At 59.6% G+C, this 230,686-nt stretch carries 204 protein-coding genes, 2 tRNA genes, 2 pseudogenes, 3 CRISPR repeat arrays and 2 riboswitches (2 of these 213 only partly in view); of the genes and pseudogenes, 104 read left to right on the top strand and 104 right to left on the bottom strand.

From position 1 onward, the window contains the following. Both FHU41_RS09880 and FHU41_RS09875 read left to right on the top strand, forming a co-directional pair. Positions 1–861, top strand: the end of a protein-coding gene (locus FHU41_RS09880; protein ID WP_425503296.1) for a dipeptide ABC transporter ATP-binding protein. The gene continues 1,305 nt to the left of window position 1, outside the view; the window shows 861 of its 2,166 coding nt (coding positions 1,306–2,166); its start codon lies off the left edge, out of view; it ends in the stop codon at positions 859–861. Positions 862–957: 96 nt separating this feature from the next. After that, a complete protein-coding gene (locus tag FHU41_RS09875) occupies positions 958–2,655 on the top strand; it encodes an ABC transporter family substrate-binding protein (protein ID WP_179389507.1) in 1,698 nt (565 codons plus the stop codon). Positions 2,656–2,756: 101 nt separating this feature from the next. Here FHU41_RS09875 and FHU41_RS09870 read toward each other — a convergent pair whose 3' ends face one another. Beyond that, complete coding sequence (locus tag FHU41_RS09870) at positions 2,757–3,323, bottom strand: NADPH-dependent FMN reductase (RefSeq protein WP_179389506.1); 567 nt, start codon at positions 3,321–3,323, stop codon at positions 2,757–2,759. Between the two features lie 132 nt (positions 3,324–3,455). On the opposite strand from FHU41_RS09870, the gene FHU41_RS09865 reads away from it, so the two are divergent. After that, complete coding sequence (locus FHU41_RS09865; RefSeq protein WP_179389505.1) at positions 3,456–4,091, top strand: TetR family transcriptional regulator; 636 nt, start codon at positions 3,456–3,458, stop codon at positions 4,089–4,091. On the opposite strand, the gene FHU41_RS09860 is transcribed toward FHU41_RS09865, so the two are convergent. Both FHU41_RS09860 and ald read right to left on the bottom strand, forming a co-directional pair. Next, on the bottom strand, positions 4,088–4,900 hold the full coding sequence (locus FHU41_RS09860; RefSeq protein WP_179389504.1) for an isocitrate lyase/phosphoenolpyruvate mutase family protein: 813 nt from the start codon (positions 4,898–4,900) through the stop codon (positions 4,088–4,090). The genes FHU41_RS09865 and FHU41_RS09860 overlap by 4 nt on opposite strands. 168 nt (positions 4,901–5,068) lie before the next feature. Next, positions 5,069–6,181: an alanine dehydrogenase gene (gene ald / locus FHU41_RS09855; protein WP_179389503.1), complete on the bottom strand. Its 1,113-nt coding sequence runs from the start codon at positions 6,179–6,181 to the stop codon at positions 5,069–5,071. A gap of 198 nt (positions 6,182–6,379) precedes the next feature. Here ald and FHU41_RS09850 point away from each other — a divergent pair, with 198 nt between their 5' ends. Next, positions 6,380–7,591: a PucR family transcriptional regulator gene (locus FHU41_RS09850; protein ID WP_179389502.1), complete on the top strand. Its 1,212-nt coding sequence runs from the start codon at positions 6,380–6,382 to the stop codon at positions 7,589–7,591. Between the two features lie 66 nt (positions 7,592–7,657). Beyond that, positions 7,658–8,695 (top strand): Gfo/Idh/MocA family protein, encoded by a 1,038-nt coding sequence (locus tag FHU41_RS09845; RefSeq protein WP_179389501.1) that lies wholly within the window; start codon positions 7,658–7,660, stop codon positions 8,693–8,695. Here the strand turns inward: FHU41_RS09845 and FHU41_RS09840 are convergent. Together FHU41_RS09840 and FHU41_RS09835 are read right to left on the bottom strand one after the other, a co-directional pair. Next, on the bottom strand, positions 8,692–10,395 hold the full coding sequence (locus FHU41_RS09840) for an MDR family MFS transporter (protein WP_179389500.1): 1,704 nt from the start codon (positions 10,393–10,395) through the stop codon (positions 8,692–8,694). The genes FHU41_RS09845 and FHU41_RS09840 overlap by 4 nt on opposite strands. 162 nt (positions 10,396–10,557) lie before the next feature. Continuing rightward, positions 10,558–11,256 carry a hypothetical protein gene (locus FHU41_RS09835; protein ID WP_179389499.1) on the bottom strand — a complete coding sequence of 233 codons (699 nt, stop codon included), beginning with the start codon at positions 11,254–11,256 and terminating at the stop codon, positions 10,558–10,560. Positions 11,257–11,452: 196 nt separating this feature from the next. Here FHU41_RS09835 and FHU41_RS09830 point away from each other — a divergent pair, with 196 nt between their 5' ends. Then, positions 11,453–12,724, top strand: coding sequence for an MFS transporter (locus FHU41_RS09830; RefSeq protein ID WP_179389498.1), 1,272 nt, complete (start codon positions 11,453–11,455; stop codon positions 12,722–12,724). Between the two features lie 206 nt (positions 12,725–12,930). On the opposite strand, the gene FHU41_RS09825 is transcribed toward FHU41_RS09830, so the two are convergent. After that, positions 12,931–14,391 carry a S10 family peptidase gene (locus tag FHU41_RS09825; protein ID WP_179389497.1) on the bottom strand — a complete coding sequence of 487 codons (1,461 nt, stop codon included), beginning with the start codon at positions 14,389–14,391 and terminating at the stop codon, positions 12,931–12,933. A 71-nt stretch (positions 14,392–14,462) separates the two neighbouring features. Between FHU41_RS09825 and FHU41_RS09820 the strand changes: the two genes are divergently transcribed. Next, positions 14,463–15,011 carry an acyl-CoA thioesterase gene (locus tag FHU41_RS09820; protein WP_179389496.1) on the top strand — a complete coding sequence of 183 codons (549 nt, stop codon included), beginning with the start codon at positions 14,463–14,465 and terminating at the stop codon, positions 15,009–15,011. Next, positions 15,011–16,159 carry a MalY/PatB family protein gene (locus tag FHU41_RS09815; RefSeq protein ID WP_179389495.1) on the top strand — a complete coding sequence of 383 codons (1,149 nt, stop codon included), beginning with the start codon at positions 15,011–15,013 and terminating at the stop codon, positions 16,157–16,159. The genes FHU41_RS09820 and FHU41_RS09815 overlap by 1 nt, the downstream gene beginning before the upstream one ends. A 16-nt stretch (positions 16,160–16,175) precedes the next feature. On the opposite strand, the gene FHU41_RS09810 is transcribed toward FHU41_RS09815, so the two are convergent. After that, entirely contained in the window at positions 16,176–16,667 is a 492-nt protein-coding gene (locus FHU41_RS09810) for an FBP domain-containing protein (RefSeq protein ID WP_179389494.1), read from the bottom strand. A gap of 286 nt (positions 16,668–16,953) precedes the next feature. Here FHU41_RS09810 and FHU41_RS09805 point away from each other — a divergent pair, with 286 nt between their 5' ends. Continuing rightward, complete coding sequence (locus FHU41_RS09805; RefSeq protein ID WP_179389493.1) at positions 16,954–18,075, top strand: alcohol dehydrogenase catalytic domain-containing protein; 1,122 nt, start codon at positions 16,954–16,956, stop codon at positions 18,073–18,075. Between the two features lie 125 nt (positions 18,076–18,200). Then, entirely contained in the window at positions 18,201–18,656 is a 456-nt protein-coding gene (locus FHU41_RS09800; RefSeq protein ID WP_179389492.1) for an acyl-CoA thioesterase, read from the top strand. Between the two features lie 30 nt (positions 18,657–18,686). Here the strand turns inward: FHU41_RS09800 and FHU41_RS09795 are convergent, their stop codons facing one another. From FHU41_RS09795 to FHU41_RS09785, 3 genes are all read right to left on the bottom strand, one after another. After that, complete coding sequence (locus tag FHU41_RS09795) at positions 18,687–19,532, bottom strand: SDR family oxidoreductase (RefSeq protein WP_179389491.1); 846 nt, start codon at positions 19,530–19,532, stop codon at positions 18,687–18,689. Positions 19,533–19,616: 84 nt separating this feature from the next. Next, positions 19,617–20,126 carry a TetR/AcrR family transcriptional regulator gene (locus FHU41_RS09790; RefSeq protein WP_179389490.1) on the bottom strand — a complete coding sequence of 170 codons (510 nt, stop codon included), beginning with the start codon at positions 20,124–20,126 and terminating at the stop codon, positions 19,617–19,619. Continuing rightward, positions 20,123–22,168, bottom strand: coding sequence for an MFS transporter (locus FHU41_RS09785; protein ID WP_179389489.1), 2,046 nt, complete (start codon positions 22,166–22,168; stop codon positions 20,123–20,125). Before FHU41_RS09785 ends, FHU41_RS09790 begins: the two co-directional genes overlap by 4 nt. 138 nt (positions 22,169–22,306) lie before the next feature. On the opposite strand from FHU41_RS09785, the gene FHU41_RS09780 reads away from it, so the two are divergent. From FHU41_RS09780 to FHU41_RS09750, 7 genes are all read left to right on the top strand, one after another. Then, entirely contained in the window at positions 22,307–22,807 is a 501-nt protein-coding gene (locus FHU41_RS09780) for a MarR family winged helix-turn-helix transcriptional regulator (protein ID WP_179389488.1), read from the top strand. Positions 22,808–22,951: 144 nt separating this feature from the next. Next, entirely contained in the window at positions 22,952–23,977 is a 1,026-nt protein-coding gene (locus FHU41_RS09775; RefSeq protein ID WP_179390397.1) for an iron-siderophore ABC transporter substrate-binding protein, read from the top strand. Between the two features lie 34 nt (positions 23,978–24,011). Continuing rightward, positions 24,012–25,085: a FecCD family ABC transporter permease gene (locus tag FHU41_RS09770; RefSeq protein WP_179389487.1), complete on the top strand. Its 1,074-nt coding sequence runs from the start codon at positions 24,012–24,014 to the stop codon at positions 25,083–25,085. Continuing rightward, positions 25,082–26,137 (top strand): FecCD family ABC transporter permease, encoded by a 1,056-nt coding sequence (locus tag FHU41_RS09765; RefSeq protein ID WP_179389486.1) that lies wholly within the window; start codon positions 25,082–25,084, stop codon positions 26,135–26,137. Before FHU41_RS09770 ends, FHU41_RS09765 begins: the two co-directional genes overlap by 4 nt. Before the next feature lie 47 nt (positions 26,138–26,184). Next, the gene (locus tag FHU41_RS09760; protein ID WP_179390396.1) at positions 26,185–27,045 is read left to right on the top strand and encodes an ABC transporter ATP-binding protein; all 861 of its coding nucleotides are present in this window, start codon (positions 26,185–26,187) and stop codon (positions 27,043–27,045) included. Then, positions 27,042–28,016 carry a siderophore-interacting protein gene (locus FHU41_RS09755; RefSeq protein ID WP_179389485.1) on the top strand — a complete coding sequence of 325 codons (975 nt, stop codon included), beginning with the start codon at positions 27,042–27,044 and terminating at the stop codon, positions 28,014–28,016. Before FHU41_RS09760 ends, FHU41_RS09755 begins: the two co-directional genes overlap by 4 nt. Positions 28,017–28,216: 200 nt before the next feature. Further along, positions 28,217–29,158 carry a sigma-70 family RNA polymerase sigma factor gene (locus tag FHU41_RS09750; RefSeq protein WP_179389484.1) on the top strand — a complete coding sequence of 314 codons (942 nt, stop codon included), beginning with the start codon at positions 28,217–28,219 and terminating at the stop codon, positions 29,156–29,158. 7 nt (positions 29,159–29,165) lie between these two features. On the opposite strand, the gene FHU41_RS09745 is transcribed toward FHU41_RS09750, so the two are convergent. From FHU41_RS09745 to FHU41_RS09735, 3 genes are read right to left on the bottom strand one after another with little or no spacing between them, the layout of a single operon-like run. Beyond that, complete coding sequence (locus tag FHU41_RS09745; RefSeq protein WP_179389483.1) at positions 29,166–30,212, bottom strand: zinc-dependent alcohol dehydrogenase family protein; 1,047 nt, start codon at positions 30,210–30,212, stop codon at positions 29,166–29,168. A 55-nt stretch (positions 30,213–30,267) separates the two neighbouring features. After that, positions 30,268–30,663: a universal stress protein gene (locus FHU41_RS09740; RefSeq protein WP_179389482.1), complete on the bottom strand. Its 396-nt coding sequence runs from the start codon at positions 30,661–30,663 to the stop codon at positions 30,268–30,270. 26 nt (positions 30,664–30,689) lie between these two features. Continuing rightward, positions 30,690–32,135, bottom strand: a complete 1,446-nt coding sequence (locus FHU41_RS09735; RefSeq protein WP_179389481.1) for an SLC13 family permease — start codon at positions 32,133–32,135, stop codon at positions 30,690–30,692. Between the two features lie 434 nt (positions 32,136–32,569). Between FHU41_RS09735 and rpmB the strand changes: the two genes are divergently transcribed. The 13 genes from rpmB to cas2e all read left to right on the top strand — a co-directional run bounded on the left by rpmB (position 32,570) and on the right by cas2e (position 49,218). Continuing rightward, the gene (rpmB, locus tag FHU41_RS09730; protein WP_009358852.1) at positions 32,570–32,806 is read left to right on the top strand and encodes a 50S ribosomal protein L28; all 237 of its coding nucleotides are present in this window, start codon (positions 32,570–32,572) and stop codon (positions 32,804–32,806) included. After that, entirely contained in the window at positions 32,806–32,973 is a 168-nt protein-coding gene (gene rpmG, locus FHU41_RS09725; RefSeq protein WP_003798558.1) for a 50S ribosomal protein L33, read from the top strand. The genes rpmB and rpmG overlap by 1 nt, the downstream gene beginning before the upstream one ends. A gap of 3 nt (positions 32,974–32,976) precedes the next feature. Further along, on the top strand, positions 32,977–33,282 hold the full coding sequence (gene rpsN / locus FHU41_RS09720) for a 30S ribosomal protein S14 (RefSeq protein ID WP_179389480.1): 306 nt from the start codon (positions 32,977–32,979) through the stop codon (positions 33,280–33,282). A 158-nt stretch (positions 33,283–33,440) separates the two neighbouring features. Continuing rightward, a CRISPR array of direct repeats spans positions 33,441–35,852; the repeat unit is 29 nt; unit sequence GTGTTCCCCGCGTGTGCGGGGGTGAGCCC. 91 nt (positions 35,853–35,943) lie between these two features. Continuing rightward, a CRISPR array of direct repeats spans positions 35,944–38,724; the repeat unit is 29 nt; unit sequence GTGTTCCCCGCGTGTGCGGGGGTGAGCCC. Positions 38,725–39,200: 476 nt separating this feature from the next. After that, complete coding sequence (locus tag FHU41_RS09715) at positions 39,201–39,461, top strand: type II toxin-antitoxin system Phd/YefM family antitoxin (protein ID WP_179389479.1); 261 nt, start codon at positions 39,201–39,203, stop codon at positions 39,459–39,461. Then, a complete protein-coding gene (locus tag FHU41_RS09710) occupies positions 39,386–39,715 on the top strand; it encodes a type II toxin-antitoxin system RelE family toxin (RefSeq protein WP_343046302.1) in 330 nt (109 codons plus the stop codon). The genes FHU41_RS09715 and FHU41_RS09710 overlap by 76 nt, the downstream gene beginning before the upstream one ends. Positions 39,716–40,175: 460 nt before the next feature. Then, on the top strand, positions 40,176–43,076 hold the full coding sequence (gene cas3 / locus FHU41_RS09705; protein ID WP_179389477.1) for a CRISPR-associated helicase Cas3': 2,901 nt from the start codon (positions 40,176–40,178) through the stop codon (positions 43,074–43,076). After that, on the top strand, positions 43,069–44,706 hold the full coding sequence (gene casA / locus FHU41_RS09700; RefSeq protein WP_179389476.1) for a type I-E CRISPR-associated protein Cse1/CasA: 1,638 nt from the start codon (positions 43,069–43,071) through the stop codon (positions 44,704–44,706). Before cas3 ends, casA begins: the two co-directional genes overlap by 8 nt. Further along, the gene (gene casB, locus FHU41_RS09695; RefSeq protein WP_179389475.1) at positions 44,699–45,328 is read left to right on the top strand and encodes a type I-E CRISPR-associated protein Cse2/CasB; all 630 of its coding nucleotides are present in this window, start codon (positions 44,699–44,701) and stop codon (positions 45,326–45,328) included. The genes casA and casB overlap by 8 nt, the downstream gene beginning before the upstream one ends. A gap of 29 nt (positions 45,329–45,357) precedes the next feature. After that, on the top strand, positions 45,358–46,494 hold the full coding sequence (gene cas7e / locus FHU41_RS09690; protein WP_343046301.1) for a type I-E CRISPR-associated protein Cas7/Cse4/CasC: 1,137 nt from the start codon (positions 45,358–45,360) through the stop codon (positions 46,492–46,494). Further along, positions 46,491–47,207: a type I-E CRISPR-associated protein Cas5/CasD gene (cas5e, locus tag FHU41_RS09685; RefSeq protein ID WP_179389473.1), complete on the top strand. Its 717-nt coding sequence runs from the start codon at positions 46,491–46,493 to the stop codon at positions 47,205–47,207. Before cas7e ends, cas5e begins: the two co-directional genes overlap by 4 nt. Positions 47,208–47,219: 12 nt before the next feature. Beyond that, positions 47,220–47,897 (top strand): type I-E CRISPR-associated protein Cas6/Cse3/CasE, encoded by a 678-nt coding sequence (gene cas6e, locus FHU41_RS09680; RefSeq protein ID WP_179389472.1) that lies wholly within the window; start codon positions 47,220–47,222, stop codon positions 47,895–47,897. A 1-nt stretch (position 47,898) separates the two neighbouring features. Beyond that, entirely contained in the window at positions 47,899–48,852 is a 954-nt protein-coding gene (cas1e, locus tag FHU41_RS09675) for a type I-E CRISPR-associated endonuclease Cas1e (protein ID WP_179389471.1), read from the top strand. 3 nt (positions 48,853–48,855) lie between these two features. After that, positions 48,856–49,218 carry a type I-E CRISPR-associated endoribonuclease Cas2e gene (cas2e, locus tag FHU41_RS09670; RefSeq protein WP_179389470.1) on the top strand — a complete coding sequence of 121 codons (363 nt, stop codon included), beginning with the start codon at positions 48,856–48,858 and terminating at the stop codon, positions 49,216–49,218. 65 nt (positions 49,219–49,283) lie between these two features. Then, a CRISPR array of direct repeats spans positions 49,284–52,062; the repeat unit is 29 nt; unit sequence GTTTTCCCCGCAGGCGCGGGGGTGAGCCC. Between the two features lie 118 nt (positions 52,063–52,180). Here the strand turns inward: cas2e and FHU41_RS09665 are convergent. Continuing rightward, entirely contained in the window at positions 52,181–53,149 is a 969-nt protein-coding gene (locus tag FHU41_RS09665) for an aldo/keto reductase (protein WP_179389469.1), read from the bottom strand. Positions 53,150–53,361: 212 nt separating this feature from the next. Here FHU41_RS09665 and FHU41_RS09660 point away from each other — a divergent pair, with 212 nt between their 5' ends. The 4 genes from FHU41_RS09660 (at position 53,362) to FHU41_RS09645 (ending at position 58,047) form a co-directional block, all read left to right on the top strand. After that, a complete protein-coding gene (locus FHU41_RS09660; RefSeq protein ID WP_179389468.1) occupies positions 53,362–53,517 on the top strand; it encodes a hypothetical protein in 156 nt (51 codons plus the stop codon). Then, positions 53,510–53,812, top strand: coding sequence for an HU family DNA-binding protein (locus tag FHU41_RS09655; RefSeq protein ID WP_179389467.1), 303 nt, complete (start codon positions 53,510–53,512; stop codon positions 53,810–53,812). The genes FHU41_RS09660 and FHU41_RS09655 overlap by 8 nt, the downstream gene beginning before the upstream one ends. 159 nt (positions 53,813–53,971) lie before the next feature. Next, positions 53,972–56,131, top strand: coding sequence for a bifunctional copper resistance protein CopD/cytochrome c oxidase assembly protein (locus FHU41_RS09650; RefSeq protein ID WP_179389466.1), 2,160 nt, complete (start codon positions 53,972–53,974; stop codon positions 56,129–56,131). Continuing rightward, complete coding sequence (locus FHU41_RS09645; protein ID WP_179389465.1) at positions 56,131–58,047, top strand: NHL domain-containing thioredoxin family protein; 1,917 nt, start codon at positions 56,131–56,133, stop codon at positions 58,045–58,047. Before FHU41_RS09650 ends, FHU41_RS09645 begins: the two co-directional genes overlap by 1 nt. 20 nt (positions 58,048–58,067) lie before the next feature. On the opposite strand, the gene FHU41_RS09640 is transcribed toward FHU41_RS09645, so the two are convergent. The 6 genes from FHU41_RS09640 to FHU41_RS09615 all read right to left on the bottom strand — a co-directional run bounded on the left by FHU41_RS09640 (position 58,068) and on the right by FHU41_RS09615 (position 63,083). Next, a complete protein-coding gene (locus tag FHU41_RS09640) occupies positions 58,068–58,790 on the bottom strand; it encodes a GNAT family N-acetyltransferase (RefSeq protein ID WP_218847197.1) in 723 nt (240 codons plus the stop codon). A gap of 12 nt (positions 58,791–58,802) precedes the next feature. After that, positions 58,803–59,141, bottom strand: coding sequence for a nuclear transport factor 2 family protein (locus FHU41_RS09635; protein WP_179389464.1), 339 nt, complete (start codon positions 59,139–59,141; stop codon positions 58,803–58,805). 105 nt (positions 59,142–59,246) lie between these two features. Next, positions 59,247–59,771, bottom strand: coding sequence for a ferritin (locus FHU41_RS09630; RefSeq protein WP_179389463.1), 525 nt, complete (start codon positions 59,769–59,771; stop codon positions 59,247–59,249). Between the two features lie 52 nt (positions 59,772–59,823). Beyond that, positions 59,824–60,834, bottom strand: coding sequence for a hypothetical protein (locus FHU41_RS09625; RefSeq protein ID WP_246279590.1), 1,011 nt, complete (start codon positions 60,832–60,834; stop codon positions 59,824–59,826). 9 nt (positions 60,835–60,843) lie between these two features. After that, complete coding sequence (locus tag FHU41_RS09620; protein WP_179389462.1) at positions 60,844–62,451, bottom strand: helicase HerA-like domain-containing protein; 1,608 nt, start codon at positions 62,449–62,451, stop codon at positions 60,844–60,846. Between the two features lie 74 nt (positions 62,452–62,525). Continuing rightward, complete coding sequence (locus FHU41_RS09615; RefSeq protein WP_218847196.1) at positions 62,526–63,083, bottom strand: SbtR family transcriptional regulator; 558 nt, start codon at positions 63,081–63,083, stop codon at positions 62,526–62,528. Positions 63,084–63,215: 132 nt separating this feature from the next. On the opposite strand from FHU41_RS09615, the gene FHU41_RS09610 reads away from it, so the two are divergent. Next, positions 63,216–63,680: a nuclear transport factor 2 family protein gene (locus FHU41_RS09610; protein ID WP_179389461.1), complete on the top strand. Its 465-nt coding sequence runs from the start codon at positions 63,216–63,218 to the stop codon at positions 63,678–63,680. 59 nt (positions 63,681–63,739) lie between these two features. Here the strand turns inward: FHU41_RS09610 and FHU41_RS09605 are convergent, their stop codons facing one another. Then, entirely contained in the window at positions 63,740–64,666 is a 927-nt protein-coding gene (locus FHU41_RS09605; protein ID WP_179389460.1) for an AEC family transporter, read from the bottom strand. A gap of 71 nt (positions 64,667–64,737) precedes the next feature. Between FHU41_RS09605 and FHU41_RS09600 the strand changes: the two genes are divergently transcribed. Beyond that, positions 64,738–65,637 carry an NAD-dependent epimerase/dehydratase family protein gene (locus FHU41_RS09600; protein ID WP_246279589.1) on the top strand — a complete coding sequence of 300 codons (900 nt, stop codon included), beginning with the start codon at positions 64,738–64,740 and terminating at the stop codon, positions 65,635–65,637. A 12-nt stretch (positions 65,638–65,649) separates the two neighbouring features. Here FHU41_RS09600 and panD read toward each other — a convergent pair whose 3' ends face one another. The 3 genes from panD to FHU41_RS09585 are packed head-to-tail and all read right to left on the bottom strand — an operon-like array spanning position 65,650 to position 67,613. After that, positions 65,650–66,066 (bottom strand): aspartate 1-decarboxylase, encoded by a 417-nt coding sequence (gene panD / locus FHU41_RS09595; protein WP_179389459.1) that lies wholly within the window; start codon positions 66,064–66,066, stop codon positions 65,650–65,652. Between the two features lie 28 nt (positions 66,067–66,094). Further along, on the bottom strand, positions 66,095–66,742 hold the full coding sequence (locus FHU41_RS09590) for an AAA family ATPase (RefSeq protein WP_179389458.1): 648 nt from the start codon (positions 66,740–66,742) through the stop codon (positions 66,095–66,097). After that, positions 66,726–67,613, bottom strand: a complete 888-nt coding sequence (locus FHU41_RS09585) for a LysR family transcriptional regulator (protein WP_179389457.1) — start codon at positions 67,611–67,613, stop codon at positions 66,726–66,728. The genes FHU41_RS09590 and FHU41_RS09585 overlap by 17 nt, the downstream gene beginning before the upstream one ends. A 189-nt stretch (positions 67,614–67,802) precedes the next feature. Between FHU41_RS09585 and FHU41_RS09580 the strand changes: the two genes are divergently transcribed. Further along, positions 67,803–69,164 carry an MFS transporter gene (locus tag FHU41_RS09580; RefSeq protein ID WP_179390391.1) on the top strand — a complete coding sequence of 454 codons (1,362 nt, stop codon included), beginning with the start codon at positions 67,803–67,805 and terminating at the stop codon, positions 69,162–69,164. 56 nt (positions 69,165–69,220) lie between these two features. Here FHU41_RS09580 and FHU41_RS09575 read toward each other — a convergent pair. Beyond that, a tRNA-Gly gene (locus FHU41_RS09575) sits at positions 69,221–69,294 on the bottom strand. Positions 69,295–69,532: 238 nt separating this feature from the next. On the opposite strand from FHU41_RS09575, the gene FHU41_RS09570 reads away from it, so the two are divergent. Both FHU41_RS09570 and FHU41_RS09565 read left to right on the top strand, forming a co-directional pair. Next, positions 69,533–70,234 (top strand): alpha/beta fold hydrolase, encoded by a 702-nt coding sequence (locus FHU41_RS09570; RefSeq protein ID WP_179389456.1) that lies wholly within the window; start codon positions 69,533–69,535, stop codon positions 70,232–70,234. Then, on the top strand, positions 70,231–71,022 hold the full coding sequence (locus FHU41_RS09565; protein WP_179389455.1) for an esterase/lipase family protein: 792 nt from the start codon (positions 70,231–70,233) through the stop codon (positions 71,020–71,022). Before FHU41_RS09570 ends, FHU41_RS09565 begins: the two co-directional genes overlap by 4 nt. On the opposite strand, the gene FHU41_RS09560 is transcribed toward FHU41_RS09565, so the two are convergent. Then, positions 70,977–72,389 carry a sugar porter family MFS transporter gene (locus tag FHU41_RS09560; protein ID WP_218847194.1) on the bottom strand — a complete coding sequence of 471 codons (1,413 nt, stop codon included), beginning with the start codon at positions 72,387–72,389 and terminating at the stop codon, positions 70,977–70,979. The genes FHU41_RS09565 and FHU41_RS09560 overlap by 46 nt on opposite strands. A 311-nt stretch (positions 72,390–72,700) precedes the next feature. Between FHU41_RS09560 and FHU41_RS09555 the strand changes: the two genes are divergently transcribed. The 4 genes from FHU41_RS09555 (at position 72,701) to dcd (ending at position 76,470) form a co-directional block, all read left to right on the top strand. Then, complete coding sequence (locus FHU41_RS09555) at positions 72,701–73,147, top strand: hypothetical protein (protein WP_179389454.1); 447 nt, start codon at positions 72,701–72,703, stop codon at positions 73,145–73,147. Positions 73,148–73,267: 120 nt separating this feature from the next. Continuing rightward, on the top strand, positions 73,268–74,953 hold the full coding sequence (locus tag FHU41_RS09550; protein WP_179389453.1) for a cholesterol oxidase substrate-binding domain-containing protein: 1,686 nt from the start codon (positions 73,268–73,270) through the stop codon (positions 74,951–74,953). 52 nt (positions 74,954–75,005) lie between these two features. Beyond that, positions 75,006–75,866: a tryptophan 2,3-dioxygenase gene (kynA, locus tag FHU41_RS09545; protein ID WP_179389452.1), complete on the top strand. Its 861-nt coding sequence runs from the start codon at positions 75,006–75,008 to the stop codon at positions 75,864–75,866. A 28-nt stretch (positions 75,867–75,894) separates the two neighbouring features. Next, entirely contained in the window at positions 75,895–76,470 is a 576-nt protein-coding gene (gene dcd, locus FHU41_RS09540; RefSeq protein WP_179389451.1) for a dCTP deaminase, read from the top strand. A gap of 131 nt (positions 76,471–76,601) precedes the next feature. On the opposite strand, the gene FHU41_RS09535 is transcribed toward dcd, so the two are convergent. Next, positions 76,602–77,534, bottom strand: a complete 933-nt coding sequence (locus FHU41_RS09535) for a hypothetical protein (protein WP_179389450.1) — start codon at positions 77,532–77,534, stop codon at positions 76,602–76,604. A gap of 272 nt (positions 77,535–77,806) precedes the next feature. Further along, the gene (locus FHU41_RS09530; protein ID WP_179389449.1) at positions 77,807–79,108 is read right to left on the bottom strand and encodes an MFS transporter; all 1,302 of its coding nucleotides are present in this window, start codon (positions 79,106–79,108) and stop codon (positions 77,807–77,809) included. A 98-nt stretch (positions 79,109–79,206) separates the two neighbouring features. Between FHU41_RS09530 and FHU41_RS09525 the strand changes: the two genes are divergently transcribed. The 11 genes from FHU41_RS09525 (at position 79,207) to FHU41_RS09475 (ending at position 90,482) form a co-directional block, all read left to right on the top strand. Beyond that, complete coding sequence (locus tag FHU41_RS09525) at positions 79,207–82,122, top strand: Na+/H+ antiporter subunit A (protein ID WP_179390389.1); 2,916 nt, start codon at positions 79,207–79,209, stop codon at positions 82,120–82,122. Beyond that, the gene (locus FHU41_RS09520; RefSeq protein WP_179389448.1) at positions 82,119–82,589 is read left to right on the top strand and encodes a Na(+)/H(+) antiporter subunit C; all 471 of its coding nucleotides are present in this window, start codon (positions 82,119–82,121) and stop codon (positions 82,587–82,589) included. The genes FHU41_RS09525 and FHU41_RS09520 overlap by 4 nt, the downstream gene beginning before the upstream one ends. Then, positions 82,586–84,211 (top strand): Na+/H+ antiporter subunit D, encoded by a 1,626-nt coding sequence (locus FHU41_RS09515; RefSeq protein ID WP_179389447.1) that lies wholly within the window; start codon positions 82,586–82,588, stop codon positions 84,209–84,211. The genes FHU41_RS09520 and FHU41_RS09515 overlap by 4 nt, the downstream gene beginning before the upstream one ends. After that, positions 84,208–84,756: a Na+/H+ antiporter subunit E gene (locus tag FHU41_RS09510; protein WP_179389446.1), complete on the top strand. Its 549-nt coding sequence runs from the start codon at positions 84,208–84,210 to the stop codon at positions 84,754–84,756. The genes FHU41_RS09515 and FHU41_RS09510 overlap by 4 nt, the downstream gene beginning before the upstream one ends. A gap of 17 nt (positions 84,757–84,773) precedes the next feature. Beyond that, the gene (locus FHU41_RS09505) at positions 84,774–85,040 is read left to right on the top strand and encodes a monovalent cation/H+ antiporter complex subunit F (protein ID WP_425503324.1); all 267 of its coding nucleotides are present in this window, start codon (positions 84,774–84,776) and stop codon (positions 85,038–85,040) included. Next, entirely contained in the window at positions 85,037–85,414 is a 378-nt protein-coding gene (mnhG, locus tag FHU41_RS09500; RefSeq protein WP_246279588.1) for a monovalent cation/H(+) antiporter subunit G, read from the top strand. The genes FHU41_RS09505 and mnhG overlap by 4 nt, the downstream gene beginning before the upstream one ends. 14 nt (positions 85,415–85,428) lie before the next feature. Beyond that, positions 85,429–85,689: a DUF4235 domain-containing protein gene (locus FHU41_RS09495; protein WP_179389444.1), complete on the top strand. Its 261-nt coding sequence runs from the start codon at positions 85,429–85,431 to the stop codon at positions 85,687–85,689. A gap of 115 nt (positions 85,690–85,804) precedes the next feature. After that, a riboswitch (TPP riboswitch) is annotated at positions 85,805–85,916 on the top strand. A 37-nt stretch (positions 85,917–85,953) separates the two neighbouring features. Further along, entirely contained in the window at positions 85,954–86,568 is a 615-nt protein-coding gene (locus FHU41_RS09490; RefSeq protein ID WP_179389443.1) for an ECF transporter S component, read from the top strand. A gap of 2 nt (positions 86,569–86,570) precedes the next feature. Next, entirely contained in the window at positions 86,571–88,058 is a 1,488-nt protein-coding gene (locus FHU41_RS09485; protein WP_179389442.1) for an ATP-binding cassette domain-containing protein, read from the top strand. After that, positions 88,055–88,834, top strand: coding sequence for an energy-coupling factor transporter transmembrane component T family protein (locus tag FHU41_RS09480; RefSeq protein ID WP_179389441.1), 780 nt, complete (start codon positions 88,055–88,057; stop codon positions 88,832–88,834). The genes FHU41_RS09485 and FHU41_RS09480 overlap by 4 nt, the downstream gene beginning before the upstream one ends. 172 nt (positions 88,835–89,006) lie before the next feature. Continuing rightward, a complete protein-coding gene (locus FHU41_RS09475; RefSeq protein WP_218847265.1) occupies positions 89,007–90,482 on the top strand; it encodes a UDP-N-acetylglucosamine 1-carboxyvinyltransferase in 1,476 nt (491 codons plus the stop codon). Positions 90,483–90,492: 10 nt separating this feature from the next. On the opposite strand, the gene FHU41_RS09470 is transcribed toward FHU41_RS09475, so the two are convergent. From FHU41_RS09470 to FHU41_RS09430, 9 genes are all read right to left on the bottom strand, one after another. Further along, entirely contained in the window at positions 90,493–91,686 is a 1,194-nt protein-coding gene (locus FHU41_RS09470; RefSeq protein WP_179389440.1) for an O-succinylhomoserine sulfhydrylase, read from the bottom strand. After that, positions 91,683–92,084, bottom strand: a complete 402-nt coding sequence (locus tag FHU41_RS09465; protein WP_179389439.1) for a rhodanese-like domain-containing protein — start codon at positions 92,082–92,084, stop codon at positions 91,683–91,685. Before FHU41_RS09465 ends, FHU41_RS09470 begins: the two co-directional genes overlap by 4 nt. Beyond that, a complete protein-coding gene (locus FHU41_RS09460) occupies positions 92,081–92,281 on the bottom strand; it encodes a DUF1737 domain-containing protein (RefSeq protein WP_179389438.1) in 201 nt (66 codons plus the stop codon). Before FHU41_RS09460 ends, FHU41_RS09465 begins: the two co-directional genes overlap by 4 nt. Positions 92,282–92,318: 37 nt before the next feature. Next, a riboswitch (SAM riboswitch) is annotated at positions 92,319–92,449 on the bottom strand. Between the two features lie 90 nt (positions 92,450–92,539). Next, entirely contained in the window at positions 92,540–94,498 is a 1,959-nt protein-coding gene (locus FHU41_RS09455; RefSeq protein ID WP_425503323.1) for an ABC transporter ATP-binding protein, read from the bottom strand. A gap of 16 nt (positions 94,499–94,514) precedes the next feature. Continuing rightward, positions 94,515–95,387 (bottom strand): aminodeoxychorismate lyase, encoded by an 873-nt coding sequence (locus FHU41_RS09450; RefSeq protein ID WP_179389436.1) that lies wholly within the window; start codon positions 95,385–95,387, stop codon positions 94,515–94,517. After that, positions 95,384–96,118 (bottom strand): TetR/AcrR family transcriptional regulator, encoded by a 735-nt coding sequence (locus FHU41_RS09445; RefSeq protein WP_179389435.1) that lies wholly within the window; start codon positions 96,116–96,118, stop codon positions 95,384–95,386. Before FHU41_RS09445 ends, FHU41_RS09450 begins: the two co-directional genes overlap by 4 nt. A 36-nt stretch (positions 96,119–96,154) precedes the next feature. Next, positions 96,155–96,523 (bottom strand): DoxX family protein, encoded by a 369-nt coding sequence (locus FHU41_RS09440; protein ID WP_179389434.1) that lies wholly within the window; start codon positions 96,521–96,523, stop codon positions 96,155–96,157. A gap of 236 nt (positions 96,524–96,759) precedes the next feature. Further along, positions 96,760–98,808 carry an aminodeoxychorismate synthase component I gene (pabB, locus tag FHU41_RS09435; protein ID WP_179389433.1) on the bottom strand — a complete coding sequence of 683 codons (2,049 nt, stop codon included), beginning with the start codon at positions 98,806–98,808 and terminating at the stop codon, positions 96,760–96,762. Continuing rightward, a complete protein-coding gene (locus tag FHU41_RS09430) occupies positions 98,801–99,286 on the bottom strand; it encodes a low molecular weight protein-tyrosine-phosphatase (protein WP_179389432.1) in 486 nt (161 codons plus the stop codon). The genes pabB and FHU41_RS09430 overlap by 8 nt, the downstream gene beginning before the upstream one ends. A 24-nt stretch (positions 99,287–99,310) precedes the next feature. Here FHU41_RS09430 and FHU41_RS09425 point away from each other — a divergent pair, with 24 nt between their 5' ends. Both FHU41_RS09425 and FHU41_RS09420 read left to right on the top strand, forming a co-directional pair. Further along, entirely contained in the window at positions 99,311–99,841 is a 531-nt protein-coding gene (locus FHU41_RS09425; RefSeq protein ID WP_179389431.1) for a hypothetical protein, read from the top strand. Between the two features lies 1 nt (position 99,842). After that, positions 99,843–100,442, top strand: coding sequence for an NADPH-dependent FMN reductase (locus tag FHU41_RS09420; protein WP_179389430.1), 600 nt, complete (start codon positions 99,843–99,845; stop codon positions 100,440–100,442). Here the strand turns inward: FHU41_RS09420 and FHU41_RS09415 are convergent. From FHU41_RS09415 to FHU41_RS09380, 8 genes are all read right to left on the bottom strand, one after another. Continuing rightward, entirely contained in the window at positions 100,439–101,068 is a 630-nt protein-coding gene (locus FHU41_RS09415; RefSeq protein WP_179389429.1) for a tyrosine-protein phosphatase, read from the bottom strand. The genes FHU41_RS09420 and FHU41_RS09415 overlap by 4 nt on opposite strands. Positions 101,069–101,113: 45 nt before the next feature. Next, positions 101,114–102,307: a glycoside hydrolase family 1 protein gene (locus tag FHU41_RS09410; protein WP_179389428.1), complete on the bottom strand. Its 1,194-nt coding sequence runs from the start codon at positions 102,305–102,307 to the stop codon at positions 101,114–101,116. Between the two features lie 34 nt (positions 102,308–102,341). Next, on the bottom strand, positions 102,342–103,250 hold the full coding sequence (locus FHU41_RS09405) for an alpha/beta fold hydrolase (RefSeq protein WP_179389427.1): 909 nt from the start codon (positions 103,248–103,250) through the stop codon (positions 102,342–102,344). Next, positions 103,247–104,947 carry a dipeptide ABC transporter ATP-binding protein gene (locus FHU41_RS09400; RefSeq protein ID WP_179389189.1) on the bottom strand — a complete coding sequence of 567 codons (1,701 nt, stop codon included), beginning with the start codon at positions 104,945–104,947 and terminating at the stop codon, positions 103,247–103,249. Before FHU41_RS09400 ends, FHU41_RS09405 begins: the two co-directional genes overlap by 4 nt. Then, a complete protein-coding gene (locus FHU41_RS09395) occupies positions 104,944–105,921 on the bottom strand; it encodes an ABC transporter permease (protein WP_179389426.1) in 978 nt (325 codons plus the stop codon). The genes FHU41_RS09400 and FHU41_RS09395 overlap by 4 nt, the downstream gene beginning before the upstream one ends. A gap of 10 nt (positions 105,922–105,931) precedes the next feature. After that, positions 105,932–106,912, bottom strand: coding sequence for an ABC transporter permease subunit (locus tag FHU41_RS09390; protein WP_179389425.1), 981 nt, complete (start codon positions 106,910–106,912; stop codon positions 105,932–105,934). 2 nt (positions 106,913–106,914) lie between these two features. After that, complete coding sequence (locus tag FHU41_RS09385; RefSeq protein ID WP_246279587.1) at positions 106,915–108,654, bottom strand: ABC transporter substrate-binding protein; 1,740 nt, start codon at positions 108,652–108,654, stop codon at positions 106,915–106,917. A gap of 169 nt (positions 108,655–108,823) precedes the next feature. Continuing rightward, on the bottom strand, positions 108,824–109,915 hold the full coding sequence (locus FHU41_RS09380; protein WP_179389424.1) for a LacI family DNA-binding transcriptional regulator: 1,092 nt from the start codon (positions 109,913–109,915) through the stop codon (positions 108,824–108,826). A gap of 87 nt (positions 109,916–110,002) precedes the next feature. On the opposite strand from FHU41_RS09380, the gene FHU41_RS09375 reads away from it, so the two are divergent. Continuing rightward, a complete protein-coding gene (locus FHU41_RS09375; protein ID WP_179389423.1) occupies positions 110,003–110,869 on the top strand; it encodes a phosphotransferase in 867 nt (288 codons plus the stop codon). 4 nt (positions 110,870–110,873) lie between these two features. On the opposite strand, the gene FHU41_RS09370 is transcribed toward FHU41_RS09375, so the two are convergent. Further along, positions 110,874–111,938 carry a D-2-hydroxyacid dehydrogenase gene (locus FHU41_RS09370; protein ID WP_179389422.1) on the bottom strand — a complete coding sequence of 355 codons (1,065 nt, stop codon included), beginning with the start codon at positions 111,936–111,938 and terminating at the stop codon, positions 110,874–110,876. 24 nt (positions 111,939–111,962) lie between these two features. Next, a complete protein-coding gene (locus FHU41_RS09365) occupies positions 111,963–112,583 on the bottom strand; it encodes a LysE family transporter (RefSeq protein ID WP_179389421.1) in 621 nt (206 codons plus the stop codon). Between the two features lie 130 nt (positions 112,584–112,713). Between FHU41_RS09365 and FHU41_RS09360 the strand changes: the two genes are divergently transcribed. After that, on the top strand, positions 112,714–113,190 hold the full coding sequence (locus FHU41_RS09360; protein ID WP_179389420.1) for a VOC family protein: 477 nt from the start codon (positions 112,714–112,716) through the stop codon (positions 113,188–113,190). Positions 113,191–113,266: 76 nt separating this feature from the next. Here the strand turns inward: FHU41_RS09360 and FHU41_RS09355 are convergent, their stop codons facing one another. Further along, positions 113,267–113,512, bottom strand: coding sequence for a hypothetical protein (locus FHU41_RS09355; protein ID WP_179390385.1), 246 nt, complete (start codon positions 113,510–113,512; stop codon positions 113,267–113,269). 319 nt (positions 113,513–113,831) lie between these two features. Next, positions 113,832–114,428 carry a hypothetical protein gene (locus FHU41_RS09350; RefSeq protein WP_218847190.1) on the bottom strand — a complete coding sequence of 199 codons (597 nt, stop codon included), beginning with the start codon at positions 114,426–114,428 and terminating at the stop codon, positions 113,832–113,834. A gap of 331 nt (positions 114,429–114,759) precedes the next feature. On the opposite strand from FHU41_RS09350, the gene dnaK reads away from it, so the two are divergent. From dnaK to FHU41_RS09330, 4 genes are all read left to right on the top strand, one after another. Beyond that, entirely contained in the window at positions 114,760–116,628 is a 1,869-nt protein-coding gene (gene dnaK / locus FHU41_RS09345) for a molecular chaperone DnaK (RefSeq protein WP_179389418.1), read from the top strand. 6 nt (positions 116,629–116,634) lie between these two features. Continuing rightward, positions 116,635–117,234 (top strand): nucleotide exchange factor GrpE, encoded by a 600-nt coding sequence (locus FHU41_RS09340; RefSeq protein WP_179389417.1) that lies wholly within the window; start codon positions 116,635–116,637, stop codon positions 117,232–117,234. Between the two features lie 146 nt (positions 117,235–117,380). Further along, positions 117,381–118,346 carry a DnaJ C-terminal domain-containing protein gene (locus FHU41_RS09335; RefSeq protein WP_179389416.1) on the top strand — a complete coding sequence of 322 codons (966 nt, stop codon included), beginning with the start codon at positions 117,381–117,383 and terminating at the stop codon, positions 118,344–118,346. Between the two features lie 2 nt (positions 118,347–118,348). Further along, on the top strand, positions 118,349–118,765 hold the full coding sequence (locus FHU41_RS09330; RefSeq protein ID WP_179389415.1) for a heat shock protein transcriptional repressor HspR: 417 nt from the start codon (positions 118,349–118,351) through the stop codon (positions 118,763–118,765). A gap of 137 nt (positions 118,766–118,902) precedes the next feature. Here the strand turns inward: FHU41_RS09330 and FHU41_RS09325 are convergent, their stop codons facing one another. After that, positions 118,903–119,886 (bottom strand): endonuclease/exonuclease/phosphatase family protein, encoded by a 984-nt coding sequence (locus FHU41_RS09325; RefSeq protein ID WP_179389414.1) that lies wholly within the window; start codon positions 119,884–119,886, stop codon positions 118,903–118,905. A gap of 275 nt (positions 119,887–120,161) precedes the next feature. Here FHU41_RS09325 and FHU41_RS09320 point away from each other — a divergent pair, with 275 nt between their 5' ends. Both FHU41_RS09320 and FHU41_RS09315 read left to right on the top strand, forming a co-directional pair. Continuing rightward, the gene (locus FHU41_RS09320) at positions 120,162–121,772 is read left to right on the top strand and encodes a WXG100 family type VII secretion target (RefSeq protein ID WP_179389413.1); all 1,611 of its coding nucleotides are present in this window, start codon (positions 120,162–120,164) and stop codon (positions 121,770–121,772) included. Positions 121,773–121,816: 44 nt separating this feature from the next. Beyond that, positions 121,817–122,269 (top strand): hypothetical protein, encoded by a 453-nt coding sequence (locus FHU41_RS09315; protein ID WP_179389412.1) that lies wholly within the window; start codon positions 121,817–121,819, stop codon positions 122,267–122,269. On the opposite strand, the gene FHU41_RS09310 is transcribed toward FHU41_RS09315, so the two are convergent. From FHU41_RS09310 to FHU41_RS09300, 3 genes are read right to left on the bottom strand one after another with little or no spacing between them, the layout of a single operon-like run. Then, a complete protein-coding gene (locus tag FHU41_RS09310) occupies positions 122,266–122,751 on the bottom strand; it encodes an SRPBCC family protein (RefSeq protein ID WP_179389411.1) in 486 nt (161 codons plus the stop codon). The two genes, FHU41_RS09315 and FHU41_RS09310, sit on opposite strands and share 4 nt — an antisense overlap. A gap of 3 nt (positions 122,752–122,754) precedes the next feature. Next, positions 122,755–123,462 carry a tRNA (guanosine(46)-N7)-methyltransferase TrmB gene (trmB, locus tag FHU41_RS09305; RefSeq protein WP_179389410.1) on the bottom strand — a complete coding sequence of 236 codons (708 nt, stop codon included), beginning with the start codon at positions 123,460–123,462 and terminating at the stop codon, positions 122,755–122,757. Between the two features lie 11 nt (positions 123,463–123,473). After that, positions 123,474–124,688 (bottom strand): MFS transporter, encoded by a 1,215-nt coding sequence (locus FHU41_RS09300; protein ID WP_343046299.1) that lies wholly within the window; start codon positions 124,686–124,688, stop codon positions 123,474–123,476. Between the two features lie 252 nt (positions 124,689–124,940). Between FHU41_RS09300 and FHU41_RS09295 the strand changes: the two genes are divergently transcribed. Next, positions 124,941–126,560 (top strand): DEAD/DEAH box helicase, encoded by a 1,620-nt coding sequence (locus FHU41_RS09295; protein WP_246279644.1) that lies wholly within the window; start codon positions 124,941–124,943, stop codon positions 126,558–126,560. 64 nt (positions 126,561–126,624) lie between these two features. On the opposite strand, the gene FHU41_RS09290 is transcribed toward FHU41_RS09295, so the two are convergent. The 10 genes from FHU41_RS09290 to FHU41_RS09245 form a co-directional block, all read right to left on the bottom strand. Beyond that, positions 126,625–127,167, bottom strand: coding sequence for a HutD/Ves family protein (locus FHU41_RS09290; protein ID WP_179389408.1), 543 nt, complete (start codon positions 127,165–127,167; stop codon positions 126,625–126,627). Then, a complete protein-coding gene (locus tag FHU41_RS09285; protein WP_179389407.1) occupies positions 127,167–127,397 on the bottom strand; it encodes a hypothetical protein in 231 nt (76 codons plus the stop codon). Before FHU41_RS09285 ends, FHU41_RS09290 begins: the two co-directional genes overlap by 1 nt. 234 nt (positions 127,398–127,631) lie before the next feature. Then, positions 127,632–129,080: an amino acid permease gene (locus FHU41_RS09280; RefSeq protein WP_179389406.1), complete on the bottom strand. Its 1,449-nt coding sequence runs from the start codon at positions 129,078–129,080 to the stop codon at positions 127,632–127,634. Between the two features lie 66 nt (positions 129,081–129,146). Next, the gene (locus FHU41_RS09275; protein WP_179389405.1) at positions 129,147–130,148 is read right to left on the bottom strand and encodes an aldo/keto reductase; all 1,002 of its coding nucleotides are present in this window, start codon (positions 130,146–130,148) and stop codon (positions 129,147–129,149) included. After that, positions 130,145–130,591 (bottom strand): MerR family transcriptional regulator, encoded by a 447-nt coding sequence (locus tag FHU41_RS09270; RefSeq protein WP_179389404.1) that lies wholly within the window; start codon positions 130,589–130,591, stop codon positions 130,145–130,147. Before FHU41_RS09270 ends, FHU41_RS09275 begins: the two co-directional genes overlap by 4 nt. A gap of 193 nt (positions 130,592–130,784) precedes the next feature. After that, a complete protein-coding gene (locus FHU41_RS09265) occupies positions 130,785–131,186 on the bottom strand; it encodes a YccF domain-containing protein (protein ID WP_179389403.1) in 402 nt (133 codons plus the stop codon). Positions 131,187–131,324: 138 nt separating this feature from the next. After that, complete coding sequence (locus FHU41_RS09260) at positions 131,325–131,816, bottom strand: GNAT family N-acetyltransferase (RefSeq protein ID WP_179389402.1); 492 nt, start codon at positions 131,814–131,816, stop codon at positions 131,325–131,327. After that, positions 131,813–132,541 (bottom strand): purine-nucleoside phosphorylase, encoded by a 729-nt coding sequence (deoD, locus tag FHU41_RS09255; protein ID WP_179389401.1) that lies wholly within the window; start codon positions 132,539–132,541, stop codon positions 131,813–131,815. The genes FHU41_RS09260 and deoD overlap by 4 nt, the downstream gene beginning before the upstream one ends. Before the next feature lie 4 nt (positions 132,542–132,545). Continuing rightward, the gene (locus FHU41_RS09250; RefSeq protein ID WP_179389400.1) at positions 132,546–133,418 is read right to left on the bottom strand and encodes a DUF4031 domain-containing protein; all 873 of its coding nucleotides are present in this window, start codon (positions 133,416–133,418) and stop codon (positions 132,546–132,548) included. 35 nt (positions 133,419–133,453) lie between these two features. Beyond that, positions 133,454–133,936 (bottom strand): hypothetical protein, encoded by a 483-nt coding sequence (locus tag FHU41_RS09245; protein WP_179390383.1) that lies wholly within the window; start codon positions 133,934–133,936, stop codon positions 133,454–133,456. Positions 133,937–134,162: 226 nt separating this feature from the next. Here FHU41_RS09245 and FHU41_RS09240 point away from each other — a divergent pair, with 226 nt between their 5' ends. The 3 genes from FHU41_RS09240 to clpB all read left to right on the top strand — a co-directional run bounded on the left by FHU41_RS09240 (position 134,163) and on the right by clpB (position 138,508). Beyond that, complete coding sequence (locus FHU41_RS09240) at positions 134,163–135,479, top strand: glycosyltransferase 87 family protein (protein WP_179389399.1); 1,317 nt, start codon at positions 134,163–134,165, stop codon at positions 135,477–135,479. After that, a complete protein-coding gene (locus FHU41_RS09235) occupies positions 135,466–135,744 on the top strand; it encodes a hypothetical protein (protein WP_179389398.1) in 279 nt (92 codons plus the stop codon). The genes FHU41_RS09240 and FHU41_RS09235 overlap by 14 nt, the downstream gene beginning before the upstream one ends. Positions 135,745–135,880: 136 nt before the next feature. Continuing rightward, positions 135,881–138,508: an ATP-dependent chaperone ClpB gene (gene clpB / locus FHU41_RS09230; protein WP_179389397.1), complete on the top strand. Its 2,628-nt coding sequence runs from the start codon at positions 135,881–135,883 to the stop codon at positions 138,506–138,508. A 91-nt stretch (positions 138,509–138,599) separates the two neighbouring features. Here clpB and FHU41_RS09225 read toward each other — a convergent pair whose 3' ends face one another. Next, a complete protein-coding gene (locus FHU41_RS09225) occupies positions 138,600–140,285 on the bottom strand; it encodes a septum formation family protein (RefSeq protein WP_179389396.1) in 1,686 nt (561 codons plus the stop codon). Between the two features lie 276 nt (positions 140,286–140,561). Between FHU41_RS09225 and FHU41_RS09220 the strand changes: the two genes are divergently transcribed. Both FHU41_RS09220 and FHU41_RS09215 read left to right on the top strand, forming a co-directional pair. Further along, the gene (locus FHU41_RS09220) at positions 140,562–140,780 is read left to right on the top strand and encodes a DUF3073 domain-containing protein (protein ID WP_179389395.1); all 219 of its coding nucleotides are present in this window, start codon (positions 140,562–140,564) and stop codon (positions 140,778–140,780) included. Positions 140,781–141,005: 225 nt separating this feature from the next. After that, positions 141,006–141,776, top strand: a complete 771-nt coding sequence (locus FHU41_RS09215) for a VOC family protein (RefSeq protein ID WP_179389394.1) — start codon at positions 141,006–141,008, stop codon at positions 141,774–141,776. Here FHU41_RS09215 and purM read toward each other — a convergent pair. From purM to FHU41_RS09185, 6 genes are all read right to left on the bottom strand, one after another. Then, entirely contained in the window at positions 141,773–142,891 is a 1,119-nt protein-coding gene (purM, locus tag FHU41_RS09210; RefSeq protein ID WP_179389393.1) for a phosphoribosylformylglycinamidine cyclo-ligase, read from the bottom strand. The genes FHU41_RS09215 and purM overlap by 4 nt on opposite strands. Then, complete coding sequence (gene purF / locus FHU41_RS09205; protein ID WP_179389392.1) at positions 142,888–144,474, bottom strand: amidophosphoribosyltransferase; 1,587 nt, start codon at positions 144,472–144,474, stop codon at positions 142,888–142,890. Before purF ends, purM begins: the two co-directional genes overlap by 4 nt. Before the next feature lie 35 nt (positions 144,475–144,509). Next, positions 144,510–144,836, bottom strand: coding sequence for a hypothetical protein (locus FHU41_RS09200; RefSeq protein ID WP_179389391.1), 327 nt, complete (start codon positions 144,834–144,836; stop codon positions 144,510–144,512). A gap of 93 nt (positions 144,837–144,929) precedes the next feature. Beyond that, positions 144,930–145,832, bottom strand: coding sequence for an aminoglycoside phosphotransferase family protein (locus FHU41_RS09195; RefSeq protein ID WP_179389390.1), 903 nt, complete (start codon positions 145,830–145,832; stop codon positions 144,930–144,932). A 7-nt stretch (positions 145,833–145,839) separates the two neighbouring features. Further along, entirely contained in the window at positions 145,840–146,205 is a 366-nt protein-coding gene (locus FHU41_RS09190) for a sterol carrier family protein (protein WP_179389389.1), read from the bottom strand. A gap of 4 nt (positions 146,206–146,209) precedes the next feature. Beyond that, entirely contained in the window at positions 146,210–147,214 is a 1,005-nt protein-coding gene (locus FHU41_RS09185) for an asparaginase (protein ID WP_179389388.1), read from the bottom strand. Between the two features lie 152 nt (positions 147,215–147,366). On the opposite strand from FHU41_RS09185, the gene purD reads away from it, so the two are divergent. The 9 genes from purD to FHU41_RS09140 all read left to right on the top strand — a co-directional run bounded on the left by purD (position 147,367) and on the right by FHU41_RS09140 (position 157,528). Next, a complete protein-coding gene (gene purD / locus FHU41_RS09180) occupies positions 147,367–148,674 on the top strand; it encodes a phosphoribosylamine--glycine ligase (protein WP_179389387.1) in 1,308 nt (435 codons plus the stop codon). Beyond that, positions 148,674–149,549, top strand: coding sequence for a phosphoribosylaminoimidazolesuccinocarboxamide synthase (locus FHU41_RS09175; RefSeq protein ID WP_179389386.1), 876 nt, complete (start codon positions 148,674–148,676; stop codon positions 149,547–149,549). Before purD ends, FHU41_RS09175 begins: the two co-directional genes overlap by 1 nt. 17 nt (positions 149,550–149,566) lie before the next feature. Next, on the top strand, positions 149,567–150,148 hold the full coding sequence (locus FHU41_RS09170; protein ID WP_179389385.1) for a hypothetical protein: 582 nt from the start codon (positions 149,567–149,569) through the stop codon (positions 150,146–150,148). A 37-nt stretch (positions 150,149–150,185) separates the two neighbouring features. After that, complete coding sequence (locus tag FHU41_RS09165; protein WP_343046298.1) at positions 150,186–151,508, top strand: LssY C-terminal domain-containing protein; 1,323 nt, start codon at positions 150,186–150,188, stop codon at positions 151,506–151,508. Positions 151,509–151,569: 61 nt separating this feature from the next. Next, positions 151,570–153,018, top strand: a complete 1,449-nt coding sequence (locus FHU41_RS09160) for a sugar porter family MFS transporter (protein ID WP_179389384.1) — start codon at positions 151,570–151,572, stop codon at positions 153,016–153,018. A 112-nt stretch (positions 153,019–153,130) separates the two neighbouring features. Beyond that, positions 153,131–154,630: a CoA-acylating methylmalonate-semialdehyde dehydrogenase gene (locus tag FHU41_RS09155; protein WP_179389383.1), complete on the top strand. Its 1,500-nt coding sequence runs from the start codon at positions 153,131–153,133 to the stop codon at positions 154,628–154,630. Continuing rightward, positions 154,631–155,704, top strand: a complete 1,074-nt coding sequence (locus FHU41_RS09150) for a 3-hydroxyisobutyryl-CoA hydrolase (RefSeq protein WP_179389382.1) — start codon at positions 154,631–154,633, stop codon at positions 155,702–155,704. Between the two features lie 21 nt (positions 155,705–155,725). Then, entirely contained in the window at positions 155,726–156,619 is an 894-nt protein-coding gene (gene mmsB, locus FHU41_RS09145; protein ID WP_179389381.1) for a 3-hydroxyisobutyrate dehydrogenase, read from the top strand. A gap of 138 nt (positions 156,620–156,757) precedes the next feature. Next, entirely contained in the window at positions 156,758–157,528 is a 771-nt protein-coding gene (locus FHU41_RS09140) for an enoyl-CoA hydratase (RefSeq protein ID WP_179389380.1), read from the top strand. A gap of 169 nt (positions 157,529–157,697) precedes the next feature. On the opposite strand, the gene FHU41_RS09135 is transcribed toward FHU41_RS09140, so the two are convergent. Both FHU41_RS09135 and FHU41_RS09130 read right to left on the bottom strand, forming a co-directional pair. Next, on the bottom strand, positions 157,698–158,207 hold the full coding sequence (locus tag FHU41_RS09135; RefSeq protein WP_179389379.1) for a MarR family winged helix-turn-helix transcriptional regulator: 510 nt from the start codon (positions 158,205–158,207) through the stop codon (positions 157,698–157,700). Continuing rightward, on the bottom strand, positions 158,204–159,943 hold the full coding sequence (locus FHU41_RS09130) for an AMP-binding protein (RefSeq protein WP_179390381.1): 1,740 nt from the start codon (positions 159,941–159,943) through the stop codon (positions 158,204–158,206). Before FHU41_RS09130 ends, FHU41_RS09135 begins: the two co-directional genes overlap by 4 nt. A 115-nt stretch (positions 159,944–160,058) precedes the next feature. Between FHU41_RS09130 and FHU41_RS09125 the strand changes: the two genes are divergently transcribed. Then, complete coding sequence (locus FHU41_RS09125) at positions 160,059–161,243, top strand: acyl-CoA dehydrogenase family protein (protein ID WP_179390380.1); 1,185 nt, start codon at positions 160,059–160,061, stop codon at positions 161,241–161,243. A gap of 78 nt (positions 161,244–161,321) precedes the next feature. On the opposite strand, the gene FHU41_RS09120 is transcribed toward FHU41_RS09125, so the two are convergent. From FHU41_RS09120 to FHU41_RS09110, 3 genes are all read right to left on the bottom strand, one after another. Then, positions 161,322–161,398: transfer RNA gene (locus FHU41_RS09120), tRNA-Pro, on the bottom strand. A 186-nt stretch (positions 161,399–161,584) separates the two neighbouring features. After that, positions 161,585–163,402 (bottom strand): ABC transporter ATP-binding protein, encoded by a 1,818-nt coding sequence (locus tag FHU41_RS09115; protein WP_179389378.1) that lies wholly within the window; start codon positions 163,400–163,402, stop codon positions 161,585–161,587. Then, the gene (locus FHU41_RS09110; protein ID WP_179389377.1) at positions 163,399–165,225 is read right to left on the bottom strand and encodes an ABC transporter ATP-binding protein; all 1,827 of its coding nucleotides are present in this window, start codon (positions 165,223–165,225) and stop codon (positions 163,399–163,401) included. Before FHU41_RS09110 ends, FHU41_RS09115 begins: the two co-directional genes overlap by 4 nt. Before the next feature lie 211 nt (positions 165,226–165,436). Here FHU41_RS09110 and FHU41_RS09105 point away from each other — a divergent pair, with 211 nt between their 5' ends. Beyond that, positions 165,437–166,471 carry an LLM class flavin-dependent oxidoreductase gene (locus FHU41_RS09105; RefSeq protein ID WP_179389376.1) on the top strand — a complete coding sequence of 345 codons (1,035 nt, stop codon included), beginning with the start codon at positions 165,437–165,439 and terminating at the stop codon, positions 166,469–166,471. Here the strand turns inward: FHU41_RS09105 and FHU41_RS09100 are convergent. The 3 genes from FHU41_RS09100 to FHU41_RS09090 are packed head-to-tail and all read right to left on the bottom strand — an operon-like array spanning position 166,468 to position 170,429. Continuing rightward, on the bottom strand, positions 166,468–166,998 hold the full coding sequence (locus FHU41_RS09100) for a hypothetical protein (RefSeq protein WP_179389375.1): 531 nt from the start codon (positions 166,996–166,998) through the stop codon (positions 166,468–166,470). The two genes, FHU41_RS09105 and FHU41_RS09100, sit on opposite strands and share 4 nt — an antisense overlap. Position 166,999: 1 nt before the next feature. Continuing rightward, complete coding sequence (locus tag FHU41_RS09095; protein WP_179389374.1) at positions 167,000–169,348, bottom strand: glycoside hydrolase domain-containing protein; 2,349 nt, start codon at positions 169,346–169,348, stop codon at positions 167,000–167,002. Positions 169,349–169,361: 13 nt separating this feature from the next. Continuing rightward, positions 169,362–170,429, bottom strand: coding sequence for a hypothetical protein (locus FHU41_RS09090; protein ID WP_179389373.1), 1,068 nt, complete (start codon positions 170,427–170,429; stop codon positions 169,362–169,364). 282 nt (positions 170,430–170,711) lie between these two features. Here FHU41_RS09090 and FHU41_RS15510 point away from each other — a divergent pair, with 282 nt between their 5' ends. Next, complete coding sequence (locus FHU41_RS15510; RefSeq protein WP_179389372.1) at positions 170,712–171,143, top strand: DUF2690 domain-containing protein; 432 nt, start codon at positions 170,712–170,714, stop codon at positions 171,141–171,143. Between the two features lie 1,414 nt (positions 171,144–172,557). On the opposite strand, the pseudogene FHU41_RS15135 reads toward FHU41_RS15510, so the two are convergent. Then, a pseudogene (locus FHU41_RS15135) lies at positions 172,558–172,668 on the bottom strand (metallophosphoesterase); the annotation flags it as partial. 187 nt (positions 172,669–172,855) lie between these two features. On the opposite strand from FHU41_RS15135, the gene FHU41_RS09080 reads away from it, so the two are divergent. The 3 genes from FHU41_RS09080 (at position 172,856) to FHU41_RS15505 (ending at position 180,936) form a co-directional block, all read left to right on the top strand. Continuing rightward, positions 172,856–179,620, top strand: coding sequence for an RHS repeat-associated core domain-containing protein (locus tag FHU41_RS09080; RefSeq protein ID WP_179389371.1), 6,765 nt, complete (start codon positions 172,856–172,858; stop codon positions 179,618–179,620). Continuing rightward, positions 179,617–180,147 carry a hypothetical protein gene (locus FHU41_RS09075; protein ID WP_179389370.1) on the top strand — a complete coding sequence of 177 codons (531 nt, stop codon included), beginning with the start codon at positions 179,617–179,619 and terminating at the stop codon, positions 180,145–180,147. The genes FHU41_RS09080 and FHU41_RS09075 overlap by 4 nt, the downstream gene beginning before the upstream one ends. 309 nt (positions 180,148–180,456) lie before the next feature. Next, positions 180,457–180,936 carry a DUF2690 domain-containing protein gene (locus FHU41_RS15505; RefSeq protein WP_179389369.1) on the top strand — a complete coding sequence of 160 codons (480 nt, stop codon included), beginning with the start codon at positions 180,457–180,459 and terminating at the stop codon, positions 180,934–180,936. Between the two features lie 1,606 nt (positions 180,937–182,542). Here the strand turns inward: FHU41_RS15505 and FHU41_RS09065 are convergent. Together FHU41_RS09065 and FHU41_RS09060 are read right to left on the bottom strand one after the other, a co-directional pair. Then, positions 182,543–183,523 carry a metallophosphoesterase gene (locus FHU41_RS09065; RefSeq protein WP_179389368.1) on the bottom strand — a complete coding sequence of 327 codons (981 nt, stop codon included), beginning with the start codon at positions 183,521–183,523 and terminating at the stop codon, positions 182,543–182,545. After that, the gene (locus FHU41_RS09060) at positions 183,520–185,844 is read right to left on the bottom strand and encodes a transglycosylase domain-containing protein (RefSeq protein WP_179389367.1); all 2,325 of its coding nucleotides are present in this window, start codon (positions 185,842–185,844) and stop codon (positions 183,520–183,522) included. Before FHU41_RS09060 ends, FHU41_RS09065 begins: the two co-directional genes overlap by 4 nt. Positions 185,845–185,880: 36 nt before the next feature. Here FHU41_RS09060 and sp36 point away from each other — a divergent pair, with 36 nt between their 5' ends. From sp36 to FHU41_RS09045, 3 genes are read left to right on the top strand one after another with little or no spacing between them, the layout of a single operon-like run. Beyond that, the gene (gene sp36, locus FHU41_RS09055) at positions 185,881–186,036 is read left to right on the top strand and encodes a Sp36 family protein (protein WP_179389366.1); all 156 of its coding nucleotides are present in this window, start codon (positions 185,881–185,883) and stop codon (positions 186,034–186,036) included. A gap of 2 nt (positions 186,037–186,038) precedes the next feature. Further along, positions 186,039–186,548, top strand: coding sequence for an Atu1372/SO_1960 family protein (locus tag FHU41_RS09050; RefSeq protein WP_179389365.1), 510 nt, complete (start codon positions 186,039–186,041; stop codon positions 186,546–186,548). A gap of 7 nt (positions 186,549–186,555) precedes the next feature. Continuing rightward, a complete protein-coding gene (locus FHU41_RS09045; RefSeq protein WP_179389364.1) occupies positions 186,556–187,452 on the top strand; it encodes an NUDIX hydrolase in 897 nt (298 codons plus the stop codon). Positions 187,453–187,506: 54 nt separating this feature from the next. Here FHU41_RS09045 and FHU41_RS09040 read toward each other — a convergent pair whose 3' ends face one another. Next, on the bottom strand, positions 187,507–188,184 hold the full coding sequence (locus FHU41_RS09040; protein ID WP_179389363.1) for a Crp/Fnr family transcriptional regulator: 678 nt from the start codon (positions 188,182–188,184) through the stop codon (positions 187,507–187,509). Between the two features lie 248 nt (positions 188,185–188,432). Here FHU41_RS09040 and FHU41_RS09035 point away from each other — a divergent pair, with 248 nt between their 5' ends. After that, positions 188,433–189,614 (top strand): MarP family serine protease, encoded by a 1,182-nt coding sequence (locus FHU41_RS09035; RefSeq protein ID WP_179389362.1) that lies wholly within the window; start codon positions 188,433–188,435, stop codon positions 189,612–189,614. Positions 189,615–189,689: 75 nt separating this feature from the next. Here FHU41_RS09035 and aroQ read toward each other — a convergent pair whose 3' ends face one another. The 6 genes from aroQ to FHU41_RS09005 are packed head-to-tail and all read right to left on the bottom strand — an operon-like array spanning position 189,690 to position 196,184. After that, positions 189,690–190,136 carry a type II 3-dehydroquinate dehydratase gene (aroQ, locus tag FHU41_RS09030; protein ID WP_179389361.1) on the bottom strand — a complete coding sequence of 149 codons (447 nt, stop codon included), beginning with the start codon at positions 190,134–190,136 and terminating at the stop codon, positions 189,690–189,692. A 14-nt stretch (positions 190,137–190,150) separates the two neighbouring features. Then, positions 190,151–190,930, bottom strand: a complete 780-nt coding sequence (locus FHU41_RS09025) for a DeoR/GlpR family DNA-binding transcription regulator (protein ID WP_179390379.1) — start codon at positions 190,928–190,930, stop codon at positions 190,151–190,153. Beyond that, the gene (locus FHU41_RS09020) at positions 190,920–192,977 is read right to left on the bottom strand and encodes a beta-galactosidase (protein ID WP_246279586.1); all 2,058 of its coding nucleotides are present in this window, start codon (positions 192,975–192,977) and stop codon (positions 190,920–190,922) included. Before FHU41_RS09020 ends, FHU41_RS09025 begins: the two co-directional genes overlap by 11 nt. A gap of 44 nt (positions 192,978–193,021) precedes the next feature. Next, positions 193,022–193,933, bottom strand: a complete 912-nt coding sequence (locus FHU41_RS09015; RefSeq protein WP_179389360.1) for a carbohydrate ABC transporter permease — start codon at positions 193,931–193,933, stop codon at positions 193,022–193,024. Next, entirely contained in the window at positions 193,930–194,865 is a 936-nt protein-coding gene (locus FHU41_RS09010; protein ID WP_179389359.1) for a carbohydrate ABC transporter permease, read from the bottom strand. Before FHU41_RS09010 ends, FHU41_RS09015 begins: the two co-directional genes overlap by 4 nt. A gap of 14 nt (positions 194,866–194,879) precedes the next feature. Beyond that, a complete protein-coding gene (locus tag FHU41_RS09005; protein ID WP_246279585.1) occupies positions 194,880–196,184 on the bottom strand; it encodes an ABC transporter substrate-binding protein in 1,305 nt (434 codons plus the stop codon). 158 nt (positions 196,185–196,342) lie between these two features. On the opposite strand from FHU41_RS09005, the gene FHU41_RS09000 reads away from it, so the two are divergent. Then, positions 196,343–197,545 (top strand): Gfo/Idh/MocA family protein, encoded by a 1,203-nt coding sequence (locus FHU41_RS09000; RefSeq protein ID WP_179389357.1) that lies wholly within the window; start codon positions 196,343–196,345, stop codon positions 197,543–197,545. 190 nt (positions 197,546–197,735) lie between these two features. On the opposite strand, the gene acs is transcribed toward FHU41_RS09000, so the two are convergent. Next, the gene (gene acs / locus FHU41_RS08995; RefSeq protein WP_179389356.1) at positions 197,736–199,694 is read right to left on the bottom strand and encodes an acetate--CoA ligase; all 1,959 of its coding nucleotides are present in this window, start codon (positions 199,692–199,694) and stop codon (positions 197,736–197,738) included. Between the two features lie 247 nt (positions 199,695–199,941). Here acs and FHU41_RS08990 point away from each other — a divergent pair, with 247 nt between their 5' ends. From FHU41_RS08990 to FHU41_RS08980, 3 genes are read left to right on the top strand one after another with little or no spacing between them, the layout of a single operon-like run. Then, positions 199,942–201,156, top strand: a complete 1,215-nt coding sequence (locus tag FHU41_RS08990) for a hypothetical protein (RefSeq protein WP_179389355.1) — start codon at positions 199,942–199,944, stop codon at positions 201,154–201,156. Next, positions 201,149–201,964 (top strand): endonuclease III, encoded by an 816-nt coding sequence (gene nth, locus FHU41_RS08985; protein ID WP_179389354.1) that lies wholly within the window; start codon positions 201,149–201,151, stop codon positions 201,962–201,964. Before FHU41_RS08990 ends, nth begins: the two co-directional genes overlap by 8 nt. Continuing rightward, positions 201,961–202,626 (top strand): NUDIX hydrolase, encoded by a 666-nt coding sequence (locus FHU41_RS08980; RefSeq protein ID WP_179389353.1) that lies wholly within the window; start codon positions 201,961–201,963, stop codon positions 202,624–202,626. The genes nth and FHU41_RS08980 overlap by 4 nt, the downstream gene beginning before the upstream one ends. Before the next feature lie 4 nt (positions 202,627–202,630). Here the strand turns inward: FHU41_RS08980 and FHU41_RS08975 are convergent, their stop codons facing one another. After that, complete coding sequence (locus FHU41_RS08975) at positions 202,631–204,310, bottom strand: bifunctional 3'-5' exonuclease/DNA polymerase (protein ID WP_179389352.1); 1,680 nt, start codon at positions 204,308–204,310, stop codon at positions 202,631–202,633. A gap of 267 nt (positions 204,311–204,577) precedes the next feature. On the opposite strand from FHU41_RS08975, the gene FHU41_RS08970 reads away from it, so the two are divergent. Then, positions 204,578–205,156, top strand: coding sequence for a CpaE-like family protein (locus FHU41_RS08970; protein WP_179389351.1), 579 nt, complete (start codon positions 204,578–204,580; stop codon positions 205,154–205,156). Between the two features lie 608 nt (positions 205,157–205,764). Here the strand turns inward: FHU41_RS08970 and FHU41_RS08965 are convergent. The 6 genes from FHU41_RS08965 to FHU41_RS08940 all read right to left on the bottom strand — a co-directional run bounded on the left by FHU41_RS08965 (position 205,765) and on the right by FHU41_RS08940 (position 209,375). Further along, positions 205,765–206,061: a WXG100 family type VII secretion target gene (locus tag FHU41_RS08965; RefSeq protein WP_179389350.1), complete on the bottom strand. Its 297-nt coding sequence runs from the start codon at positions 206,059–206,061 to the stop codon at positions 205,765–205,767. 90 nt (positions 206,062–206,151) lie between these two features. Beyond that, entirely contained in the window at positions 206,152–206,598 is a 447-nt protein-coding gene (locus tag FHU41_RS08960) for a hypothetical protein (protein WP_179389349.1), read from the bottom strand. A gap of 10 nt (positions 206,599–206,608) precedes the next feature. Then, on the bottom strand, positions 206,609–208,237 hold the full coding sequence (locus FHU41_RS08955; RefSeq protein ID WP_179389348.1) for a DNA/RNA non-specific endonuclease: 1,629 nt from the start codon (positions 208,235–208,237) through the stop codon (positions 206,609–206,611). A 56-nt stretch (positions 208,238–208,293) separates the two neighbouring features. After that, positions 208,294–208,584 (bottom strand): WXG100 family type VII secretion target, encoded by a 291-nt coding sequence (locus FHU41_RS08950; protein ID WP_179389347.1) that lies wholly within the window; start codon positions 208,582–208,584, stop codon positions 208,294–208,296. Continuing rightward, on the bottom strand, positions 208,584–208,973 hold the full coding sequence (locus tag FHU41_RS08945; protein WP_343046297.1) for a WXG100 family type VII secretion target: 390 nt from the start codon (positions 208,971–208,973) through the stop codon (positions 208,584–208,586). The genes FHU41_RS08950 and FHU41_RS08945 overlap by 1 nt, the downstream gene beginning before the upstream one ends. A 144-nt stretch (positions 208,974–209,117) precedes the next feature. Continuing rightward, positions 209,118–209,375, bottom strand: coding sequence for a helix-turn-helix domain-containing protein (locus tag FHU41_RS08940; protein WP_179389345.1), 258 nt, complete (start codon positions 209,373–209,375; stop codon positions 209,118–209,120). A gap of 135 nt (positions 209,376–209,510) precedes the next feature. Between FHU41_RS08940 and FHU41_RS15495 the strand changes: the two genes are divergently transcribed. Both FHU41_RS15495 and FHU41_RS15300 read left to right on the top strand, forming a co-directional pair. Then, positions 209,511–209,756: a helix-turn-helix domain-containing protein gene (locus tag FHU41_RS15495; RefSeq protein WP_179389344.1), complete on the top strand. Its 246-nt coding sequence runs from the start codon at positions 209,511–209,513 to the stop codon at positions 209,754–209,756. Between the two features lie 52 nt (positions 209,757–209,808). Next, entirely contained in the window at positions 209,809–210,516 is a 708-nt protein-coding gene (locus tag FHU41_RS15300) for a VC0807 family protein (RefSeq protein ID WP_281360621.1), read from the top strand. A gap of 188 nt (positions 210,517–210,704) precedes the next feature. On the opposite strand, the gene FHU41_RS08925 is transcribed toward FHU41_RS15300, so the two are convergent. Then, the gene (locus FHU41_RS08925) at positions 210,705–213,038 is read right to left on the bottom strand and encodes a DEAD/DEAH box helicase (RefSeq protein ID WP_179389342.1); all 2,334 of its coding nucleotides are present in this window, start codon (positions 213,036–213,038) and stop codon (positions 210,705–210,707) included. 126 nt (positions 213,039–213,164) lie between these two features. On the opposite strand from FHU41_RS08925, the gene trhO reads away from it, so the two are divergent. Next, the gene (trhO, locus tag FHU41_RS08920) at positions 213,165–214,046 is read left to right on the top strand and encodes an oxygen-dependent tRNA uridine(34) hydroxylase TrhO (RefSeq protein ID WP_179389341.1); all 882 of its coding nucleotides are present in this window, start codon (positions 213,165–213,167) and stop codon (positions 214,044–214,046) included. A gap of 133 nt (positions 214,047–214,179) precedes the next feature. Beyond that, positions 214,180–214,596, top strand: a complete 417-nt coding sequence (locus FHU41_RS08915; protein ID WP_179389340.1) for a GNAT family N-acetyltransferase — start codon at positions 214,180–214,182, stop codon at positions 214,594–214,596. 4 nt (positions 214,597–214,600) lie between these two features. On the opposite strand, the gene srmL is transcribed toward FHU41_RS08915, so the two are convergent. Then, complete coding sequence (gene srmL / locus FHU41_RS08910) at positions 214,601–215,722, bottom strand: PheS-related mystery ligase SrmL (protein WP_179389339.1); 1,122 nt, start codon at positions 215,720–215,722, stop codon at positions 214,601–214,603. Between the two features lie 226 nt (positions 215,723–215,948). Here srmL and FHU41_RS08905 point away from each other — a divergent pair, with 226 nt between their 5' ends. Next, positions 215,949–217,571, top strand: coding sequence for a DUF7059 domain-containing protein (locus tag FHU41_RS08905; RefSeq protein ID WP_179389338.1), 1,623 nt, complete (start codon positions 215,949–215,951; stop codon positions 217,569–217,571). Here FHU41_RS08905 and FHU41_RS15130 read toward each other — a convergent pair. After that, positions 217,536–218,720, bottom strand: a pseudogene (locus FHU41_RS15130) (MFS transporter); the annotation flags it as partial. The gene FHU41_RS08905 and the pseudogene FHU41_RS15130 overlap by 36 nt on opposite strands. 69 nt (positions 218,721–218,789) lie before the next feature. Here FHU41_RS15130 and FHU41_RS08900 point away from each other — a divergent pair. The 5 genes from FHU41_RS08900 (at position 218,790) to FHU41_RS08880 (ending at position 224,981) form a co-directional block, all read left to right on the top strand. Further along, positions 218,790–219,386 carry an ArsR/SmtB family transcription factor gene (locus FHU41_RS08900; RefSeq protein WP_179389337.1) on the top strand — a complete coding sequence of 199 codons (597 nt, stop codon included), beginning with the start codon at positions 218,790–218,792 and terminating at the stop codon, positions 219,384–219,386. A 100-nt stretch (positions 219,387–219,486) separates the two neighbouring features. Further along, positions 219,487–220,821 carry a sensor domain-containing protein gene (locus tag FHU41_RS08895; protein ID WP_179389336.1) on the top strand — a complete coding sequence of 445 codons (1,335 nt, stop codon included), beginning with the start codon at positions 219,487–219,489 and terminating at the stop codon, positions 220,819–220,821. Between the two features lie 40 nt (positions 220,822–220,861). Further along, positions 220,862–221,521: a response regulator transcription factor gene (locus FHU41_RS08890; protein ID WP_425503289.1), complete on the top strand. Its 660-nt coding sequence runs from the start codon at positions 220,862–220,864 to the stop codon at positions 221,519–221,521. Positions 221,522–221,642: 121 nt separating this feature from the next. Beyond that, positions 221,643–224,405 (top strand): type I DNA topoisomerase, encoded by a 2,763-nt coding sequence (gene topA, locus FHU41_RS08885; protein WP_179389335.1) that lies wholly within the window; start codon positions 221,643–221,645, stop codon positions 224,403–224,405. A 132-nt stretch (positions 224,406–224,537) separates the two neighbouring features. Then, positions 224,538–224,981 carry a GNAT family N-acetyltransferase gene (locus tag FHU41_RS08880; RefSeq protein WP_179389334.1) on the top strand — a complete coding sequence of 148 codons (444 nt, stop codon included), beginning with the start codon at positions 224,538–224,540 and terminating at the stop codon, positions 224,979–224,981. 497 nt (positions 224,982–225,478) lie between these two features. On the opposite strand, the gene FHU41_RS08875 is transcribed toward FHU41_RS08880, so the two are convergent. The 5 genes from FHU41_RS08875 to FHU41_RS08855 all read right to left on the bottom strand — a co-directional run. Next, positions 225,479–226,093 carry a hypothetical protein gene (locus tag FHU41_RS08875; protein WP_179389333.1) on the bottom strand — a complete coding sequence of 205 codons (615 nt, stop codon included), beginning with the start codon at positions 226,091–226,093 and terminating at the stop codon, positions 225,479–225,481. 50 nt (positions 226,094–226,143) lie between these two features. Beyond that, the gene (locus FHU41_RS08870; protein WP_179389332.1) at positions 226,144–226,608 is read right to left on the bottom strand and encodes a hypothetical protein; all 465 of its coding nucleotides are present in this window, start codon (positions 226,606–226,608) and stop codon (positions 226,144–226,146) included. Positions 226,609–226,724: 116 nt separating this feature from the next. Beyond that, positions 226,725–228,857, bottom strand: coding sequence for an alpha/beta hydrolase (locus FHU41_RS08865; protein ID WP_179389331.1), 2,133 nt, complete (start codon positions 228,855–228,857; stop codon positions 226,725–226,727). Positions 228,858–229,167: 310 nt separating this feature from the next. Further along, positions 229,168–229,464, bottom strand: coding sequence for a WXG100 family type VII secretion target (locus FHU41_RS08860; RefSeq protein WP_179389330.1), 297 nt, complete (start codon positions 229,462–229,464; stop codon positions 229,168–229,170). Positions 229,465–229,675: 211 nt separating this feature from the next. Beyond that, positions 229,676–230,686, bottom strand: the 3' portion of a protein-coding gene (locus FHU41_RS08855) for a C1 family peptidase (protein WP_179389329.1). It continues 345 nt past the right edge of the window; the window shows 1,011 of its 1,356 coding nt (coding positions 346–1,356); its start codon lies off the right edge, out of view; its stop codon occupies positions 229,676–229,678.

Genomic DNA, 230,686 nt, shown 5'->3' with positions numbered 1-230,686 from the left:
ATCATGGAGTTTCAGCAGAGCCAGAGCGGTGAAATTCGAATCGGCGATGCGTTGAACAAAACGGCGAAAGCCTCCGACGTCCGACGGACGGTTCGTAAAGATCTGCAGATGGTCTTCCAGGACCCCACCGGGGCCTTAGACCCCAGATTCACGGTCTTTGAGGCGCTGGCGGAGCCTCTGGAAAACCAGCAGGTTCCCAAGGCCGAGATGAGAAGGCGCATTCTGGAACTGATGAAGTTGGTGGGGCTGCAGCCCGATCACGTCAATCGCTTCCCAAACCAGTTCTCCGGCGGTCAGCGGCAGCGCATCGGCATTGCCCGTGCACTGGCGACGAATCCCAAACTCGTTGTCCTCGATGAGCCGGTCTCCGCCCTTGACGTTTCGGTGCAGGCGGGCGTGATCAACCTGCTGGAGCAGCTCAAAGCCGAACTCGGACTGAGTTATCTTCTGGTCTCCCATGACCTCTCGGTGGTGCGCCATATCGCCAATCGGGTGGCCGTGATGTACCTGGGCAAGATCGTTGAGATTGGCGATGTCGATGAGGTATTCGATAACCCACAGCATCCGTACACCAAGGCTCTACTCTCCGCGATTCCGATCCCGGATCCGAAGATTGAGCGTCAGCGCGAACGCATCGTACTCAAAGGCGATCTGCCCACTCCGCTTGATGCGCCCGCGGGCTGCGTCTTCACCAGCCGGTGTCCGATCTTTGCGGCATTGCCGGAGGAAAAGCAGCGGATGTGCCAGGAGAAGATGCCTCCCTTGATTCATGCGGCCGGTGACGGTCCGCATTCCGATGACCATGAACATGCTTGCTTGTTCCCGGACGGCAAGCTAGATGAGGCGATGCTTGTGCGCTGATTCTCCCAGAACAATCTACTCAGATTGGCCTGCGCGACGACGGGCAGGCTCCTTCACCAAGAAATGAACGAGCACTTAATGTTGGAAAGGAAAACAATGAACAAGAACCTAAAACTTGGGGGAGTGGTGGTGGTCGCATCCGCGCTGCTGCTCACCGCGTGTAGTGGCGGAGGGAACTCCGGCGGCGGCCCCAGCTCCGCTGGCGCAGAAACGGCCGGCGCAGACGTTAACAAGCTGATCAGCATTAACGCTCAGCCGGTAGACAATCTGAAGCAGGGTGGGACTTTCACCTTGCCGGTCGGTAACCTCGGCCCGGATTTCAGCCCTTTCAACCAAAACGGCAATAACACGGATAACATCCTTATGCTGGGGCCGGTCAATGTCGCCGCGACCACCGGTTGCTGGCTTCTTGAGGCTAACGGCACCCCGAAGCTGAACAAGGATTTCTGCGAGAGTTTCGACAGCAAGATTGATGGCACTAAGCAGACCATCACCATTAAGATCAATGACAAGGCTGTCTGGAACAACGGAACCCCAATTGCCGCCGATACCTTCATCAATAGCTGGAAGCAGCTCAGCGGCACCATTAAAGAGAACAACATTGTCACTCCGGGGGCCTGGGAGAACATCGCGAATGTTGTTCAGGGCGCTACGCCCAAAGACGTCGTCGTGACGATGAAGCAGCCTACTTACCCGCTGAGCGACCTCTTCGCCGGCCTGGTGAATCCGGCCATTAATACCACGAAGATCTTCAACGACGGCTTCGTAGACAATCTGCACCCGGAGTGGATGGCTGGTCCGTTCAAGGTGGATAAGTACGATCCCGCGGCCAAGACCGTCTCCATGGTCCCCAATGACAAGTGGTGGGGCGAGAAGCCGGTTTTGAGCTCCATTGTGTTCCGTCAGATGGAGTCTGCGGCAACGATTGCGGCCTTCAAAAACAAGGAAATTGATATTGCCGGCGGCCGTACCATCAACGCCTTCAACCAGTTGAAGGGCACCCCGGATTCCGAGGTTCGCACCGGTCAGCGCCTCTTCGGTGGTGGTTTGAACATCAACGCCGCAATGGCTCCGATGAACGATGTTACGGTGCGTCAGGCTATTTTGACCGCCGTCAATCGCCAGGAAATCGCTAAGGTTCGCTACAACGGCCTGAACTGGACCGAGACGCCCCCCGGATCGCAGATGCTGATGCCGTTCTCCCCGTACTACCAGGACAACTACCCGGTAAAGACCACAGGCGCTGACGCGGCTAAGAAGGTCTTCACCGATGCTGGCTACACCGTCGGTTCCGATGGCAAGGTTGTTAAGGACGGCAAGAAGGTCTCCTTCAAGATCACCAACTTCGGCGATGACCCGACCGCTCTGGCCACCGTGCAGACCCTGCAGAAGCAGTTGCAGGATGCCGGCATGGACGTCACCATCGATCAGAAGGGTGATAACGACTTCGGTAAGGTCGTTGGCGAGCGTACCTTCCAGATGACCATGAGTGGTTACTCCATGGGTGCTGACGCCACCAGCGCGGTCAAGCAGTACTACGACTCCAAGAATGGTGAGTTTGGAGTGGGCGATGCCGCGATCGATGCCCGTATCGCCAAGGTGAGCAGCATTGCTGATGACGCCGAGCGCAACAAGGCCGCGATGGATATCGAGAAGGACTTCATGGCGAAGTACTTCGTGCCAGGCATTGCCTTCAACGGCCCGGACATCTTCTACGTCCGTACCGGCCTGGCTAACTACGGTGCCTCGCTGTTCCAGACCATCGACTGGTCGACGGTCGGCTTCCAGAAGTAAATGAGTGGGCTGATTTAGCCGCTTTGCAAAAGGGCTGTGGCCCCGGAGAAATCCGGGGCCACAGCCCTTTTCGCGTTCCTTCGAACGTATTGTCGATCGAGCTAGGCGGCGACCTTATCGTTCACGGCGCCCAGCAAAGTCTGCAGAATTTCGGAGAGCTGGCCGGAAACCTCGGCATCGTCCTTCGGGTGTACCTCGGCGAAGCGTACGAGCGAACCAGGCACTGAGAGCTTGGCCTCCTCAACCACATTAGCTCCAGCAATCTTAAGGGACTTACGGGCGTCGTCATGCGCCCATACGCCGCCGTACTGGCCGTAAGCAGTACCGACGACGGCGGTGGGTTTGCCCTTGATGGCCCCGTCACCGAAGGGGCGGGACAGCCAGTCGATGGCATTCTTGAGCACGGCCGGAATAGTCCCGTTGTATTCGGGGGTGAAGAATAGAACGGCATCGGCGTTCTCTGCGGCTTCGCGCAAGCGCTGGGCCTCGACGGGGGCAGCGTCGGGAAGGTCTACATCCTCGTTGTAGAACGGAATATCCGCGAGCCCTTCGTGGATCACGATGGTGGTGCCGGTCGGGGCAAGCTGGGCGGCGGCTTCAGCAAGCTGCTTATTGGTGGAGCCATTGCGTAGACTACCGACTAGAGCGAGTACGGTGTTCTCAGTCATCATTAATACCTGGACTTTCTCGGTTTTGTAGGTTCATTGACCGTCCGTTGGGCGAACAGTTCGTTGATAAAACGGACCATAGTCCGTTTTATATTCCCGAGTGGAGGTTTGTTGCGAAATCTTTCTTTGCCAGTGAGCTCGAACCCGCCGCGGATCTCCAGCGGCAGGGGCGATGCCACCCGCAATCGGGAGAAACTGCTCAACATAGCCGCTCAGATGATCCAGGAGCGGGGGGTCGGATGCCTCACCATGGATGGTTTGGCCGAACGAGCCAAGGTCGGCAAAGGTACGATCTTCCGCCATTTTGGCAGCCGATCAGGGTTGCTTGAGTCGCTTTTGGACCACACTGAAGAAGACTTCCAGCGGCAGCTGATTTTTGGTCCGCCACCGCTAGGACCGGGCGCATCGGCCAAGCAGCGACTGCTGGCTTTTGGGAAAGCAGTGATCGACCGTTTCGAGGTGAACGGTGAGCTGGTACAGGCCGCAAGGGAGTCGAGCGATCGTCGCTTCAGCGCCCCGGCTGCGCAATTGCACCGAATGCATGTGATGATTCTGCTCCGAGCCGCCGAAGCAGAAGCTGCCACCGCCCAGAGCCCAGCTGCCCCCAGCACCCAGCCCGCCGACGTCGAACTGCTGGCTTATGTTCTTTTGGCGGCGCTTGAGCCGGGGCTACTGAGTTACCATCGGCGAGTGGCCGGGATCAGCCCCGAGCGCCAGGGCGCGCTATGGGGATACTTACTGGAACGGTTACTACCCGAAGCTCCCTAGTCCGCTGAGTGCCCGGCGAACAGCTGATTTACTTCGCCATATTCCATCGCGGGAGCCTCGGTCAGCTCCGCTTGGGATCCGTTCAAAAAGGCTTCGGTGAGCCGTGCGGCGGTTGCCAATGCCGCCTGGGCAATGGCCGAGCCTGCGCTGAGTCTCCGTACACCCAACTGGTAGAGCGCATCCGTAGACGGCAGCCCGGGTACCAACATCAGATTGAGTGGATTGGGCTGGGCTGCGGTCGCAATCGCGGTGATCGCCGTGGGTTCGGCCAAGGCTGGCACAAATAGACCGCTGCTACCCGCAGATTGGTAGAGCTCGGCTCGGCGGATCACCTCTTGTACGGCGGCTTCACCTTCCGCCAAGCCGCGCAAATAAACATCGGTGCGGGCATTGATGAAGAGCTCCGTATCGGAATCCGCTAGCCGCTGCCGGATGGCTCGGATCTTCGCGGCAAGCAGTTCTGGCTCCTGACCGCCGTCTTCCAGATTGATGCCCACCGCACCCAATGAGGTCACTTGAGCAACGAGCTCGGCGACTTCCTCCGGATCATCCGAGTAGCCACCTTCCAGGTCCACGCTCAGCGGCACCTGGATGACCCGGAATATCTCTCCGACCGTAGCGAGCAGTTGTTCGACGGCCAGGGCGTCGCCGTCTGGATACCCTCTGGACCAAGCCACGCCGGCGCTCGTGGTGGCAATGGCTTGGGCACCGAGACTCTCGGCCAATCGGGCGCTCCCGGCGTCCCAGGCATTGGGCAATAGCAAAGCAGATTCGCCCTGGTGTAGGTCGTGGAAACGTGTTTGGGTCACGGGGGCTCCGATCAAGGGCTGCGTAAAGGTGGGCAGGGTGGGCAAGAGAAAGGCAGCGGTTATCGGAATCCGATGCCGCTGCCTTCATTCTTGCCTATCGCTCCGACAATCTCGTCGATCAGCCGGAAACCAGCGGGAATTCGTCCGAAATCCGCTGGCCCAAGAGCTTTAGAGCAGGCTCCGCCAGTCCTCGGTCAGCTCCAGGCCGTGTGCGACCGCGACGGAGTGATTGGTCACCTTGCCGGCGGCGATGTTGAGCCCAGCGGCAAGCGCCGTATTGCTCTCCAGAGCAGCTTTCGCGCCAAGGTTGGCCAGTGCTACGGCGTAGCGCAGGGTGACATTGGTCAGCGCATAGGTTGAGGTGTTGGGCACGGCGCCGGGCATATTTGCCACGCAGTAGAACAGTGAGTTGTGCACCGTGAACGTGGGGTTCTCGTGCGTGGTCGGGTGGCTGTCTTCGAAGCAGCCGCCCTGATCGACCGCGATATCAACCAGGACCGAGCCGGGTTTCATTCGTGAAACCAGGGCGTTGGTCACCAACTTGGGAGCCTTGGCTCCGGGGATCAGCACCGAGCCGATGACCAGATCGGCATCAAGCAAGGACTTCTCGATTTCCAGGGTGTTGGAGGCAATGGTTTTCAAACGACCCTGATAGATCGCGTCAAGTTCGCGCAGTCGGTTGATGTTGATGTCCAGGATGCTCACATCGGCGCCCAGGCCGAGTGCCATGGCGGCGGCATTCGTTCCAGCAACACCCGCTCCGAGGACCACAACCTTGGCTGGCCGCACTCCGGGTACACCGCCTAGCAGAACGCCTTTACCTCCGGCCGGAGCCATCAGAGATTGTGCCCCGACCTGAACGGATAAACGGCCAGCGACCTCGGACATCGGTGCCAGCAGGGGCAGCGCGCGTCCCTCCTGTACCGTCTCATAGGCGATTGCCGTGACACCGGACTTGACCAGTTCGGCGGTCAGTTCGGGCTCTGCGGCCAGGTGCAGGTAGGTGAAAAGCACCAGGCCCTGACGGAAGCGGTGGTATTCAGCCGCGATGGGTTCTTTAACCTTCATCACCATATCGGCCCGGGCCCAAACGTCGTCCGCGGAGTCGATCAGCTCGGCGCCAGCGGTGGTGTATTCCTCATCGGTGATCGAGGAGCCAAGTCCGGCGCCCTTTTCGATCAGCACGGTGTGGCCGTGGCTGGTGAATTCGTGCACACCAGAGGCAGTGATGGCAACGCGAAATTCGTTGTTCTTGATTTCCTTGGGGACGCCGATAATCATGGCTAAACTCCGTTTTTTGCTGGCTGGAATACTGCATCCAGAATAGATCTGCTGTGAGCCAGCAGACAGTATGAGGATTTGTGGCCTTTCCGGTGATCCCTGGATTCTCAGGGATTTTATTGATCTTTGCTCTACATTTGTCGAAGAACATAGCGTCAAGTGTCGCCTGATGTTGTGATGGCTGGATATCCTTGAAATATGCAGTCGGTAGACGTCGAGGGTCTGGTTGAAGATGTGGCCCTTAGGCTGGGACGCGGTTTATCTCTTGAAGACGTGGATGGGCTACTCCTCGCCTACAGTTCCAATCAGCCGCATGCGGACAAGGTCCGGGTCGATTTTCTGCTCAGCAAGCGAGTACCCACCGATGTCATCGCCTGGCAGTTATCGCACGGGGTGGCGGTTGCGATTCGTCCCGTGGTGATCCCGGCCAATGCCCAGCTCGGCATGCTCGGCAGGGTGTGCGTGCCGCTGTTAGTCCGCGGTTATCGGGTCGGGTACCTCTGGGTGCAGCAAGAGGAAGATGATGAGTCGGCGACGGCGATCCTCGCCCAGTTGCCCTCGGTCCGTGATCAGCTCGATGTGCTGGCCGCTCTACTGCTGGACTCCAATACAGCGGAAACCGAGCACCGCCGCCGTCGTGAGCAAGAATTTCTGGCCGCCTGCCGTGGTGAAGCTGCTGCGCTCAGTGCGGTAGCCGGTTGGAAGGAGGTGGCTAACCGCGGCCCCTGGCAACTGGTCACCGCGCTGGAGGTTTCTGAGGAGCCGGCTGGCCCGGCGGATGATCCGATCGCCGCCACCCTGACGCATCGTTCTGCGGCACTGCAGGCCACCATCGGAATGGACGCCGCGCTTTTCAGCGCGGGCACCAGTACGCACGCCGTGATGCTGTTCCGAGATTCGATAGGCCGAGCCAACCATGCGGCCGTTTTGGTGCAGTATCAATTGGAACTCGGTAAGCGCTTGGGCAGGCCAGCGGGACGAGTGTTACTGGGCATCAGTGAGCCCTTTGCCGCCATTACCGGGCTTCCCGAGGCGAGCGGGCAATCGCGGGTGGCAGCGCAGGCGGCTGCGGTGGACCCGATGTTGGGCGAATTAGTGGATGCGCGGACGGTAGGCATCTTCCAATTGCTAGACGGGGCAAACGGTGGGCGATTGAACTCGGTGTATTATCGTCGTTTGCTGGAGCAGGACCGTAACCGGGAGCTTTTACCGGTGCTGGAGTTGCTCTATGACAGCGGAAGTTCGGTGCAATCGGTGGCGGACCAGCTACACCTGCACCGAAGCTCCGTTTATAACCGGCTGGCCAGGATTAGGTCGCTGCTGGGGGCCGATCCGCTACACGGCTTGGTGCGTTTGGAACTGCACAGTGCGCTGAAGGCCGAGCGGTGGGGCCGGAGACCGCGGCTCTAGACGGGCGGTAAGACGGGTGAGCGGAAGATTTCAGCGAGATCATCGAAAAACGAATAGTCTCTGGCTATGACTGAAATAGGCTCAGACAAGCCAATCCGTACCGCAGTGATCGGCTTAGGGCTGGCTGGAAGCGTTTTTCACGCCCCGGCGATCGCGGCAGACCCGGCTTATCAGCTCAGCGCCATCGTGACCGCGGACCCGGGTAGGAGAGCGAAGGCGCTCGCGGCATATCCCGGAACTGCTGTGCTGGATTCCTTCCAACAATTGCCTTTCGGCGAGCTGGACCTCGTGGTACTTGGTACCCCACCGCTCAGCCATGCCCCGCTCGCTCGTGAGGCTATCGACCGAGGCCTCTCCGTCGTCGTCGATAAGCCTTTTGCCCCGAGTAGTGCGGAGGGCCTGGAGCTGATCGAGTACGCCCGGCGGGCCGGGAAGCTACTCACGGTCTATCAAAACCGGCGCTGGGACGGTGAGTTCCTGACCCTGCAACGCCTGCTGGAGCAGAATACCCTCGGCGAGGTCTACCGCTTCGAATCGAGAATGGAGCGCTGGGCACCAACCATTAGCAAGGACTGGAAGACCCAGGCGCAACCCGGCGTAGGCATCCTCTTTGACCTTGGAACCCATCTGATTGATCAAGCTTTGCTGCTTTTTGGTCCGGTGGACCAGGTGTATGGCGAATTGGATGCCCGACGGCGGCAGGAACCTAGCGATGATGATGTTTTCCTGGCGCTGCGGCACAGCAGCGGAGTCCGTTCTCATCTATCGATGAACGTCTCGGTGGCTCAGTTCGCGCCGCGGCTACGGGTGCTGGGTAGCGAAGCCGGTTACCTCAAGGAGCTCGGGGACTTACAAGAGGCGCAGATTCTGGCCGGCGTACTGCCGGGACAGCCGGGCTATGGCGTGGACCCGGAGGCGAACTGGGGACGGCTGGGACGCGAGGGGAATAACCGTTTGGTTCCCACCGAACGGGGTGACTTTCCGAGTTTCTATCGGCTGCTTGCCGAGTCTCTTAACGACGGAACGCCGCCACCTGTCGATCCAGTCGACGCGGTGGCGGCGTTGCGCATTATTGAAGAAGTCAGAGCGCAGAACGGGCTTTAGAGCGCTGCTGCGGCCTCTTCCTTAGCTGCTGCGGCTTCCCGCGGATCGGTCAGCTTCTTCTTAGGCAGGAAGAAGGTGATCAGGAAAGCTACCGCAACGAGTCCGGCTGCGGTGAGCATCACGATGTCAATCGACTGCGCAAAGCCATCCCGGATGGGCTGGGTCAGCGCCTTATTGGCATCGTGCAGCCACGAGGTGTCGTTCAGATCGCTGCTGCCACCGCTCTGAGCGTTCTTGAGGAAGTCCAGGAAGCCTTTGTTGTTCGGGTCAGACAAAACTGCCGGATCCTTGAACATCGAGGCGTAGCTGGAGTTCTTCATGGCATCGCCCAACAGGGTGGCGATCTTGTCCTGCGCGGTAGCGAAGAGCATCGAGATGAAGACCGCGGTGCCCACGGTTCCGCCCATCGAGCGGAAGAAGGTGGCCGAGGACGTTGCCACGCCCATGTCCTTCGGAGGTACCGCGGTCTGCATGGCCAGCACCAAAGGCTGCATACAGAAGCCCAGCCCCAGGCCGAAGGCCACGGCAATCCCGCCGGGAACCACCAAAGAAGTATCCACGCCGAGCAACAGACCCATGGTCAGTGCCGATCCGCCGAGGATAAACGTTCCAACGATCGGGAAGATCCGGTAGGTGCCGGTTCTAGAGATGACCTGCCCGCTCGTGATGGAACCGATCAGGATGCCCACCGTGAAGGTGATCATCAGCAAACCCGCCTGGGTGGGGGTCAATCCCGCGACCAGCTGCAGGTACATCGGAAGCATCGCGATGGCACCGAACATGCCAATGCCGATGATGAAGTTGAGCAGAGCCGAAATGCCGAAGGCCGGGATCTTGAAGAATCGGAGCGGAATCAGAGCGGAATCGCCAGCCATCCGTTCGGACAGAATGAAGGCAATGATGCCTAGCGCGCCGAGCCCGTAGCAGAGCAGTGCGCCCCCGGAGCTCCAACCCCAGTCGCGGCCCTGTTCGGCCACGATGAGCAGCGGTACGAGTGCCAAGGTGATGCTAGCGGCACCCCAGTAATCGACCTTCTGACGAACTCCGCCCTTCTTGGGCAGGTGGAGGAACATCCAGACCACGACCAAAGCGGCGAGCGCGATCGGTACGTTAACCAGGAAGACCCAGCGCCAGCCGGTGATCCAGAGGATCTGGGAAGATCCGGCGAAGAAGCCGCCGACTACCGGGCCCAGGACAGAGGAAATACCGAAGACGGACATGAAGTAGCCCTGGTACTTACCGCGATCCTTGAGCGGAACGATATCGCCAATGATGGCCAGGCCGAGCGACATCAAGCCGCCGGCGCCTAGACCCTGGATGCCGCGAGCTACCGCAAGCTCACCCATGGACTGAACGAAGCCAGAGTAGATGGAACCCGCCAGGAAGATCGTGATTGCAATGATGTACAGCGGGCGGCGTCCGAAGATATCGGAAAGCTTGCCGTACAGCGGGGTGCTCACGGTGGAGGTGATGAGATAGGCGGTGGTGGCCCAGGCCTGCAGAGAGAGGCCGTTCAGGTCGTTTGAAATCGTGTAGATCGAGCTGGACACAATGGTCTGGTCCAGGGCAGCCAGGAACATACCTAGCAGCAGACCGATCAAAACGGTCATAATCTGCCGGTGGGTATAAGGCTGGCCCGCTTCGGGTATTCGTTTATTCTTGGCCAGTTTGCTGGCCTCGTTTGTCGTCGCGTGTGACATGATTGCTCCGATGTCTGAGCAGGGAAGTATCTCAGATTCCCAAAAATTAGTTGCTTTCGTGAAACAAGTATATCCCCAGAGTGCGAATTAAGCACCAGAATTTGAGTGATCCTCGCCTCTTAACCCTGCCTAATAAATAGTGCTCGATGAGCAGCGCAGAGATTATTTTGCGGGGAGTTGCCAGATCCAGCCCGGCCCGTCGGTGTTCTTCTGCGAAAGGATCAAAGCTCCCGAGGTCACCGGTGAATCCAGCACTAATAGGCCCTTGATCTTCTGCGAGGGCGCAATCTTGGCGGGCAGCCCCAAACCATTGTCCAAACAGGCATGAGCGGACCTGGTGTCTAGCGATGCCGTGACCTTCTTGCCATCGGGTCCCTGGAGATCGAAGTCCTTGGCGCTGACACCGAAGTAAGGATCCTTCGAATTGGAGAGGGCTGCCGTCGTCTCAATCCAGAGCTCCACCGCGATGAAATGACCATTAGCGGGTTTCACTTCGCCCGGAACCTCACAGTGATAGTCCACCTTGATCGAAGCGACCACAAAGTTGACCAGCCGCACCGTTGAGTCGTCCTTGGATACCACGCCGGCTAACTCGCCGAGCTTCTTCTGCAATAAACCATCTGCATTCGGGCTGACCGTCCCGGAGGATGCAGGGAGCTTGAAATCTGTCTGCGGAGTGGCCGGTGAATTATCCGTACCCTGCCGATCCCGGGTGCTCGACGAGGGACTGGAGTCATAGGAGGGGGCTGTGGGGGTGTCGCCGGAAATCCCCGATCCGCCAGTGCAAGCGCTCAGCATGAGGGCGACAAGCAATAGCGACGCCATCCAGAGGCTTCGCGCGGTGGTGGCGACTCGGCGCACTTTGGCTTCCTTTCACTGCCTAGATTCCCAAGGGTAGGCTGAACCAACGTTACCGGTAAACTCCATTTCAGAGGGAAACCTCGAAGGAAGCCCTGATGGCGAAGACGCGTACAGCAATGAAGCAGCAATGAAGCAGCAATGAAGCAGCTAGAAGTAACAACAGCACCTTAGCTCGCATAGTTATAGGAAGAGGCTGATGACCCAGTATCCCGCCAGCGCGGATGATCTCACCGTCCCGCCCAGCGCTCTTGCCGAACCGACGGTGCCGCCACGCCGGGGCTGGACTGCCGCCGTCGTGCTGGTCAACCTGGGTATTAATGCGGCCTTCTTCGGACCCATCCAGGTGCTCCTGGGCACTCAGGCTGCCGCCTTCGACGAGGCGGGGAAGGAGGCCATTCTAGCCTTGGTCACGGGCTGCGGTGCCGCGGTCTCTCTTGTGGCCAATCCACTTTTCGGTGCTTTCTCCGACCGCACCACCTCTCGGCTAGGCAGGCGGATTCCCTGGGTTTTCATTGGTGCGGTGCTTGGCAGCATTGCCTTGCTGGGCCTGACGGTGGCGCCGAGCGTGGCAATAATGACCCTACTCTGGTGTCTGGTTCAGCTGGGCTGCAATGGTGCGCTTGCCGCGATTACCGCCGCCATTCCTGATCGGGTGCCGGTTCCGCAGCGCGGTGTGGTGGGCGGAGTGGTGTCGATGGGCACCGTGCTGGGCATCCTGGTGGGTGCCGGGATCGGCGCTGTTGCCGGGAAAAACTTCGCTCTCGGCTACCTGATTTGCGCGGTGGCGCTGCTGCTTGGCATTGGAAGCTACATCCTTCGCCGCGAGGATACCCAGTTGACCAAGGCTGAGCAGGTGCCCTTTTCCTGGGGCGGATTTTTCGGCGGATTTTGGATTAGCCCACGTAAGTATCCAGATTTTGGCTGGGCCTGGCTGACCAGATTCCTGGTGCAACTGGGTAACCACATCTGCACCCTCTATCTCTTGTTCTTCCTGAGCGACGAGGTGCACTACGAGAATCCGGCCTTCGGAGTGCTGGTGCTGACCGGGATCTATGCCGTGCTGACCATTGTCACCGCCGCCATTGGTGGGATCTGGACGGATAAGGTGGGGCGGCGGAAGCCTTTTGTGATTGCCTCTTCGGTGATTATTGCAATCGCTTCGCTGGTGCTGGCCTTCGCGCCCAGCTGGACCGGGGCGATTACCGGTGCCGCGATTCTCGGCATCGGTTATGGCGCCTATCTTGCCGTGGACCTGGCCCTGCTCACCCAGGTGTTGCCAGCCGCAGTAAGCAGAGGCAAGGACCTGGGCGTGATCAACGTTGCCAACTCACTGCCCCAAGTCCTGGCCCCGCTGATCGCCTTCCCCTTTGTTGCCTACCTGGGCGGCTATCTCACGCTATATGTCGTGGCGGGAGTCATTGGCTTACTCGGTGCGGTTTTCGTGGTGAAGATCAAGAGCGTGCGCTGAGCGATTCCGGCTGGGTTTTCTAAGCGATACTCCCTGAGCGGACCGACCCCTCCTTTTAACCCAGTTATCCCACTGGTTGTTAATAGTGTGGCGAATGTGGTTGTTTCGAGCGAACTTCCGTCACCTCGGTAACACTCACTGGGACAGGTGGGTGAGAACACGGGTGGGGATCGGCAGGGAAGGGGAAGATGGGAACGAAGGCAGGGCTAGGGCTTAACAAAGTCGGCGAGGGCTGCTAGCTGATCCTGCCGACACTGAGGATTGAGGTACATCATGTGCCCGGCCTCGTGATAGTGATGACTGAAGCGCTCGTGAGCTTCCGGAGCGATATTCAGATGGGCCCAGACGTATTCAGCCGCAAAGTGTGGAGTGGCTCCATCGTGATAGCCGTAATCCACATGCACCCGCAGCGCCGGGTTGTAATTCAGCAGCCGCTCTAGATCCCCAACCACCTCGATCGGCCTGCCCTCGAAGGTTTGATAGCTCCAGGGTTGCACCCTGCCGGTGAGAATTTCGTAGGGCAGGTCGTTCTGGTAGCCGAGCTCGGAGCGAATATAGTGATTGACCGCAGCCGCATAGGGGCCATTGATCGCATTGAGCGAGGGGTCATCCCAGTTGATCGAGGCCTGGCCGCGCAAGTTCTTCTGGGTGAATCGACCGTCGATCCGGCCCACCGTAAGCCCTTGATTGCGCAATAGTTCGGCGGAGAACTCCGAATAATCCCAGCGCAGGTTGCTTCGCCTAACGAACCCCTCACTCAAGGTGGTGATCGCCGCGAGCCTGGACACCACGCCGTCGTACTCCGCCTCGCTCAACCGGGAGCCTTGGCTGAGCGCATAACCGAAGTCCTTAGCAGCAAACTCCTCCGCCTCGGCAACCACCTCGGCCAGCTCCCGGCCGGGGTGACGGCCGTGGAAGTGCGCAATCGCGGCATAGGTGGGCACATGCAGGGCATAAGGGGTGTCCGAGCCCGGAGCGAAGTCCAGGGTGGACATATTCAGCACGGTGGAGATCAACCCCAGGCCGTTTACCGCCATTCCATAGGCATCGAAGAGCCTGGCCGCGACGGCGACCGCGCGCAGGGTGCCATAGGACTCACCCACCAGATATTTGGCGGAGAGCCAGCGGTTATTGCGCGTGGTCCAGAGCCTGATCACCTCGGCCACTAGATCGCGGTCCTCAACGAAGGCGTGGAACTCATCGTCCTTACCGCCCTTGACCACGCGGGAGTACCCGGTGCTAACCGGGTCGATCATCACCAGATCGGCGTGCTTGAGGATGGTCCGCTCGTTATCCAGCAGCCCGTAAGGCGGCGGAGTGAGGCTATCCACATCACCCGAGTCAACGATGCGGGGCCCGAGCAAGCCCATGTGCAGCCAGACCGAACTTGAACCAGGGCCGCCGTTGAAGGCAAAGACAACCGGCCGATTCTGCTCCGAATCAACCACATAGGAGGTCACGAAGATCTCGGCCTTGGCCTTGAAACCCTCGCTCTTACCGTCCTTGCTCTGCTCCTTGCGCAAGACCAGCCGCCCGGCCGTGGAACGGTAGCGCAAATCGCCCAGCTGGTGCTCCCGGGTGACAAAGTCGTCGGTCACCTCGGTCTCCGCCTCTTTTTCGGCGGCTTCTTCGGAGTTCTTGTCCTGGGCAGAATGATCTTTGGCCATCCTCCGAGCCTATGTGTTTCCGGCGCGCTCCGAAATGGGCACATCTCCCTACTGATCAGTAGCATGGCCCTATGCACCTGTTTCTGCGCACCCTACTGCACCTGTTCTTTGCGTCCCGCCGGGCACCACTGAGCCTGTGGGGTCACTCCTCGGTGCGGATGCGAGCGTGGCCCACCGATATCGACATCGCCGGGCACATTAACAACGGCATGTACTTCTCGCTGATGGACCTAGGCCGTTTTGACCTGATGATTCGTGCCGGAATGTGGAAGAAGATCCGGGCCAAAGGATGGACGCCGGTGATGAGCGCGGAGACCATTTCCTTCCGTAAGTCACTCGAACTGTGGCAGCGCTACACGATGGAATCCCGAGTGCTCGGCTTCGATGAGCGGGCGATGTACTTTGAGCAGTGCATGGTGGTGGACGGCGAGATCTACGCTCGTGCGTTCATGGCGATGCGGTTGGTCGGCGGCGGAAAGCCGGTGAGTAACGAGGAACTTTTCGCAGTGATCGGGCAGCCTCCTGCGGATCTGGTGCTGCCCGAGTGGATTCACGGCTGGCGCAATGACGTTGCGCTGCCCAGCACTCGGAAAGCGGCCCCCTTCGGCTGGATTCGCTGATGGATTTCTCCAGCCCCACGCCGCAGACGCTGCGCGCCAGGCAGGGCATCAAGTGGAATTTTCACTCGGCCGAGGTGCTGCCAATGTGGGTGGCGGAAATGGACTTCCCTACCGCCGAGGTGATTACCGATGCGCTGCACCGGGCGGTGGATCGGGAAATGTTCGGTTACCCGCCTGGACGGCAACCGGGATTGGCGACGGCGCTCGCTGACTTCTGCGCGCTACGTTACGGTTGGGCCTTTGACCCGGAGGGCGTTCGAACGTTGCCCGAGGTGCTGCGCGGGGTGGAATTGGCTATCGATGCCTTCAGCACACCCGGCAGCCCGGTGATCCTGCCCGTCCCCGCCTATATGCCGTTCTTCGAACTCATTGAGCAGTTGGGGCGGGAACGGATCGAAGTTCCGATGCTTCGCGGGGAGACCGGCTGGTCACTGGACCTAGAGGCTTTGGATGCGGCCTTCGCCTCGGGTGCCGGTACCTTGATTCTGACCAATCCGCACAATCCGGTGGGTAAGGCCTTTCAGCGGGAAGAGCTCGCTGCGATTGCTCGGATTGTGGATCGGCACGGCGGGCGCGTGGTGGCCGATGAAATCCATGCCCCGCTGGTCTACAACGACCGGCACCTTCCCTATGCCTCGGTGAATGAGATGGCGGCCGCCCACGCAGTCACCCTGATGTCCACCTCGAAGGCCTGGAATCTACCCGGTCTGTGCTGCGCCCAAGCAATCCTCGGCAGCGAGGGCGACCGTGCCGTCTGGGACGGCTTGCCGGAGGTGCGGATGCACGGGGTATCCCCGCTGGGCGTGGCAGCCTCGGAGGCTGCTTACCGTCAGGGAGTGCCTTGGTTGGACGCCCTGCTGGAGCAACTTGAGCAGAACCGAGACCAGCTCTTTACTGCCCTGGGGAGCATCCCGGGGCTCATTGCGATTCCGCCGGAGGCGACCTATTTGGCCTGGCTGGACTTCCGCGGACTGGAGCTAGGCAATCCGGGTGAGAGCCCGGCGTCGTACCTTTTGCGAGAGGCGAAACTCGCCCTGGTGGACGGAGTTGCCTGCGGTGAGGCAGGCAGAGGTTTCGCTCGTTTCAACTTCGGTACGACGCCGGAACTCCTGGGCCGGGCGACCCAGGCACTGCTCGGGGTGCTTTAGCCGTTCAGCCCTTCAATCAGCCCTTCACACGGGCGAAGAAGAGCTCAATGCGCTGCTTTAGGCCGCCGATCTGACGGCTGCGGATCGCTTCAGCGTCCAGGTGCGGAGCCTTGCTCGGTGGCACGAACCGGACGTTCCCGGAACACCGGAAATTCGCGCAGATCAAGGTGCCCACGGTGTTGCCATTGCGCCCGGCTGGACCGGACCGCTTAGCCACATAGAGATACACCTCGGTTTCGCAGCGCACGTCCCGGCAGAGATCGCAAAGCACCTTGCGTTGCTTGCCGCTACCGCCATCGGGCGCACGCAGTAATAGCCCGAGCGGTCCGTTTTCGGTGGGGTAGATCAGATAGCTTCGCTGCGGCATTTTGGCATCGCGCCAGCCCAGGTAATCGAGGTTTTCCCAGTCCACGGCGTCGAAATCGGTGGGGAAGGTGACGGCTTTGACCTCGCTGCGGGAGGCATTGACGAAGCTCTGCCGAATCTGGTCAGGCGTTAGTTCTTGCATGTCGAATCCTTAGTTGGAATTTTCACGCGGTACCGGCGGATGCATAAGCCGCGCCCACGCAGGGCACAACGAAAGACCGGTCCGCTCGAGAATGCTCGAGGCGTCGACAGTGGGGAGCGTTACCGGAAGGCTCTCAGCCGCGTGCCGACGCGGAGCGTAGCGCGAAGCAGGCCGTGAGTGGCCGCACCCCGTTCTCTATGGCAGCGATTCGCATGCACATACTCCGTTCCAAAATGGTTGACTTAGACAATATTACATCCGGTTCTTGCCTCAAGGAGGAACGAATATGCGAGCTGCATTGCTACGGGAAGCCGGGGCGCGGGCGCCCTATGCTGTCAGCGGTCCATTGCTTCTAGAGGACCTTCCGGTGCCGGAACCACGAGCCGGGGAGTTGTTGCTGCGCATTGAACGGGCCAGCCTGTGCCACTCCGATCTCTCGGTGGTGAACGGCTCCAGGCCGCGGCCGCTACCAATGGCCTTGGGGCATGAGGCCGCAGGAGTGGTTGAGGCGCTTGGACCCGGGGTGACGGATTTGAGCGTGGGGCAGCGGGTGGTCACCGTCTTCGTACCGATTTGCGGCTCCTGCCGATCCTGCTTAGCCGGACGTCCGGCGCTGTGTCATCGCGGGGCGGAGTCCAACGGCAGTGGGGATTTGCTGCACGGCCCTGCCTTGCTGCGCACCGCTGCGGGCGAACGGGTCAATCACCACCTGGGCGTCTCAGCCTTTGCCGAGTACGCGGTGGTGGCGAGGGAGTCCGTGGTTCCGGTGGATGACGATGTTCCCGCTGAGGTGGCGGCTCTTTTCGGCTGCGCTGCATTGACCGGGATGGGCGCGGTCTTCAACACCGGGGACCTGCAGCCTGGCCAATCGGTGATCGTCTTCGGGATGGGTGCGGTGGGCTTGGCTGCCGTGATGGCGGCGGCCCTGGTGCCGGACACCACGGTGATCGCGATTGATCCGCTGGAATCCAAACAGGAGTTGGCGCTGCGCTGCGGAGCGAACTATGCCGGGGAACCCGCCTCGGCGGCGGCTCTGGTGGCGGAGCACTGTGGAGATGGAGTGGACCTGGCCGTGGAGGCGGTGGGTAGCGCCAGGGTGATGGAGAGTTGCCTGGGTTTGCTCACCCGGGGCGGTGCCCTGGTTTCGGTCGGCTTGCCGCACCCCGATCAGCAACTGACCGTGAAAGCCCTACAATTCGCAGGTGCCGGTAAGCGCCTGCTCGGTTCCTATCTGGGGGACTCGGTTCCGGAGCGTGATGTGCCGCGCTACCTGGCGCTGTGGCGGGAGGGGCGCTTGCCGATCGAATTGCTGCACACCGACACCAAGCCGCTGAGCGAGATCAACGAAAGCCTGGACGCGCTCGCCGCAGGCACCGTGGTGCGCCGACTCTTTGTGCCCGGCGAGTAGGAACTTAGCGTGGAAAAGGGAAGAATCCGCAATCTTGCGCTGGGAATGCCTACTCGGGGTCACATGTGTTCGGTTCAAGGTGGCCTGCTGCGTGGCGTCTCGTTCGAGAGTCGTAGGCTGGAGGCATGAGCCTGAGTCTTCAGATTCCCATGCGTTGGGGCGATATGGACGCCTACGGACATATCAATAACGTTGAGATCGTTCGGATTCTGGAGGAGGCCCGCGTTCACGCCTTTGGCCCGCCCGCCGGGACTGGGCTGCCGGGGGTGGAGGTTGAGCTACCGATCTTCGCCGACCTGCCGGAGGGCATCCAGGCACTTGTGGTGGAGCATCGGATCAAGTACCTGGCTTCGCTGCACTACCGCAATGTGCCCGCGAAAGTGGACGTCTGGATCAGTGCCGTCAAGGGCGCTAGCTTCACCGTGGCTTATGCGATTTTTGATCCGGTAGCCGGTACCAAATGCGTGATTGCCGAAACCACACTGGCCTACTACGACGAACCGGCAGGCCAACTGATTCGGCTGTTACCGGAGAAGAAGCAAATGCTCTCCGCGCTGCTGGGTGAGCCGAACTTCCGCTGAGCCGAATGCTGAGCAGCAAGCGGTCCGAAACTAACTCGCGGTGCGGAGCAAGTCCCGGAGCGAGGTCGGAGCCTGGCCGGTGATTTCCCGCACCGTGTTGGTCACTTCCGCCAGTTCCCCGGTGGCAATAGCAGTGTAAGTGCTCACCCAAGCGTCGAGTTCCCAGCGTTCCGCGTTGAAAACGGCCCGCGAGGCGTAAGCCTCCTCCACGGTCTCGTTCTGGAAGCTGGTTTCCCGTCCGGTGGCTTCGCCAATAATCGTGGAGATTTCAGCGAAGCTCAGAGCCTCCGGGCCGGTGAGATCGTAGACGGTATTCAGATGCTCGGCGGGCTGTAGCAAGATCTTTGCGGCCACCCGTGCGACGTCGGCCCGTGCCACTCCGGCGACCTTACCTTCCCCCGCCGGTCCCCGAATAACCCCCTGCTGATCGGCGAAGACCGAGAGAACATCCAGGTAGAAGTTATCCCGCAGGAAGGTGTACTCCAGGCCCTTGCCCAGAATATGTTGTTCGGTAGCCCAGTGATCCCGAGCCAAAGTGAAAGTTGCTTCCGGGGAGGCGCCAAGGAACGAGGTGTAGACAATCCGCTGCACACCCGCCTCTGCGGCCGCGTTGATGAAGGTGAAGTGCTGCTCCAGCCGATCCGGTGCCTCGGCTGCGGAGACCATGAAGAGCGTTTCGACGCCGGTCAGCGCCTTATGCGCTGCTTCGGCATCCGTGTAGCCACTAAAGCGGTGAACACTCGCCCCAGGGAGCTGATTGACGCCTTGAGGATTGCGGAGCAGCAGCCGCTGGCTGGCACCGGCTTCGCTGAGTAGGGTGGCGACCAAGCCACCGATATGGCCGGTAGCGCCGGTGACGGCGAGCTCGGTGGACATGAATGATGCCTTTCCGCGGGATCCGGCTGCTGATATCACCAGCCTATGCTCAGCCTATGTTGAAACCTCGGGGTAGGACGAGACTTAGTTATCGATGACTTGCTGTAGCAGTGTTCCGTAGCGTTGCACGAGTTCTTCCGCAGGGACCTCGGCGAACAGCCCGAGAGTCCGCATCCCGCTACCAAAGCCGACCAGCAGGGTCATTACCAGCTCAGCTTTCCCCGCCTCCTTGCCCAGCCGATCCCGCAGCGAATTGAGGTACTTATCGTGAATTTCCTCGCGAGCCTTTTCTTTATCCGGGGCGTCGTGGACCCGGATGGCTGCCATCGCCCAGGGTTCTGTTTGACCGGCTTCCCGGCGCTCCACCAGGCGACGGGCCAGGTTGAAGCCCAGCGGCTCGGTGTCGGAAAGCTCCTCGGCAGGGACCACGGGAGTCGCTGCCGCGTACAGTTCCGCCTTGCTGCCCATCGTTTTCATCACCATAGCGGGGGAGTACCCGGAGCGGTGCGCGATCTCCTTGATGGTCACCGCCGTGTAACCCTGCTCGCCGAAGAGTTCGCGCGCTGCGCTCACGATGACTTCGCGTGCGCTCACCGGACCAAGGCCTCGGAAAGCGGTAGATCATCGAAATTCACCACGGAGGACTGTGCGGTCAATAGGATATGCCGGGCAGCCGCTTTTGAGGCGCCCGGAGCCAGCACGCTGAGAATGTACCGACCGGTCTGCGGCAGCGGCATCTCATAACTACCCTGTTCGTCGGTACGAGCCGAGCCGACGAACTCACCACTGGGTTTGGTGAGGGTGATCAGCGCCCCGGGTATCTCGAGGCTATCGGAGCGCACGGTGCCGCTGAGTGCTAGTCGTTCCCGGAGCTGGATGGTGCGTCCTTGATCGGCGACGGAGAAGTCCGCCACCTCGGAGGACGGCGCCCAGCCCTCAGCGCTGGAAACCACCAGATAGCTCCCGGTGCGGGGCAGCACCAGGGTATATTTTCCTTCGTTGTCTGCACGCGACCAGTCAGCCGGTTCGCCTTCCAGATCGAGCACCGTCACCACGGCATTGCGTACGGCCTTGCCAGCGGGCCCAACGATCACACCGCGAACCACGATTTCGTTATCCGCCAATTGCAACTCCGGTTGGGAGGCAACCTTGGGTAGTGCCGCCGTCGTCGCCTTGACCGTCTGGGCACCGGCCGGTGTGACCACCTTGATGGCTCCCGTTGCCGTACTGACGGCCTTGGCCGCCGGGATGAAGACGGCAACCGCGATGGCAGCCAGCGCCGCGATGGAGGCTAGCCAGAATACGGTGGTGAAGGCGTTCAAGGTGGGTAGCGTCAGGCCACCGTGTTGAGCCACGATGCCGGTCAGGATCGCGGCGATGGCCGCGCTCGCGGTCGAGGTTCCAACCGCTCTCAGCAGCGAATTGAGCCCATTGGCCGAGGCGGTTTCGGTGATCGGTACGGCACGCATGATCAGGGTAGGCATCGCGGCATAGGCGATTGCGGTGCCCACGCTGACCGCGGTGGCGCCGAGAATAACCATCCAAACTTCCCCGGTGAGGAATACCCGAGCCACATAGGACAGCGCGAGCACTCCGGCGCCGACGATCAGGGTGGTTTTGGCGCCGAAGCGTTTGGTCAATCCCGCGGAGATGGGGGCGAAGGCCACCATGGCTAAGCCGGAGGGCACCATGCACAGGCCGGCTACCGTGACGGCTAGACCAAAACCGAAGCCACTGATCTCGGGCAGCTGGAGTTGCTGAGTGGTGGCGAGCATATTGGCGTACATCGAAAAGCCAACCAGTAAAGAGGCGAGGTTAGTCAGCAGCACCGGACGCCGAGCCGAGGTGCGCAGATCCACCATCGGCTGGCTGACTCGCAGTTCGTAAGGCACCCAAATGCCCAGGAACACCGCGGTGGTGATGAAGAGCAGAATCACCGGTTCGCTGGTCCAACCCCAGTGACCGCCCTTGGAAATAGCCAGCAGCAGCGCGGTGAGCGCGACGGAAAGCAGCACGGCTCCGAGGTAGTCAAAGCGGCCATGGGTGCGCAGTTCAGATTCCGGCACGATCGCCAGCACGCCGATAATCAGCAAGATGCCGACCACCGTGCTGAGCCAGAAAATTGCCTCCCAGCCGAGGCTTTCGTAGATCAAACCGGAGAGCGGAAGACCCAGGGCGCTTCCGATGCCGAGGGTTGCGCTCATCAGTGCAACGGCGGAAGCCACCCTTTCTTTGGGCAGTTCGTCGCGCAGGATAGAGATGCCCACCGGGATCAGCGAAGCGGCGAGACCTTGGAAAGCCCGTCCAACCACTAGCCATCCAAAGGATTCCCCGACCGCGCAGATCACCGAGCCGATCACCATGGTCACCATGGCAACGATCATCATCCGTCGTTTGCCATACATATCGGCCATTTTGGAAACAATGGGGGTGGCCACCGCGGAGGTCAGCAAAGTGGCGGTGACTAGCCAGGAGACGTCATCCGGGGTGGTGTTCAGGATCTTCGGGAAGTCCGGTAGCAGCGGAACCATCAGGGTTTGTTGCAGCGAAACCACGGTTCCGGCCAGGCAGAGAATGGTGACGATGAGCCAGGTGGGACGCCGGGTTGGACGGCTTTTCACTGAGTGCGCGGGCACAGATATTCCTCAAACTATGGGATTGGTGAACGAGCGTTCACCAACTAGTGAATCATCATTCACTTGCTTTTGGCAACTAATCTGTTCTGTTGTCTTAGTCACCTCAATGGCGGGGCGGTTACGGCGTAGGCTGGTGGGATGAGCGAACCGCGATGGCTATCCGATCAGGAGCGCCGGGCGTGGCTGGCCTTGATTTTTACTTTCGCCACCCTGCCGCATGAATTCGATGTGCCCCTTCAGCGCGCCGCTCAGTTGACCATGTTCGACTACAACGTGCTGGCCATGCTGAGCGAACAGCGCGAGCGCACTTTGCCGATGAGTGAACTGGCCTCCCGTACTAATGCCTCACTTTCCAGGTTGTCCCATGTGGTGCAGAAGCTTGAGCGCCGGGGTTTGGTGAGGCGTGACGCGCACTTCGAGGACGGTAGGGTGACGACGGCGAGGATCACCGATGAGGGGGTGGCGCTGGTGGTTCGGCTCGCTCCCGAACACGTGGAGAACGTTCGATCCCTGGTTTTTGATCAGCTTGAGCCCGAGGAGGTGCAGCAGCTGGATCGCATCACCCGCAAGCTGTTGCGCCGATTGAATCCGGATCAGTGGATTTTCCAGCAGGATGCCGTGGACTTCAAGGAAAAGTAACTTTTCACACAACGGGGTGAAAATCTGGCAAATAGGTCACATTTTTGTTTCCTAATCCGAAGCTGTTGCGATAGCCTTACTTAGGTTTGCATTACCTAATAAAGGATCCTCGTGAAACTCTCTCGCCCCCTCCGGCTCGGTGGCATGATCGCCGTCGCCGCCGTCGCCCTTCTGCTCAGCTCCTGTTCTACCGGCTCGGTCGCCTCGGGAGATCAAAGCACCAGCGCGAGCGCCGCGAGTGATCAATTCCCGGTCACGCTCAAAAGCGTCTTCGGCGAGACCACGATCAAAACCCAGCCGCAGCGAGTTGCTACCGTCTCTTGGGTCAATGACGACGTTGCCCTGGCACTGGGCGTGGTTCCGGTGGGGATGCCAAAGGTTGAGTGGGGTGGCGACGATAAGGGCCTGACCCCGTGGAAGAGTGACGCACTCAGCAAGCTTGGCGCTTCGCTCGGCACCGCGAAGGCTCCCGCGCTCTACTCCGAGGCGGATGGGATCAACTTCACCGAGGTTGCCAAGACCACCCCGGATGTCATTTTGGCCGCCTACTCCGGGTTGAGTAAAGAAGACTACGACAAGCTTTCCAAGATTGCCCCCGTGGTCGCTTACCAGGGTGAGCCCTATGGCACCTCCTGGCAGGATTCCACCACGCTGATTGGTCAAGCCCTCGGCAAGAGCAGCCAGGCGAAGGAGCTAATAGCCTCCACCGATCAGAGCATTAAGGACGAAGCCGCGAAATACCCGCAGCTCGCCGGGAAGACCTTCATCTCCGGCAATCTTGAGCCGGGTAAAGCAGATGGTGTGAATATCTACACCCCGCTGGATAACCGACCCAAATTCCTCAGCAGCCTGGGTATGAAGCTCGCGCCGGTAGTGGAGACGGCGAGCAAGGGTTCCACCGCCTTCTACCTGCCCTGGTCGCTGGAAAAGGCGAATGAGCTGAGCTCCGATATTTTCGTCAGTTGGGTGCCCGATGCCGGTTCTAAGGACGCGATCATTAAGGATCCGCTGCTTGGACAGGTGCCCGCAATCAAGAAGGGTGCCCTGGTGGCGGACCCGGATAAGACGCTCAATCTCTCCATTTCCGCAGCCTCTCCCCTGAGCCTGGTCTGGGGCCTGGACAGGTTCGTTCCGCAGCTAGCTGCCGCGGTTGACGCCAGCAGCAACTAAGACCTGAACCGAGAGTAACGAGCAGATCCCAGCCATGACAGAGACGATTGCCGGCCGTGCAGCCCCCGCCGAGCCAGCCGAAGTCGCTAACTCCGCTCCGGCATGGCGGCCGTTAGCGCGCAGAGCCGTCGTACTGCTGGTGCTCGCTGCTGTGTTGCTGCTGGTGGTGCTCGCCTCGGTGGCGATTGGTGCCAGGCTGCTCCCCTTATCCACCGTCTGGGAGGCGCTGAGCCATCTGACCCAGAGCGACGGTGGCGACTGGGACGTGGTGCACTCTCGGATCCCGCGTACCGTAGCAGCCTTGCTAGCCGGTGCTTGCCTTGGCCTGGCAGGCACCGGAATGCAGGGCGTGGCCCGTAATCCGCTGGCCGATCCTGGCTTGCTAGGAGTGAATGCCGGTGCCGCCCTGGCGGTTATTGTCGCGGTGGTCTTCTTTGGTGCCAGTACGGTGAGTGGCTACATTTGGTTCGCTTTTCTGGGCGCCGCACTGGCCGCCGTCGTGGTTTACGCGGTGGCCAGCCTGGGCAGGGAAGGCGCGACGCCGGTCAAGCTGGCTCTCGCGGGGGCCGCGCTGACCGCCGGGCTGACGTCACTACTGAACGCCCTGTTGATCACCAACCAGGACGCCCTGACTTCCTTCCGGAACTGGCAGGTTGGTTCGCTTGCGGGCCGAGACTGGGACCAGGTGCTCTCGGTGCTGCCCTTTATGGTGCTTGGCATGGTGATCCTGTTGGGCACCGGTCGGGTACTCAACGGTCTAGCGCTCGGCGACGATTTGGCACGTGGCCTGGGCCAGAACCCGGCGCTCGGGCGGGCGCTGGCCGGCTTCGGCGTGGTTTTGCTCTGCGGCTCGGCAACGGCGCTGGTCGGCCCGATTGGGTTCATCGGCTTGATCGTGCCGCATCTGTTGCGCGCGCTGATCGGTACCGACTACAGGTGGTTGCTGCCCTACTCGGTGCTGACCGCGCCGATTGTGCTCCTGGCGGCCGACGTTGTGGGCCGGGTGGTGCTGCTACCGGGCGAAGTTCCGGCCGGGATCATCTCGGTGCTGATCGGTGCCCCGGTGTTCATCTACCTGGTCCGCAACCGTCGAGCGGTGACGCTATGAGCAGCGATGTGATGGGTGGCGTGGCCATCCGTGCCGTTGAGCTGCTCCGGTCCCAGCGCAGGAAGGGCAAACGCAGAGCCGGGCTGATCTGCGCTGCCCTGGGGATCTTGACGATCGGCTTGCTTGCCGTCGATATCCTGCTCGGCAGTTTCACCGTGACGATTCCGGACTTTTTCGCCATGCTCTTCGGCAAGACCATCCCGGGCGCAAGCTTCATCGTGATGGAGAATAAGTTCCCACGCGCGCTACTCGCGCTGCTGGTTGGTGCTGCCTTCGGAGTCTCGGGCAGCATTTTTCAGACCTTACTACGCAACCCGCTAGCCAGTCCGGACATTATTGGTATCTCCTCCGGTGCCAGCGCGAGTGCCGTGGCCGCCATCGTGTTCTTTGCCGCCGGTGGTGTGACTGTGTCCCTAATCGCGATTGTTGGTGCGGTTCTGATTGCACTGCTGGTGGTGCTGCTGGCAGGGAAGAATTCCGGTGGTCGGCTGATCTTGATCGGCCTGGGGGTGGCCGCCATGATGAACGCCTTTGTCACCTTTGTGATGCAAAGGGCCGAGGTCAACCGGGCTCAGGACGCCATGGTCTGGTTGATGGGTTCCCTCAACTCAGCCAATTGGGAGCGGGTGGGGGCCCTGGCGCTGGGCTTTGCCGTGCTGTTGCCCTTCGTGCTGCTACTCGCCTCCCGCCTGAGTGCCCTGCAATTGGGCGAGGACGCTGCTTCCGGTCTGGGCATTCGCGTTGGACGCACCCGGATCTGGCTGATCGTAGTGGGCGTGACCCTGGCCGCCCTCGCCACGGCGGCGGCTGGGCCGGTAGCCTTTGTGGCGTTCCTCTCCGGGCCAATCGCCCGCAGACTACTTGGTGGCAGGGTCTCGCTGCTGGCCTCAGCTTTGGTCGGAGCCTCGATTGTGCTGGCCGCGGACTATATTGCTGCTTATCTCATTCCCGGCGGGATTGCCCTGCCGGTCGGCGTGGTCACCGGCGCAATGGGCGCGCCATTTTTACTCTGGCTGCTAATCAGCAGCAATCGTCAAGGAAACGGTGCTTAGTGATGATCAAAAGGGCGACTGATGCGAGTCGGAAGAGCGTTGAGGCGATGCCGAGCCTGGGTGCGGAAAACGTGTCCCTGGGCTACGCCGAACGGACCGTGGTTCAAGACCTCACGGTATCGCTGCCGGCTGGCCAGGTAACCATGATCGTGGGGGCAAATGCCTGCGGGAAGTCCACCCTGCTGCGCGGCCTTTCCCGCTTACTCAAGCCCAGTAGGGGATCGGTGTTGCTGGATGGTCAGGACATTCATCAGTTGCCCGCGAAGCGATTAGCTCAACAATTGGGGCTGCTGCCGCAGTCACCCACCGCCCCGGATGGCATCACCGTTGCCGAACTAGTGGGCCGTGGCAGATATCCGCATCAGGGTTGGTTCCGAAAATGGAGCCAGCAAGACGACGAAGCGGTGGCGGATGCGCTCCGGCTCACCGAAACGCTCGAGCTGGCCGAGCGAGAACTGGACGAGCTTTCCGGCGGTCAGCGGCAGCGAGTGTGGATCGCGATGGCCCTAGCACAGCAGACTCCCTTGCTGCTGCTCGATGAACCCACCACCTACCTCGATATGGCGCACCAAGTGGAAGTGTTGGACCTGGTCACCGAACTGAACCGCAGCCGAGGCACCACGGTGGCCATTGTGCTGCACGAACTCAACCTGGCTGCCCGTTACGGGGACCACCTGATAGCCATGAAAGAGGGCCGCATCGTGGCTCAGGGCACCCCCGCCGAGATCCTAGATGCCCAACTGGTGCGGGAGGTCTTTGGCCTCGAATCGGTCATTCTGCCGGACCCCGTGACGGGAGCGCCAATGGTGATTCCACAGGGCCGCCAGCACTCCAAAACTCTGGGTTCAACGCCGGATAGCCCAGCCATTCTCGATAAAGCGCAACGCCTGGAAGGAGCAGATGCATGAGTGCCGAAACAACTCTCGTCGGTCCGGAGGTCAAAGCTCTTCTTGCTTTCGAGGTGGAGGTAACCAAGGTGCAATCCTTGAGCCCGCACTTCAAAAGGGTCACTTTCACCGCCGATCAATTGCGACATTTCGGGGCCGATGAGCAAGGCCGAACCCTTGACCTACGAATCAAAGTGATGATCCCTTCGGCCGGGCATCCCCTGCCGGATTTCGCCGCTCTGATGGAGCTGCCGGATTCGAGCTGGTATCAGAGCTGGCTTCGAATGGACCCGGAAAGTCGTGGCTTCATGCGGACTTATACGGTGCGCAGCGCACGAACCGAGCAAGGCGAGATCGATGTGGACTTTGTACTGCACCCGGCCGCCGAGGACGGCGTAGCCGGTCCGGCGGGGAGCTGGGCCGAGCGGGTCGAGGTGGGGGAGCGGGTGGTATTGATTGGGCCGAATTCGCAGGCTGGTCCCTGCCTAGGGATTGAGTTCAAACCGGGACTCTCGCGCCGCTTACTTTTGGTGGGCGATGAAACCGCGGTCCCAGCTATCGCTGCCATTCTGGAGAGCCTGGAGCCGGATATGCAGGGCGAGGTGATTTTGGAGGTGCCGGAAGCGGCAGATTTTCAGGATTTAGCCGCTCCTTCCGGAGTGAAGATCCAATGGGTGGCGCGGGCTAGTGCCGATTCCTGCCGTGGTCGGATACACGGTGAGCTGCTTGACGCTGCGGTGCGGGCCGCCGTCGCGCCTGGTTCTGCCGTGCCGCCGGTTGAACTGGAGGAGGTGAATGTCGATGAGGAGATCCTGTGGGAGACCCCCGACGATTTTGGCTTTGAGCCAAGTGGGCAGCTTTACGCCTGGATTGCCGGGGAAGCTGCGGTGATTCGCGAACTGCGGCGCTACCTGGTGCGTGAGGTGGGAATGGACCGTCGCCAGGTGGCATTTATGGGCTATTGGCGGCAGGGAAAAGCCGAAGGCGCCTGAGTTTTGCATTGACTCAAGCACGCTTATTCTCATTGCGTTCGCAGGACAACAACTGTTGTCTAGCCAAGCGCCTCGCCAAGCCTCATACTAGGTAGCAACGCAGTATTGGGGACTGTTGAGGGGCGCTTCGGAAGGGGAAATTCGAGGCTATTGGGTTGCGGCGCCCGTCCTTTACAGCGAGTAAGTAGGGGGGAGGGCGAATGCCATCCGTTGCAGATGTCGTGGTACCGGGGGAGAAATATTTAGCGGGCGACGCACAGCTCGCCGGTTATGTCCGCGAAGGGGACAAGATCGCCTTCGAAGTGCTTTACCGGAGACATCGTGGGATCGCCCTGGCTATTGCCCGTAGGAGCCTTGATCTGGATGCCGATGCCGAAGACGTTGTCGCCGAGGCCTTCACCTATTTGTTCTCCAAATTGGAAGCCGGGAAGGGACCAGATAGCTCCTTCAGGAGTTATCTGCTGACCGCGGTCCGCAGGATTGCGCATGAGTGCAACCGAGCCTCCGCAAAGGTCCAAGCAACCGACGAGGAGCGTTTTCCCGAGGGGGAGTTCAGCGACCCCGATCTGATTCTGGAAGCCTTTGAATCCGCAGCCGTCGCCAAGGCCTTTATGGCGCTTCCGCCCCGCTGGCGAGCCGTACTTTGGTACCTCGATGTGGAGGGTAAGCGGACCAGTGAGGCTGCCAAGCTGCTTGGAATTTCCGATGGTGCCGTCTCCGCCATGGCGGGTAGGGCCCGGGATAGCCTGCGTAGCAATTACTTCCAACAGCACGTCAGTAAAAACGTTCCTCAGCATTGCAGCAGATACGCAGGACGGCTGGGGCGCTATGTTAATAAGACCTTGACTCGATCCGCCCAGCAGAGCGTCGAGAGACACCTGATGTCCTGTGCGAAATGTACCGTGTTACTGCTTGACTTGCGCGATGTCACCGGACGGTTTAGCTCGGTGGCGTTACTACCGGCAGGCATCAGCCTGGGCTTCTTCCTGTGTTCCATGCTATTCCGAGCCTTCGGCCGGATCGTTCGCTCGGTGATGCGCAGCGCCCGACTGGTGACTCAGCTCGGTGGGGGAGCTAAGACGGCGGCCGCAGCGGCAGCCTCCACGCTGCTGCTCAGCTGCCTCTTGGTAACGGTTCGCTAGGCGCGGATCAGGGCCGTAAGAGCACCTTGATCGCGCGGCGCTCATCCATCGCCCGATAAGCCTCCGCGGCCTCCGTAATGGGCAATTCGAGATCGAAGACCCGGCCGGGGCGCAAACTGCCGTCCAGTACCTCGGGTAGCAATTCCGGGATGTAGCTATGTGCCGGAGCAATACCGCCCGCGACGTGAATATTAGTCTCGAAAAGGTAGCGCAAGGGGAGTTCGGGACCGCCGGCGGGTACCCCAACATAACCCAGATGCCCGCCGGGCCGCAGTACATGTAGGGCTTGGTCCATGGATTCCTTGGTGCCCACGCATTCCAGCGCGCAGTCAGCCAGGCCCCCTAGGAGCTCCTTAATTTTGGCGATGCCTTCCTCGCCGCGTTCCGCCACGACGTCGGTGGCTCCAAACTCGACGGCCAGCTTCTGCCGGTCTTCGTGCCGGGACATAATCACGATCCGTTCCGCACCCAAGCGCGCGGCGGCCAGCACTCCGGAAAGTCCGACGGCGCCGTCGCCCACCACTACGACCGTTTTGCCGGGTCCGACCTCGGCGGAGATCGCGGCATGATGGCCGGTACACATCACGTCGGCCAAGGTGAGCAGGTCCGGGATGCGATCTTCGGAAGGCAGCTCCGGCGTCGCGATCAAGGTGCCATCCGCATACGGCATCCTGATGAACTGTCCTTGGGCGCCGTCCACCGGCAAACCGAAGCCATCGGTACCGCCAAAGCCGGTGCCATGTTCACAAGCTTGGGTCCAGCCATTGCGGCAATTTACGCAGCTACCGTCACTGATCGAGAAGGGTGAGATCACGAAGTCACCGGCTTTGACCGTGCGGACCTCGGCCCCAACTTCCTCAACAATCCCCACCATTTCGTGGCCGATTGGATGCGGTTCCTTGGTGGGCCGTGCGCCACGATAAGGCCAGAGATCAGATCCGCAGACGCAGGCCGCGACCACTCGGACCACGGCATCGGAGGGATGCAGGATCTTGGGCTGCGGCCGCTCCTCAACCCGAATGTCTCCCGGGGCGTAAATCATCGTGGCCAGCATGGCGCTCCTCCTGCTCAGTTCTCTGTCGCGGATCCGAAAGGGTCCGCTGGACATGCTACCCCTGGTTGCGTCCGCGCACGGTCAGCACCGGGCAATCGGCCTCCAGGATGATCTGCTGGGCCATTGAGCCAAGGAAGAGTTTCATCACGGGGGAGCGCTTGCGGGTAGCCAGCACAATCAGCTCGGCCGAATGCTCGGCGGCGAGTTCCAGCACCTGCTCGGCGCTATTGTCCTGCGCAGGGACTAGTTCGAACTCCAAGCCAGCGGCCTCAAGCTCCTTTGCGATCTGCTCAAAAGCCTCCGGGGATGAGTACACCGGGGTGGCGCTCGCGTCGCCTTGGGCGCTCACTGCGAGCACCCGCGCTCCCCGCCACAGGGCTTGCTGGGCCGCTTCCCGGATGGCTCCGGAGCCGTCGTCGCCCCTCAAATGGGCCAAGATGATGGTGGGCATCGGGTTGTCCTTTCGGGTTATTCGGCTCAGCGGCCGAAGGGAATGGTGCCGACAAGCACGCCGACGGCGAGCATCACCAGGGAGATCACGAGCGCCCGCCAGAGCACCTTCTTGTGATGATCGCCCAGGTCCACATTGGCGAGCGAAACCAACAGCAGAATGGCCGGCACTAGGGGGCTCTGCAGGTGCACAGGCTGGCCGGTAATCGAGGCACGGGCCATTTCCACCGGCTGGATGCCGTAGTTCTCTGCGGTCTTGCTCAGTACCGGGAGGATGCCGAAGTAGAAGGCATCGTTACTCATGAAGAAGGTTGCCGGAATACTGATCAAACCGCAGAGTACCGCAGTGAAGGGGCCCATTGACGGCGGGATGATGTTCACCAGCCATTGCGACATGGCGTCCACCATGCCGGTGCCACTCAGCACGCCGGTCAGCACACCGGCTGCCATCACCATGGCGACGACGGCGACTACCGAAGGTGCGTGTGCGATCAGTTGTTTAGCCTGGTCATGCACCTTCGGGAAGTTGACCAGCAGGGCGATGGCGCTGCCGAGCATGAAGACGTACGGCAAAGGAATCAGGTTGAGAACCAGCATCACCATGATGACGATGGTGAGCCCCAGGTTGAACCAGACCAACTTGGGTCGCAAGGTGCTCCGCTCCGGGTCCAGTACGGTATCCGCCATCGCGGAATCGGCCGGATCAGCCTTCAGCTTGACCAGTTGGCCGGCGCTGCCGAGGGCCTTGCCCAAGCCGCCACCCAGCGGTCCGCCGTTCCCGAAGGTCTTGCCGGAGGATGCGATCGTGTGTCCTGCGCCGGGGGCCCAGGCGATCGGATCGAGGGCGCGAAGTCGCCTGCGCTCACCCAGACCGAGCATCCAGGCGAAGCCGAAGGCAACCAAGATGCCGACCGCAAGTGAGGGCAGCATGGGGACGAAAATATCGGTGGCCGAGACGTTCAGAGCGGTTGCGGCTCGAATCGTGGGACCGCCCCAGGGGACGATATTGAGGGTGCCGTTCGCCAGACCGGCCACGCAGGTGAGCACAACTGGTGAGATGCCTAGCCTGAGATATACCGGGAGCATAGCGGCGGTGGTGACAATGAAGGTAGTGGAGCCGTCGCCGTCGAGAGATACCGCGGCGGCCAGGATCGCGGTGCCCAGCACTACCTTCGCGGGATCATTGCCGAGCACCTTGAGAATGAGACGGACCAGCGGGTCGAAGAGGCCGACGTCGATCATCACACCGAAGTAGATGATCGCGAACATCAGCAGAGCGGCGGTGGAAGCGAGGCTGCCCACCGATTTCATCACCATATCGCCGAGGTTGTGGTCAGGGCTCCAGAGGGTGCCGCCGGCAATCAAGCCGAAAATGGTGGGGACCAGGATTAACGCCAGGACCGGCGTCATTCGTTTGGTCATGATCAGCACCATGAAGACCGCGATCATCAAAAAGCCGAGAACTACCAGCACGTTTTCTCCCCTTGCGTCCGACGCCGTCGTCTGAAGTCTTTTGGTGACCTAGCGGCCAACCTTCCAAGACACTAATACATGGCGTAGATCACATTGCGCTTGAGAACATAAAACTAAGATCTGCTCGTTCTTCGGGTTTTGCGCATTATGCTCAAGAGGTTTGCAGGGGGTGGCTGTTTCGGGCTTCGCGGGGTGGCTGGGGTTAATTCGCTTTAATCGTCGCGCTGCCGGTAAACTTATCAGGCGCTAAGTGGCGTGGAATTCGGGCAATTGCTCCGGTAGTCGAAAACTCGGCAGCCGGTAGTTAGGGGCTCACGTTGCACGGACCCTCAGCTGGCCGAATCTGGAAGTGCTTTCGCACCTGTTGATCATCATTTTCCGAGATGGCTGGACGCTGCTTTGCGGACAAATATACACATCAATGGAGGCAAATCATGGCAGCACATTGCCAGGTGACTGGAGCTGAGCCGGGCTTCGGGCATAGCATTTCGCACTCGCACCGCCGCAATAAGCGTCGGTTCGACCCGAATATTCAGAAGAAGCGTTACTGGGTTCCGTCCTTGCGTCGCAACGTGACGCTGCAGGTATCCGCACGCGGTATCAAGACCATCGACGTTCGCGGCATTGACGCGGTTGTCGCCGAGATTCTCGCTCGTGGGGTGAAGCTCTAATGGCTAAAGACAAGGACGTACGTCCGATCATCAAGCTCAAGAGCACCGCGGGCACCGGGTACACCTACGTGACCCGCAAGAATCGTCGTAACGACCCAGACCGTTTGGTTCTGAAGAAGTACGATCCCAAGATCCGCCAGCACGTCGAATTCCGAGAGGAGCGCTAAGAGATGGCTAAGAAGTCCAAGATTGCTCGTAACGAGCAGCGCAAGGTCATTGTCGAGCGTTACGCTGAGAAGCGCCTCGAGCTGAAGAAGGCCCTGGTCAACCCGGAGTCCACCGACGAGCAGCGCGAAGCTGCCCGCCTGGGCTTGCAGAAGCTGCCCCGCAACGCCTCCCCGATCCGTCTGCGTAACCGCGACGCGATCGACGGCCGTCCCCGCGGCACGCTCCAGAAGTTCGGCATCTCGCGCGTTCGTTTCCGCGATATGGCGCACCGTGGCGAATTGCCCGGTATCAAGAAGTCGAGCTGGTAAAAACCTGCTCTAAGTAAGGGTGGTGGTCTTCGGGCTGCCGCCCTTACTTTGTTTAAGGGATTTCTGGTTTCTGGTTCGTCTTAGAGGCTTGGTTTTGCCTGCTGCTCAAAGTGATTGAATTCCTCTATGGTTGGAGGTAAAGCCGCAGGTCAAGAAGTGTGTTCCCCGCGTGTGCGGGGGTGAGCCCCGCCCCTATCGGTAACGGATCCGTGTCTCTTAGTGTTCCCCGCGTGTGCGGGGGTGAGCCCTACTTATCGTCTTAGCCCTCGTCACTTCACTCGTGTTCCCCGCGTGTGCGGGGGTGAGCCCTTATCGACCTGGGATACCTCGTAGTAGACGACGTGTTCCCCGCGTGTGCGGGGGTGAGCCCCGCAGCCGAGCTGGTGGTCAACGTCCTACGCAGTGTTCCCCGCGTGTGCGGGGGTGAGCCCGTGCGATCATCATCAACCGGCTACTCGACAAAGTGTTCCCCGCGTGTGCGGGGGTGAGCCCGGGTGAATGCGGCTGGCCTAGAGCTGTCTAAGGTGTTCCCCGCGTGTGCGGGGGTGAGCCCTGACCCGCTCTGATTATGGAGAGTACCTACCCGTGTTCCCCGCGTGTGCGGGGGTGAGCCCATAATGGAGTGTTTGCGCAAGGGCATGAGTTGAGTGTTCCCCGCGTGTGCGGGGGTGAGCCCCACGACCCGAACTCGCATCCTTGATTGTGCACCGTGTTCCCCGCGTGTGCGGGGGTGAGCCCCAATCCTCTATCTCGCCCATGACTCAGGTCATGTGTTCCCCGCGTGTGCGGGGGTGAGCCCTTTTTGGCGCAGTCTGGACCAAGTTCAGAACCGTGTTCCCCGCGTGTGCGGGGGTGAGCCCGCCAGCGGCTGGCAAGACCGGGGCTGAGGTTGGTGTTCCCCGCGTGTGCGGGGGTGAGCCCGTGTCGAGTCAGCCCATTCCACGTCGATAGTCGTGTTCCCCGCGTGTGCGGGGGTGAGCCCTGGGTGGGGTTCACATCAGCAAATGGGGTGGCGTGTTCCCCGCGTGTGCGGGGGTGAGCCCTCAGCTAGTCGTGTCCTGCTGGTCGAGGTGGTGTGTTCCCCGCGTGTGCGGGGGTGAGCCCCGAATTTCACCACAAGCGGATCGCTAATACGGGTGTTCCCCGCGTGTGCGGGGGTGAGCCCGAACGGCGACCGGGGCATCTGGAAGGCCATTCGTGTTCCCCGCGTGTGCGGGGGTGAGCCCCGCCGGGCAAGGGCTGTAGACATGGGGGTGCCGTGTTCCCCGCGTGTGCGGGGGTGAGCCCTACGAGCTCGCCGTCGCCATTGCGCTCGACACGTGTTCCCCGCGTGTGCGGGGGTGAGCCCATTGCGGCACCTGCTAGAAAGGTTTGGGGCGGGTGTTCCCCGCGTGTGCGGGGGTGAGCCTGGTTGGCGGATCGCTGCTGATGAGGTTGCCGAGTGTTCCCCGCGTGTGCGGGGGTGAGCCCTTGAAGTGTTGCTACCGCTACTTTGTTGTGCCGTGTTCCCCGCGTGTGCGGGGGTGAGCCCGCCTTGCCCTGCGGCTGGCTAAGCGTCAGGCAGTGTTCCCCGCGTGTGCGGGGGTGAGCCCAACATCCCAGACGGCATTCGGGTCGGGATCGAGTGTTCCCCGCGTGTGCGGGGGTGAGCCCAGGGCTGCTTATCGGATGGGCGAAGGGTGCAGGTGTTCCCCGCGTGTGCGGGGGTGAGCCCGGGGGCTTCGCCGTCGAAATTCGATAGGCAGCGTGTTCCCCGCGTGTGCGGGGGTGAGCCTTTACTCGGACCCGTTGTCCTCCCGATCAATGGGTGTTCCCCGCGTATGCGGGGGTGAACCCCCGCGCCTTCTCGTGATCGTCCATGGATTCAAGTGTTCCCCGCGTATGCGGGGGTGAACCCTCGCCGCTACGTGGCTTCGTGAACGTGATTTTGTGTTCCCCGCGTATGCGGGGGTGAACCCGATCCGCCATGAAGTGGAATTCAACAACGGGACGTGTTCCCCGCGTATGCGGGGGTGAACCCGATGTGATTGGAGGGCTGCGACCAGGCTGCCTGTGTTCCCCGCGTATGCGGGGGTGAACCCCATTCCAGCCGGGCCAAACCCGCCGAGCGCGTGTGTTCCCCGCGTATGCGGGGGTGAACCCTGCTACGGCTGCCTCTTCCCAGAGTTCAATGTCGTGTTCCCCGCGTATGCGGGGGTGAACCCCTCGGGGCAGTGGGAGGCTCGGCCAATACGTCGTGTTCCCCGCGTATGCGGGGGTGAACCCACCCATTGCCCACCCGTTGCGAACCACGGCAAGTGTTCCCCGCGTATGCGGGGGTGAACCAATTGTGGAAGTGGCGGCGTCTCCAGTGATGTTGTGTTCCCCGCGTATGCGGGGGTGAACCCACGAATCATTGCAACCGTCACGGTCGCCGGGGGTGTTCCCCGCGTATGCGGGGGTGAACCCGCACGCACAGCCGCCTTCTTCTCCTTCGCCCAGTGTTCCCCGCGTATGCGGGGGTGAACCCGCACCGTGCTGACTTATAGTGGCTGGTCTTACGTGTTCCCCGCGTATGCGGGGGTGAACCCCGTGTGCCTGTCCAGATCGATGACCAGGAATTGTGTTCCCCGCGTATGCGGGGTGAACCCTTGAGTGAGCGAAACACCGTAGTCGAGAGCTTATGTTCCCCGCGTGTGCGGGGGTGAGCCCTGTAAGGCTCCGCTCCCTGAGCCATCCGGCAGGTGTTCCCCGCGTGTGCGGGGGTGAGCCCGGTGGTCACTACAGGCATGAGCGCATTGATGAGTGTTCCCCGCGTGTGCGGGGGTGAGCCCGAAACGATCTATCGGTGATAAACCTAGTGAAAGTGTTCCCCGCGTGTGCGGGGGTGAGCCCGAGCTCCAATTCCGGCGCACCCTCGCCCTCTTAAGTGTTCCCCGCGTGTGCGGGGGTGAGCCCCGTTGCCGCCCTGCTCACCCTCACCGCACTAAGTGTTCCCCGCGTGTGCGGGGGTGAGCCCAAGCAGAACACGTTGCCGAGTCCCTGACTAAGGTGTTCCCCGCGTGTGCGGGGGTGAGCCCGCATACGCTACTGGGTCTGCTTATCGTAAGGCGTGTTCCCCGCGTGTGCGGGGGTGAGCCCGAATATGGGTACGCACGTCAATGCAACCGGCAGTGTTCCCCGCGTGTGCGGGGGTGAGCCCAGGTGAACATCGAGCAACCACGCGTTGAGCTTGTGTTCCCCGCGTGTGCGGGGGTGAGCCCTAAATGCACGCGGGAGCAAGGCGGCTGGCGAAGTGTTCCCCGCGTGTGCGGGGGTGAGCCCTTACTGAACGATTGATTGAAAAGTCTTGAATCGTGTTCCCCGCGTGTGCGGGGGTGAGCCCCACAGATCCCGAGCCTCGGCGAGTTCCCTACGGTGTTCCCCGCGTGTGCGGGGGTGAGCCCATTTTCGGTGGCATTTGGAACACGATTGTTTCGTGTTCCCCGCGTGTGCGGGGGTGAGCCCCGAAGGACGCGGCGGCTTCCTTAGCGGTCGAGGTGTTCCCCGCGTGTGCGGGGGTGAGCCCGACGGGTGTGGGTGGGAGCCCGGATCCCAGGAGTGTTCCCCGCGTGTGCGGGGGTGAGCCCGTGTCATTATTCGCGGGGTTCAGATCGGCTCTGTGTTCCCCGCGTGTGCGGGGGTGAGCCCGGAACCCCCTGCATCCCCTTCGAGGAAGTTAAGTGTTCCCCGCGTGTGCGGGGGTGAGCCCTGTATCGATTGAGTAGCTCCATCGTGCGCTGGCGTGTTCCCCGCGTGTGCGGGGGTGAGCCCCGGAGCCAAGCCCGCCTTCAATGTTGGTGAACGTGTTCCCCGCGTGTGCGGGGGTGAGCCCACAGGATGGGCGTTGCCCGGACGAAAACCAAGGTGTTCCCCGCGTGTGCGGGGGTGAGCCCCAGAAGACAAGGCGAGTAGCGAGGCAGTACAGGTGTTCCCCGCGTGTGCGGGGGTGAGCCCGCGGGGCAATTGTCTGCGTCAGATCCATTACGGTGTTCCCCGCGTGTGCGGGGGTGAGCCCCTTGGACTTAGTGCGAGGGAGCAGCAAGAGGCGTGTTCCCCGCGTGTGCGGGGGTGAGCCCGGCACATCAAAGGTGGCCGGTACTGCCGTGCCGTGTTCCCCGCGTGTGCGGGGGTGAGCCCGGCGAGTTAGTGCCATGCAGGGCGGCAGCATCGTGTTCCCCGCGTGTGCGGGGGTGAGCCCCGCTCCCAGCAGCCCTCGCAGACCGCCCACTAGTGTTCCCCGCGTGTGCGGGGGTGAGCCCGCTAGAGCGTACCGGGAGGCGACACAGAAGCTTGTGTTCCCCGCGTGTGCGGGGGTGAGCCCGGGCCTCAAACAACTCAAATGAAAGAACCATAGTGTTCCCCGCGTGTGCGGGGGTGAGCCCGAGCTAAAGCTACCATTCATGCCCTGCTTGACGTGTTCCCCGCGTGTGCGGGGGTGAGCCCGCTGCCGAGGACTCTGCAATCATCTGATCTGCGTGTTCCCCGCGTGTGCGGGGGTGAGCCCGGTCGCCCGGTGAATCAAGACGAGGTTCTGTTGTGTTCCCCGCGTGTGCGGGGGTGAGCCCATCCGGCAGATGGCTGCTAAGAAGCTTCAAGAGTGTTCCCCGGGTGTGCGGGGGTGAGCCCGGATCAGCCTTCGTACCCAGCCCAGTGGTGTTGTGTTCCCCGCGTGTGCGGGGGTGAGCCCCGCATGCGTGCCACATCATCGTGGACAGGTGTGTGTTCCCCCCGTGTGCGGGGGTGAGCCCGAGACAGCCCGGAACGTCGCGGCGGGTATACAGTGTTCCCCGCGTGTGCGGGGGTGAGCCCGACCGATGATCAAACCCTGGCCATGAAACTCCGTGTTCCCCGCGTGTGCGGGGGTGAGCCCAACACCGCCCCTTACACGGAGCTTTACATCGAAGTGTTCCCCGCGTGTGCGGGGGTGAACCCCGGTTACGCTATGCCGCGGGTCTGGCTGGATGGTGTTCCCCGCGCATGCGGGGGTGAACCCCAGACGAAGGGCATTGCTCGCCGGGGTCGCGTGTGTTCCCCGCGTATGCGGGGGTGAACCCAGCCTGCGGGGACGATGGGCGGATGGTGTTCTGTGTTCCCCGCGTGTGCGGGGGTGAGCCCGGCTCTAAGTGGTGGGTAGTCAAGCCCGAGAGGTGTTCCCCGCGTGTGCGGGGGTGAGCCCAGATCCGGCACATCGAGATCAGCTGTATCGACGTGTTCCCCGCGTGTGCGGGGGTGAGCCCGCCGTCCTGACCCGCCTCTCCGCGCTGGAAGCGTGCTCCCCGCGTGTGCGGGGGTGAGCCCTCGACGAGGGAATCAGCTTCGAAACCTACGAGGTGTTCCCCGCGTGTGCGGGGGGTGAGCCCAGCCCTTCCATCAAAAGGAAGGCCGCGAAGCCGTGTTCCCCGCACGTGCGGGGGTGAGCCCAAGCTCACCAGGGCAAGCCGCGTCGGCACCGGCGTTCCCCGAGGGCTAGCCAAGGATAAATTTGAGCGACTCGACATCCCGTTTGAGGCGATTAAGCCAACTTCTCCGGGGTCCTCGATTCCTTTTCCTGCCAGTTCGTATTTCGCTATGCAGGTATATCGTCTACTGAACCGCTCGCGGGCGGTATAGAGCTCAGGTGGCGTCACCCACCGCAGGTTCTTGGCGAGCAGCACGGATGGAGTGAGGCGGTCGCTTCGTACTCGGGACCAGATCCTGAGGCTGACGAGGTCAAGCCAGGTGAACATCGGGGCGTTGTCGTCTCGTTGAGATCCACTTTGCTGGACCGGGCACTCGCCTAGGCAGGCTATGCGGGAGCTGACTTCACCGCAAGACAGCCATTTCTGGCTCTTTCCTTCTGCCAAATCCTAACTATAGTGATTATCTCCGTAACATACATTTTGAGCTAAAATATGTATATGAGTGAAATTACCATCACCCGAGCAAGCAATCACTTAGGAACAGTCGTTGACGAAGCCCGTAAAGAACCGGTGTATTTGACCAGACGTGGCAAGCAGGTTGCCGCCGTGGTGGACGCTGATCAGCTGAATCAGCTGATCGAGGACGCCGAGGACTTGGCGGACATCCGGGCCGTAGACGCGGCATGGAGAGAAGTGGAAGAAACCGGAGCTCAACCTATCCCCTGGGAGACGGTGAAGCGCGACCTGGGTCTGGCATGACCTATCAGATTGAGATCTTGCCGTCAGCTTGCCGTCAGCTTCGTAAGCTTTCACCGGAAGCCCGGCGGCGAGTACAAGCAGCGATCGAGTTGTTGGCAGAGACACCGCGACCACCGGGTGCTAAGAAGCTTGTTGGCCGAGTTGAGTGGCGTGTTAGAACTGGCGACTATCGCGTGCTCTACCGCGTTGAAGATGGTCGGCTAACTATTGTCGTTGTGGCCGCTGGTTACCGGCGTCACATTTATGAAAAGTAGCTACCCCGTGCAGTAGATGCAGCAGTCGAAACCGTTGGCAATTTTTCGGCTAAGTGGGAGGAGCCGGATATGCGCACTGAATCCCGATCTGATGCAGAAGAGAGGCCCATCATTGAGGAACTAGTGAACCTCGGCAAGATACCGGAGGCGCCAATGGTTCTGAGGATGGAAGTGTTCCCGCACGAGTAAGTCTTGAAACAATCTACTTTGGCTTCGGCAGCACAGCGCCCGACTCGTCAACGGAGCGGCTCAGCACGTCCTCTCGGTACTCCTTCGACTCTCTGCCGGAGTCAGGCTAGTGCCTTTCGTTGATACTGCTGAGTGCTCTCGAATCAGCGGACCAAGCACTGACGGCATCTCCAACAAGGACAAAAGTTCAACTGTATTGACCATAAAAACTCTTGTGGTACGCTGCCTCAACCAAGATTTATCCACCGACCTGAAGATAGGGTGGAGATGAATGAGCAGTGACGACGGCGTGACTCCTCTAAGCCGTCAAGCCCGCTCTGTTTGGGCTAAGAGTGTGATGGATCCCGAGACACATCAGAAATTAGTCGGCTGGCTTCCGCTTTATCAACACCTTGATGACTCCGCTGCTGTCGCCACAAAATTATGGGAAACCTGGGTTCCTGAAAATCTCAAAGTATCCATCTCCGCCCCATTCGGTGGGGACCAGGACAGAGCTCGGAGAGTTTATGCCTGGCTAGCAGGTACTCACGACATTGGCAAAGTCTCGCCAGCTTTCGCTGTCCAAGTCCCCATGCTCGCCGATTCGATGATTAACGCGGGTCTTTCTATGGACCGGACTCTCAGAGAAACGACCGAGCGCCGTCGGGCTAGGCATGAACTCGTGAGCTACCTGGCGATGAGAGATTGGCTCAGTGAAACACAGGGCTTTCAAGAGCTAGCTGCAAATCAGTACGCCTCGATTATTGGCTCACATCACGGCAGACCCTTGCGAAATCATGACATAGAGGAGATTCGATTCATGGGTCGGCTCGTTGGTCGTGGTCTCTGGTCTGAGGTCAGACGAGAATATTTGGATCGAGCCAAAGGCCTGCTCCTACACGAAGAAGACCTGCCCGTGTTGAAGGAGACCGGGCTTCCGCAACCAATTCAAGTTCTGCTCAGCGGCCTGGTCATCGTGGCGGATTGGATTGCAAGCAATGAACAGTATTTCCCTTATTCGCCGCCTGGACAAATTCCCGTGGAAGGCGCTTCGGAGCGTCTCAGCAAGGCATGGAACGAGCTCAACCTCCCTGGCCCCTGGCTGTTGAACAGTCCTCCTTCGGACATTAACGAACACTTTGCGAAGAGATTTTCGTTACCGGCAGGGGCAAGGCCTCGGCCTCTTCAAAGAGTTCTCAGCGAGGTAGCTAGATCCACAAACCAAGCCGAACTTCTGATCCTCGAATCACAGATGGGTTCTGGAAAAACGGAAGCTGCGTTAGCAGCCGCCGAGATTCTTGCTGCTAAGACAAAGGCTGGAGGAATCTTCATTGCGTTGCCTACTCAAGCAACTACGGATGCCATGCTCGCCAGAACCCAAGAATGGCTGAGATTGGTACCTACGCTCAGTACCTTGTATCTGGCACACGGAAAATCCCGTCTCAATAAGCAGTATGAGGGGCTGCTTAGGGATGCATATTTCCGATCAATCGGACAAGACCAAGCTGATGGCAGAAAGGGCATATCGGATGATGATGCTATTGCCCATCGGTGGCTTTCGGATGGGAAACGTGGACCGTTAGCTAATGTCATGGTCGGCACCATCGACCAAGGTCTGTTCCTAGCCCTGAAAAGCAAACATCTTATGCTCCGGCACCTGGCTTTGGCAGGCAAGGTGGTGATCATCGACGAAGCACACGCGTATTCCGCTTATATGAACGTCTACCTCAATCAGGTGCTGCACTGGTTAGGCGCTTATAGCGTCCCGGTTGTGTTGCTCTCTGCGACCCTTCCCGGAGACCAGCGAATGGACATGGTCCTCGCCTATGAGGAGGGTCGCCGTCGTGGGTTAGGGGGAGGCACCCTCAAAAAGGTGGAAAAGCGGACTCTACAAGATACCTATAAGTTCCTTTCGGGCGACATTGGCTATCCAGCGATCACTCACACTCGTTTAGGTGAACTACCAGCAGTAGCGCTTCCCGAAGCAGATGACCGAACTGTCGAAATAGCACTTGGAAGGCTCGACGACGGCCCGGCAGCAATAGCGCAGACGCTCCAGAATGCGCTCCAAGACGGCGGATGCGCTGCCGTCATCCACAATACAGTTCGGAGAGTCCAGGAAACTGCACGATATCTTCGAGGAGCAGTCGGTGATGACACCGAAATAATCGTGGCACATTCCAGATTTTTAGCTGCAGATCGCCTAGCTAAAGATAGTGAGTTATTGGATAAATTCGGCTCGCTGAGAAGAGCGAAGGGCCGGCCGGTCAAAGCAATTGTGGTGGCATCTCAGGTTATCGAGCAGTCTCTTGACATCGATTTTGACATCATGGTGAGTGATCTGGCTCCTATTGATCTGCTCTTTCAACGCTCCGGAAGGCTGCATAGGCATCCGCGTGGTGAGGGCCAGAACGAACGACCCGTCAAATTGCGGCAAGCTCAGCTATTCCTCACAGGCGTGGAATGGAACGCTACGCTTCCCGAGCCGCAGAAGAGCTATCAGCGGATCTATCACCCACATATTCTTTATCGTACGCTCGCGGTACTCGCAGAACGTAGTATTTTGTCGGTGCCAGCAGATATACCTGTACTTGTACAAAAGGTTTATGGCCCAGAAAAGCTGGGAATTCCCGAATGGCAAGTTGCAATGTCTATCGCCCAACAAGGACACGCCGCTCAAGTGCGGCGAAAACAGGATGAGGCCGAAGATTTCCGGCTTAGCAACGTTCCCACAGATTCGAAGCACACCAGCCTGGTGGACTGGAACAATATTGGAGTGGGCGATCTCAGGGAAGAAATCAAAGGCCAGGCTGCGGTTCGCGATGCTCCAGAAACGCTGGAGGTGCTGGTCGTTTACCGGAACGATGACGGTGAGTTCACCACGCCGCCGTGGTTGGCCGATAAGGGGGGCTTACCACTTCCTTTGAATCAAGCGCCGTCATCTTGGCTGGCCAAGGTAATCCTAGGCTGCTCCCTATCCCTGCCAGCTTGGATGTGTGCTGGAGGGAAGATCGACGCACTGATCTCCACTCTGGAGCGGGAAACTCTGGTGCACTTCCCGGAGTGGGCCGGATCCCACGAATTACGTGGCGAGCTGGCTTTGGTTTTCAATTCCGAGCGAACCTTCCAACTTAACGAATACACCCTGAGGTACGACGAAAAGATGGGATTGGATGTGATGAAGGATGCCTGACGCCGTAGAAGAGGCAGCAGATAGCTTTAACCTGATCGATCAACCATGGGTTCAAGTGCGCTATCTCGACGGCAAGGTTGCTGAGGTCTCGTTGACGCAGGCCTTCCATGAGGCAGAGAAAATAGCCCAGCTAGTAGGTGAGCTGCCCACCCAGGGGTTTGCCATCTTCCGGCTATTGCTAGCGATCCTTTATCGCAGTCTTGACGAGGACTTTAGTTCGGAGCAAGACTGGCAGGAGCTGTGGCAGAGTGGCTTGCCGCTCAAGGAGATTGATTCCTATCTGGATCGCTTTCGTGACCGCTTCGACTTGCTGCACTCAGAAGAGCCTTTCTTCCAGGTGGCGGATCTACACACAGAGAAGAACGAAGATAAAGAGATCGCACTCCTCGTTTTCGACGTTCCGGCAAACAACAGGTTGTTCACCACCCGGGCGGGTTCGGGTCTGGAACGGTTGAGTTTCGCGGAAGCTAGTCGGTGGCTGATCAACACTCAAGCCTTCGACTACTCAGGAATCAAGTCCGGTGCGGTCGGTGACCCCCGAGTGAAGAATGGCAAGGGGTATGGCATTGGCGTCGGATTGGCGGGGCGTCTCGGTGGGGTGATGATTGAGGGCAGGAACTTACGCGAGACTCTGTTGCTGAACTTAGTAGTACCTGCCGAGCGTGAAGCCAATGATCCCGACGATCTGCCGCCTTGGGAGAAACCTCATTTCGGTCCTGCGGAAGAAGTCGAAGGACGGCTTCCTACCGGACCTGTGGACCTCTACACCTGGCAGAGCCGGAGAGTCCGGCTTTTCTTCGATTCCGATTCGGTTGTGCGATGCCTAGTGAGCAATGGTGACAAAATTGCAACCCTGGATCTTTTCGGGGAAGAGCCCATGACGGCTTGGCGTCGCAGTCCTAGCCAGGAGAGGACTCTGGGGCGAACCCCGATCTACACTCCCCGACCTCACAACCCATCCCGCCTCTTCTGGCGCGGAATTTCCGCGCTTCTTCCAAAGAAATCGCAAGCGGCGTCGGCTAATGATCCAGAGAACACAATCCCGCCTGGAGTTATTAGCTGGATCAGCAGCTTGTTGAATCTTGGGTATCTGGATCGAAATTCCTTTGTCTCATTGAGAGCGATTGGAGTCCTCTATCCCGACCAAAATAACTCGACGGTTGGTGAGGTCCTTGATGATCGACTCAATGTCTCTCTCGCGTTGTTGAGCGAAACCGATAGTGCATTGGCCGCCGAAGCGGAGCACGCCGTCGTGCTTGCTGAGGAGGCTGTTCAGGCCTTACGGAACTTAGCCAAAGATCTGGTGCTGGCGGCAGGAGGTGAAGGCGACGGCGACCGTCAACGAGTGGAGGAAGTGGCCTATGCTGCGCTTGATAGGCCCTATAGACATTGGCTGAAGACGCTTCGTCCCGGAGAAGACAGTGAAGATGCTGCGGAAAAGTGGCGGATTATGTCACGAAATATTGTGATGGGTTTAGGACAGGAGCTGCTTAGCACCACGGGAGTGACGGCGTGGAAAGGTCGCGAGGTCAATGGTTACCTCGTTAATGTTCCCCGCGCGGAAGAAAAATTCGACAACAAGATGAATGAAGTTTTTGGCACCAGGAGCAGGGGAGCGCAGGATGAGTGACATTGAGGAGTCAAATACTGCTCGGTTGAAAAGAGTGGTGCGGGCTCGAGTTGAGGAACTGCAGGAGGGCTACCTTAGAGATCGCAGCTCGGCCGTTGCGGCCTTGGCACAGTTGCGACATGGTGTGGCTAAGCCGATAGGGGATGATCCCCTCTTGATTGGGTTGACGGTGGCTGATCTATATGAGGAGGGAGATAATGTCCGCAGCGAGCCCAGCTATGCGGAGAAGGCGGCTTATGCGGCGATTACTCTCTATGCAGTGCATCAACAATCTAAGAGAGACCCATCCAAGAGAGACCCACGCATGCACCAAGCCGGCAACTCCTTTGGCCGTTCGGCGGGATTGCTTTGGATCAGACCAGGGGATGAGAAGGCCGTACGACGGCGTTTCGAGGCGCTTGCTACCGCTTCCACTTTGGAAGGGTCGCTGCACCATGCCCGGGGTCTTATTCAGCAATTCCGTTCGAAGGATATCCCGCTAGATTATGTGAAATTTGCCGAGGATCTCTACTGGCTGCAGACTAGTGCGGCGAATCGTGTGAGGCGAAGGTGGGGTATCGATTTTTATCGGGCTGCCCAAAGCCACGAACAGGGTACCGGCGACGACGCCGAGAAGAACTAATAACATCAGCAATGACGAAGGAGATCTCCGTGCGCCACACCTACATTGACATCAATATCCTGCAAACTGTCCCACCGAGCAATATCAACCGAGATGATACCGGCAGTCCAAAGAGTGCTATCTATGGTGGCGTACCAAGGGCCAGGGTTTCTAGTCAAGCCTGGAAACGAGCGACCCGTAAGGCTTTTGAAGGTCGTTTGAAGAGTGATCAACTCGGCGTTCGGACCAAACAGGTGGTTGAGTTGCTAGGTGAAAGGATCATTGCCAAGGCTCCAGACATTTCCTTAGAATCGGCGCTCGCTCTGGCTACTGACACTCTTACCTCTGCCGGGGTGAAACTCAAACCCGCTAGAGTCAAGAAGGGAGAAGACCCCAAACCCGATGAGTCTGGATTCCTCTTTTTCCTCAGTTCCTTGCAGGTCAATCATTTAGCGGACGCCGCAATTGGCGCTTTTCATTCGGAAGACCAGACGGCTCACCTCAAGAGCGCGGATCTGAAAAAGCAGCTTCATTTAGATCACTCAGTGGACATTGCGCTCTTTGGCCGGATGGTGGCCGACTCGACCGATCTGAACGTGGACGCCGCTGCCCAAGTTGCCCATGCGCTCAGCGTGCACGCGGTAGACAACGAGTTCGACTACTACACGGCTGTGGATGACCACAAGGCTCAAGATGAAGAAGAGGACGCGGGCGCTGGAATGATCGGTACCGTTGAATTCAACTCTTCCACTCTCTACAGGTACGCAACTGTTGATGCGGAAGGCTTGCTGAAGAATCTTGGCGATGTCGAGGCAACGCGGGAGGCTGTGGAGGCCTTCGTTGACTCTTTCGTGACTAGCATGCCAACCGGCAAGCAGAACACTTTTGCTAACCGCACCCTTCCGGAAGCCGTCGTCGTCTTTGTCCGTTCTGATCAACCGGTTAACCTGGTTGGTGCCTTTGAGGAACCGGTGGAGATTCCTCGTCTGAGGAACGCTGCAGATGCTCTTGCCGAGTTATCCCAGCAAGTTGATGCCGCTTACCGGACTACGGCTGAAAAGTGCTGGGTAGTGCGGACCTCTCCTGCTCTGGCGTCGCTCGACGCCCTCGGAGCTCCTACCTCCTTGGAGGTTCTGACGAAAGAACTGGGTGAGCTTGTAGCCCAGCGGCTCCAGGGCAAGCAATGAGTTCGCTGACCTTTGTTTTGAAGGGGCCGCTGCAATCTTGGGGATCGAGTAGCCGGTTTGTCACCCGCGGCACCGAGCAAGCTCCAACGAAGAGCGGTGTTATTGGGTTACTTGCAGCCGCCAAGGGCATTCGGCGTACTGAACCTCTTACCGAGCTGTTGAAGCTGAGTTTTGGGGTGAGGATAGATCAGCCCGGCAGGCTCATCCGAGACTTCCAGGTTGCAAAGACCCAGGACGGAAAGTCCATGCCCCTCTCCTATCGCTACTACTTGGGTGACGCTGTGTTTCTGGCAGGGGTTGAGAGCAAAGATGATTCTCTATTGGAAGAGCTATTCAAGGCATTGAGCAATCCAGTCTTTCCGCTTTATCTGGGTCGTCGGTCCTGTCCGCCGGCTCAGCCTTTTGAGGCTAAACTTCACTCGGAAACCTTGGCTGAAGTGTTCAAGACCGTGGATTGGCAAGCTTCTCCTTGGTATCAAAAGAAGACCGCTACGGACCTCGTTGATGTAGATACTTTGTTGGATGCAGACCCGCTGGAGGCGGGGGTGGATACATTCCGGGATGAGCCGATCAGCTTTGATCCTCGGCGGCGTGAGTATGGCTGGCGCAGTGTAATAAATTCCACTGTTCGGGTCCGAAATATGCACTATGTTCCTTCTCCGAAACCACAGAGGGGTCTAGCAATCGAGCACGACCCTCTATTGGCGTTTTAGGAAGGAATCTGGATGTATCTGACGAGATTTCAAGTCAATAAGCGGAGAGTCGGTGCCTACAAGCTCCTCGGATCACCGCAGGTTATGCATGCAGCCGTTCTTGGTGGATTCGCTGACCCCAAGCCGAGCAGCCTAGGAAGGGTTCTGTGGCGACTCGACCGATGGGAGGAGAATACCTTCTTGTACATCGTGAGTCCTGAAAAGCCCGACCTGAGTCACCTAGTGGAGCAAATTGGGTGGCCCACAACGGAGACCTGGACGACGAAACCCTACAATGACGTGCTTGAGCGTGTTGAATCGGGGCAGCGATGGAGGTTTCGTCTAACCGCCAACCCGACTCGAAGTGTTCGCGGATCGGATTCAGAGAATTCACGCGGAAAAGTCTCCGCTCATGTGACCGTCGAGCAACAAACGGAATGGCTTTTGAGCAGGGCAGAAAAATCTGGGTTCGAAATTCCCTGGGCTGTCGCCCCTTCTGAGGACGAAAGCGGGGCAAGAGCGGTCACGGTCAGCCGTCGTGAGATCTTGAAATTCAAACGGCAAGGTTCCGATGTGACGATTGCAACCGCTACTTACGACGGAATCCTAGAGATTACAGATCACCAGGCCTTTCGACGAAGTCTGACTCAGGGGATCGGAAGGGCCAAAGGGTATGGGTGTGGGCTTCTGACTATCGCTCCGGTTAGCTGAGATGAAAACTCCAGGTGCCCCGCCGCCGTCGTTGCCCGAGTTGGTGCGCGTTGAAGACCGAATGACCTTCATCTACCTAGAACACAGTGTGGTGCACCGCGAAAGTAACGCAATCACTGCGACCGATCAGCGAGGCACCGTTCATATTCCGGCGGCCTCGCTCGGTGCGTTGCTGTTAGGCCCGGGGACCAAGGTTAGTCACCACGCGATGATGCTGCTGGCGGAAAGCGGATCGACTGTTGTTTGGGTGGGGGAACAGGGTGTTCGTTATTACGCCCACGGGCGTTCGCTGGCTCGAAGCTCTCGGCTACTGGATGCACAAGCGCAGATGGTATCGAATCAGAACTCCAGGCTTCGGGTTGCCAGAGAAATGTATGCAATGAGATTTCCGGGAGAGGACACCACGAAGCTGACAATGCAGCAGCTACGTGGTCGCGAAGGTGCCAGAGTAAGACGCATATATAGGGAGGAATCAAAACGAACTGGGATTGCTTGGTCCGGACGAACCTACGATATTGCGGATTTTGAGGCTGGTGATCCAGTAAATCAGGCACTTTCCGCCGCTCACACTAGTCTCTACGGGGTAGTGCACTCGGTCATCGTGGCTCTAGGGTGCTCACCTGGCTTGGGGTTTGTGCATACTGGTCATGTTCGCTCCTTTGTCTATGACATAGCGGACCTGTATAAAGCGGAGCTAACGATTCCTGTTGCCTTTGATATAGCCAGTCAGGGATTAACCGATGTCGGTGGGGCTACGAGACGTGCTGTCCGTGACCTCATGTATGGGGGAGCCTTCCTTGGCAGATGTGTGCGGGATATCCAGCGACTTCTGATTCCCGAGGCTGATCCGGAAACCATTGAAGTTGACCTCGGAGAAGATGTTGTGCAGCTGTGGGATGGTTCTAGGAGGAACGTTGCTAGCGGTACCTCGTACGATTCATATGAGGAGGACTAACCGATGGTTGTCCTCGTGCTATCGGCTTGTCCTCCAGGGCTGCGTGGATATCTGACGAGGTGGATGTTAGAGCTCTCAGCCGGAGTCTTCGTTGGACATGTCTCTAAGCGCGTCCGGGATTTGATGTGGGAAAAGTGCGTCCTGATGATCGGTTCTGGTAGAGCCATTATGGTCTTCAGCGCACGCAATGAGCAGCGCATGGACTTCAAAGTGCATGGGCACCACTGGTCTCCCATCGACGTTGACGGCATTACGTTGTTGCTACGCCCTTCTGCTGGCGAAGGTCCGGTGGGAAACCCATCGTCGAGGGCAGGTTGGAGTAAGGCAGCGCAGAGACGGAAATATGGCGGAGGCAAGAGTCTTTGAAGCTCTGCCCTTCGAAGCTGAATAAAATAAGACTTATACCGCGATAACGTCGCAGGTCAAGAAGTGTTTTCCCCGCAGGCGCGGGGGTGAGCCCTGTCTGGTTTGGTGCGTGGAACTTTCGTTGATGTTTTCCCCGCAGGCGCGGGGGTGAGCCCCGTCTGCGCAGCGCAATGTCTTGAAGTTAGTAGTTTTCCCCGCAGGCGCGGGGGTGAGCCCTAAAGATCGCAATCCATTAACGGTGGCCCTTGGTTTTCCCCGCAGGCGCGGGGGTGAGCCCTGGTCGCGGCACAGCGCAAACGCACCGATTCAGTTTTCCCCGCAGGCGCGGGGGTGAGCCACTGGGTACATGCCTACGGCCTCCTGTGGGTCAGTTTTCCCCGCAGGCGCGGGGGTGAGCCCTACCCCGAGTTGTGAGATCCGGATCGGAGCTTGTTTTCCCCGCAGGCGCGGGGGTGAGCCCAGGGGGCGGCACACCTGATTCTCACCCAACAGGTTTTCCCCGCAGGCGCGGGGGTGAGCCCTTCACTTCTTAGCTCCACTACCAGGGGTAATGGTTTTCCCCGCAGGCGCGGGGGTGAGCCCTGGAGCGCTTCTTTTGGTGAGTGTCCGTTGTAGTTTTCCCCGCAGGCGCGGGGGTGAGCCCCGGCCACCTGAGCAGTCATTCCGCACTCGCACGTTTTCCCCGCAGGCGCGGGGGTGAGCCCGCAGACCCAGCCTGACCGAAGTCAAAACTTGAGTTTTCCCCGCAGGCGCGGGGGTGAGCCGCGCGAACACCTCCCCCCAAACCATCGTGGCCAGTTTTCCCCGCAGGCGCGGGGGTGAGCCCTGGTACCTTGGCGTATTCGAGTCAGGGTCCGGGTTTTCCCCGCAGGCGCGGGGGTGAGCCCCCGGCCAACACTGACCTTGGTTCCCTGCCAATGTTTTCCCCGCAGGCGCGGGGGTGAGCCCGGCATGGTGTGTGACACGCTCCAGGTCACCAAGTTTTCCCCGCAGGCGCGGGGGTGAGCCCTACTGGGGGAACACCGCAACAATCGGCATCCCGTTTTCCCCGCAGGCGCGGGGGTGAGCCCTCCCAGCAGGGCTGGGACGGCAAAGGCAAGCAGTTTTCCCCGCAGGCGCGGGGGTGAGCCCGGGATCAGACTGACCGGCCAGCCGTGCGACCAGTTTTCCCCGCAGGCGCGGGGGTGAGCCCGTCGCATTTGCGGCAGCAACAATCGTGTTAGAGTTTTCCCCGCAGGCGCGGGGGTGAGCCCACCGGGCCGCTGGCCAGGGACACCGAGAGTGCGTTTTCCCCGCAGGCGCGGGGGTGAGCCCCAGACCGGGCCAAGGCATCTCTGACCACTCCCCGTTTTCCCCGCAGGCGCGGGGGTGAGCCCTCACGTCCTTCTCCCCCGGCGGCGGAAAGCACGTTTTCCCCGCAGGCGCGGGGGTGAGCCCTCACGTCCTTCTCCCCCGGCGGCGGAAAGCACGTTTTCCCCGCAGGCGCGGGGGTGAGCCCGCCACCCGTGAAAGCTTGTATGAAGTGCGGTGGTTTTCCCCGCAGGCGCGGGGGTGAGCCCATCACGGCCCAAGCTCCGGATCGATTGGTTTGGTTTTCCCCGCAGGCGCGGGGGTGAGCCCGACCGCGCACACCGCATGGCTAAAGCGAAACTCGTTTTCCCCGCAGGCGCGGGGGTGAGCCCTGCCAGAGCCGGTATCTCATGACGAGGTTTGTCGTTTTCCCCGCAGGCGCGGGGGTGAGCCCGCGGCTCTTCAGGACGCAGAGCACCTGCATGTGTTTTCCCCGCAGGCGCGGGGGTGAGCCCACCTACTCCGATCTGATTTTCACGGCGATGTCGTTTTCCCCGCAGGCGCGGGGGTGAGCCCGCTGAACTGCGGCTGGACCTTGTACGGTCCTGGTTTTCCCCGCAGGCGCGGGGGTGAGCCCCATGCCTCGACTCCTAGGCTGTTTAGCTCCTCGTTTTCCCCGCAGGCGCGGGGGTGAGCCCGTGCTGGAATACTCGACCCCGACCTATGCGATGTTTTCCCCGCAGGCGCGGGGGTGAGCCCTCATGTCTCAACACACTATTTGCGAGATCAAGGTTTTCCCCGCAGGCGCGGGGGTGAGCCCTCATGTCTCAACACACTATTTGCGAGATCAAGGTTTTCCCCGCAGGCGCGGGGGTGAGCCTCCGGGGCCAACTATTTGACCATGCTCACGGGAAGTTTTCCCCGCAGGCGCGGGGGTGAGCCCCACTAACCCGAGCACAGGACCAACGCCGCCACGTTTTCCCCGCAGGCGCGGGGGTGAGCCCTAATTGGGACTCCTTCGAAGAGCATCCCAAAGGTTTTCCCCGCAGGCGCGGGGGTGAGCCCGAAAACGACGGCTTGACTCATGCCAAGCAGAAGTTTTCCCCGCAGGCGCGGGGGTGAGCCCTCTGGCGCACCGTCCGTACTTGTGGCCTACGGAGTTTTCCCCGCAGGCGCGGGGGTGAGCCCTGCCGCCAGAGGTCGTTGCCGATGATCGCATAGTTTTCCCCGCAGGCGCGGGGGTGAGCCCCCGGTAGGAAACGCCACCACCATCGGGATCGAGTTTTCCCCGCAGGCGCGGGGGTGAGCCCTGGATGACCACCTGGAGCAATGAAGCGAGTAGGTTTTCCCCGCAGGCGCGGGGGTGAGCCCGAGCCAATGGCGCTTGGGGCACGTTAGCGGACGTTTTCCCCGCAGGCGCGGGGGTGAGCCCCATGATCGACCTCGACAACAAAGCTTAGGAGCGTTTTCCCCGCACGCGCGGGGGTGAGCCCTCCGGCGGAAAACCGATGTAGCCACCTCGGCGGTGTTCCCCGCACGCGCGGGGATGAGCCCTGGGAAATCGAAAACCAATACCTTATCGACGGTTTTCCCGCACGCGCTGGGCGGGGCAAACCAATCCCGATTACGCAGACCCCACCCCGTATCCAGTCGGCTCCGCCGAACCCCAGCTTTACCAGGCGTAAGCTTCCGGCGCTGGTCCACCCGGACCCGGGAAGATTTCATCCAGCTTGGCCAGATCGGCTTTTTTGAAACGGATCTTGAGTGCATCCAGGGACGCGGTCAGTTGCTCCACGGTGCGCGGTCCAACAATTGGCCCGGTGACTCCGTCCTGGGCCAGCAACCAGGCTAGACCGACATTGGCCGGGTGATGGCCTAGCTCCTTGCTGAAAGCCTCGAAAGCCTTGATTTTCTCCCGATTCTGCGCCAGCAAGCCCTGCCGATAATCGTCCGCACCACGAACAGCGCCCTTGCCCTTCGCCAGCACCCCACCCAGCAGGCCACCGGCCAGCGGCGACCAGGGAATGACGCCCAGGCCGTAGTTTCGAGCTGCTGGAAGAACTTCGAGTTCTACATTGCGATTCAGCAGATTGTAGATCGACTGTTCGCTGACCAAGCCGAGGAAATGCCTCGAAGCCGCCGCCTCGCTGGCCTGCGCAATATGCCAGCCGGCAAAATTGGAGGAGCCCACGTAGAGCACTTTGCCCTGTTGAACTAGTATCTCCATGGCTTGCCAGATCTCGTCCCACGGCGTATTCCGCTGCACATGATGGAACTGGTAAAGATCGATGTAATCGGTTTGCAGCCGCTTCAGCGAAGCCTCCACTTGGCGCCGGATATGTTTGGCGGAGAGGCCTTCCGAATTTGGGCCATCCCCCATTGAGCCATAAACCTTGGTGGCTAAAACCACGTCCTCGCGTCGCCCAGAAGCGGCAAACCAATTGCCGATAATGCTCTCCGTGGTGCCCTTCTTGTCCCAACCGTAGACATTGGCGGTATCGAAGAAGTTGATCCCAGACTCTAGCGCCTGGTCCATGATCTGGTGGCTATCCTCCTCGGTGGTGACTGGGCCGAAGTTCATTGTCCCCAGCACCAGCCGGGAGACCTTGAGGCCGCTGCGGCCCAGGTAGGTGTATTCCATGGTGATTCCAATTCTCGAAAAAGGCTGTTGAATCTGACTCAACTCCTGCCGAGGAGCCTTGTCAACGAAGATGGCAACATGATGCCAAAAGCAGGGGAAGAAAGCGGATAGGTGCGACGGCGGGACTCGCCTTTGTACCGTAAGGCACCGGGCCACAGGGCAGTTAGCGCGGAGGGCTCGGCGCTCCTCTGAGAGCGAACAAAACAGCCGAAATGACGGAAAACATGACGAAAACCGCCAATCTCCGCGGAAATCTCGGCGATTTTGCTGGCGATGTCGGCGAGAACTGGTATGTTTTCGAACAGTGGCTAGAACGAATCCCATGTTCTAGCTCGATTTCCGAGGTCCAGGAGGACATAAATGGCTAAGAATCGTAGTGAGCTTGTCGCTGAGGTTGCTGCCAAGGCTGAGACCAGCCAGGCGGCCGTGAACAACGTGTTGGACGCGGTGTTCTCTGTTTTCGAGAGCTCCGTCGCTGCCGGCGAGAAGATCACCATCCCCGGATGGCTCGCTGTTGAGCGCACCGACCGTGCCGCTCGCACCGGACGCAACCCGCAGACCGGTGAGACCATTCAGATTCCGGCTGGCCACAGCGTTAAGCTGACCGCCGGCTCCAAGCTGAAGGCTGCTGTTGCGAAGAAGGCTCCGGCCAAGAAGAAGTAACTACTTCTTAGACTTCACTCAAAGGCGGCTCCTGTTTACAGGGGCCGCCTTTGGCTTGCCCCGCCGGAGCTGAACCGTAGCAAAACCAGCACGAAACCAACACAAACTCACTGCAGAACTAGGCCGCAAGCCCGGGCTGGATTGGCCCGAGCCGCCCGGATGCCGGAGAATGGAGAGGTGTCGGCTGCTTCTTCAACTCCCAAAGTGTCAGAGGGCATCCGAAATCCCTGGCTGCTGCTGGCCGCCATTGCCGCTGCCCTGGGACTCACCGGCTCGCTGATCTTTGGCGGCGCTCTCGCCACCAACGGCATTTGGGATACTGATCCCCTCGTCTCCTGGGCACTTCCGGTGGCACTTATGGTGCACAACTTGGCTGTGGCCGCCGTCGTTGGCTCGCTGGTTTTCGCGGTAGTTATCCTGCCCAAGGACAGAACAGCCCAAGGCAGGGCAGCCCGAGCCGCCGGAGCCAGCAAAGACCTTCAGGAGCATCCGGCCTTCGGCAGAACCATGATGTTAGCCTCGGTGGCCGCCGTGATCTGGACCCTGGCCGCTATCGCGGTGCTGATCCTGACCTACCTCAAGCAATCAGGCCTGGCGATTTCTGCTGGATCCGACTTCACCCAGGGCTTGGTCTACTTTATGACCGATATTGACTCGGGTCGTGCCTGGCTGGCAATCTGCATTTTCGCCGCCGTCGTCACCACCCTGTGCTTCGGAGTCAGGGCACTTACCGGGCTGGCGCTGACCCTGCTGCTCGCCGTCGTCGGAATGGTCCCGCAAGCTTTGATTGGCCACTCAGCCTCCGCCTCGGACCACCAGGGCGCGGTCAACTCCCTGCTGCTGCACATCGTCGGGGTGGCGCTGTGGTTCGGTGGCGTCATCACGCTGACCGTGATTTCCGGCAAGCTGAGCAAACCGGAATCGCTCACCGCCAAGGTGCTCAAGCGCTTTTCCAGCCTCGCGCTTTTCGCCTTTTGCCTGGTCTTCGCCTCGGGAGTAGTGAACGCTTCGATCCGGGTGACCAGCTGGGATGCTCTGTTCAACTCCCCCTATGGCCAGTTGATTCTGATCAAAGCCATTGCCACCTTGCTGCTTGGAGCCATTGGGTTCATGCATCGGCAGTGGATCATCCCGCAGCTGGAGAAGGGTGTAAAAAGCGCAAAGCGTGTGCTCTGGCAGCTCATCCTGGTTGAACTGGTGGTGATGGCGGTAACCAGTGGGGTCGCGGTAGGCCTGAGTCAATCCGCACCCCCGCAGCCCACCAGCTTCGCCCCGGATACCAGCGCCGCCGAAATCCTTTCCGGTTACCCGCTGCCGCCCGAACTGACCCCGATTCGCTGGCTGACCGAATGGCGGATGGATTGGCTCTGGCTGACCTTTGCTATCGGCGCAGCGGTGGCTTATATCCTGGCAGTTCGGAAGCTTCGGCGCAGGGGCGATAGCTGGCCGTGGTTCCGGCTGATCGCCTGGCTGGTGGGAATGGTGGCCTTGGTCTACGTGACCTCCGGCCCACCAAGCGTGTACGGCATGGTGCTGTTTAGCGCGCATATGGTGGACCATATGGCGCTCACCATGGTGGTGCCGATTTTCCTGGTACTCGGTGCTCCGGTGAGCCTGGCGCTCAAAACTCTCCGCCCCCGGGCGGACGGCAGCCGCGGAATCCGGGAGTGGATCCTGGTGGTGGTGCACTCCAAGTTCTCCGCCCTGGTCACTCATCCGCTCTTCGCCGCCGCCAACTTCGCGGGCAGCATCGTGTTGTTCTACTACTCCGGGTTGTTCGGTTATGCGCTCCGTGACCATGTGGGCCACGAGCTGATGATCCTGCACTTCACCATCACCGGCTATCTCTTCGTGCTTTCGCTGATTGGTTCGGACCCGGTCCCTTATCGGTTCCCCTACCCGCTCCGGTTGCTTCTGCTGCTCGCCACGATGGCTTTCCACGCCTTCTTCGGGGTGGCCATTATGAGTTCCAATGCGCTGCTTCAAGCCTCCTACTTCGGGAATCTCGGGCGCTCCTGGGGTGCCTCCGCGATCGCGGATCAGCAAATCGGTGGGGCGGTGGCCTGGGGGATTGGCGAAGTGCCAACCGTACTGGTGGCGATTGGGGTGGCCCTGGTTTGGTCGCGCTCCGATGAGCGTGAAACAAAACGTAAAGACCGGGCGGCCGATCGGAATAACGATGCCGACCTCTCCGCTTATAACAACATGTTCGCCCAACTGGCGGAGCGGGAATCCGTCAGGCCCGGCAATGCAAGCGGCAATGCAACCACTAATGCAAGCGGCAATGCAACGCCTACCAAACCCTCAGGAGACGAGTGATGTCAGCGACCACGCCCCGAGTACGTGCCTCCGAGCTGCAAGGCCGTGGATGGCTGAACACGGGAGGAAAGTCCCTGGACCTAGCCGCCCTGCGCGGCAAGATCGTGCTGCTGGACTTCTGGACCTTCGCTTGCATCAACTGCTTGCACGTGCTGGACGAGCTGCGGCCACTGGAACAACAGTATGCAGACGTGCTGGTGACCGTGGGGGTGCATTCACCGAAGTTTGAACACGAGGCGGACCCGGTAGCACTTGCAGCCGCGGTGGAGCGCTACGAGATCCACCACCCCGTACTCGACGACCCGGAGTTGCTTACCTGGCAGGCGTACACCGCGCGCGCCTGGCCCACCCTGGTAGTCATTGACCCGGAGGGCTACCTGGTGGCCAACCTCTCCGGCGAGGGGCATTCGGCTGGCCTGGAATCGCTCATCCCGGAGCTGATTGCCAAGCACGAGGCCAATGGCACCCTGCATCGTGGGGATGGGCCGTACGTTCCGCCCGCGCCGCGGGAGGGGACCCTACGCTTCCCCGGCAAGGTTTTGCCCCTGCAAGGGGTGCCCGGACACGAGGGAAATTTCCTGGTCTCGGACACCGGTCATCACCGCCTGGTCGAGCTCGCCCCGGATCTGGAGACCGTAGTCGGAAGTATCGGCAGTGGCAGTAAGGGTTTCGCCGATGATGACGCTGCAACGGCACAGTTCAACGAGCCGCAGGGCCTGGCCTTGCTGCCCGGTGAGCTGGCTGCTCAACTGGGCTACGACGTCGTGGTGGCTGATTCGGTCAATCACCGGCTGCGCGGAGTTTCGCTGGCTACCGGTGAGGTGCGTACGGTGGCCGGTAACGGTGTGCAGCGGCTACTGGAAGCTGGCCCCAATACCGTTGATAACGACGACGCAACTGCTTTAGGTGTTTTAGGGACAGACCCGCTTTCGGTCGCCTTGTCCTCGCCCTGGGACGTGGTTTATTCGGCGGAACTGGGGCAACTGGTTATTGCGATGGCCGGGGTACATCAGATTTTTGGCTTCGACCCGCGCTCCGGCGCGGTCAGCGTGCTGGCCGGGACCGGGCTGGAAGGCCTTTTGGACGGACCAGCGGAACAAGCCTGGTTCGCCCAGTCCTCGGGCCTCGGGGTGGACGCTAAGGGAGATATTTGGGTAGCCGACTCGGAGACCTCCGCGATCCGGGTGCTGCGAGTTTCCGAAGGCCGGATCAGCCAGGTGGAGACCGCAATCGGCGAGGGGCTTTTCGACTTTGGTTTCCGAGATGGTGAGGCTGCCCAGGCGCGTTTGCAGCATCCGCTCGGAGTGGCACCGCTGCCGGACGGTTCGGTAGCGATCGCCGATACCTACAACGGTGCGGTACGGCGCTATGACCCGGCCTCCGGTCAGGTGAGCACGCTGGCTCGTGGCCTGGCCGAGCCTTCGGATGTGCTGCTGGACGGTGAACTGCTCGTGGTGGTGGAGGCGAATCAGCACCAATTGGTTCGGTTGCCGCTGCCGAAGGAAGCCTTGCAGGTTGATGAAGGTTCGGTGCGAACCCAGCGCCCCGCAACCGATGTGGCTCCCGGCGAATTTTCGCTCAGCGTGCGATTCAGTGCGCCGACCGGGCAGAAACTGGACGACCGCTGGGGTGATCCGACGCAATTGAAGATCTCCTCAACCCCACCGGAACTGTTGGTGGCCGGTGATGGCACCTCAACCGGATTGAATCGGATCTTGACCCTGTCCACCGAGGTGCCCGAAGGCGTACTGCACATCACGGCCAGGGCCGCTGCCTGTGATGGTGCGGAAACCGAGGACGGCGAGATTCCGGATCATGCTGCTTGCCACCTGTATCAGCAGGACTGGGGCATCCCGGTGAAGCTGGTAACCGGCGGCGAAGCAGGCCTGGCCTTGGACCTGCGCGGGATGAACTAGCCAGGCAGTTCGATTCCTGTTTAGTTGGTGGAATCGGGTGAGATTACTTCCCAGCTGCCGAACCGGGCCAAGCCCGAGGCGATAGCTAGCGCCTGGGAGGCATGATTATCGAGCTGGCACCTGTACTGCGGTTCATATCCACGGCTAGTGGCGTAGCTACAGATTGCGCGCACCACGCCTCGCGCGTGCCCCTTCCCTCTGAATTCGGGCAGGGTAAGCACGCCAAGGTCTGCGACAGGGGCATTTTCCCAGGGGTACATACTGCTGGCACTGACTAGGCGTTCGCCGTCGAAAGAGCCAAAGACCGCCCAGTGATCGAGTTCCACATAGGCGTCATCCAGGTCTTGCTCGGTGGCCGAGGCCTGAAACTCCGCGAAAACTGCGCTATCTTGCTCGGTGAGCTGGCGGACACGGTCCGCTGCCGGTTCTTCCCTCAAGGCCTCTTGCGCAGCCGCAGGAAAATAGAAGAGATAGTCCGCCTCGTGTAACAGAACCTGATTCTGCCGCAGCAATTGGCGGAAAGAGGCGGCAGAGAGCTCGGCTTGTTCGCGAAGCTCCAGCTTTTCGGCCAGCGCAGGAGTGAGAGCGGCGGAGGTCACCCCAGCCGTGGTTTCTAACACCGTGACCCGGCGGTCGTCGTCGAGCTCGGGATTAATCGCGAGGATGAAGTTGGGGTCATTGCGCAGAACCTCGCCACCGGCAAAAGGCGCGCTCCAAAAATCGGTGATTGTTGATGAAAACAAGATCCCTACCCTTCAACCCGCACTGATGACCATGGACTGAATCTTGTCTCTAGCGTCCCCGGCCAGCGTAAAGACAAAGGGGCTGACCCCGTTGTAGCCATTGCCTCCGGTCTTAATGCTGACCAGGTATTTTCCCCGGCCATGAGTTTCAATGGAGAGGGCTTCCCAGCTGGCCTGTTTGCCGATGTTATCGCTCTGGTCCCAGCTGGCGATGCCCGCGGAACCATTGAGCTGACGTCCCCAGTCATTGATAAAACCGTCCGCAGCGAAGGCCGCAACGAAGGCTTCGCTATCGCCCGCATTCGTGGCGTCGAAGGCTTTCTGAATTGCTATTGGTAGTTCAACGGACACGGGTCCTCTTTCTACTCATCGAGTGTGGAGATCTGCACGCTTTCGGGTGCTTATAGGGTGCAGATCTCCACACTCGGCGGCCTCTGACGGGAGGGCCGGCGTGGCTTAGATGGCGCCGCCGGCGGCTTCCGGAGCCGCTGCGTCCTCGCCGCCGTCGCCGACGGTCTCCCGGGCAATGAAATTCTCGATATCGAAGAGATTGCTGGCGCGCTCGGCGATATTGACCAGGGTGCTCATCGAGGCAACCTCCTCCACCTGCTCCTTGAGGAACCAGAGCATGAACTGCTCACCCAGTGCATCATTCTCGGCGCGGGCGGTAGCAAAGAGCTGCTCAATCTGGCGGGTGACCTGCTTTTCCTGCTCAAGGGCCAGCTTGAGCGGTTCGGTAACATCGTTGAAGTCGATGACGGGTGAGCCGACGCCAGGAATGGTCACCGGCTGATCCCGATCCAAGGTGTACTGAACCATCATCATGGCGTGATTGCGTTCCTCGAGGGATTGCTTGTAGAAGTAAGCGGCAAGTTGTGGCAGATCCTGGGCATCGAACCAGACCGCAACCGAGATGTACTGCTGTGAGGCAGCGAACTCATGGCCAATTTGTTCCTGCAAAAGGGAGTTGAATTTGCTCATGCTCCCAGCCTATCGAGGCATCCTGCGGGGCGATAGGGAGCCTAGGCAATCCTCAGTACTCAACCACCGGCGTCACGGTGATCGCGTTCCCATTGACGGACAGCTTCGCCGTGAAGCCGTAATCCTGTTCCTCGTCGATATTGCTGAAAGCGCCGGTGCCCAAATCCTGCTCCTTGTATTGAATCCTGGCCTTGACCGTGAGCGGCGAAATCACCCAGCCGCCGTTATAAGCGGAGATGGCGGCTTTGGGATACTCGACAATCTTCCAGTTAATGCTGCCGTCCACCTGTTGCAGGCTGTGATGGCTCAGCGGACAACCGCTGGGTAGCAATACCTTTTGGGTGGCGCACTGATCCAAGTAGTTCTTCAGCGAGGTGTCAACCTGTTGCAGCAATTCCGTGGACGGTTCCGTGGCCAAGGCCATCGGCATGGACTGTGTTGATGGCGAGGCCACAGTCACCGAGACGGCTTTGGCGGTGAAGAGTTTGTCTTGATATTCCGCCTGATAGCTACCGGGGTAGAGCACCGAGAAGGTGTTCTTACCGGCGGGCATATTGACCGCAACGCCATTCACCATAGCCTGGTCCTCATTCACCACCGAGACCTCGATGGTGGGCAGCGAACTCGGTACAAAAGCCCATTTATTGAAGAACATCCACTGGGTGCCTGCCGGTTGCAGGGTGAAATCGGTGCTCTGAGTTTGCCCGCCCAACTGGTAGCTCACGGTGATTTTCACCCGGCCACCACTCAAGGTCGCCGGATTACCAATATGGACGTCGCTGATCCCCTCGGCTGACTTCTTCAAGGCGTCGCCATCCAGCAGGTCCGGGGCGGCATTGGGCAGCTCAGCTTGTAGCAATCCGAGCGCGCGTTCGCCGTCTCCGTCTCGTAGCGCCTGGAAGTAATCCCGTACCGGCTGCTGCGGTCCATAGAGGTTGGCGTTCACCAACTGGATGGTGATGATCGCGGCAGCAATGGCGAGCAGCAGACCGAAGAGCCAGCCGGCCGCGATGCGGACCAGCCTGGAACTCGAGGGAGCCTCGGCGGGCTTCGCTTCAGTCAAGGGCAGGGACTAACGACGACGGCGGCGGGAGCTAGTGCCGAAAATGTCCCGAATGATGGAGTTCCCAAGGCCGCTACCCATCGAACGAACCATCGACTTCAAACCGCCTCCGAGGATGCCCCCGAGCGCGCCAGCAATTTCCGCGCCGAAGCCGCCGCCCTGTTGCTGGGGCTCGGGCAGTTGGGCCGGTGGCGGCGGAATCGGAACCGGCGGAGCGGGCATCGGCGGTGGCGTGGTGCCCACCGAACCGCCTGTGGTTGGTGCGGCCTGGTTCTGCAGCTTCTCGAAAGCGGAGACCGGATCGGTTTCGGTGCCATATTTGCTCAGCAGTGAGGAGCCGGCCACGGTGGACTTCACCAGTTCATCCGCGCTCGGTCCCATAACCGATTCGGGAGCGCGCAAGCGGGTCAGCGCGACCGGCGTCGGGGCACCCTTTTCATTCATCACGGTCACCACGGCTTCCCCGATACCCGCACTAGTGAGGACTTCCTCCAAGTCGTAGTCACTGATCGGGAAGGTGGAGACGGTGGCCTTGAGCGCTTTGGCATCGTCGGGAGTGAAGGCGCGCAGGGCGTGTTGCACCCGGTTGGCCAGCTGCGCCAGCACATCGGAGGGCACGTCTTTCGGCGTCTGGGTGACAAAGAAGATTCCCACACCCTTGGAGCGGATGAGCCGTACGGTTTGGGTGATGGCGTCCAGGAACGCCTTGGAAGCGCCCTTGAAGAGCAGGTGGGCCTCATCGAGGAAGAAGACCAGCTTGGGTTTGTCTTGGTCGCCCACCTCGGGGAGCTCGCGGAACAGATCGGCGAGCAGCCACATGAGGAAGGTGGAAAAGAGCAGCGGCTTATCCTGAACATTCGGTAGTTCGAGACAGCTGATCACGCCGCGACCATCCGGCGCCGTGCGGATCAGCTCGGCGGTATCGAACTCCGGAACCCCGAAGAACTTGGACATGCCTTGAGCCTCCAGGGTGACCAACTCACGCAGGATCACTCCCGCGGTTGCCTTGGAGAGGCCGCCAAGATTGCTCAGAGCTTCCTTGCCCTCATCCGAGGTGAGGAATTGGATGACGGCGCGCAGGTCCTTGAGGTCGTAGAGCTCGAGTCCTTCGGTGTCCGCATAGTGGAAAATCAGTTGCAGGCTGGATTCCTGCGTTTCATTCAGGCCCAGCACCCGGGAAAGCAAGATCGGACCGAAGGAAGTGATGGTGGCACGGATCGGCACTCCGTTGCCGTCGCCGCCGAGTGCCAAGAATTCCACCGGGAAAGCTTTAGCTGCCCAGTCCTGACCCAGGCTCTGGGTGCGGGCCGTGAGCTTATCGTTGGCGGTTCCCGGAGTTGCCAGGCCGGAGAGGTCGCCTTTGATATCCGCCATGAAGACGGGCACACCGGCGGTGGAAAGTTGTTCGGCGATCATGTGCAAGGTCACGGTCTTGCCGGTTCCCGTCGCGCCGGCCACTAGACCGTGTCGATTCATCATGGCCAGGGGCAGCCGCACCTGAGCGTCCTTATAGACCTCGGTTCCTAGCAAGGCTGCACCGAGTGCGATTGCCGGAGTTTCGAAGGTATATCCCTGGGTGATCTCTGCGACAATATCCGCCGCGCTCTTGGAAGCCATGAGGTTAGAGTACCTGCTGTGCCTGGGCTGAGCGATCAGGCAGCGCCTTATCCATCCAAGCTGCGGGCTCGGCGTTATCCGCGCAGGCCGTTGAAGACGATGGAGAAAAGTCGCTTGGCCTGAGCTTGCCAATCACCTCGTGGGTCGAGTTCCCATAATCCGGCTAGGGCAAGGATGACGTCGTTTGGGTCGAGGTCGCGGCGAATCTGGCCGGCCTCTTGAGCGGCCGTCAGCAAACTCTCCAAGGCTCCAACAATGGACTGGTATGTCTGCGCAAAAAGCGGATCGGAACTGGTGGCCGCGCGTAGCGCATCGGCCAGCCCGTGTTTGGTCATCGCGTACCGGGCTAATCGGTCCACCCATTCGCTGAGCGCTTGAACGGGAGGGTTCTGGGCCAGGAGCGCTTCGGCAGTCTCGACCACCTGTTCTACCTCTTGCCGATAGACCGCAAGAATCAGGCTCTCCCGGCTGGGAAAGTGCCTATACAAGGTGGCATTGGCAACTCCTGCCTGCTTGGCAATGGAGTTCAGGGACGCTTCGTCCGATTCGGTTAGGGCCGTCAGCGCGGCGGTAAGAATCGCCTCACGGTTGTGTGCGGCATCGGCACGGCGGTGAGTATCGCGGGAAGGCACAAGGGAAATGCTATCTCAGCTTGCTAAGCGGGGATCTCCGCGGTTAGGCTTGCCAGGTAAGCGGGGAACTCCCCGTATTTATGGTTCTAAGCCCGTCCAGAACTTTCATTTCCACCATTTCTAGGAGTTTCAATGGCTATTCATACCGTGCTGAGTCCCGAGGAAGCCGCCGACCGGCTGGCTATCCGAGAACTGTTCGACGCCTACGCCCACTGCGCGGATCGTAGGGACGCCGAGGGGCAGAAGGCCCTTTTCACGGTCGATACCCGGTTCGCCGTGTTCATGGAGGGCCAGGGCAGTGAGGCTAGTTATGTTTTGGAGGGTCGCGAATCACTGACTCCGGTCTTTGCGGATCTGAACCAATACGAGGTGACCACCCACTTCAACGGACAGAGCACGGTTGAATTGAACGGCGAACAAGCCACCGGGGAGAGCTACACCATCGCTCATCATTTCTCCACCGTCGAAGGTGAAAGGAAGATTATGGTGGCATCGCTGCGCTACCTGGATACCTTCACCAAACTTGAGGGTGCCTGGTACTTCGCCGAGCGAAACCTCATTGTGGATTGGACCGAGACCCGAACGGTGACCAACTAGCTTCCTGTTCGAACCAGGCTCTCGAACCAGGCGCTCGAATCAGTGCGCGGGGCCCGCACTCAATGCGTCAGCAGTGCGGCCATCACCAGCATGGCTGGAACCGCGATTGCGGTGCTTAGCAGCACCGTGTCCTTGGCCTGAACCAAGCCAATACGGTAACGGGAAGCAATGACGAAAACGTTCTGCGCGGTGGGCAGCCCGGCAAGCACCACTGCGGCGAAAACCGCGGCACCCGCCAAGTGAAAAACCAGGGTGGCCAGCAGATAGGCGAGCACCGGTTGCACGATGAGTTTCACCCCGGTAGCCAGCAGCACGCCGGTGCGATTTCCACGTTCGGCTAGCGGTTTGAAGCCGCGTAGCGAGATGCCGAAAGCGATCAGTGCGGACGGCACCGCGGCTGCTCCCACTAGCGCGAAGGGTTGGAAGAGCAGCTCCGGCGGGTTCCAATTGCTGGCCGCCACCACCACACCGGCCACCGCCGCGATCAGCAGCGGGTTGCGGATCACGCTGAGCAGGATCTTGCCAATAGGTGCCGAGCGGCGCTGCCGTAGAACCTCGATCAGCACCACGAAAAGCGGCTGATAGATGGCCAGCTGGAAGATCACCACGGGAGCCACCAGGGCTGCGTTCCCGAGCACATAGACGGCAATTGGCAGGCCCAGGTTATTTGCGTTCGCATAGGAGGCCGTCATGGTGCCTACCGCAAGCTCGGCATCAAAGGGCTTTCGGCGCAGCAGCGAAATCAGTACGAAAACGAGGGCAGCCAGCAGCGCCGAGCCTGCGATGATCCAGAACGCAGAGCCGAAAACGCTGTGGAAATCGGCGTGTGAAATGGTCTCGAAAAGCAGCGCCGGGCTGGCCACAAAAAAACTGAAGCGACTCAGCACCTGCTGGGCGTCATCGCCTAAGATCCGGAAACGGCCAAGTAGATACCCCAGGGCAATGATTGCCCAGACCAGGGAAAAGCCGATCAGCACACCGCCCATGGCTCAGTGTTCCCGGGCTTGGCAGATGATCACCCTTCCAGCCTAAGCTGTGTGGAGCAACGAGGTAGTTCATGACATTAGATGATCAGCTTGGCCTGGAGGGTCCGATGAGAAAAGTCACCATCACTGGGGCGCACGGCAAGGCTGGGCGGGCCGCGGTGGCCGAATTCCTGGCGGCCGGATACGAGGTTTTGGCCTGTGATATTGCTGGTCCGGTTGGACGTAACTCCGATTTGGGCTGCCCAACCATGCGCGTCGATCTGAGCGACTACGGACAGTGCGTTCAGGCACTCGACGGGGCGGACGCCGTCGTGCACCTGGCTAATATCCCGGAACCGGGGATGTATCCACCGGCTCAGACCATCAATGCCAATACGGCGATGAATCAGAACGTTTTCCTGGCCGCGGCCGCGCTGCGGATCCCGCGCGTGGTCTGGGCTTCTTCGGAAACCACCCTGGGCCTGCCGTTCGGTGAGCCGGGCGGCACCCTGGAGTATCTGCCGGTGGATGAGGGGCACTACCCGCATCCGGCATCGAGTTACGCGCTGTCCAAGGTGCTGGGCGAGGCCGCGGCAGAGCAAGTGGCGCGTTGGTCCGATACGAGTTTTGTCGGTCTGCGGATCACCAATATCTTTTCCGAGGCGGACTATGCCAAGGTTCCGACCTTCTGGGCAGAGCCATCATCCCGGGGCTGGAACGCCTTTGGCTATGTGGATGCGCGCGATGTTGCACTGGCCTGCCGTAACGCGGTGGAAGCTCAGACAAAGGGCTCTATCAACCTGATTATCGCGGCTGCGGACAGTCTGATGGATCGGCCGTCCGCGGAACTGGCCAAAGAGGTGTTCCCCGAGGTGCCGGTGCGCGGCAGCATCGAGGGGCATCAGAGTCTGCTGAGCATCGACGCTGCCCGCGAGGCCATTGGCTATCAGCCGCAGCACTCTTGGCGGGACAGCGTTTCTGCGGGAGCTTAGCGTTTCGGGAGCTTAGCGGGCTACCGCGAAGGGCGGGCGCTGCAGGTCGTCGGTGACGGCCTCGGAGGGGTCGGCGCCGAGCTTGACGATCTTATTGTGCTGATCCACGTGCACAATGGTGGGTTTGAAGGCCAGCGCCTCCGCCGTCGTCATCTGGGCGTAGGTGATCAAAATGACCAGATCACCTTCATGTACCAGATGTGCCGCCGGACCATTGATGCCCAGCACCCCGGAGCCGCGCTCGCCCGCGATGGTGTAGGTTTCCAGCCGGGCGCCATTGTTGACGTCAACGATCGAAACCATCTCGCCGGGCAGAATATCTGCGGCATCGAGCAGATCCTGATCAACGGTCACCGAGCCGACATAGTGCAAATCGGCATGCGTCACCGTGGCGCGGTGGATCTTGGATTTGAAAATCGTCCTGTTCATAACAGGTATAAGTGTAATCGGCCTTTGATTATTCGGCCTCCTCGGCAATTTGGCCCGGTGATGGTGCGCACAGTTGCGGCTGGCCTGGATCCGAATTATCCACCACCACGGAGGCGCGGCTCCAGGGCTTACAGGCGGCAAAGTAGAGTCGCTGCCCCTGAACATAGCGCCGCATGGCGGGATGCTCCGGATCGGCAGGGGAGCCGTCCCGGCTGGCCATCCGCTGCGCGGTCACGCTGAAGGGTACATCGAGAAAGATCGAGAAATCCCAGTCCTCGCGCAGTTCATCGCGGTGCAGGAACATCCCCTCGACGATCACCACGGTGCCCGGTGCGGCCTGGATGGATTCTGCTTCCAGATAGCAGTCCCGCTCCAGATCAGTGGCGCGCTCGCGATAAATTCCCTGGCCCCCTGGGAGGAAGGGCTCAACGGCCCAGTGTCGCAGTGCTGCGTAATCATAGCTGTCCAGCCAGAACCCTTCCGGAGAATCCCGGCCAAGACGATAGCGGGTGGCTCGCAGATGGTGAAAATGATCCGCATGCAGCACGACGACGGTCAGGCCTTCGGCGCGCAGCAACCGAGCCAGTTCCTCGGCGAAGGTGGTCTTACCGCTGCCATCCACACCGTCGACGGCGATTAAGGTGTAACCGCTCTGACCCTCAGCCTTTGGCGGCATTGAGCTTCCTCCCCATAATGGCTTGTTCCAGCGCGTCCACCACATCGGTGCGGGCGAGCGGATTGCGAATCAGGGTGAAATCGACCTCACCGACGGGAGGGAGTTCGAAGCGGCGGGTGATCGAGACCAGATCGTCGGGGATCAGGGTCGAGGGCATTACGGTGACCCCAATACCGGCTCGTACTGCGGCGATCACACCATTGATCTCCTTGGTGTTGCAGGTGATCCGCCAGGTTCGCCCCGCACCCTCCAGGGCGTCGATGGCCAATCTGCGACTCAGACTGGGGCTCGGATAGGCGATCAGCGGCACCGGCGCCTCCGGGTCCAAATTGGTCTGCTCCAGGCCCACCCAGGAGAAGTGGTCATGGCGGACCACCCGGCCTTCCTGACCACCACTTTCCGAACCGCTGCTCGTCTGTAGGGCCGAAACCCATTTGACGAAGACCAGGTCCAGCTGGCCGGCTTTGACCCGCCGGTAGAGCTGATCGCTCTGGCTCACCGTGAGTTCGAGATTGATCTGCGGGTAGAGCTGACGGAAATCGCGCAGGATGGTGGGCAGCCGGGTATAGGCCAAATCGTCGGCGGTGCCGAAGCGAAGTCGTCCGCGCATCGCTGCACCGGAGAAATAGCGCGCAGCGTCATCTTGCGCCGCCATAATGTTCCGGGCGAAGCCTGCCATCGCATCGCCATTATCGGTAAGCCGCACCTCGCGAGTGTCTCGGAAGACCAACTGCCGCCCGGCATGATCTTCGAGTTTGCGCACATGTTGGCTGATGGTCGGCTGGCTGAGTCCCAGCCGCTCGGCGGCACGAGTGAAGTTCAGCGTTTCCGCAACCGCGAGGAAACTACGCAGCTGATCGTTATCGAACATCTTCCCACCTCATTACGATTCGTAATGCTAGTTATAGGGATTATATGTCTTCAAAATGATCGTTTGCATCGGTAGCGTTAAAACATCCCCGAAACTCAAGGAATTTCCGTGGCTTCCCCTGCAACTGCCCCCTTGCCCACCGTCCGTGCCCCAAGTCATTATCCGCAGCCTGCCGCCGCCCAACCAGGCGTGCAGCCCGAGCCCGCCTCGCCGTCGCCCGCTCAGAAGGTTCCGGTAGTAGCCGATCCCGGAGTGACGGCGCCGATCAGCATTGTCTCTAGCCGGACCGGAGTCAAGGACACCTTCGCGGCCTTCAGCATTCGGAATTATCGCTACTTCACGATGGCTCATTTCGTTGCCGTTATTGCGCTCTGGATGCAGCGGATTGCCCAGGATTGGATCGTACTGCAGCTCTCCGGTTCGGTGGCCGCGGTTGGTATTACGGTGGCTCTGCAGTTCGCGCCCACTCTCTTTTTAGGCCCCTGGGGCGGGGTGTTGGCGGATCGCTTCTCCAAGCGAGCGCTGCTGATGATCGCGCAATCCACCGCCGGAGTGCTCGCCATTGTGATGGCCCTGCTGACGCTCAGCGGCTCTTTACAGGTTTGGCATGTCTACCTGGTGGCCTTCCTGCTCGGCTTGGTGACCGTGGTCGATCAGCCCGCGCGGCAGGTTTTTGTGAACGAATTGGTCGGGCCCAGGCACCTGCGTAATGCGATCAGCATTAACTCCTCCATCTTCCAGTTGGGTGGCATGATCGGTCCTGCCGTGGCTGGGGTGATGCTCACCGCGGTGGGCGGCGGTTGGGCCTTCGCCTTCAATGCGGTGGCCTGTGCCTTCACAGTCACCATGCTTTCGGTAATGCGGGGTGCTGATTTGGTGCGTTCGACGCCGGCCCCTCGCTCCAAGGGGATGCTCGCCGAGGGCGCCAGGTACTTAGCGTCCAAGCCAACCATCCTGTTTTCCACCATCATGGCGGGCTTTGTCTCCGTCTTCGGGCTCAGCCTGCCGGTGCTGATGGCCGCCTTCGCCGATCATGTCTTCGGCTCAGGAGCGAGTGGTTATGGCTTGCTGAACACCTTGATCGCGGTGGGTGCCCTAGCCGGTGCACTTGCCTCCACCCGGCGGCGTGAACTGCGGCTGCGCTCGGTGGTGGTTTGCGCTGGTCTCTACGGCGTGGCCCTGCTGGTGGCGGCGCTGATGCCCTCAATGTGGAGCTTTTCCACGGTGATGGTGCTGGCTGGGTTTGCTTCCTTGATGTTCCTGACCGGAGCAAATCAATTGGTGCAGATCTCCACGAACATGCAGATCCGTGGCCGGGTGATGAGCCTGTACGTCATGGTCTTGATCGGCGGGCAGGCGCTGGGTGGCTTGCTGATTGGCTGGCTGGCCGAGCATTTTGGCCCGCATCTGACGCTGATGATTTCCGGTGGAGTGCCTGCCCTCGCGGCTCTGGTGATCGGGATCGTGCTGGCCCGGCGGGGTGAGCTAATGCTCAAGGTGAGTCTTCGCTTCTGGCGCCCGGCCGACGTCGTACGCATTGTGCATCGCTGACTTAGTCAGCCCGGGCAAGGCTCATGACCGGGAAGTCGGAGCGTGAAAACAAGATCTGGAGCGGGCGACGGGAATCGAACCCGCGTATCGAGCTTGGGAAGCTAGCGCTCTACCATTGAGCTACGCCCGCCTGGAATTGTTCCGAACCTGGCTCGAAAATATCCCGGGAACCAGCATAGCGGAGATTTTCGCCCCACAAACCACCCGCTCCGGCCGCAAGAGCCTGGCAGCACGGCCTGAGTTACCCTGGAACCGGGCGAGAAGAAATGGGTGGAGGGTGCTCCTTGAGAGCTTGGCGGCAATCCTGGCGGAACAACAGAGGCCGGAACGATCACGGCGAGAAGACCGAATTCCGGCGAGGCGACCATGTGCTGATCTGCAGTTCCTGGGGCGATCCCGAGGCGCAGACCGTGGTGCTGATCCACGGCATCGGAATGGGCCAGCAGTACTTCGGATTATTGCGCGATGAACTGGTCAAGTCCTTTCACGTGCTTTTAGTGGATCTGCCCGGGTTTGGAGACTCCCCGGAGCCGGAGCATTCGCTGCCAATGCCGCGACTAGCGGATCTGCTCGCCGAATGCCTCCGTGAATCGCAAAGCGCTCCCGTGGTGCTGCTCGGACATTCGATGGGCACCCAAATCGTCTCCGAACTGGCCGTGCGGCATCCCGAATTGCTCTCTCACTTGGTACTGATCGCCCCCACCGTCAACGCCTCCGAACGCAGCATGTGGCAGCAATCATTCCGGATGCTCCAGGACCTCTGGGGAGAATCCCCTCTGGTCGGTGGTATTGGCTTGGTGCTCTACGCTAAGGCCGGTCCGCGCTGGTTCCTGAAGAAGTTCAAAAGTATGTTGGCGCACCGAATCGAGGATGTGGTGCCAAAGATCACCGTGAAAACCTTGGTGATTCGGGGCTCAGAAGACCGAGTCTGCCCTCGGGACTGGGTGTGGGGGATCGCCGAAGCGATTCCGGGATCGACCATGCTGGAGGCACAGGGTAGGGGACACGAGGCAATGATCACCTCGGCCGAGCCGGTAGCCCGGATGGTCCGCGACCACGCGCGCCGATGAGCGGATCACGGCCACTTTCTCGGCTCGCTGCGGCACTGAGCTGGCGGTTTCTGGATCTAGTGGTGGCAAGCTGGTGGCAATTGCGTGCCGCGGTCTGGCGAGTGCGCCCCGAGAAATTTCTTGCCGGGGACCTCGCCAAGCCGCTGATCGTTTTGCTGCCCGGGGTTTATGAGCCCTGGCGGTTCATGCTTCCGGCCGCTCGTGGGCTGCACTCCCAGGGGTATCGGCTTTCTCCCGTGCCGGGGCTCGGCCGTAATCTGAAGTCGGTGGCCGAAGGGGCACGATTGGTACAGGAGTCGCTGGCCGAACTTGCCGAGAAAGCGGTGACAGCAGGACGCCGGGAACGCGTGGTGCTGTTGGCGCACAGCAAGGGTGGCCTGGTCGGAAAACAAGTGCTGATCGACTACGACGCCACCGCGCCCGCGAACCGCACCTACGAGCTGCACGGGATGGTCGCCGTCGCCACGCCTTTCGCCGGATCTCGCTATGCCAGCCGCTACTCGGGACGCACGCTGAGCGAGCTCAATCCCGCGCACCAGACGATCCGCAGGCTACAGGCCGCGCTCGCGGTGAACGCCAGAATCGTTTCGTTGTTCCCACAGGTCGATCCACTGATTCCGGGAGAACGCGGACTAGAAGGATCTCGGCAGGGCAGATTGAATGGTTCCGGTCACTTCCGCACCTTGGCCGCGGAGGAGACCGCTATTGCGATCACCTCCGCGGTGGCTTGGCTAGAGCAGCCTCAGCGGGAGGCTTCCGCGGAACCAGCCGAAACTGAATCGTCCTGAAAGACGAGTTCCTGTTCGATTTCTTCCAGGCTCCGACCCTTGGTCTCCGGCAGGAGTTTCCAAGCGAACAGGAAGGCCAGGAAGGTGGTTAGGGCGAAGAACAGGAAGTTCGGCCCAGCCCCGAATTGAGCTAGCAGGGTGGGGAACAAGACAGCCACGGTGAGGTTGAAGAGCCAGTTCAGCGTGGTGCAAATACTCATTGCTCCAGCCCGAATGCGCTGCGGGAATAGCTCCGGCAGAAGTACCCACTGCACAGGTCCCCAAGAGATGGCGAAGGAGGCAATGAAGATGGTCACCCCAATCAAGGTCACGACGACGGCCCCGGTGCCGCTGGTCAGCCCGGCCACGGTGGTAACACCGAGCAAGAGCATGCCGAAGCACATGCCAATCGCCCCACCAATCAGCAAGGGGCGGCGACCGACTCGATCAATCAGTCGAATCGCCGGCAGGGTCATCAAGAGGTTGACCAGGGTAATAGCGACATTGGCCAGGATGGCACCTTGTGAGGTGAAGCCAATATTGGTGAGCAGGGTAGGTGCGTAGTAGATGATCGTATTGATGCCACCAAAGTTCTGGAAGAACACCAGCAAGATTCCCACCACCAGCAAGGGGCGCAGCCGGGGAGTGACCAGGTCGGTGAGCCGGAGTGGCTGCTTATTCTCTTCTTCCTTGCGGATACTCTGCTGAATTTCAGCCATTTCATCCTGGGCGGCTTGATCATTGCCACGCAGATTGACCAGGGTGGCTAGTGCTTCCTGGTCGTGACGGTGCGAGCCCAATAGCCAGCGAGGGCTTTCCGGTTGAGTCATCAAGCCAAAGAACAAGATGATGGCCGGAATAACACCCAAGCCGATCATCCAGCGCCAGCCACCGACCTCGGTCAGGGCTAGATCGGTCACCCCGGCAATGAAGATGCCGGTGGTCACCATGAGCTGCATCAGGGACGATAGGCCACCACGGATGTGCTTCGGCGCGAGCTCGCTCAGGTACATCGGAACCACTACGGAGACGATGCCAACCCCAATGCCGATTACCAAGCGGAAAGCGATCAGCATCGGCGCGTTCACGGCCAGCGCTGCTCCGATAGTTCCGATGATAAAGATGATCGCCCCGCCCAGGATTAGCTTCTTCCGGCCAAGTCGATCCGAGAGCTTTCCCGAGGCTCCGGCTCCGATCATTGCACCGAGCAGAAGGCCGCTCACCACGAAGCCCTCGATCAAGGGGGTCATCGGGATGTCCTGGTGGATAAAGAGCAGCGCACCCGAGATCACCCCGGTGTCATAGCCCCAAAGGATGCCGCCGAGGGCACCGAAAAACCAGATTGCGATGTTGCGCTTCTGCCGCGGTGGAGTCAAAGTGCTTTCCACTTAAACCACCCTTCCTGTTTCGTCATTGATACAGGGCCAAAGCCCTTCTGGACGCTAACACAAGCTGAAGGCGCGTGGCTCAAATGTGAATTCCTGAGAGTTCCCTGGGAGCCCAAAGGAGGCTCCCACTGTTTTCCCAGGATTTTCTCAGAGAAATTTGAGAATGGCTATCTAAAATCCAATTGTGCGGTTGGAATGGGCAGTCTTTAATAAGACTGTGTTTCTCATAACTGACTGCCGGAGATAACAATAAATAATTTCTTGTCGATAGTCGATTGACGAACTATCTGGGGAATAGTGAGGAAGAAACTATGAAAAAAACTATCTATAAAGCCGGGGCTGTTGGAGCTTTGTTTGTGGCTGCATCACTGGCGATTGCGCCCGCTGCAACGGCTGCTCCGGTGACAACTTCCAGCTCGCCGACTCAGGTTGCCCCGCGGGCAGCCACCGGCGACGGCGTTTGGGCGCCTAGCCATGACGAGGCGCTTGCCATCATCCCGTTGTGTCAGCCGCTCAATCTGCTGAACTGGCTGAATCAGAACTTCACCGATCACGGTAACGACATCGCTAAGTTCATTACCGCCAACCTGGCTTCAATTACCGGTTTGCTGAACGGCTCATCCGACCCCTATGCCGTGCTGAGGTTGCTCTTGCAGGACGTTCTGCAGGTACCGGTTTATGCGGTCAACGACACGAACTTCCATATTCCGGCAACCGTGGGAGACATTCTCTCTTTCTGTGAATCGGCGCGGTCCTAATCTTCGGCCTAATTTCCGGGAAATAGCAATCGATTTACCTTCAATTAATTAATTAATTTCGTCAGGGGAGGGTAACGGACATACCGTTACCCTCCCCTGATACGTAGGTCAGGAGAAATTGTGAGCAATGCAGTTAGTCGACGAGGCTTTTTGGGGGCATCAGCGGTAGTTGCTGGTGGGTTCGTCTTCCTGGGGGTGGAAACACCGGCAAACGCCGCCGAAGGCCCAGCCCAGTTCCCCAGTTCGGTCTCGTTGTATCGCGAGGTCTATCAGAACTGGGACGGAGTGGTGGTGACAGACGCACTCTGGACCTGCGCACCAGCCAATGCGGCCGACGTCGTCACAGTAGTGAACTGGGCACATCAACAGGGCTATACAGTGCGCGCCCGAGGCTACCGACACACCTGGTCGCCCCTCACCGTGGCCCCGGGAACGCCTGCCGACAGCAAGGTGATCCTGCTCGACACCACCAAACACCTCACCTCGATGCAGATCTCCGGTACCAGAAAGGTGCGGGTGCAGACCGGCGCTTCGATGGAGGATCTGCTGGCCTATCTCTCTGACCAGGGTTACAGCGTGGCTGCTACTCCCGCTCCGGGCGGTATTACTGTTGGCGGAGCCTTGGCGATCAACGGACACGGCACCGCGCTACCCGCACTGGGTGAGAATCGACAGGCCGGGCAGAGCTTCGGCACGGTGAGCAACCTGGTGCTTTCACTCACCGCCGTGGTCTGGGATGAGAGTCAGCAACGTTATGTAGAGCGCACCTTCGATCGGTCAAATAGCGAAGCCAAGGCCTTTCTGACCCACCTTGGCCGGGCCCTTATTACCGAGGTCACCCTCCAGGTGATGAATGACTACAACATCCGCTGCCTCAACTACACCGATATCAATAGCGGGGAACTCTTCGCCGCACCGGAGGCGATGACTGACCGTTCACTGAGCAAGCTTCTGGACGCGCACGGCAGGGTAGGACTTATTTGGTACGCCTTCACCGATCGCCCCTGGGTGCAGGTCTGGCAACCGACTCCCAATAAGCCCTTGCTTTCTCGCCTGACGTTAACGCCGTACAACTATCTGTTCGCAGATAATCTGCCCAGTCCGGTGCCCCAGTTACTAGGTAATTTGATTGAAGGACAGGATTGGGTAGCTCCGGCCTTTGGCAATGCCATCCTGGCGGCCACCGACGCCGGCCTAACCGCGTTAGGCGCCAGGGATATGTGGGGTAAGTCGAAGAACTTCCTGAATTGGGTCAAGCCCACCACCTTGCGGGTCACCGCCGGTGCCCATGTGGTGATCACCAGTCGCAGCAATATCCAAAGGGTAGTGCACGATTTCACCACCTTCTACTCCGCTAAGTTGGCTGAATACCAGGGCCGGGGCGAGTACCCGGTCAACAGTGCGTTGGAGATCCGGATCACCGGCGTTGATACCCCTAGCCAGGTGGACGTTGTTGGGGCCGAAGCCCCGGCGCTCTCTGCGGCGCGTCCGGTCGAGGGCCACCCCGAGTGGGATGTGGCTGTGTGGCTGGACCTAGTGACCTTGCCGGACACCCCGCATTCAAACGAGTTCTACTCCGAATTAGAGAACTACTTCAGCAGGTTGCCAGCGAATCAAGGACTGGCTCGGCCGGAGTGGGCCAAGCGCTTCGCGCATACCGCAGCGGGAGCCTGGACGGACACGGCTGCCATGCAAGGGGAGATCCCGGCTAGTTTCCCGGAATGGGACTGGGCGGTGGCAACGCTGAACAAGTACGATCCGCATCGCCTGTTCAGCAACCCGCTGATCAACCAGTTGCTGAGCTAAGAGGTTCCTGCCGCCGTCGTACCGAATGCCTTAAGCGGCGTAGCCTATGGGGGTGAACGTGAAGAAGAACACCCGCAGCATCGAGTCCGGCATCGAAACGGATTTCCGGGACAAGATGAGCTACGGCGGCTACCTGGCACTCGATGAGTTGCTCGGCGCCCAACATCCGGTGAGTCAGCCGGAGCACCACGACGAGATGCTGTTCATTATTCAGCATCAAACCTCGGAGCTTTGGCTCAAGCTGGTACTGCATGAGCTGCGGATGGTGCGCATTTCCTTGCAGCAGGATGATCTGCGGATGGCGATGAAATGTATAGCCCGGATCAAGCACATCCAGCGTTCGCTCACCGAGCAGTGGAGTGTGCTGGCCACCCTGACGCCCACGGAATACGCTCAGTTTCGGGGTGATTTGGGCGCCTCATCGGGGTTCCAGTCGTATCAGTACCGGGCGGTGGAATTCCTGCTTGGCAATAAGAACGCTGGGATGATCAAGGTGTTCCGAGCCGATCCGGCTGCGCAGGAATTGCTCAGCACGATCCTCGCCGAGACCAGCATTTATGACGAGTTCATGAGATTGCTGGCTCGGCGAGGTTTTGAGGTTCCCGTTGAGTTATTGGAGCGGGATGTCACCAAGGCGCATGTTTTCTCCGAGGAGTTGGTGGGGATTTACCGCGCCATCTACGAGAACACCGAAGCGCACTGGGACCTCTACGAAGCCTGTGAGGAACTGGTGGATTTGGAGGACAACTTCCAGCTCTGGCGCTTCCGACACATGAAAACAGTGCTGCGCACTATTGGTATGAAAACCGGCACAGGAGGCTCCAGTGGAGTGGGGTTCTTGCAGCGGGCCTTAGAGCTGACCTTCTTCCCGGAGCTCTTCGCGGTCCGTACCGAAATCGGCCAGTCCTCCTAACCGGCGCTAGATAGGCTAATTTATAACTGTGCTGATCTCCGACCGCGATATCCGAACCCAGATCGATACCGGGCGAATTGTCCTGGACCCCTTCGAGCCTTCTATGGTCCAACCATCGAGCGTGGATGTGCGGATCGACAAGCTTTTCCGGCTCTTCGACAATCATAAATATGCTCATATTGACCCCGCCGAGGAGCAGCCAGAGCTGACCCGGCTGGTTGAGGTGGCGGACGGCGAACCGTTCATTTTGCACCCTGGCGAGTTCGTTTTGGGCTCCACCTACGAGACGGTTACCTTGCCGGACGATGTTGCTGCCCGTTTGGAGGGCAAGTCCTCGCTGGGTCGCCTGGGCTTGCTGACCCACTCCACCGCAGGTTTCATTGACCCCGGTTTCTCCGGTCACGTCACCTTGGAGCTTTCCAATATGGCGACCCTGCCGATCAAGCTGTGGCCGGGGTCGAAGATCGGTCAGCTCTGCTTCTTCCAACTCTCTTCCCCGGCGGAGCACCCCTACGGCTCGGGCCAATACGGCAACCGCTACCAGGGCCAGCGCGGTCCGACGGCGTCGCGGAGCCACCTGAACTTTCATCGCACATCGATCTGATCCTCCTTATCTTTTCGCTCTCGTTCCTTCTCGTTCCTGCTTTTCGTTCGGTTCCTTCGGTTCGTTCTTTCCCTCCGTTTCCGTCCTTTTCCGTCCGCCGAGTGTGGAGATCTGCACGTTATAGAGCGGCTTTAAGGTGCAGATCTCCACACTCGGCGGCTTGGTTGCCACCCACGAGCTTGCAAAAGCGGGATGAGCTGACGCATTACCCCTTCGTAACCGGATTCCTTGATCATCACCCGGTTAATCCGGATCGATGCCCAGCCGGCTCGGGAGCTCCCGTTGTCCCGGCGAGCGTCCAGCGCCTGCTGCTCGGCACTGAGGTGATGGCCGCCGTCGTACTGCACAGCCACCCGATACGCCCTGAAAGCCAGATCGGGCCAGGCGATTTCCTGGCCCGATTCGTCAAGAATGGCGATATTTAGTTCGGGTTCGGGCAGGCCGATTCGCAGCGCCGCGAGCCGCAGATAGCTTTCCGGGGCGGAATCCGAACCGACTCGGATGAGCTCTAATGCCGCCCTGGCACGGCGAATGCCACGAGCTCCGGCATGATTTTTGACGACGGCGGTCAGCTCGGGAAGGCTGGCTAGGGCAAGTTTTGGCGGACCGAAAGGGCGTTGATGGCTGCACACGAGGGCGTCTCCGGCTGCCACCAACTCGTCCAGCTCGAGTAACCCGGCCAAATCCAACCAGGTTCTGCCGGGGCTGGTCAACGGAATCCCCGAGCATGCGGAGACCTCGTCCTCACCCAGCCGCAGTCGATGCCCCACCACCCCGAAACGCTCCGGAGCGGTGGATGAGTTGACGCGGGCCAGATGTACGCGTTGTTCGCTCTGCATCCTGGCCGGCAGTGGCAATCGCCATAGCCTGCCCGCGGTGCCCCAACAGGCCACAGCACCGGGAGTCATTCGGAGCAGGGGAGCCACGATTCGGTGAAATTCCTGCTCCACACCCCACGGAACCCGAATACCGCGGCTGGCAATCAGCAGGTCTCTACCTCGTTGCCGACCACGACCCAGTTCGACTTCCTTCGCTTCCGCCAGGGTGAAGGACCTGCCGTTCAAGCTCGATGGAAGTTTGGAGAGAGGTTTCATCCCTCAATAGTGGAAGATCGGAGAGCCCCGAAAGAAGTTTTCCACAGGCAGAATCACCCTGAGTAGGAAAAACCTTCGTCGAGTGTGGAGATCTGCATCTTAAAACCGCTCCATAAGGTGCAGATCTCCACACTCGGCGGTGGTGGTTCGGGGGCGGGAACGTGGGTTCGGGTGGGTTCGGGTGGGTTCGGGTGGGTTCGGGTGGGTTCGGGTGGGTTCGGGTGGTGGTCGGGCGAGGGGGCTTAGGCGCGGGCGGGGCTGCGCACCGGGATCAGCAACAGCAGCCCAGCCAGCAGCACGATAAAGATCCCGATAATGCCGAAGCGCTGGCTGCCGAACCATCCGATGAACGCCGCGAACAGCATCGGTGCAATAAAGGATGCCGCCCGCCCGGTGGTGGCGTACAGCCCATAGAGCTCGCCCTCGGCTCCCACAGGGGCCAACCGTCCCACGAAGGTCCGGGCAGAGGATTGGGCCGGGCCAACGAAGAGGCAGAGCAGCAGCCCGAAGATCCAGAACAGCGTCTTGCCGGAGCTGAAGAACAACACCACGGCCGAGACCAGTAAGCCGACGAGGGAGATCACGATCACCGTTTTCGGGCCAAGCTTGTCATCGAAATAACCCGCCGAGAAGGCACCAATCGCGGCCACCACATTGCCGGCGATGGCGAAAATCAGCACATCGCCCTTCGCGAAACCGAAGGTGCCTACCGCGATCACCGCACCGAAGGTGAAAATTGCAGCCAAGCCATCCCGGAAGACGGCGCTGGAAATTAGGAAGTACAAGGTGTGCCGCTCATCGCGCCAGAGCCGAGCGATGGTCTGGAAGAGCTTGCGATAAGAGGCCAGGAAACCGATTTTCGGCTCTTCCGAATCAGCCCGATTCTCCGGGATCACCAGCAGCACCGGAATTGAGAAGACCGCGATCCACGCAGCGGAGAACAAAGCCACCACCCGGTACTTGAGGTTCTCATCGGAGATGCCGAAGAAACCAACCTCGGGGGAGAGTAAGCCGTAGTACAGGATGAGCAGCGCAGCGATCCCGCCCAAATAGCCGGAGGCCCAGCCAATACCGCTAATCCGGCCGATCGATTTCGGCGTTGAGATCTGTACCAGCATGGCGTTGTAATTGACCGAGGCGAGCTCGGAAAAGACGTGCCCCACCGCAAGCAGCCCGCAGCCCAACAGCAAATAGGAAGGCTCCGGCAGCACAAAGAAGCAACTCGCGGTGAGCACCACCACAACGAGAGTGTTAATGCCCAGCCACAGTCGCCGTCGTCCGCTGTGATCGGTGCGCTGACCGGCCACCGGTGCCAGCAACGCGATCAGAATTCCGGCCACGCCCAGGCTCCAGCCCAGCACCTGCGAGGCGTGGTCCGCACCGCCAAAGATATCCGTGGTGAGGTAGAAGGCGGTGAAAATAAAGGTGGTCATCACCGCGTTAAAAGCGGCCGAACCCCAATCCCAGGAAGCCCAGGCAAGAATCTGACCGACGGTGCCCCGGTGTTTCTGCGGAAGCTGCTGCGCTAAAGTGACGTCGCTCATACCGTGAATGGTACCTGTGCCGGGCGGTCAGTGGGCTAGAGGCGGCATTGATAGACTTAGGTACTCCGACCGACAGAATCCTTCAGGTGGTGCCGATCGTGCTAGCTATCCTTGCCGTCCACTTTGTGGTGGCATTGGTAGCGCCGTTTTTCTTCCGCCTTTTGGGCCGCAACGGGTTCTACTTACTGGCCGCTGTACCCGCGGGATCCTTTATCTGGCTACTGTGCCAACACGATGCTGTTTTCGCCGGAAACACGCCCACCGAGACCCTGCCCTGGATCCCGGATTTCGGCGTGGAGCTCGCCTTCCGGATGGATGCCCTGAGCTGGGTGCTCTCACTGCTGGTGCTCGGCGTTGGCGCTCTTGTGTTGGCCTATTGCGCCCGCTATTTCAAGCCGGACGACGGCGCCTTCCGCGCTCACGGGGCCGGTTTCGGTGCGCAGCTACTCGCCTTCGCCGGGGTGATGTTCGGCCTGGTGGTGGCCGATAACCTGATCCTGCTCTTTATCTTCTGGGAACTCACCACCATCCTGTCCTATCTGCTGATTGGCTACTCCCGGACTCGGCTCGCCGCCCGGAGAGCCGCCCTGCAAGCCTTGATGGTCACCACCTTTGGCGGGCTGACCATGCTGCTCGGGCTGATCATGCTGGGCCAGAGCGCGGGCACATACCGGATTTCCCAGCTCCTGGAACACCCACCCGGCGGCACGGTAGTAGATATTGCGATCCTGCTGATCTTGGTGGGCGCGGTGAGTAAATCCGCCCTGGTTCCCTTTCATTTCTGGCTTCCCGGCGCAATGGCTGCACCCACTCCGGTCAGCGCCTACCTGCATGCGGCCGCGATGGTCAAGGCTGGCATTTACCTGATTGCGCGATTGGCGCCGAGCTTCTCCGAGACCCCCTTCTGGCAGCCGACGGTCCTGATTCTGGGTATCGCCACCATGCTGGTGGGTGGTTGGCGAGCCCTGCGCCAGCACGATCTCAAGCTCATCCTGGCCTACGGTACGGTCAGTCAACTCGGTTTCCTGACTGTCGTGGTCGGCCTGGGAACCCCGGCAGCCGCAATGGCAGGGCTGGCCATGCTGCTGGCGCACGGCTTGTTCAAGGCCACCCTGTTCTTGGTGGTTGGCATTATTGACCACCAAAGCGGTACCCGCGATATCCGTAAGCTCTCCGGGGTCTTTCGTTCCGCCCCTGCGCTCGGCGTGGTCGCGGTAATCGGCACGGCTTCGATGGCGGGCATCCCGTTCCTTGGCGGATTCGTGGCCAAGGAATCGGTCTTCGAAGCGCTGCTGGAATACGGCAATCCCTGGATCCTGTGCGCGGTGCTGCTCGGTTCCATGCTTACCTTCGCCTACAGCGCACGCTTCCTTTGGGGCGGCTTCGCGCCTAAGGCCAAGGGCATGGCCACCGCCTTCAAGAAGGTGCCCGCCGAGTTCTTGGCCGCCCCGGCGATCCTCGCTGCGCTCAGCGTGATCTACGGGCTTTGGCCCGCGCCGGTGCAAGCCTGGGCGGAGCCGTATAGCGAGCTTTTCCACGGCGAGGGGCATCCGCATCTGGCGGTTTTCTCCGGTTTCAACCCGGCGCTGGGCCTGAGCGCCCTGGCGATTGCGGTCGGCCTGCTGCTGTTCTGGGCTCGGGATCGGGTGGAACGGGCGCAGGACAGAATCTACCCGCTGATCGATGCCGAGAAGGGCTACCGAAATATCATCGGCGCGATCGATGACACCGCGATCTGGATCACCGGCCGCACGCAGCGAGGATCACTGTTCTTCTATCTGGCCGTCATCCTCTCCACCGCCGTGGTGGTCAATATTGTCGCCGTGCTGCTCAGCGGACGGCCGCTTCCGGCGCTGTATCTGATCGATCCGGGCTCGCCCGCCCAAGCTGTTGCAGCTCTGGTGATCGTGATCGGTGCCCTCGCCGCGGCCAGAGCCAATAAGCGCTTTCTCGCGGTGCTGATGGTCTCGGTCACCGGCTACGGCATTGCCCTGATTTTCGCCTTCCAGGGTGCCCCGGACCTGGCGCTCACCCAGATGCTGGTGGAGTCCATCATCCTGGTCGCCTTCGTACTGGCGATGCGCTCGCTGCCTCCCGAGCTGCGGGATCGGACCACCGGTTCGCACCGACTGCTGCGGATGTTGATCGGAGTAGCCTTCGGCGCCACCATGGTGGTGGTCGCGCTGGTCGCGCTGGGTTCCAGGGTGGACCTGCCGGTCTCCTTGGACTTCCCCGAACTGGCCTATGGCCAAGGCGGGGGCCTCAACATCGTCAATGTCACCCTGGTGGACCTACGTGCCTGGGATACCTTCGGCGAAATCTCGGTGTTGGCCATCGCCGCCACCGGGGTAGCCAGCCTGATCTTTGTGCATAACCGCGGCCGGGCACTGCCCCGGGCGGCCGGCGTCGAAAGTGGCAGTGTGGGCCGGAGCGCTCAGGACCCGGACGACGGCGCACGCGGAGTGGCCGCGCTCAAACTCGCCCGCCGCTTTGCTACTTCAAGCCGGGACGCCTGGCTGGTGGCCGGTCGCACCCTGGCCCCGGAACGCCGATCGATCATCTTTGAGGTGGTCACCCGGCTGATCTTCCACTCCATGGTGATCTTCTCCATCTATCTGCTGCTGGCCGGTCACAACTTTCCCGGCGGCGGGTTCGCCGGTGGTCTGATGGCCGGGCTGGCGCTCACTATCCGCTATCTGGCCGGTGGCCGGGTGGAACTGGCCGAGGCGACACCGATTAGCGCCGGGGCGCTGCTAGGTACCGGTCTAGGTGTCGCCGCGCTCTCCGGTGCGCTGCCGCTCTTTTTCGGTGGCGAGATTTTCCAGAGCGCTATCCTCGATTTCACCGTGCCGGTGCTGGGGCATATTAAGTTCGTCACCTCTACCTTCTTCGATATTGGCGTCTACCTGGTTGTGGTTGGGCTGGTGCTCGATGTGCTGCGCAGTCTGGGTGCCGAGATCGATGAGCGCGAAGAACTGGGAGCGGATGAGGATGAGGCGGTGAGGGCTGAATGAGCGTCAATCTGACCTTGTTGATCGTGATGGGGGTGCTCTACGCCGTCGGCATCTATCTGCTGCTGGAACGAAGCCTGACCCGGGTGCTGATGGGCCTCATGCTGCTGGCCAACGGCACCAATATCCTTTTGCTCACCACGGGTGGTTATTCGGGCTTGGCGCCGCTGTTCGGTAAGAATATTCCGGCCGGGGACTATAACGATCCCTTGCCGCAGGCGCTCATCCTGACCTCGATTGTGATTTCCTTCGCGGTTACCGCCTTCATGCTGGGCATCATCTACCGAACCTGGATCTTGGCCCGGCAGGACGAGGTTCAGGACGACCTTGAAGACCGCAGGGTGGCTAATCAGCCGAGTTTCGACGCCGAAGAGGATGTGGAGATTCCGCTGGAGACCACGGAATTCGCCCCCTCGACGGAGAACAAAGACCGGAACACCAAGCGAAATAAAGGAGGGAACAGGCAGTGAATCTGACCTCCTTGACCCCGCTCGCCGTCATTCTGCCGATCCTCGGGGCCGCCCTCACCTTCATGCTGATCCGGCATCCCAAAGCCCAGCAGGCGGTCAGCATTTCGCTACTCAGTCTGACTTTGCTGCTCGAAGTTTCGCTGCTGGCTCAGGTCTGGAACGGTGGCACGGTAGCGGTCCGGTTGGGCGATTGGCTGCCGCCCTTCGGGGTGGTGCTGGTGGTGGATCAGTTCTCCTCACTCATGCTGGTGGTTTCCTCGGCGGTCGGGCTCGCCGTGTTGATCTACGCAACCGGTCAGGGCGCCGCGGATGGTGATGCTGAAGGTCCGGTGTCGATCTTCCACCCGACCTACTTGATCCTGATGGCAGGGGTTTCCAACGCCTTCCTCTCCGGGGATTTGTTCAATCTTTATGTGGGCTTCGAGATCCTGCTCACCGCCTCCTATGTGTTGATGACCTTGGGTGGTACCGGGCCACGGGTGCGGGCAGGGGTGACCTATGTTGTGGTCAGTGTGGTCTCCTCGCTCTTGTTCCTGATTGCAATAGCGATGATCTATGGGGCCACCGGCACTATTAATATGGCGGATCTGGCGGTCAAGCTGGCCCATCTGGACCCAGGTACTCAGACCCTGCTGCACCTCATGCTGTTGGTTGCCTTCGGGATCAAGGCCGCCGTCTTCCCGCTCTCCTTCTGGCTCCCCGACTCCTATCCCACCGCCCCCGCACCGGTCACCGCGGTGTTTGCCGGACTGCTCACCAAGGTGGGCATCTATGCCATGGTGCGCACCGAAACCCTGCTCTTCCCCGACGAAGGGTTGAATGACCTGCTCATGGTGGTGGCCTTGCTGACCATGGTGGTCGGGATCTTGGGTGCGCTGGCGCAGACGGATATTAAGAGGCTGCTCTCTTTTACCCTGGTGAGTCATATTGGTTATCTGGTGTTCGGGCTAGCGCTCTCTTCCAAAATTGGGCTGGGCGCCACCGTGTATTACGTGATTCACCACATCACCGTGCAGACCAGCCTGTTCCTGGTCACCGGACTGATTGAGCGCCGTGGTGGAAGCACCTCGATCGACAGGCTGGGTGGTCTGGCGAAACTCTCGCCGCTGCTGGCTTTCCTGTTCTTCATTCCGGCGATGAACCTGGCGGGCATCCCGCCCTTCTCCGGTTTCTTAGGCAAGGTGGGCTTGCTGCAGGCGGGCGTGAACCTCGGCACTCCGCTTGCCTGGGTGCTGGTGGCCGGGGGCGTCGCGGTGAGCCTGCTGACTCTGCTGGCCGTTGCTCGGGTCTGGAATCGGGCGTTCTGGCGCAGCCCCGAGGATGCGGAGTCTCCCGATCCGGCGTTGCTGGCCGATGAGCCCGCACCGACTTCCGTGGGTGTTTCCCGGGGTGCTTCAGCGGCTGCTTCCGTGAGGGTCAAGACCGCGCTGCCGCGGATGATGGTGGGGGCGACCATGGGGCTGGTTGGCTTGGGTGTTTCACTCACCATTTTTGCCGGTCCACTCGTGCAATTGGCCGACGGCGCAGCTCAGGAAATGCTCGACCGAACGCCTTATGTGCATGCCGTGTTGGGTGACGCCGGGGTGGCTGCACTGAACAACGGTGCGGGGGCGAAGCCATGAGCCGGAAGAAAATCTCGCTCAAACAGGAATTGCCACTGCTTGTCTGGCTGGTGCTGGTGTGGGCTGCGCTCTGGCGGGATTTCAGCCCGGGGAACTTGATCTTCGGGGCAATTATTGCCCTGGTGGTGGCCAGATTGTTCTACCTGCCCCCGGTGGAATTGAGTGGACGTTTCAATCCGCTGTACTTCCTGGCCTATGCAGGGATCTTCTTGTGGCGGGTGCTGTTGGCCAGCGCCCAGGTGGCCTATTTTGCAGTTTGGCGGGGTCCGCGAGTGATCAACGCCGTGGTCGCGGTGCCGCTACGCAGCCACTCGGATCTGATGGTCACGGCCACCGGGCATGTGGTCTCGCTGATTCCTGGCTCCCTCGTTGTGGAAGTGGATCGCTCCACCTCCACGCTCTACCTACACGCCCTCAACGTGACCACGCCGGAGCAGGTGGATCAGGTACGTCAGGAGGTTCGGGCAGCCGAGGCTTGGCTGATCAGGGTGATGGGCAGTAAGGACGAGTTGCTTGCCCTGCGGGCCGAGGGGAGAACAGCATGACGATCTTCGGTTTGCCGCTGATGACCTTCGTACTCATCGTGGTCGGGGTGGTTCTCAGCCTGGCTGCTTTGGGCGCTATCTATCGGATCGCCGTCGGGCCGTCCTTGCTGGATCGGGTGCTGGCCGCGGATGTGCTGCTGGCGATCTTCTCCGCCGCGCTGGCCACAGATATGGCGGTGAATCGGAACTTAAATAATCTGCCGCTCTTGGTGGCCCTGACCGTGATCGGTTTTATCGGTTCGGTCACGGTTGCCCGCTATGTCTCGGATCGGAGGAAGAGTTGAGCTTCAACGACCTGCTGGATGTACTGTCCGCGATCTGCATTATCGCCGGAGCTCTGCTCTCCCTGGCGGCGGCTATCGGCCTGCTGCGCTTTCCGGACTTAATGAGCCGGATGCACGCTGCCACTAAGCCGCAGGTGCTGGGGCTTTTCCTTTTGCTACTGGCCGCGGCGCTACAGATGCGTCGCTGGGAGGTGCTGCCGATCTTGCTGATCGCCTGGGTCTTCCAACTGCTAACCGTGCCGGTCTCCGCCCATATGGTGGGTCGGGCGGGCTATCGGACCAAGCACTTACATCGGGAAACTCTGAGTCAAGACGATCTGGATGAGGTAGTGGAGACTGCTGCCCATAAGGAACACGGCGATTTTCCGGAGTGAAGTAGGCTGAGCTTATGAGTCTGCTCTTCAAACTTCTTGCCGCTGGGATCAGCTTCGGCGCGGGATTCGCCGCGAACAAGCTGGTGGATACCGTCTGGACCAAGACCACGGGCAACGCCCCTCCTAAGGACGGCGAAAATCTGGAGCACAGCCTGCGTTCGGCGCTGACCTTCGCCATCGTCTCGGCCACGGTTGCCGCGATTATTCAGACCCTTACCGGTCGGGGCGCTCAGCGCGCGATTGCCCGCTTCAATAAGTCGCGGGATCTGACCTAAGCCCCAAAACCTTCCGCCGAGTGTGGAGATCTGCACCTTAAGAGCGGTTCATAACGTGCAGATCTCCACACTCGCGCGTGTTAAGTGCTGCGGTGGCGGTGTAAACTGACAGCGCAAGTAACGACAGGGGAGCGCCGCCGTAAGGTGGGCGCTGAGAGTGCGGACCACCGCAGACCCTCGAACCTGATCCGGTTAGTACCGGCGAAGGGAGTCGAGCGCTCTTCGGCGTGAAAAACCGCCGCCCCTCCTGAAAAGGAGGAAGCCATGACCAGTTCTATTTCAAGTAAGCCCCGCTATACCTGGCGTGTGGTGGACATCGTGGTGGCCGCAGTAGTTGCGGTAGCCGGCGGGGTGATCTTCTGGGCCTGGTCGGCCCTCGCCTCGGGAATCAGTGTATTGTCCGCGGGCTACCCACCGCTCAGCGCGCTCTGGTCCGGCGGTTGGTTTATCCCCGCCGTGCTCGGCGGATTGCTGATCCGCAAACCCGGTGCCGCCCTGTTCTGCGAAACCGTTGCCGCTGCAGGCGAGCTTATTGCGGGTTCCCAATATGGCGGAACCGTGCTGCTCTCCGGCCTCATCCAGGGCCTAGGCGCGGAACTGGTCTTTGCCGCCTTCCGCTACCGCTCCTGGCGCTTGCCCGCCGCGCTGCTCGCGGGCGCGGCCACCGGACTGTTCTGTGGAATCAACGATTGCTTCCTGCCCTGGAGCTGGAACATCGAGTACACCGGCGACTTCAAGGCCATCTACATCGTTTTCTGCATGATCTCTGGTGCGGTAATTGCGGGACTGCTCTCTTGGCTGGCCACTCGTGGCTTGGCCAGGACCGGGGCGCTTTCCAGCTTGGCGTCGCGGAATGCGGCAAAGGAACCGATCCTCTAATCGTGGCAGCGAGCAATTCGATCAGCTCAGGGCCGGCCCGGATCGATGCGGTGGACTGGTCCTTCAGTCACGCCGATCGATCCAGGCCGGTGTTCTCGGAGCTGAGCCTCAGCATTACTCCGGGGGAGCGGGTGCTTTTACTTGGCCCCTCCGGATCGGGTAAATCTACGCTGCTGCACGCTCTGGCCGGGGTACTGGGCGACGATGAGGCAAACGAAAGTGGCAGCCTGCTGATCGACGGAGCCGCGCCCCGGCACAGCAGAGGCCGAGCCGGGCTGATGCAACAGGACCCGGAAACCCAGGTGATTCTGCCCAGGGTGGGCGATGATGTGGCTTTTGGTGCGGAGAACCTGATGGTGCCACGGGAGGAGATCTGGCGTCGGGTTGGCGCTTCGCTGGAAGCTGTCGGGTTGCGGGTTCCGCTCGATCATCCCAGCAGCGAGCTCTCCGGCGGGCAGAAGCAAAGGCTGGCGCTGGCTGGAATTCTGGCGATGCACCCCGGGGTGATTCTGCTTGACGAGCCGACCGCTAACCTCGATCCGGAGGGTGTTCTGGAGGTCCGGGACGCTGTTATCGCCGCAATAGCGGACCGTTCTGCCACTTTGGTAGTGGTGGAGCACCGGGTAGAAATCTGGCAGCACCATGTTGATCGAATTTTAGTGCTCGACGGAGAAGGGCAGCTGATCGCGGACGGTCCCCCTGCGCAGCTACTCACCGAGCAGGGCAGAGCCCTCGCGGCCTTGGGTATCTGGGTGCCGGGGCAGGAACCACAGCCCGGGCCATTTTCGATGCCGAAGGACGGGGAGAAGCTGCTCGGCGTTGCCTCACTCGCGGTGGGCAGATCCGCTCGGGTGGCAGCCTCCGGAGTAGAACTGGAACTATTCTCCGGTAGCGCGCTGGCCATCACCGGACGGAACGGCAGTGGCAAATCGACACTTGCCCTAACCCTGGGCGGGTTACTGCGGCCCCTGGCCGGGAGCTTAGAAGCAGCCCGGGCACTTGCCCAGGGCTTGGCTGGGCAACCTCGAAACTGGAAGGCCAAGGACCTGGTCAGCCGGATTGGCAGCGTGTTCCAAGAACCGGAGCATCAGTTTGTCACCGGCAGTGTCAGGGACGAACTTGGCTTCGGCTTGCGGCACCAGGGCAAGCGGCTCTCCGAGCAGCAGATCAGCTCCCGAGTGGATGAGTTACTGGAAGCCCTGGATTTGCTGGAACTCGCGGAGGCCAATCCCTTCACGCTCTCCGGTGGCCAGAAACGCAGGCTCTCGGTAGCCACGGTGATGGCGGCCCGGCCGCAGCTATTGATTTTGGATGAGCCGACCTTCGGGCAGGATGCGCTGACCTGGCTTGCCCTGATCGAGCTACTAAGGTCAGCACTCGCTGCTGGAAGTGCCGTGGTCGCGGTGACGCATGATGAGCACTTCGTTGATGCTCTGGGTGGCTCACGGCTACACCTGGGCAGCCTTGAAGCGAAAGACGGTGCCCGATGATGAGTCGGTCCCAGCTACTCACCAGGGCTAATCCACTCAGCAAACTGACCGCCGTCGGAGTTCTGACGCTGGCGTTGGCGCTTTCGGTGGACTGGGTCTCCGGTACCGTGGTGCTGCTCTGCCTACTGCTGGTTTTCCCGCTGAGCGGGGTGCCTTTGCGGACTCTGTTGCGCAGGGTCTGGCCGCTTGTCTTTGCGCTCTTGCTGGCGGCGTGGGGGACCTCATTGGCTTCGGCGGATTCGGGCAGGACCCTGCTGGATTGGGGTTATGTCACGATAAGCGAAGGCTCGCTGGCCACCGGGGTTGCGATCGGCGTTCGTGGTTTCGCGATTGCGTTACCGGCCGCCATGTTGGTGCTGACCACCGACCCGAGCGACCTGGCCACCGCGTTGGCGCAGAAATGGCACTTGCCAGCCCGCTTTGTGATGGGCACGCTGGCCGCGATGCGGTTGACGGGCGTGATGGCCGAGGAATGGCAGACCCTCAGTATGGCCAGAAGAGCGCGTGGCGTGGGTGCTTCCGGTTCTGTGCTCAGCCGAATCAGGGCCAATCTCGGTCAGGCGATGGCTTTGCTGATCCAATCGGTACGTCGAGCCACCCGGCTGGCCACCACAATGGAGGCGCGGGGCTTCGGTAGCAATCAGCGCACCTGGGCGCGGGAGAGCGCTTTTTCGGCTCGCGACGTCGGCATTATCGCCTTCGGTGTGCTGGTCGCGGCAGCGGCGGTAACCGTCTCGATGGCGCTGGGTGCCTGGAATGTGGTTTGGTCGCGCTGAGCTTGACCTCCCGAGATTTATCGCATGTGGCGACTATTGAGCGGGCGACATGCCTGATTTTACGAAATGTTAGCCAGCAGTATGCTTTTTATGATATTTTCTTCCTGTGACTACCGATATTCAGGAAACCGCAGAAACCGTGGCGCAGATCCTCCGGGACGCCCGCATTGAGATGGGCTGGACGCAGGGCCAGCTGGCAACCGAGCTGGGCACCAGCCAGAGTGCGGTGGCGCGAATGGAGCAGGGTAAGCAAAACCTCAGCTTGCGGATGATCCAGCGTTTGGAGACCATCTTTGGCCGCAGCATCGTCAATGTTGGCAGCTCAAGTTCAACCAAGATGACCCATTTGCGGGTCACCGGTGGTCATCAACTCTCCGGAGTGGTGGACGTTAATTCTTCCAAAAATGCGGGGGTGGCACTGCTCTGTGCCTCGCTGTTGAACCACGGCACCACGACCCTGCGGCGACTGGCTCGAATCGAGGAAGTGAACCGGATTGTCGAGGTGTTAACCTCGATTGGCGTCGAGTGCACCTGGCTGAACGCCAATGATCTGCAGATCCGGCGGCCAGCGGTGCTGGACCTGGAATCGATGGATGTGGAAGCAGCCCGCCGTACTCGCAGCGTGATTATGCTGCTCGGCCCGCTGCTGGACCAGGAAGAGCTGTACCGGCTGCCCTATGCGGGCGGCTGTGACCTGGGCACCCGCACGGTGGAGCCGCATATGCAGGCGTTACGGCAATTCGGTCTCTCGGTGGAGGCGCACAACGGGTTCTACGCGGTGCAGGCACCCGCCGCCGATCTTCAGGACCGCACCTTCGTGCTCACCGAGCGTGGCGATACGGTGACCGAGAACGCGATTATGGCGGCCGCTCACCGTGAAGGTGCCACCGTGATCCGCAACGCCAGCCCTAACTACATGGTGCAGGATCTGTGCTTTTATCTTCAGGGCTTGGGTGTTTCGGTGGAGGGCATTGGTTCCACCACCTTGACCATCCGCGGCAAGTCCCGGATCGATACCGATATCGAGTACGCACCCTCCGAGGACCCGATTGAGGCGATGAGCCTGATCACCGCTGGTATTGTCACCGAATCCGAGGTGACGATTCGCCGGGTGCCCATCGAGTTCATGGAGATTGAACTTTCCGTGCTGGAACAGATGGGCTTCCAATACCGGGCCTCGGAGGAATACACCGCCCGGAACGGGCACACCCGGCTGGTGGATATCACCACGCTGCCCTCCAAGCTCAAGGCCGCTCCGGACAAGATTCACCCGATGCCCTTCCCAGGGCTGAACATCGACAATCTACCCTTCTTCGCGGTGATTGCCTCCTGCGCCGAAGGCAGCACGCTGATCCACGACTGGGTCTACGAAAATCGGGCGATCTACCTGACCGAATTGAACCGTTTAGGTGCTCGGGTGAGGCTGCTCGATCCGCACCGGATCGACGTCGAAGGCCCCACCCGCTGGCGTGCCGCAGAGGTGGGCTGCCCACCGGCGCTGCGCCCGGCTGCCTGCATCCTGCTGGCCATGCTGGCCGCCCGCGGCACCTCCGAACTGCGCAATATCTACGTCATCGAGCGTGGCTACGAAGACCTGGCCGAGCGCTTGAACACCCTGGGTGCGGAGATCGAATACTTCCAGGACTAGGGACTAGCGGCTAGAGTCCCCGCAACGCCTGCTCCAAATCCCCGCGCAGGTCCGTCAGATCTTCCAGCCCCACCGAAAGCCGCACCACGCCGTCGGACAGTCCAATGGCAGCCCGGCCCTCCGGGCCCATCGCCCGGTGTGTGGTGGTGGCCGGATGGGTGATCAGGGACTTCGAGTCTCCGAGGTTATTGGAAATATCGATCACCTTGAGGGCATTCAAAAGCGCGAAGGCCTCGGCTTTCCCGCCCGCCAGGGCAAAGGTCAGCACGGTGCCGCCGGCCTTCATCTGCGTGGCGGCCAGCTCGTGCTGCGGGTGCGAGGGCAGCAGTGGATACTTGACCCATTCCACCTGGGGTTGCTGCTCCAGGAACTCTGCCAGCGCCAGCGCGGAGGCCGAGGAATGATTCACCCGCAAGGCGAGAGTCTCCAGCCCCTTGGTGAGCACCCAGGCGTTGAAGGAGGAGAGCGCCGGGCCGGTATGTCGCATCAGCTGCTTGACCGGCCCGTCAATGAACTCCTTGCTGCCCAGGATGGCTCCGCCCATTACCCGGCCCTGGCCGTCAATGTGCTTAGTCCCGGAATAGACCACCACATCGGCTCCCAGCTCGATGCAGCTTTGCAGCAGTGGGGTAGCGAAGACATTGTCCGCCACCACTTTGGCTCCGGCCGCATGGGCCAGTTCGCAGACCGCGCGAATATCGACGATCTCCTGCATGGGGTTCGACGGCGATTCGAAGAATACCGCCTGAGTTGGTACCGAGAGCGCTTCCTTCCATTGCTCCAGATCGGGGCCATCAACGAAAACAGTCTCAACACCCCAACGCGGCAAAATCTCGTTCAGGATTACAAAGCAGGAGCCGAAAAGCGATCGGGAGGCCACCACCCGATCCCCGGCGGCCAGCAGCGCGCCCAAGGCGACAAACACCGCGGACATGCCGGACGCCGTCGCAAAGCATGCCTCGGTTCCCTCTAGTAGCCGTAGCCGCTCCTGGAAGGTGGCCACCGTCGGATTGCCATAGCGGGAGTAGACAAAGCGTTCGTCCTCACCGGTGAAGGCGCGCTCGGCGGCTTCCGCGGAATCGTAGACGAAGCCGGAGTTGACGAAGATCGCCTCCGAGGTTTCGAAGAAGCCGGTGCGGTCCAAGCCGCCACGTACCGCTTGGGTATCGGCCGCCCATTCGGTGGCCAGCGGATTGAAGCTCATGCGCCCTTCTTCCAGGGCAGCTTGCGGTTTTTCCAGCCGTTGACGATGCGGTCCCCATAGGAATCGGGAACGCCTTCGAAGCCTTCAAGCACATTGAAAGAGGTGAAACCGGCCTCCGTCGCCGCCTCTGCGGCCCCTATCGAGCGGGCACCAGAGCGGCAGAGGAAAACCAGCTCGGCCTCCGCCGGAACCACGGCCTTCAACTCATCCAGGAAAGCGGAATTCCAAACATTCCCGGCCAGGTTCCACTGCACAAAGCGCGGCTCGGCGGGGATCGAAGAGGTATCCGGGACGCCGACCAACTGCCATTCGGCTTCGGTGCGGACGTCAACCAGCACGGCGCCGTCCGAGACTTTTTGCCAGGCTTCCTGGGGAGTCAGATCGCCAGCGTAGCTCATTTTCCGGCCTCTGTTTCCGCAGCATTGAAACCGGGCAGCACCACGGCTTGCGCGGCGATCACCTCGCCGCCGTTGGAGGTCACCGAAGGGCTGCCGTAAAGCAGATAGCCTTCGGCAATCGCATCGCTGACCCGCTGACAGAAAGCGTGATCATCCGGGCCGGTCAGCAGCCGGTAGGTCAAGGGGGCGTCAGTCATGGGGTTCTCCTTTTGCCTGAGGGAGCAAGGAGGAATCGTTCCACGCTTGCAACCCGTTCACGTTGCCGAGTATTCACCTGAGGCACCCCACCGGAATCGAGGGTTGCCGGCCAGCAAGTCAGGGCAGTGCACCGGGCTGGGCCACGGTGCGCGCTGGCGCTCGTTACTCGAGAGCAAAACTAACACACCAGGGGCATTGTTATGGAGTTGAATGAGGCTTTATTGCGCAGCCGGGCCCGTGCGGGTTCCCGTGCAGATTTACGACGACGGCTCGGTAAAGTCCGTGGGGTCGGTCGGCTTGGTCAGGACTACTTCCGCCGCCTCGGGCTGGTCCTGGTGCTCGCCTTCGCCCAGCTGGTTCGGGCTGGGCGGCTCCTCGCCAAGTTGTTCCCGATAGAGCGCAGCGTAGCGCCCGTCGGTAGCCAGTAGCTCACGGTGGGTGCCGCGTTCGACGATCTTGCCCTGCTCCACCACGAAGATCACATCTGCGGCCAGCACGGTGGAGAGGCGGTGTGCTATCGCTACCGTGGTGCGCCCGCGAGACGCATTTTCTAAGGCTGCTTGCACCACCCGCTCGGAGATTGAGTCCAGGGCGCTCGTCGCTTCATCCAAAACCAGCACGGCAGGGTCCTTCAGCAGCACGCGGGCAATCGCTATCCGCTGCTTCTCCCCGCCGGAAAGTCGGTAACCGCGTTCACCCACCAGGGTCTCAAAGCCTTCCGGGAAGCTCATGATGGTTTGGTAGATATTGGCCTGGCGGGTGGCCTGTTCAAGCTCCTCTTGGCTTGCCCCGGGCTTGGCGTAGCGCAAATTGTCCGCAATCGTGGCGTGGAAAAGATAGGTTTCCTGGCTGACGATGCCGATATTGGCGACGAGCGATTCCTGCAGCAACTCGCGGACCTCAACACCGGCGAACTTGATCCGCCCGGAACTCGCTTCATAGAGGCGGGGGATTAGATAGGAAATGGTGGTCTTGCCCGCCCCAGAAGAGCCGACAAAGGCCGCGAACTGCCCGGCCTCAATCTCGAAGGAGATCTGATCGAGGGTGGGGCGCTCGCCGGGCTTGGCATCCGGATAGGAGAAGCTGACATCTTCGAAGCCGATCTGGCCCAGCTTGCTGCGATCCTTGAGCGGCCCCGCTTCCGCGGTGTCCTCAATGGCCGGTGTGAGGTCCAGATACTCGAAGATGCGGGCGAAAAGCGCCCCAGAGGTTTGCAGATCCAGTGCCACTCGCATCAAGCTCATCAAGGGAAACAACAACCTGGCCTGCACGGTGGTGAAGGCAACGATGGTTCCCGCCGTGATCGCTTGTGCGCCGTTATCCACCAGCAGGCCGGCCACGAAATAGACGATGGCCGGGATGGAGGAGAGGAAGATCGTGACGACGGCGAAGAACCACTGGCCGCTCATCGACTGGCTCACCTGCAGCCGAATCTGATTCTTGTTCTCCGCCGAGTAACGCTCCACCTCGGCGCTCTGCATATTGAAGCTCTTGGCCAGCAGAATCCCGGAAACACTCAGCGTCTCCTGGGTGATTGCGGACATCTCGGAGAGCGATTCCTGGGTTTTAGTGGCGATCCGAGCCCGGACCTTACCTACCCTGCGTTGCGCGATCACCAGGATGGGCATCAGTAGCACTGCCACTACGGTCAATTGCCAATTCAGCAGCAACATGGCCACGAAGGCCGCGATCACGGTAACGGTGTTCCCCAACACGGAGGAAATCGTATTGGTCAGCACGCTGGCAACGCCGCCGACGTCGTTCTGCAGCCTGGACTGGATCACTCCGGTTTTGGTTCGGGTGAAGAAGCTCAAATCCATGGCCTGCAGATGGCCGAAGAGCCGCACCCTGAGCGCACCCATCACCTTATTGCCCACCGAGGAGGTGAGATAGGTTTGCCAGACGCTCAGCAGAGCAGAACTGATGTAAACCAAGATCATCAGTGCGACGATGCTGCTCAGGGCACCCAGATCCGGCTTTCCGGAGCGTGGGAAGAGGCCGTCGTCGAAAGCCCGCTGGGTTAGCAGCGGGGGAATGACCGACAGCGCCGCACCAATTAGCACCAAAACGCAGGTCAGGACGAGTGCCCGGCGATAGGGGGCGAAGAGCCCATAGACCCGGCGAAAGAGGTGCTGAATCTTGGGCGCCTGCGCAATGATCGCGCGCTGAACGTCCTCATCGCCGCCGAGTCGGCCCCTGGCCCCCATGGTCCGCATTGCACTCATCGTTGGTTCACTCCGTGTCGGCCAGAATGGCGGAAAGCTCGGCGCTTAGTTCGGTTCTATCCTGTGTGCTGCCGATCTCCTGACCGTCGATCCGATTGATCGGGGCCAGCAGTCGGACGCTGGAAATCAACCAAGCAGCATCTGCCTCGAAGAGGTCTTGCGGCACTAACGGGCCGTAACCCAGTTCCCAGCCAGCCTGCTGAGCTGCCGCGAAAAGCGCTCCCTGAGTGGTGCCCGGCAGAATCCCGGCATCGAGTTGGGGGGTGACGAGCCGTTTCTTCTCCCCCTCGCGCCTGGCGATCAAAACGGAAGAAGTTGGACCTTCCAGAACGCGGCCATCGGAACTGGTGAAGATTACGTCGTCGGCGCCTTGTTGGTGTGCGTAGCGCAGTGCGGCCATATTGACTGCGTAGGACAAGGTCTTAGCGCCCAGAAGTAACCAGGGCGCGCGCTGAGCCAGATCGGAATCGTAGCCGCGGTCTAGGAGCAGCACATCTAGTCCGCTTTCCCGTTGCTGTTTGCCCAGCGCGGGAGGAGCGAAGATCTGGACCCAGGCGGTGGGGTTCGGCCGCCCTTCAATGCCGCGAGTGACCAAGAGTTTCACCACGGCATCGGGCTGTCCGAACGCGGTTATTGCGGTGTCGACAGCGGCTAACCATTGCTGTTGGCTAGGAATCTGTAATTCCAGCAGCTGGGCCGAGGAGGCTAGCCGATTTAGATGAGCCTGGATCTTTTTCGGTTTCCCCTCGACCACCAACAGGGACTCAAAAATACCGTCCCCTCTCGTCGCACCCAGGTCGGTGGCGAAGAGCTGAGGCAGCTTGGCATCCGCAATCCTGCCGGCAGGATAATCCGGATCGATGAAAACAAGCACAGTCATGGCTTCAGCGTACTATCGCTCGGGGCTGCTTCGGAGCGTAAACCGGCGATCAGGAAATCCGCCACCGACCGCGCCTGGCTTTGAACTTGATCGGGAGCGAGCGACTCCGCCCCGAAGAGCTTAGTGCTGAGAGCCGGGGTGCTGTAGAGCGAGGCGCCCCCGGCCGTGATGAGGTAGAACAGCGTCTCCAGCGGAACCTCTCGAAGCTCGCCCGCGGCCACGGCCTGCGCATAGATTGGCTGCATCCGGGCGAACATCGGTTGGCCAAAGTGTTCCAATAAATAGTCCAGTCGCTCGGAGTGCTGGCTTCCCTCCGCGTTGACCAGAGCCAGCAACTCGGGCATCCGTGCGGACTGCAGCACAAAAGCCTCGATGAAACGGTGCAGCGCGGCAGTCGGTCCGGACTCCTCGGCAGTCCGTGTGGCCTCGCCGGTGCCGGTGTTTTCGGTGGCTGAGTCCTCGGTGGCCTGCGTCAGGCTCTGCTGCATTCTGCCGAAACCCCAATCCACCGCAGCCCGCCAGAGGGCCTCTTTCGATCCGAACTGCTGGGTGAGCAGATTATGGCTTACCCCTAGTTCTCGATTGAGGCTGCGAAGGGAGGTGCCGTGGTAGCCCAAACGAGCGAAGGCTGAAAGCGCTGCGCTGAGCAGCTCCGCTTCCTGAATTACCGGCTTGCCGCCTCGGGGTCGCCCGGGGCTGCGGCGTGCACAATTCGACTGTGGGGGCTTCATAGGCTGACTTCTGAGCTGATTTCTGAGCGCAGCGAGCTAGCCAGCAAAACGCATAATGGACAGGAAAGCGGCCAACACCAGCAACACGATATTGACCGCAATGCTCTTCGTCTCGTGGTGTCGAACGTGGGCGATGATGGCACCGATCTGAATGATCACGGTTCCGACGGCGGCCAGCGGGGTCAGGATCGGAGCGATTCCGGTGAGTTGCGGAAGGATCAGGCCGATGGCTGCCAGCACTTCCGAGGTGCCAATGAACTTCAGTGTTCCCGCGGAAAAGTCCTTGGCCCAGCCGAATCCGTCCCGGGCTTCCAGAACCGGTTTCGGGGTACTGAGCTTCATTATCCCGGCAGCTAGATAGGCGAGGGCGAGGAAACCCGCAATAACCCACAGCACAATGTTCATCTGGTTCTCCAATTTCCACGGGCCAACTATTATGGACGACTGTCAATTATTGGAGAAAACTCTTCGGAACTGCGAAGTATTCCCGAGGATCCCGAGCATCACGGGTCCGCGATAGCCCAATGACTTCGGGATACCCTACTGTCCGGTCATTGAGCTATCGGGATGCTACTGGGCTATCCCGAACGCGCTGGGCTGAACGCTTGGCACGAGTGCCCGAACTGCCCGAACTATCCGAGCTAGCCGGGGAACTCCAGGCCCAGGGCATTGAGCACCCCGAAAGCCTTGGCACGTACTTCATCCCATTCGGCGGCTGGGTCTGAATCGGCGGTAATTGCGCCTCCGACGCCGAGACTCGCCTGGCCGCCGTTGAGCACCAAGGTGCGGATCACCACCGAAAGATCACAGCCGCCGTCGCGAGAAAAGTACCCAATCGCTCCGGAATAGACGCCACGCGGTCGGCCCTCCAGTTCGTCCAGGATTTCCATCGTGCTGATCTTCGGGGCTCCGGTCATCGAACCTGCGGGGAAGGCGACAGCCACGGCCTCCGCTCGTGAGGCACCGGGCATCAGCTGAGCCTCGATGGTGCTCACCATCTGGTGCACGGTGGCGTAGCTCTCAATGGCGCACAACCTGCTCACTTGCAGTGATGCGGGCACCGAAAAGTGCGAGAGATCATTGCGCATTAAGTCCACGATCATCACGTTCTCGGCGCGATCCTTGGCCGAGCTGGCCAGCTCTTCGCGTAACCGGGCGTCCTGCACCGGATCCGGATCGCGGCGGCGAGTGCCCTTGATGGGCTCAGCCTTGAGCTCGCCTTCGGGGCCAATGCTCAGGAAGCGCTCTGGGGAGGTGCTGAGCACCGAGAGCTCATCGAACCGCAGGAAAGACGCGAAGGGAGCCGGATTGGTGCTGCGGAGCGAAGAGTAAACGGCCAGCGGATCGGCATCCAGCTCGAAGTCGATCGCTGTGGTCAGGCAGACCTCATAACTGTTTCCCTTGGTGATTTCGGCTTGGGCACTGGCTATTTTCCTCTGATAAGCCGCCGCATCGTCGCGTAGCTTGAGTGGCCCGGCCACAATCGGGCTGGCCGAGCCCGGCGGATTTCCACTCGCTGGAAGATTTAGACCGGCCGTTGGTCCGGGAGCCGAAGCCTGCAGGACGGCCTCGCGAACCTGCTCGGCCCACTGCTCTGCATCTCGGTCCAGGCTCAGGGCCCAGAGTAGGTGTTCCTGATGATCAACGACGACGGCCCGGCCGGCGAATAGAAGGGACGCATCCGGGGTGGCAGCGCGGAGGTCGGCGCCGCCGGTCTCCCGTTTGAGCTCGTACCCCAGGTAGCCTACCCAGCCGAGGTTAAAACCAGCGCTCGCGGATTCCGCCGGATTGTTCTGCGGCCATTGCCGGTCGAGCCACTGGAAGAACGGCCCGGGAACTCGGACCTGCACCCCACGGAAGCTTTGCCGGGTGACGCCATCCGCATGCCAGGCATACTGACCCGAAGCGCCGCCGTCGTCCGCTAAAAGGGAATAGCGATTGCGCCCCGAGGCTGCCGAAGCGTCCGAGCTGTCCAGCCAGACAGCGCGTGGCGCTGCACCGAAGAGAGTGCTGAACAGGCCAAGGGTGTCGCCTTGGAACGGCAGGGTCGTGGTGTTCACGCTGCGCTCTCGTTCCCGCAACCGCTCGGGGGCGAGTAGCCCGGACAGGGTGGGTAACGCGGTGAGAGCGAGCAGTACATCTGCGGGTTCCACCGGAGAGTCGACCAGAATATCGGCGCTTTCGGCGGGTTGGTGTTGGGCGAGTAGCTCGGCCTCCTGAGCCGCCCAGAGGTCCCAGAAGGGAGCGTAGGTCTCGCCGTCGCGACTCAGTGCGCGTCCCTTGCGGAGTTCCTCCGGCGCTTCAACCCAGATCACCACGTCCAGCTTGTCCCGGGCCCAGGCGTGGGCGGCGCCGACTCCTTCGATAATGACAATCGGGGCAGCCGCCGTCCTGCGGGTTTCGCCGTCGAAATGAGCCGCCCAATCCCAGCTGACCCACTGCGCATCCAAGCCCTGGTCCAGCGGAGTGAGCACGGTTTGCAAATAACGATCCACCCCGGCGGCCAAACCATTCCAGCCCGGATAGACGTCCTCCAGGTGGAAGAGTGATACCTCGCGATGTTGCCGAAGCAGTGAGGCGAGCTCCAGCGCCAAGGAAGTTTTCCCAGCCCCGGAACGACCGTCGACGGCGATCAGCACCGGCCGCGGCCCGGACCGTTCGGCGGTGGCTTGTTGGCGGAACTCAGACATTTCCGGGCACCGGGGTGTTGGCTTGTTCGAGGATTCCGGGAAGGGCGGCTTGAATCAGCTCAAAGGTCTCTTCGAAGTCTTCGGCCCCGCCGTACCAGGGGTCGGCGATGCCGAGTTCTTCCGGGAGCGCCCGCGCATCGAACTCGCGCAGCAGGTGGATCTTCGGCCTGGCTTCACTCGGGGCGTGTTGCTTGAGCCAGTCGAAATGATCGGTATCCAGCGCCAGGATGAGGTCGTTGTTGAAATCTTCCGGGCTGAATTTGCGGGCCCGGTGCCCGTCTCCGATCTCGACTCCGTGTTTTTTCAGGACCTTGACGGCTCGCGGGTCGATTGGGTTGCCGCGTTCCCAATCTGTGGTCCCGGCGGAGTCCACTTCGGCGAAAGTTCCTTGCAGAGCTTGCCGTAGCATCAGCTCGGCCATAGGGGACCGGCAGATGTTTCCGGTGCATACGGTGATGATCCGGTAGCGAGAGGTCATGTCTCCACTCTACCGAGGCGTTGTATGGGGCGGCCGATCTCGCCGCCGAGCTTCCTGGCTTACGATGTTCCGATGGAGTTATTGATGGCGGTGGCGGGTTTTGTCGGTGGCTGGCTTCTGGTGGCCGGGCCGATCTTCCAGGCGGCAGTTGAGCTGCGCGAACACGAGGCGGCCGGCAAGCGTTACTTAATGGACCGTTCGGTGCCCGACACTCTGCACGCGGTGTCTGCCTGGTGGTGGCTTTTGCCGCCGGTGAAGATCATTCTGGAAAATAACCGCAACAACCGCAATAAGCGCGAATACTTCTCCCACCTGCCCGCCGAGGATGCACGCGTACTGCTGTCCTTTATCAGCAAGGCCACGGGCTGGGTTTACGTTGCTGCCGGAGCTTTTTTGATCGCGGTCAAGGAGACCTTTGAACTGGTGGAGGAACTTCATTTGGAACTCTGGGTTTTCTGGGTGGCTGTGGTGGTGATGTTCCTGATAGCCGTGATGAACACCGTGCTTCGGATGCAGCGCGGCCAGAGAATGGCCAAGAGGTCTAAGGAGTCTTGAGATGAGTTTCCGGATCCTTCTGATTAGTGGCAGCGTGCGTCTTGGCTCGGTCAATTCCGCGGTGCTGGCGACCGCGGCCGAGCTGGCCCAAACAGGATTAGCCCACACAGGATTGGCGCAGACAGAGCCGGCGGTAAAAGACGTTGAAACCTCGATCTACCAAGGCTTAGCCACGCTGCCACACTTCAACCCAGACCTCGATAGGGAACCCCTGCCGGAGCCGGTCGCGGAGCTAAGAAACCAGATCGCGAACGCAGATGCCCTGCTCTTCAGCACTCCGGAATACGCCGGTGCGATGCCGGGAGCCCTGAAAAACCTGCTGGAATGGACCATCGGCGGAACCGAAATCTCGGACAAGCCAAGCGGCTGGATCAATCCCTCCAGTAACCCCGGCCGAGCGGAACGAACCTACCTTTCGCTACGAACCGTGCTGGAATACACCGAGGCTCGGCTGATCGAGGGGGCATGTCTGACGGCCCCAACGCCGCGTTCGGTGATCGACCAACAAGGCATTGTCCAGGACCTCGCGGTCAGGGAAAGTATCACCAAAGCCCTGATCGCCCTATGGCTCGCCTCGGCCAGCGAAGGCGACGGCTCCTAAGCCAATCGCGAGGACAGCGAAGCGACCTCATCAGAACTCAATCCCAAGAATTCAAAATATCCCGTGATTGAGCCGAACTCACGATGTATCGAGGTCAGCATGTACTCGATATCCTCACCCTTGGCACCATTCTCCCCGGCCTGGTAATCCGCTCGGATCGCAGCCGGCTCCACCCCGGCAGCATCCAACAGCAGGGCGCAGATCATTCCGGTACGGTCCTTCCCGGCTGCACAAGAAACCAGCACCGGGCCTTCGACGGCGGCAATCTCAGCCAGGATGGTCGAGATGGTCTTGGCATTTCGGACCAGGCTCTTGGCGTAGATCTCTCCCAAGCTGGAGTTTCCCGGATTGAACTCATGTTCCCGGGCTGGATCGATGATCGGCAGGTTCAGATACTGCGATAAGTTTCGAAGCGCATGCGGGGTGGCGACTGTTTCGGTGACCGATCTCAGGTCGATGAAACGCACCTTCCCCACCTGAGCCGCCAATAATTGCTCACTACTGAGGCTGGTGGCCGCCGCGGAACGCAAAACCCGGCCGGCCGCCGTCGTGCCTCCGGAGACAAGCGCTAAGCCGCCGAGGTCACGAAAGTTGGGGAAGCCAGGAAGGGAAATCATTGCCGACATTCTCCGATGCTATCCCACAGCCCTCCAGAGCAGGCCCACTCGGAGTCAGCCCAAAGCGTTCCGCTGAGCCACCGAGCCTAGCCAGCCCAGCGAGGGCTTCGGCTGCCGCTCAAAGGTCTCATGGTCGAAGGCGATCAGGCCGAAGGTAGGCCGATAGCCGCTGGCCCATTCGTAATTGTCCAGGGCACTCCAATGCAGATAGCCCAGCACCTCCACGCCGTCGGCGATGGCCGAGTGCAAGCCTTGCAGAGCGCCCTCGGTATAGGCGATCCGACGGTTGTCATCGGCGGTGGCAATACCGTTCTCGGTCACCATCACCGGCACCCCGCCGGAGAGCTCCCAGGCGCTACGCACTCCCAGTTCCAGTGCGGGCGGGTAGAACTCCCAGCCGGTCAGCGTGGTCTCCGCCTCGGCGGAAACCGGCAGCGGCCCCTGCGGGCCGATGAAGGTCCGGGTGTAGGCCTGCACGCCAATGAAGTCGTCTCCGGCGGCCTGCTCCAGGTACCAGTCGTCCCGAGGGTAGCCGTATTCGCGCAGTTTTTCGTCTGCACTCGGCCCGCCATCGATGCCGGGTTCGCCGGTGGAGTGGAAGGCCTGAGTAGCTACCGTCCAGCCGGTCTTCAGGCCGGACACCGAGGACAGCACCTCCTGCGAGCGGTGATGGGACTCCAAAAGCGCATCCGCCACCTGGAGATCCGGGTTCGGCAGCCCGTAAGACACCAGATTTGAGGCGTCCTCACCTCCGGCCAGCATGGCAGCGATATTCGGTTCGTTGATCGTGCAGACGTAGTCCACCCCCTCGGAAACCACCGGCAGGGCGAGCTCGGTGTAGCGGGCGAAGAGCTCGGGAGCCTCTGGGTTGCGCCAAAAACCGGCCTCGTGCATCCAACGCGGCACCGTGAAGTGCATCAGCGTGACCACCGGATTCAGCCCGAACTCGTGTGCGGCTTCAACCATCCGCCGGTAATGATCGATGGCGGCCCGTGAGACGAAGTCGCGCTCCGGCTCAATCCGCGACCATTCGATGGAGAAGCGATAGGTGTTCAGTCCGGCATCGGCCAGTAGCTTCATATCCTCGCGGTAACGATGATAGCTATCCGCCGCGTCCCCACTGGGTTCGACGATGGTGGTACCGGGAGTGTGCTCCTTGACCCACCAATCGCTATTCACATTGTTTCCCTCGATCTGGTGAGCAGCGGTGGCCGCGCCCCAGAGGAATCCGTCGGGGAAACTGAGCATGGGTTCTCCTTAGTTTGAAGCTTCTTGTGAAATATCAGATCGAACGCCAGAAGGCGTCCAGGGCTTCGGCGGTTGCCCGTGGCGATTCGAGCTGCGGCGAGTGTGCGCCACCGGGAATCACCCGGTACTGGGCGCGCTCGCCGATATCCTCCGCCAACTGCTGTTGCCAGTCTTGGGGCCAGGCCTTATCGTCCTCACCGTGGGTTACCAGGACGGGCAGGCCGGAGTCGCAGAGCGCTGCACTGGGATCTTGATGGTTCCGTAGGATCTCCGCACCGGCCAGCAGATTATCGCTTGAGGTGTGGGCAGCGCGTACCCGTAGGAACGCCATTTCCGGTCCCAGCTGGGCATCGCTGGCATTGACTAACCCTGGGTTAACCCGTTCCCAGAGCCCCAGGCTGCCGGTTTTCGATACGGTATCCGTGGTCTGCTGCTGCCGGTCTGGCCAGCCATGCGGCCCGGAACAGAACATGGTGAGGCTTTTGAAGTTCGACGGCGCTGCTATCGCGGCTGCCGAGGCAATCACGCCGCCCAGGCTGTGACCGAGCAGGTGAATCGGGCCGGGGCCAATGAGCGAAGCCACTTCAACCGCATCGGCAGCCATCCGATCTAGGGTGTAATTCTCCACGCCGGCAGGAGCAGCGGAATCCGCCTGACCTCGCTGGCTATAGGCCCAGACATTCCAGCCACGTTCGGCAAGTAGCGGTAAGAAGCTGAGGAAGTCCTCCTTGGAGCCGGTGAATCCTGGGACTATTAGCACCGTCCCGGATGGAACACCTTCGGCAGGTACCCGGTCAAGGGGCACCCGTGGAGCGGCGTGTAGCGCGGTCAAGATGCCGACGGCGGCGGGTAAGCCAAGGACCTCGACGCCTAGAGGTATCGGGTGACTACCAAACGGTTCGATTCTGCTAAGTGAGCGGCTCGGCGAGCTGATTTGATTCATTGGGCAAGCTCCGTGATGCCGCGGCGGGGGTTGGGGACCGCATCCAATAGTCGGACGGTGTAGTCGTGGCTGGGGTGTTGCAGCACCTCGGCGGTAACGCCACGCTCCACCACCTGCCCCTTCTCTAGCACCATGATGTTGTCGGTGACCAAGCGGGCGCTGAGTAGATCGTGGGTGATGTAGAGCAGGCTCAGCCCGCGTTCCTGACGCAGGTCGCGCAGCAGCGCAAGCACGCCGGCGCGCAACGTGACATCCAGCATGGACACCGGTTCGTCGGCGATCAGCACCTGCGGATTGCTGGCTAAAGCCCTGGCAATCACCACGCGCTGGCGTTGGCCGCCGGAGAGCTGGTGCGGTAGTTTCTGGGCGAATTGCTCTACCGGGGTTAAACCCACGGTTTCCAGTAGCTCGCGTACGCGGTGCCTGGCCGCGGTGTCACGCAATTCAGTGAAATTTCGGATCGGACGGCTCAGCGTGTGTTCCACGGTATGCAGTGGATTGAGTGCGGCGTAGGGGTCTTGGAAGACCATCTGCACCTTGCGATGCACCTCGCGTAGACCACGCCTGCCGAGCTCTGGAATCGAGGTCTCGCCAAAGTGCACGCCGCCTGCCGACGGTTTTTCCACCCCGGTGATCAGCTTGGCCAGCGTCGATTTGCCGCTGCCGGAGGCGCCCACCAGGGCGAGGGATTCCCCAGGCTCCAGCCGGAAACTCACCTCGGAGAGCGCCTGCACCTCAGGTTCGCCGCGGCGCGGCCCGGGGTAAGTCTTGGAGACTTTCTCGACCACAATGGATGCTTGCGCGGCCAGCTTTTGCTGCCGTTCGCCGTCGTCCTGCGCTGTTCTGGCTTGGGAGACGCCGAAGCCCGGAAGCTCAATCACCTCTGCGCGCGGATCGGCATAGTGGCTCAGCAGCATCTTGGTGTATTCGTGCTGGGGGCTTTCCAGGATGTTCTCGCTAGAGGAATCCTCCACGATCCGACCTTCGTGCATCACCAGCACTCGCTCGGTCACCTCCAGGACAATGCCCAGATCGTGGCTGATCAGGATTGCGGTGAAACCCTCGGCAGCCTGTAGTGAGCGGATGGTATCCATAATGGCGTGCTGTACCAGGACATCGAGCGCCGTGGTTGGCTCATCGAAGACCATCAGCTCGGGTTCCAGGGAAAGCGCCAAAGCAATCGAAACGCGTTGCCGCATACCGCCGGAGAGTTCTCCGGGATAGCGGCCGAGTACCTCCGGGCTCAACTCAACCTTGCTCACCAGCTCGGCCATCCGGGTGTCCCACTGTTCTTTGGCAACGTGCCGGTGTGCCCGGAAGATGTCCACGAAATGGTTGCGGATGCTGCGCACCGGATTGAGGGCGTTCATTCCGGATTGCAGCACCATGGCGAAGCCGCCCTGGCGTTGCTGGCGCAATTGCTCCTCATTCAGTTCCCGGATATCCCGGCCAGCAAAACGAATCTCACCCCCGTTAGTGCGCGCCGGAGGTTTCTGCAGACGCGTGATGGCAAAGCCCAGGGTGGATTTTCCGGAGCCGGATTCACCGACCAGGCCAATGAACTCACCCTTGCGGACGGTGAAGGAGACGTGGTCCACGGCCTGGACGGCCTGCTGACCCGAGGATTCGTAGACCACCGAGAGGTCGCGGACGTCCAGTAGTGCCTCCGGGTTCTCTACCGCTTGATGCTTATTCACTGGGCCGCCCTGTTCAACTTGTTGGGTGTGCTGGGTGTTGATTTCTTGGCGGCACGCGAAGATTTGCCCTCGTGTAGGCGGGGATTGCCGATCGCATCGACACCGAAATTGATCAGGGTCAGACTCATCGCCAGCAGCGCAATGCACAGACCGGGGGCGAAGAGCAGGATCCATTGACCGGTGAGCAGCGCATTCGAATTCTGCGCCCAGTACAAGATGGTGCCCCAGGAGACCAAGCTGGAATCGCCCAGGCCCAGGAATTCCAGACCGGCTTCGGCCAAAATAGCCGCGGTGGCTGCACCGAAGAAACTGCCCACGATAATTGAGGTCATATTCGGCAGGATCTCGCTGAAGACCACCCGGAAGCCGCTATCCCCGGAGAACCGGGCCGCGGTGACGAAGTCCCGGGAACGCAGCGATTGAGTCTGGCTACGCAGCACCCTGGCACCCCAAGCCCAGCCGGTGATGGTGATCACCGCAATGATCATTGCCAGGCCGCCGTTTTGCAGATAGGCCGCGATAACGATCATCAGCGGCATACCCGGGACAACCAGGAAGAGGTTCACGATGAAGCCCACTACCTCAGCTCCAAAACCCCGAATATAACCCCAGCTCAGGCCGATCAGCACCGCGATAGCGGTGGAAAGCACACCAGCCAGGAAGCCCACCAGCACACTGATCCGGGCACCGAAGATGAGTTGGCTCAGCACATCCTCGCCGGCCGCCGTCGTGCCCATCCAATGCTCCGCGCTGGCGTCAGCATTCCGCGGGAAGCCATCGTCACTTGCGCCATAGGGGGCCAGTAACGGTGCGAAGATCGCTACCAGAATAAAGACAGCCAGGATGATCAGGCCCAGCCGGGACTTCCAGTTGGACCAGAGCGTGGAGGCGATCCGGCCGACGACGGCGAAGGCGCCGGGCCGGTGGCTTGTGGTCTCCGTTGGCGGAGCGTCAATTGCTTGATTCGCACTCATCGGCGAGTCCTCATCTCCTGGTCCGCGGGTCGAGCACACCGTACAGAATGTCGACGATGAAATTGGCGATCAGCACGCTGACCGTGATCAACAGGAACAGCGCCTGCATGAGCGGGTAGTCCTGACCGATCACCGAATTGAAAAGCAGGTAACCGATGCCGGGATAGCCGAACACCTGTTCCACCAGAATGGAGCCACCCACCACGCCGCCCAAAGCCAGACCGAAGCCGGTCAGATTGGGCAGGATCGCGTTCCGCGCCGCGTACCTCAGTGCAACGGTGCGGCCCTTCAAACCATTGGCCTGGGCGAAGGTGACATAGTCATCGCCCAGGGTGCCAATCATCGCATTACGCATCCCTAGGATCCAACCGCCCAGGGAGGTCAGCAGGATGGTGAGGGCAGGTAGTAGCGCGTGATAAAGCGCGTCCACGGTGAAATCCCAACTGAATGCCGGGCTTGCGGTGGGGCCGTACGCCCCCGAAGTGGGAAACCAGTGCAGCACATAACCCAGGAAGAACAGCAGCAGTAGCGCCGTCCAGAAGTAGGGGAAGGTGCTCAGGAAGCTGCCGCTCAGGGTGGGTAGCGCATCGGCCCAGGTATTGCGCCGCCAAGCCGCCAGCACCCCGATCAGGGTTCCGATCACAAAGGCGATCACGGTCACCACGCCGACCAGCAGCACGGTGTAGGGGAAGGCCTGGCCGATCAATTCGGAGACCGACTGCGGGTAGAAGGTGTAGGAGACGCCGAAGTCGAGCGTCACTACCTGGTGTAGGTAATTCACATACTGGTCCCAGAGATTGCCATTGGGTACGCCGAGTTGTGCCTCGATGGCTGCCCGGGTGGCCGCCGTGATGGGACCATTCTGGGAGAGCTTGGCGATGGCTGCATCGGTAGGCGAGCCGGGCATCATCCTGGGAAGCAGGAAATTAAGGGTGACGGCGGCCCAGAGGGTAAGCACGAAGAGGCCGAGTTTACGGGCGATATAGCGCACGGTCAGCCCTCCTTCGGGGCATCGGCGTCCGCGAGCTTGAGGTGGGTAAAGACCAGCAGCGGGGTGGAGTTATAGGTCTGTGGTGGGGCGTAAGGGTCTTTAGCATCGGGCCAACCGGTGAACTTCGAGGTGTTGTACAGCCCCCAGAGACCGCCGTAGTACAGGCCAATCACCGGAAGTTTGGTGTAGACCGCTTGCTCCAATTGGTAGTTCAGCTTGGTCTGCTGCTTTGGATCGATGGTCTTCTTGTATTGATCCAAGAGGGCGTCCACCGCTGGGTCCTTAAAGCGTTGGAAGTTCGCCGCTGTCTGTTTGCCCACCGGGGCGTAGAACTCACTGGAAAGCAGATTGTTGTAGCCCTGGAAAATATCGCCGCCGCCCATGCTGCCAAGGGTGAGATCGAAGTCGCCGTTCTGGATGGCTTGTTGGTAACCGGCGGGCTGAGGCTGCTTAATATCAACCTGGACACCAAGGGCGGTGAGTTGCTTGCGGACTTCCTGGACCGCTCGCAGCCAGTCCGAGTAGCCATTCGCGGTGGTGATGGAGAAACTCAGCTGCTTCCCGGCGTCGTTAACAAGTTTGCCGTCTTTTTGGGTGTAGCCGGCTTTGGCGAAGGCTTGCAGGGCCGCCGCGGTGTTTTGCTTGATCTTGCCTTGATCCGGAATCGAGGGGTCAAGCTGGTCTTGCTGGTTGGGCAGCAATAACCCGGTCTGACCGGCCGCTTGCATATAGTTCTCGGTGGCTACGCCGGCGATTTTGTCCCGGTCGAGAGCCAGTGAGAGGCCTTGCCGGAAGTTCAGATCGTTAAAGGGTGCCTTGGTCAGATTGGGCAGCAAGCTGATCACCCCGCCCGGCGGAAACCAGTATTTATTGCCGGGATTGGCGGCCTCCCAGGTGCCCTGAACGTTGCTCATATAGGCATAGGCCCAGTCGAAGCCCTTGGTGACCACGTCGAGTTGGCTGGTGGAGGCGGGGAGCACCAGGTGGTTCACCTGGATTTTGTCCGCCTGCCAGTAATTCGGGTTCTTATCCATGGTGTACTGCTGGGCGGCGAAATTGCCCAGCGTATACGGCCCGGTTCCCACCGGATTCGGGTTCCGCCAGGTGTCCGGGTTTGGCTGGTCCTTCCAGATATGTTCCGGGACGATCATGGTCAGCGAGATGATCGACTGGGCGGGTGCGTCATCACCTTTGAGTTTCACCATGAGGTGCTGGCCCTGGGCGCCGCGATCCTCGACCGTGAGGCTGTCGATATGCTGCCAGGCACCCTGAAGGTCAAGGGTGGGGTACTTTTTCAGCAGCTCGAAGGTGAACTTGACGTCCTGAGCGGTGAAGGCCTGGCCGTCCGACCATTTCACGCCGTCGCGGATGGTGTAATCGATGGTGCTGGCGTTGGGTTGGCTGAAACCGGAGGCGAGCCACGGCGTTTGCTTGCCGTCGAGGGCGTTGGTGACCAACAGGGGCTCGTAGATGTAGGTGGCGGCGGCCCGTTTATTGCTCAGGTACGGATTGAAGTTTCGCTCCATCATGGGGGTGCCCTTGTCTGCGGCAAGAAGCATGGTGTCCTTGGGGATCGAGGGGTCCGGTTGGCTGGTGATCTTGATCGAGCAGCCTGCCAGCGCGGCTGGCAGGAGTAGCGCCAGTAAGGCGACGGTGCCTATGGCCGTGAGCTTACGCCGGGGGTTACTACCGGAACGGCGGAGCCGGTGCGGGCTGTCTTGACCCGGGTGTTGCATCGTCATTGACACGTTTCGTCCTCACTGAAGCCCCATATTGTCGTGATGTGGTGGGGCTGTACTGTGATTGTAAGCGCATACATTAAGTGATGGCAAGGGTTTTCCGTGAGAGTCTGAGCTGCTGACGCCCCTGAGCTCGCCTTCTTGGCGGGGCGGGGGATCAGGCTAGCCTGGTTCAGCCTTCCGAACTTCCTCGCAGCAACACGGTGACCGGCAGTCGCTTGCTCACCGGTTCTGACTCTGGGGCATCCAGCCGATCTGCCATCATCCGCACCGCCTCGCGGCCCAGCGTCTCCATCGGTTGAAACACCGTGGTGAGTGGCGGCACGCTGGCTCGGCCGGCGTCGATCCCGTCAAAACCGGTGACGATCACCTCGCCTGGCACCGCGATGCCAGCACGGTTGAGTACATCCAATATGCCCAATGCCATCTGATCATTCGCGCAGATCAGCGCTCGCGGCAAGGTTCCCTCGGCCAGCAATTGCTGAGCCAGTTCGCGGGCAATCTCACGCCGAAACTCCGCCCGCAGCGGCGGCACGGTGGCCGGATCTACCCCGGCCAGGCGCAGCGCCTCGCAATATCCGGCATAGCGTTCGACGTCGTCGGGAGAGTCTGCCGGGCCGCCCACGTAGCGCGGTGCGCTGACTCCGAGGGTGGAAATCAGGTGTTGGGTAAGGGCTCGCATGCCCTCCGAATTCGCCACCGAAACATGGTCGAAGTCGTCGCCCCGCCGCGGCCCCGCGAGCAGGGTAACCGGAATCCGATGCGCGATGCTGGAAAGCACCTCGTCCGGAACGCTGCGGGCAAGCACCACCAGCCCATCCACCCGCCCGGCGATATCTCGCACCACTGCCTCCGGGTCCGCGCCGCGCCCGACGCCGACCATGAGTACCAGCCCACGTCGCCAGGCTTCCAACTCGGCGCCGCGCAGCACAGCATCGAAATACAGATCGGGCGGACGCTGCCCCCATTGGTCATCGCTGTCCCGCACCATCCGGACCAAGCCGTCCTCGGCATCGGAGAGAGCCGGGATTTCCCAGGCAGCATCGAAGCCAGGGAAGAAGATTCCGATCACCCCGGTTCGTCGTGCGGCCAGTCCGCGTGCGCTTGCACTGGGCAGGTACCCTAGTTCCCGCACCGAGGCCAGCACCTTGGCTCGGGTCGCTTCGCGCACATCGTCGGGCCTGCGCAGCACCCGGGAGACGGTGGCTATCGAGACCCCGGCGTGCGCCGCGACATCGTAGACGGTGGGAGTTTTCTCGCTCATGGTTCTGCCATCCTAACCAGGCTGGCTGAATGCGCTGTCATTTGGACTTAGTCGGAGCCCTCGAGGCGTGGTCCTTAAGATAAAGAGATGCCCCTTGATCATCAGAATCTCAGTACCCGGCAGCGAAGGTTGCTGGACGAATGGTTTCCCGGCGCGGTCCTTGAGCATGACCACAGCTGGGGGCAGGTTGATCGAGCCGTTCTTGAACTGAGTCAAGCCGGGGACCGGTTCATCGTTAAAGCAGGCGGACCCACCGACCACCACATTGGCCGCGAGGTGCAAGCACACTTGAACTGGCTTGAGCCCTGGAGCTCTGGTGGGTTTGCACCGATTCTTCGGCACTTTGACCTCGAAGCGAACCTCTTGGTCACCGGTTATCTTCCGGGAGAACTGGTGCTGGGAACGCCAGCGGCGGAGGATCCGGAGAGCTATCGGCAGGCCGGAAAGTTGCTGGCGCTTCTGCACAAGCAGGCCGCCGTTCGGGACGACGACTACGAGGCAGCTGAGAACCAGCGGTCGATCCGTTGGCTTGATGGCCCGCATCGGATAGCGCCGGAGCTGGAGCGATGGCTGGGGGAGGAGCTCTCTTCGTGGCCGACGTCGCCCGTGCTCTTGGTGCCTACCCACGGTGACTGGCAGCCGCGAAACTGGCTGGTGGATCAGGACGCAATTCGGATTATCGACTTCGGCCGAGCCGCGCTCCGCCCGGCCATGTCCGACTTTGCCCGGCTCGCCGCCCAGGATTTCCGCAGGAACCCTAGGCTAGAAGAAGCATTTCTCGATGGTTACGGTTCCGATCCGCGCGAACCCGGAGCCTGGTACCGTAATCGGGTCCGGGAGGCGATCGGCACTGCGGCCTGGGCCTATCAGGTAGCGGACGAGGGCTTCGAGGCACAGGGGCATCGCATGCTTGCCGAGGTCCTCAGCGACCGGAAAACGGGCAAAACCCAGTAGAGGCTCAGTAGAAATAGACCGGATCAACCGCGTGCGGCATCGTTTTCCCGGCGCGGAATAACGCAAGGTTTGAGCTAAAACGTTCCGCGATCAGTCGGTTCTCCGCCAGGCTTAGCGCCGAGGTATGCGGCGAAACCAGTACCCGTGGATGCTTCCAAAGTGGACTTGAGCCGGGGAGTGGCTCCTGCTCGAAAACATCGAGGCAGGCATAACTGACCGTTCCATCATCCAGCGCCGAGAGTAGCGCAGCCTCATCGACCACCGAGCCGCGCCCGACATTGACGAAAACCGTGCCCGGTTTGAAGTGCGAGAACATCTCGGCATCGAAAAGGTGCTCTGTATAAGGAGTTCCCGGCAGGGTGCTGACCACGGCATCCGCTTCGGAAACTAGTCCGGGCAGACCGCTATTTGGAACTACCGAATCGATGCCAGTGATCGGGGTGACCTCGCGTTTGCTACCGCTCACCGACATACCGAGCGCCTTGGCTAACCGGGCGGTTTCCACGCCGATTTCACCCAATCCGGCGATCACCAGCCGAGAGCCCGAAAGCAGGCGGGTGGGCACCCGCGGTGTTGGCCAGCGCTGGGCACGTTGATCCGCCTGGAGTTCGGCGACCCTTTTGAAACCGTTCAGCAGGCCCATCAGGGCAAACTCCGCCAAGGGCAGGGCATGCACCCCTGCCGAGGTGGTCACGGTGACCCGGGCCAGTTCTTCGGGTGTCAGCTCAGCGGCTCGCACCGAACCGCCAGCCCCTGCGGCCATCGCATGGACCCAGCGCAGCCGGGGATTCTCCCGAACCGCCCGGGCCAAGCCCGCTGGTGATTCATCGGGCAAGCCGTACAGCACATCTGCCCGGCGGATATTCGCCCAATAGCGTTCCTGCTGTTCCGCAGATCGCTGGAAGTCAGGATCGCCGGAATGATCTGCCGGGAAGCGTTCCGGCGGCAGCAACTCCGGTTCGTAGAGTACGGTCACCTCCGGTGAACCGCTACGAATCTGCTCAACCAGCTCGGGTTCCAGGGGTGCACAAATGGCGACAACAAGCTGCTCGGGGTTGGGGGCTGTCATCTTTCCATCGTAATGAGCGGATGCCTAAACCACGGCGAGCAATACTCCGGCACCCACGAAGAGGCCGCCGAAGGTGCGGTTGAGCGTCTTTTCGCCTCGTTGGCTCTCGGTGAAGCGGCGGAGCGAGCGGGCGGCGGCGGCGAAGAACAGCCACATCACCACGACGTCGACCAGCACCACGGTAGCTGCCAGTACCAAATACTGGGGCAGCAGGGGCTGGTCCGGGCGGATGAACTGTGGCACAAAGGCCAGGAAGAAGACGATGGCTTTAGGGTTCAGCAGATTCACCCAGAAGCCGCGGCGCAGCATGGAGAAGGCGCTTTCCTGGCTGGCTTTGTCCTTCTCTTCCGCGGCATCGGCAGGCTTTGCCAGGAGTTTTCGGATGCCTAGGTAGACCAGATAGGCGGCACCGGCATAGCGAATCACATGGAAGGCGATAGGGGAGGAGGAAACCAGCAAGCCAACTCCCGCTGCCACAATGGCAATCTGAATGAGCAGCGCTATTTGCTGGCCCAGGATGCCCCAAAGGGACCGCCGAAATCCGGAGCTGAGCGAGTTGCTCATCGTGTTGATTGCTCCGGCCCCCGGGGTGAAGCTAATCAGCAGGCAGGCGGCCAACAGGGCCAGCCAGAGCGAGAGTTGCATAGGGCCATGTTAGGTGAGTTTTCGCCGTCGTGAGTATGCCTGAGTCATTGTCTCGTCATATCGCTCGTACTACACTCAAACTGACCACGCCGTGGCCGGAAAACATCCCGAAAACACGGAAGGAAAACCCATGACCGCTATTACCAATTGCCTATGGTTTGATACCCAGGCAGCGGAAGCCGCCGAATATTACTGCGGCATTTTCAAGAACTCGAAGATCAATAACACCAGTTACTACGGCGAAGGTGCTCCGTTCCCCGCGGGTACCGCACTAACCGTCGACTTCGAGCTGGACGGACAGCGTTTTACCGCGCTCAATGGTGGCCCGATCTTCAAGTTCACCGAAGCGATCTCACTACAGATTGATTGCGCGGATCAGGATGAGGTCGATTACTACTGGGATCGGCTGATCGCCGAGGGCGGCGAGGAAAGTCAGTGTGGTTGGCTCAAGGATAAGTACGGGCTCTCCTGGCAAGTGGTTCCCTCGGTCTTGCCCAGCTTGATTGGCGGCCCGGATGCCGAGGGGGCGCAGCGAGCCATGAACGTCCTGATGGGGCAGCAGAAGCTAATCATCGCCGATCTACAGAAGGCCTACGACGGGGAGTAGCCGCTTTTGACATAAGAACGCCGGACCTGCTGCATTGAGCGGGTCCGGCGTTCTTCTTGTTCTGGGCTCTTTGGGCTTAGCCCTGCAACTTCACCAGGAGGTTATCGAGCTGGTTGAAGGAGATGGTGATGCCGTCGTGCTCGGTGAAGGTGAGGGTGGAGCGGCCCTGAGGCAGATCCTCGCTGATTTTGCCCGAGGAGTCGCAGAAGGCGTCGGTCCAGAATTCGTCGCTGCGCATGCTGTAAATCCACTCGCCACCGGCGCGGAAGTCCATCGTCGAGTTGTTCACCGGGAATCCTTCGGGTCCCCACCATTGGCTGATTAAATCGGACTCAGCGTGGGCTCGGAAAACGAGTTCTGGGGTGCTTGGAAATCGCGGCTCAGAATGAGGCCGTTTTCGATGATTTCGCTCAGTAGTTCAGTCATGATCTTGGTCCTTTATCTTTTCTGGTTCTTGTAGTGTGCTGAGTCCAGTCCTTGAGCTGGCGGAAACCGGTGGGTTCCAGGCTGCGGGTGCGCCATTGCTGGTTGACGGTGGTGTGTCAGGGCAGAAATATGGCGTCGAGTCGAGCTTCGCTGTTCTCGTTGTATTTTCCACTCTTGGAACTTTCCTTAGATGGAAACTAGCCGGTTATGAGTCCCTAGGCTTCCGGGCTTTCCAAGCCGAGACTCCCGGTCAGGAAGAACTGGCCATCGATGATATTGCCGGGAACGGGTACCCAGCGGAGGTCCTTCTTGGCGATCGCGACGTCCAGCGTAACGTCTCCTATGGTGCGCACCGTGGCCAAACAGAACTCCTTTCCGCTGAAGCTATTTATTTGCATGGAGCAGCGAAGTACTTCACCGGCAAAGATTGCCGTGGCGGAGGGTTTCCAATCGGGTTGTTCTGGATTGGCGGGGAACGTGCCCGAAGGGATAAAGAAGCCGGCGGAAAATTGTGCATCGCCTGTCTGGGAGGCGTAGTAATTTTCTTGATCGGTGTGGAGGTCAACCTCTTCGGCGAGTGCGGCAAGTGACAGGCTCCCTTTGCGGACGCTTCCACCTAGTTCTGCCAGGACAAAGCTGTCTTCTAGGTCGACGGCTATGGGGCAGAGTAGATCCCCGCCAGGGCCGTCGAGTAGCTCCATCATTGCGGTATCGACGCTCACCAGGTGTACATCCCCAACGGCTACTTCTTTGGTGGAGCCGGCGATGCAGGGCAGGGCTGAGCTGCCTTGCTGGCGGCGTGTTTGAGTCACAAATCGGGCACCTGAGGGGTCGGTCCAGACGGTCAGGGATGCCTCGCTGCTGATCCTCCGATGAACACCGAATCTTGTCAGTGAGCGAATGAGTTCCTTGAAATCTTCTCGACTCTCGACGTCGAACCCTATGGCTTCTAGGTGACTGCCCAAGTGTGACGTCCCTTCAGTTGGTCACAAGATTGGGCCTACGTTACTTCAATCCTGAGTGGCTGCCAACGAATGTGACGAACTCGTGAAAGACTTGAGCGCACTTGACTCAACTTCAACTTGACAAGACTCGACTCAAGAGTAAAGTTGACGTCAGAGCACTCAACTTGAAAGGAACACCATGTCACGAGCAGTAGGTATTGACCTGGGAACCACTAACTCGGTGGTTTCCGTCCTCGAAGGTGGCGAGCCCACCGTTATTGCGAACGCTGAGGGTGGCCGCACCACCCCCTCCGTCGTCGCCTTCTCTAAGAGCGGCGAGGTCCTGGTTGGCGAAATCGCCAAGCGCCAGGCAGTGAACAACATCGACCGCACCATTGCTTCGGTTAAGCGCCATATGGGCACTGACTGGACTATCGCGATCGACGATAAGAAGTACACCCCGCAGGAAATCTCCGCTCGTACCTTGATGAAGCTCAAGAACGACGCCGAGAGCTACCTGGGTGAGAAGGTCACCGATGCGGTAATCACCGTCCCGGCCTACTTCAACGACGCCGAGCGTCAGGCCACCAAGGAAGCCGGTGAGATCGCGGGCCTCAACGTGCTGCGTATCGTCAACGAGCCGACCGCGGCCGCGCTGGCCTATGGTCTGGATAAGGGCAAGGAAGACGAACTCATCCTGGTCTTCGACCTCGGCGGCGGCACCTTCGACGTCTCCCTGCTGGAAGTTGGCAAGGACGACGACGGCTTCTCCACCATCCAGGTGCGCTCCACCGCTGGTGATAACCGACTGGGCGGCGACGACTGGGATCAGCGCGTTGTGGACTACTTGCTGAGCCAGCTCAAGCTGAAGGGTATCGATCTCTCCAAGGACAAGATCGCCCTGCAGCGTCTGCGCGAAGCTTCGGAGCAGGCCAAGAAGGAACTCTCCTCGGCCACCAGCACCAACATCTCCCTGCAGTACCTTTCCGTCACACCCGATGGACCGGTGCACTTGGACGAGCAGCTGACCCGAGCGAAGTTCCAGGAACTCACCTCTGATCTTCTGGAGCGCACCAAGAAGCCGTTCCACGACGTGATTTCCGAGGCTGGCATTAAGGTTTCCGATATCGACCACATCGTGCTGGTTGGTGGTTCCACCCGGATGCCCGCAGTGACCGAACTGGTCAAGCAGCTTGCCGGTGGCAAGGAGCCCAATAAGGGCGTCAACCCGGACGAGGTAGTCGCCGTCGGCGCTGCCCTCCAGGCTGGTGTGCTGAAGGGTGAGCGTAAGGACGTGCTGCTGATCGACGTCACCCCCTTGTCTCTCGGTATCGAGACCAAGGGTGGCGTGATGACCAAGCTGATCGAACGCAACACCGCGATCCCGACCAAGCGGTCCGAGACCTTCACTACCGCTGACGACAATCAGCCTTCCGTGGCTATCCAGGTCTTCCAGGGCGAGCGCGAGTTCACCCGGGATAACAAGCCGCTGGGCACCTTCGAGCTGACCGGCATCGCTCCGGCTCCGCGCGGCGTGCCGCAGGTTGAGGTCACCTTTGACATCGACGCCAACGGCATTGTGCACGTTTCTGCAAAGGACAAGGGCACCGGCAAGGAGCAGTCGATGACCATCACCGGCGGTTCCAGCCTCTCCAAGGAAGATATTGACCGGATGGTCAAGGAAGCCGAAGAGCACGCTGCCGAGGACAAGGCCCGCCGCGAGCAGGCCGAGATCCGCAACAGCGCTGAGCAGCTCGCCTACTCGGTGGACAAGATTCTCTCCGAGAATGACGACAAGCTGCCCGAAGAAGTCAAGACCGAGGTCAAGGCCGACGTCGAAGCCCTCAAGGCTGCGCTTGCCGGTACCGATGAGGACGCCGTAAAGGCTGCTTCCGAGAGGCTGCAGGCCTCGCAGACCAAGCTGGGTGAGGCGATTTACGCTTCCGCTCAGGCCGAGGGCGCAGATGCTGCTGGTGCCGAAGCTCCGGCCGGCGAAGCCAAGGCTAACTCCTCTTCTGACGAAGATATCGTCGACGCCGAAATCGTTGACGAAGACGAGAAGAAGTAGGTAGTCATGTCGGATCACGACAATAACTACCCGCAGGGCTCTGAGGACTCCGGCGACCAGGGGAACTCCGGCGAGGAGGCGGCTGAAAACACGGAAGATCCGCTAGCCCAGGTCGAGGACATCCTGAACAACGCCGAGGTGCCCGCCGAGGAATCGGTGGCTCAGGGCACGGCGTTGTCTGGCCAAGGCCAGGATGATGCCGCCGAGCTGAAGAATGATTTACTCCGCCTGCAAGCGGAGTACGTCAACTACCGCAAGCGCGTCGAACGGGACCGTGCCGTGGCGGGGGAGAGCGCCGTCGTCGGCGTCCTTAACTCGCTGTTGCCGGTGCTGGACGACGTGGACGCGGCTAGGGCGCATGGCGATCTCACCGATGGCCCGTTCGCGGCCATCGCGGTGAAGCTGGAAACTGCGTTGCAGACCTACGGACTGGAACGCATCGATGAAACAGCGGTGCCTTTCGATCCAACCGTGCATGAGGCGCTTATTCAGCAGCCCAATGCTGAGGTTCAGGTTGATTCGGTTAGCCAGGTGCTCCGTTCCGGCTACCGTAAAGGTGACCGGGTGCTCCGGGCGGCTCAAGTGATTGTGGCCGTTCCGGAATAATTACGGTTGCTCCAGCGGTTTTCCGCCCCTTAGACACGAGGCTTCGCGTGTCGCTGACGCGCCACGCGGGGGCTCGCGATGCGGGGCTACAAAAACAGCTGGAGCAACCCTCAGCTTGAATATCGATACTTACGAAGGGAGATACCTTGGCTAGTCAGGATTGGGTCGACAAGGACTTTTACGCGATCCTCGGTGTCTCCAAGGATGCTTCCGCGGCGGACATCAAGAAGGAATACCGCAAGCTGGCGCGTAAGCACCACCCGGATCAGAACCAGAGCGATCCGGCGGCGGAGAAGAAGTTCAAGGACATTTCCGAGGCTTATTCGGTGCTCTCCAATGCGGAGGACCGCGAGCAGTACGACGCGGTTCGAGCGATGGGTTCGGGTGCCCGATTTAGTGCCGGCGGTGCCGGTGCGCAGGGCGGCGCTGGCTTCGACGATATGTTTGGCGGCCTTTTTAACAACCAGCGCAGCGGCCGGAACAGCAGCTTCGATGCCTCCGGACTACCTCCAGAATTTGCCGATATTTTCGGCGGAGCCTACCAGGGCTATCAGCAGCCACGACCCACCAAAGGTGCGGATCGTCAGGCGCAGACCACAATTTCCTTCTCCGGTTCCATCAAAGGCACCACCATTGGGTTGAAAGAACCCTCCGGTGAGGTGATCGAGGTACGGATTCCGGCCGGCATTAAAGACGGCCAGAAGGTCCGGGTTCGTGGAAAAGGACAAGCTGGTTCGGCTGGCCCGGGTGACCTGATGGTCGCCGTACATGTCAAAGCTCACGATTTTTTCACCCGCGATGGCGATAACATTCGGATCCACGTTCCGGTGACCTTCCCGGAGGCGGCCCTAGGCGCGGATATCACCGTGCCAACCTTGGACGCCGAATCGGTCAAGGTACGCATCCCGGCAGGCACCCCTTCCGGGCGCACCCTGCGCGTCAAGGGCAAGGGCATTAAAACGGCGAAGACTACCGGTGATTTATTGGTTACCGTGGATCTGGTCACCCCGCAGAAGCTGAGCAAGGAAGCCGAGCAGGCGGTCAAGGATTTTGCCGCTGCAACGGCCGACGGCGACCCGAGGGCTGAGCTGGCCGCGAAAGCAAAGCTGTAACCATGTCTGCGGACGAATATGCTCCGATCTTCGTTATCTCGGTGGCTGCCGAGCTGGCCGAGATGCATCCGCAGACCTTGCGTCAGTACGACCGGCTCGGTCTGGTTTCACCCAGCCGGGCTCCCGGCCGGTCCAGGCGCTACTCGCAGCACGATGTGAATCTGCTCCGCGAGGTGCAGCGGCTCTCCCAGTCCGGGGTTTCCTTGGAAGGGATCAAACGGATCCTGGAGCTAGAGAACCAGGTGGCGGCCCTGCAGGCCAAGGTCCGGGAGCTGGGCGATCAGCTCAAGGAGCGCGGTGACGCTGCCCGAATTTTCGCAGCGGGCTTGGCCGGTGACGTGGTGAGTCTCAACAGAGGCGAACGTCCGCGCGCCAGGAGCCAAGCCGTCGTGGTCTGGCACCCCCACCGCAAAATCTAACCCCAAACCCCTCAACCTCCTCCCAGCTATCCCACTGGGTGTTAAGGGAGTGGCTGATGTGGCGTCCGTGAACATACTTCTGCCACACCAGCAACACCCAATGGGACAACTGGGTAGGGAGCCGGGGAGAAGAGGGGTTAGAAGGTGAAGCTTCCGGCTAGGCCTAAGTGGTCACTGCCGATCGGAGCCAGCACCGAGGACTCTTTGATGTTCAGGCCTTTGCTCAGAATGTGATCCGGGCGGGTGGCCGGAAACTTCGAGGGCCAGCTAAAGCCGAATCCGCCGTTGCTGGCAAGTTTCTCCTGCAGTTGCTGGTTGAAACCGTCCATAACGCGGTCACTTGGGGCAGCATTGAAATCACCCAATACCAACAGCCGACTGCTGGTGTCCTGACTGACCCGCCCCTGTAGGTCGCTCAGCATCGCGTCGCGCGCGGTGTGGTCGCCCCCGCTCACCGAGGCACCGTGCACCACATAGACACTCACCTCGCCCGAGGGGGTTTGCACCGTGGCGTGCAGGGAGCGCAACGAGGCGAAGCCGTTCAGGGCAAGTGACTCAGAATCCTTGAACGGGAACTTGCTGAGCAGCGCCACTGTGCCTGCTTGTTGCTGATAGGGATATTTAGCGGCCAACTCATTCAGCGCCTCGGCGGACTTCATTTCCTGCAGCGCCACAATATCGGCGTCTTGAGCGATCAGTGCTGAGCTTGCAGAGAGCGAGCCGTTGTAACCTTGCAGATTCTGAGTTGCTACGGTGAGCGAACCCTGACCGGTCGCAGTGGCTCCACCGGGCAAAATGGCTGGCACAAAAACGAAGCACCAGACCACCACCGGAACCAGCCAAGCCGTCCAAGCTAGGAAAGAGCGGGACCGGGTCGCCGGGATCAACAACAGCAGACTCAGTAGCCCTAGCCACGGCAGGAAACTCTCCAGTGCGAGGGTCCATTCGCCAACGTCGGGGAGCCAGCGGTGCCCTGCCAGCACCAAGGCGAGGCCAAGGCTCAAGATGATCACGACGACGGTGCTCAGCGGGCGGATCCGTCGGCGCCGGGGTGGTCGGTAAGCAGCAGGACGGCGACGCAGATCGTCGGGGTCGAGCCGGGGTAAAACGGTGGTATCCATCAATTCACCATGACTGGACATACTGTGACAAGGCTGTGCGCGACTGCTCAAGGTGACGGAAGACGCGCTTTTTCGGTGTTTTTGGCCCGGAATCTAGGGGCTTTCATACCAGGGGAGGATTTTCTCTTCTGGACGGCTTGGCCGGGTAGGGGAGTTCTCCCCATGTTCATAATTACCGCGAAGTAATAGGCTCAAAGAAATTTAGCCGTTCACTGGTTTATTGCTGCATCAGCTTCCAGACCACCGATCTGAAGGACCCAAGCATGACTGACTCTATGATTGGCGCCGATCCTGAGCAGCTGAGGCAATTGGCCAAGCAGTTCGATCACTTTGCCGAGCAACTGAATAACAGCGTCACCCGGCTTCAGCCGGTTGTTGAGCACGGACGTTGGTTCGGTGGCGATGCGGTGCGATTCAGATCGGACTGGAGTGGGCGGATGCGCCCAGTGATTATTGATGCGACAACTTACCTGCGGAAAACCTCTAAGGTTCTGGTGCGGAACGCTGAGGAGCAGGAGAAGACATCCTCAGCAGAGGGGTCGGACCAACACCTCGGGTTCTTAGGCAAACTCTGGCAGGAGGCGACTGTCAAATATGCTCAGCTCAAGGAGCAGCTGAAGCACATGCGGGAGCTGGAATCGCAGCTAGACCACATGAATGGGGCAACTCCCCAGGAAGTGAAGGAATGGTGGGATTCGCTTTCAGCGGAGGACAAGAAGCTTCTGATCCAAGGTGTCGATTCCGAAGGAAATCCCTTGGCGGAGACGCTCATCAAAATGCAAGATGTGCTGCCTCAAGACGATATTCAAGCCATCCGAGAGGAGCTTGTCGATCGAGCGAAACCCGATATCGAGGTCTATCGGGAGAGTAATACGATTGGCATCGAGGGGCGGGTAGCTTGGGTTCACGGTGGTGCACATTTGCGCTCTGAAATAGCGCAGAACGCGGACGGCAGTGCATCGCTGACGCTTGCCGGTGATATTGGTGGGGGAGTCAACACCCCCGGTGGAAATTTCGGCGCAACTGCGGATGGCGAGATCAGCAGGACCTATCATTTTGACAGCCTCAAAGATGCAGAAGCGGCACGGGACGATATTTTGAATAGTCTGCCGCCGGACAGTGCAGGCGATGTCAAAGACATTGTGAGTGACCCTCCCAAGTACATCAACGACCGGATGAATGATGCGGCGGAGCACAATAACACCACGGGCCATGAGGACAAGATCAAAGGTTCTGTGACGGTGAACGCAACCGGTGACCTTAAGAGTGGTGAGAGTGGTGGGCCCGAGGCAAGTGCCTCAGCCAGCCTCGGACTGTCGTATGAGTACAACGCAACCGATCACACTGCAGTCGCCAGCGGCAAAGCTAGCGTTGATGCGGATCTCAGTTTGGGCGACGGTCTGAGCCTCAAGGGCAACGGTGAGGTAAACCTCGACCTGAACCTTGACAAGGACCACAACATTGATTCCATCGTCGTTACCGCAAAAGGTAGCGTGGGAAGTGAAATTTCTGCACCATCGGCCCCCGAGGGAGGTCCAGGAGCAAGCATTCAAGGCAGTTCTGAAGGTACCGTCACTATGCAGATTGACAACACTCCCGAAAACCAGGCCCTGATCAAGAGTTTCTTGGCTAATTCGGCTAGCCAAGACGGATCAGCAGCGGCCGCGAACCTGCAGGATATTTACCATGCCAGCGCCGTTACCCTACAAACCAACGCCGTAGCTAGCAGTGAGGCCAACCTCGTGGACTTCGATGCTAAATTTGCCTCACTCAAGGTGGGCGAAACCACCGAGGTCTCGCGTAACGTCTCAACCGAGTACAAAATTGCCAACGATAACGGCTTTCAGCACGTCACCCCCGACGACGGTCCTGGAGCGGGTAAATGAGTAAGCTGGGTCGGACAGAGAGCAGTGAAGGGATACCATCGAGCGTGAATATTGAACTGAGTTCCGAGGTTGGCTTCACGGCATCCTTGCCGGAAGGGTCCTTCGTCGTAGCGGAATCTAGTGCGGGTCCGGGGTCGGAACAGATCTCTCTTCCCGGTGACATTCTCTTTTCGATGGTTCGAGATGACTCTACGGTGCAGAGCTACGCGGCAGTCATTGAATGGACCGAGAAAATGGCGAGCTACTACAGCACGACGAAAAAGGGCGAAAAGATTGCCGAAGGTGCCCTGGAGAGCCAGGGGAAGAAATGTTTCACTTCGCTAACTCTCTACCCGCACAGCGAGACGGAACCTAAGGTGGCCGCGGTCACCGGCATTCGTTTCGATTCCGGTGAATTCTTCGGGCTTACCCTGCTCTGGCCCGTACTGGACCTCGATTTGGAACCTCAGATCGACAGGGTTCAGCGAATAGTGGATGGCATCTCGCTTAACGCCTAGCTGTTGTCGCTAAGGGCCCTGAACTCAGCCAGGATTTCAGGGTTCTCGCAGGCGGCGGCGAAAGCTCCGATCCGGCGTTCGATCTCGCGTCCGAGTAGCCAGCTGCCGAGGGGATGAGCCAGCCAGCGTAACCAGCCTGGGCGACAGGAGAAGGTGTACTTCCAGACTGCCCGGGTGCCGTCGTCGTGCTCGGCGAAACGCCAGCCGCCGCCGAACTGTTCGAAAAACCAAGGCCCTTTCACCATGGTCATTCCCACATTTTTTGGCGGTGCGTAGGAGACGTATTCGCTCATCATCAGCAGGCCAAGTCGGGATCGAGTGCGGGTACGGACACCCTTTCCGGCGGCGAGAGCGCCAGCTTCAAAACGCTGGGAATGGATGAACGGATCCCAGCGGAGCCGGAATTCGCCGGTGGTCTGCGACAGCGCGAAGACCGTCTCCGGATCCAGGCTGATCGTTCGCTCCGCTACCACCTGTGGCATTGCTCAGTCCTTCCGAAACTCCAGATCGTGAATTTCCCGCCCGGCCTCTAGCGCCTTGTTCTCAAAGCTGGTCACCACGCGACCGTCAAAACGTGGCGCCCAGGAGTCGTGGAGATTCTTCAGGGAGGAGCCGGTACCCACTTCTAGCATCTGTTCCGCGTAGTGATCCCAGTCGGTAGCCAGCCGCCATAGCCCGCCCGGCGCCAAGGCTTCCGCTACCAATTCAGCGAACGACGGCGTCACTAACCTGCGTTTCTCGTGTCGGCTTTTCGGCCACGGGTCAGGGAAGAAGGTCCAGACCTCGGCCAGGCTAGCCGCCGGGATCATGGTCTTGAGCACCTCTGGCGCATTGGCCTGAACCACGCGAAGATTGCTCAATTCCTTTGCCGCAGCCCGCTGAATGGTCTGGGCGAGTCCGGGAAGATAAACCTCAACAGCTAAGAAGTCCCGTTCCGGATGGTCAGTGGCTGCCTGGACTATGGCTTCACCTAGACCGGAGCCGATTTCCACCACTAGTTCCGCATCTCGGCCGTATACCGTGCGCGGATCGAAGCGATACTCCGGATCAACCGAGGTATCAGCTACCAGCCGGGGTACCTCGATCAGGTAGAACTCGCTGTGGTCTTCCCAAGCCTTTTGCCGACGCCCTTGTAGGCGGCTTCCCCTGCGGACAAAGGAAACCGGTTGCGCTCGATAGCTACTCTCGTTCATCGCCCTCCAGCCTAGCGGAGCGGCGCTTCCCCGGGGGAGCGTAGTGCCGCCCAAGCCGTCAGCATGGCCAGTAGTGCCAGCGCCATCACCATCAAAGCCAGCCCAATCCAGCCCAGAGCTTGGAAAACGAATCCGCCAAGCCAGCCGATCAGGCTGGAACCGGTGTAGAAGAATAAGTTGTACAGCGAAGCTGCCTGAGCGGGGCCGATGCTGGCTCGCACGGTGGTCCAGCTGGAAGCCATGGCGTGAGCCGCGAAATAGCCGCCGGTGAGCACCAGCAGTCCAAGCAGCACCACCGGTAGCCAGGGCACCATGGTGAGTACGACGCCGAGGATCATCACCGCGGTGCTTCCTGCCAGCACTCGTCGTCGACCGAGTTTGGTGCTTAGCCCGCCCGCCACCCGGGAGGTCACCGTTCCGGCCAGATAAGCCAGGAAAAGCAGGCTGGTAATAGTGGCCGGAAGAACGAAGGGTGGGGCTTCTAGCCGGAATCCCAGATAGTTATAGATCGCCACGAAGCCGCCCATCAGCAGGAAACCTTGTGCGTAGAGGGCCAATAGCGCAGGGTTGCGTAGATTAATGGCGAGCCGAGCCACTAGGCCGGGGCCGCCGTCGTTCTTCCGCACTGGACTAAAGCCACGCTGGCCGGGTGCCAGCAGGATGAACCAAACCGCCGCCACCGAAGCGAGCAGGCTCACCGTAAGAATGCCGATCCGCCAGCCGGCCAGGTCACCTATCGGCCCGGCGATCACCCGGCCCAGTAAACCTCCCACCGTGGTGCCCGCGATATAGGTGCCGGCGGCTATTCCGGCATGTAGCTTGTGCACTTCCTCGCTGAGGTACGCCAAGGCGAGCGCTGGAATGCCGCCGAGTGCCGCGCCTTCCAGGAATCGCAGGCTCAGCAGGCTGGGCAGGTTCGGCATCAGTGGAACTAACAAGCCGAGTGCTACCGCCGCGATCACGGCGATCGACATAGCGCGCAGGCGGCCGATTCGATCCGCCACGGCGGACCAGGGGATGACCGCAAGAGCGAGCCCGATGGTGGCGGCAGAAACGGTTAGCGCGGCGTCCGCGGCGCTGACGTGAAGATCGGCGGACATCGCCGGGAGCACTCCCTGCACCGAGTAAAGCTGGGCGAAGGTTGCAACCCCGGCGCAGGCTAGCGCGATCAGAATGCGTCGATAGGATTTGCTGCCACGTAGGTGACCAGCCCAGGCCTCCGGCACCGCTCAGCTCTCTTCAACGTGGGCAGTAGTCACCTTTTCATCGTAGAACTCGATGCCGCCCGATGCGCGCACCGCCGTGTGAGCTTGCCCACTTAGCCCGGTTCGCCGTCGTCCTGCTGGTAGGCTGTAGGTACTTGATGCGGTTTTCCGCGTCCTGCGTCGATGAACGCGAACGTTCGGTCCCACTTGATTCGGTGGTTGACTGTGCAGCTTTTTGAGCATTTCTTCGGCGAACCCCCGTGCCAACCGGTGATGGGGGCCGTGCCTCCGCCGCTGCTTTCAGTCGTGGAGACTCAGCCTGAAAGACCTTCTGTGCAAACCTTTGCCTCCTTGGGCGTGCCCAAGACCCTTGTATCCGTTCTCACTGCCCAAGGCATCGAGAGCCCCTTCCCCATCCAAGCTAAGACGCTGCCTGATTCGCTCGGCGGCCGCGATGTGCTCGGCCGTGGCCGCACCGGCTCCGGAAAGACCCTGGCCTTTGGGCTGCCCTTGGTGGCTCGGCTCGCCGAGGCTGAGGCAGCCTACCGTCGCAAGCCCGGTCGTCCTCTCGGCCTGGTGCTGGCACCGACCCGTGAACTGGCTACCCAGATCAACGCCACTATCGAACCCCTCGCTCAGGCGCTCGGCTTGAACACCACCGTGATCTACGGCGGGGTGTCCCAGCAACGCCAGGAACGTGCTCTGCGGGCTGGCGTCGATATCGTGATCGCTTGTCCCGGACGCCTGGAAGATTTGATGCGGCAGAAGCTGATCAGCCTCGAATCCGTTGAAATCACCGTGCTCGATGAGGCTGACCACATGGCTGATCTGGGCTTCTTGCCAGTGGTCAAGCGCCTGCTGGACACCACCCCGAGCGAAGGCCAGCGGTTGCTCTTCTCCGCTACCTTGGATAACGGCGTGGACAAGATTGTGCAGCGTTACCTCAGCAAACCGGTGACGCATTCCGTCGACGAGCCGAAGGCCGCGGTTTCCACCATGGAACACCACGTGCTCGCGGTGGCGGATCAGTCGGTCAAGAAGCAGCTGATCGTTGAGCTGGCTTCCGGCAAGGGCCGCCGAGTGCTCTTTATGCGTACCAAGCACCATGCCCGCAAGCTCGCGAAAACCCTGACCGAGGCTGGGATTCCTGCCGTGGATCTGCACGGCAATCTTTCGCAGAATGCTCGGGACCGGAACCTCGCGGAGTTCTCCTCCGGGGACGTCCGCGTCCTGGTGGCCACCGATGTGGCCGCTCGTGGCGTGCACGTCGACGACGTCGAACTGGTTATCCACGTCGATCCGCCCACCGAGCACAAGGCTTATCTGCACCGCTCCGGACGTACCGCCCGAGCCGGTTCCGATGGCACCGTGGTGACCATCTCGCTGCCGGAACAGCAGCAGGACGTGAAGAAGCTGATGCGCGCCGCCGGTGTGGATGTGGCTTTCGAAAAGGTGACCGCAAACTCCCCACTGATCGGCAAATTGGTCGGAGAAGTTGCAGACCGGATTGATCCGCGCACTCGTGCCGCGCTGCTCGCGGCCAAGGCTCCGCAGCAGGGCCAGGGTAGCTCTACTGGTGCGAACGCGCAGCGTAAGCGCGCTCGTCGGCAGGGTGAGGCTCCGGCCGGAAACCGTCAGGAACGACGTCGTGACCAGCCTCAGGCTCCCCGCTTCGGTTCCGAAGGGGCTCGCTCGGGCGGCCGCTCCAGTGCTCGCCGGGCTGGCGCGAGTGGTGCTGCTCAGGGCACGCCTCGTCAGGGCAGCACACAACGCGGTGCCGGACAGGGTGCGGCTCGTACCACCGAGCACTCGGCGGCTCCCGCTCAGCGCCGCAATCGGCCCTCGGGTCCGCGTCGTGCCGGAGCCCCCGCATCGAACGCTCGCCGCGGCTAATTAGTCTTCGTTAGTCCAAAAAATCCTGCTCACTGCTGATCGCGGTGGGCAGGACTTTTTGCTTTTAGTCGGTGACCGGTTCCAGGCTGATCACGGCCAGGAAGCCGCGGCCGATGAGTTCCGGCGTCGTGCCGTCTCCTGCTAGTGCATCAAAGCGATTCATGGTGGTGCCGTCCTGAAGCTCGGCAGAACCCTGCAGTAGAACAGCCCATTGGTCATCGAAAACCGGATGCGGACGTTTCTTGGAGAGTTCCAGAACGGTGACGAAGCCGCGGAACTTATCCCTGCGGGTCATCACATTCAGATCCATGCCGGGGCCGGTGGGTAGTTCGGCTCGGGTTTCCGAGTCGCCGGAGAACCGGAAGGGACGGAATTTTTCCAGGCCGTGCTCCACGCCATTCACATCGAGTAGGAGGAATTCCCCTTCGATCAGGGTGATCACCCGGTCGATTCCGGGTAGCGCGGAGAACGGGCCGGGCTGGGAGACCTCTGCGATGCTGATTCGCCAATCGAAATCGGTGCCGCCGCTTTCGGCTAATACTCTGGTCACTCCGCCGCCGCCCAACCAAGGCTGTGGTTTCAATGCGGAGTAGCGAAGCAAGGACATTAGTCGTCTACCGTTTCTACGCTGATAACGCGGATTCTTTTGGGCTCGGTGCGTTTGCGCCGGAGATGTTTCCGAATTCGGCTGGTGAGCATCCCAAATACTGCGGCGAGGGCCAGGGCTAGGAGCAGCTTGCCCAGGAACGGCCAGCTGACCAGGGACAGCAACAGATAGATCAGCACAAACCCGCCGATCTGAATTCCTAGGTCCAGCCAATCAACTCTTCCACGCATGCTCTCAGCATAAGGCCCAAGCCCGCGCCATTGCCCCCGCTTGCCCTACCCATCCGTCCCATCCGGGCTCCCAGTTGTCCCACTCGCTGTGGCTGGAGTTGCGGATGTTGCGGAAAACGGTGATCTTTCGCATCACCAGCAACATTCGGTGGGACGGATGGGCGAGCCGGGACAGGGACGGTGGGACGGATGGGAATGGAGCCGGATGAGAGTGGAGGCGGAGGCGGCTCCGGATTAGCTGGCGGAGTCCTTGATTTCGGTATGCCGGGGGCTGTCCGGGTTCATCAGGGAATGTTTCCGACCGTAGAAGAAGTAAACAAATAGCCCGATCACCAGCCAGACGACGAAGCGCAGCCAAGTCTCCCAGTGCAGTTGTGTGATCAGGTAGCCGGAGGCCAGTACGCCGAAGATCGGGATGACGGGCATCCACGGCAGCCGGAAGGTGCGCGGCGTCTCCGGCTTGGTCCTGCGGAACACGATGACCGAAACACAGACCACTACGAAAGCCGCCAGGATGCCAATATTGGTCAGGTCGGCAACCTCACGGATCGGGAAGATGCCCGCCAAAACTGCCGATCCAACGCCCGCGATCCAAGTCACCCGCTGCGGCACCCCGCGATGATCAACCTTGGAGAACCACTTCGGTAGCAAGCCGTCGCGGCTCATCGAGAACCACACTCGGGTCACCCCCAGTAGGAAGGTCAGCATTACGGTCAGGATGGAGATCACCGCAAAGACCGAGATGATGGTGGCGATCACGGGAAGTCCGACGCCGGTGAAAGCGGAGGCGAAGCCCGCTTCCGGATCGATGTCCTTGTAATTCTGCATGCCGGTCAGCACCAGGGTCGCCAGCACATAGAGCACCATGGCGATGATCAGGGACAGAATAATGGCCTTTGGCATGTGCTTCTTGCCATCGGTCGATTCCTCGGCGGCGGTGCTCATCGCGTCGTAACCGAAGACCGCGAAGAACACCGTGGCCGATCCCGCGATCACCGGTCCGAAGCCGAAGGGCATGAACGGGGTGTAGTTGCTGGTGTTGATGTAGAACAGGCCCAGTCCAACGATGAACAGGATCAGCACGATCTTCAGCGCCACCGCAATGAACTCGAAGCGGCCCAGAGCCTTGGTTCCCCGGCTCAGGATGAAAGTAACCAACAGGCAGATCACGATGGCGGGCAGATTGATCAATCCGCCTTGGTCCGCCGTCTGAGAAATCCAGGCAGGCAGCTGAACGCCGAAACCTTCGAGGAAGGCGTTGAAATACCCGGAAATGCCGATCGCCACCACCGCGACAATGGCGATGTATTCGAGCAGTAGATCCCAACCGATGAACCAGCCGGCGGCCTCGCCGAGCGCTACATAACCATAGGTATAGGCAGAACCAGCCCGAGGCACCATTCCGGCAAATTCGGCGTAGGAGAGAGCCGCTGCGGCGGAGGCTGCTCCGGCAATCAGGAAGGAGATCAACACAGCCGGACCCACCGCTGGATTATTCGGATCTCCGTGAGCGACCAGGCCGGCCAGGGAGAAAACTCCGACGCCGACGATGCCGCCGACCCCGATTGCCGTTAGCTGCCAGAGGCCCAGGCTTTTCTTGAGCCCGCTCTTGCCGCTTTCTTCCTCGATCTCGTCAACTGGCTTTCGCCGCCAGATCGAATAGGGGTTGGCCACGCGTGCCATCTGATCCTCCAGAACGTCGTTGTCGTCGGATGATTCAGTCTAGTCCGGCCCATAGTTACTACACAGTTACTCCCGGTCCTGTGAAACCCAATTCGGCGAGTTAGAGCGGCTTCCGACGACGGCGTCCGCGGCCTGATCGAGAGCGGCCAGTTGGGCCTCGCTCAAGTTGAGCGATACCGCGCCAAGGTTCTCATCGACCCGCGCCGACCGGCGAGTTCCGGGGATCGGCACTACTGGAAGGCCAAGACGCTCACCCTGGGCCAGCAGCCAGGCCAGTGCTACCTGAGCTGGGGTTGCGGCTGCTCCATTGATGGTCAGTTCCCCGGCCACTCTTCGAATCACTTCGACCACTGCCTGGTTTGCATCGATAGCGCCATCCGCGAAGCGCGGGATCCGACGCCGGAAATCACCTTCCGCTAAAGCGGAGACCTGTAGCGTTCCGGTCAGAAAGCCACGGCCCAGCGGCGAATAGGGCACGAAGCCAACGCCTAAGCGAGCCGCAGCGGGAACGACGCTCTGCTCGACGTCGCGGCTCCAAATGGACCACTCGCTTTGCACGGCAGCGATCGGATGCACGCCGACAGCTCTCTCCAGTTCCGCGGCGGTGACCTCGGAGAGGCCTAGGTGGCGGACCTTACCTTCGGCGACCAGCTCGGCCATTGCCCCCACGGTTTCCTCAATGGGTACCCGGGTGTCCAGCCGATGCATGTAGTAGAGGTCAATGACCTCGGTATTAAGCCGCTTCAGGCTGGCCGCCACAGATTCTTTGACGTAGGCGGGATCACCACGCACCTCGCGACCGCCGGTTGCCGGATTGCTGGCGATACCGAATTTGGTGGCCAGCTGAACCTCGCCGCGGCGATCCTTGAGTAGTTTTGCGATGAGCTCCTCGTTGGCCCCCATGCCGTAGACGTTTGCGGTGTCAATGAAACTGACTCCCACGTCCACAGCGTGGTTCAGCGTAGCCAGCGATTCCACCGGGTCGGCGGGGCCATAGACCGGGGTGAGCGCCATTCCGCCGAGGCCTAGTGGGCTGACGCGGAGGTTATCTCCGAGATTGATGGTCATGATTCCTTACTTTCCGTGGGGTCGAGGCAATCTTGGTCGAGAGCAATGAGAGTTTCGTAGTGTGAGATTTTCAGATCAACCGTCTCAAGATCGTCCTGAACCTGTTTGAGTTGGGCGAGCACCTTGATTCGGTGCTCCAGAAGCAGCGTCATCCGTTCTTGATGGGTCTCCCGGCCGCCTGCAAGCAGTTGGACGAAGCGCTGCATATCGTGCACCGACATGCCGGTTCTGCGTAGTTTGACCAGCATCATGATCCTGGCCAGATCGGTTTCGTCGTATTTGCGGCGCCGGTCCCCGCCCCGGGCAATCTGTGGGAACATGCCCTCACGCTCATACCAGCGCAGGGTGTCCTGGCTTAGGCCGGTGGTTGCAGAGACATCGGAGATGGACAGAGTCCGAGGCCCTGCGGCCGCTGCTGAATTTGGCTGGATTCCTGTGCTCATGTCCCCAGCGTAGGACTTGGAGCGTACTCCGACACAAGGCCTAGGTGCCCGGGATCACATTTCGGGATAGCTCAACGACATCGCGATAGTTCAATGACCGGTCATTCGGCTATCGCGAAGTCACTGGACTATCGCGAGTGGTTTGCGGCGTGCCGGGTGGGCGTGGTGCAGGAGCCGACGGCGGTGCGGGCGATCAGCGATAGCTGGAGACAAAGGGGCGATCGGTGGGCACAATCATTTTGCCCAAGGGCATCAGCGAGACCGGAATCAGCTTGAGATTGGCGATAGCCAGCGGAATTCCGATGATCGTAATGGCCATCGCGACGGCGGTGAGCAGATGACCAATCGCAATCCAAATTCCCGCCACCAGAAGCCAGATCACATTTCCCACGGTCGCCAGCACACCCGGTCCCTTGGGCTTATCGACGACGGCTCGGCCAAAGGGCCAGAGCGCATAGCCCGCGATCCGGAAGGACGCAATGCCCCAGGGGATGGTGACGATGAGCAAGCAGCAGAGGATTCCGGCGAAAAAGTAGCCCAAGGCCAGCCAGATGCCGCCGAAGACGAGCCAGATGACGTTCAGAATCGCTTTCATATTCTTATTCTCCGGCATCCGCAGGGAAGCCGCATCCGGGAGAACCCTGATTTTGGCCAAGCCAACCGACCGACCAAATGATCGGCAACAGGCTAACCGGCAAACATGCGAACCGGCTAAGAACCCGGAACTAAGGACCTAGAGGCGTTTCTCATAGAGCAAGGTATCCCGCCATTGCCCGGCATGGGGCCCAAAGCTCATCAACCCCACGCGTTCTCGGCGACCCACCAGTCTGAAACCATTTTTCTCATGCAAGGCTCGGCTGGCTGCGTTTTCGGGAAAGATCGACGACTGGATAGTCCAATAGCCGTGTTCGAGTGCGGCGAGACTCAGCGCCGCCAACAGCGAACCAGCCACGCCCTGCCCGGCGAACTTCGGATCAATATATACCGAGTGCTCCACCACTCCCCGGTATACGGCCCGAGCCGAAGTCCTGCTGGCTGCGGTCCAGCCCAACATCTGGCCGCCGTCGTCGAAAGCAGCCAAACGCAACTCCGGAACCCGGCTGGCGAAATACGCTTCCCGCGCCGGCAATTCGGCATCGAAAGTGGCGTTACCGGCGGAGACTCCGGCTGCGTAAATGCGAGTGACATCGGACCAATCAGACTCGTCGAAAAGTCGGATCTTCACCCGGCCGAGTGGCTCTCCGCATTGCGCTTCACAGTCTCTAGCGCTAGCTCAATCATTGAGCCGAAGGTCTCCTGCCGCTCCTGTGCGCTGGTGGCTTCTCCGGTCAGGATATGGTCGGAAACGGTAGCCACGGTCAGCGCCTGTGCGCCGTGCTTGAGCGCCAAGGTATAGAGCGCGGAGGCTTCCATCTCAATGGCCAGCACGCCGTATTTAGCCAACTGCATGGCCAACTCGGGCCGATCGTTGTAGAACAGATCGGAGGAGAACAACCCGCCCACCTTGGCGCTCAGGCCGCGCTGTTCGGAGACTTCTACGGCGTGCCGGAGCAGTGCAAAATCCGCGCCCGGAGCGAAGTCAATGCCGTGGAAGCGATGCCTATTCATTGCGGAATCCGTGGAGGCGGTATTGGCAATGATCACATCTCGCAGCCCCACAGAGGATGAGATGGCACCACAAGTACCTACCCGAATGATCGTTTTGACCTCGTAATCCTGCATAAGTTCGGTGGCGTAGATGGACATCGAAGGCTGCCCCATGCCGCTTCCTTGTACAGACACCGGAATTCCTTGGTAACTTCCGGTGTAGCCGAACATATTTCGCACGGTGTTGTACTGCCGAGGTTCATCCAGGAAGGTCTCGGCGATCCATTGAGCCCGCAAAGGGTCGCCGGGCATCAGAGCGTGGGGAGCGATTTCGCCCGCTTGGGCGGCCAGGTGGATAGACATGGAATCAGCTTAACTCGGAGCTCAGATTCCGTTGCGCGTTCGCAGCCCAGAGCGACCGCGCCTTCGGGCTGCGATAGAGCGGGTCCAAGGAGAGTAACTGACGGACGACGGCGGCGCGACCGGCCTGAAAGTCGGCTTCAGCAATGTGGGCGTAATCTTGGCGCACCGCACTCAGGTAGCGGGCATAGTCCTCCGGTGCGGAGCCGAGAACTGAAAGGTCCGCATCACACAGTAGGGCGCCGTCGTCGTCCCCTAATTCCGGTTGGTGACTCGCGGTCAATCGAATCAGTCGCTGCACTTCGGCAAGTTCCGCTGCGGGCACCAGCTCGCGGAGCAGCTCTCCGGCCAGCAGGGCTGAGTTTTCCTCATCCTCTCCGGCGACTCCCTGGTAGACCGCGTCATGGAACCAGGCGGCTAACAGAACGTGCCGTGGCGGCTCAGTCCGAAGAGTCTCCAGCGCCTCCAGGATGGCGAGTAGATGGGTTCTGCCGTGATAGTGCCGGTGCGGCTCGGCCCAGCGGTCCAGTAGCGCTCGGCCAGTTGTTTCGGCCCGGGGCGAGGTATCGGGAAGTAAGCTTTGCCAGCGGAGCAGCAGCGCTGTATCGAGCGACTCACTTCGCCGCCGAGCCGGAATCCGCAGACCACTCGCGATCAGTACCCGGGTCAATTGCCTACCGTCAACCGCTTTGGCGCCCTGAGCAACCAGTCGGGCATAGCGTTCTTCCGCAATATCGTAGTGATCCCGGTCAAAGGCGCGTTCGGGGATCCCCGCGGCAGCCGCGAAAGCATGCAGTTCCGCGAGTGAATGATCGGAGATCAGATGGGAGAACATGGTGCCGTGAGCTGGCCACAGTGGCGGGTCAATATAGAGAGCCATAGCGGAAGTCTAAACTGCGGTTGAACCGCTAAGTCTCAGTAGTAGGTGATGTCCCAGTGATTGCCCTCATCGCAGTAGATATTCCCGGCGGCGGACTGCCACTGCGGGTAGCCGTCTCCGCGATTGGCGATTTTGGTGAAGGAGGTCTTGACGTAGCTGTCGATGCAGCTGTTCTTGGCGACATCGGCCTTGTAGCCGTTGTAGTGGCTGTAGGTTCCTGAGGCGTGGCCGACTTCGGTGCCGCCGGTGACATTAATAGCGCATCCGCTGGCGTTCTTCAGGGTAACGAGCCCGCTCACCGTGGACTGATTGATCTGCTCGTAGGAGGTGCAGGTGGAGTTCGAGCGGGTGGTGCAGCCTCCGCTGGAGGAATGCGTGACGCCTGCCGCGGACAGCTGGGACTCGGCGGAGGCCTGACTCAGCTTGGTAGCGGCGGCGGCAGGGGAGGCTCCGGCGAGAAATGCGGCTCCGGCGAGGCTGAGGCAGATGGCGACCTTCAAGGTATGGCGTAGAAACATGTTCACGATCCCTTTCCTCTGCGGCCCTGAACAGGCCTGACAGTTTCAGAACCTAACAGCAAATAACCTGGGGAAACCTGGCATTCAGGTGATTAATCGTCAATTCCGGGCTGGCTTCCAGGAAGCCGATTTTCGGAACCTCAGTGGGGCTAGTGGCCTTTCCCGTAAACTGGATTGACCCTTCGCTTCGTTTCCCTGGAGCATCTCTACGGAAGAATTGTGGATCGTGACCCTTCGTACAACATTCTCGAAGAGCATTGCCACGTTGCTCGCGGCGGTAGTGGCTGCCTTGTTGATCTATTGGGCATTCTGGATCTCCCCGGTTTTTGGTCTTGATTTCGGGGTCTATATCAGCGGTGGTCAAAGCGTACTGGCGGGGCAAGGGGACCTTTACACGAAGGTCTACAACGACCTGTTGTTCACTTACTCACCCTTCTCCGCGATGTTCTTCGCCCTTCTTGCGCCGTTTGGCAATGCCTTGGGGCTGGGGATCTTTACTGGATTGTCCTTGGTGATAGCCGCGCTCACTGCCGTCTTTGGGGTGCGGTATCTCTCGCGCGCGGAACGGCTGAGCTCGGTGTTTACCGACCCTTGGTTACGCCCGCTCGCCATGGTGGCCTTCGGCTTCATCGTGGCGCTCGGGCCTTGGCGGGAGACCACGGCCTTTGGCCAGATTAATATTCTGCTCTTCGGCTTGATTATGGCCGATTATCAGATCAAGGCGAGGCGCTGGCCGCACGGCGTGCTGGTGGGTATTGCGGCGGGGATCAAGCTGACCCCCTTGGTGTTTGGTCTCTATTATCTGTGTACCGGTAATTGGCGTGGACTACGCAATATGGCTTTTGGTTTCCTGGGCACGGTGGGTCTTGGCTTCCTGCTGATGCCCAAGGAGTCTTTCGCTTACTGGTTTCAATTGCTGCCCGATACCTCGCGGATCGGTGGTGCAGGTTATGTCGATAATCTCTCCTTTAAGGGAGCGATTCTGCATTTCTTTGGTCCCGATTTCGCGGTCACCTTACCTTGGCTAGGTCTTTCGGCTATTTTCGTGGTGTTGACCGGGCTGGCTTTACGCTCCGCTCAGCGCAGGGGTGAGACGATTGTCGCCTTCGCCATGACGGCACTGCTCATGGTATTGATTTCCCCCATTACCTGGTCTCATCACTGGGTCTGGATTGCGCTCTTCATTCCGGTGTTGGCGCGGAGTGTCATTGTGCTTCCTGCTGCCCGGAAGGGGCTTCGCAGCGTCGGCGTAGTGCTTCTGGTGCTCGCCGTGCCGATCTTCTTATACTCGCCGAAGACCATCGGAACCGCGCTCGGGGCGGTGGACCTTGGATCGCAGATTCCCACTACTTGGTTGATGGCTTCCAGTGCCGGGGTGTTCTGGGGCACGGCTGTGTTGATCTGGTGGATCGTGGCTTACTGGGAGAACCCGCGACGGCTGTTCGGCAAGCTGACGACGGCGGCCTCCCGAGCATCCGGCGGGGCGGTGCGGCCGGCTGCCACGAGGGAGCGGGCTGCGGTGCTCGGCGATGACGAACAGTGAGTGGTCAATGATCGCGGCCGGGAAAGGGAGCTCGAAGGCCCGGGGGAACCGTCTTCTGCTGGCAGGGGTACTCGGCTTTGTTATCCCCTACCTGGTTTTGATGCTACTCAGGTCCTTTGCTGGGGATGCCCTCTGGGTCTCGATTGCCGTTGTGGTGCTGAGCGTGATGAGTTTCCTGGGGCTTTTGCTAGTAATTGCCGGGGCTTCGCTCAAGATGGGTTCGAGAAAGACCAAAGATAGCTCCAGTGGAGGAGAGTCAGACTAGACCCAGGGTGCATCAACGCTAGACAAGTGTTCTGCTCTGGGTAAACATGGGTCTTGAACCCTCTGAGCAAAAGTTGAGTGGAGTAGACTCAACTTAGAGACATTTTCACCCCACGCAGCAAAGGAGCCTAGTTCCCTTGGACACCAAATTCACCACCAAAACTCAGGAGGCGCTCTCCGCAGCCGCCATGAACGCCTCTACCGCAGGGAATCCCCAGGTGGAACCCGCTCATATGCTCAAAGCGTTGATGGATCAGCGTGAAGGGGTGGCGGTAGCGTTACTCAAAGCCGCTGGCGTGGAGCCGGATACGGTTAGCGTGCGGACTTCTGCGGCTATCAAGGCGCTGCCTGCTAGTTCTGGAAGCACTGTCGCCCAGGCGCAATTCTCGCGCTTCGGACTACAGGCCATCCAGGCTGCCGAACAAGAGGCAGCGTCGATGGGGGATTCCTATGTCTCCACCGAACACCTGCTGATCGGCATTGCCGCTGGAGCTGACGATGTGGCCACCCTGTTGCGTCAAGCAGGTGCCTCGGTGGAAGCCTTGCGGGCCGCGCTGCCCGGTGTTCGTGGCGACCGTAAGGTGAATTCACCCGATCCGGAGAACACCTTCCAAGCCCTGGAAAAATACGGACTGGACCTGACCGCCGTCGCCCGGGCTGGAAAGCTTGACCCGGTAATCGGGCGGGACGCGGAAATTCGCCGAGTGATGCAGGTGCTCTCCCGGCGGACCAAGAATAATCCGGTACTGATCGGTGAGCCCGGAGTGGGCAAGACCGCGGTGGTTGAAGGTCTGGCGCAGCGAATGATCGCAGGAGACGTGCCAGAGAGCTTGCGAGGCAAATCACTCATCAGCTTGGATTTGGGAGCCATGGTTGCCGGCGCGAAGTATCGTGGTGAATTTGAAGAGCGACTCAAGGCCGTGCTCGAGGAGATCAAGAGCTCGGACGGTCAGATTGTCACCTTCATTGACGAGATTCATACCGTGGTGGGGGCGGGTGCCTCGGAAGGCGCCATGGATGCCGGAAATATGCTCAAACCCATGCTGGCCCGCGGCGAGCTGCGGCTGATTGGTGCCACCACGCTGGACGAGTACCGGGAACATATTGAGAAGGACCCGGCGCTGGAGCGTCGTTTTCAGCAGGTCTATGTTGGCGAGCCAAGCGTCGATGACACCATTGGCATCCTGCGCGGGCTGAAGGAACGCTACGAGGCACATCACAAGGTAGCCATCGCCGATTCGGCCCTGGTGGCGGCAGCCACGCTTTCCAATAGGTACATTTCCGGCCGACAGCTGCCGGACAAGGCGATAGACCTGGTTGACGAGGCGGCCTCCCGACTGCGGATGGAAATCGACTCCGCCCCGGAGGAGATCGACCAGCTGCGCCGGGCAGTGGACCGACTTACCATGGAAGAACTTGCCTTAGCGAGTGAGACGGATGCAGCCTCAATCGAGCGGCTGGAAGCCCTGCGCGCGGATATGGCCGACCGAAAAGAGGAACTGGCGGCACTCAATGCGCGCTGGGAAGCCGAGAAAGCTGGCCTGAATCGGGTTGGCGAGCTCAAGGCCAAATTGGACGAGCTTCGCTCCGTCGCCGAAAAAGCTCAGCGTGAAGGGGACCTGGAGCAGGCCTCCCGGATCCTCTACGGAGAACTGCCTGAGCTGGAGCGTGAGCTAACCGAAGCCCAGAAGGCCGAGGAGTCCCTTGCCGGAGAGGCCAATAAGCCGGAGTTGATGGTGGCCGAAGAGGTGACCGCGGACGATATTGCCGAGGTGATTTCAGCCTGGACGGGTATCCCGGCGGGCCGAATGCTGCAAGGGGAGAGCCAGAAGCTGCTCCAGATGGAAGAAGTACTGGGGGCCAGGCTGATCGGCCAGAGCAAGGCTGTGGCGGCAGTTTCGGATGCTGTCCGCAGAGCCCGAGCCGGTATTTCGGATCCGGACAGACCCACCGGTTCCTTCCTCTTTCTGGGACCGACCGGCGTCGGAAAAACCGAGCTAGCCAAGGCGCTCGCTGACTTCCTTTTCGACGACGAACGCGCCATGGTGCGGATCGATATGAGCGAATACTCGGAGAAGCACACGGTCTCTCGGTTGGTCGGGGCACCTCCCGGCTACGTTGGCTACGAGGAAGGTGGGCAGCTCACCGAAGCGGTGCGCCGCCGTCCTTATTCGGTGATCTTGCTGGATGAAGTGGAGAAGGCTCATCCGGAGGTCTTCGACATCCTGCTTCAGGTGCTCGACGACGGTCGGCTCACCGACGGGCAAGGCCGCACGGCGGACTTCCGGAACGCCATTCTGGTGCTGACCTCCAACCTCGGTTCGCAGTTCTTGGTTGATCCCTTGCTCGATGAGGCGCAGAAGCGCGACTCGGTGATGGCGGTGGTGAACTCCTCCTTCAAACCCGAGTTCTTGAACCGCTTGGACGATGTGGTGATGTTTGACGCGCTCAGTGTGAACGAGCTATCCAGGATTGTCGATCTTCAAGTGCAGAAGCTCAGCTCCCGGCTGCAGGAGCGCAGGCTCAGCCTGCAGGTGAGTGATGGCGCTCGAGCCTGGCTGGCGATGACCGGCTATGACCCGGCTTACGGGGCGCGCCCGCTCCGTCGTTTGGTGCAGCGGGAAATCGGTGACCGTTTGGCTCGAGGACTACTCGCCGGAGAGATCAACGACGGCGACACCGTTTTGGTGGACACCGCAGCGGATGTCGATGAGTTGGAGAGCTTGGGCGGCGCTAACGCGGGGCTAACCGTGCACAAGGTCTAATCAGGTGCAGCCCACGAATAGCTTTGCCTGAGAACACAAAGGCGGGGTCGGAACTTTTCAGTTCCGACCCCGCCTTTGTTGCGACTAGATGTTACTTCCGCACATCATCGGTCAGGGTGTCCTTCTTGTCCTTGGCGTAGGCGATGCACTGAATCAGCCGGTCACCATTGGCCCAGGTGCTCTCGGTCGGATAGGCGTATTGTTCCTTGACTCCGGCACTATCCGCAGCGCTGGTCAGCGGCACCGCGTCACAGGTCGCCTCGCCCTTGGTCTGCAGAGCGGCCTTGCCGGGGAAAGCGGCGCTGTCCGAGTATTCGTAGGTGTTTACCAGCTGAGCAGAGTGCGCGCTCGAGCATTCAACGATATCGGCGGGGGTGTTGATATCTACATAACCCTTAAGGCAATCCCCCTTGAGCCAAAGTGTTGGTTTGACGTTGGGAATGATGAGCCCGCTGTCATCCGAGCTTGGGTCGGAGCTGCTGTCACTCGGGCTGGGATCATCGGACTGCGAAATGCTGGGATCGTCTGTAGTGGTCGGGTCGGACACCGGGGTGGCCCCCTTCATCATGTTGGCAATGATGATAATAACCACCACGATCAGCGCCACCACAACGAGAGCGGCACCACCGATAATCCACAGCTTATTGTTGTTCTTCGGAGCCTGCCCGAAGGGGCCACCGGGACCTTGGGGCCCGCCCGGGCCTTGAGGACCTTGGGGGCCATAAGGATTCTGCGGACCTTGCGGTCCACCCGGGCCCTGCGGACCGCCGAGCCCTTGCGGCCTCTGCTGGTTCCAGGCCGAGGGGATCCCCGGGCCCCCAGCGCCTTGCTGCTGGCCGTAAGGATTGCCGCCGGCGGGGGGAGCGCCATAGGGCTGTTGCCCCGGCCCGCCAACTCCCGGGGCTTGGCCATAGGGAGGCTGTTGGCCAGGGTTTTGTTGACCTGGACCCTGCTGACCTGGACCCTGTTGACCGGATGCCTGGGGGGCTGCGCCGAAGGGGCCCCCAGCGGCCTGTGGGCCGCTGCCCTGGGAACCTGGACCATAGGGGTTTGGCTGCTGAGTAGAGGCCGAAGGCGCCTGACCATAAGGATTCGACTGACTCGGCAGTGCTTGAGTCGGTGCAGGCTGTCCGGGTGTCGCTTGCGCAGGCGTTCCCTGCGTGGGTGCAGCCCATGGCGACGGTGCATCTTGACCCTGCAAGGGCTGGGTCGGTGCGGGCTGGCCGGGAGCCGATGCTGGCGACTGATACTGCGGCTGCGTGGGTGCGGCGGGCTGACTGGGCTCGGATGGAGCTGACGGTGCCGAAGGAGTCTGCTGAGCTTCGGCATTATTGCCGCGGGTCCAGGGGTTGTTCACTACGGGCGGCTCGTTGAAGTTAGTGCGGAGTGTGGTGGTCTCTTCCGCTCCCCATTCGTTCGCGGCCGAAGGTGCCTCACTTGCTGTCGCGGCGGCTGGTGCAGAAGGGGCAGGAGACACGGAGGGTGCGGTAGTAGCGGGCGCCTGTCCTGGCGTGTTGGGTGCGCTGAACGCGCTGTCCCATTCATTGGATTCACTACCCTTATCCAGCCAGGATGGCTCGGCAGTTTTGGCCTCGGCCTCGGCAGCAGCTTTTGCGGCTTCCGCATTGGCTTCGTCTAAGGAGGCGCTCTGAGCGGCGTCTGGACTGATTTTAGCCTCGTCCAAAGAGGGCTCAGGGAAATTCAGATCGGCTCCAACCTCTGGCTGATCGCCATTCGCTCCTCCGGTCCCCGCCGGATTGCTCTCGTTTTCACTCATTGAAACCCTCAACACCCTTCTGAAACGTGGTCCCTTTTGCTTTACGCTATCACTCAGAATAAATCATTCCGCGGCAATGTAAAAAATGTCGTCAAACTGTGACTCTACCCAATTTGAATGCGTCTGGGCAGGGGTTACGACGCTTCAAGCGGAATGAGTTCACGTTTCGGTCGGTTAAACATGTAATCTAGTAACACGACAAAATGACCGGCAATCCGGGGCCTCGCCCGCTTTAGGGCGACCACCTCCGGTACAAGTACAAAAGGGGGTCACGCCATGGGGCGCGGCCGTCAAAAGGCAAAAGCTACTAAGCAGGCTCGGGACATGAAGTATTACTCCCCGAGCACTGATTACTCTGCTCTGGAACGTGAGCTCTCGCATCCATCGAGCACTGCCTCCAATCGCTATACGGATGATCCGGTTGAGCCGGATTATTCCGAGTACGCGGATAAGTTCGCGGACGACGACGAGGAAGACACCCGCCGGATCGGCTAATGACGTTCCGCCTGGAGCGGCCGGCACGCTCGGACCTCTCCTGCGGCTCTGATGCATCCTCCGCGAGGTGTTAGCCGAGGCTTAGTCGAATCGTTCCTTTGGCGTATTTTCTTGCTTTGCTGGAATGCTCCAGCTGTCTCTTCACACTGTCGGTGCGCTGTGCTTGGATAGGGCTATCCTCCGGCGACGGCGTCGGTCAAGGAGCGACTGAGAGCGAGCGGCACCATGAGTATCGTTGAGAGCTACCAACAGGGCACACCTTGTTGGGCAGACCTGTCTACTACCGACTTCGAAGCCTCCAAGGGGTTCTACAGTCAGCTATTCGGGTGGGAATTCGAGGACATGCCGGTTGGCAATGGTCTGAGTTACAGCATGGCCAAGAAAAAGGGTGAATGGGTCACCGGAATGATGGCTAAAATTCCTGGAATGGATGACTCCCCGTCCTTCTGGGCAACCTATCTTGCCGTCGACGACGCGGATCAGGCTGCGGCTCAGGTCGCCGGAGCGGGTGGGCAGTTGCTGATGCCGGTAGACGAGGTGCCTAATGGCTCGGGCCGGATGTTCCTGGCCAGCGATCCTGCGGGTGCGGTGATTGGTTTTTGGGAAGCCGGAAACCACCGTGGTTCCGGCCTAGTGAATGAACCCGGTGCGGTGATCTGGAACGAGCTGACCGTGCCAGATCCGGCAGCGGTAACGGGGTTCTATCAGGCGGTAGTGGGAATGGAATCCTCCACCGCTCCGGCTGGTGATCTGCCGAGCTACACCGAGTTCCTCGTTGGTGGGAAGAGCATAGCGGGGGCAACCACCCCAGCCATGCTGGGAGTTCCGCCGCATTGGGGCATCTATTTCAATGTGGCGAACGTGGATGAGACCCTCGAACAGGCTCAAGCTTCCGGCGGCTCCGTGGTTGCTCCGGCGTTCGACGTACCCGGTATTGGCAGGATGGCTGTGCTCGCCGATCCCACCGGTGCGATGTTCAGCCTGATGAGCGCTTAGAGGTAACTGCCAGCTAAACGTACTGCGCCGCCGTCGACCCCTTTGGCACCCTGGATGTAGTCCGGGCCGTCCTTGGGGCCAGCGTCGGAGGCGGACACGGTTCCCATCACCCAAGAGGGCAGACCCCGCGAGTTCAGCCGGGCCACGACGTCGTCAGCAGCCGAGGCACTCACGATGGCTACCATACCCACGCCCAGGTTCAGGGTGCGCTCCAGATCTGGCAGCGGGACATTGCCCAGCTCCGCGACCAGCTTGAAGATTGCGGGCAGTTGCCAGCTGGAACGTTCGACGGTAGCCGTCAAGCCTTGCGGCAACACCCGTGCCAGGTTCGCTGCCAAACCGCCACCGGTGACGTGGCTGAAACCGTGCACCGCTTTATCCGCGTCAACGTCAAAGGTGCGAGCCAAGTCGAGGCAATCCGCTGCATAGACCCTGGTTGGTTCCAACAGTTCCTCACCCAAGGTGCGGCCCAGTTCACTGACCTGCCGGTCCAGCGCCCAACCCGCGTGATTGATCACCCTGCGGACTAAGGAATAGCCATTGGAGTGCAAACCCGAGGAAGCCATCGCAATGACCAGGTCGCCGTCTTGAACCCGCTCGGGTCCGAGCAGCTTGCCCTTCTCCACCACCCCGGTTGCCGCACCGGCTACATCGTATTCGTGCTCGCCGAGCAACCCCGGGTGTTCGGCGGTTTCGCCACCGATCAAGGCGGTTCCGGCTTGCTGGCAAGCCGCTGCAATGCCACGGACAATATCGGCGATCCGTTCCGGAACCACCTTGCCGCAGGCGATGTAATCGGTCATGTACAGCGGCTCGGCGCCAACCACAACGATGTCATCGACGACCATGCCTACCAGGTCGTAACCGATGGTGTCGTGGATATCCATCGCCTGGGCAATGGATACCTTGGTGCCAACTCCGTCGGTTGAGGTTGCCAAAAGGGGTGCCTTGTACTGCAGCAGGCGGGACACATCGTAGAGCCCGGCGAAACCGCCTACACCTCCGAGGACCTGTGGCCCGTGGGTGGCTTTGACAGCTTCCTTCATCAGCTCCACTGCCTTGTCACCAGCCTCTACATCGACCCCGGCACTGGCATAGGTGATCGACTCGCTCATACTCTCTCTTTCGGCTGCTGCTCCACGGGTGGTTCAGATTCGTTCAATAACTTCTCTAGCTCGGCCCCGGGCCCTGGATCACAGCCATTCGCACCGGGATGACCGCCGTCGGAGTCCGGAGCATTGCGCTCCAGAAGATTCTTGCCAAGCCGGTCAGCGGTCGGAAGCTCGATCGGGTACTGGCCGGTGAAACAAGCGGTGCAGAGCCGTTCACGCGGCTGCTGAGTGGCGTTGATCATGCCATCTTCGGAGATGTAGGCCAGCGAATCGGCACCGATCGACTTGGTAATCTCCTCGATTGCCGCACCATTGGCTATTAGCTCGGCCCGGGAGGCGAAATCAATGCCATAGAAGCATGGCCAGCGCACCGGCGGGGAAGAGATTTTCACGTGCACCTCGGCTGCTCCGGCTTCCCGAAGCATCCGGACCACCGCACGTTGGGTATTACCGCGCACGATCGAATCGTCCACCACCACGAGTCGTTTGCCGCGGATCACCGATTCCAAGGCATTGAGCTTTAGCCGGATGCCCAACTGACGCAGCGTCTCCGAGGGCTGAATGAAAGTCCGGCCAACGTAGGCGTTCTTGACGAAGCCATGAGCGAAAGGAATTCCGGATTCCTCGGCATAACCGACTGCCGCAGGAGTGCCGGATTCCGGCACCGGGATCACGATATCCGCTTCAAATTGGTTCTCCCGAGCCAACTGACGACCCATTTCCACTCGGGATTCGTAGACCGAGCGGCCCGCGATGGTGGCGTCCGGCCGAGCCAAATAGACATATTCGAAAACGCAACCGGCGGCCTGGGCGGGAGCGAAGCGCTGGCTGCGGACGCCGTCCTCATCAATGGCGATGAACTCTCCGGGCTCGATCTCGCGGATAAAGCTCGCGCCGACGGTAGCCAGGGCTGCGGATTCCGAAGCCACTACCCAGCCTCGCTCCAGGCGCCCCAGCACCAAGGGGCGGACGCCGTAGGAATCGCGAGCAGCGTAGAGGGTGTTTTCGTCCATGAAAACGAAGCAGAAGGCGCCCTTGATTCGCGGTAGCAAATCCATCGCGGTGGTTTCCAGGGAATCGGTTCCACCACCCTGTAGCAGGGTGGTGACCAGGGCGGTGTCTGAAGTATTGCCCTGCGCCATCTCGCCGGTCTTGGGCCTGCCATAGCGATCCAGTACCAGGTCAAAAAGCTCGGCGGTATTGGTCAGATTGCCGTTGTGCGCAAGCGCTACGGTGCCCTCGGCAGTGGCTCCCAGGGTGGGCTGGGCGTTTGCCCAAGTGGACGATCCGGTGGTGGAGTAGCGGCAATGCCCGACGGCGATGTGCCCGAGCAAGGTGTTAAGCGTGGTTTCATCAAAGACCTGAGAAACCAGGCCCATGTCCTTATAGACATTGATTCGTTTGCCGTCGCTGGTGGCGATACCCGCCGATTCTTGGCCGCGGTGTTGCAGCGCATACAGACCGTAATAGGTCAGTTTCGCTACCTCTTCACCGGGCGCCCAAACACCGAAGACGCCGCATGCATCTTGGGGTCCTTTTTCGCCGCTGAGAAGATCGTGGGAAAGTTTGCCATCGCCGCGTGCCACTAAGCCATTCTAAGCTACTTTTGCGGTCCTCGGTGCTAGTTTTCCTCGGTGGGCTGCTCCGAGGTCTCTTCGGCGATCCCTCGCTGAGCCCGGCGGCGGCCTACTAAGTCCAGAATCAAGGCCAGAATTCCGCCTAAGCCAACGCCCACCAGGGCGAAGAGCACGACGAAGAATCCGAAGATAGTGCCCTTGTCATACTGGTTGTCTTCGGGCAATAAGGCGAAGATCCCGGCCCCGATAATGCCCAGCACGCCACCGGCGATCAGGAAGGGCACGTATTTGGGGGCGCTGCGAACCGAGACTTCAACCTGGTCGTGCGGTTTTTCCAGGGGGGCATCCTCGGATTGCGGGGTTTCACTCATCCTTCAAGGGTACTGATATTTTGCCGCCCGGGTCGCTGGGTAGGACTTTGCCAGCCACTAAGGCGTTTTGGAGCCGGAAACGTCGAAAAGTTCCTACTCAGCGGCACGCGTTCCATCGTCGAGTAGCGCCTGCAAGGTCCGATGCGCTATTCGGGACATCGGCGGATTGCTAAGCCGATAGTAATTTAGACAGCCGATGGCTTGGGCGAAAGCCCAGCCCTTGCCCCGAGCCCACTGCTGATCCTCGACGCTGAGCGCTTTCCGGTATACCCGGCGCGTCTGGGTGTCCATGAGGTTCCAGGCTGGCATTAAATCCAGTGCCGGATCGGCGAGGCCTAAGCCGCCAACGTCGATCACGGCAGACAGCCGACCGGCCCTGACTAGCAGATTGCCCGGCATGAGATCGCCATGACTCCAAGCATCCGCCTCGGTCCGTGGGGTCTCCCGGAGTTTTTGCCAGAGCAGGCCGAGGGCTTTGGTATCGATGAGTTCCGTGCTCTGCTCCAGGCTTCTGGCCACCCAGTCGTCCTGATCGGTGAGCAGGCCACCGCGGCTTGTTCCGTTATAGCGGCGTCCTTCGGTGTCCAGCGATCGAAGTGCGCTCACGAACTCCGCCAGTTTTTGAGCAAAGCCGGTTGAACCGGAAACGTCGCTCCGATCGGCGCTCTCTCCCGGCAACCAGCGATATGCCGCCCAAGGAAGCGGATAGCCCGGGCCTGGCTCACCGAAGCCCAGCGGTTCCGGGGTGGCCACCGAGGTCAGGCCCAGCAAACGGCGGGCAGCAGCAGCCTCGCCGAGAATCGAGGCCCGCACCTCTCCCACGGCGGCAAGTTGCATCGGAAAGCGAAGCACCAGCTCCTCACCCAAACGGAACAGGAAACTGACCGTTCCATAGGAATACACGGGATGGATCGGAAGCCCGCGCCACTGTGGAAACTGATCCTGGATCAGCCCCGCAACAGTGGCGGTGCTGAGTTCGAGCTGGTGGTCATGCATCCGCATCCTAGAACGGAAATCCCAACGGCAATAGCTGCCCCAAATCGGTACGAGTTCCGGAAGCAGCCACCTGGCCTGCCGAAACGGCGGCCTCCCAGCTCAGCGTTCCGGTGACCAGACTCAACCAGGTCACCGCGTCGGTTTCCACCACATTCGGTGGAGTGCCCCGGGTATGCCGGGGCCCCTCGATGCACTGGGTTACGCCGAAGGGCGGCACCCGTACTTCAACCGAGTTGCCGGGCGCTCTAGCAGCCACTTCCTCAAGGCTAAAGCGCACCGCAAGGGCCGTCGTCGCACGGTTCCGCTCTCCGGCGTTCCAGGCGCTTAAGGCGGCGATGCCCTCCCGCTTATCGATCCGGCGTCGTGCGACCATTGCGCTAATTCAGCAGAGCGGAGACCGCGCCGCCAAGGCGCAGGCTGCCCACTACCCGCCCGCCGCCAACAATGGGCTCCACCACTTTGTTCAGCACTGCGGCGACGCCAGCCACCTCGATAGCACCCGAAGCGGCAAGCAGTGTCAGGCCGACCAGGGTGGCGGCGCGCTCGTTGCCGTCCAGGATTTTGACTGCCACACCAACACCGGTTTCGGTGCCGAGCGCCAGCACGCCCTCGGCCCCGCCCTTGGTGAGTACGCCTAGGTCCTCCATCACCACGGTGTTCGGCTTGCCCCGGCCGTGCACGGCCCAGGGGTAGTCCAGCATGGAGGTAGCTACTGTGGCGGCGCGGGCATTTGAATTCTTATCGCCCGGCGAGCGGCTGAGCTTGCCATATCCTCGGGCCAGCGCGGTGAGCGAGATGGCTGCGACTGGGGCGCCACAGCCGTCGATGCCGATCTGAGCAGCAGATTCGCCGGTGTACTCCTCGATGACGGAGAGCACCAGTTGCTGTAAGGGATGCTTCGGGTCGAGATAGCTGGCGAGGTCCCAGCCGTTCTCGGTGCAGGCCCATAGGAAGGCCGCATGCTTGCCCGAGCAGTTCATCGCCAACGTCGTCTTTGGCCGCTCGGCGCGAATCATCCAGCGGTAGGCCTCGGAATCCTGCGGCCAAGCCGGGGGGCAGAGTAAATCGCTTTCACTCAGCCCCGCCTTGTTCAGCATGACTTTCGCCAAGTCCATGTGCTCTAGGGAACCGACGTGGCTGCCGCTAGCGATTGCTGCCTGGGCGCCACGCAAGGGGGCTCCGGCTTGCATCGAAGCGATGGCTTGGAAGGGTTTGAGCGTGGATCGCGGGAAAATCGGGGCTTTGGGGTCGCCGAGGCTGGTGACCACCGAGCCGTCTGCCGCTGTCACCACTGCGGAACCGATGTGTCTGGATTCGATGAAGCCGCTGCGTTCTACAACGGCAAGTTCTACGGCGTCCTGCGCCAAAAAAGTATGCACCACCCCACCATTATCCCAGTTCCTAAACCAGCCTCTTAAACCAGCCGTCCCACTGGGTGTTACTGGAGTGGCGAATGTGGCGGATTCGCCGCAACACCTGCCACACGGGTAACACTCGGTGGGATAGTTGGGTTTGGTCGGTAGGCTTGGGGGTTGTGAAGGTTCTCGTTGTTGGCCCTGGTGGCCGCGAACACGCCATTGTCCGGGCCTTGCTGGCCGATTCCTCCGTGTACGAAGTGCATTCGGCACCCGGTAACGCAGGTATCGCCGCGCTGGTGCCAACCCATCAGCTGGACGCCAACGATCCGGACGCTGTTACCGCGCTGGCCCGCAAGCTTGAGGTCGATCTAGTCGTGATCGGACCGGAGGCTCCACTGGTTGCCGGGGTGTCTGATGCCCTGCGTGAGGCGGGGTTTCCGGTCTTCGGTCCCAGCCGGGCGGCAGCGGAACTGGAGGGCTCGAAGGCTTTCGCTAAGCAGGTGATGGCCGGTGCCGGAGTTCCGACGGCGATGGCCAAGGTGGCCTCGAATGCCGAGGAAGCAGCGGAGGCTCTAGACACTTTCGGGGCGCCTTATGTGGTCAAGGACGACGGTTTGGCCGCGGGTAAGGGCGTGGTGGTCACCACCGACCGAGCCGAGGCGCTCGCTCACGCACAGAGTTGTTTCGATGCCGGTGGCGATGTGGTGATCGAGGAATTCCTCGACGGACCCGAGGTTTCTCTCTTTGTGCTCTCCGACGGCAAGAACGTGGTGCCGCTGGCGCCGGCACAGGATTTCAAGCGGATCTTCGACGGTGATGAAGGCCCCAATACCGGTGGCATGGGAGCATATTCCCCTCTCGATTGGGCTCCAGAGGGTCTGGTCGAGGAGGTTGTGTCCCGGGTGGCCCAACCAACCATCGATGAAATGGCGCATCGCGGAACACCTTTTGTTGGCGTGCTTTACTGCGGTTTGGCGCTCACCTCCAGAGGTTTGCGGGTGATCGAATTCAATGCGCGCTTCGGCGATCCGGAGACTCAGGCGGTACTGGCCAGGCTGCGCACCCCCTTGGGTGGCCTACTTCTGGCGGCGGCAAAGGGCCAGTTGGAGACCGTGGAAACCCTGCGCTGGAGCCCCAAGAGCGCGGTTGCCGTGGTGCTCGCGGCCGCTAACTACCCGGATAAACCGCAAACCGGTGACCGGATTCGAGGCGTGAAGAAAGCCAACGCCCTTGAGGGTGTGCACGTATTGCATGCGGGAACGGCAGCGGACGACGACGGCAAATTAGTCAGTGCCGGTGGTCGAGTGCTCGCGGTGGTCGGTTTGGGCGAAGACCTCGTGGAGGCGCGCGAACGAGCCTATGAGGGCGCTGGCCTGATCCAGTTGGACGGTGCGCAATTCCGGCGAGACATCGCCTCCAAGGCAGCCCGGGATTCCATCGAAATCCCCGGACACCCCAGCAGCCAAAGGACGGAAGGTATCTGATGACCGCGCTAGAGATTCCCGGCTGGAAGCATAGCTACTCGGGCAAAGTTCGTGAGCTGTATCGTCCGGAGGATGGTGGCCAGGATCGCGTGCTGGTGGTAGCCACCGACCGGATCAGCGCTGCCGATCAGGTCCTCGGTAGCGAAATTCCCGACAAGGGTCGCATCCTGACGCAGCTGAGTCTCTGGTGGTTCTCCCAGCTCGAGGCGCCTCATCACGTTCTGGCGAGCACAGTGGAAGACGGCGTTCCCGAAGTGGTGTCCGGGCGGGCGATGATCTGCAAGAAACTAGAGATGTTCCCGGTGGAGTGCATCGCTCGCGGTTATCTGACCGGCTCCGGGCTGGTCGAGTACCGCAATAGCCAGACGGTCTGTGGATTACCACTTCCGGCCGGGCTTACCGACGGCTCCAGACTTCCGGAGCCTATTTTTACCCCTTCAGCAAAGGCTGAAGTTGGCGAGCACGATGAGAACGTGGACTTTGCCACCGTGGTGGCTACCGTGGGGCAGGACTACGCCGAGATCTTACGGGCTGAGACGCTGAAGGTTTACCGCCAAGCAGAGGAAATTGCTCGGCAACGCGGCATCATTCTGGCCGATACTAAGCTCGAATTTGGGCTTGATGCGCAGGGTGTTGTGACCTTAGGGGATGAGGTATTGACGCCTGACTCCTCGCGATTCTGGGATGCCCAGCTCTGGAATCCTGGTCAGGCGCAAGCGAGCTTTGATAAGCAGTATGTCCGGGATTGGCTCCGCTCGGATGCTTCGGGATGGGATGGCAGCGGTGAGCCGCCCGCCTTGCCGCAAGACGTCGTCGAACGTACTAGGGCTCGCTATATTGAAGCCTATGAGAGGCTGACCGGCGAGCGTTTCTAAGCAGCAGCGGAGGACTGATGTTTCGGGGTTTACGCCGTACTGCGAATCAACGACCGGCGCTGTACTTCACGCTTTTCGGCTTGGCTTTCGCTCTGGTGTACTTCCTGGTGGGTTTGGTATTCGGCGGAAAGCCCATCAGTCTGGCCGGGCAAGCTGTTCTTAGCGCGTTTCTTTGGACCGCTATCTGGTATTCGGCGCATCGGAAGCAGCGTAGAAATATAGCTTTGCTGGCCAAGGATGGGCGGTTCCAGGCTGCAATTCGGAGCCCAGGTGCGATGAAGGATTCGCTGAGCGAGCGTTGGGCTAACGGGGTGGTCACACCTTCGGCTCAGGGATTTGGGTTCCAGTTGGAGGAGTCCGGACATGAGCTGCCAGCAGGGCCAGTGACCTGGTACGAGGTGGAAAGCTGGCAGCCACGGCATGCACTGACCGCAAGCCGTGAGCGCGGAGGTACTGGGTTCCAGTTGGGGGAGGGGAGCTATCTCACGAACCGGGGGCTCCGAGAGCTCAGAGCGGCTCCCGAACATCTAGTGGCACTTGAAAAGGCTCTAACTGCTGCTGCCCTTCCCACAACTGAGACCGGGGAGCGGCATCGTTAGAAGGGCTGTCAGTACGGCGACGGCTTAAGCTGGGAGAGTGACGGCAATTTCCGAGATGATTCAAATCAGTAAACGGCGCTGGTCGATCAACTTACTGGTCGATAACCTCTTCTTTGTCTTCAGCGGGGCTGCTTCCATTTGGCTCGCCTGGTTGGTGCTGAGCGAAAGCATTGCTGGTGGCTGGTCAAAGCTCTGGCTCTCCCTGCCGTTCTGGGTGGTATTGGCTTATGTGGCGCTGCCCAGGCTGCATCGGATTCTGACCAGCATCTATGTTCCGGACTACTTCATCGGGCGTTCTCGGACCGCGGACGGCTTGCTCGGCGATCCGATTAACTTGGCGGTGCGGGGGTCGCAGCAGCAGCTGGAAGCCATCATGCTCGCCGCAGGGTGGACCAAAGCTGATGAGATCACCTTGCTCAGCAGTTGGCGGATTATCGTCTCCACGGTCACCCGGCGAAGCTATTTGAAGGCGCCCGTCAGTTCCCTCATGCTCTTCGGAAGGCAACAGGATTTTGCCTTCCAACAAGAGGTGGAAAACAGCCCGGCAAAGCGGCATCATGTTCGATTCTGGCGTTGCCCAGATGGCTGGTTACTTCCGGGTGGGCACCAGGCCGATTGGCTGGCTGCTGGGACCTTCGACCGAAGCGTAGGGCTGTCCCTTTTCACTTTTCAGATCACCCATAAGATCGATGCAAATGTCGATATAGAGCGGGATCATATCGTGCAGACCATGCATGCAGCCGACACCTTCGTGAGCCTTGACGTGATAGAGGACTTCTCCACGGGATATCACTCGCGCAATGGCGGGGGAGACGAAATCACCACCGACGGCGATCTGCCGATTGTGAATGTCCGTGGCGTCACGGTGGAGGAGCCGAGGAACGTTACCGGCGGCGTTGTGATACCCGGTACCAGCGTTGACGTGCCCCCACTCGAGCGCCCACTCCCCACAATCTTCGGCGCTTTCTTTGGCCTGTTCACCGCGATCACCACAATCATCAGCGCCATTGCTTTTCTCACCTCGCACGAGATGAGCGATGTGCTTTCCGCAGGGAACTACAGCCCCCTGGAAATTGCCCAACTCTCCGAGGGGGTAACCATTATTACCTTGAGTATTTTGGGGCTGCTGGCAATTTCTCAGATCGCCTTGGCTTGTTTTGTCTGGATAGGTCACAACTGGGCCAGAATCGCTCTGATGTCCGTCACGGCTCTGTCAATCATTGTGACGGCGGTGGGCTCGGTGCAGGGTCAACAGATCACTCTGAGTACCAATCTGTTCGGTATCACTTTAGATATTTTCGCGATGCTTGCGCTGTCCAGCGAGAAGGCCAGGGCGTTCGCCCGAAACCGTCGAGCTTGATCCCAGCGGCCGACGTTATAGTGTCGAAGGGCACGGTCGGCTAGGAGAGGTAGAAACGAAAATGGTAACGGACAGCAGGAAACTCCAGCTCAAGGTGATCGGCCTGGCCATCTCGGCAGCAGTGGGTGGCTTCCTCTTCGGCTTCGATTCCTCGGTGGTCAATGGCGCCGTTGACGCTATCGAATCAAGGTTCGGACTGTCCAGCGGTCTGACCGGCCTTGCCGTAGCCTCTGCGCTCCTAGGCTCCGCACTAGGAGCCTACTTGGCAGGGAGAATTGCCGATCGTTGGGGCCGCAAGGTGACCATGTTGATCGGGGCGATCCTGTTCTTCGTTTCCTCTATTGGTGCGGGTGCTGCCTTCGAAGTCTGGGATTTGGTGCTTTGGCGGATCATCGGAGGTCTTGGCATCGGCATTGCCTCGGTAGTGGCTCCGGCCTATATCGCCGAGATTTCTCCCAAGCTGATCCGAGGCAGACTGGCCTCACTCCAACAACTGGCCATCACGCTCGGCATCTTCGCCGCTCTCCTGTCGGATACGCTCTTCGCCAACTCCGCAGGCAGCGCCTCGGCTACCTTCTGGCTCGGGCTGGAAGCGTGGCGCTGGATGTTCATTGCCTGCGCCCTGCCCGCACTGATCTACGGCTTGCTGGCCCTCCGGTTACCGGAATCTCCCCGCTACCTGATGCAGAAAGGCCGTGAGCAGGAGGCAACCAAAGTCTTCTCCTCGCTCTGGCCTGCCGCCGATGTCACCAAGGCCGTCAAAGATATCCGCAGCGCTATTGCCGAAGACGCTAAGGCGAAGCGAGCTTCGCTCTTCGGCGGACGGTTCGGCCTGTTACCGATCGTCTGGATCGGCATTGCGCTGTCGATGTTCCAGCAGTTCGTTGGCATCAACGTGATCTTTTACTACTCCACCACGCTGTGGAAGTCGGTGGGCTTCCAGGAATCCGACTCGCTCTTCATCTCTGTGGTCACTTCGGTCACCAACGTGGCAGTCACAGTGGTCGCGATCCTCCTGGTGGACCGGCTTGGGCGGCGCCCCATTCTGCTGGCCGGGTCGATTGGCATGGCCGTGAGCTTGGGGGCAATGGCGCTCGCCTTTAGTACGGCGTCGACCGCGAACGGTGAGGTTCAGCTGTCCGGGATTTGGGGACCGGTGGCACTGGTAGCCGCCAATATCTTCGTGATTGCTTTCGGAGTGTCCTGGGGACCTCTGGTCTGGGTGCTACTTGGGGAGATTTTCCCGAATAGGATTCGTGCCAAGGCGCTCGGTGTTGCGGCGATGGCGCAGTGGATTTCGAACTTTGTGATCACCGTGAGCTTCCCCGGCCTGGCCAGTATGTCCCTGAGCGTCACCTACGCGATCTACGCGGCTTTCGCCGCACTTTCCTTCGTTTTCGTCTTCTTCAAGATCCCGGAGACCAACGGAATGTCGCTGGAGGAAGCGGAGACCTTATTCGTGAAGAAACCGCGCAGCGGCAAAGCGGAGAACACCCTCTCTACGCACTGAGTGCGTGCATTTCTCGACATAGCTAAATAGTAGGAAGTCCGAGTATATTTTCTAGCAGGGCAGGCCCGCTCATTTCCGAGGCGGGCAAGGTCACAGCAGAGGAGAGTCATCAATGGTGCGCGAACTTTCACATTATGTCGGCGGCAAACACGTCAGTGGCACTTCCGGCCGCTTCAGCGATGTTTTCAACCCGACCACCGGCGAGGTTCAGGCTCGCTTGCCCTTGGCCGGTCAGGCGGAGATCGATGCCGTCATTAGCAATGCGGAGCAGGCTCAGCTGGGCTGGGGAGCCACCAATGCGCAGCGGCGAGCCCGCATTTTGCTCAAATTTGTCGACCTGGTCAATGAGAATCTAGACGAGCTAGCCGAGTTGCTTTCTTCTGAGCACGGCAAGACCTTCCCCGATGCTAAGGGCGATATTCAGCGCGGCATTGAGGTGGTGGAGTTCTGCGCCGCCGCACCACATCTACTCAAGGGTGAGTTCTCCGACAGCGTGGGCACCGGAATCGACGTGCACTCACTACGCCAGCCCCTCGGCGTGGTGGCAGGCATCACACCCTTCAACTTCCCGGCGATGATTCCGCTCTGGAAGGCCGGTCCCGCGCTCGCAGCCGGGAACGCATTTATCCTCAAGCCCTCCGAGCGGGACCCTTCGGTGCCCTTGCGGTTCGCCGAACTGTTCACCGAAGCGGGGCTGCCCGACGGCGTCTTCAATGTGCTCAACGGCGATAAGGAAGCCGTGGATGGCCTACTAGAAGATCCGCGAGTCAAGGCCATCGGCTTCGTCGGCTCCACCCCGATCGCGCAGAGCATCTACGCTTCCGCGGCAGCACACGGCAAGCGCGCTCAGTGCTTCGGCGGGGCTAAGAACCACATGATCATCATGCCGGACGCCGATCTGGACATGGCTGCGGACGCCCTGATTGGTTCGGGCTACGGTTCCGCCGGGGAGCGTTGCATGGCTATTTCGGTGGCGGTGCCGGTCGGTCAGGCCACCGCAGATGCCCTGGTAGCCAAGCTGCAGGAGCGAATCAAGGGCCTCAAGGTTGGAGCCAGCATGGACCCGACCGCTGACTTCGGCCCGGTAGTTGCCGCCTCCGCCAAGGAACGGATCGAGAACTACATTCAGTCCGGCGTTGACGAGGGCGCGTCCCTGCTGGTCGATGGCCGTGGGCACACCGTAGAGGGGTACGAGAACGGCTTCTGGTGCGGGCCGAGCCTCTTTGACAATGTCACCACCTCGATGCGGATCTACAAGGAAGAGATCTTCGGGCCGGTGCTCTGCGTGGCGCGGGTTGCCGATTATGAGGAGGCGCTCCGGCTGCCCAGCGAGCATGAGTTTGGCAACGGTGTCGCGATCTTCACCCGCGACGGCGATACCGCCCGGGACTTCGCCAGCCGGGTTCAGGTGGGGATGGTAGGCATCAACGTGCCGATCCCGGTACCGATCGCCTATTACACCTTCGGTGGCTGGAAGGCTTCTGGCTTCGGCGATCTGAACCAGCACGGAGCCGATGCTTTCCGGTTCTACACCAAGACCAAAACGGTGACCAGCCGTTGGCCCTCCGGGATTCGTCAGGGAGCCAGCTTCGTGATGCCGGAAGGCAGCTGAGTGGCCGAGTCGGAGGTTTCTCAAGCTGCCGAGATCCTTTTTGAGCAGCGGGGCTCCTTGGGCGTGGTGATCCTGAACCGACCCAAAGCCGTCAACGCCTTGACCGCGACGATGTGTGAAGCGATGCTGGCGCAATTGCAGGCCTGGGCCACGGACGCCTCGATCAGCCAGGTGCTGGTCTGCGGCAGCGGCGAGCGTGGGCTGTGCGCGGGCGGCGACATTGTGGCGATCTATCGGGACGCTACTGGTGGCGGCGATGCTACCGCTGATTTCTGGCGTACCGAATATCAACTCAACTCCCTGATCTCACGCTATCCCAAGCCGTATATCGCCTTGATGGATGGCCTGGTGCTGGGCGGCGGAGTGGGTATTTCGGCGCACGGTTCGGTACGCATCGTCACCGAACGCACTCGCTGCGGGATGCCGGAAACCACGATTGGCTTCGTTCCCGACGTCGGCGGTACCTATCTGCTCTCCCGTGCACCCGGCGAGGCAGGCACCCACGCCGCGCTGACCGGAGCGCATCTGAGCGCTGGGGACGTGCTGTACCTCGGGATGGCGGATTATTTCGTGCCCTCCGAACAGCTACCCGCACTAAAACTGGCGCTTGAAACGGAGACTGCGCCCGACGCCGTCGTCCGTTTCGCTTGTCCCGCACCGGAGTCCGCTCTAGCTGCCGAACGGGAACTGATCGATAGTGCCTACGCGGCTGAGTCCGTGGAGGAAATTCTGCAGAATCTGCGCGCTCAAGGTTCCGAGCATGCGGAGACGATTGCGGCGAAGTCCCCGACAGCGGTCAAGGTCGCCTTGGCCTCGCTACGTCGCAGCCGGGAGCTGGGCAGCCTGGAAGAGGTACTGGACCAGGAATACCGAGTGGGGCTGCGCTTTCTGGCCGGGCACGATCTGGCCGAAGGCATCCGGGCTCAGGTGATCGATAAGGACCGCAATCCGCAGTGGAGTCCGGCCAGTCTTGCGGCGGTGAGCCAGGCCGACGTCGAAAGTTACTTTGCGCCCTTGGGCGAGCGGGAGCTGGGGTTGGCGGCTATTTCCGAAAGCAGTTCGACGAGGAACTGACGGTTCAAAGGAGGATCGGCAATGAGCGAGACAGTAGCTTTTCTGGGCCTGGGTCATATGGGCGGGCCGATGGCGGTCAATCTGGTCAAGGCCGGGTATCAGGTGCTTGGCTTCGATGTGGTTCCGGCTGCAGTTGAGGCGGCAGCGGCCCAGGGCGTGCCGGTGGTGGGTAGCGCGACCGAGGCTGCTGCGCAGGCTTCGATTGTGCTGACCATGTTCCCCAGCGGGAAGCATCTGCTGGACGCATACCGTGGCGGGCTACTGGCGGCGGCTCAGCCGGGTTCCTTGTTCCTGGACTGTTCCACCATCAATGTGGACGAGGCGCGGGAGGCTGCGCAATTAGCGGTCGACGCCGGTCACCGGGCTGCGGATGCGCCGGTCTCGGGCGGCGTGGTGGGTGCAGAGGCTGGGACGCTGACGTTTATGGTTGGTGCGCTTGCCGAGGAATTTGAGGCCATCGCTCCGCTGCTTGAAGTGATGGGGAAAAGGGCTGTGCACTGCGGCGGCAATGGTGCCGGTCAGGCCGCGAAGATCTGCAATAACATGCTGCTCGGTGTGACCATGATCGCGGCCAGCGAGGCTTTTGTTTTGGGCGAGAAGCTGGGTTTGGAGCATCAGGCCCTTTACGACGTGATTTCCACCGCCTCGGGGCAGTGCTGGGCGGTCACAACGAACTGCCCGGTGCCAGGTCCGGTTCCTGGGAGTCCAGCCAACCGCGATTATCAGCCGGGGTTCGCGGGTGCGCTGATGTCTAAGGATCTTAAGCTAGCGGTGAGCGCCTTGCAGAGTGCCGGAATCACGGCCGAGCTGGGGTCGCTGGCTTCGCAGATTTACGATCGTTTCGTGGACGAGGGCGGTGCCGGCCGGGATTTCTCCGGCATCATCACCGATATCCGTCAGAAATCAGCGGAGTAGCTTGAACGGGTAGCGTGTTCATAAGGCTAGGGCTACCGTTTCCCCTTTATGCGCCCCTAACGATGGGCGCATAAAGGGGAAACGGTAGCCGAATTGGACGGATGCCGGATTTAGACGGCGAATTGGCGGAAGCAGAGGATGGACATGAGCATTCTGGTAGAACGGCGCGGGCGGGTTGGCTTGGTCACTCTCAATCGTCCGGAGGCGTTGAACGCACTCAACAAAGAGACTATGGACGAGTTGGTCTCAGCGATCACGGAGATGGATGCCGATCCGGAAGTTGGTGCCGTGGTGCTGACCGGTTCCGCCAAGGCTTTCGCCGCGGGTGCGGACATCAAAGAGATGGCTTCCAAAAGCTACATGGAGATGTACGCGGAGGATTGGTTCCGGCATTGGGAGGACCTGACCAGGCTCCGGATTCCTATTATTGCTGCGGTCTCCGGCTTCGCCTTGGGCGGCGGCTGCGAACTGGCGATGATGTGCGATTTCATCATCGCGGGGGAGAACGCCAAATTTGGCCAGCCTGAGATCAACTTAGGTGTGCTGCCCGGGATGGGCGGTTCACAGCGATTGACCCGCGCCGTCGGTAAGGCCAAGGCGATGGATCTGATTCTGACCGGCCGAATGATGGGTGCCGAAGAAGCTGAGCGTTCCGGCCTAGTGGCTCGGGTGGTTCCGAACGAAGATGTGGTCTCCGAAGCATTGAAGGCTGCCGAAGTGATCGCCTCAAAGTCGAAGCCGGTAGCGATGATCGCCAAGGAAGCGGCCAATGCAGCCTTCGAAATGGGCTTGGTACAGGGAGTGACCTACGAACGCAGGCTCTTCCACTCGGTCTTCTCCACTGAGGACCAAAAAGAGGGAATGGCAGCGTTCGTGGAGAAACGAACTCCAGACTTCAAACACCGCTAGCCCCAGACCACGCAGCATTTTTCCCCACACCACCCCGCTCTGCCCCAGCTGCCCCGTCGTCCGTCCCACGTCCCTCCCATCTGTCCCATTGAATGTGGCAGATGTTGCCCCTGAGGCAGATTTGGGTGGACTCCTGTAACTCTGGCACCACCCAGTGGGACAACTGGGTTTAGTCGGAAGTGAAGTCGCCGGATTTTTGGCGGAAACGGGCTAATACCTGAATCAAGGTCTGAACATCGTCGGCGGCGAAGCCGGACTGGCCAAAGACCTCCGCGTTGAGAGCTGTTGTCGCTTCTCTGACCAGGCTGCGGCCAGCGGGGGTAAGGGCGATAAGAGTTGTGCGTCCATCGCTTGGATGCGGAGTGCGCCGGACCAGGCTGTCCTTGGATAGCCGGTCAACGGCATTGGTCACTGAGGTGGGATGTACCTGTAGCAAGGCGCTGGCCTTATTCATCGGCAGTTTCCCGAGCTTCGAGAACCCCAGCAGCGCCAGCAGTTCATAACGTGCAAAGGTTAGCCCGAACGGACTCAGTACGGACTCGATTCGGAGCAAGAGGATCTGCTGGGTGCGCATGATCGCGGTGATAGCGGACATTGGAGCGGCCGTCTCATGCCAGCCCTGCTGTTCCCAGTTGCGCTGAGCCTCAGCAATCGGATCTCGGGGGAGCGCTTGACTCATCCGATTCCCTTTAGGCCTGGAAAGTCGGTATCCACGTATTCCACACCAAGCCCCGAGGCGGGGTTGGCACCGTGCCGGAGTTCTTCATTTCGGCGCAATTCGACCCGGCGAATCTTGCCGGAAATAGTCTTGGGTAATTCGGCAAATTCCAAGCGTCGAATTCGCTTGAAGGGTGCCAGATGTTCCCGACAATAGCGCAAGATGTCCTCGGCCACCTCCGGCCCGGGCTGGTATGCCGGCGCAAGCACCACGAAGGCCTTGGGTACCGAAAGTTTGAGTGGATCAGGGGAGGGTACGACGGCGGCCTCGGCTACCGCTGGATGCTCAATAAGTACGCTCTCCAGTTCGAAGGGGCTGAGCCGGTAGTCGCTGGATTTGAAGACATCGTCGCCGCGACCCACATAGGTGATCACGCCGTCGTCGTCCTTTTCCGCCATATCACCGGTGTGGTAGTAACCATCTCGGAAGGCATAGTCGGTTTTCTCGGCGTCGCCGTAGTAGCCCTTCATCAGGCCGACCGGGCGACCGTATTGCGCCGAGCCGTTCACCCTCAAGCAGAGCTCGCCTTCCGCACCTTCTTGGCCGGTGGCCGGGTCCACCAGTACGGCGTCATAACCGGGCAAGGGCTTACCCATCGCACCAATCTTGACCGGCTGTCCCGGGGTGTTGGCAATCTGCACGGTGGATTCGGTTTGCCCAAAGCCGTCCCGGATGGTCTGGCCCCAAGCACGCCGAACCTGCTCAATAACCTCTGCATTGAGCGGTTCGCCGGCCGAAACTACCTTGCGGGGAGGGGTCTTCAGGGCGCTGAGATCGGCTTGGATGAGCAGCCGCCAAACCGTGGGCGGGGCGCAGAAGCTAGTGACGCCTTCGGCATCCATCTGTGCCATCAGAGCCTTCGCATCGAAACGTTGGTAGTTGTAGATGAAGACGCAGGCTTCGGCGATCCAGGGAGTGAAGATGTTTGACCAGGCGTGTTTCGCCCAGCCGGGGGAGGCGACATTGAGATGTACGTCCCCGGGTTCCAGCCCAATCCAGTAAATCGTGGAGAGATGCCCCACCGGGTACGAAGTGTGAGTGTGCTCCACCAATTTGGCCTTCGAGGTGGTGCCGGAGGTGAAGTACAACAGGAGCGTTTCATCGCCCTTGGTGGGAACCTCCGCCTGGAAATCCGTGCTGGCGGCGAGGGAGTCACCATACTGCAAAGCTGCTGCCGAGGTCGGATTGCCGTCGTTGACCTCGATCAGGCGGTAGTCGCCCGGCACCTCAACGAATTTGGGCAGATCGGTGCTTCCTACCAATGCCCAGCGAGCCTCACCTCGTTCTATTCGGTCGCTCAGGTCGGTCGGACCCATCTGCGTGGTGGTGGGGATGAGCACAAGGCCCAGCTTCATTCCGGCCAGCATGACTTCCCAGAGCTCGACCCGGTTGCCCAGCATGACGATCATCTTCTCGCCTCGGCGAGCGCCCTGCTCACGGAACCAATTGGCCACCTGGTTGGACCGCTGGGAGAGTTCGAGATAGCTGCGTCGAGTGGTGGTGCCATCCGGTTCTACGATGACCAGCGCCGGGCGACTCCCCTTCGTTGGATCGGCAGCGATGGAATCGAACCAATCGAGAGCGAAGTTGAATTCCTCAAAATGCGGCCAGCGGAACTCCTGACGCGCCGTTTCGTAGTCCTCGCGAAGCTCAACAAGCCGATCCCGGATAGCTCGGAATTCCTCGGTGACGCCCATGTCCGCTCCTCGTCGCTTAGTGATCTGCATCCTCTGTGCAATATACTAGGACTTCCAAGGGTTTGAAAGGTCGATGACGCTCCTTCGCCCGGAATGGCGCAGAAAGCGAGCCCAGATGCAGGATCAGCAGAGCACCGCGAAGGCAGCGATTCCGGACGTAGATCTGATGGGGATGATCGGGCTCCTACCGGCAGATGAACACGAGCGTTTCTTGCGGGTTCGAGAGTTTTTGCAGCGCCGGGTGCGGCCCGAAAGCATTGGTTTCTGGAATCGCGAGGAATTCCCCTTCGAGCTGCTCCCCGAGCTGGCGGAATTGGGGCTTGGCGAGTTGCAGGTCGATGGTAGCAGTCTGCTTTTCAAGGGGCTGATGTACTTTGAAGTCGCCAGGGCCGATGTTTCGCTCTCCGCTCTGGTGGGCATCCATAATGAGCTGATTGTCGGAATGATCGATCGCCTGGGTTCTGCTGCCCAGCGCGAACGCTGGCTGCCCGGACTGCGGAGCTTCCGTGAGCTTGGTGCGTTCGCGCTCACCGAACCAGACCACGGTTCCGATATTGCCGGTGGTCTGGAGACGACGGCGGAACTGGTCGACGGCGAATGGGTGATCAATGGTGCTAAGCGTTGGATCGGCTCCGGAACCATCGCAGATTTCGCCCTGGTCTGGGCCAGGGACGTTGCTGATCAGCGGATCAAAGGGTTCATCGTAGAAACGGATCGCCCTGGCTACTCCGCTACCAAGATCGAGCACAAAATGGGCCTGCGAATTATGCAGAACGCTCACATCGTCTTGGATCAAGTGCGCATCCCGGAGGCGAATCTACTGCCGGGGGCGAGTGACTTCGCCGCAGCAAATGAGTTACTACGCGACTCCCGCGCCTGGGTAGGATGGCAGGCTGCCGGGATTCAGTTCGGCACTTTCGATATTGCCCGAGACTATGCCTTGGAGCGCATCCAGTTCGGCCGGCCGCTAGCCAAGTTTCAGCTCATCCAATTGAGCCTTTCGGAGATCCTGGGTAATGCCTCGGCCTCCTTGGCTCTTATGCTGCAGTTCGCTCGGATGCAGGAACAAGGCGATGCTCAGATGGTTCAAGCGGCAATGGCGAAGGCGACGACGACTCGGCTGGCCCGCGAATCGGTGGCCAAGGGGAGAGCATTACTCGGCGGCAATGGGGTGACGAGCGACTACGAGATGGCCAAGCTGTTCGGAGATGCGGAGATCTTGTACAGCTATGAGGGTACCTATGAGATTAATTCGCTCATCGTGGCCAGGGCGATGACCGGTGTAGGGGCCTTTGTCTAAGCTTCAAGGTCTACATGCGCAGCCGACTGAAGACTGCATTCGACTTACGCTCATTGGCTGGATCGCCGTGATGACTACTGGTCGGGGTGACAGGATTTGAACCTGCGGCCTCGTCGTCCCGAACGACGCGCGCTACCAAGCTGCGCCACACCCCGCTACTTTTCAGAACTTGTCCGGAAAGCAACCTCTCAAGAATAGCGGACTCACGCCCCCCACTCAAACGCGGAAGCAAAACGTGCCGCCAGGTAGGAATTAATCGTCCCCAAGGCCCCAACGAGGCGGTTTGGCTGCGAAAGTCCTACTCGGCGGCACGCGCAACGCTCAAGGAGAGTCGCAAACCTCTAAACCAGTGAATCCTCCCAAGCGCCATGCAGCTTGGCGAAGCGTCCGCCGGAGGAAATCAACTCGGCGGGAGTGCCGTCCTCAACGATGCGACCGTCGTGCACCACCAGCACCCGATCCGCGATTTCCACGGTGGAAAGCCGGTGCGCAATGATGATTGCGGTCCGGGAAGTGCCTGCCACGGAGCCCAGTAGATTGCGTAGTCCTTGCTGCACCACTCGCTCCGAGGGGATATCTAGCGAAGCGGTAGCCTCGTCCAGGATCAGCACCGTGGGTGAAGCCAGGAAGGCTCGGGCGAAGGAGAGCAATTGGCGTTGCCCGGAGGAAACTCGCCCACCTCGCTTGTTCACATCGGTGTCGTAGCCTTCCGGCAGTTCCATGATGAAATCGTGCGCGCCGACTGCGCGAGCGGCAGCTTCAATCTCATCCCGGCTGGCCGAGGGTTTACCGAGCGCGATGTTCTCCGCCACCGTGCCGCTGAACAGGAAGGCTTCCTGGGTCACCATCACCACGGCGCGGCGTAGATCCTCCGTGGACAGCCGGTCCAAGGGGATCCCGTCAAGAGTTAGCGAACCCGAGGAGACATCGTAGAACCGGGCCACCAGCTTGGCCAGGGTAGATTTTCCAGCCCCCGTTTGACCAACGACGGCGACCGTCTGTCCAGCCGGAATGGTCAGGTCCATTCGGGGCAGCACCACCGGCCCATCACCGTAGCGGAACTCCACCCCACGGAAGGCCAACTCGCCCCGCGGATTCGGTAGCCCAATCGGATCGCTCGGCGGACGCACGGTAGGAACTTCCTCTAATAGACCGGAGACTTTCTCCAGCGCGGCTTGCGCAGATTGGAAGGAGGTGTAGAACATGGCCATTTGATCCACCGGGGAGAAAAATCGCTTGGTGGAGAGGATTAAGGCGAGTAAGGCACCCACCGCCAGGCCGCCGTCGAGCACCCTGAAGCCACCCAGCAGCAACACCACGGCCACGGTGACATTGCCGATCAGGATCAAGCCAGGCTGGAAGATGCCGTTGAGGTTAATCGAGCGGACAGTAACCTTGCGGTATTCCTCAGCAAGTTCCTCGTAGCGGGCACCGTTATCCTTCTCGCGGCGGAAAGCCTTGACTGCGCGAATGCCGGTCATGGTCTCGACGAAGTGCACGATCAGCTTCGCCGAAACCACGCGGGAAGCTCGGAAGGCCAGCTGGGAGCGGGTCTGGTACCAACGAGCCAGGAAGAACATCGGCACGCCCGCGAGCAGCACCACCAAGCCGGTCTGCCAGTCCAGGGCGAAGATACTGATCGCGGTGAAGAGCATAAAGACAACGCCAGAAGCTAGCGAGGAGACTCCGGAATCCAGGAGTTCTCGCAGCGCTTCCAAATCGGAGGTCTGCCGAGCGATAATCCGACCGGAGGTGTACTTTTCATGGAATTCCAGGCTGAGTCGTTGGGTGTGCCGGAACACCCGACGGCGGAGATCCAGCAACATTGCCTGGCTCAACTGTGCGGTGGCGGTGACATAGCCGGCGGTCATCACCGAGGTCAGTGCGGCGGCGAGGATGTAGCCGCCGCCGGTGAGTAGCAAGGTCAGCGGATTGCCCTTGATCATCAGCGGCAGGGCGTGGTCAATGCCAAAGGCGATCAGCAACGGCCCGGCCACCCTGGTGGCCTGAGAGAGCACCACCAGCACAATGGTGTAGATGAAGCGGTTACGGACCGGCCGGATCAGCGAGCCGAGTAGCTTGAGCGAGCGTTTCCGGACGAACTTCGAATCCGCAGTAGTAAGTTTGACCCGATCTTCATCGGCTGTCCCCATGCTCATACTTGCACCCCTTGCAGGTCGTCCAGGTCCCGATCATCGTCTTCAAGTTCGCTGTCTAGATCCTTCGGCTCTTCGTTCAGGCTGGCCAGTACGTAGCGATAGTGAGAATTGGAGGCCAGCAGCTCCGAGTGCGTGCCCACCGCGGTGATCGAGCCATTCTCCATCAGAGCCACCCGATCGGCCATCGCTACTGTGGACGGGCGGTGCGCCACAATCAGCGTGGTGGTGTCCGCCAGCACTTCGCGCAACCGGGCCTCCACCAATTCCTCGGTGTTTACATCGAGGGCGGAAAGTGGGTCGTCCAATACCAGCACAGCAGGTTTGGAGGCGATGGCGCGGGCTAGCGCAACCCGCTGTCGCTGGCCGCCGGAGAGACTGAGGCCTTCCTCCCCGATCAGGGTGTCGACGCCGTCGGGCAGCGAGTAGGCGAAGTGGGCTTGGGCGACGTCCAGGGCTTCATTGAGGACCTCTTCGGAATCGGTTCCGGTGCCGAGCAGCACATTGTCCCGTACCGAGGAGGAGAAGAGCGTGGTGTCCTCGAAGGCTACCGAGACCAGGGTCCGCAATCGCTCGATAGGGAGGTCCCGCACATCGACGCCGTCTATCGTGATCCCACCGGCGGTGACTTCGTAGAGCCGGGGGACAAGTTGTAGTAGCGTCGATTTTCCGCAACCAGTGATACCCACCAGAGCCATGGTCTCCCCAGCCCGGATATTTAGGTTGATGTCGTGCAGAATATTTGTCGATGCGTCGGCGTAGTGGAAAGCTACATCGTGAAACTCCACATTGCCCCGGACCTGTTCGAGGGACTTGGGCTGCTCGGGATCGACTATGGTGTTTTCCGCATCCATCACTTCGTAGAACCGCTCCACGGCTGTCTTCATGGTCAAGGACATAGCCATTAGCGGCCCCATGAATTCGACCGGCGTGGCGACCACTGCCGCGGTAGCGAAGAACGCTACCAGTGCCCCCACGGTGAGCGTGCCGTTGGCCACCAGCAGGATACCCACCACTAGGCCGGAGCCGAGTGCGAGCTCGGGAAGCAGACTGATCACCAGGGAGTAGGTGGCCAGGGACTTGGCCTTGGAGATCTCCGTTTCACGAAGTTCCTCGGCTTGATCGCTGAAGTTCTCCAGGGCTTCCTTGCTGCGTCCAAAGGCTTTGAGTACCCGGATGCCGTGTACGGATTCTTCAACGGCGGTGGCCAGATCGCCGGTCTGGTCCTGACTCCTCCGGCTCACCTTGCGGTAGTAGCGGTTGAACCGGAACCCGTAGATAACAATCGGCACGCCGGCCACAATGAAAATCAGGGCTAGGGCCCAGCTGAGGGTGAACATCAGCACCAGCCCGATGATCACCGTGAGCGTGGTAACCACGAGCATGATGGCGCCAAAAGCCATCCAGCGGCGCAGGAAGTTCAGATCACTCATGGCGCGGCTGAGGAGTTGTCCGGAGCCCCAGCGGTCATGGAAAGAAACGGTCAGATCCTGCAGATGCCGGTAAAGGGAGATCCGCATTTTGGTTTCCACCGTGGTGGCTGGGGTGATGACAAACTGGCGGCGCAGGGCGACGAAGCTGGCTTCCAGGATGCCAAGTAGCAGTACGACGACGGCGGCAATCCAGACGCTTCTAGTCTCACCACCCTGATGCAGGGCTGAGTTGATCAGCACTTGGTAAACCTGGGGGACGGCCAAGGCTACGATGCTTGCCGCTAGGGCGCTGAGTAGTCCCAGAATTAGTCGGGGAAGGATGGGTCTGAGGAAAGGATAGAGGCGGCCGATGGAGTGGAAGAGTGAGTTTTGATTACGTTTCGATGCAGTCATGCCAACTTCTTTTTCTGTCTTTGTGACCGGTACCAATTAGTTACGCAGAGTAACTATCTTAGTGCTTTGTGGCCTGGGTCACCAACATTTTTGAGAGTGTCGCGGTGACTTGACGTATGTAGTGGGATCTATTGGCCGCGTCCTGTTCCGAGCGTGAAAGTCTTATGCCTCGATCCGGAATATTGCATGCAAACGTATGGTTCTATCCGGCATGAAAGGTTTTGGATTTCTCTCCTTCGGACATTATGGGCCGGGCCAGGGTTCTCAGACGGTAACTGCGAAAGATTCTCTGCATCAAGCGATTGACCTTTCCGTGGCTGCCGATGAACTAGGCGTTAATGGTGCGTACTTCAGGGTCCACCACTTCGCCACCCAGCAGTCCTCGCCGTTCCCTCTGCTCTCGGCGATTGCCGCGAAAACCGAGCGAATCGAGGTTGGCACTGGCGTCATCGATCTCCGCTACGAGAACCCGCTCTATCTTGCAGAGGAGGCTGCCGCGCTGGATCTGATCAGCGATGGACGCCTAGCTCTGGGGATGAGTCGGGGATCGCCCGAGACCGCCCTGCGGGGTTATGAGGCTTTTGGCTACACCGGCAGCTCCGATCCGCGTGGGGCTGATCTGGCTCGGGAAAAGTTTGAGCTGTTCCTGCAGGCCATTGATGGTGAAGGCGTTGCACCCACCGACCCGCGAGCTGCCGGGCACTCAGGTCTGTTGCGGGTGGAGCCGCATTCGCCGGGTCTGCGGAAGCGGATTTGGTGGGGTTCCGGCTCCAGGGATACCGCGGAGTGGGCCGGGAAAATGGGGGTCAATATGATGTCCTCGACGCTGCTGACCGAGGATGTGGGTGTTCCCTTCCACGAGTTACAAACCGAGCAGATTGAGCGCTACCGCGCTGCTTGGCGAGAGGCCGGGCACGACGGCGATCCTCGAGTTTCGGTGAGCCGCAGCGTTTTTCCACTGATGACGGATCAGGACCGGCTGTACTTCGGGCGCAGTAGCTCGGATCAGGTGGGAATGATCGATGGTTTCCGTTCAACCTTTGGTAAGAGCTACGCGGGGGAGCCGGATCAACTGGTGGAGGAGTTGCTCAAAGACTCCGCTGTGATGACCGCCGATACCTTGATGCTCACCATCCCTACTCAGCTTGGCGTGGAGTACAACCTGCACGTGCTGGAGTCTTTCGCTAAGCATGTGGCGCCGGCGCTGGGGTGGAAGACGAATACTGAGGGGGCTGTGAGGGGTTAGAGGGTCAGCCTGATCAGAACCACCACGCCCGTCCAGAATAAGAGAAAGGCGGGCGGCACGATCCAGACAAGCTTGATGTATAGCTGGCGTCGTGCCAGATCTTTTGTTCTTGTCAGCGCTGCGAAGAGCAGAGCGAGGGCCACCACCAGGAACGGAATCAACGGGGCTGAGGCGCTAACGAAGATCCAAAGACTTGATGAGTAGCTCAACCAAACGAACGACCAAAGGGACAGGGCGCCGGTAATGGCCCCCTGGGCAAAGAGGCACAAGAGGATCGCCCACGAAGGAAGTACGAAACTTCCTCCGATTCGAGCACAGCAAAGAAAAATCAGCAACAGTAGAGAGACTAAAAAGCAGAGTCCAATCAGCAGCCCAGATCCTGTTAGCGGCGTAGCTGAATTCTTGGTATAGATCTGGGCTGGCGCTTGCAGAAGCCAGACAAAATATCCGGCAAAAAGCGTCGTGAAGAGGAGTCCATAGAGCGCCGAGAGAATCTTGTTGGCAGGTTTCGATTGAGCTCTTTCCAACTCAGTCCCTCGCGGCCAGCGCAAGAAGTCTGTCAGTCGCAGCGATTGCGAATTCATTGGCTTCCGTGCTGGTTGCATTCGGCTGGCCATTGAGGAATTGCTCCCGTGGTACTGCGGTCCAAGGCCACGGACTTGTGAAGATATTACTAATTGCTGTGATCATTGTGTCCCTCGTCGTGGGACCGAAGCGTTGGGATGTAAAAAACGCTAGTCGGTCTGGCCAATGAATCCGTTCAAGAAAGGTCTTCCTTACAGCATCGTCGATCGGTGCGCCATTCCGGATCTCTGTGCCAACCAACCATCCGTCGGCGTCTGCAATGATGTCACTCTGGCTAAATCCCATTGACTCTGCCTCAGTGCCCGAAGCGCCTAAATATTTGAGCACAAAATCTCGAATACTAATTCCGTCACCACTAATTTTGTAGTTTACCCATAGCTGAACGAAGTCGAGACCCCAGCCGCCAAGATCTCCTACCTCTACTGCGGACTGCCCTTGCGCTCCGCCCCAAATGACGACCCCCTGGGCTGTTGCAGCCATGTGAGCGAGATCGCCTTCGTATCCGATGACTTCAGAAGCAGGGGTGGAAACCTGAAAGTACCCGCCTCTGGCGGATGCTAGTGCAAATGCCGTGTCTTGGGGGAGCCCGGGAACAGTTTCGGGGAAAGGCGTGTATAGGAGCCATGTTTTGGTGTCGTAAACCCCTCTTTGAAGCCCAAAAAGGACATTTTCCGATGCGTCCTTAATCGATACCCGGACGGGGTCCTGGAGTGTTGCCCCTTCTGCGAGAACTGCCTCCTTCACCATCGCCCAGTAGAACGGAACAAATCCACTATCTGCTGTTAGCGGTGTCGGATTGATGTTCTCTCTTTTTGCAGGCCGAGCCCTCGAGGAGACCACATTCCGATCGATATTAAGGCTTCCTACTTCTTGGATCTGGTTGTACATCCAATCTTCGGGCATCTTAAAGCCCAGGTTTCCACTGTATCCAGTTGACATCCCGCTCACCCAGATGGCGTCGGCGTAGCCAGCCTCCTTGAGTTTCTGACATACATTCCGGGTACCGTAGACCCCGATCTTGAATGAGTTACTGCGGGACTTTGCCAGACTTTCCTTGATCCCACCGAAGTAGTCAGCCACAATCGTTAGGATCTCATCACCGAAAGCATCGTAATCGACGGCGAAGAAGATGATCGTGTCCGATTTGAACCCAAGTTGCCTCGCCCGGATTGCCGCTTGAAGGCCATGATCAGCTCCGACGTCCTTGGTGAAGTAAGAGGCGTCATTGTTGTAGTTTTGAAAGATAGGTGCGACCGAAAATCCAGCATCGAGCAGGATCTCGATTTCTCCTGGAACTATAGCCTTTCCCGACACAGTCAAGTATCGTCCAGCAACCCGATACCCTAAATTGTAGAGACTCAGAGCTCGCTCTTGAGTTATCGGCAGATTAGTGTCTAAGCCGGTTGCCGGACGATTGGGGTCCCCGGTGCTGACGAGAAGGGCCGCCCAAGTTTGGTAGTCGCCGATACCGGTCTGAGGCAACTCCATGAAGCTTTGGAAGTCTCGAACCGCTGACCCGGTAGCTGAATCGAAACTTCCCGTGACGCTAACACTGTAGCCATTAAAGGCAAGAGCAATTTGGAAAAGAGAGACGAACTTTCTTACCGAATCTATACTCCCCGGCGCTACGTTGCCCTGCGTCTGTAGGAGTGAGCTTGTTTTGGGTCCAAGCGAACCTGTGGCTCCGGTCCCCGTTGTCGCATCGTAGTCCGCCATGCCTAGTTCATATTGCAAAGCGAGCATGAGTCCTTCCTGCACGGAACGGGTAAATAGTCCGTCAGCGGGTAGGACGTCGAAGTCACGACGTTCTAAATACTGACCGTTGAGCCATTGTTCTCCAGCTCGAATGAAGTCGGTACCTCCCGGGAGGAGGGTGTAGGCGTCCATGCTTAGCAAGGATCTCATGAGTTTGAGGGGAATCGATGGCTCAGAAGACAACCCTAGAGCAGCTCGGATCATCCTGATACCGCCATCGATATCTTCGGTCCAAGTACCGAAGGTCGGTCCTCCGTAATATCCCTTGCACCAGAACGCGCACTGAACAAGTGCAGTGACTCGTGTCGTGGTGTTACTTGATGTGAGAGTTCCAAAATTAGAAGTGAATGCAGCTGAAGTCGCGGGACCAAAGTTCGTTGACGGGCTGGCAATGCCGAGCTCGATCTGCAGCGCGCGCAGGATCCCAAATATGGTAGGCCAACCGGTCTGACCATCTTCCGTTAGGGCCACAAAACCTGTTTCGGAATCGTAAGTTGTATTCAGATACTGCTGCGATTTCTGTACTTGAAGATCCATGAGATGAGTCCTTTTAGGAGATCAGGGAGTCGGACAATTGAGCTTTTCCGGAACTAGTCACCCTAGAGAGGGAGTAGCGTCCGGTTTGCCTCACGAGGGCGCTCTTTCCTTTAGTGGCGATAAGCTCGACCGTAGCGAAAGATACATCTCTATCTGAGAGTTTTTGCTGATTTGTTGTGCTGATGAGATTCAGGGTGATTGAGGTCTTGGCCGGAATATCTTGTTTGAGAATTAGCTCGCGATGAAGGGAGTTCGGCAGTTTCTTACTCCCAGTGCGAATGACCGTGGGGAATGGAGCTCCGGTTTCGGTGAGAACCGCGCTGCCCAGGTCTAGAGATGCGACAACTCCGCTGTCTCCAGTGAACTTCAGGAGCGTACCTGCAGGGATGGGACCCGGGCCGACACTCTGTATCCGTACGGACCGCGGTACTGAATATCCTTTACCGCTGAGATTCAATCTGGCCCAAACCGCGGATAGTTCAGCACCCCAGGGTGTTCCGGCGATTTCAGGAATAGTTGCTGTGCAGACCAGTAAAAATTTTGGAAGTGCTTCTACCTCGATTTTCGTGGGATTCACCGGAGCGATGTTATCTAGGGGATACAGGGGCAAGGTATCGAGCGGTAAGTACAGTTGGGCTGCCGCGGCACCGGGGGCAATATCAGAGAGCTGGGCTGGGAGATTGATCTGCAATTGATCCATCATGGGGTTGGGGGTGCCGGTAGTATGGCTGCTGACCTCAGCTGGGTTGCCACCGTGTGTCCAGATCGCGGGTATTCCGGTCCATCGAGCGACCCTGTTGTCAAAATTTATTATGAGTCTAGTGCCACCTAGTTTCGAGATCTTGCCAGAGAAATCAATACGCAGGGGTTGCTGCCAAGTTATGGCACGAGTAAAGCCCGGGTTAAAACAGGTCTGGGGTACGGCTGTAACGGTTATCTTTACGCCGTTTGCTTGGGAGCTAGTCATTTCGGTACTGATGGTGCTCGTCTCTCCGGAGGCATGGGCACTACCAACGTTGAGGAAAATGGCTCCAAATGCTGCTGGAGCGACTCCAAGCGCTGCGCGTCGACTAATCTGCATAATTCATATTCCTCGTAAGTTTGACCTGAAGTTTTCTGGTTATAGTCCGCCCCGCCGGATGCCATTGCTAGGGTACTCTCAACCGGCACCCGGGTCAGGCCTCAGTTGTTTGTCCTTCTTGAATGCTACTGGGGGACCTTAGAGGGCCTGACCAAAAGCTGACGAAAAGTAAAAACTTCCAATCATTTCCAGAAAAACTTCCAGTCCTGCCCCTGGCTTGAAGCTCAAGTGCATTGTTAGTGTCGAAAGTCCCAGTTCCATATCACTAAGGAGTTCGACAAAATGAGGAAGATCTTGACGATCGCGGGAGCGCTTGGAGTTGCTTTGACGTTTGGGCTGGCAGCTGCCCCTGCGGCAAGTGCGGCTGGCTACGACGGCACTGATCCTGTGGCGACCGGTTGTGTGTCAGGTGCGTACGTCGTTCAATCCTGGAATTTTCAAAAAGGAGAGGGTCGGGCGGAACTTGTCTATTCACCGCGCTGTGGGACTAACTGGGTAAACGTATATGGGTATCTTGCTGGGCAAAATTATTGGGCGACAATCAGCGTGCCCAGCACATCGAAGGGTGGTCAAGCAATAACGGCAGGTGTGTCATCTGAGCACAGCCGGCAAGTGTATGCACCAGGGAACACTTGCGTTGTTGTTGCCTGGGGACATCGCGTTCCGGATACAGGGCTCGTTGGTGGTGGTACTGCGTATGTAGGCAGTTGTTAATTGATTGAGTGCTATTTAAAATTTAGGAGGAATTCTATATGGAGGAAAATTTTTGCTATTTTACCCATGGTAACAACAGTAGGTGGCTTCAGTTTGAGAAGTGGCATCGGATCACAGCGCACGGATGAGTGCACCAGGTAACACTCGTGTACAAGTTGCCTGGGGACATCGTTCTATTGATCACATGGACGGAGCAGGTCGAGTCTAGGTACGAAGCTGCTAGTTAAGCCAGGTGATTATAGGAACTATTGGCAAATCGCTGCCTGGGAAAATTAAACCAGGACGTGGTTGTTTCTGGGTTCTCACGTCTTTTATTCACGACCGTTCGTGTTGGAGTCGGCGTGCGCCTGAGTATTGAGACCGAACCTATACGAGGAGTATTCCTCAATAGCAATCGGGTGGATTCTCGGCGCTGCGTCTCAACAGAGCGGTATCTACTGGTGCCCCTCGATTTCGATACCGTCCAATCGGTGGCTACGAGCCGCATTCCTGCTTACCGGACCTCCTCACGACAAGAATTTGCAGGCCGGATAAGGAGATGGGAAGAACCCGACAGTCTGGTCTGTTTCAGAACGCATGATCTTTCGAAGACCACTCGAACTTCCCGAAGTTTTGCACTCTCTGAAACGCTAGGTAAAACTTCCAATCGAAGGCTGCACAGAACCTCATAGGTTCCGGCATGATTAGAGAGTTGGTGAACCGTATTATTTATGAGGAGTCTAACTATATGGAAAAAATTAATTGCATGCTTGGGAGTCGTTATTGCAGCCGGAGGGTTTGGGCTTATCGCTGCGCCAGAAGCGACCGCCACTGGGAATTGTTATCTTGACAGTTGTAAGGGCAAAGATCCTCACTCTTCAGGCTGCAGCACGGGTGCTTACACCATCGCTTTAGGTATTGACCTGAGATACTCATCATCGTGTTCGGCGGTGTGGTTTAGACCTAGTGGTGGTGGGACTACAAACTGCACCAGTACCTATATCCAGGTTCGACGCTGGTACCCCGGGGGAAGAGTAGAAACCGAAACCAATTTTGTCGGTGTTCTTTATGGTAAATATTGGAGCCAAATGGCACCAATGCAAGCAAGTGATACGGCTCGTTTCACTTGTGATCCAGCGGGGGATAGTCACTGGAGCGGATAGTATAACGCAAAGCCAGCATAAGGCGGCAAGGTTGTGGGACTGAATTTCATTGAGATTGACGGTCAAGAATTAATTGACTCATCGCTAGCAGCGAAACTGCAGGTTACTACGCTGTGAATGGGGACTGGGCTTCCGGCGGGGAAAATTGTTTGTGAACGACATGGCTCTGATGGGAATCATTGCTTTGGTTATAAGTAAGGGTCAGTACTCTGGCTCTATGTTACTCTGGCTGGTTCATCACATTGCCAGCCTAACGGGGTAGTCGAGACCGTCTAGCGCCTTGTCAGTTCCAACAACACAGCCTCTGGCCGACAGGCGAAGTGGACTGGGGTGAAGCGGGAGGTGCTGATGCCGCCGGAGACATTGACCGGCGTCGTGCGCCCCCGCTTTCCAGGGTCTCGGTGAAGTACTTGCCGAAAACTTCCAGTCACTTCCAAGAAAACTTCCAATTGCATCCCCTAGGCAACGTGAGAATCGCCTGACATTCTGAGATCTGACGGAGACAACTCCGTCGTCAATGTCATTCATCACGACGTCGGACAACGAGTGTCCTGACGCAGAAGGTCACTCATGTTGCGATGGTCTCCCTGGAAAGCTTTGCTCGGGTTGTTTCTGGCTTTGGCCACCGTTCTACCGCTGATGAGCGTTGCCACGCCGGCTTCAGCGGTGCAGCAGGCTTCTCCTCCGAGTGTGGCGGTTCAGACAAATGATCTTTTTGGCCAGAAAGCCGCCAGCTCAAGCGATATTGCAGTAGGAGCCTTTGGTGATTCCGCGGGCTATCACGTGCAGATCGGACGCGAGAGCGACGGATTTACCTGGCGTTCTCTTGCCGTGATCAAACCGGAGGGCATGGATAGCTCGTCTTGGACGGGGTACCAGTGTCTTTCCGGGGATGGGAAGTACATCGCCGTGGCGGTGCTGGCTGGGGCGTCGATTAATTATCAGAATGCGCGTGATCATGGTGCTTTCGGTTACGCCGTGGAAGTTGCGACGGGCAAAGTGATTCCGTTGGTGAGCGGTGTGGGTCTGCGCTATTACTCCCCGGGATGTGGGACAGGCCATACGGCGGTTTTCTCGCTTAGCTTGGGATCGAACGAGGAACTCACTGGGCTCGTCTCGGCAGATCTAGCCACTGGCAAGATCATCTCGCAGCGTACGGTGAAGGGCGAGGTAACTTCTGCCATTCCGACGGGTAAAGATATCGTTGGCGTTTTGGGGAGTTCATTGGTTCGAGTTCCAGCGGTCAGTTCTGAGAAAAAGCCTTTCGTTCCGCTTGCGAGCCTCAAAGGCGCTTTGTTCAACCTGCGTCCCACTCGTACGGGTGCGGTGGACTTCCTCGTCGTCACACCTAACGCGGATCAAACGCAGCTGGCTCGTTTCGAAGGGAATGGAGTTAAGGTCTTTGGCCAAGGTGCCACAGTTAAGGTTCGGCTATTCGGTGGCCGCGATGGGGTCAATATCATCAGCGGCATAGATGCAAATGCTCCGGGATTGAAGGCTGTTGATGCCTCGTCTCTGGGGCAGCCTCCTGCGTCGTCATCCTTGGATGGCGACGCTATTTTTAACGCTCCAGCCGCAAAACCTAGCGATGCCAATGCTTCGCCTAGCCCCACGACAGCTGGCAGCCCGGTATCTGGGCAGGTTTTGGCAACGGCGACCGGGCAGCGGGCAGATCGGTCCTTTGACGCGGTGGCTACGAAGGTCATTACCGCGGTGGCAGGCTTTGTCCCAGCCAACGTGCTGTCTCAGCCGCCTATCAGCGAGCACAACACTGTTTCCCCTCAGGAGAGTAAAAGCAACGAAGCCTCCAAGAGTTCCCCGCTTGCTATGCAGTTGAGCAAAATGGCGCCAGCAACTGCTTCGACGTCTTCCTCCACCACTCCTAGTTGTGCAATCGGAAGACTGGACCCGGCAGGGCAGGTGATGCAGCCATCGAACGCACAAGTTAATTGGGCTACCCAGATGGCTGAGCAAGGCCTACTCTCGGGTTCCACCTACGCTCGTCCTGCCAACTTCGAGAATATGGGATTAGTGAGCTATTCGCCGAGCGATGATTTCGCTCCGATTCCCTTGGATCACCCGAGCGGCACGACTCAGACCACGGTGCCGCGATCTGTCATGCTCGGTATCCTGGCACAGGAATCTAATTTCAATCAGGCATCATGGCATGCGCTGCCATCAGTGCCTGGGGATCCATTGATCGCTAATTATTACGGGGTAGCAGGCTCAATAGATCAGATCGACTACCCGAATGCTGACTGCGGCTATGGCATCGCTCAGGTGACTACCGGTATGCACGCGGGAGATGTATCGATTTCTCACCACGGCCAGATGAAGATCGCTGCAGACTACCAGGAGAATATTGCCGCAGGTCTTCAGATCCTCGAAGACACCTGGAACCAGCTCTATGAATCCGGTATCAAAGCCAACAACGCGGACCCTTCTAAGTTGGAGAACTGGTATTTTGCACTTTGGGCGTATAACTCCGGTATCCAGCCCACTGCTGCCTTCGGTAACACCACAGGGTGCACACCATCTGCAACTTGTACCGGCCCCGATGGCACCTGGGGTATGGGATGGAGTAACAATCCAAAGAACCCGGCTTACCCACCCAACCGGTTACCATTCCTGCAGAGCAGTTACGCGGATGCGGCGCATCCCGGTGACTGGCCCTATCAGGAACGTGTACTGGGGTGGATGGCTAGCCCGATTATCCGTTACGGATACTACGGATTCGGCACGCCTGATTACCACGGTGCTTCTTGGCTGAAAATGCCAGCGGTCAATACAATGTGCGATGGCAGCAATCACTGCAATCCAACCGCCGCTAATGGCGCTTATTGCACGCTCGCGGATTCAGAATGCTGGTGGAGCCAACCCGCCACATGGATCGGTGATTGCGCTACCTCATGCGCCACTTCGGCCTACGAGTTCGGTGCAGGTAGCACCGAACCTAGCCACGCCGATCCACACCCACCCACATGTGACCTAGGTCCAACCGTTCCTTCAGGCCCTGGCGGTGCTCCTATTGTTGTGGACGATGAGACCTCGCCACCGCTCAATATCGTTGGCTGCGGGGCGAATAACTGGACTTCGAACGGCACCTTCACCATGTCCTACGGACAGGATGCGAACGGAGTTGAAGTCGGGCAGATTGACATGCACCAGCTGGGTGTTGGGTTCGGTGGACGCATCCTTTTCGACCACACCCAACCCGCTTCCGAACCCCAGGTGATTAATAAAGGAACCTGGACTCCCAACCTGCCTAGTCTGCAGTACTACAAGCTCAAAGTTCACTTTCCTGCGACTGGTGCCACTGCGACGGATGTTGTCTACACGATCAACCCGGGCGGAGGAGTGGCTCCGTGGAAGATCAGAGTGAACCAGGACTGGGGCTCTGAGCAATGGGCGACTATTGGCACCTTTGCCATGCAAAACGGAGGCTCGGTTAGCCTCGACAACACTAGCAATATGACACCCAGCGGTTACGACGTGGCCTATGACGCCGTCGCTTTCATTCCGATGGGAGGTACGCCAGGGACACCCATCGGTGGTCCATCTGGAATCCAGGATGCGCCTAAGGGGTCGAACCCTGCCTTTGTGAATTGCGGTTGTGTGGCACGGACCGCAGGTGACCCAGTGAACACTCAGACCGGTTATTTCGGTGAGACCCTGACCGATCTGAGTACGCCTGGATTTGGCGTGTCGCTCAACTTGAGTCGCACTTTTGCCTCAGCGCTCGCAGACCCCAATGGTCCGAATAAGACCTTAGCCGTTAACGGACCCTTCGGCTGGGGGTGGACCTACTCTTATGGGTTATCGACGACTACCGATGCCTCCGGCAACGTCACAGTGCGGCAGGAAGACGGTTCAGCCGTCAGTTTCAAACTCAGTGGTGGTAGCTACACCACAACGGCTCCGAGATTTGACGCCAAGCTGAGTAAAAACGGCAGCAACTACACTTACACCAGGAGAGGAAATTCCTTCTTCACCTTCGACGTCGCAACTGGACGATTGATTAGTGAATCGGATCTGGCAGGCAACGCGGCAAGTCCGACCTACTCAACCAAACTGAATTACGATGCTTCCGGGCATCTCAGCACCGTTGTTGATCCCTCGAATCGGAGCTATACCTTCACCTGGTCTGGAGCCCACATCACCAGTGTCAAGGACTCAGCAAGTCGGCAGATCGACTACGTCTACGATGCGTCAGGAAACCTGACCGATGTCTACGGTGTCGGTACTACTCGTTCTGGGACCACCAAAAATGATGCCGATCATGCGCAATTTGGATATACGACGGCGCACTTGATGAACTCCATGAGGACTCCTGCGAATTATGGGAAAACCACGACTCCTACTCCGGTTACTTCTATGGTTTACGACAGTGTCGAAAGGGTGACCAGCCAAACTGATCCACTGGGTAGGGTCACCACTTTCAGCTACGGTCCGAACTCGACAGTCGGGCTCATCACCGGTCAGACGCTGATCACAGACCCCGGTGGACACAAGACTCTGGATAGTTATGACACCAACGGTCTCCTGACCTCAGAGACCAAAGGTTACGGGTCTTCCGTGGCTGGAACTTGGAAATACACTTACGATCCGATCACTCTCGGTGTCAGCACCGCTGTTGATCCGGATGGTCACACACAGACATACTCCTATGACGATCACGGTAACCGAGTCTCGGCTTCGGATGCGGCAGGCAACACCACTGCTATGGCGTTTGACGACGCCGGTCACCAGACACAAAGCATTTCTCCTACGGGGCTGCAGACCAGCACCTCATATACGGTGGCTGGGGTTCCTTCTTCGGTAACGGTGAACGAGATTGTGCAGGATGCCGAAACCGGTAATCCAAGTGGGGGTCCTAACACCGGGACCGGGACGAGCGCTGACCACCGGACGACAAGCTTTGGTTATTCGGATGCAGCACATCCGGGTGAGCTAACATCGACCACTGATCCACGTGGCAAAACCTCGACGCAGAGTTATGACGCTTTTGGGAACACTACTAGCCGTAAGGATCCGGTCGGGGACACTTCGCTGATGGGCTATAACACCAACACCGGATGGGTCACCTCTACGGTGTCCCCAGCTGGCGTGGCGGCTGGCGTCACTGCAGCCTGTACCCCACCCGCGAAGGGCTGCGCAATCTACGGGCACGATGCTTGGGGGCACATAACCGCCACCACTGATGCGCTGAATCATAAGTCCGCGGCCGGGTTCGATGCGAATGGAAATCAGACCTCCTCGACTGATGCGAATAACCATGTAACCACGACTACCTTTGATGCGGCAGGTCAGCCAGTGCTGATAAAGACCGCAGACAACAACAGCACGAGTACGATTTACTCCGCGACCGGCAAAGTTGCTGAGACAGTGGACGGCTTAGGTAAGCACACGGTCTACGGCTACGACGGGCAGGACCGACAGATCTCAGTTACAGATGCCAACGGCAAAGTGAGTAAGACGGTGCTTGATCCAGTCGGGTTGAAGAGCAGCTCCACGAGCGCAAAGGGGGTTGTGGCCACCTACAGCTACGACTCGGCTGGGAGGATGATCTCACTGGATTACTCGGATGCCACTCCGGACGTCACCGCGCTGAGCTATGACGCAAACGGGAAGCAGCTCACCCTGACGGATGGCACTGGCACGAGCTCTTGGGCTTATGACAACTATGGCGAACTGACTTCACACACCAACGGTGCAGGCGCGCGGGTTGCTTACGGTTATGACGACGGCGGGAACCAAACCTCGGTGACGTACCCGGGGCAGGCGACCGCGGTGTTAGAAACCTATGACGACGCGAGTCGGCTCGCTACGGTGACAGATTTTGCCGGAAACAAGAGCAGCTATAGCTATAACGAGAACAGCCAGGTCAAATCGTTGAGCTATCCCAACGGAACGACGGTCAACAGCAACTACGATAACGCAGCTCAATTGGCCTCTGCTTCTCTGGTTAAGGGCAGTACTACCCTGGCGTCGTTGAGCTACGGCCGGGATAACATGAACCAGTTGACCGGACAGACGCCGACGGGATTGCCCGGCGTGGCAAAGACTTATGGATATAGCTCGGTTAACGAAGTGACCTCGGAAACCACCGGCAGCACCGTGAGTTCTTATACCTACGACGCAGCACACAATGCTTCTAAAGTTCGGAACGGCACTCAGGCCTTCGACGCCGCAAACAGTCTGTGCTGGTCTTCTACCACAGTGGTTACTACGCCGTCCTGTAGCACGGTACCGAGCGGTGCAACGAGCTATTCCTATGACGTGGACGGCAACCGTACCGCTGCCGGAGCTGCTAACTATAGCTATGACGGAGTAGATCGTTTGAAGGCGGCAACCGTTGCCGGAGTCTCAAGTTCTTACACCTATGACGCAGCGGGACTGCGTGCCAGCAAGACAGTGGGTGCGGTGACGACACAATTTACCTGGGACGATGCTCAGGTGCCAGATCTGCTGTCGAGCGGCGCGAGCAACTTCATCTATGGGGCGAATGGTCAAGCTATTGAGCAGGTGACCGGTGGGGCAGTGATGTTCTACTTTGTTGATCAGATCGGTTCTATCAGGGCATTGACCGACTCGACGGGTAGCGTCACATGCGGTTACAGCTATGACGCCTATGGCAAGGTCAGCGGTCACACCGGTACTGCATCCACTCCGCTGCAGTATGCGGGCGGCTACTCAGACACTGAGACCGGATTTGTTTACTTCCGAGCCCGGTACTTAGATCCAGCGACCACACAGTTCATCAGCCACGACCCTGCCTTCACTAAGACGTTGCAATGGTTCGCGTATGCCGGGAATAATCCCCTGAACATGGTGGATCCGATGGGACTGGATGACTGGTGGAATCCGGGCTCGTGGTCGGGAGAGACTTGGAAAAACGTAGGGATAGGTGTTGGGATCGCCGGAGCGATCATTGGTGGTGTAGCTCTAGCTGCGACTGGAGTGGGGCTGGGCATAGAGATCGCCGGAGCCGCTGGTCTTGCAATTAGCGAATCGGCTGTGGCTGTCGGCGAGGTCGCCGGGGCAGTTGGGCTTTGGGCCGGAGCAGCATCGACCGCACTTGACGCAGGTACTTGTGTTGGTCACTTAATGAGCGGTGATCAAGATTTGATCCCTTGTGCGGGAGCCGCTTTGGGTGCTGCAAGCTTCGGTTTCGGCGGTGCTGCATCCTGGGGTGGGACAGCATTGCTAGGAGAAGGCGGGAACAGTATGAAAACAGGCTGGGATCTTGGCTCGGGTCTCTTTGGGGCCGGGGGGTATGGCATCGACCTTCCCGCGTTTATTCACAGCTGCTCCGGAGGTGAAGGCGGGAAATGAGAAGGTTGATTTTCAATCGAAATAAAAAACTACACAGACAGATAACGGATGTTTGGGAACCAAGAATAGGGGTCGAGGCCGCGGAGTTTCTGGCTAGACCCAGAGTATTCGTTTCCGGTCTATTTATTTTTACAATCTTTCTGATTTCTGGTATTTTTTTGGAACTAATTTTTCGTCTGACTGGCCCGGGATTGATAATAACTTCAAGCCTGATAATACTTGGATGGCTTGTTGCCGGAATTGGGACGCCGATAGAGGGTTTGAAGCGCCAGCGGAAAGTTGCTGACTTGGCATATAGGTATCTTGAGTTGAGCAAACTTCAGGGATCGAGACCAATTCCGAGAGTTGCACTGATTGATCCCATCCACTTCGACAATCATATGGTTATGTATAATATTCCGCCAAAATCACACTACAAATGCTTAGCGCAACCCGGAGCTTATAAATTGAGGGCAAGGTATAAAGTGGAGGGAAGGGATGGATATATTGTAGGAGTTGACCACTGGGACCATCCTCTGCGCTCCTAATTCTCGTTTCGAGGTGTCGGGCGGCATTAAAGAATAGTTTAGTATATAACTAATAGTGCCTTGAATGCTATATGTTCTCACCTATCGTCCTCGGAGTCGAGACGCTCGCTTTGGAGCGTAATTCGATGGTATCCAGAATTGTTAATAAGGAGGGAGGTCTAGATAGTTTTACAGGCTCGTTGGAGTTGGTGGAGTTTCTGTGTAGAGAATCTTTCCTGCAGAGAAATATAGGATCTATTTCTATTCGCTTCGCACCAGTATTATTTCGACGAAAGTCGATACTAATTCTCGGAAGGAGATATTTTTATAATGAAAAAATCTTTAGGATCAAGATCAGGTCGTTTTATATTCTCTATACTTGGAGTTATTTCGATAATTCTTGGTTCGTTGGCAGTGGCTTCGCCGGCTACTGCTGCAACTTGTTCCGCAGGCCTTTGTCAGGCAAAGGATCCTCAGATCGCTGGTTGTAGTGCTGACGCAAGAACCATCGGGCAGGTGAGAACTCAGGCACCTGGGACCGCTAGTGGGTATAGTACAGATGAGATTCGCTATTCGCCTACCTGTGGCGCGGTTTGGGTGAGGAATAGTTTTTGTGTGAGTACGCCGGTTACTTTTGAGATCAAACATGCATTTGGTGACTACTACATTGTGAATGAGGGTTGGGGATCCAGCGGAAAGAACTGTTTGTGGACGAATATGGCCCCGATGGGAGCCAATGATTTGGTCAGAATCCAAGATCAGTATGCTGGCCCTGTCTACTCCGGTTGGTTCAACACGTTACCCGCTTAGGCGTCTGATAGGTGATAGTTATTGATGAAGCGCTGAGCTGCTTTGACCAGATTATCGGCTACGACTGTCCTTGCGTAAGAGGCTATTTTATAGTTTGGTTTAAATGGTGGTGCTAGGAGTACATCGACTTCTAACAATACGATTTTGTTGAGAATCAGTCCATTGCTACAAGGTATCCACTGCAGTATTGGCACTTATTCGAGTTGTGATTGTTGCGGTGACGTTCAGTCGAACGTGATGAAGTTGCTTGCCGAGGCGCTCCCTCCGTTGCAGGGGGAGACAGACCTACAAAATCTATTAGCTAGGTTCCCTAGCCTCTAAATCCGCTGACTCGCGTGTTCGTACTCCTTATAAGCTTGTTCTGAAAATTTATTGTTATGAGCCCCGGTTGGTGGTCCGCGGTTGTCTAGGTCCTGCTCAGCCACTCGCATCGTAATCTTGGGCCTTCTTTCTAAATCTAACGGAAGTCTTCGAAGTTTTGAGTGGGAAATCGGCAAAGGGTAAAAACTTCCAGTTACTTCCAAGAAAACTTCCAATCATAACTCGCCTAGAAGCCCCACGGACCTGGCATGATCAGAAGGTTACTAGTTTGTTCTTTATGTGAGGAGTCGGACTATGTGGAAGAAGTTAATCGCAAGCTTTAGAATCATCGTTGCCGCAGGGAGCTTTGGACTTACCGCCGTGCCAACGGCGGCTGCTGCGGGGAATTGTTACTTTGATAGCTGTAAGGGAAAAGATCCCCAGTCCTCTGGGTGCAGCGTGGGTGCGTATACCATTGGTTATTTTTGGGGAGGGAAATTAGATGTTCCCCTAGCTGTGCGGCTTCGTGGCTTCGGCCGGTTACTGGAAACGGTGACCTTCCGGCTCAAGTAAAAGTTGTCCACCCCAACAATGTCTACAAGTATGTAACCAACTACGTTGGAAATTATGTCCGGGGGTCCTGGACCGTTATGGTTCCACTTCAAATTGGTGGAACGATAAATTATTGGTCGCCAATTAACGTCAAGAGCGGATTGTTTGATACCAGGCCGGTATTGTTTTCATACTAATTTCCCAGGTCGTATTTGGGCCGAGTTTTACTTGACCGCCTTTGATGCTTTTGTTTTGAATATCTTATTGACTATATACAAATGTTTGCGGTTAAATTTTATGTCTAAAATGTAATAGAATGAAGGAAGTGTGTTTTGAAGAAATTATTAGCGATTTTGGGAGTTCTTCTGGCGGCGGGAGGCTTTGGGCTAATTACTGCTCAAAGTGCCAGCGCCGCCGGTAATTGCTATCTCGATAGCTGTGCCGGAAAGGACCCGCAGGGATCCGGTTGCAGTACTGGTGCCTACACCATCGCTTTAGGCGTGGATCTTAGGTACTCGCCATCTTGCGCTTCTGTTTGGTACCGACCGGAGGGCGGTGGTGTATCGAGCTGCACAAACGGACTAATTCAAGTGAAAAGGTGGTACCCGTATGGAAAAGTAGAGACCCATACCTACTCTGTTGGTTATCTTTACTACCGGCTTTGGAGCACCATGGCGCCTATGCAGCAGGGTGATCAAGCCCGTTTTTCTTGTTCAGGAGTCTCCTACACTGGTTGGTACAACACTTTACCTGCCTAGTCGAAGTTTTTTGTTGATTCTGTAAGATCGAACGTCGGGCTAGCTTGCTCCCTGAGTTCCAACAGCACGGCCTCGGGCCGACAAGCGAAGCGAACTGGGGCAAAGCGGGAGGTGCCGATGCCTCCGGAGACATTGACCGGCGTCGTGCGCCCCCCGCTTTCCCAATCATGGAGGCCCTTGGCTCGCCAAGTAGGTAGATCACAGTTGCTCACGATAGCTCCGTAACCGGGGATGCATAGTTGACCGCCGTGAGTGTGCCCGGCAAGCAAAAGATCTGCCCCATCTTCGGTGAAATGATCGAGCACCCGCTGATAGGGGGCATGAGCTACGGCGATCTTGAGGTGCGGTGAGTTTTCCTGATCGGCGGTGCCGCGGGGCCAGCCGGCGTAGCGCTCGCGTCGCAAATGCGGATCGTCCACGCCGGAGAAGTCGAAGCGAATCCCGTTCAGTACCAAGGACTGGTTCCGATTGGTCAGATTCACCCAACCCCGAGCGCCAAAGCCTGCATGCATTCGCTCGGTGTCGAGCCGTTGCGGTTGGCGTTTTACCGGCATCCGGGACGGGCCGCGCAGATAGGCCAGTGGGTTGTTGAGCCGGGGCGCGTAATAGTCGTTCGAGCCGGGCACGAAGACGCCAGGGAACTGCATAAGCGGTCCGAGCGCTTCCAGGAGCGGGTCGATGGCCTTGGGGTGAGTCAGGTTGTCCCCGGTGTTGACCACCAAGTCTGGCTTGAGCCCCGCCAGGTCCTGCAGCCACTCAGTCTTCTTACGCTGCCCGATATTCAGGTGGATATCGGAGAGGTGCAGGATCCGGAACGGAGCAGCACCGCTCGGCAGAATCTTCAGCGACTCGCGGCGAAGCGTGAACCAATTCTGCTCAATGAAGGCGCCGTAACCGATACAACCCAGCCCAGCCGCTGACACGGTACCGAGCCCGAGCAGCCACGGTTTAATGGAACGAACCGTGGGAGCGGTCAAGACTTCTTCTTTCCGTTACCGTTTCCATTGTTGTTACCTGTCCCGGTGGTTGCAGGCGCGCTCGGCTGAGTTGTGGCTCCGTTGGTGGCCCCGGGTTTGGCAGGTGTTACGGGAGGGGCAACATAAGGAGTAGCGATCATGCTGCTCGGCGGCTGAGGGAAGTTATCGTGTCCATAGCTCGGGGCAACCGCGTACATGAAGTTTGAGAATGCCGTACCGGCAATGTCGGAACCATCGATCGAATTGTAGTGCTTGTTATTAATAGTGATGCCATTAGGGCCCTGATTGTAATATGCAGGATCCTCGCCAGTTCCCTTGGGGTTACCAAACCAAGAAGCCGTTGCCAGGCCGGTGGTGGTGCCGACAACCCATGTATCCACGTTGCCATTGGTGGTGCCCGTTTTAGCGCCAATATCGAAACCGATATCACTCGGTCGACGGTCCGGAGTGATGAGAGACCCAGAACCATATTTAGCAGAAAGCACGTTCTTCAAACCAAACAGCACGCCCGCGGCAACCTCTGGATCCATCGACTGCTTACAGTCCGCCGTAGGAACACTCAAGGATTTTCCTTGAGTGTCGGTGATGGCCTCAATGGCGACTGGGTTGCAATAAACGCCCTTGGCAGCAAATGTAGCGAAGGCATTGGCCATGGTTATCGGGTCGATGCTGTCAGTGCCAAGGAGTGATGAGGCATTTGAAAAGGTCAAAGGCGTCGCCTTCTTAACGGATTTTTTATTAGCGTCGAGACTATTACCGACATCCTTAAGCCCTGCCTCGTCAGCTATCTGCTTGATTTTGCAGAAATCTAGTTGAGATGCACTGGCAAAGGTGACGGTGTTGATCGAGTTGATCAGACCGTTAAGTACTGACATCGGGTAGTAGTGTGTGGCGTCATCGTTTTGCAGATCCTCACTGCCTTCTAGAGTGCTATCGAAATATCCGGTCGTCGTCCCGCAAGTATTAGTCCAAGTGGTGCCGAGGCCGTAGCGTCGTTTGGAACCATCGACAATAGTCTCCATTGATTTGCCTGCCGCAAGCCAGGCAGCGAAAGTAAAGGGCTTCATGGTTGAGCCGACCTGCATACCCAAACCACCTAGCGGATTCCCTGCGCTATCGTATTGGGGAATGCTGTAATTCAACGCGGTCTTGCCGGGTCCCTCGGTCGTGGACATCTTATTGTTCTGAGCCATAGCAACGATCTTGCCGGTCCCCGGAACCACACTGACCATTGCTGAACCACGGTTATCTGTGGGCAGCGTGGTGTTGTCTTGTTGCTCTTGTGCGGCTAGCTGCGCTTTGGGATCGAGGGTGGTTTTAATCGTTAATCCACCCTGATAAAGCAGGCGCTTCCGATCGTCCACAGTCTTACCATAATCAGCGTTGTTAAGGATGAGCTGAGCTACGTAATCGCAGAAGAACGGAGCCGTTACAGCAGTCGCACAACCCTGCGGTTGGATTTTTGGGTTCAGCTTGATCGGGGTGGCTATCGCGGTGTCATGATCCTTCTTGCTGATCATCTTCTGCGCCAACATCTTATCCAGCACTTCATTGCGACGGTTTTTGGCGTTATCGGGATTAGCGATCGGATCGTAGAACGAAGGGCTGTTGACCACTCCGGCCAGCAGCGCCGACTGAACTAGGGTCAACTTGCTGGCATCGACACCGAAGTAACGCTGCGCCGCGGCTTGAATGCCATAAGCGCCATTGGAGAAGTTGACGATATTTAGGTAGCCCGCCAGGATCTGGTCCTTGGATTGCTGCTTTTCCAGTGCAATCGCCAGCTTCATTTCGCGAAGCTTGTCCGCGACGGTCTTATCCGCGCCGAGCTTGGCCTGGTCGCCTTTGTCTTGGGCTTCTAGGCCCTGGATGATCTTATTATTCACATACTGTTGCGTGATGGTCGAGGCGCCTTGGCGACCGCCCTGCAGAGTGGCGGCGAGAGCTCGCATGATGCCGGTCGCGTCAACGCCGCCGTGCTCGTAGAAACGAGAATCCTCAATGGCCACGACCGCCTTCTTTATAAAGGGCGACATCTTGTCGAAGGCGACGGGCTGACGATTCTGGGTATAGAGGTTAGCGATCAGCGAACCATCGGAGGCCAGGATCTTAGTTGCAACGGCAGGATCGCCGGTCTTCAACTCATCCGGTAGCTGGTCGAAGGCATCAATCGATGCGCTCGTGGCGGAGCCGGTCAGTGCGACCGCGGGCACCACCAGTCCTGCTACCAGAACGCCGCAGAGCCCACTGACAGCCAAGAAGGCCAGCAGCTTTCCCAGCGTGGTGGCAGTATTGATGATCGGATTCTTTCGAACAGCCATTTCCTCAGTCTACCGGGGGCAGGCTAATCTGGGGGTATGACCAAGTGGGAGTACGCGACTATACCGCTCATTATTCATGCCACCAAACAGATTCTCGATCAGTGGGGCGACGACGGTTGGGAGCTGGTCCAGGTGGTTCCGGGCCCGGACGGCAAGGGTCTTGTGGCTTACCTCAAGAGGGAGAAGCAGTAACCGTGAGCGATGCGCAGAATGACGCGGCAGAACAGCCCGTCACGACCGGTAACTCCGCCGTGGAAAGCCGGCTGGCGGAGCTTGGTCGTGCCTTACCACCCGTTCCTGCTCCGGTAGCCGCCTACGTGCCCGCCGTGATCAGCGGTAACCAGGTATTCACCTCGGGCCAATTACCCAGCATCGCGGGAAAACTCACAGCTAGCGGAAAGGTTGGCGCAGAGGTTTCAGCGGATGAAGCTAAACAGTGTGCCGCGATCTGCGCCGTGAACGCCCTGGCCGCCGTCAAAAGTGTGATTGGTGATCTGGACCGGATCACCCGCGTGATCAAGGTTGTCGGGTTTGTCGCCTCAGATCCGTCCTTTACCGGTCAACCGACCGTTATTAACGGTGCTTCGGAGCTGCTGGGCGAGGTGCTGGGTGAAGCCGGTGTGCACGCGCGATCCGCTGTGGGTGTGAGCGTACTTCCGCTCAATGCACCCGTGGAGGTGGAGTTAGTTGTTGAGTTCCAGTAAACCCGTAATGAAGCGGCGCTTTCAGCTCTGGCAGGATGAGATCGAAGCCGCTCAGAGCTGGGTGGATCACGGGGAGCGAACCCCCACCAAGGCTCGTTATGCCTCTTCTTTGGTGCTGCTGCGAGATAGCGCTCACGGGCCTGAGACTTATCTGAGCTACCGCCGCGGCTACTCACCGCTCGGCACGGTCGCCTTTCCGGGCGGCAGTGTGGAAACCACCGACGACGTCGAGGTGGACTGGGTCGGGCCCAGCCCCGCAGCGTGGGCCAAGACCATGGGGATGTCCGATGACACCTTGGCGCGTAAACACATTGTCGCGGTGATCCGGGAAGCCTTCGAGGAAACCGGCATTTTATTGGCGGGCAGTGATGCTTCCTCACTGATCGATGTGGCACCTTCTGCCGAATGGATGAAGAAACGCGAAGGCATCGTGTCTCAGGATTTCAGTTTCCAGGACATGCTCAATAAGCGCGGGCTCGCGTTGCGGACCGATTTGCTCAAGCCGATTATCAACTGGATCAGCCCGGACTTTGCCCATCGTCGCTTCAATACCCGATACTTCGCGGCGGCGGCCCCGGTCAATCAGACGCCCTCGCCGCTAGAGAGCAAGAATCTGTGGGCTAGTTGGGTTTGCCCGGCCAAGCTCATCGCCGAACGGGATACCACCACGCTGGGCGAGGACGTTGGCGCTGAGAACACCGTTGGCCGTACCTTTGGTGAATTGGTGAGCTCGGGTTGCGATGTGATCTTGAGCAAGATCGCAATGTCCCGCGGCTGCATAGCCTATTTGAATCACGCCCGTCCGGCGAATTCCTATCAGCCGAAGCTCATAGTGGAAGACGGCCACTTCTCACTGGAGATCGACTCGGCATCGATGCTCGACGGGGTCTGCCGGGAACGCTAGGGGCATCCCAGCCCACCGAGAACCTTGACTCGGTGGGCGATAACTATCGAGTGCTTAGCGGCTGCGCTGACGGAGCCGGTTGATATCCAGGATCACCACGGCCCGCGCTTCCAGTCGGAGCCAGCCACGCTGCACAAACTCTGCGAGGGCCTTGTTCACCGTCTCACGGGAGGCACCCACCAATTGGGCCAGTTCTTCCTGGGTCAGCTCATGAGCCACCAGCACACCATCGGTGGCCGGACGCCCGAAGCGCTCGGAAAGGTCGATCAGGGCCTTCGCCACCCGACCGGGTACATCGGAGAACACCAGATCGGAAAGGTTGTCATTGGTGCGGCGAAGCCGTCGAGCCAGAGCCTGCAGAAGCTGCGCAGAGACCTCGGGACGGGATTGCAGCAGGGCACGAAGGCTATCGTTTCGCAGTCCAGCCAGGCGAGTCTCGGAAACGGCGGTGGCCGTGGCGGTGCGGGGGCTCGGATCGAAAAGTGCCATTTCGCCGAAAAGCTCGCCAGGGCCCAGGATAGCCAAAAGTGACTCTCGCCCATCAGCTGCGGTGCGTCCCAACTTCACCTTGCCAGAAACGATGAAGTAGAGCTGATCGCCCTGATCGCCCTCATGAAAAACCGAGGCACCACGAGAAAGGTCAACTTCGGTGAGCTCATCCGTGAGCAACCGGAATGCCTCATCGTCAAGCGTCGCGAAAAGTGGTGCCCGACGAAGTACCTCGATGTCCATGAATTCTCCTGAGTAACGTTTCAATGCTGTACTGAGGCAATTGTTTCAGATATTTGCCTGGAATGTGACGTATTTGGCATTCTCGGACGATTTGCCCCTCACAAAGAGGACTTATTAGAAGCCCAGAACTTTCTGGCCGAGCACCGGAATCACAGTCCGCCTACAGTCCTGCACATCAAAATGTCAGCCCGGATCGGTACACTGGCACTTCGACGCAGCACCGCTTTTAGCGGTGCGGAGGAAGGTACATGTTCGGACTGACACTGCTTGATATCGTGCTGATTGGCTTGCTGATCTGGCAGCTTTTCTATGGCTGGCGAGTTGGCTTGCTGATCAGCTTGTGCGGGGTGCTTGGCTTTGCGGTCGGCGCTGTTGCCGCTTTTTTTGCGGTGCCCGTGGTTAGCAGCTGGGTTACCGACTCCGGCTGGCGACTGACCGCCGTCGTAGCTGCCGCGCTTCTACTCATGGTGGTGGGGCATTGGCTAGGCATTGTGCTTGGCAGGCAGCTCAGCAAAGGAGTCAAGCTCAAGCCGCTTCGTGCCATTAACCGCGTTCTTGGTGCGGTGGCGGCCGTGGTTATTGCTGCCTTATTGATCTCTCCGGTGGCATTTAGTATTTCAGCCCTGGGCATCCCCTTTCTTTCTTCGGCAATCAGCGGCTCCGGGGTGATCCGGACCATCGATTCGCTGACGCCCACGCCTCTGAAGCAGGCGATCGCCCAATTGCGGTCCACTGTGGTCAGCGAGGGCATTCCTCAGCTTTTCAATCAGCTTGCACCGGTTACTCCGGTCTCCCCGCCGGATGCCCGTACGGACACCCCGGTACTCAACGAGGCGGGGCAGTCCGTACTAAAGATCACCGGGACAGCCTTTCAATGTGGGCAGAACCAGACCGGTTCAGGCTTCGTGATTTCCGAGAATCGGGTGATGACGAATGCCCATGTGGTGGCCGGGGTGAGTCAGCCGGTGGTTGAAGTCCCAGGCAGCGCCCTGCCAGGAAAGATCGTCTACTTCGATTCAGAGCAGGATCTTGCGGTGATCGAGGTAGATGGACTCAAGGTGAAGCCCTTAAGTCTGGGCTCAGACCTCGCTCTTGGTGCGCAGGCAGCCTTCGATGGCTACCCTTTGGGCGGACCCTTCCAATCCAAGCCCGCTGCCGTGCAGAGCAAAGGGCAGGTTTTGGTGCCGAATATCTACGGCGCAAATAAGCATTTTGAGGAGGTTTACCAGATTGCCGGAGACGTTCAGCCGGGCAATTCCGGTGGGCCTCTGCTCGATTTGAACGGCAACGTAACAGGGGTGGTCTTCGCGAAGGCCGATTCAGATATTCAGGTGGGTTACGCCTTTACCCTGGCCGAAATTGCACCCGTGGTGAAACAAGCCGCGGGCCTGCAACAGCAGGTGTCCTCGGGTAGTTGCGTGCAGAAGTAAATCATGGTGAACCGCACGAAACTAAACGCACGAAACCAGACAACAGAAGCTAAACGCCGGAATCTAAACGCAGAGTCAGCGTCGGACGATAGTAGCCAACTGCTCGACGGCTAAGCGGTAACCATTGATCCCGGCCCCGACGATTACCGCATCGGATACCGCCGAAAGGTAGGAGAAGTGCCGGAAATCCTCACGCGCGTGGACATTCGAAATATGCACTTCGACCGTGGGCAGGCCTACCGAGGCTAGGGCGTCGCGTAGAGCGACGGAGGTGTGCGAATAGGCACCAGCATTGATGACTATCCCGGAAGCGCTCTCGCGAGCAGCGTGGATCTCATCGAGCAGCACGCCCTCGTGGTTCGACTGCACGCAGCGGACGGTGAACCCGTTGGCGGTAGCGGTTTCCGCGCACAAGGCTTCAATATCGGTCAGGGTTGAGGTGCCATAAACGGCCGGTTCACGGCTGCCGAGCAGGTTCAGGTTCGGTCCGTTGAGAACCAAGATCACACCACTGGAAGTCATGTCTTCAGTATGCCTTATGGCTGCGGGACACTGACGATACGCAGCGAAGCGAGCCTCTCGCGAATCGCCTCAACTGCCTCAGGGGGCAGCCCGTCATCCGAGATCATCTCATCGACTTCCTCGAAAGAAGCGATCGAGGAAACCCCCAGAATGCCCCATTTACTGTGATCGGCGAGCACAACGACTCGACGGGAAGCCGCGATCAGGGCACGATCCATCTCCGCCTCAAGTAAGTTCGGAGTGGTAAAGCCCACCTGGGGATCCACCCCGTGTACTCCCAGAAAAAGGAGGTCAAGGTGTAGCTGGCTCAGCGAATGGGTGGCAATTGGCCCCACCAGGGCGTCGGAGGGAGTTCGCTCGCCACCGGTCAGCAGCACCGTATTCTGCGAGGGAGTCTCATAGAACACGCTGGCAATTCGGACCGAGTTAGTCACGATGGTCAGTCGGTTCATGGCGCTGAGTCGTTTGGCCAGTGTCCAGGTGGTGGTTCCGGCGCTCAGCCCTACCGCCATCCCTTCTTGCACCAAGGCGGCGCCAGCCCGGGCAATGGCGTCCTTCTCCGGTTGAGCCTGAGTGGATTTCACCTCGAAGCCCGGCTCATACATGCTCGGCTCGGCTCGAGCTTTCGCGCCGCCGTGGATCTTCTCCACCGCTCCCGCATCGTGCAGTACATCAATATCGCGGCGCACGGTCATCAGCGAGACCTCAAGTGCCTGTGCCAGATCGGCAACGCGCAACACTCTTTCCCGTTGCACCATCTCGACGATCACGGCACGTCTCGCATCAGCGAGCATGGGCATCTCCTGTGTCTAATCTGATCTTGTCTAATCTAACGACGGCGGTCCGGCCGGCTTGCAGTCTCAACTCACCATTCAACTCGGTGCCGCTCAGCAATTCGAATCCGTTCAGTGCGGTCTCCACCTGCTGTGTGCCGTGGTTGATCACGAAAAGCCATTCCTGTCCTTCGCGCATCCGCTTCACCGCTTCCACCTCCGCAGGCAATCCAGACACCGCCGGGGCAATATCCGCCCCGATCAAGCCAAGCACTTCGTCAAGCCCCTCCCGGTTAAGTTGGGTACCCACATAGTAGGCCTGGCCTGCACCGAAATCGTTGACCGTTACGGCGGGGGAGCCTTGTACCGCTCCCGAGAGGTAATCAGCCAAGCTCCGGGCCGTCGTCGTCCGCCCCAATTCGCTCCATTCTCGCCCCTGGCCGAAGCGCCCGAGTTCAATCGTCTCATCCTGGCGCAAGGGGAAGAACTCTTCGATCCGCACTCCCAGCAGTTCCCGGAGCGGCCCGGGATAGCCACCAAGGTGAATATGTTCATTTTGATCGACGATAGCGGAGAAGAAGGTCACGACCAACCGACCTCCGGAATGCACGAAGGCTTCCAGATTGGCTCGCCCGGCGTCCGTCATGACGTACTGCATAGGCGCGATCACTACCCGATAGGAGCTCAGGTCGTCGGTGCTGCGCCGGAAGTCGGTGCCGATTCCGGCGCGATAAAAGGCGTCGTGCCAGCGACGAGTCTCCGCGATGCCGTCCAATTCGTTGTGCGGATGGGAATCCAGTTCACGCCCCCAGCGAGAATCCGTATCGTGCAAGATCGCTACCGGAGCCGGGGCCACCGTGGACCCAGCAACCTCGGCGATCGCCTTGAGTGAGCGGCCAAGTTCCAGTACTTCGCGCCAAACCTTGGTGTCGGTACCGGCATGCGGAAGCATCGCCGAATGGAACTTTTCGCCCCCGGCGGCGGAAGCACGCCATTGGAAGAACAACGCCCCGTCCGCCCCACGAGCAATGTGTTGTAGGGAGTTGCGCAGCAGCTCGCCCGGGGCTTTGGCGATATTACGGTTCTGCCAATTCACCGCCGAGGTGGAGTGCTCCATCAGCAGCCAGGGCTTGCCTTGTGCCAGGCTGCGGGTTAGATCCGCGGTCATCGCCAATTCCTGGAAATTACGGGGGTCCTCGGCGATTAGATAGTGGTCGTTGGAAACCACGTCCTGTTCCTCGGCCCAGCGCCAGTAGTCCGTGGGCTGATGGACATTGGGCATGAAGCCCATGAAATTGGTGGTCACCGGATGAGGGGAAGCCTTCCGCAGGATCTGCGCCTCGGCACTGAAACATTCCAGCAGTGAATCGGAAGTGAAACGCGCCCAGTCGAGTTGCTGGCAAGGATTGATGAAGGTTCCGCTGCGCCGTGGCGGCTGGATCTCTTCCCAGTCGTAGTAGTGCTGAGACCAGAAAGCCGTTCCCCAGGCGGTGTTCAACTCCTCAAGATCGCCGTAGCGCTTCTGCAACCAACGTCGGAACGGTGCCTCGGCCTGCGCGGAGTAATCAGGGATATTGTGGCAACCGTATTCATTGTGGACGTGCCAGAGTACGACGACGGGATGCCCGGCGTAGCGGTCGGCGATCGCTTGGGTGAGGGCAGCGGCGGCACGGCGGTACTCCTGGGCGTGATGGCTGAAACTTTGCCTGGAGCCAAAACCCAACCGGACGCCGTCGACCGTTACCGGTAGCGCCTGCGGATACTTGCGCACCCACCAGGCGGGAGGGGAAGCCGTGGCATTCGCTAAGTCCACCCGGATGCCACCGGCGTGAAGCAGATCGAGTATCCGATCCAGCCAGCCAAAATCGTAGCGACCCTCCTCCGGCTCCAGTAGTGCCCAGGAGAAGATTCCGACACTGACCAGGTTGACTCCGGCCTCCTGCATCAGCCGGATGTCCTCCTCCCAGATGTCCTCCGGCCATTGCTCCGGGTTGTAATCCGCACCGAAGGCGAAGGCCCGTGGGGTTGTTTCGTCCCCCAGTTTGCGGGTGACGTATTCCATGGACATGTGCATTCCCTTGTGCGTGGTCGGTTTGTTCTGGAACTGGGTCCTCAGCCCTTGCTGGAACCGAGGGTTAGCCCTGCGACGAACTGACGTTGCAGGAAAAGGTAGATGATCAGCGTGGGCAGCACCGTGATGATAGCGCCCGCTGCAATCAGATTGTAGTTGGAAAGGAACTGGCCTTGTAGGTTGTTGATCCCCGCGGTGATTGGCAGCAAATCGCCGCTTTGAATGAAGAGTAGCGGCCAGAAGTAGTCGTTGTAGACGAAGATAACTTCTAGGGTGGCCAGCGCAGCGATGGCAGGCTTGCAGAGCGGCATGATGATTGACCAGTACTGTCGCCAGATGCCAGCGCCGTCCACCAGGGCAGCCTCGGTCAGGTCAGCGCTGAGTGCCTTCATGTAGTTGCTCAGTACGAAGGTGCAGAAACCGATTTGGAAGGCTGTGTTCACCGCAATAACCGCGAAGGAGGTGTTCAGCAGGCTGCCGGACGGGCTCAGCGAATAGGGCAGCTCAATATGCTTGAAGATTTCGAACAGCGGGGCCGCTAGCACCTGTGGTGGAAGCAGATTGCCGGCCGTGAACAAGATCAGCAAGGTGACGTTGAACTTCCAGCTGACTCGGCTGACCGCGAACGCCATCATCGAGGCCAGGAAGAGGGTGATGAGCACGGTGGGGATGGTGATCAGCGCCGAGTTCCCTAGGTACTTTAGTAGACCGGCCTGAGTCCAGGCGTCAATGAAATTCTGGAAATTGAAGTCACCGGCGATGCTGAAATAGCCGTGGGCATCGGTCGATGCCTTCGGGCGTAGCGCGGTGTAGATGCTCCACAGCAGTGGAATGAGCCAGATTACCGCCATCACTGCCAGGAAGAGGTGAGTTCCCCAGTGCCACTTAGTTTTCTTATCGCGGCGCTCGCCGGCACTCCGGACGGCGGGTTTTTCTCGGGTAACGGTGCTCATGCTCGGTCCTCTCTCCGGAAGGTGCGGATCAGATACCAGACGATAGGAACCAGGGAGATCACCAGCAGGATCACCGCGAGTGCGGAGCCGACGCCGATCACTTGGCCTTCGCCAACTAGGTTCTGGATCACCAGCGCGCTGAGCAACTCCAGGCCGTTTTTGCCCTGGTTAATCACCCAAACCACATCGAAGGCTCGCAGCGATTCGATGATGGTGATGACCACGATGATGATGTTCACCGGGCGCATGGCCGGGAAGACCACCCGGAAGAAGGTCTGCCTGGCATTCGCGCCATCCAGGGACGCTGCCTCTTTCAGGGTGGGATCAACCCCCTTCAGGCCGGCTAAGTAGAGGATCATTACATACCCTGCATGTCTCCAGGTGGCCGCGATCATAGCCGCCCAGATGTTCACCGAGGAATCACCAAACCAATCCACCGCTTGAGGTGTTCCCGCGGTGCCCAGCAAAAAGTTCAGCAAACCGTTGTCCCGGTTGTAGAAAAGCTGCCAGATCACCCCGATCAACGCCATCGAAAGCATCACAGGGATGAAGAAGATGCTTTGGTAGATCCTGCTGCCGCGAATTTTCTGGTCAAGCAACACCGCAAGCAGTAGCCCGAGTGGGGTGCCGATCACCCCGAGGAACAGCAGCCAAAGCACATTGTGTCCAACGGCTGGCCAGAAGGGTGGGTAGTCCTGCGCGATGAACCGGTAATTGTCGAGGCCGGCCGACTTCAGGTCACTCAGTTCAAGGCCATTCCAACGGGTGAGGGACAGCCCGATGGAAAGCAGCGTTGGCCCCCAGACTAGTAACAACTCGATCAGGGTGGGAATGCCCACCATGAAGGAGAGAGCCACAATGTCGCGGCGAGAGAGCCGTTTCAGTTTCCGAGGTTTTCCGGCGGCTTTGCCGGATCTTGTGGAGAGTGTCATCGTCTCGCTATCGCTCACTGGGCGGCGTAGAGCGTTTTGGCTTGTGATTCCAGATTCTTAACATCCACGCTGCCGTCCTTAATGAAGCTCTGCAAAGCCGGAATCATCACGTTGCTAGCCATGGCAGGCAACGCGTCCCGATCAAAGAACTGGCTGAGGTTCTTGGCATTGGCGATGGTTTCGGAGAGCTTCTTGCTCAGGGTGGAGTAGCTGCTGGTGTCAGCGCCCTTGGCAGTGGGCAAGTTTGAGGTGTCCACCTTGTAATAGGCGTTCTGCCCTTCCGGTGTGCCGATGAAGTTGACGAAATCTCGTGCAGCCTGGTTCTGCCCGCCCTTTTTGGAAAGCATTAAACCGTCGATAGGAGCTTCTACCGATTCCTGTCCTTCCACCGCGATGGAGGGGAAAGGCAGGAACTCAATATCTGCCAGGATGGCGGGGTCGGTGAATTGCTGGGTGAGGAAGGAGCCCAGCAAGTACATGCCGGTCTTTTTCGCGGCTAGCGCACCGGCCGCATCCTGCCAGGTCTGTCCCAGGGCTGCCGGGTCCTGATAGGGCAGCAGGGCTTTCCAGGTGTCGAAGACGTCGCTGACTTTCTTCTGATCCCAGCTTTCCTTATGGGCGCATAAATCCGTATGGAACTGGAAGCCGTTCAAGCGCATGTTGATGTAGTCGAAAGTGCCCATTGCGGGCCAGCCATCCTTATCGGCGAAGCCGATCGGAATCAGGCCGTCCTTCTTCATCGTGGCACAGAGGGCTTTGAGCTCGTCGAAGGTCTTCGGCTCGGCGTAGCCCTTGGCCTGCCAGAGGCTCTTGCGATAGAAGAAGCCCCAGGGGTAGTTGTAATTGGGGACCAGATATTTCTTGCCGTCCGCGCCTGTTGAGGCTTTTTTCAGGGCGTCGGAGAAGTTGCCACCGATCTTGTCCCAGACGTCATCGATGGAGGCAAGCAAACCCTTCTGCGCGTAATACTGCATCCGGTATCCCGCAAACCAGGTGAAGGCGTCATCGGGGCTGCCCTGTAGGTAGGTGTTGATCTTGTTCTGGAAGTCGTTGTGTGGAACCACGTTTGCGGTCACATTGTTTCCGGTTTTGCTCTTAAAGGCGGCTATTACGGCTTCGTAGGCCCGCTTGGGTACGTCATCGGAGGAGCCGGAACCGAAAGTTAAGCTGTTGGAGCTCGAGCTACTTCCACCGCCGCACGCTGCTAGCAGCGGAGCCCCGGCAAGAGCCACCGCGCCGATGCCGAGGCCTTTGAGTAGGCTACGGCGGCCTACGAGCTGATTTGGTCGAACAAATGACGAGTGCTGCGCTGCGGACATCATCTCTCCCTAATGAAACTGGTGGGATCGCGGATTTATGTCGAGACGTCCGCGATCTTTGCCCCAAGAATAGATCAAGTTATCCCATAAAGGAACAAAAAGGACCATAATATTACGAGTAGGCATGAGCTGGATCACATAAAAACGAAGGAGACACCATGGGAATGTCGTTAGGTATGGTCGGGGCTGGGCAGTTTGCCGGTCAATTTGCGGAGCTGTTTCAGCGTCATCCTGACGTCGCCCAGGTCTTCGCTACCGATCTGCTGCCGGAGCGGGCGGAGGAGCTGAGTCGCTCCTTGGGTTTGGCGGGAACCTTTCCCGATTTCGAGGCAATGTTAGCTTCCTCCGAGATCGACGCCGTCGCAATTTTCACCCAGCGCTGGACGCATGGCCCCTTGGTGGTTCAGGCACTCCGGGCCGGAAAACACGTCTATTCCGCGGTTCCGATGGCGATCTCGGAGCAGGAGATCGCCGCCATTATCGAGACCGTTCGACAGACCGGACTGGTCTACATGATGGGCGAGACCAGTTACTACAACCCCGCTACCGTCTATGCCCGAAAACACGGAGCGGCCTTTGGCCGGATCTTCTACTCCGAGGGAGACTATGTGCACGATATGGACCTCGGCTTTTACGAGGCGTACCAGTACAGCGGCGGCGAGAATTGGAAGACGACGGCGAGTTACCCGCCCATGTTGTATCCCACCCACGCGCTGGGCGGAGTGCTGGGCGCGCTGCCCGGTCATGCCGTGAGCGTGAGCTGCCTAGGTGTGGTCGATGATCGGGGTGACGGGGTTTTCGACCGCGAGGTTAGCCAATTTGGTAATGACTTCTCGAATGCGAGCGCCCTTTTCGAACTCAACGACGGCACCGTGGTGCGTACCAACGAGATGCGCAGGGTGGGCTATCCCAGCCCGATCCGAGAATCACGGTTCCGGTTTTTCGGCACCGAGGCGAGCTTTGAGCAACTGGCCACTGTCAGTCTTTGGCAGGATAAGGAGAAGGTTGTCGACGTCTCGGACGAACTCGCCACGGACGACACCCTGTCCCTAGACGATCCGTCTCTGCAGCATGTTGCTCCCGCGCTTCGCTCAGCCTTCGTCTCCGGTCATGCTCAGGTCCATGACGTGGAGCGCTTGCCCACGGAGTACATTGGGGCACCCAACGGACACGAGGGTAGCCATCATTTTCTGGCCGATGACTTTGTCCGAGCCGTCACGGATCAAGCGCTCCCGCCGGTTAACGCCTGGGTCGCTGCGCGATTCACGCTGCCGGGTATCGTTGCACATCAATCCGCCCTGCAAGGTGGTGTTCGCTTGCCGATCCGTGATTTCGGAAACCCGCCCCAAACCCAGTTCTAACTCCCTCTTACCCCTGCCTACCCCAAACCCCGCACCCATCCGTCCCAATTCCTTACCCAGTTGTCCCACTGGGTGTTACAGAAGTGGCAGACGAGCCCGCAAAACGTGGACGTTCTTCACTCTGGTAACACTCAGTGGGATAGATGGGAGGGCGTAGGCGGGCTGAATGGGACGGAGGGGAAGACGCGGGTTACTTTTTGAGGCTTTCGGAGATCAGCTGCATGATTCCGGCGTCGGCCAGGGTGGTTGCATCTCCGGCTTCCCGGCCTTCCGCAATGTCCTTGAGTAGCCGTCGCATGATCTTGCCGGAGCGGGTCTTCGGCAGTTCCGGCACCACCAAGATCCGCTTAGGCTTGGCAATCGGGCCAATCTCCTTGCCAACGTGGTTCCGCAAGGTCTGCTCAATCTCAGGATCGTCCACGGCGGAGCCCCGGAGGATAACGAAGGCGACCACAGCCTGCCCGGTGGTTTCATCGGCAGCTCCGACGACGGCGGCCTCCGCCACGGACTCGTGGCTCACCAGAGCGGACTCGATTTCCGTAGTGGAAAGCCGGTGACCGGAAACATTCATCACGTCATCCACCCGGCCGAGCAGCCAGATATCGCCGTCTTCATCCTTTTTGGCACCGTCGCCGGCAAAATACATGCCGTCGAAGCGGGACCAGTAAGTGTTCTTATAGCGCTCCGGATCGCCCCAGATGCCGCGCAGCATCGACGGCCACGGGGACTTGACTACCAGGTAACCGCCTTGGCCGTTCTCCACCGATACCCCCAGGTCATCAACCACATCGACCTCGATGCCGGGCAGCGGAACCTGGGCTGAGCCGGGCTTGGTTGCCGTGACGCCTGGCAACGGGGAAATCATCATGCCACCTGTTTCGGTCTGCCACCAGGTATCGACAATTGGAGTCCGGCCGCCGCCGATCACCTCTCGGTACCACATCCAAGCCTCGGGGTTAATGGGTTCGCCCACCGAGCCGAGCAGTTTGAGCGAGGACAGATCGTACTGATCTGGAATCTCCCGGCCCCACTTCATAAAGGTCCGAATGGCGGTTGGGGCAGCGTAAAGGATGCTCACCTTGTACTTCTGTACGATCTCCCACCAGCGGCCCTGGTGTGGAGTGTCCGGAGTGCCTTCGTACATCACCATCGAGGCGCCGTTCACCAAGGGTGAGTAAGCGATATAGCTGTGGCCGGTCACCCAGCCGATATCGGCTGCGCACCAATAGACATCGGTTTCCGGGCGCAGATCGAAGACATTCTTATGTGAATATGCCGTCTGGGTCAGATAACCACCGGTGCTGTGCAGAATGCCCTTCGGCTTACCCGTGGTGCCCGAGGTGTAGAGGATGAAAAGTGGATGCTCGGAATCGTGTGGCACGGCGGTGTGTTCCGGATCGGCGGTTTCCACGGTCTCGGACCACCAAAGATCACGGCCTTCAGTCCAGGCCACCGGCTCGCCGTTACGTTTCACCACCACCACGTGGTTCACGGTGTGCCCGGGAGCGACGAGGGCCTCATCCACCGCTGGCTTAAGCGAGCTGGGGGCTCCTCGGCGATAGGTGCCGTCCGCCGTCACCACGAGCTTGGCTTCCGCGTCATCGATCCGGTTACGCAAGGCATCGGCAGAGAACCCGCCAAAGACCACCGAGTGAATGGCACCGATTCTGGCGCAAGCTAGCATCGAGATAACGGCCTCGGGGATCATCGGAAGGTAGATCGCTACCCGATCGCCCTTGGCGACGCCGAGCGCCTCGAAGGCGTTAGCGGCTTTTTTCACTTCTTCGGTCAGCTGGGCGTAGCTGATCTGCCGGGAGTCGCCGGGTTCACCCTCCCAATAGATCGCTACCCGATCCCCGATGCCTGCTTCCACATGCCGGTCTAGGGCGTTGTAAGCGGCATTGATCTCACCGCCGACGAACCACTTCGCGAAGGGCGCATCCGACCAATCCAGGGTTTGCTCAAAATCCTTGCTCCAGCTCAGCAACTCCCGAGACTGTTTTGCCCAAAACGCCAGCCGGTCCTGTTGAGCCTCCTGGTAAAGCTCGGGCTGCGCAACGGCATGGGCGGCGAACTCCGGACTCGGTGGAAACTTGCGATTCTCGTGCAGCAGATTTTCGAGTGCTTCGCTCGGTGGATTCTCGCTCATCTTTGACCTCAGCTTTTAGAAGTATCTGGATTGATTTCTACCCTAGCGCTCCTCGCTCCGTGATGGTGTCCCAGCTCACAGGATGTTAAGTTCTGGTACGCCAAGTGGTGCCGATTATGAGCCAAACTGACCACTCTTGAGCGTCCTTGAACTCAGGAGTGCTTTGGGTTTGCCTAGCCGGGTTACTAGTCTGTAGGGGAGGTTCGCGTCGAAAAGGGAATGAGCGCGGACCGACAAGGAGATGAAAATGAGCGAGACACAAGAGACTACTGCCGTTAGCCAGGTATCAGCCAAGGCAGCTGAGCCGACGGCGACGGGCAAGCCCCAGCAGCAGCCCGCCAGAGCGGTCTTGGGTCCGTTTTCGCTGCGTGACCTGGTGGCGATAGCTGCCGTGATAGTGATATTCATCGGCACGCTCATCCCTCTTGTACGTCCAGGGATAGGTAATTTCTGGACTACCTCCGCCTTGTTCTTCCTAGCCGTCGGCATTTTGCTACCGCTGGTTGTACTCGGGCTCTTGGTCGCCCGACGGGTCAACCCCACGGGCAAACTGGTGATTGGCACCTTGACCGTTGACCAGTTCGGCTCCGTGGTGGCCTCCTTTGCGGTCGCCTACTTCTTCCTGCAGGTGGTGACCGGGGCCGGATCCTTGGTCGGAATGGTGATCGCCCTGATTGGCGCGTTGGTCCTGTTGGCCGCTACCGTGCTGGCCCGCTGGATCCCTGCCTTTGGCGAGGTAACGGCGCCAGTCCAAGCAGCTCCAGCCGCCCAGGTAGCTCCAGCCGTGCAGGCAGCGCCTGCAACTACACCGGAGCCCGCTGCGGCGGAGGCGCCCGTTGATGTGGCTGGCTCGACTTTCGTTGATCCGCTCACCCAGGCAGCCGGAACTGCCGGAGCTACTGGAGCCGCTGTAGCGCCCGAGGTTGCTAGCGAACCTCCCACCGATTCGGAGCCTGAAGCTGCGGCAGAGTCTCAGCCGGCGGCGGAGCCAGTGGCAGAGTCCGTGGATGAGCCCGTCGTGGAACCAGCAGCGGAACCGGAAGTGGCCGCCGAACTCGAAGCCGCTGCCTCTGCGCCGGAAGCTGCCAAGGAATTTGAATCCCCGGCTGAGCCAGAACCTCAGCCCGAAGTTGCCGCTGCCCCAGAAGCCGAGGAGCCGGCGTCGTCCGCTCCGGTGGAAGCCAAAGAGCCGGAGAGCTTCGCAGCAACCGTGGATCCCGCGAGCCGACCAAACCAGAACACGGCGGGTGAGTTGGTCCAGGAAGCCTTCTGGTTCGCGGTGGACAAACCCAAGGCTGTGGTGGATGAGCACAGCGGAGCTTTCCTTTATAACATCGAACCCGGAAGCTGGTTCCTGGCCTTGCAAGATCGTGGCTACGACTACGTAGTGCAAAGCCCGGAAGGCAAGGTGGGGTTGCTGCGCGACCTGCGCAATATTGAGCGTGCACCACAGGATGGCTAGGACGCCCGAGCGCGCCTCGGCGGAATCCTTGCTGGCGCTCAAGCGGAGGGCGCGGAAGATCAATCGGACGCTCGCCGAGCAGTACCCCTACGCGCATGCAGAGCTGGATTTCAGCAACCCCTTTGAGCTACTTGTCGCCACCGTGCTCTCGGCGCAAACCACGGATGTGCGGGTCAACCAGGTCACTCCGGCGCTTTTCGCCCGCTATCCGGATGCGCGTGCGCTGAGTCAGGCTCAGCCAATAGAACTCGAGGAGATCATTAGGCCGACCGGCTTTTTCCGGGCGAAGGCTAAATCTCTGATGGGCCTGGCCAGCCGGATTGTCGATGAGTACGACGGCGAGGTGCCGGGTTCGCTGGCGGCGCTGGTAACGCTCCCGGGAGTGGGCAGGAAGACCGCGAATGTTGTGCTGGGCAATGCCTTCGGGGTGCCTGGAATCACCGTGGATACTCATTTTGGCCGCCTGGCCCGCCGTTTTGGCTGGACCGAGTCCGAGGACCCGGTAGCGGTGGAACAAGAAGTTGGCACTCTGGTTGAGCGATCGGAGTGGACCATGCTCTCGCATCGGGTGGTTTTCCATGGTCGAAGGGTGTGCCATTCCCGCCGTCCCGCCTGTGGTGCCTGTGCGGTGGCTGGTTTGTGTCCTTCCTACGGCATGGGTGAGACCGACCCGCTCAAGGCTGCCAAGTTGCTCAAGTACGAACTTGCGCCGGGAAATGAGGCGCTGCTGGCTGCTATGCTCGCCGATACCTCCGCGGCCGCGGAGCTCAGGCAGGAATTTCAACGGAAGAACGTAGTGCCCAGATGAGTGCTTTGACGGACCTTCAAGAATTCGCCGCACGGGCCGCCGCCGGAAAGGTTTCGGCAATGCGCGACGAGATCCGGGATATCACTATGGACCCGGCAACCATCCGGCATGCCGCGGTCCTTATCCTGTTCGGTAGCGACCTACGGGGAGCGGACGCCGAGCCTGAGGATTGTGATGTGCTTCTGGTGGAGCGGGCCGCCACCCTGGATGATCATCCGGGCCAAATCGGATTCCCCGGTGGTGGCCTGGAACCGCAGGATGCCGATGAGAGTTCGGCCGCACTACGCGAGGCGGTGGAGGAGACCGGGCTGGACCCCGCCGGGGTGCAGATTTTGGCTGAGTTGCCAGCTACCGGGTTGCCGGTAAGTAATTTCATGGTGACGCCGGTGCTCGCTTGGTGGGCTGCGCCGTCGGAAGTCTTTGCGGTGGATTTGGCCGAGTCTGCGCGAGTCTTTCGGGCTCCGCTGCGAGACTTACTCAACCCCGAGCTGCGGCGGACCTCTACCATTACGCGCGGATCGAATACCTTTCGTAGCCCGGCCTTTTTGGTTCAGGACGCGGTGATCTGGGGCTTCACCGGAGGCATCCTCAATAGACTTTTTGATGAGCTGGGCTGGTCCCACCCCTGGGATCACAGCCAGGAAATGCCAGCCCCTTTGTGAGCCGCTACTTCGCCTGGTCGTAGTGATCGACGACGGCGATGCTCACCGGAAAATTGATCGGTACCTTTCCGAATATCAGCTCCGCGGCCGAGTTTGCGGCCCCTTCGATCAGCTCATTGACTTGCTCCACCGAGGATTCCGGGCTGTGCACCATAACCTCGTCATGGAGGAAGAACACGAGCTCGGCACCGAGCCCAGGACGTGCCCTTAGCCCGCGTCGTAATTCGGCCAGCCAGCAGGATGCCCATTCGGCAGCGGTGCCCTGAACCACGAAATTCCGGGTGAAACGCCCCCGGGATCGAGCCAGATTGTCCGCCCAGCGCTGCTCTTGCTCGGTGGTGCTGCGTTGAGCTTGGAGCCACCTTTCGGACGGTGGCGGGCAACTGCGGCCGAGCTTGGTGGTGACGATTTCGCCACGCTCTCCGGCGCGGGCGGCCGCTTCAACTAGGCCAACGGCTTGTGGGTAAGTACGCGCCAACTGCGGCATAAGTCGGCCGGATTCGCCGGTGGTGGCACCGTACATGGCGCCCAGCAGGGCGATTTTCGCCTTGGCGCGGTCCCCACCGAAGCCCTGGGCCGCGATGCCGGCGTAAAGGTCATGGTCCTGCGCGGCTTCGGCCATTTTGCTGTCCTGAGCTAGCGCCGTCAGTACCCGGGGCTCCAGCTGAGCGGCATCGGCCACGATCAATTTGTACCCCGGATCGGCGTGTACGGCGCCACGAACTTGCTTGGGGATTTGCAAGGCTCCGCCGCCCCGGGAAGCCCAACGTCCGGAGACCACGCCGCCCACAACATACTCCGGGCGGAATCTTCCGTCCTTCACCCATTGCTCCAGCCAACTCCAGCCGTTGGCACTGAAGAGTCTGGAGAGCTTCTTATAGGCAAGTAAAGGAGCAATCGCGGGGTGTTTCGACTGTTGCAACTCCCAGCTGCGAGTGGTTTTGACCTCAATACCGGCTCGGTGCAGTGCCCGCATCAGCTCCTGCGGAGAGTCGGGGTTGAAAGGATTTCCGCCGAGTTTCTCTCTGAGCTCGGCAAGGAGGGCTTCCATTTTGGCTGGCCTTTGGATGCCCAGGGCCGAGCTATCCGGGCGCGGTCCCAGCGTCTCCTCTAGAAGTTTCTCGTGCAGATCCGTGCGCCAAGGAACTCCAGAGTGCTGCATCTCAGCAGCAATCAAGGCTCCCGCGGATTCGGCTGCGAGCAAGAGCTGTAGGCGCTGTGGATTCTTTGATTGGCTGACCGCCTCCAACTGGGCGCGTAACTCCGCGATGAGTTCGGTGCTCTCCGGTCCGCGCTTGCGGCTGGCTTGGTCGAGGTCATCGAAAAGGCTTTGTTGATTTGGGTTGAAAAAGCCTCTTGGAGCGGTATCTAGGGGTTCTTCGATCGGCACGAAATCGCGAGGGTAATCCGTTTCCAGGGTGAGTTCGGAACCGGCGAGAATGGGGCGGCAGAGAGCCAGATCATGGCAGCGTTCCACACTGACCTTGGCTTCCAGAAGGGCTGGGTACCAGTTTTGGGCGCGGTCCCAGACCCAGCGTGGACTGTTTCGGCTCTCTCGGTCACGCACCGCTTCTGGAAGATTTGTCCGATCAACGAGGTTCGTTTCGGCTTGGGCTTCACCCCGGGCGTCGAGAGGGGTGAGTGTTACTTTCCCTCCCTCGGAGTCCGCGAGCAATATGTACATACCTCAATTGTGCCGCCCCGGGCCGACAGCCGTTCTCATTTACGGCGGAATTGAGGACAGATTGTGTCCGGGTTATCTGGGCTCCGTTACTCGTTCTTTGGCTTGAGCTGGCTTGAGCTGGCTTGAGCTGGCTTGGTCTGGGGGGGGAGGGGGCTTCGGCCGGGAGCCCTATCACTCCTCCTGCACAAGGCTCAGTTTCGATCAGTTTCCCCCACATCCGCGGGGGTACCGCTACTCCGGGAAACCCCAGTGCGGCACGCTATTGCCATGACCACCGCATCCAGCCTCAGAAACGTAGCTCCGGCTTCCCGGCAGCCGGTCTACTTCCGGAGTTCCTCAGAATCCCTGGGCATTCAAGTAGCTACTGCTGCCGCAGCCGCTGATGTCACTTTGGTCACCGAGATACCGGTGCAATCCGGAGTGGCCGCCATCTTGATCAGCATTGAGTCCTTGGATCGATACCCGCCCCGTCATCGGGGTGTGCCAACCATGCTGCTCGGCCCGGAATCGGAAGAGGCAGAGATGTGGGCGGCGGCAACGAGTACGGGCATTGACCATGTGGTGCCCTTACCGAGAGCCTCAGCCTGGCTGGCGGAGTTTCTCGGTGCTCTTCATAGGGTCCCCGAACGGGCAAATCTGATTGCGATACTCGGTGGCTGTGGTGGGGCCGGAGCCTCAACCCTGTCCTGCCTCATCGCAGCCGCCGGAGCCAGGAAAGGTGCTCGGAGTCTTCTGATTGACGCGGATGCCTGGGGATCAGGCTCGGAAGGAATGCTTTGCGCAGACCGGGTAACAGGTATCACGTGGACTGATTTGGCTGAAGCTATGTCGGAAAAGGACATTTAAGAGTTGGGATTCTTATACGGGCAGAGCATTTTCGTTACAGAATCTCGCTACCTAGTCTGGTCAATGAGCTCAGCGATTACCTGTGATCGTTGCTGGCTGAGCTTGCCTAATTTTCGGGCTCTGTTTTGACGTCCGACCCATTCGCGTACAGATCTCGCGTCAGGGTTGATCCTGGCATCGGCTGTCGTTGGAAAACCATGCTCAGCGATGTAAGCCTTTGAGGTTTCGAACCGACGCTCCCAATGCAACCCCTCGGAGCCCGTTCTGCTCATGTTGTATCGACCGACATGATCTATCACCCAGTCGGATGTCTCCACGTCGAGACGTCCAGCAGCCCGCGCGCTACGAAGCGCCTGGGCATACTCAAGGAGAAAAATCTCTTCCGGATTCGTAGAGTTCGAGTGTGGATTCCTACCGTAGCGTGCACGCCAAACCTCAAGCCGTTGCACGAAATCTGCGAGCCTGCCCGCCGTGATCGGAACAACATACGCCATTCAACCGGTCATCTCCTCACATTGTTAAGCCGTATCGGATGATCAACAAAAACCATCTAAAGAGGTGGATCGTGGTTGGTACATTGCACCAACCACGACCCACCTTTAAGGAACCTACTTACCGAGCTTTGAAGCTAACTGCTGATCGGTGGATTCCAACGTCTGCGAAGCATGTCGCAGGTACGCGGCAAGACCCTCCAAGCCGCTGACGGCTTGCTGTGCGCCCTGGGTGAACTGGGCATACTCGGACTCGAATGCCTTCGAGGAAGAATCCGTCACATAACCAGAAGCGACTAATGACTGAATTTGACGCTGCAACTCAGAAAGTTTGCCTTCTAGATCAGCCCGTCCGTTATCCAACTGCGTACCGGCAGCATTCAACTCACCATAAGAAACATTCAAATTCGTCATATAATTACACAACTTTCAATATTTTATTTTTCGACTTGTGGAAATATCTGTTTTAAAGCGGAATGTTGATTTGACACTCTGTTACTCAAACTATCGAGAAAGTTCGTCCTGCCAGTTCGGATAATCTTCAAACTTTGGATACCACTCGGGGATCCCGACTTCGGTTCGTGGGTACCGTTGCAGGTCAAGCAGGTAATTTTCTGGCTGTGGTTCAATGTGCCAGTTTGGCTTGTCGTCATAGTTGAATTTCAGCTTAATCTCAGTAGTCGAGCGGTCAACCGTGACCTCGGCCGACAGCCAGGTGCCACGCCCCTCCTGTGAAAAAGCTGATTTCATCTCTTCCAAGATGTCCAATGCCCCAACAGGCATTGAGGCGTGTTGGGTTTCTCCGGCCGAGTCAATGTAGTCGCACTGAGACTGTGAAATGTTCCCCACTTCTGCGTAGAAAACGATAATTTTTGACCAGTCAGAAGTTGCCAATGCAGAAACGAGAAAATTTCCTAAGTCAGTTTGCAATTTCATTATGTTTTCGTTCATCGATGACTTCCTAATTCTTGAACGTTTGAGTCTTCAGTGGACCGCTATCAATCTGGTACTCAATTCTATAACGTTTTGGGCGGAAGTTGTCAGGACTCGGATAGTCAATATTTATCTTCACCTTGACCACTTTGCCTTCAGCAATTGCTTTAGCCCATTCCTGCTCCAACGCGTAATATTCACGTTTCCCGAGTCTGTTGAGGTCGTTGCGCATGGCTGTGAGGTTGATGGCTTCTCCGGGGCCGCCGAACTGTGTGCCGAAGATGTGGCCGCCGTCGTCGGTTGGTAGCCTGTCCGGCACACCGGCTATCTTCTGCTGATACGGATTCCTTACCCCAGGTGTCAGACTGTCCAGCGTCGCCGACCCTTCGGTAACTTGGCCTGATGCATTGGTTTTGAAGCTGAACTTCTGATCAACTACGTATGTGGTGTTGGGCTTCACCTTATTGAGTTGTTTATTCCAGGCACCGGGAACACCGGCAGTGGTGCGTAGCACGTCATCAAGCTTGCTACTGACTCCGCTAAACGCTCCCGACGCACCAATTTCTGCTTTCAACCCGGTGGTGATTTTGCTTAGTCCGAAGGGGAGGAAGCCTGCTGCGAGGTCGGCACCAAAATGATTGACTTTACCTCCGTTAGCCGCGGCGTCGATACCTACACTGACGCCAGTGTTCACGGTCATGCTCGTGGTGAGCTTCACCCACGCCGGCGCTTTCGACCCGAGGTAAGTAATGTTTTTGATGACAGCGAGTTCCCTGACTAACGCCGTGGTCCTGCCAATAGCCGCCGCGGCGGAACTAATCCGCCCTGCGATAGAAGCCGCGGTGGCACCCACCCGGGTAATGATCCCAGCCACCCTGGTACCAGCCAGGGCGATCCGCCCCACCACCGCAACATTACCCACAACCTCAGAAGCACCCACCGTGAACACCGCTAACAGGGCCGCCCCAGCCTCAAACGCGACCGTAAACGCCAACAACTCAGCAAGTTCAGTCCGGATAGAGTTATGAGCCTCATCCAAACCAGCAGCATAAGAATCACACGCATCACCAATATCCGTGCAGTGCTGCGCAGTCTCTTGCACGAAGGCTTTGAACTCACCCAGTTTGGTCAAAATCAGGTTCAGATCCGGTGTAACCAAAGACAGCAAAGGGGTTTGAGCGTTACCAAGACGATCAGCCACAGAGTTCAGATCATTACCTGCCTGCTTCCAAGCACCAGCAGCCTTACGTAACCTGTCCGGGTCACCATTAGGCCAAACAGCCCCGCAGACCGACTGGATCCATTCCCACCCTTCCGGTAACCCCATCGACTGCCCCACAGCAGAAGGCACCATGGCAGAACACCCCATAGAAGCATCAGAAATATCCGCACTAACAGCTGCCATCCCCATCGGCGACCTACCACCGGAAGCATAATGCTCCGCGTCAGCCCACACATTCGCCGTATCCGCCAGCCTCTTAGCCAGAACACCACACCCTGTCCTAGCAGCGCTGATACCCATCACAACGTCTTGAGCTGCAGGGTTGTACTCACCCGCGAACCTGACCCCGCCGTCGTCATTCCCAGCCATCGTCTCCGTACCCGCCAACCCAGCAAGTAACGCAGAGTGAACCTGATCAACGCCGTGCTGAGCCAACACCAAACCCTCAGCAGCCTCCACATAGGACGCTGTCCTAACGAGCAGGCGCATGACTAGACCCAGCCCTGTTTGATCGCATCAGAGGCCGCAGCGTATTGATGTTTGGCGTTAGCGACCCAATTCGTGAAATGCTCCACCTCCGCCACCATCGCCTGCTCCTCCACCTGCCACCTATTGATCTGGGCAGTAAAAGCCGTAGAAGCCTGACCATCCCAACCAGCAGCCACCCCAGTAGCACGATTACTGACCTGCTCATGAAGATCCATCGCATACACCGTAATCGCAGCCAACTCCTCCAACAAAGCAGCTATCTGGGCATCGTCAGCCTCAAACGTCGCGCCCATTACCAAGCCACCGGAACATTCCCACCACGCGAGGTAGCCGAAGACGCTGATGGTGAAGATGTAGTGGGTGCGGGCGGTAACCCCGCCAGGGCAGACGTGTTCTGCGCAGCAGCGGTGAGTTCTTTCTCGCTGACCTCATACGCCCCGGCACTCACCCCCGCAAAAGACGCTAAACCATTCAACGCTTCCCACACACCCTGAGCACCCCGAAACCACTGATCGAAAATGCCAGAAACCTCATCAGAAGCAACACCAGTCCACGAATCACCAAGAACCTGTTTCGCTTTCCTCTCAGCGGCAACCACACGACGCTCCAACTCAGCTGCATGCTCAGCCAAAGTTCCAGAGAACCCACGCAAAGCAACAGAATCAACCCGCAAACCCGACACCAACCACACCCCCAACACAAACAGCGATACATTTCACATCTTATTAATATACAGAGTAGACGAAACTGAATGTAGATGACAATACCCGTCGGTCAGTTGTCGGGGCTGGTAGTGGTTCAGGCTAGGTGGCTGGTCTGGGTGGGTTCAGATTTTCCCGTGTTTCAGGAGTTCGTGGACTGGCATTTCGAGGATTTCGGCTAGCCCTACCAGGGTGGAGAGTCTCGGGTTCGATGGTCCGGTTGCATCTTTGCGCCCGGAGGAGCGTCCGCTTTCGATGAGTTGAACTTGGTTCTTCGTCACTCCCGCCCTGAAGGCAAGAGCCTCCTGGGAGAGCCCGCGTTCCTCGCGAAGTCGACGCAAGACGATACCGAACTGTTTTGCTTTCGTTTCATTCCAAGCCATCCTTCAAGCGTGAATATCGGACCTGAAATGTAACACCCTATATAAAAGACCGGATATAGTTGTCTATTGAGATGTGTTGGCTTCTTCTCGGCCTGGCGTTGCTGATCGGGTGAGAACTGTTGATGGAGGGCTTTGATGGAGATGCGTCGAGGTCAAGTGCAACTGAAAAGTATTGCCATGCTCAGAGCGTGCATGGACGTGGAAAAGCTTTCTGTTGGTGAGGTGGGGAAACGGGTTGGTTGTTCGAAAGGTTTTATCTCCCATCTCCTCGCTGGACGTCGAGATAGTTGCAGTCTGCAATTGGGGGAGCGCATCGCTCGCACTCTGGGGGTACCCCTTGAAGTTTTATTCCTCACTCACGACTCACAAGCTCCACGGTAAGCGGCAAACCTCCCAGCTCGTTTCAAGGTTTGAGGTGTTAAGCTAATCCGTCATGGACCACAGTGAGCCGTCACCGACAGGCGAACAGCCCTCAGGACAACCATTAGGAGAGCCAGTCCAGGGTGTTCTGTTGAGAAAGGCTGATCTTCGATTTTCGGTTGTCCTCACCATCTGCGAAGTCGTTGCTAGTGTCATAGTTTTTAGCCTGGCTCAGTCTGCTGGCCTCGGTGACGTGGCATCTTATCTCTTGGCTTGTATCGTGCCGGTCATGGGTGCGGTGGTGTACTTCCGGCGCTATCGATTCTTTAGTGCAGTATCAACGATCATTCTTGGTGTCACACTGCTCTCCGTTGTCGTGACGCTTCTGTGCTCGCCGGATCCTAAGATGCTTCTGTATAAAGACTCGATCATCGTGGGCACCGTGAGTCTGGTCTTCTTCGCCTCAATGCTGTTCCCCAAACCCTTAGCCTTCTACTTCGGCCAACGACTCTCAGCCGGTGGCGGTAAAGAGAACAGAGACTGGTGGTACAGCCTCTGGGAACACCCGTACTTTCGAACCGCGCAACGCAAAATCACCATCATCTGGGGGACATGTTTTCTCCTCCAAGCCGCCATAAACCTACTCATCGTCACCGTCGGGACCTTCACTCTCGGCTACATCGTCAGCCAACTCCTCCCCTTCGCCGCAGTCGCCCTAGCAATCTCCCTCACCCTACGGATCGCCTCACAAGCCATGAATGACCAACACGATATGGACTGATGGGACGCTGCCCCCACCAAGTACACACTCGTTTCAAGCTGTACCTCCAGCGTCTGTCTGCTCGAATGTAGTTCTGAGTCTGAGGTGGCGAACCTTAAGTGCGACTTCTCAACCAAATTTGAGGATCTTGACTTAATTAGGCTGGGGCGTTCATCTGACCTCGGATTATTGTTGCGTCTTACCACCCTCTATACAGCCTTGCGGAGCACGATGTCGAGAAGATCCACGGCTCCGGCCTTGTCTAGGGGATTGTTCTTATTTCCGCATTTGGGTGATTGCACACAGGAAGGGCAACCGGATTCACATTCACAGGAGGCAATGGCGTCCCTGGTGGCTGCGAGCCAGGTACCGGCCATTTCGAAGCCGCGTTCGGCGAAGCCTGCGCCACCGGGATGCCCGTCATAGACGAAGACAGTAGGGACTCCGGTATCGGCGTGCAGCGCGGTGGATACCCCACCTACATCCCAACGATCGCTGGAAGCAACCAGCGGTAGCAAGCCGATGGCTGCATGCTCGGCGGCATGCAGGCTACCGGGAAAGCGAGCCTGCACCAGTCCCTGAGAAACCAGAGAGGAGCCATCGATGGTAAACCAGAAAGCCTTGGTAAAGAGATCCCGAGCCCCCAACTGCAGGGGCTCCTCACCGAGTACCTCATTGGAGACTAAAGCCTTGCGTTGGAAGGAGACCACTTGGGTTCGCACCTGAACCTCCCCGAAATGCAAGGTCACCGGCCCCCACTGCTTCTGCCTCAAGGAGTTCAGCACCTCGATCTGAGTCACATCGCGAGCCGTGGTGTAGTAATCCGGCCAGGCTCGGCGGACCGCCACATAGTGGTCCTCCTCATTGAGCTCCTCGACCAGATAACTCAAGCCTTGATGAATATAGACCGCGCCGGTATGAGCCTGATAATGCGACTGTGGTGAGCCCATGGTGCCCAGCACCGTTCCGGTATCCGCCTCAATAATATTGATCGGCCCGCCGCCCTCCGAACGCAGATTGACCATCGCCGCTGGGCTCTGTGGATGAGTCCAAAACCAGCCCGCGGGCCGACGGCGCAGGTATCCCTCGGCCACCAGCGAGTCCAGAATAGTTTCCGTGGCCGGGCCGAAAAGCTCCAGATCGGCTGGCCCCAAGGGGAGCTCGGCAGCAGCGGCGCACAGATGCGGACCGAGTACAAAGGAATTATCCGGATCGAAAACGCTCGCCTCTACCGGAACGCCGAAGATCGCTTCCGGATGGTTGACCAGATAGGTATCCAGCGGATCGTCACTGGCAATAAAAGCCGCCAGCGCATCTTGGCCTGCCCGGCCCGCGCGGCCGAACTGCTGGAAGAGAGATGCCCGGGTGCCGGGCCAGCCGGCCACCAGCACAGCATCCAATCCAGAGATATCGATGCCCAGTTCCAGTGCCGAGGTGCTGGCTACGCCGAGCAACTCGCCGGATCGCAAGGCTCGCTCCAACTCGCGCCGTTCTTCGGGCAAGTATCCGCTCCGATAGGCGGCGATCCGGTGAGGCAGGCTAACGTCCACCTCTTCGAGCAGCCGCTTGGCATTGCCGGAGATCGCCTCTGCGCCGCGGCGGGACTTAATGAAAGCAATAGTGCGAACATGCGCGGAGACCAGATTCGCCAGCAGCTCGGAGGTCTCCGCAATGCTGGTTCGACGCTCGGGAGCACCATTTTCACCGGTCATTTCGCTCAGTGCCGGCTCCCAGAAAGCAATGGTGGTAGCCCCATGCGGGGAGGCATCGCTGGTTATCGCGGTTACCGGGGCTCCGATGAGGCGACCAAATGAACTTTCCGGGTCCGCCGAGGTGGCCGAAGCCGCCATGAAGACCGGATCGGCGCCGTGATGCTGGCAGATCCGGCGCAATCTACGCATCAGCGCAGCCACATGGGAGCCAAAAACTCCCCGATAACCGTGAGCTTCGTCGATGATCACATACTTCAAGCGGCGAAAGAAGCGAGCCCACCATTCGTGGTTCGGCAAAATACCGAAATGCAACATGTCCGGGTTGCAGAGCACAAAATTGGCGTGATCCCGGATCCAACGCCTGCCCGAAAGCTCGGTATCACCGTCGTAGGTTTCGGCCCGCAAATGCGGTAAGCCCAAGGCTCGCAGGGCCGTGAGCTGATCGGCGGCGAGTGCCTTGGTAGGGGAGAGGTAGAGCGCAACCGCATCTTCGCCGTCGTCCAGAATTCGCCCCGGCATAGCTGACTGAGCCAGTTGCGCGCGATGAATAGCGTCCAGCGCCGGGAGCTGATAGGCGAGGGATTTGCCGGAGGCGGTTCCGGTGGCAATGATGACATGTTGACCCGCATGAGCCAGCTCGGCCGCCTCGGCCTGATGTCGCCAAGGCTCATGCACACCGAGGGAGCCGTAAGCGGCCACAATGTCCGGATGCACCCAGGACGGCCACGGGGCAGTAACTGCCTCCCTGGCCGGTAGTACGCGGACATGACGAAGCTGCTCGGGGTCCGGGCCCCGACCCAGCAACCTCAGCAGCGAATTCTCAGTGTCCACCGTGCCATTCTGTCACCCGGCCTAGGTGCCTGGCGGCGGTTCGGTAGCCCACGCCAGATCGGCACACGAGCTAGCAGCCCAGGCACAGCGCCTGGTATCCCCTTTCAAGCCCGGTATTCTTGAGGGGTGGCAATTCAGCGAATCGTGCTTTTCTACGCGTTCACCCCGGTGGCAGACCCGGAAGCGATCCGGCTATGGCAGCGCGCGCTCTGCGAGCAGCACGGTCTCACCGGCCGGATCATCATTTCCCAGGACGGCATTAACGTCACGCTCGGTGGCGAACTTCAGGCGCTCAAACAATATGTGAAGTCGACCAAAGAGTATTTCAAGGGCGTCGACGTCAAATGGTCCGATGGCGGTGCGGCGGACTTTCCTCGGCTCAGCGTCAAGGTGCGCTCCGAGATCGTCAGTTTTGGGGCACCCGGTGAATTGAAGGTTGATCAGAACGGCGTGATCGGCGGCGGTAAGCACCTGCGCCCGGAAGAACTGCATGAGCTGGTGGACCAGAAGGAAGTTGTCTTCTTTGACGGCCGCAACGCCTTCGAAGCCCAGATCGGCAAATTCAAGAATGCCGTGGTGCCGGAGGTGGCAACCACCAGGGACTTCATCGCCGAACTCGACTCCGGTAAATACGATGACCTCAAAGACAAAGCCGTGGTCACCTACTGCACCGGCGGGGTGCGCTGCGAAGTGCTTTCCAGCTTGATGGTGAACCGTGGCTTCTCCGAGGTTTATCAGCTCGACGGCGGCATTGTCCGTTATGGCGAAAAGTACCGGGACGCTGGGCTTTGGGAGGGCTCACTCTACGTGTTTGATCAGCGGATGCGAATGGAGTTCAGCGAGGAAGCCAAGACGATCGGTAGTTGCGTTCGCTGTGGGGAGCCGAGCAGCGATTTTCATAATTGCGCCAATCTGGCTTGCCGCACGCTGAACCTGTACTGCACCGACTGCGCGAGCGAGCCAGCGAACCTGCGCTGCCCCGAGGGCTGCGAAAGCCTGGTCGGCTGAAAACGCCACCAGCAGCGCCCTCAGCAGCACCCTCAGCAACACCCGGGAAAACCCCTGGCCGAAGCCAAAAGGTCGCTAAAAGTAGCCAATTTTATGCCCAAATCCAAGGATTCCGTGATTAGCATTAACCGTCATGGACTACGAGATCAGTGACGACCCCGCTCGGATTAACCTAGAAGCCATCTGGCAGTTCCTTTCCACGGAAGCGTACTGGGGACGCCAGCGCAGCCGGGAAGAAGTGGAACGCCAGATCACCGGCGCCTGGCGGGTAGTCGGCGCCTACCGCGCAGGAGGAAACGAGCTGGTGGGCTTCGCCCGCGCCGTCTCGGATGGCGTCGGCTTTGGCTATCTGGCTGACGTTTTCGTCCACCCCGAACACCGCGGACACAGCCTGGGTAAGCGCATTGTGTCGAAGATGATCGATGAGGGCCCGGGCGCCACCTTCAGATGGACGCTTTTCACCGCTGACGCGCACGGACTCTACCGGCAATTCGGTTTCGTGGAACCGGATGGCTCGGCGATGGTCCGTCCCGCCTCAGCCATGTCCTGAAGAACTATCCCGCGATCAACTCCTTGACCGGGCCTTCGTGCAGCGCCAGATAGACCCGATCCCGCAGCGAGTTAGCCTCAGCCACAGTCAGCGTCCGGTCTAGGGCCTGCAAGGTCAGCCGGAGCAGCACATTTGCCTGCCCATCGACCATCCCCAGCCGGGTGGCAGCCGCGGCGGGCAGTTCGGCAAGCGGGGTGTTCGCCAGCACTTCTAAGGAAGCCAGCACCTCGGCAGAATCACCCAGCGCACTACGAGCCGCATCCCCTAGAGTCTCCACATCGGCCGCGGAGTCACAGACCAGCGACAGATCGCGGCGCATCGGGGGCATCAAGGACACCGCCCGCCAGGGCTGCAGATCTAGCATTTGAGATTGCACCCGGGGATCGGCGGAGCGCAGTAGCCGAATATCGTCGATTCCTTTCCTCAGCATGAGCGCCCGGTCCAGGCCCATCCCCATAGCCAGCCCACCCCAGCGCCGCGGCTCCAGCCCGGCCGCTCGCAGAATCGGGGTGGCAATTAGCCCACATTCGGCCAGTTCCAGCCACTCACCGCCCACCAGCACATCGAGTTGATGTCCGTGCGAAGTATAGGGATGTTGGGTCGGGGTAGCTCGCCATTTGCAGCCCGGAAGTACGGCTTCGGCCACCAAAGCCATGAGCTCCTCCAACTCGGCTAAGCCGAGCAGCCCCCGAGATTTCACCCGCCACAGATCGACCTGGTGCGGGGTTCCCACATGGTGTCGATCCACCGCGTCCCGTCGATACACCAAACCCGGCAGCACGTGCAGAGTGTCATAACGGTCCTCAACGGCGCGCAGGCTGTCCAGTAACGCGGGGATGCCGGCCGAGGTGTGGCTTCGCAACATCACGGTGGGCGAAACATGCCGCGAATATCTGGAATCACGGGTCACCGCTCCGGGGCTGTACCCCAGGCGGTCGTAGTTGTCTCGGGTGGCTACTAGTGGATTGAGCCGGTGGGTTTCGCTGGGCACCCGCCACCGGGTTTCCAAAGCTTGCACGACGTCGTTTAGCAGCTTTTGGAGAGCATGCTCCCCGGCTGCCGGGTCGCTGAGATCGCGCACGGCAAGGGCAGCATTGAGATCTGTGAGGGAAAGATAGTTTTTCATCGGAGGGCTTTCGGTTGAAGTGAGAGGGGAAGGGACTCCCTCGACCGAAAGCTGCCGGGACGTTTAGCGCAGAACGATAGAGCCCCGACGGCCAAGCGGCCGAGGGCTAATAAATCGCTGCGAAAGGTGCATGGCTTAGATTCTACAGTCCCCAGGGAGGCGCTTTCTACCGAGGCTGCTCCGTTCGGGGTTATCACCGGAAAGAAGAAATCACTAGCCTGGGAGGATGACTCTCGATGTTCCGCTTGGTGATCCGATTCTGCTACCAGCTCTTGCCCGAGCCTTGGAAACAGCGGAGTACACAGTGGATGGGGTGGCCGATTTCCTGGGCGAGTCAGCCTACGCGGCGCTGAACCGTGAACAACTGGTCCCCGCACTGCTGGCCACGGAAGGCTCCTCCCAACCGGTGGCCGTGCTAACCCGACTCTTCTTGCTGGCCGAGCCGACCGCCGTCGAACTCCTTGACCAGGCGCTGCCCGGGATTGGGGCGGAGGGGCTTGCCAAACTCGGACTGATCGAGTTGAAGGATGGACTTGGCCACGCCCTGGCGGACTTGCGCCCCTATGCCTTCCAGGACGATCAGGGGGAGGTGCAACTCCAGGTGGCCAGCGATCTGGCTGCTCACCAACGCCCCGGGGTGCTGCGCCGAGATCATGTGCTGGGCATTGGCGGGGCTTCGCTCACCCTGGCGCAGGCAACTATTCGAAACCCCGTAGAGAAAGCCCTTGACCTGGGTACCGGCTGCGGCATCCAAACCCTGCACCTGCTTCGGCATGCGCGGCAGGTGACGGCGACCGATATCTCCGAACGGGCGCTCGCCTTCACTCGGTTCAATCTATTGCTGAACGCAGAGTTGCTGGGCTTGAACCCACAACATCTTGAAGAGCGCGTGCAGCTCAAACAGGGCAGCTTGCTGGAGCCGGTGCAGGGTGAGGAATTCGATCTGGTGGTCTCTAATCCACCTTTCGTAATCACCCCGAGACACCGTGGAGAGAGCGCTGCGGAACAGTTCACCTATCGGGATGCGGGGCTTCCCGGAGACCAGTTGGTTTCCTCGCTGCTCCAAGCCCTGCCCGCCGTACTGAGTCCCGGGGGCTCCGCCCAGTTGTTGGGCAACTGGGAGATCTCCGCAGCGCAGCCCTGGCAACAGCGGGTCGAACCCTGGGTTGCCGGGATCACAGATTGTTGGGTGATTCAGCGTGAGGAAATCAGCCCGGAACAGTATGCGGAAACCTGGCTCCAGGATGCCTCCCAAGGGCGCGATGCCACCTCTTACGCCGACTCCTACCGGGACTACCTCCAGGATTTCGCCGCCCGGAACGTGCAAGGTATTGGGTTCGGAATGGTGTGGTTGCGGCGTGGCCGGACGGAAGCCGCGCTCTCGACCTTGCACAGATTTGAGGATCTTAGCCACCCGCTCGAACAGCCGATCGCACCCTACTTAGCGGCCGCCGTCGAGCGGGCCGATTGGCTTTCTACTACGGAACTAGCGACGGCGAAGCTCACCGTGGCGGAGGACGTTACCGAGGAGCGGCATCAGCGCCCCGGCGCGGAACATCCGGGGGTGATTCTGCTTCGCCAAGGTGCTGGCCTACGCCGAACCACGCTGCTGAGCACCGAACTGGCGGGATTCGTCTCGGCCTGCGACGGCACCCTGAGCGTCGGGCAGATCGAGGCCGCGCTCGCTGCGCTACTGGACCGGGAACTGGAGTTATTCGACCAGGTCCGCGAGCTTGTCCTGGATGGATTCCTGCTTCCGGACGAAGCGCAGGATAACCACGCTAATGCCCAGGCAGAGCAACAGAGTAACGCTCCCGCTGAGCACAAATCCGAGCCGCGCGCCGAGTAGGCTACCCAGCAGTCCACCCAGCCCCAGAGCGCCGATGGATACTGCTCGGGTGAGCGCCTGAACGATGGAACCGACCTGGCCTCGCTTGTGTTCGGCGGTGCGGAGCATCAGGAGCGCGCCAAACGTCGCATTGAGTGCGCCGATGCCAAGGCCAAGGATTGCGGCCATTATGAAGAGCCAAACCAAGCTTGGGGCTAAGCCCATCAGCGCTAAGAGCAAGGCCGATCCGGTTGCGGAAAGCAGGAAGATTCGCAACCGCCACCGCTCCGAATTGATTCTGCCTGCCCAGAGCGAGCCGAGGACCAGACCAATACTCATGGTGGCCGAGAGCAGCCCGTACTGCAGCTCGGTGGCGTGCAGCTCCTCCCGGGCCAGGAAAATTTCGAGCACGTTGATGGCTTCGGCGAAGAGCACGATCAGCAGTGCCGCGAAGACCACCAAGCCCAGCAGGGTATCTTTGCCCAGCTCACGCAGCCCGTCCAGCAGCCGAGGAGGTTCCTGTTCAAGGCCGACGGCGGCGGCTTCGGTGCGCAAGGATCTCCTGGTACGGATGCATAAGGCTCCCACGGCGAGCAGTAGATAACCGGCGGCTGCCGCCCAAAAGCTGAAGGCTAAGCCTCCTTGGCCCAATAGGAATCCGCCCAGTGCTGGCCCGACCATCCCGGCCAGCATTAAGGTCGCCTGCATGGTCCCCATCGCCTGCGGAGTGCGGTCCTCGCCCACGATCCGCGGCAGCAGCGCTTGCCAGGTGGGGGAGGCTATGGCGAGCCCCGCTTCCAGCACGACGGTGAGGGCCAGCAGGGCGGGCAGGTAGTTGTCCAGGAACTGGGTGCTGAGCGCCATCAGGGCGACGGCAACCGCGCTTAGTAGCGATGCTCCGGTAGCAAGGGCTCGGGAATCCCGGGTGTCCGCGAGTCGCCCGGCCCACGGTGCCAGCAGAACGGTGGGCAGGGTGGCGATCAGGAGGTAGCAAGTCACCATCCAAGCTCCGGAACTTGGATCGGATGCGCTGCTTTGCAAGTGCAGCATGATCGTGATGGTCACCGCACCGTAGCCCACGGTGGCAAGGAAACGTGCGGCGCTGGCGATCAGGTAGTCCCGATTCCGAAACAATCCCGCACCGGTGGAAGTCTGAAGCTTCTCTTTCATAACTATGAAACTAATGCTTCATAACTGAGATGTCAAAGGGTTCTTTCAGATATTAGTTAGACTGGGGACATGCCCGAACGTGAACGATCCGAACTGGTCATCACCGATGCACAGGCCATCCGAGCGATGGCACATCGGCTTCGACTAGAGGTTATTGACGAACTCTTCGCCTCCCAAACCCCCGCCACCGCGACAGAACTCGCGCACCGCTTCGGTGGAACCCCCAGCGCCATGAGCTATCACCTCCGCGCCCTGGAGAAATGGGGATTCGTCCAACGTAGCTCGGGTACCGATGGCACCGATCAAAGGGAACGTCGATGGCAAGCCACCGCCCAGAGCGTGCGGGTGGGCGAAGGGGTGGCAGCCTCCGCGCTGCTCGGCAGCACCCTGATAGAGATTCAATTCGGCCAGGTCCTGGACCGGATCAACGCCGCAATGCGGCAGGTGAACTTGGTGGGCGAAAAGGGGTCGCCGTCCATGTTTATCTCCACCACCAAGCTCAAGCTCAGCGAGTCGCAACGCAAGCTCTTCGCCGAGGATTACCAGACACTGGTGGATAAATACCGGCAACTGGGTGAGGATTCCGATCAGCAAGCCAGCTATCTACACACCGTCTTCGTCCCGGACGATCCAGGAGAAGTCTCAACCGAAGATTCTCCAAGCTGAGCTGGTGGGGTTATCCCTACCAGCGGGGTGCGGGAAACCAACAGAAAGACGGCCGCTGGCACCAATGTGCTGATCGCGCCCGGCTGGAAAACTGAATACTGTGAATACAGCAACCCAGACGGCCACGATTCCATTGATTGACCGCGATACCAGGGAACCCACCATGACCAGCCAGTTCCGGCAAACTTCCGAGCGGGAAGTCCAACTCGGCTTCTTCGGACGGTTGGGAAGGAACCTGGCTTACTGCCTGGCTTCTTTCTTCCTCGGAATACCGGCTTTCGTTGCGGTAGTAGCCCTGTTCAGCCTGGGGGTCTCCACGGCCATCATCTACGGAGGTATCTTCGTTCTGCTTGGCACGCTTTATGCGGCGAGCTTCTTCGCTACCGCAGAGCGTCGACTGGCAGCTTGGAGCCGAGAGCCGTTGCCTCTGCACCTCTATAAGACTATTTCCGCTCCCGGTCTCCGGGGTGTACTTCTCCGCTTGACCGATTCGTTGCGCTGGCGGGAAGCCATTCACGCGGTGGTCGCTTTCCCGATTCGAATAACAGTCTTCTGCCTGGCGCTGTGCTGGCTCGTCGCCGGGCCGGGTATGTTGACGGCGTTCTTCTGGAAACGCTTTCTGCCCTCGGATTCCCAGGATATTTGGGACCTCATTGGCTTCCCGGTGAGCCTTCACGGTTGGCTGGATGCCGCCGTCGGACTTTTCTTCCTGCTCACCCTGCCCGCCGTGCTCAAAGGCCTTGCTTCCTTGCAGTGGTTGCTAGCGCGCGGGTTACTGAGTAATCAGTCGGCTGTCTGGAAGGCCAAGGCGACCCAGTTGGAAGCTTCCCGGAACTCTGCGGTGGCTGCCGAAGCGGGTAATTTGCGCCGGATTGAGCGGGACATTCACGACGGGCCGCAGCAGCGCCTGGTGCGGGTCTCCATGGACCTCAAATCCGCGCAGCGCCGGCTGGAGCGGGGCGAGGCCGGGGCTGCCGAACTGGTGGCGGAAGCTCTGGTCCAGACTCAGGACACACTCAATGAACTGCGGGCTATCTCCCGAGGCATTGCCCCGCCCATCTTGGTGGATCGTGGCTTAGCTGCCGCTATTGAGGCGGCAGCGGCGCGCACCCCAATCCTGGTCTCGGTGCAGACCGAGGGCTTGGAGGAACATCGGCTCCCGGAGAATGTGGAGAACACGGCTTATTTCCTGGTCACCGAGGCGCTGACGAATGTGGCTAAGCACGCCAATGCGCGTCGAGCCACCGTAGAAGTCCGGGTGTTGAAAACTGCGCTAGCGGTTTCGGTACGAGACAACGGCGACGGTGGCGCGCACCTGGGTAAGGGACACGGGCTGGCTGGGTTGGCTGAGCGGGTCGAAGCCAGCGGAGGCGTATTGACAGTGGATTCGAGTGCTAAAGGAACTCTGATAGCAGCCAACCTGCCACTGCCGTGAACCGGCAACCATTCGATTCGTGGCCCGGTAATCTAGGGGAGTGAATGCGATCAGGGTGGTGCTGGCCGAGGACTCGGTGCTGCTACGAGAAGGGCTGGTCCGGTTGCTCGGCGAGGGTGGCTTCCGGGTGGAAGCTGCGGTAGGTGATGCGGAGTCACTGCTCGCGGCGGTCGCCGAAACCAAGCCAGATATCGTGCTTACCGATGTCCGAATGCCTCCGGGACACAGCGATGAAGGGCTACGAGCCGCGCTACAGATCAGAAGCAAGGCGCCCCAGATTGGTATTTTGGTGCTCTCCCAATATGTCGAGTTGAGCTACGCCCGAGATCTTCTCGCCACCGCCGCTAATGGTGGCGGCATCGGCTACCTACTCAAGGATCGGGTCACCGATGTGGATGAATTGGTCGAGGCGGTGGGGCGGATCCATTCCGGTGGCACCGTGCTGGACCCGGAGGTAGTTTCCGCGCTCTTCGTCAACACCTCTACCCGCAGTGCCATCCACGCGCTGACCGAGCGTGAGCGTGAGGTGATGGGGCTGATCGCCGAGGGCCGCTCCAATACCGCCATCGGGGAGCAACTGGTGGTCTCGGCTGGGGCGGTGGAGAAGCACATCTCCTCGATCTTTAACAAACTGGATTTGCCGCCGTCGCCCGAAGATCACCGCCGGGTGCTGGCCGTGCTGAGCTGGCTCCGGCACTAATTTTCGCCTGCGGCGTTTCTGGCCAGCCGCACTGAGTACCTTGGCGGCACGCCTTTTAATGTATGGTGAACTAGATTCGGGGGCCGCATCATGATGAGGGAATTTCGCAGCTAGGAGAACCGTGCCCACTAAGGCATCCAAGACAGAAGGGACCTCCCCGAAAGGGAAGGTCAGCAAGAAACTGGTAATCGTCGAGTCTCCGGCGAAGGGTAAGACCATTGCCGGTTACCTTGGCGAGGGCTTCGAGGTGGAAGCCTCCTATGGCCATATCCGGGACCTGCCGCAGCCTTCCGACCTGCCCGCTGAACTGAAGAAGTCTTCGGTGGGTAAGTTCGCGGTTGATCTGGATAACAACTTCGAGCCCTACTATGTGGTGCCTTCGGATAAGAAGAAAAGGGTCTCCGAGCTTAAGGCTGCGCTCAAGGACGCCGACGAACTCTACCTGGCCACTGACGGTGACCGGGAGGGTGAGGCGATTGCCTGGCATCTGCTCGAGGTGCTCAAACCCAAGGTCCCGGTTTACCGTTTGACCTTCCCGGAAATCACCAAAGAAGCCATCCAGCGTGCGATGGGTGAGCTGCGCGACGTCGATATGCCGATGGTCGATGCCCAGGAGACCCGAAGGGTACTGGACCGGCTCTATGGTTATGAGATTTCCCCCGTGCTCTGGCGCAAGGTCTCCCGGGGGCTTTCCGCTGGACGTGTTCAGTCGGTGGCTACCCGGCTCGTGGTGGAACGCGAACGCGAACGGATGGCCTTCCGGGCTGCCTCCTATTGGGATCTGGTCGGTGAGTTCGCACCCTTGGATTCGAGCCAGGCTTTCAACGCGAAGCTGGTGGCCGTTGATGGTTCCAGGGTTGCATCCGGACGTGATTTCAACGATGCGGGCGAACTTACTTCAACCAAGCTGGCCCACCTCGATGAGGCTACCGCTAGCGCTCTCGCTGCGGGCTTGCAGAGTTCTTCCTTTGCCGTCCGCTCGGTGGAGCACAAGCCGTACACCCGCCGCCCGGCGGCACCGTTCACCACCTCAACCCTGCAGCAGGAGGCGGCGCGTAAGCTGCGTTTCTCCGCGAGGGTGACCATGCGGGTGGCGCAGAGCCTCTACGAAAACGGCTACATCACCTATATGCGTACCGACTCGGTGGCGCTGAGCGATCAGGCGATTAGCGCCGCTCGGCGGCAGGCTGCCGAGCTCTACGATCCCTCATTTGTGCCGAATGCGCCCAGGGTCTACTCGAATAAGTCGAAGAACGCTCAGGAGGCTCACGAAGCGATCCGTCCGGCGGGTGACTCCTTCCGGATTCCCGCCCAGGTGGCCCGTTCGCTCAGCTCCGACGAATTCAAGCTTTACGAGCTGATCTGGAAGCGCACCGTGGCTTCGCAGATGGCCGACGCCAAGGGCTCCACCGCCTCGGTTCGCCTCGGTGCGCTTTCCGCCGATGGCAAGGACGCAGAGTTCGCCGCTTCCGGTACCGTGATCACCTTCCGGGGCTTCATGGCAGCCTATGAGGAAGGTCAGGACGAGCGGCGGAACAAGGACGACGGCGATGCTGCCGACGGCGGTCGCTTGCCTAATTTGAGCGCTAAGGATGCGCTCAAAGCCGAGGCGATCAACGCAGTTGGGCATGAGACCTCGCCGCCGCCGCGCTACACCGAAGCCTCGCTGGTGAAGACCTTGGAAGAGCGCGGCATCGGCCGGCCTTCGACGTACGCGGCGACCATTTCCACGATTATGGACCGTGGCTACGTCAGCCAGCGTGGCTCGGCACTGGTGCCTAGTTGGGTGGCTTTCTCGGTGGTGCGCCTGCTGGAGGAGTATTTCCGGAACTATGTGGATTACGACTTCACCGCGGCGATGGAAGAGGATCTGGACCGGATTTCCCGGGGCGAGGAGACCGGGCCGCACTGGCTCAAGCTCTTCTACTTCGGCAATGAGGACGGTTCCGGCCTGCTGCCGATCGTGAACAACCTGGGTGAAATCGATGCCCGGGAGATCAATTCGGTGCCGATCGCTGAGGGCATCACCCTGCGGGTCGGTAAATTTGGTCCGTACTTGGAGAAGCCGGTACCCGCCGATGCCCCGGAGGGCACCGAGCCCGAGCGCGCCAATGTGCCCGAGGACTTGGCTCCCGATGAGCTCACCGAGGAGAAGGCGATTGAGCTCATCAATACCGCTGCTCCGGAGGAGCGGGTGCTGGGCACGGACCCGGATTCCGGGCACACCGTGGTGGCCCGGAACGGTCGCTACGGGGCCTATGTCACCGAGGTTATTCCGGAGCCGACGGCGGAACAGCTCGCCAATGCTCCCATTGAGTACTACAAGAACGGCAAGCCGAAGCCACCGAAGAAGCCGGTCAAGGCCAAGCCCAGGACCGGTTCGCTGTTCGCTTCGATGTCTGTGGAGACCGTCTCCTTGGAAGAAGCCTTGCAGCTGATGTCTTTGCCTCGGGTGCTTGGCGCCGATGCAGAAGGCAACGAGATCACCGTGCAGAATGGGCGGTTTGGCCCGTACCTGAAGAAGGGTACGGACTCGCGTTCCATCGGCTCCGAGGAGGAGATCTTCACGATCAGCTTGGACCAGGCGCTGGAGATTTACTCGCAGCCGAAGCAGCGCGGTGCCCGTGCCGCGGTGCCGCCGCTTGCTGAGTTCGGCGATGATCCGACGTCGGGCAAGAAGATTGTGGTCAAGGAAGGGCGCTTCGGCCCTTACATCACCGATGGTGAAACCAACATCACTGTTCCCAGGGCTACCTCGATTGAGGAACTGACCAGGGAGCGCGCCATCGAGTTGCTGGCCGAGAAACGAGCTCGCGGGCCGGTGAAGCGGACCAGCACTAGGGCCAAGGCACCCGCTAAGCGCAAGGCTCCGGCCAAGCGCTAAGGTTTTGAAACTCCCGCCTTCGAGTGTGGAGATCTGCACGGTTTGACCCCGGTATAAGCTGCAGATCTCCACACTCGATGGCTGGGGAACCTCGATTTCAGTCTTGAAGGTACTCCCGACTTTAATAAGGGAATGCCTCCTGCTTGGTCTTTGCGTCAAAGTCTTGCCTCTGACTCTTCGTGGATCGCCGAGCTCCGAGCCGTGGTGATGCGTCCAGACCTTGAGCGACTTGAGCTCTGGGACCCGGTGTGGGTGAGGGAACGTTTTCTCAGAGGTTTTCATCCGGAACATACCTCTGTTATCGAGGTTGAAGGTGCCGTAGTGGGCGTTATTGCTGTTCGTCCGGAGACAGATGAGCAATGGATTGAACACTTTTATCTCGCCCCCGAATATCAGGGCCAGGGCCTGGGGAGCGCGGTACTAGGTCACGTCATGACGATGCAGCGCGATCACCGGCCATTTCGTCTGAACGTACTCAAAGGCAGCCCGGCCAGACGCCTGTATGAGCGTCACGGATTCGTATATGAGCACGAAGACTCTGTCGATGTGTTTCTGATCGCTGAGACGGGGTTGTAACCCTGGTGGTTCGGGCTTAGCCCTTCATACCCAGCTCGAGGGTGCATTCGCTCTTGGCCACCAGGAACGTTTATCGGCTCCGGGGGAGAAGTGTGTGAACATACCGCTTGGCGTGGTTGTGTTAAGTTGCACCCCTGGAACTGGCCGATTGGTGCCATTAAAAATGTTTCCGATGACGTAGCCGAGACTTTCCCAGTTGGCCTTCATTGCGGCTGCGGCAGCCTTAGGGTCTGCGATTGATCCGCCGTCAGTGTTTGAGCCTTTCCACCCGGGGAAAGTAGTGCCGGAGTGTTTCACGGTGTCTTCGATGGTGTTTGCGAAGTCTTTGAGAACTATGTCGGCGGGGCGGGTGCAGGCGGTGAGGAACGCGGTCGAGATGATGAGCGATAGGAGGGGTGCGGTGATCGAGAATTTTGGCTGGTGGCAGGATCGTGTGAGTTTACTCAACGTTGGTCTCCTGCCTATTACTTTGTGGCGGCAGAAAGTAAATCCTGCCGTTAGTTTCCGGTGGGTGGGGTTGTTGGTGTGGGGACACCGTTGAGGGAGGGGTCGAGGGTGCATTCACTCTCGACGTCGATGCTACTTTTTCCCATGGAGGGGGAGTAGATGATGCGGGTTCCGGTGGGGGTTATTCCGGTGAGATCGATGGTCTTGTTGTCTCCTGGCCAGGGAACTATCCCGTCGATGGTGTAGCCGATGGATTCCCAGTGGGTCTTCATTTTTTCCACCGCTGCCGTGGTATCAGGAACGGGACCGCCGTCGATTTGGATGGAAAAGTTGTGTCCTTCGCCGGAGCCGATGGTGCACCCGTTCCGGTCGATTTGTTGTGGGTCTTTGCGGTTCCAGGTGGGGAAGGTGGTGCCGGAGTGTTTCACGGTGTCTTCGATGGTGTTGTAGAAGTCATTGCGTACCACGTCGGCGGGTCGGGTTCCGTTGTAGGGGTGTGAGGGGTCGGTGGTCATGGTTCCTCCGGGTCCGGGTCCGGGTCCGGATCCAGGTCCAGGGGCGAGCGGGGTGCAGGCGGTGAGGAACGCGGTCGAGATGATGAGCGCTAGGAGGGGTGAGGTGATCGAGAATTTTGGCTGGTGGCAGGATCGTGTGAGTTTACTCATCGTTGGTCTCCTGCCTTTTACTTTGTGGCGGCAGAAATTAAATCTTGCCGTTAGTTTCCGGTGGGTGGTGTTGTTGGTGTGGGGACACCGTTGAGGGAGGGGTCGAGGGTGCATTCGCTTTCGATGTTAATGCCGGTTTTTCCCATGGAGGGGGAGTAGATGATGCGGGCTCCTGTGGGGGTTATTCCGGTGAGATCGATTCGTTTGTTGTCTCCTGGCCAGGGAACTATTCCGTCGATGGTGTAGCCGATGGATTCCCAGTAGGTCTTCATTTTTTCCACCGCTGCCGTGGTATCAGGAACGGGACCGCCGTCGATTTGGGTGGCGTAACCGTTTCCCTTCTCGGAGCCGACCTCACAGCCGTAGAGGAGTATGCCGTCAGTGTTTGAGCCCTTCCACCCGGGGAAAGTGGTGCCGGAGTGGTTGATGGTGTCGTCGATGATGTTTGCGAAGTCTTTGAGGACTATGTTGGCGGGTCGGGTGCCGTTGAAGGGGTGTGAAGGGTCGGTGGTCATGGTTCCTCCAGGTCCAGGGGTGGCGGGCGTGCAGGCCGAAATGATGGGTATCAGGGCGGTGGTTACTAGCAGTAGTGCTACTAGACGGGTGTGGGAGGAACGGTTCTTGGTCACTATCAGCCTCGTGGTTTGCCCAGGGTTGCAGGGTCTTGTTTACTCTCGTCGGAGATGGTCTCCCAGGGATCAAGATGTATCCCTGATGGCAGGGTCTGATGGAGCGGGACAAGAGGGGTGATCGAGTCTCCGTGTCCGATCGAGGTCAGGGCGATGTTGTGGCTGGACTCGGTTCCAGGATCGAGGTAGCCGTGCCCGGTGGTGGCAGAGAAGAAGGAGAATTTATCGGAATGGCCTTGCGCGTCGTGGCCGGTGACCATCTTATAAGGGACACCAGTTTGAGGGTCGTATCCGCCGTCGGAGGAGAAACTGTGGGCACCCCAACCGGGCAGTTGTGGGCTGAATCTTCCGACCTTGGGATCTAGAGTGCCAATCCCGAGGAGATCGCTGCCCCCGATCCCTGCGTAGGGTGCGACTCGGTCGTCAAAGGCCTGGGTCGCGTAGACGGCAGGTTGGCCGTCTACTTTTGCCACGTTCATGGCTGCGGCGTTGGTGACGGCGTGGAGGTCGATCCCTGCGGAGGCGAAGAACGTGACGGTATCCACCGGGTAGTGCGTCTTCGTGAGGGCATACGCTGAGGTAGTGGTGCCGTAGGAATGAGCAACGACGTTGTTCTTCGGCTGATCGAGACTGTTACCGTCCCACCGGGTCGCGTAGAAACCATCCAGGGCAGCAGCAAGCTTCTGAGAACCTGCTTGAGCCTTATCGAGCTTCAGGACCTCAGTCCCCTCAACATCCTTTACCGGGTTAAGAAACTGCGATCCTTCCGGCGGCTTCTCGGGAGTGTCATACCCAATCCACGCAACCACCGCATGCCCCGGATCTTTCAAATACAAAGAGTCGTAAGCATCTTTTTGGCCGTTGTAGAGGTCTTGGGCTGAGTGGCCCCAGGACTCCATACCGTCATCGACGGTGGTTCCCATGCCCGGGATATTCCAGGTCACGTTTTTGGCGGTGTCTAGGTTGCCGATCGCAATCGCCCCGAGCGGTTTTCCATTATTCAGATCAAAAGAAATCAAAGAATGGTTGGGGATTGGTTTGCCGTTCTTGTCGACGAGTTTCTTTTCGATCTCGCTGATGGCTTTGAGGACTCGGGGGGTGGTGTTGGGGTCGGTTTTGATGAGGTCGATGTTTGTTTTGTTCGCGATGCCTCGGACGCTATACGGAATCCCGTTGAGGTTGCCGATGATGCCAGGCACGTAAAGGGTCAGGGCTATTTGTTGGGTCGGGTTGAGCCCTGCCCACCAGTTCTTGATCCCGGCGACGTCTTCACCAACATTCGCCCCGAGTGGGTTGCGGACACTTCCTGGGTTCATCAGCCCGTACAGCACGAGTTGTTCTGGGGTGAGGTTGCCGAGTTGGTTGAGGTATTCCTGGCGGTGGGTGAGGTCGCCGCTGTCGAGTTCTTTCCGTAAAGCATCGAGTTTGGTGAGTTTCGGGTTTTTGTCCTGGTGTATCAGGGCTGCTAAAGAGCCGGGTCCGATCGGGATGTCGTTGTCGAGTCCGGCCTTATAGGCTGCTGCGGCGGGGCTGGTAACGAAAGCGGTAGTGGTAGCGATCCTGTCTCCTTCGGCTTTGTAGCGTTCCCGGAGGTCATCGGCTTGGTGGTTGAGGTGATCGAGGCGTTGCTGGGCGTCATTGATCATGTATTGCCCGCGAGTATCCGAAAAGATTTGTGCCAGACCGGGCAGGATGGTTTCTATCGCGGCTTCAGTGATGGCTTCCGGTAGGGAGCGTTTCGCGGCGTCTTCGATGCGTTCCTGCTTGCCCGCCTCAACCAGCGCATGCCCTTGGTCCAGGTCGTCATTAGCTTGGTGTGCTTGGGTCAGGAGTCGGTCGGCTTCATCCTGAAAACTTTGCAGGCTGGCAGTCCAGGACTTATAGCCGTTCGCAAGGTTCTCACAGCCCTGACCATAAACTTTCAGTAACGCCCCATCACGGGCCAGTAACGTCCGGGCCGCCTCCACGGAAGCCCCGGAACCAGCAACATGAGTGCGTTCTAACAGGTTCTGGGCGTCGGAGAGTTTCCCGGCTTTATCTCCCCAGTTCATCGAGATCCGTTGAACGTCCTCCACACACCCTGGGGCTGGGTCTGAGCCGCCGAGCAGCGACCAATCACCGCCTCTGCCCATCATTTCCCCTTTACTTGTCCACTGAGCATCGCATCGACCTGCGCGAATTGTGCTGCTGTGTCGTGAGTCTGTCGGCTATCGGAGGTGATCGCGTCAGCCAGTTTCGGCCCGTCCTGGTCCCAAACCTTAGTGAACGTTTCACTAGCCTCCCTCAAGAGGGCATGTCCCACATCGCCGGTCACTGCGGGACCAGCCGCATCCACCTCATGACTCACTAAGGACAGGGCAGCACTAGCAGCATGAAACGCCTGGTATTGAACCTGAAGAACAGCCACCCATCACCACCCCTTCTCGTGAACTAGAGGTCGTTCTTTTATTTGCCGAGCTTGGAGGCGAGGTGTTGATCGGTGGATTCCAGGGTCTGGGAGGCATGACGTAGATACGCGGCAAGACCTTCTAAACCGCTCACGGCTTGCTGCGCACCATGAGTGAACTGGACATACTCGGCTTCGAACGCTTTCGAGGAAGAGTCCGTCACATACCCCGAAGCGACTAAGGACTGGATCTGACGCTGTAACTCAGAAAGTTTCCCTTCCAGATCAGCCCGCCCGTTATCTAACTGCGTACCGGCAGCATCCAACTCACCATACGAAACCTTCAAATTCGCCATCACAAACTCCCAAGGATTCAGCGGGTGCCGGCTGATCCGAAACCGCAAAGTCCATTAAGAATATAAAAACGATAGACAGAAAACAACCCCACCCCAAAACACCACAAACAACCCAAACACCCACATCGAGTGTGGAGATCTACACGCTAAACAACACCCAAAACATGCAGACCCCCACACTCAACGAAAGAAGTGAGAGGAAGCCGCTAGGCTACCTCGCTAGGGCCCCCATTGGATCCCAGGCGGGGAGAATGATCGGTGGCTCGGCCAAGGCGGCTTGCAGTTCCGGGCTGAGTTTGTTCTTATCCACGGCCACTTCGAACATGTACTCGTCGAACCAGGAATCGTTCATGGTGTAAAAACCCTGATCGGCGTTCTCATCACCCCAACTGTTCTCCACCCGCCAGCGCCGGGTATCGCCGTCGAGCACATCCACGCCGGTGAACAGCATGGCATGCGTCATAGCCGATTCTCCGAGATTCACCCGCTCCTCCTTGTCTAGGCTCAGGTCAACGCCGTACACGCCCTCGTAGTCGAAGAGCCGAGCATCCCATAGGCCGTCTTGCCGGAGCATTTGGGGTCCAACATCGCAGCCGAACCAGACCGGAGAACCGCCCTGGAGCGCTTCCCGGGACAGGTCCTTCATGAGCTGGATATCTACATTCAGATAAACGGTGGCATCGCCGCCAATAACATTGCCCAGATATTCCACGCTCAGGGTGCTGCCCTTGGGGTGCTCACGGCGCGGGTCCTCCACGAGGCAGACGTAATCATCGAGATTCAGCTTGGTGTATTTGGCCAGAAACTCTTGGGGCGTCAGCACGCCGTCGCGACTGAACTTCTTATCGTCATCGATCCATTGCCAGTCCACCGAGCTGGGCGGAGTGCCAAGGTGGATGGTGAGCACTCGGTGCACCTCGGTAATGCTGCGTTGCACGGCGGCATCCAGATCGGTCTCCGAAGCCCCGTCCGCGGCCAGCCCTCGAAGGCTCAGCGCGGCTTTGTGTAGCAGCGTCCGCAGGCGTGCATTGAGCTGTGCGGTATCCGAAGAGGACTGGGTCTCCGGCATTGCTTCCTGCGGCACCGCTCCGTACTTTTTGAAAATGCTGCTGGACATATTCCATTGCCCGCCATCGCCCATCAGCGATTCATTGAGGAAGACCACTAGCCGGTCATCGAGGGGGCGATCTGCGGTGTCGATGATGGACTGAAGGTAGTAGTT

This window comes from Psychromicrobium silvestre (genome assembly GCF_013408295.1).
GTDB lineage: Bacteria > Actinomycetota > Actinomycetes > Actinomycetales > Micrococcaceae > Renibacterium > Renibacterium silvestre.
Note: the sequence above shows the minus strand (reverse complement) of the source record. Positions and strands in the feature narration are given on the sequence as shown.

Coding starts and splice junctions, on each gene's coding strand:
- FHU41_RS09875 (WP_179389507.1), top strand. CDS start 958: ATGAACAAGAACCTAAAACTTGGGGGAGTGGTGGTGGTCGCATCCGCG.
- FHU41_RS09870 (WP_179389506.1), bottom strand. CDS start 3,323: ATGACTGAGAACACCGTACTCGCTCTAGTCGGTAGTCTACGCAATGGC.
- ald (WP_179389503.1), bottom strand. CDS start 6,181: ATGATTATCGGCGTCCCCAAGGAAATCAAGAACAACGAATTTCGCGTT.
- FHU41_RS09850 (WP_179389502.1), top strand. CDS start 6,380: ATGCAGTCGGTAGACGTCGAGGGTCTGGTTGAAGATGTGGCCCTTAGG.
- FHU41_RS09845 (WP_179389501.1), top strand. CDS start 7,658: ATGACTGAAATAGGCTCAGACAAGCCAATCCGTACCGCAGTGATCGGC.
- FHU41_RS09840 (WP_179389500.1), bottom strand. CDS start 10,395: ATGTCACACGCGACGACAAACGAGGCCAGCAAACTGGCCAAGAATAAA.
- FHU41_RS09830 (WP_179389498.1), top strand. CDS start 11,453: ATGACCCAGTATCCCGCCAGCGCGGATGATCTCACCGTCCCGCCCAGC.
- FHU41_RS09825 (WP_179389497.1), bottom strand. CDS start 14,391: ATGGCCAAAGATCATTCTGCCCAGGACAAGAACTCCGAAGAAGCCGCC.
- FHU41_RS09820 (WP_179389496.1), top strand. CDS start 14,463: ATGCACCTGTTTCTGCGCACCCTACTGCACCTGTTCTTTGCGTCCCGC.
- FHU41_RS09815 (WP_179389495.1), top strand. CDS start 15,011: ATGGATTTCTCCAGCCCCACGCCGCAGACGCTGCGCGCCAGGCAGGGC.
- FHU41_RS09810 (WP_179389494.1), bottom strand. CDS start 16,667: ATGCAAGAACTAACGCCTGACCAGATTCGGCAGAGCTTCGTCAATGCC.
- FHU41_RS09805 (WP_179389493.1), top strand. CDS start 16,954: ATGCGAGCTGCATTGCTACGGGAAGCCGGGGCGCGGGCGCCCTATGCT.
- FHU41_RS09800 (WP_179389492.1), top strand. CDS start 18,201: ATGAGCCTGAGTCTTCAGATTCCCATGCGTTGGGGCGATATGGACGCC.
- FHU41_RS09795 (WP_179389491.1), bottom strand. CDS start 19,532: ATGTCCACCGAGCTCGCCGTCACCGGCGCTACCGGCCATATCGGTGGC.
- FHU41_RS09780 (WP_179389488.1), top strand. CDS start 22,307: ATGAGCGAACCGCGATGGCTATCCGATCAGGAGCGCCGGGCGTGGCTG.
- FHU41_RS09775 (WP_179390397.1), top strand. CDS start 22,952: ATGATCGCCGTCGCCGCCGTCGCCCTTCTGCTCAGCTCCTGTTCTACC.
- FHU41_RS09770 (WP_179389487.1), top strand. CDS start 24,012: ATGACAGAGACGATTGCCGGCCGTGCAGCCCCCGCCGAGCCAGCCGAA.
- FHU41_RS09765 (WP_179389486.1), top strand. CDS start 25,082: ATGAGCAGCGATGTGATGGGTGGCGTGGCCATCCGTGCCGTTGAGCTG.
- FHU41_RS09760 (WP_179390396.1), top strand. CDS start 26,185: ATGCCGAGCCTGGGTGCGGAAAACGTGTCCCTGGGCTACGCCGAACGG.
- FHU41_RS09755 (WP_179389485.1), top strand. CDS start 27,042: ATGAGTGCCGAAACAACTCTCGTCGGTCCGGAGGTCAAAGCTCTTCTT.
- FHU41_RS09750 (WP_179389484.1), top strand. CDS start 28,217: ATGCCATCCGTTGCAGATGTCGTGGTACCGGGGGAGAAATATTTAGCG.
- FHU41_RS09745 (WP_179389483.1), bottom strand. CDS start 30,212: ATGCTGGCCACGATGATTTACGCCCCGGGAGACATTCGGGTTGAGGAG.
- FHU41_RS09740 (WP_179389482.1), bottom strand. CDS start 30,663: ATGCCCACCATCATCTTGGCCCATTTGAGGGGCGACGACGGCTCCGGA.
- rpmB (WP_009358852.1), top strand. CDS start 32,570: ATGGCAGCACATTGCCAGGTGACTGGAGCTGAGCCGGGCTTCGGGCAT.
- rpmG (WP_003798558.1), top strand. CDS start 32,806: ATGGCTAAAGACAAGGACGTACGTCCGATCATCAAGCTCAAGAGCACC.
- rpsN (WP_179389480.1), top strand. CDS start 32,977: ATGGCTAAGAAGTCCAAGATTGCTCGTAACGAGCAGCGCAAGGTCATT.
- FHU41_RS09715 (WP_179389479.1), top strand. CDS start 39,201: ATGAGTGAAATTACCATCACCCGAGCAAGCAATCACTTAGGAACAGTC.
- FHU41_RS09710 (WP_343046302.1), top strand. CDS start 39,386: ATGGAGAGAAGTGGAAGAAACCGGAGCTCAACCTATCCCCTGGGAGAC.
- cas3 (WP_179389477.1), top strand. CDS start 40,176: ATGAGCAGTGACGACGGCGTGACTCCTCTAAGCCGTCAAGCCCGCTCT.
- casA (WP_179389476.1), top strand. CDS start 43,069: ATGCCTGACGCCGTAGAAGAGGCAGCAGATAGCTTTAACCTGATCGAT.
- casB (WP_179389475.1), top strand. CDS start 44,699: ATGAGTGACATTGAGGAGTCAAATACTGCTCGGTTGAAAAGAGTGGTG.
- cas5e (WP_179389473.1), top strand. CDS start 46,491: ATGAGTTCGCTGACCTTTGTTTTGAAGGGGCCGCTGCAATCTTGGGGA.
- cas6e (WP_179389472.1), top strand. CDS start 47,220: ATGTATCTGACGAGATTTCAAGTCAATAAGCGGAGAGTCGGTGCCTAC.
- cas1e (WP_179389471.1), top strand. CDS start 47,899: ATGAAAACTCCAGGTGCCCCGCCGCCGTCGTTGCCCGAGTTGGTGCGC.
- cas2e (WP_179389470.1), top strand. CDS start 48,856: ATGGTTGTCCTCGTGCTATCGGCTTGTCCTCCAGGGCTGCGTGGATAT.
- FHU41_RS09665 (WP_179389469.1), bottom strand. CDS start 53,149: ATGGAATACACCTACCTGGGCCGCAGCGGCCTCAAGGTCTCCCGGCTG.
- FHU41_RS09660 (WP_179389468.1), top strand. CDS start 53,362: ATGACGGAAAACATGACGAAAACCGCCAATCTCCGCGGAAATCTCGGC.
- FHU41_RS09655 (WP_179389467.1), top strand. CDS start 53,510: ATGGCTAAGAATCGTAGTGAGCTTGTCGCTGAGGTTGCTGCCAAGGCT.
- FHU41_RS09650 (WP_179389466.1), top strand. CDS start 53,972: ATGCCGGAGAATGGAGAGGTGTCGGCTGCTTCTTCAACTCCCAAAGTG.
- FHU41_RS09645 (WP_179389465.1), top strand. CDS start 56,131: ATGTCAGCGACCACGCCCCGAGTACGTGCCTCCGAGCTGCAAGGCCGT.
- FHU41_RS09630 (WP_179389463.1), bottom strand. CDS start 59,771: ATGAGCAAATTCAACTCCCTTTTGCAGGAACAAATTGGCCATGAGTTC.
- FHU41_RS09620 (WP_179389462.1), bottom strand. CDS start 62,451: ATGGCTTCCAAGAGCGCGGCGGATATTGTCGCAGAGATCACCCAGGGA.
- FHU41_RS09610 (WP_179389461.1), top strand. CDS start 63,216: ATGGCTATTCATACCGTGCTGAGTCCCGAGGAAGCCGCCGACCGGCTG.
- FHU41_RS09605 (WP_179389460.1), bottom strand. CDS start 64,666: ATGGGCGGTGTGCTGATCGGCTTTTCCCTGGTCTGGGCAATCATTGCC.
- FHU41_RS09600 (WP_246279589.1), top strand. CDS start 64,738: ATGACATTAGATGATCAGCTTGGCCTGGAGGGTCCGATGAGAAAAGTC.
- panD (WP_179389459.1), bottom strand. CDS start 66,066: ATGAACAGGACGATTTTCAAATCCAAGATCCACCGCGCCACGGTGACG.
- FHU41_RS09590 (WP_179389458.1), bottom strand. CDS start 66,742: ATGCCGCCAAAGGCTGAGGGTCAGAGCGGTTACACCTTAATCGCCGTC.
- FHU41_RS09585 (WP_179389457.1), bottom strand. CDS start 67,613: ATGTTCGATAACGATCAGCTGCGTAGTTTCCTCGCGGTTGCGGAAACG.
- FHU41_RS09565 (WP_179389455.1), top strand. CDS start 70,231: ATGAGCGGATCACGGCCACTTTCTCGGCTCGCTGCGGCACTGAGCTGG.
- FHU41_RS09555 (WP_179389454.1), top strand. CDS start 72,701: ATGAAAAAAACTATCTATAAAGCCGGGGCTGTTGGAGCTTTGTTTGTG.
- FHU41_RS09530 (WP_179389449.1), bottom strand. CDS start 79,108: ATGAGCGACGTCACTTTAGCGCAGCAGCTTCCGCAGAAACACCGGGGC.
- FHU41_RS09520 (WP_179389448.1), top strand. CDS start 82,119: ATGAGCGTCAATCTGACCTTGTTGATCGTGATGGGGGTGCTCTACGCC.
- FHU41_RS09510 (WP_179389446.1), top strand. CDS start 84,208: ATGAGCCGGAAGAAAATCTCGCTCAAACAGGAATTGCCACTGCTTGTC.
- FHU41_RS09495 (WP_179389444.1), top strand. CDS start 85,429: ATGAGTCTGCTCTTCAAACTTCTTGCCGCTGGGATCAGCTTCGGCGCG.
- FHU41_RS09490 (WP_179389443.1), top strand. CDS start 85,954: ATGACCAGTTCTATTTCAAGTAAGCCCCGCTATACCTGGCGTGTGGTG.
- FHU41_RS09480 (WP_179389441.1), top strand. CDS start 88,055: ATGATGAGTCGGTCCCAGCTACTCACCAGGGCTAATCCACTCAGCAAA.
- FHU41_RS09475 (WP_218847265.1), top strand. CDS start 89,007: ATGGGCTGGACGCAGGGCCAGCTGGCAACCGAGCTGGGCACCAGCCAG.
- FHU41_RS09470 (WP_179389440.1), bottom strand. CDS start 91,686: ATGAGCTTCAATCCGCTGGCCACCGAATGGGCGGCCGATACCCAAGCG.
- FHU41_RS09465 (WP_179389439.1), bottom strand. CDS start 92,084: ATGAGCTACGCTGGCGATCTGACTCCCCAGGAAGCCTGGCAAAAAGTC.
- FHU41_RS09460 (WP_179389438.1), bottom strand. CDS start 92,281: ATGACTGACGCCCCCTTGACCTACCGGCTGCTGACCGGCCCGGATGAT.
- FHU41_RS09455 (WP_425503323.1), bottom strand. CDS start 94,498: ATGCGGACCATGGGGGCCAGGGGCCGACTCGGCGGCGATGAGGACGTT.
- FHU41_RS09450 (WP_179389436.1), bottom strand. CDS start 95,387: ATGACTGTGCTTGTTTTCATCGATCCGGATTATCCTGCCGGCAGGATT.
- FHU41_RS09445 (WP_179389435.1), bottom strand. CDS start 96,118: ATGAAGCCCCCACAGTCGAATTGTGCACGCCGCAGCCCCGGGCGACCC.
- FHU41_RS09440 (WP_179389434.1), bottom strand. CDS start 96,523: ATGAACATTGTGCTGTGGGTTATTGCGGGTTTCCTCGCCCTCGCCTAT.
- pabB (WP_179389433.1), bottom strand. CDS start 98,808: ATGTCTGAGTTCCGCCAACAAGCCACCGCCGAACGGTCCGGGCCGCGG.
- FHU41_RS09430 (WP_179389432.1), bottom strand. CDS start 99,286: ATGACCTCTCGCTACCGGATCATCACCGTATGCACCGGAAACATCTGC.
- FHU41_RS09425 (WP_179389431.1), top strand. CDS start 99,311: ATGGGGCGGCCGATCTCGCCGCCGAGCTTCCTGGCTTACGATGTTCCG.
- FHU41_RS09420 (WP_179389430.1), top strand. CDS start 99,843: ATGAGTTTCCGGATCCTTCTGATTAGTGGCAGCGTGCGTCTTGGCTCG.
- FHU41_RS09415 (WP_179389429.1), bottom strand. CDS start 101,068: ATGTCGGCAATGATTTCCCTTCCTGGCTTCCCCAACTTTCGTGACCTC.
- FHU41_RS09410 (WP_179389428.1), bottom strand. CDS start 102,307: ATGCTCAGTTTCCCCGACGGATTCCTCTGGGGCGCGGCCACCGCTGCT.
- FHU41_RS09405 (WP_179389427.1), bottom strand. CDS start 103,250: ATGAATCAAATCAGCTCGCCGAGCCGCTCACTTAGCAGAATCGAACCG.
- FHU41_RS09395 (WP_179389426.1), bottom strand. CDS start 105,921: ATGAGTGCGAATCAAGCAATTGACGCTCCGCCAACGGAGACCACAAGC.
- FHU41_RS09385 (WP_246279587.1), bottom strand. CDS start 108,654: ATGACGATGCAACACCCGGGTCAAGACAGCCCGCACCGGCTCCGCCGT.
- FHU41_RS09380 (WP_179389424.1), bottom strand. CDS start 109,915: ATGAGCGAGAAAACTCCCACCGTCTACGATGTCGCGGCGCACGCCGGG.
- FHU41_RS09375 (WP_179389423.1), top strand. CDS start 110,003: ATGCCCCTTGATCATCAGAATCTCAGTACCCGGCAGCGAAGGTTGCTG.
- FHU41_RS09370 (WP_179389422.1), bottom strand. CDS start 111,938: ATGACAGCCCCCAACCCCGAGCAGCTTGTTGTCGCCATTTGTGCACCC.
- FHU41_RS09365 (WP_179389421.1), bottom strand. CDS start 112,583: ATGCAACTCTCGCTCTGGCTGGCCCTGTTGGCCGCCTGCCTGCTGATT.
- FHU41_RS09360 (WP_179389420.1), top strand. CDS start 112,714: ATGACCGCTATTACCAATTGCCTATGGTTTGATACCCAGGCAGCGGAA.
- dnaK (WP_179389418.1), top strand. CDS start 114,760: ATGTCACGAGCAGTAGGTATTGACCTGGGAACCACTAACTCGGTGGTT.
- FHU41_RS09340 (WP_179389417.1), top strand. CDS start 116,635: ATGTCGGATCACGACAATAACTACCCGCAGGGCTCTGAGGACTCCGGC.
- FHU41_RS09330 (WP_179389415.1), top strand. CDS start 118,349: ATGTCTGCGGACGAATATGCTCCGATCTTCGTTATCTCGGTGGCTGCC.
- FHU41_RS09325 (WP_179389414.1), bottom strand. CDS start 119,886: ATGGATACCACCGTTTTACCCCGGCTCGACCCCGACGATCTGCGTCGC.
- FHU41_RS09320 (WP_179389413.1), top strand. CDS start 120,162: ATGATTGGCGCCGATCCTGAGCAGCTGAGGCAATTGGCCAAGCAGTTC.
- FHU41_RS09310 (WP_179389411.1), bottom strand. CDS start 122,751: ATGCCACAGGTGGTAGCGGAGCGAACGATCAGCCTGGATCCGGAGACG.
- trmB (WP_179389410.1), bottom strand. CDS start 123,462: ATGAACGAGAGTAGCTATCGAGCGCAACCGGTTTCCTTTGTCCGCAGG.
- FHU41_RS09295 (WP_246279644.1), top strand. CDS start 124,941: ATGGGGGCCGTGCCTCCGCCGCTGCTTTCAGTCGTGGAGACTCAGCCT.
- FHU41_RS09290 (WP_179389408.1), bottom strand. CDS start 127,167: ATGTCCTTGCTTCGCTACTCCGCATTGAAACCACAGCCTTGGTTGGGC.
- FHU41_RS09285 (WP_179389407.1), bottom strand. CDS start 127,397: ATGCGTGGAAGAGTTGATTGGCTGGACCTAGGAATTCAGATCGGCGGG.
- FHU41_RS09280 (WP_179389406.1), bottom strand. CDS start 129,080: ATGGCACGCGTGGCCAACCCCTATTCGATCTGGCGGCGAAAGCCAGTT.
- FHU41_RS09275 (WP_179389405.1), bottom strand. CDS start 130,148: ATGACCATCAATCTCGGAGATAACCTCCGCGTCAGCCCACTAGGCCTC.
- FHU41_RS09270 (WP_179389404.1), bottom strand. CDS start 130,591: ATGAGCACAGGAATCCAGCCAAATTCAGCAGCGGCCGCAGGGCCTCGG.
- FHU41_RS09265 (WP_179389403.1), bottom strand. CDS start 131,186: ATGAAAGCGATTCTGAACGTCATCTGGCTCGTCTTCGGCGGCATCTGG.
- deoD (WP_179389401.1), bottom strand. CDS start 132,541: ATGTCTATCCACCTGGCCGCCCAAGCGGGCGAAATCGCTCCCCACGCT.
- FHU41_RS09250 (WP_179389400.1), bottom strand. CDS start 133,418: ATGGCTCTCTATATTGACCCGCCACTGTGGCCAGCTCACGGCACCATG.
- FHU41_RS09245 (WP_179390383.1), bottom strand. CDS start 133,936: ATGTTTCTACGCCATACCTTGAAGGTCGCCATCTGCCTCAGCCTCGCC.
- FHU41_RS09235 (WP_179389398.1), top strand. CDS start 135,466: ATGACGAACAGTGAGTGGTCAATGATCGCGGCCGGGAAAGGGAGCTCG.
- FHU41_RS09225 (WP_179389396.1), bottom strand. CDS start 140,285: ATGAGTGAAAACGAGAGCAATCCGGCGGGGACCGGAGGAGCGAATGGC.
- FHU41_RS09220 (WP_179389395.1), top strand. CDS start 140,562: ATGGGGCGCGGCCGTCAAAAGGCAAAAGCTACTAAGCAGGCTCGGGAC.
- FHU41_RS09215 (WP_179389394.1), top strand. CDS start 141,006: ATGAGTATCGTTGAGAGCTACCAACAGGGCACACCTTGTTGGGCAGAC.
- purM (WP_179389393.1), bottom strand. CDS start 142,891: ATGAGCGAGTCGATCACCTATGCCAGTGCCGGGGTCGATGTAGAGGCT.
- FHU41_RS09200 (WP_179389391.1), bottom strand. CDS start 144,836: ATGAGTGAAACCCCGCAATCCGAGGATGCCCCCCTGGAAAAACCGCAC.
- FHU41_RS09195 (WP_179389390.1), bottom strand. CDS start 145,832: ATGCATGACCACCAGCTCGAACTCAGCACCGCCACTGTTGCGGGGCTG.
- FHU41_RS09190 (WP_179389389.1), bottom strand. CDS start 146,205: ATGGTCGCACGACGCCGGATCGATAAGCGGGAGGGCATCGCCGCCTTA.
- FHU41_RS09175 (WP_179389386.1), top strand. CDS start 148,674: ATGACCGCGCTAGAGATTCCCGGCTGGAAGCATAGCTACTCGGGCAAA.
- FHU41_RS09170 (WP_179389385.1), top strand. CDS start 149,567: ATGTTTCGGGGTTTACGCCGTACTGCGAATCAACGACCGGCGCTGTAC.
- FHU41_RS09160 (WP_179389384.1), top strand. CDS start 151,570: ATGGTAACGGACAGCAGGAAACTCCAGCTCAAGGTGATCGGCCTGGCC.
- FHU41_RS09155 (WP_179389383.1), top strand. CDS start 153,131: ATGGTGCGCGAACTTTCACATTATGTCGGCGGCAAACACGTCAGTGGC.
- mmsB (WP_179389381.1), top strand. CDS start 155,726: ATGAGCGAGACAGTAGCTTTTCTGGGCCTGGGTCATATGGGCGGGCCG.
- FHU41_RS09140 (WP_179389380.1), top strand. CDS start 156,758: ATGGACATGAGCATTCTGGTAGAACGGCGCGGGCGGGTTGGCTTGGTC.
- FHU41_RS09135 (WP_179389379.1), bottom strand. CDS start 158,207: ATGAGTCAAGCGCTCCCCCGAGATCCGATTGCTGAGGCTCAGCGCAAC.
- FHU41_RS09130 (WP_179390381.1), bottom strand. CDS start 159,943: ATGGGCGTCACCGAGGAATTCCGAGCTATCCGGGATCGGCTTGTTGAG.
- FHU41_RS09125 (WP_179390380.1), top strand. CDS start 160,059: ATGCAGGATCAGCAGAGCACCGCGAAGGCAGCGATTCCGGACGTAGAT.
- FHU41_RS09115 (WP_179389378.1), bottom strand. CDS start 163,402: ATGAGCATGGGGACAGCCGATGAAGATCGGGTCAAACTTACTACTGCG.
- FHU41_RS09110 (WP_179389377.1), bottom strand. CDS start 165,225: ATGACTGCATCGAAACGTAATCAAAACTCACTCTTCCACTCCATCGGC.
- FHU41_RS09105 (WP_179389376.1), top strand. CDS start 165,437: ATGAAAGGTTTTGGATTTCTCTCCTTCGGACATTATGGGCCGGGCCAG.
- FHU41_RS09095 (WP_179389374.1), bottom strand. CDS start 169,348: ATGGATCTTCAAGTACAGAAATCGCAGCAGTATCTGAATACAACTTAC.
- FHU41_RS09090 (WP_179389373.1), bottom strand. CDS start 170,429: ATGCAGATTAGTCGACGCGCAGCGCTTGGAGTCGCTCCAGCAGCATTT.
- FHU41_RS15510 (WP_179389372.1), top strand. CDS start 170,712: ATGAGGAAGATCTTGACGATCGCGGGAGCGCTTGGAGTTGCTTTGACG.
- FHU41_RS09080 (WP_179389371.1), top strand. CDS start 172,856: ATGTTGCGATGGTCTCCCTGGAAAGCTTTGCTCGGGTTGTTTCTGGCT.
- FHU41_RS09075 (WP_179389370.1), top strand. CDS start 179,617: ATGAGAAGGTTGATTTTCAATCGAAATAAAAAACTACACAGACAGATA.
- FHU41_RS15505 (WP_179389369.1), top strand. CDS start 180,457: ATGAAAAAATCTTTAGGATCAAGATCAGGTCGTTTTATATTCTCTATA.
- FHU41_RS09060 (WP_179389367.1), bottom strand. CDS start 185,844: ATGGCTGTTCGAAAGAATCCGATCATCAATACTGCCACCACGCTGGGA.
- sp36 (WP_179389366.1), top strand. CDS start 185,881: ATGACCAAGTGGGAGTACGCGACTATACCGCTCATTATTCATGCCACC.
- FHU41_RS09045 (WP_179389364.1), top strand. CDS start 186,556: ATGAAGCGGCGCTTTCAGCTCTGGCAGGATGAGATCGAAGCCGCTCAG.
- FHU41_RS09040 (WP_179389363.1), bottom strand. CDS start 188,184: ATGGACATCGAGGTACTTCGTCGGGCACCACTTTTCGCGACGCTTGAC.
- FHU41_RS09035 (WP_179389362.1), top strand. CDS start 188,433: ATGTTCGGACTGACACTGCTTGATATCGTGCTGATTGGCTTGCTGATC.
- aroQ (WP_179389361.1), bottom strand. CDS start 190,136: ATGACTTCCAGTGGTGTGATCTTGGTTCTCAACGGACCGAACCTGAAC.
- FHU41_RS09025 (WP_179390379.1), bottom strand. CDS start 190,930: ATGCTCGCTGATGCGAGACGTGCCGTGATCGTCGAGATGGTGCAACGG.
- FHU41_RS09020 (WP_246279586.1), bottom strand. CDS start 192,977: ATGTCCATGGAATACGTCACCCGCAAACTGGGGGACGAAACAACCCCA.
- FHU41_RS09015 (WP_179389360.1), bottom strand. CDS start 193,933: ATGAGCACCGTTACCCGAGAAAAACCCGCCGTCCGGAGTGCCGGCGAG.
- FHU41_RS09010 (WP_179389359.1), bottom strand. CDS start 194,865: ATGACACTCTCCACAAGATCCGGCAAAGCCGCCGGAAAACCTCGGAAA.
- FHU41_RS09005 (WP_246279585.1), bottom strand. CDS start 196,184: ATGTCCGCAGCGCAGCACTCGTCATTTGTTCGACCAAATCAGCTCGTA.
- FHU41_RS09000 (WP_179389357.1), top strand. CDS start 196,343: ATGGGAATGTCGTTAGGTATGGTCGGGGCTGGGCAGTTTGCCGGTCAA.
- acs (WP_179389356.1), bottom strand. CDS start 199,694: ATGAGCGAGAATCCACCGAGCGAAGCACTCGAAAATCTGCTGCACGAG.
- FHU41_RS08990 (WP_179389355.1), top strand. CDS start 199,942: ATGAGCGAGACACAAGAGACTACTGCCGTTAGCCAGGTATCAGCCAAG.
- nth (WP_179389354.1), top strand. CDS start 201,149: ATGGCTAGGACGCCCGAGCGCGCCTCGGCGGAATCCTTGCTGGCGCTC.
- FHU41_RS08980 (WP_179389353.1), top strand. CDS start 201,961: ATGAGTGCTTTGACGGACCTTCAAGAATTCGCCGCACGGGCCGCCGCC.
- FHU41_RS08975 (WP_179389352.1), bottom strand. CDS start 204,310: ATGTACATATTGCTCGCGGACTCCGAGGGAGGGAAAGTAACACTCACC.
- FHU41_RS08970 (WP_179389351.1), top strand. CDS start 204,578: ATGACCACCGCATCCAGCCTCAGAAACGTAGCTCCGGCTTCCCGGCAG.
- FHU41_RS08965 (WP_179389350.1), bottom strand. CDS start 206,061: ATGACGAATTTGAATGTTTCTTATGGTGAGTTGAATGCTGCCGGTACG.
- FHU41_RS08960 (WP_179389349.1), bottom strand. CDS start 206,598: ATGAACGAAAACATAATGAAATTGCAAACTGACTTAGGAAATTTTCTC.
- FHU41_RS08950 (WP_179389347.1), bottom strand. CDS start 208,584: ATGGGCGCGACGTTTGAGGCTGACGATGCCCAGATAGCTGCTTTGTTG.
- FHU41_RS08940 (WP_179389345.1), bottom strand. CDS start 209,375: ATGGCTTGGAATGAAACGAAAGCAAAACAGTTCGGTATCGTCTTGCGT.
- FHU41_RS15495 (WP_179389344.1), top strand. CDS start 209,511: ATGGAGATGCGTCGAGGTCAAGTGCAACTGAAAAGTATTGCCATGCTC.
- FHU41_RS15300 (WP_281360621.1), top strand. CDS start 209,809: ATGGACCACAGTGAGCCGTCACCGACAGGCGAACAGCCCTCAGGACAA.
- FHU41_RS08915 (WP_179389340.1), top strand. CDS start 214,180: ATGGACTACGAGATCAGTGACGACCCCGCTCGGATTAACCTAGAAGCC.
- srmL (WP_179389339.1), bottom strand. CDS start 215,722: ATGAAAAACTATCTTTCCCTCACAGATCTCAATGCTGCCCTTGCCGTG.
- FHU41_RS08905 (WP_179389338.1), top strand. CDS start 215,949: ATGACTCTCGATGTTCCGCTTGGTGATCCGATTCTGCTACCAGCTCTT.
- FHU41_RS08900 (WP_179389337.1), top strand. CDS start 218,790: ATGCCCGAACGTGAACGATCCGAACTGGTCATCACCGATGCACAGGCC.
- FHU41_RS08880 (WP_179389334.1), top strand. CDS start 224,538: ATGCCTCCTGCTTGGTCTTTGCGTCAAAGTCTTGCCTCTGACTCTTCG.
- FHU41_RS08875 (WP_179389333.1), bottom strand. CDS start 226,093: ATGAGTAAACTCACACGATCCTGCCACCAGCCAAAATTCTCGATCACC.
- FHU41_RS08870 (WP_179389332.1), bottom strand. CDS start 226,608: ATGACCACCGACCCTTCACACCCCTTCAACGGCACCCGACCCGCCAAC.
- FHU41_RS08865 (WP_179389331.1), bottom strand. CDS start 228,857: ATGATGGGCAGAGGCGGTGATTGGTCGCTGCTCGGCGGCTCAGACCCA.
- FHU41_RS08860 (WP_179389330.1), bottom strand. CDS start 229,464: ATGGCGAATTTGAAGGTTTCGTATGGTGAGTTGGATGCTGCCGGTACG.